General features: G+C 48.7%; 200 protein-coding genes, 1 tRNA gene and 1 other annotated feature (1 of these 202 only partly in view). Of the genes, 164 read left to right on the plus strand and 37 right to left on the minus strand.

Annotated elements, in window-relative coordinates:
* The first annotated feature begins 151 nt into the window (after positions 1-151).
* Positions 152-1,033 (plus strand): hypothetical protein, encoded by an 882-nt coding sequence (locus tag ABEW34_RS25775; RefSeq protein WP_430162691.1) that lies wholly within the window; start codon positions 152-154, stop codon positions 1,031-1,033.
* 172 nt (positions 1,034-1,205) lie between these two features.
* On the opposite strand, the gene ABEW34_RS25780 is transcribed toward ABEW34_RS25775, so the two are convergent.
* On the minus strand, positions 1,206-2,516 hold the full coding sequence (locus ABEW34_RS25780; protein WP_430162693.1) for a hypothetical protein: 1,311 nt from the start codon (positions 2,514-2,516) through the stop codon (positions 1,206-1,208).
* 245 nt (positions 2,517-2,761) lie between these two features.
* On the opposite strand from ABEW34_RS25780, the gene ABEW34_RS25785 reads away from it, so the two are divergent.
* The 11 genes from ABEW34_RS25785 (at position 2,762) to tyrS (ending at position 21,291) form a co-directional block, all read left to right on the plus strand.
* The gene (locus ABEW34_RS25785; RefSeq protein ID WP_430162695.1) at positions 2,762-3,649 is read left to right on the plus strand and encodes a glycoside hydrolase family 43 protein; all 888 of its coding nucleotides are present in this window, start codon (positions 2,762-2,764) and stop codon (positions 3,647-3,649) included.
* 315 nt (positions 3,650-3,964) lie between these two features.
* Positions 3,965-5,137: a benzoate/H(+) symporter BenE family transporter gene (locus ABEW34_RS25790; protein ID WP_430162698.1), complete on the plus strand. Its 1,173-nt coding sequence runs from the start codon at positions 3,965-3,967 to the stop codon at positions 5,135-5,137.
* A 195-nt stretch (positions 5,138-5,332) separates the two neighbouring features.
* Positions 5,333-6,169 (plus strand): hydroxyethylthiazole kinase, encoded by an 837-nt coding sequence (gene thiM, locus ABEW34_RS25795; RefSeq protein ID WP_430162701.1) that lies wholly within the window; start codon positions 5,333-5,335, stop codon positions 6,167-6,169.
* Between the two features lie 365 nt (positions 6,170-6,534).
* A complete protein-coding gene (locus ABEW34_RS25800) occupies positions 6,535-9,111 on the plus strand; it encodes a glycosyl hydrolase (protein ID WP_430162704.1) in 2,577 nt (858 codons plus the stop codon).
* A gap of 218 nt (positions 9,112-9,329) precedes the next feature.
* A complete protein-coding gene (locus tag ABEW34_RS25805) occupies positions 9,330-12,128 on the plus strand; it encodes an endo-beta-N-acetylglucosaminidase (RefSeq protein ID WP_430162706.1) in 2,799 nt (932 codons plus the stop codon).
* Between the two features lie 126 nt (positions 12,129-12,254).
* On the plus strand, positions 12,255-14,093 hold the full coding sequence (locus ABEW34_RS25810; protein ID WP_430162709.1) for a sensor histidine kinase: 1,839 nt from the start codon (positions 12,255-12,257) through the stop codon (positions 14,091-14,093).
* Positions 14,068-15,630, plus strand: a complete 1,563-nt coding sequence (locus tag ABEW34_RS25815) for a response regulator (RefSeq protein ID WP_430162712.1) — start codon at positions 14,068-14,070, stop codon at positions 15,628-15,630. Before ABEW34_RS25810 ends, ABEW34_RS25815 begins: the two co-directional genes overlap by 26 nt.
* A 137-nt stretch (positions 15,631-15,767) precedes the next feature.
* Positions 15,768-17,279, plus strand: a complete 1,512-nt coding sequence (locus tag ABEW34_RS25820; protein WP_430162715.1) for an ABC transporter substrate-binding protein — start codon at positions 15,768-15,770, stop codon at positions 17,277-17,279.
* 95 nt (positions 17,280-17,374) lie between these two features.
* Positions 17,375-18,316, plus strand: a complete 942-nt coding sequence (locus ABEW34_RS25825) for an ABC transporter permease (RefSeq protein WP_430162717.1) — start codon at positions 17,375-17,377, stop codon at positions 18,314-18,316.
* 51 nt (positions 18,317-18,367) lie between these two features.
* Positions 18,368-19,246, plus strand: a complete 879-nt coding sequence (locus ABEW34_RS25830; protein WP_430163212.1) for a carbohydrate ABC transporter permease — start codon at positions 18,368-18,370, stop codon at positions 19,244-19,246.
* A 245-nt stretch (positions 19,247-19,491) separates the two neighbouring features.
* Positions 19,492-19,712 (plus strand) — a binding site (T-box leader).
* Positions 19,713-20,031: 319 nt separating this feature from the next.
* Positions 20,032-21,291 (plus strand): tyrosine--tRNA ligase, encoded by a 1,260-nt coding sequence (tyrS, locus tag ABEW34_RS25835; protein WP_430162720.1) that lies wholly within the window; start codon positions 20,032-20,034, stop codon positions 21,289-21,291.
* A 364-nt stretch (positions 21,292-21,655) separates the two neighbouring features.
* On the opposite strand, the gene ABEW34_RS25840 is transcribed toward tyrS, so the two are convergent.
* Positions 21,656-22,090, minus strand: a complete 435-nt coding sequence (locus ABEW34_RS25840; protein WP_430162723.1) for an HIT family protein — start codon at positions 22,088-22,090, stop codon at positions 21,656-21,658.
* A gap of 244 nt (positions 22,091-22,334) precedes the next feature.
* On the opposite strand from ABEW34_RS25840, the gene ABEW34_RS25845 reads away from it, so the two are divergent.
* Together ABEW34_RS25845 and ABEW34_RS25850 are read left to right on the plus strand one after the other, a co-directional pair.
* Positions 22,335-23,030 carry a DNA alkylation repair protein gene (locus ABEW34_RS25845; RefSeq protein WP_430162725.1) on the plus strand — a complete coding sequence of 232 codons (696 nt, stop codon included), beginning with the start codon at positions 22,335-22,337 and terminating at the stop codon, positions 23,028-23,030.
* Between the two features lie 85 nt (positions 23,031-23,115).
* Complete coding sequence (locus ABEW34_RS25850) at positions 23,116-23,934, plus strand: SPL family radical SAM protein (protein ID WP_430162728.1); 819 nt, start codon at positions 23,116-23,118, stop codon at positions 23,932-23,934.
* A gap of 151 nt (positions 23,935-24,085) precedes the next feature.
* On the opposite strand, the gene ABEW34_RS25855 is transcribed toward ABEW34_RS25850, so the two are convergent.
* Together ABEW34_RS25855 and ABEW34_RS25860 are read right to left on the minus strand one after the other, a co-directional pair.
* Positions 24,086-24,547, minus strand: coding sequence for a hypothetical protein (locus tag ABEW34_RS25855; RefSeq protein ID WP_430162731.1), 462 nt, complete (start codon positions 24,545-24,547; stop codon positions 24,086-24,088).
* Positions 24,548-24,829: 282 nt separating this feature from the next.
* On the minus strand, positions 24,830-26,824 hold the full coding sequence (locus ABEW34_RS25860) for a DUF4832 domain-containing protein (protein WP_430162734.1): 1,995 nt from the start codon (positions 26,822-26,824) through the stop codon (positions 24,830-24,832).
* Between the two features lie 667 nt (positions 26,825-27,491).
* Between ABEW34_RS25860 and ABEW34_RS25865 the strand changes: the two genes are divergently transcribed.
* From ABEW34_RS25865 to ABEW34_RS25880, 4 genes are read left to right on the plus strand one after another with little or no spacing between them, the layout of a single operon-like run.
* Positions 27,492-28,592: a Gfo/Idh/MocA family protein gene (locus ABEW34_RS25865; protein WP_430162737.1), complete on the plus strand. Its 1,101-nt coding sequence runs from the start codon at positions 27,492-27,494 to the stop codon at positions 28,590-28,592.
* Positions 28,593-28,603: 11 nt separating this feature from the next.
* On the plus strand, positions 28,604-29,494 hold the full coding sequence (locus ABEW34_RS25870) for a carbohydrate ABC transporter permease (RefSeq protein ID WP_430162740.1): 891 nt from the start codon (positions 28,604-28,606) through the stop codon (positions 29,492-29,494).
* Positions 29,495-29,504: 10 nt separating this feature from the next.
* Positions 29,505-30,347 carry a carbohydrate ABC transporter permease gene (locus ABEW34_RS25875; RefSeq protein WP_430162743.1) on the plus strand — a complete coding sequence of 281 codons (843 nt, stop codon included), beginning with the start codon at positions 29,505-29,507 and terminating at the stop codon, positions 30,345-30,347.
* A gap of 58 nt (positions 30,348-30,405) precedes the next feature.
* On the plus strand, positions 30,406-31,770 hold the full coding sequence (locus ABEW34_RS25880) for an ABC transporter substrate-binding protein (RefSeq protein ID WP_430162745.1): 1,365 nt from the start codon (positions 30,406-30,408) through the stop codon (positions 31,768-31,770).
* Positions 31,771-31,914: 144 nt separating this feature from the next.
* On the opposite strand, the gene ABEW34_RS25885 is transcribed toward ABEW34_RS25880, so the two are convergent.
* Complete coding sequence (locus ABEW34_RS25885) at positions 31,915-32,958, minus strand: SIS domain-containing protein (RefSeq protein WP_430162747.1); 1,044 nt, start codon at positions 32,956-32,958, stop codon at positions 31,915-31,917.
* Positions 32,959-33,243: 285 nt separating this feature from the next.
* Here ABEW34_RS25885 and fba point away from each other — a divergent pair, with 285 nt between their 5' ends.
* From fba to ABEW34_RS25905, 4 genes are all read left to right on the plus strand, one after another.
* Entirely contained in the window at positions 33,244-34,110 is an 867-nt protein-coding gene (fba, locus tag ABEW34_RS25890) for a class II fructose-1,6-bisphosphate aldolase (protein WP_430162749.1), read from the plus strand.
* The gene (locus ABEW34_RS25895; RefSeq protein ID WP_430162752.1) at positions 34,107-35,036 is read left to right on the plus strand and encodes a 1-phosphofructokinase family hexose kinase; all 930 of its coding nucleotides are present in this window, start codon (positions 34,107-34,109) and stop codon (positions 35,034-35,036) included. The genes fba and ABEW34_RS25895 overlap by 4 nt, the downstream gene beginning before the upstream one ends.
* A 106-nt stretch (positions 35,037-35,142) precedes the next feature.
* A complete protein-coding gene (locus ABEW34_RS25900) occupies positions 35,143-35,937 on the plus strand; it encodes a DeoR/GlpR family DNA-binding transcription regulator (RefSeq protein ID WP_430162754.1) in 795 nt (264 codons plus the stop codon).
* Position 35,938: 1 nt separating this feature from the next.
* Positions 35,939-36,298 carry an MmcQ/YjbR family DNA-binding protein gene (locus ABEW34_RS25905; protein ID WP_430162756.1) on the plus strand — a complete coding sequence of 120 codons (360 nt, stop codon included), beginning with the start codon at positions 35,939-35,941 and terminating at the stop codon, positions 36,296-36,298.
* 149 nt (positions 36,299-36,447) lie between these two features.
* Here ABEW34_RS25905 and ABEW34_RS25910 read toward each other — a convergent pair whose 3' ends face one another.
* Complete coding sequence (locus ABEW34_RS25910; protein WP_430162758.1) at positions 36,448-37,476, minus strand: LacI family DNA-binding transcriptional regulator; 1,029 nt, start codon at positions 37,474-37,476, stop codon at positions 36,448-36,450.
* Between the two features lie 395 nt (positions 37,477-37,871).
* Between ABEW34_RS25910 and ABEW34_RS25915 the strand changes: the two genes are divergently transcribed.
* The 7 genes from ABEW34_RS25915 to ABEW34_RS25945 all read left to right on the plus strand — a co-directional run bounded on the left by ABEW34_RS25915 (position 37,872) and on the right by ABEW34_RS25945 (position 45,995).
* The gene (locus tag ABEW34_RS25915; protein ID WP_430162761.1) at positions 37,872-39,008 is read left to right on the plus strand and encodes an ABC transporter substrate-binding protein; all 1,137 of its coding nucleotides are present in this window, start codon (positions 37,872-37,874) and stop codon (positions 39,006-39,008) included.
* A 15-nt stretch (positions 39,009-39,023) separates the two neighbouring features.
* Positions 39,024-39,965: a carbohydrate ABC transporter permease gene (locus ABEW34_RS25920; RefSeq protein ID WP_430162764.1), complete on the plus strand. Its 942-nt coding sequence runs from the start codon at positions 39,024-39,026 to the stop codon at positions 39,963-39,965.
* Between the two features lie 15 nt (positions 39,966-39,980).
* Complete coding sequence (locus tag ABEW34_RS25925; RefSeq protein WP_430162768.1) at positions 39,981-40,805, plus strand: carbohydrate ABC transporter permease; 825 nt, start codon at positions 39,981-39,983, stop codon at positions 40,803-40,805.
* 19 nt (positions 40,806-40,824) lie between these two features.
* Entirely contained in the window at positions 40,825-42,126 is a 1,302-nt protein-coding gene (gene melA / locus ABEW34_RS25930) for an alpha-galactosidase (RefSeq protein WP_430162770.1), read from the plus strand.
* Positions 42,126-43,076 (plus strand): carbohydrate kinase family protein, encoded by a 951-nt coding sequence (locus ABEW34_RS25935; RefSeq protein WP_430162773.1) that lies wholly within the window; start codon positions 42,126-42,128, stop codon positions 43,074-43,076. Before melA ends, ABEW34_RS25935 begins: the two co-directional genes overlap by 1 nt.
* Before the next feature lie 110 nt (positions 43,077-43,186).
* Positions 43,187-44,731: a right-handed parallel beta-helix repeat-containing protein gene (locus tag ABEW34_RS25940; protein ID WP_430162776.1), complete on the plus strand. Its 1,545-nt coding sequence runs from the start codon at positions 43,187-43,189 to the stop codon at positions 44,729-44,731.
* A 223-nt stretch (positions 44,732-44,954) separates the two neighbouring features.
* Positions 44,955-45,995 (plus strand): LacI family DNA-binding transcriptional regulator, encoded by a 1,041-nt coding sequence (locus tag ABEW34_RS25945; protein WP_430162778.1) that lies wholly within the window; start codon positions 44,955-44,957, stop codon positions 45,993-45,995.
* A gap of 116 nt (positions 45,996-46,111) precedes the next feature.
* On the opposite strand, the gene ABEW34_RS25950 is transcribed toward ABEW34_RS25945, so the two are convergent.
* Positions 46,112-47,017, minus strand: coding sequence for a helix-turn-helix domain-containing protein (locus tag ABEW34_RS25950; RefSeq protein WP_430162781.1), 906 nt, complete (start codon positions 47,015-47,017; stop codon positions 46,112-46,114).
* A gap of 172 nt (positions 47,018-47,189) precedes the next feature.
* On the opposite strand from ABEW34_RS25950, the gene ABEW34_RS25955 reads away from it, so the two are divergent.
* The 8 genes from ABEW34_RS25955 (at position 47,190) to pflA (ending at position 56,770) form a co-directional block, all read left to right on the plus strand.
* Positions 47,190-47,831 carry a carbohydrate-binding family 9-like protein gene (locus ABEW34_RS25955; RefSeq protein WP_430162784.1) on the plus strand — a complete coding sequence of 214 codons (642 nt, stop codon included), beginning with the start codon at positions 47,190-47,192 and terminating at the stop codon, positions 47,829-47,831.
* 214 nt (positions 47,832-48,045) lie between these two features.
* The gene (locus ABEW34_RS25960) at positions 48,046-48,894 is read left to right on the plus strand and encodes a sugar phosphate isomerase/epimerase family protein (RefSeq protein WP_430162787.1); all 849 of its coding nucleotides are present in this window, start codon (positions 48,046-48,048) and stop codon (positions 48,892-48,894) included.
* A 42-nt stretch (positions 48,895-48,936) separates the two neighbouring features.
* Positions 48,937-49,947 carry a Gfo/Idh/MocA family protein gene (locus tag ABEW34_RS25965; RefSeq protein ID WP_430162790.1) on the plus strand — a complete coding sequence of 337 codons (1,011 nt, stop codon included), beginning with the start codon at positions 48,937-48,939 and terminating at the stop codon, positions 49,945-49,947.
* A gap of 198 nt (positions 49,948-50,145) precedes the next feature.
* A complete protein-coding gene (nirB, locus tag ABEW34_RS25970) occupies positions 50,146-52,572 on the plus strand; it encodes a nitrite reductase large subunit NirB (RefSeq protein WP_430162793.1) in 2,427 nt (808 codons plus the stop codon).
* Positions 52,573-52,587: 15 nt separating this feature from the next.
* On the plus strand, positions 52,588-52,956 hold the full coding sequence (gene nirD / locus ABEW34_RS25975) for a nitrite reductase small subunit NirD (protein ID WP_430162795.1): 369 nt from the start codon (positions 52,588-52,590) through the stop codon (positions 52,954-52,956).
* A gap of 36 nt (positions 52,957-52,992) precedes the next feature.
* Positions 52,993-53,622, plus strand: coding sequence for a hemerythrin domain-containing protein (locus ABEW34_RS25980; RefSeq protein WP_430162798.1), 630 nt, complete (start codon positions 52,993-52,995; stop codon positions 53,620-53,622).
* 69 nt (positions 53,623-53,691) lie between these two features.
* Positions 53,692-55,965, plus strand: coding sequence for a formate C-acetyltransferase (pflB, locus tag ABEW34_RS25985; protein ID WP_430162801.1), 2,274 nt, complete (start codon positions 53,692-53,694; stop codon positions 55,963-55,965).
* Positions 55,966-55,981: 16 nt separating this feature from the next.
* The gene (gene pflA / locus ABEW34_RS25990) at positions 55,982-56,770 is read left to right on the plus strand and encodes a pyruvate formate-lyase-activating protein (RefSeq protein ID WP_430162804.1); all 789 of its coding nucleotides are present in this window, start codon (positions 55,982-55,984) and stop codon (positions 56,768-56,770) included.
* A gap of 37 nt (positions 56,771-56,807) precedes the next feature.
* On the opposite strand, the gene ABEW34_RS25995 is transcribed toward pflA, so the two are convergent.
* Positions 56,808-57,785 carry a GntR family transcriptional regulator gene (locus ABEW34_RS25995; RefSeq protein WP_430162807.1) on the minus strand — a complete coding sequence of 326 codons (978 nt, stop codon included), beginning with the start codon at positions 57,783-57,785 and terminating at the stop codon, positions 56,808-56,810.
* 166 nt (positions 57,786-57,951) lie between these two features.
* Between ABEW34_RS25995 and ABEW34_RS26000 the strand changes: the two genes are divergently transcribed.
* On the plus strand, positions 57,952-58,485 hold the full coding sequence (locus ABEW34_RS26000) for an HPP family protein (RefSeq protein ID WP_430162810.1): 534 nt from the start codon (positions 57,952-57,954) through the stop codon (positions 58,483-58,485).
* A gap of 89 nt (positions 58,486-58,574) precedes the next feature.
* On the opposite strand, the gene ABEW34_RS26005 is transcribed toward ABEW34_RS26000, so the two are convergent.
* On the minus strand, positions 58,575-58,973 hold the full coding sequence (locus ABEW34_RS26005; RefSeq protein ID WP_430162813.1) for an SET domain-containing protein: 399 nt from the start codon (positions 58,971-58,973) through the stop codon (positions 58,575-58,577).
* Positions 58,974-59,260: 287 nt separating this feature from the next.
* On the opposite strand from ABEW34_RS26005, the gene ABEW34_RS26010 reads away from it, so the two are divergent.
* A complete protein-coding gene (locus ABEW34_RS26010) occupies positions 59,261-59,521 on the plus strand; it encodes a hypothetical protein (protein WP_430162816.1) in 261 nt (86 codons plus the stop codon).
* 65 nt (positions 59,522-59,586) lie between these two features.
* Here ABEW34_RS26010 and ABEW34_RS26015 read toward each other — a convergent pair whose 3' ends face one another.
* Complete coding sequence (locus tag ABEW34_RS26015; protein WP_430162819.1) at positions 59,587-61,098, minus strand: alpha-N-arabinofuranosidase; 1,512 nt, start codon at positions 61,096-61,098, stop codon at positions 59,587-59,589.
* Positions 61,099-61,259: 161 nt separating this feature from the next.
* Here ABEW34_RS26015 and ABEW34_RS26020 point away from each other — a divergent pair, with 161 nt between their 5' ends.
* The 3 genes from ABEW34_RS26020 to ABEW34_RS26030 are packed head-to-tail and all read left to right on the plus strand — an operon-like array spanning position 61,260 to position 65,589.
* Positions 61,260-62,162, plus strand: a complete 903-nt coding sequence (locus ABEW34_RS26020) for an ArsR/SmtB family transcription factor (RefSeq protein ID WP_430162822.1) — start codon at positions 61,260-61,262, stop codon at positions 62,160-62,162.
* Positions 62,163-62,211: 49 nt separating this feature from the next.
* The gene (locus ABEW34_RS26025; RefSeq protein ID WP_430162826.1) at positions 62,212-63,783 is read left to right on the plus strand and encodes a response regulator transcription factor; all 1,572 of its coding nucleotides are present in this window, start codon (positions 62,212-62,214) and stop codon (positions 63,781-63,783) included.
* Positions 63,784-63,786: 3 nt separating this feature from the next.
* A complete protein-coding gene (locus ABEW34_RS26030) occupies positions 63,787-65,589 on the plus strand; it encodes a sensor histidine kinase (protein ID WP_430162830.1) in 1,803 nt (600 codons plus the stop codon).
* A 123-nt stretch (positions 65,590-65,712) separates the two neighbouring features.
* On the opposite strand, the gene ABEW34_RS26035 is transcribed toward ABEW34_RS26030, so the two are convergent.
* Positions 65,713-66,654, minus strand: coding sequence for an aldo/keto reductase (locus tag ABEW34_RS26035; RefSeq protein WP_430162833.1), 942 nt, complete (start codon positions 66,652-66,654; stop codon positions 65,713-65,715).
* 170 nt (positions 66,655-66,824) lie between these two features.
* On the opposite strand from ABEW34_RS26035, the gene ABEW34_RS26040 reads away from it, so the two are divergent.
* From ABEW34_RS26040 to ABEW34_RS26065, 6 genes are all read left to right on the plus strand, one after another.
* On the plus strand, positions 66,825-67,496 hold the full coding sequence (locus ABEW34_RS26040) for a TetR/AcrR family transcriptional regulator (protein ID WP_430162836.1): 672 nt from the start codon (positions 66,825-66,827) through the stop codon (positions 67,494-67,496).
* 543 nt (positions 67,497-68,039) lie between these two features.
* Positions 68,040-69,347: an ABC transporter substrate-binding protein gene (locus tag ABEW34_RS26045; protein WP_430162838.1), complete on the plus strand. Its 1,308-nt coding sequence runs from the start codon at positions 68,040-68,042 to the stop codon at positions 69,345-69,347.
* Positions 69,348-69,478: 131 nt separating this feature from the next.
* Positions 69,479-70,375, plus strand: a complete 897-nt coding sequence (locus ABEW34_RS26050) for a carbohydrate ABC transporter permease (protein WP_430162840.1) — start codon at positions 69,479-69,481, stop codon at positions 70,373-70,375.
* Positions 70,368-71,192, plus strand: coding sequence for a carbohydrate ABC transporter permease (locus ABEW34_RS26055; protein WP_430162843.1), 825 nt, complete (start codon positions 70,368-70,370; stop codon positions 71,190-71,192). Before ABEW34_RS26050 ends, ABEW34_RS26055 begins: the two co-directional genes overlap by 8 nt.
* A 93-nt stretch (positions 71,193-71,285) precedes the next feature.
* A complete protein-coding gene (locus ABEW34_RS26060) occupies positions 71,286-74,321 on the plus strand; it encodes a glycoside hydrolase family 2 TIM barrel-domain containing protein (RefSeq protein WP_430162846.1) in 3,036 nt (1,011 codons plus the stop codon).
* 226 nt (positions 74,322-74,547) lie between these two features.
* Positions 74,548-75,084: a hypothetical protein gene (locus ABEW34_RS26065; RefSeq protein ID WP_430162849.1), complete on the plus strand. Its 537-nt coding sequence runs from the start codon at positions 74,548-74,550 to the stop codon at positions 75,082-75,084.
* A gap of 85 nt (positions 75,085-75,169) precedes the next feature.
* On the opposite strand, the gene ABEW34_RS26070 is transcribed toward ABEW34_RS26065, so the two are convergent.
* Positions 75,170-75,718 carry a GNAT family N-acetyltransferase gene (locus ABEW34_RS26070; protein WP_430162852.1) on the minus strand — a complete coding sequence of 183 codons (549 nt, stop codon included), beginning with the start codon at positions 75,716-75,718 and terminating at the stop codon, positions 75,170-75,172.
* A gap of 661 nt (positions 75,719-76,379) precedes the next feature.
* On the opposite strand from ABEW34_RS26070, the gene ABEW34_RS26075 reads away from it, so the two are divergent.
* The 11 genes from ABEW34_RS26075 to ABEW34_RS26125 all read left to right on the plus strand — a co-directional run bounded on the left by ABEW34_RS26075 (position 76,380) and on the right by ABEW34_RS26125 (position 88,398).
* Positions 76,380-77,168, plus strand: a complete 789-nt coding sequence (locus ABEW34_RS26075; protein ID WP_430162854.1) for a DeoR/GlpR family DNA-binding transcription regulator — start codon at positions 76,380-76,382, stop codon at positions 77,166-77,168.
* A gap of 4 nt (positions 77,169-77,172) precedes the next feature.
* Positions 77,173-78,114, plus strand: a complete 942-nt coding sequence (pfkB, locus tag ABEW34_RS26080) for a 1-phosphofructokinase (protein WP_430162857.1) — start codon at positions 77,173-77,175, stop codon at positions 78,112-78,114.
* A 42-nt stretch (positions 78,115-78,156) separates the two neighbouring features.
* On the plus strand, positions 78,157-79,536 hold the full coding sequence (locus ABEW34_RS26085) for a PTS fructose transporter subunit IIC (RefSeq protein ID WP_430162860.1): 1,380 nt from the start codon (positions 78,157-78,159) through the stop codon (positions 79,534-79,536).
* Positions 79,537-79,561: 25 nt separating this feature from the next.
* Positions 79,562-80,017 (plus strand): PTS sugar transporter subunit IIA, encoded by a 456-nt coding sequence (locus tag ABEW34_RS26090; RefSeq protein ID WP_430162863.1) that lies wholly within the window; start codon positions 79,562-79,564, stop codon positions 80,015-80,017.
* Positions 80,018-80,048: 31 nt separating this feature from the next.
* Positions 80,049-80,318 carry an HPr family phosphocarrier protein gene (locus ABEW34_RS26095; RefSeq protein WP_430162866.1) on the plus strand — a complete coding sequence of 90 codons (270 nt, stop codon included), beginning with the start codon at positions 80,049-80,051 and terminating at the stop codon, positions 80,316-80,318.
* Positions 80,315-82,057: a phosphoenolpyruvate--protein phosphotransferase gene (gene ptsP, locus ABEW34_RS26100; protein WP_430162868.1), complete on the plus strand. Its 1,743-nt coding sequence runs from the start codon at positions 80,315-80,317 to the stop codon at positions 82,055-82,057. Before ABEW34_RS26095 ends, ptsP begins: the two co-directional genes overlap by 4 nt.
* Before the next feature lie 286 nt (positions 82,058-82,343).
* Positions 82,344-83,012: a deoxyribose-phosphate aldolase gene (gene deoC, locus ABEW34_RS26105; RefSeq protein ID WP_430162871.1), complete on the plus strand. Its 669-nt coding sequence runs from the start codon at positions 82,344-82,346 to the stop codon at positions 83,010-83,012.
* Positions 83,013-83,164: 152 nt separating this feature from the next.
* A complete protein-coding gene (locus ABEW34_RS26110; protein ID WP_430162874.1) occupies positions 83,165-84,346 on the plus strand; it encodes a NupC/NupG family nucleoside CNT transporter in 1,182 nt (393 codons plus the stop codon).
* Between the two features lie 200 nt (positions 84,347-84,546).
* Positions 84,547-85,254 (plus strand): purine-nucleoside phosphorylase, encoded by a 708-nt coding sequence (gene deoD, locus ABEW34_RS26115; RefSeq protein WP_046233744.1) that lies wholly within the window; start codon positions 84,547-84,549, stop codon positions 85,252-85,254.
* Positions 85,255-85,309: 55 nt separating this feature from the next.
* The gene (locus ABEW34_RS26120; RefSeq protein WP_430162877.1) at positions 85,310-86,611 is read left to right on the plus strand and encodes a pyrimidine-nucleoside phosphorylase; all 1,302 of its coding nucleotides are present in this window, start codon (positions 85,310-85,312) and stop codon (positions 86,609-86,611) included.
* Positions 86,612-86,889: 278 nt separating this feature from the next.
* Positions 86,890-88,398 carry a DHA2 family efflux MFS transporter permease subunit gene (locus ABEW34_RS26125; protein WP_430162880.1) on the plus strand — a complete coding sequence of 503 codons (1,509 nt, stop codon included), beginning with the start codon at positions 86,890-86,892 and terminating at the stop codon, positions 88,396-88,398.
* A 227-nt stretch (positions 88,399-88,625) separates the two neighbouring features.
* Here ABEW34_RS26125 and ABEW34_RS26130 read toward each other — a convergent pair whose 3' ends face one another.
* The gene (locus ABEW34_RS26130; RefSeq protein WP_430162883.1) at positions 88,626-89,396 is read right to left on the minus strand and encodes an ANT(4')-I family aminoglycoside nucleotidyltransferase; all 771 of its coding nucleotides are present in this window, start codon (positions 89,394-89,396) and stop codon (positions 88,626-88,628) included.
* A gap of 297 nt (positions 89,397-89,693) precedes the next feature.
* On the opposite strand from ABEW34_RS26130, the gene ABEW34_RS26135 reads away from it, so the two are divergent.
* Positions 89,694-90,812 carry a GNAT family N-acetyltransferase gene (locus tag ABEW34_RS26135; protein WP_430162886.1) on the plus strand — a complete coding sequence of 373 codons (1,119 nt, stop codon included), beginning with the start codon at positions 89,694-89,696 and terminating at the stop codon, positions 90,810-90,812.
* 62 nt (positions 90,813-90,874) lie between these two features.
* On the plus strand, positions 90,875-91,564 hold the full coding sequence (locus tag ABEW34_RS26140) for a hypothetical protein (RefSeq protein ID WP_430162889.1): 690 nt from the start codon (positions 90,875-90,877) through the stop codon (positions 91,562-91,564).
* A gap of 357 nt (positions 91,565-91,921) precedes the next feature.
* Here the strand turns inward: ABEW34_RS26140 and ABEW34_RS26145 are convergent, their stop codons facing one another.
* On the minus strand, positions 91,922-92,806 hold the full coding sequence (locus ABEW34_RS26145) for a helix-turn-helix domain-containing protein (protein ID WP_430162891.1): 885 nt from the start codon (positions 92,804-92,806) through the stop codon (positions 91,922-91,924).
* Between the two features lie 181 nt (positions 92,807-92,987).
* On the opposite strand from ABEW34_RS26145, the gene ABEW34_RS26150 reads away from it, so the two are divergent.
* From ABEW34_RS26150 to ABEW34_RS26300, 31 genes are all read left to right on the plus strand, one after another.
* A complete protein-coding gene (locus ABEW34_RS26150) occupies positions 92,988-95,303 on the plus strand; it encodes a beta-galactosidase (protein ID WP_430163214.1) in 2,316 nt (771 codons plus the stop codon).
* A gap of 259 nt (positions 95,304-95,562) precedes the next feature.
* Positions 95,563-97,971 carry a glycoside hydrolase family 95 protein gene (locus ABEW34_RS26155; RefSeq protein WP_430162893.1) on the plus strand — a complete coding sequence of 803 codons (2,409 nt, stop codon included), beginning with the start codon at positions 95,563-95,565 and terminating at the stop codon, positions 97,969-97,971.
* A gap of 55 nt (positions 97,972-98,026) precedes the next feature.
* Positions 98,027-100,924 carry a glycoside hydrolase family 3 C-terminal domain-containing protein gene (locus ABEW34_RS26160; RefSeq protein ID WP_430162896.1) on the plus strand — a complete coding sequence of 966 codons (2,898 nt, stop codon included), beginning with the start codon at positions 98,027-98,029 and terminating at the stop codon, positions 100,922-100,924.
* 379 nt (positions 100,925-101,303) lie between these two features.
* Positions 101,304-103,112, plus strand: a complete 1,809-nt coding sequence (locus ABEW34_RS26165; RefSeq protein WP_430162899.1) for a sensor histidine kinase — start codon at positions 101,304-101,306, stop codon at positions 103,110-103,112.
* Positions 103,105-104,667 carry a response regulator transcription factor gene (locus tag ABEW34_RS26170; RefSeq protein ID WP_430162903.1) on the plus strand — a complete coding sequence of 521 codons (1,563 nt, stop codon included), beginning with the start codon at positions 103,105-103,107 and terminating at the stop codon, positions 104,665-104,667. Before ABEW34_RS26165 ends, ABEW34_RS26170 begins: the two co-directional genes overlap by 8 nt.
* Before the next feature lie 25 nt (positions 104,668-104,692).
* A complete protein-coding gene (locus ABEW34_RS26175) occupies positions 104,693-105,340 on the plus strand; it encodes a cyclase family protein (RefSeq protein ID WP_430162906.1) in 648 nt (215 codons plus the stop codon).
* Between the two features lie 310 nt (positions 105,341-105,650).
* Positions 105,651-106,613, plus strand: a complete 963-nt coding sequence (locus ABEW34_RS26180) for an ABC transporter permease (RefSeq protein ID WP_430162909.1) — start codon at positions 105,651-105,653, stop codon at positions 106,611-106,613.
* 12 nt (positions 106,614-106,625) lie between these two features.
* Positions 106,626-107,516 (plus strand): carbohydrate ABC transporter permease, encoded by an 891-nt coding sequence (locus tag ABEW34_RS26185; protein ID WP_430162911.1) that lies wholly within the window; start codon positions 106,626-106,628, stop codon positions 107,514-107,516.
* Between the two features lie 102 nt (positions 107,517-107,618).
* Positions 107,619-109,313, plus strand: a complete 1,695-nt coding sequence (locus ABEW34_RS26190; protein ID WP_430162914.1) for an ABC transporter substrate-binding protein — start codon at positions 107,619-107,621, stop codon at positions 109,311-109,313.
* A gap of 115 nt (positions 109,314-109,428) precedes the next feature.
* The gene (locus ABEW34_RS26195) at positions 109,429-111,459 is read left to right on the plus strand and encodes a beta-galactosidase (RefSeq protein WP_430162916.1); all 2,031 of its coding nucleotides are present in this window, start codon (positions 109,429-109,431) and stop codon (positions 111,457-111,459) included.
* 693 nt (positions 111,460-112,152) lie between these two features.
* Positions 112,153-114,918 carry a nucleic acid/nucleotide deaminase domain-containing protein gene (locus tag ABEW34_RS26200; protein WP_430162918.1) on the plus strand — a complete coding sequence of 922 codons (2,766 nt, stop codon included), beginning with the start codon at positions 112,153-112,155 and terminating at the stop codon, positions 114,916-114,918.
* A gap of 4 nt (positions 114,919-114,922) precedes the next feature.
* A complete protein-coding gene (locus ABEW34_RS26205; RefSeq protein WP_430162921.1) occupies positions 114,923-115,444 on the plus strand; it encodes an SUKH-4 family immunity protein in 522 nt (173 codons plus the stop codon).
* A gap of 205 nt (positions 115,445-115,649) precedes the next feature.
* Entirely contained in the window at positions 115,650-115,781 is a 132-nt protein-coding gene (locus ABEW34_RS26210) for a hypothetical protein (RefSeq protein ID WP_430162924.1), read from the plus strand.
* Positions 115,778-115,957: a hypothetical protein gene (locus ABEW34_RS26215; protein WP_430162927.1), complete on the plus strand. Its 180-nt coding sequence runs from the start codon at positions 115,778-115,780 to the stop codon at positions 115,955-115,957. Before ABEW34_RS26210 ends, ABEW34_RS26215 begins: the two co-directional genes overlap by 4 nt.
* Positions 115,958-116,007: 50 nt before the next feature.
* Positions 116,008-116,154, plus strand: coding sequence for a hypothetical protein (locus ABEW34_RS26220; RefSeq protein WP_430162930.1), 147 nt, complete (start codon positions 116,008-116,010; stop codon positions 116,152-116,154).
* A gap of 27 nt (positions 116,155-116,181) precedes the next feature.
* The gene (locus tag ABEW34_RS26225; protein ID WP_430162932.1) at positions 116,182-116,508 is read left to right on the plus strand and encodes a hypothetical protein; all 327 of its coding nucleotides are present in this window, start codon (positions 116,182-116,184) and stop codon (positions 116,506-116,508) included.
* A 145-nt stretch (positions 116,509-116,653) separates the two neighbouring features.
* A complete protein-coding gene (gene spoVAC / locus ABEW34_RS26230; RefSeq protein ID WP_430162935.1) occupies positions 116,654-117,145 on the plus strand; it encodes a stage V sporulation protein AC in 492 nt (163 codons plus the stop codon).
* Position 117,146: 1 nt separating this feature from the next.
* Entirely contained in the window at positions 117,147-118,160 is a 1,014-nt protein-coding gene (gene spoVAD, locus ABEW34_RS26235; RefSeq protein ID WP_430162938.1) for a stage V sporulation protein AD, read from the plus strand.
* 4 nt (positions 118,161-118,164) lie between these two features.
* Positions 118,165-118,515: a stage V sporulation protein AE gene (gene spoVAE / locus ABEW34_RS26240; RefSeq protein WP_430162941.1), complete on the plus strand. Its 351-nt coding sequence runs from the start codon at positions 118,165-118,167 to the stop codon at positions 118,513-118,515.
* 149 nt (positions 118,516-118,664) lie between these two features.
* On the plus strand, positions 118,665-119,624 hold the full coding sequence (locus tag ABEW34_RS26245; protein WP_430162943.1) for an AAA family ATPase: 960 nt from the start codon (positions 118,665-118,667) through the stop codon (positions 119,622-119,624).
* A gap of 1 nt (position 119,625) precedes the next feature.
* Positions 119,626-120,882 carry a DUF58 domain-containing protein gene (locus ABEW34_RS26250; RefSeq protein ID WP_430162945.1) on the plus strand — a complete coding sequence of 419 codons (1,257 nt, stop codon included), beginning with the start codon at positions 119,626-119,628 and terminating at the stop codon, positions 120,880-120,882.
* Complete coding sequence (locus ABEW34_RS26255) at positions 120,879-123,122, plus strand: DUF4129 domain-containing transglutaminase family protein (RefSeq protein WP_430162948.1); 2,244 nt, start codon at positions 120,879-120,881, stop codon at positions 123,120-123,122. The genes ABEW34_RS26250 and ABEW34_RS26255 overlap by 4 nt, the downstream gene beginning before the upstream one ends.
* Positions 123,123-123,271: 149 nt before the next feature.
* On the plus strand, positions 123,272-123,796 hold the full coding sequence (locus ABEW34_RS26260) for a YqeG family HAD IIIA-type phosphatase (RefSeq protein WP_430162951.1): 525 nt from the start codon (positions 123,272-123,274) through the stop codon (positions 123,794-123,796).
* Complete coding sequence (gene yqeH / locus ABEW34_RS26265; RefSeq protein WP_430162954.1) at positions 123,793-124,920, plus strand: ribosome biogenesis GTPase YqeH; 1,128 nt, start codon at positions 123,793-123,795, stop codon at positions 124,918-124,920. The genes ABEW34_RS26260 and yqeH overlap by 4 nt, the downstream gene beginning before the upstream one ends.
* Before the next feature lie 70 nt (positions 124,921-124,990).
* Positions 124,991-125,869: a shikimate dehydrogenase gene (gene aroE / locus ABEW34_RS26270; protein WP_430162956.1), complete on the plus strand. Its 879-nt coding sequence runs from the start codon at positions 124,991-124,993 to the stop codon at positions 125,867-125,869.
* 42 nt (positions 125,870-125,911) lie between these two features.
* The gene (yhbY, locus tag ABEW34_RS26275) at positions 125,912-126,226 is read left to right on the plus strand and encodes a ribosome assembly RNA-binding protein YhbY (protein WP_430162958.1); all 315 of its coding nucleotides are present in this window, start codon (positions 125,912-125,914) and stop codon (positions 126,224-126,226) included.
* Between the two features lie 211 nt (positions 126,227-126,437).
* Complete coding sequence (gene nadD, locus ABEW34_RS26280; RefSeq protein ID WP_430162961.1) at positions 126,438-127,040, plus strand: nicotinate-nucleotide adenylyltransferase; 603 nt, start codon at positions 126,438-126,440, stop codon at positions 127,038-127,040.
* Complete coding sequence (gene yqeK, locus ABEW34_RS26285; RefSeq protein ID WP_430162963.1) at positions 127,018-127,590, plus strand: bis(5'-nucleosyl)-tetraphosphatase (symmetrical) YqeK; 573 nt, start codon at positions 127,018-127,020, stop codon at positions 127,588-127,590. The genes nadD and yqeK overlap by 23 nt, the downstream gene beginning before the upstream one ends.
* Positions 127,591-127,593: 3 nt before the next feature.
* Positions 127,594-127,941, plus strand: a complete 348-nt coding sequence (rsfS, locus tag ABEW34_RS26290) for a ribosome silencing factor (protein ID WP_056041940.1) — start codon at positions 127,594-127,596, stop codon at positions 127,939-127,941.
* Complete coding sequence (locus ABEW34_RS26295; RefSeq protein WP_430162966.1) at positions 127,938-128,900, plus strand: CvfB family protein; 963 nt, start codon at positions 127,938-127,940, stop codon at positions 128,898-128,900. Before rsfS ends, ABEW34_RS26295 begins: the two co-directional genes overlap by 4 nt.
* Positions 128,901-128,914: 14 nt before the next feature.
* A complete protein-coding gene (locus ABEW34_RS26300) occupies positions 128,915-129,679 on the plus strand; it encodes a class I SAM-dependent DNA methyltransferase (RefSeq protein ID WP_430162969.1) in 765 nt (254 codons plus the stop codon).
* 147 nt (positions 129,680-129,826) lie between these two features.
* Here the strand turns inward: ABEW34_RS26300 and ABEW34_RS26305 are convergent, their stop codons facing one another.
* Together ABEW34_RS26305 and ABEW34_RS26310 are read right to left on the minus strand one after the other, a co-directional pair.
* On the minus strand, positions 129,827-130,459 hold the full coding sequence (locus ABEW34_RS26305) for a thymidine kinase (protein WP_430162972.1): 633 nt from the start codon (positions 130,457-130,459) through the stop codon (positions 129,827-129,829).
* A 213-nt stretch (positions 130,460-130,672) separates the two neighbouring features.
* Positions 130,673-130,894 (minus strand): hypothetical protein, encoded by a 222-nt coding sequence (locus tag ABEW34_RS26310; protein WP_430162974.1) that lies wholly within the window; start codon positions 130,892-130,894, stop codon positions 130,673-130,675.
* A gap of 266 nt (positions 130,895-131,160) precedes the next feature.
* Here ABEW34_RS26310 and nrdI point away from each other — a divergent pair, with 266 nt between their 5' ends.
* The 3 genes from nrdI to nrdF all read left to right on the plus strand — a co-directional run bounded on the left by nrdI (position 131,161) and on the right by nrdF (position 134,878).
* A complete protein-coding gene (gene nrdI / locus ABEW34_RS26315) occupies positions 131,161-131,520 on the plus strand; it encodes a class Ib ribonucleoside-diphosphate reductase assembly flavoprotein NrdI (protein ID WP_056041929.1) in 360 nt (119 codons plus the stop codon).
* Entirely contained in the window at positions 131,507-133,591 is a 2,085-nt protein-coding gene (nrdE, locus tag ABEW34_RS26320) for a class 1b ribonucleoside-diphosphate reductase subunit alpha (protein ID WP_056041927.1), read from the plus strand. The genes nrdI and nrdE overlap by 14 nt, the downstream gene beginning before the upstream one ends.
* A 330-nt stretch (positions 133,592-133,921) precedes the next feature.
* Positions 133,922-134,878: a class 1b ribonucleoside-diphosphate reductase subunit beta gene (nrdF, locus tag ABEW34_RS26325; RefSeq protein ID WP_046229665.1), complete on the plus strand. Its 957-nt coding sequence runs from the start codon at positions 133,922-133,924 to the stop codon at positions 134,876-134,878.
* A 63-nt stretch (positions 134,879-134,941) separates the two neighbouring features.
* Here nrdF and ABEW34_RS26330 read toward each other — a convergent pair whose 3' ends face one another.
* Positions 134,942-135,514: a GNAT family N-acetyltransferase gene (locus ABEW34_RS26330; protein ID WP_430162979.1), complete on the minus strand. Its 573-nt coding sequence runs from the start codon at positions 135,512-135,514 to the stop codon at positions 134,942-134,944.
* Positions 135,515-135,687: 173 nt separating this feature from the next.
* Here ABEW34_RS26330 and ABEW34_RS26335 point away from each other — a divergent pair, with 173 nt between their 5' ends.
* The 6 genes from ABEW34_RS26335 to ABEW34_RS26360 all read left to right on the plus strand — a co-directional run bounded on the left by ABEW34_RS26335 (position 135,688) and on the right by ABEW34_RS26360 (position 138,925).
* Positions 135,688-135,930, plus strand: coding sequence for a helix-turn-helix domain-containing protein (locus tag ABEW34_RS26335; protein ID WP_430162982.1), 243 nt, complete (start codon positions 135,688-135,690; stop codon positions 135,928-135,930).
* 4 nt (positions 135,931-135,934) lie between these two features.
* Complete coding sequence (gene def / locus ABEW34_RS26340) at positions 135,935-136,459, plus strand: peptide deformylase (protein WP_430162985.1); 525 nt, start codon at positions 135,935-135,937, stop codon at positions 136,457-136,459.
* 96 nt (positions 136,460-136,555) lie between these two features.
* Positions 136,556-137,008: a GyrI-like domain-containing protein gene (locus ABEW34_RS26345; RefSeq protein WP_430162988.1), complete on the plus strand. Its 453-nt coding sequence runs from the start codon at positions 136,556-136,558 to the stop codon at positions 137,006-137,008.
* A 111-nt stretch (positions 137,009-137,119) separates the two neighbouring features.
* Positions 137,120-137,920, plus strand: coding sequence for a PhzF family phenazine biosynthesis protein (locus ABEW34_RS26350; RefSeq protein ID WP_430162991.1), 801 nt, complete (start codon positions 137,120-137,122; stop codon positions 137,918-137,920).
* A gap of 3 nt (positions 137,921-137,923) precedes the next feature.
* Positions 137,924-138,190 (plus strand): DUF2164 domain-containing protein, encoded by a 267-nt coding sequence (locus tag ABEW34_RS26355; RefSeq protein ID WP_046229671.1) that lies wholly within the window; start codon positions 137,924-137,926, stop codon positions 138,188-138,190.
* Positions 138,191-138,235: 45 nt separating this feature from the next.
* Entirely contained in the window at positions 138,236-138,925 is a 690-nt protein-coding gene (locus tag ABEW34_RS26360; protein ID WP_430163216.1) for a YjjG family noncanonical pyrimidine nucleotidase, read from the plus strand.
* A gap of 351 nt (positions 138,926-139,276) precedes the next feature.
* Here ABEW34_RS26360 and ABEW34_RS26365 read toward each other — a convergent pair whose 3' ends face one another.
* On the minus strand, positions 139,277-141,319 hold the full coding sequence (locus ABEW34_RS26365) for a beta-galactosidase (protein ID WP_430162994.1): 2,043 nt from the start codon (positions 141,317-141,319) through the stop codon (positions 139,277-139,279).
* Between the two features lie 312 nt (positions 141,320-141,631).
* On the opposite strand from ABEW34_RS26365, the gene ABEW34_RS26370 reads away from it, so the two are divergent.
* The 8 genes from ABEW34_RS26370 to ABEW34_RS26405 all read left to right on the plus strand — a co-directional run bounded on the left by ABEW34_RS26370 (position 141,632) and on the right by ABEW34_RS26405 (position 153,725).
* A complete protein-coding gene (locus ABEW34_RS26370) occupies positions 141,632-142,591 on the plus strand; it encodes an ABC transporter permease (protein WP_430162996.1) in 960 nt (319 codons plus the stop codon).
* Positions 142,592-142,615: 24 nt separating this feature from the next.
* Complete coding sequence (locus tag ABEW34_RS26375; protein WP_056042092.1) at positions 142,616-143,500, plus strand: carbohydrate ABC transporter permease; 885 nt, start codon at positions 142,616-142,618, stop codon at positions 143,498-143,500.
* A gap of 122 nt (positions 143,501-143,622) precedes the next feature.
* Positions 143,623-145,215: an extracellular solute-binding protein gene (locus tag ABEW34_RS26380; protein ID WP_430163000.1), complete on the plus strand. Its 1,593-nt coding sequence runs from the start codon at positions 143,623-143,625 to the stop codon at positions 145,213-145,215.
* A gap of 326 nt (positions 145,216-145,541) precedes the next feature.
* On the plus strand, positions 145,542-147,893 hold the full coding sequence (locus ABEW34_RS26385; protein WP_430163002.1) for an AraC family transcriptional regulator: 2,352 nt from the start codon (positions 145,542-145,544) through the stop codon (positions 147,891-147,893).
* 297 nt (positions 147,894-148,190) lie between these two features.
* The gene (locus tag ABEW34_RS26390) at positions 148,191-150,956 is read left to right on the plus strand and encodes a hypothetical protein (protein WP_430163005.1); all 2,766 of its coding nucleotides are present in this window, start codon (positions 148,191-148,193) and stop codon (positions 150,954-150,956) included.
* Positions 150,953-151,627 carry a DUF1961 family protein gene (locus ABEW34_RS26395; protein WP_430163008.1) on the plus strand — a complete coding sequence of 225 codons (675 nt, stop codon included), beginning with the start codon at positions 150,953-150,955 and terminating at the stop codon, positions 151,625-151,627. The genes ABEW34_RS26390 and ABEW34_RS26395 overlap by 4 nt, the downstream gene beginning before the upstream one ends.
* Before the next feature lie 2 nt (positions 151,628-151,629).
* On the plus strand, positions 151,630-152,445 hold the full coding sequence (locus ABEW34_RS26400; RefSeq protein ID WP_430163011.1) for a polysaccharide deacetylase family protein: 816 nt from the start codon (positions 151,630-151,632) through the stop codon (positions 152,443-152,445).
* Positions 152,446-152,450: 5 nt separating this feature from the next.
* Positions 152,451-153,725: a hypothetical protein gene (locus tag ABEW34_RS26405; protein WP_430163013.1), complete on the plus strand. Its 1,275-nt coding sequence runs from the start codon at positions 152,451-152,453 to the stop codon at positions 153,723-153,725.
* A gap of 164 nt (positions 153,726-153,889) precedes the next feature.
* Here the strand turns inward: ABEW34_RS26405 and ABEW34_RS26410 are convergent, their stop codons facing one another.
* The gene (locus tag ABEW34_RS26410) at positions 153,890-154,483 is read right to left on the minus strand and encodes a YdeI/OmpD-associated family protein (RefSeq protein ID WP_430163016.1); all 594 of its coding nucleotides are present in this window, start codon (positions 154,481-154,483) and stop codon (positions 153,890-153,892) included.
* A 170-nt stretch (positions 154,484-154,653) separates the two neighbouring features.
* Positions 154,654-155,823 carry a GGDEF domain-containing protein gene (locus tag ABEW34_RS26415; RefSeq protein ID WP_430163018.1) on the minus strand — a complete coding sequence of 390 codons (1,170 nt, stop codon included), beginning with the start codon at positions 155,821-155,823 and terminating at the stop codon, positions 154,654-154,656.
* 227 nt (positions 155,824-156,050) lie between these two features.
* Here ABEW34_RS26415 and ABEW34_RS26420 point away from each other — a divergent pair, with 227 nt between their 5' ends.
* Positions 156,051-157,184 carry a glycosyltransferase family 4 protein gene (locus ABEW34_RS26420; protein ID WP_430163021.1) on the plus strand — a complete coding sequence of 378 codons (1,134 nt, stop codon included), beginning with the start codon at positions 156,051-156,053 and terminating at the stop codon, positions 157,182-157,184.
* A gap of 56 nt (positions 157,185-157,240) precedes the next feature.
* On the opposite strand, the gene ABEW34_RS26425 is transcribed toward ABEW34_RS26420, so the two are convergent.
* Positions 157,241-158,284 (minus strand): YkvI family membrane protein, encoded by a 1,044-nt coding sequence (locus ABEW34_RS26425; protein WP_430163219.1) that lies wholly within the window; start codon positions 158,282-158,284, stop codon positions 157,241-157,243.
* A gap of 123 nt (positions 158,285-158,407) precedes the next feature.
* On the opposite strand from ABEW34_RS26425, the gene ABEW34_RS26430 reads away from it, so the two are divergent.
* Entirely contained in the window at positions 158,408-159,697 is a 1,290-nt protein-coding gene (locus ABEW34_RS26430; RefSeq protein ID WP_430163024.1) for an ArsB/NhaD family transporter, read from the plus strand.
* Between the two features lie 2 nt (positions 159,698-159,699).
* Here the strand turns inward: ABEW34_RS26430 and ABEW34_RS26435 are convergent, their stop codons facing one another.
* The gene (locus ABEW34_RS26435) at positions 159,700-160,413 is read right to left on the minus strand and encodes a hypothetical protein (protein WP_430163027.1); all 714 of its coding nucleotides are present in this window, start codon (positions 160,411-160,413) and stop codon (positions 159,700-159,702) included.
* Positions 160,414-160,645: 232 nt separating this feature from the next.
* On the opposite strand from ABEW34_RS26435, the gene ABEW34_RS26440 reads away from it, so the two are divergent.
* The 5 genes from ABEW34_RS26440 (at position 160,646) to ABEW34_RS26460 (ending at position 162,970) form a co-directional block, all read left to right on the plus strand.
* On the plus strand, positions 160,646-161,215 hold the full coding sequence (locus ABEW34_RS26440) for a xanthine phosphoribosyltransferase (protein WP_056041884.1): 570 nt from the start codon (positions 160,646-160,648) through the stop codon (positions 161,213-161,215).
* 82 nt (positions 161,216-161,297) lie between these two features.
* A complete protein-coding gene (locus ABEW34_RS26445) occupies positions 161,298-161,618 on the plus strand; it encodes a hypothetical protein (protein WP_046229684.1) in 321 nt (106 codons plus the stop codon).
* Positions 161,619-161,729: 111 nt separating this feature from the next.
* Entirely contained in the window at positions 161,730-161,954 is a 225-nt protein-coding gene (locus ABEW34_RS26450; protein WP_430163030.1) for a hypothetical protein, read from the plus strand.
* Positions 161,955-161,957: 3 nt separating this feature from the next.
* The gene (locus tag ABEW34_RS26455; protein WP_430163033.1) at positions 161,958-162,530 is read left to right on the plus strand and encodes a xanthine phosphoribosyltransferase; all 573 of its coding nucleotides are present in this window, start codon (positions 161,958-161,960) and stop codon (positions 162,528-162,530) included.
* 14 nt (positions 162,531-162,544) lie between these two features.
* Positions 162,545-162,970 carry an Rrf2 family transcriptional regulator gene (locus ABEW34_RS26460; RefSeq protein WP_430163222.1) on the plus strand — a complete coding sequence of 142 codons (426 nt, stop codon included), beginning with the start codon at positions 162,545-162,547 and terminating at the stop codon, positions 162,968-162,970.
* Positions 162,971-163,045: 75 nt separating this feature from the next.
* On the opposite strand, the gene ABEW34_RS26465 is transcribed toward ABEW34_RS26460, so the two are convergent.
* The gene (locus tag ABEW34_RS26465; protein WP_430163035.1) at positions 163,046-163,198 is read right to left on the minus strand and encodes a hypothetical protein; all 153 of its coding nucleotides are present in this window, start codon (positions 163,196-163,198) and stop codon (positions 163,046-163,048) included.
* Between the two features lie 262 nt (positions 163,199-163,460).
* Between ABEW34_RS26465 and ABEW34_RS26470 the strand changes: the two genes are divergently transcribed.
* Positions 163,461-164,036: a GNAT family N-acetyltransferase gene (locus ABEW34_RS26470; RefSeq protein WP_430163037.1), complete on the plus strand. Its 576-nt coding sequence runs from the start codon at positions 163,461-163,463 to the stop codon at positions 164,034-164,036.
* A 54-nt stretch (positions 164,037-164,090) separates the two neighbouring features.
* Entirely contained in the window at positions 164,091-164,627 is a 537-nt protein-coding gene (locus tag ABEW34_RS26475) for a ClbS/DfsB family four-helix bundle protein (RefSeq protein ID WP_430163040.1), read from the plus strand.
* 108 nt (positions 164,628-164,735) lie between these two features.
* Here the strand turns inward: ABEW34_RS26475 and ABEW34_RS26480 are convergent, their stop codons facing one another.
* Complete coding sequence (locus ABEW34_RS26480; RefSeq protein WP_430163042.1) at positions 164,736-165,332, minus strand: TetR/AcrR family transcriptional regulator; 597 nt, start codon at positions 165,330-165,332, stop codon at positions 164,736-164,738.
* A gap of 96 nt (positions 165,333-165,428) precedes the next feature.
* Between ABEW34_RS26480 and ABEW34_RS26485 the strand changes: the two genes are divergently transcribed.
* The 5 genes from ABEW34_RS26485 (at position 165,429) to ABEW34_RS26505 (ending at position 169,798) form a co-directional block, all read left to right on the plus strand.
* The gene (locus ABEW34_RS26485) at positions 165,429-165,980 is read left to right on the plus strand and encodes a hypothetical protein (protein WP_430163045.1); all 552 of its coding nucleotides are present in this window, start codon (positions 165,429-165,431) and stop codon (positions 165,978-165,980) included.
* A gap of 233 nt (positions 165,981-166,213) precedes the next feature.
* Complete coding sequence (locus tag ABEW34_RS26490) at positions 166,214-166,894, plus strand: response regulator transcription factor (RefSeq protein WP_430163224.1); 681 nt, start codon at positions 166,214-166,216, stop codon at positions 166,892-166,894.
* Positions 166,891-168,657, plus strand: a complete 1,767-nt coding sequence (locus ABEW34_RS26495; RefSeq protein WP_430163047.1) for a sensor histidine kinase — start codon at positions 166,891-166,893, stop codon at positions 168,655-168,657. The genes ABEW34_RS26490 and ABEW34_RS26495 overlap by 4 nt, the downstream gene beginning before the upstream one ends.
* Before the next feature lie 94 nt (positions 168,658-168,751).
* The gene (locus tag ABEW34_RS26500; RefSeq protein ID WP_099521006.1) at positions 168,752-169,156 is read left to right on the plus strand and encodes an Rrf2 family transcriptional regulator; all 405 of its coding nucleotides are present in this window, start codon (positions 168,752-168,754) and stop codon (positions 169,154-169,156) included.
* A gap of 90 nt (positions 169,157-169,246) precedes the next feature.
* Entirely contained in the window at positions 169,247-169,798 is a 552-nt protein-coding gene (locus ABEW34_RS26505) for a methylated-DNA--[protein]-cysteine S-methyltransferase (protein ID WP_430163050.1), read from the plus strand.
* A gap of 60 nt (positions 169,799-169,858) precedes the next feature.
* Here ABEW34_RS26505 and ABEW34_RS26510 read toward each other — a convergent pair whose 3' ends face one another.
* Positions 169,859-170,788, minus strand: coding sequence for a helix-turn-helix transcriptional regulator (locus ABEW34_RS26510; RefSeq protein ID WP_430163053.1), 930 nt, complete (start codon positions 170,786-170,788; stop codon positions 169,859-169,861).
* Between the two features lie 190 nt (positions 170,789-170,978).
* Here ABEW34_RS26510 and ABEW34_RS26515 point away from each other — a divergent pair, with 190 nt between their 5' ends.
* The 4 genes from ABEW34_RS26515 to ABEW34_RS26530 all read left to right on the plus strand — a co-directional run bounded on the left by ABEW34_RS26515 (position 170,979) and on the right by ABEW34_RS26530 (position 173,856).
* On the plus strand, positions 170,979-171,584 hold the full coding sequence (locus ABEW34_RS26515) for a pentapeptide repeat-containing protein (protein WP_430163056.1): 606 nt from the start codon (positions 170,979-170,981) through the stop codon (positions 171,582-171,584).
* A gap of 206 nt (positions 171,585-171,790) precedes the next feature.
* Complete coding sequence (locus ABEW34_RS26520; protein WP_430163226.1) at positions 171,791-172,294, plus strand: EVE domain-containing protein; 504 nt, start codon at positions 171,791-171,793, stop codon at positions 172,292-172,294.
* A gap of 161 nt (positions 172,295-172,455) precedes the next feature.
* Positions 172,456-173,406: a pectate lyase gene (pelA, locus tag ABEW34_RS26525; RefSeq protein WP_430163058.1), complete on the plus strand. Its 951-nt coding sequence runs from the start codon at positions 172,456-172,458 to the stop codon at positions 173,404-173,406.
* 72 nt (positions 173,407-173,478) lie between these two features.
* Positions 173,479-173,856, plus strand: a complete 378-nt coding sequence (locus tag ABEW34_RS26530; RefSeq protein WP_430163060.1) for an Asp23/Gls24 family envelope stress response protein — start codon at positions 173,479-173,481, stop codon at positions 173,854-173,856.
* On the opposite strand, the gene ABEW34_RS26535 is transcribed toward ABEW34_RS26530, so the two are convergent.
* The 3 genes from ABEW34_RS26535 to ABEW34_RS26545 are packed head-to-tail and all read right to left on the minus strand — an operon-like array spanning position 173,845 to position 176,333.
* Entirely contained in the window at positions 173,845-174,879 is a 1,035-nt protein-coding gene (locus ABEW34_RS26535; protein WP_430163062.1) for an alpha/beta hydrolase family protein, read from the minus strand. The genes ABEW34_RS26530 and ABEW34_RS26535 overlap by 12 nt on opposite strands.
* On the minus strand, positions 174,876-175,541 hold the full coding sequence (locus tag ABEW34_RS26540) for a GNAT family N-acetyltransferase (protein WP_430163064.1): 666 nt from the start codon (positions 175,539-175,541) through the stop codon (positions 174,876-174,878). Before ABEW34_RS26540 ends, ABEW34_RS26535 begins: the two co-directional genes overlap by 4 nt.
* Positions 175,542-176,333: a MerR family transcriptional regulator gene (locus tag ABEW34_RS26545; RefSeq protein ID WP_430163066.1), complete on the minus strand. Its 792-nt coding sequence runs from the start codon at positions 176,331-176,333 to the stop codon at positions 175,542-175,544.
* A gap of 270 nt (positions 176,334-176,603) precedes the next feature.
* On the opposite strand from ABEW34_RS26545, the gene pelA (ABEW34_RS26550) reads away from it, so the two are divergent.
* From pelA (ABEW34_RS26550) to ABEW34_RS26605, 12 genes are all read left to right on the plus strand, one after another.
* Complete coding sequence (pelA, locus tag ABEW34_RS26550; RefSeq protein ID WP_430163069.1) at positions 176,604-177,554, plus strand: pectate lyase; 951 nt, start codon at positions 176,604-176,606, stop codon at positions 177,552-177,554.
* A 215-nt stretch (positions 177,555-177,769) separates the two neighbouring features.
* Entirely contained in the window at positions 177,770-178,798 is a 1,029-nt protein-coding gene (locus ABEW34_RS26555; RefSeq protein WP_430163072.1) for a DMT family transporter, read from the plus strand.
* A 267-nt stretch (positions 178,799-179,065) separates the two neighbouring features.
* The gene (locus tag ABEW34_RS26560; RefSeq protein WP_430163074.1) at positions 179,066-179,899 is read left to right on the plus strand and encodes a diaminopimelate epimerase; all 834 of its coding nucleotides are present in this window, start codon (positions 179,066-179,068) and stop codon (positions 179,897-179,899) included.
* Positions 179,900-179,926: 27 nt separating this feature from the next.
* On the plus strand, positions 179,927-180,727 hold the full coding sequence (locus ABEW34_RS26565; RefSeq protein WP_430163076.1) for a methyltransferase domain-containing protein: 801 nt from the start codon (positions 179,927-179,929) through the stop codon (positions 180,725-180,727).
* Positions 180,728-180,814: 87 nt separating this feature from the next.
* Positions 180,815-182,128, plus strand: a complete 1,314-nt coding sequence (locus tag ABEW34_RS26570) for an opine metallophore biosynthesis dehydrogenase (RefSeq protein ID WP_430163079.1) — start codon at positions 180,815-180,817, stop codon at positions 182,126-182,128.
* 31 nt (positions 182,129-182,159) lie between these two features.
* On the plus strand, positions 182,160-183,794 hold the full coding sequence (cntA, locus tag ABEW34_RS26575; protein WP_430163082.1) for a staphylopine-dependent metal ABC transporter substrate-binding lipoprotein: 1,635 nt from the start codon (positions 182,160-182,162) through the stop codon (positions 183,792-183,794).
* A 23-nt stretch (positions 183,795-183,817) separates the two neighbouring features.
* Positions 183,818-184,750 (plus strand): nickel/cobalt ABC transporter permease, encoded by a 933-nt coding sequence (opp1B, locus tag ABEW34_RS26580; protein ID WP_430163085.1) that lies wholly within the window; start codon positions 183,818-183,820, stop codon positions 184,748-184,750.
* Positions 184,751-185,644 (plus strand): staphylopine uptake ABC transporter permease subunit CntC, encoded by an 894-nt coding sequence (gene cntC / locus ABEW34_RS26585; protein ID WP_430163087.1) that lies wholly within the window; start codon positions 184,751-184,753, stop codon positions 185,642-185,644.
* Between the two features lie 4 nt (positions 185,645-185,648).
* On the plus strand, positions 185,649-186,470 hold the full coding sequence (cntD, locus tag ABEW34_RS26590) for a staphylopine uptake ABC transporter ATP-binding protein CntD (protein WP_430163090.1): 822 nt from the start codon (positions 185,649-185,651) through the stop codon (positions 186,468-186,470).
* On the plus strand, positions 186,457-187,200 hold the full coding sequence (locus ABEW34_RS26595; RefSeq protein WP_430163093.1) for an ABC transporter ATP-binding protein: 744 nt from the start codon (positions 186,457-186,459) through the stop codon (positions 187,198-187,200). Before cntD ends, ABEW34_RS26595 begins: the two co-directional genes overlap by 14 nt.
* A gap of 62 nt (positions 187,201-187,262) precedes the next feature.
* Positions 187,263-188,456, plus strand: coding sequence for a staphylopine family metallophore export MFS transporter CntE (cntE, locus tag ABEW34_RS26600; protein WP_430163096.1), 1,194 nt, complete (start codon positions 187,263-187,265; stop codon positions 188,454-188,456).
* 247 nt (positions 188,457-188,703) lie between these two features.
* Entirely contained in the window at positions 188,704-189,006 is a 303-nt protein-coding gene (locus ABEW34_RS26605) for a hypothetical protein (RefSeq protein ID WP_430163099.1), read from the plus strand.
* Between the two features lie 81 nt (positions 189,007-189,087).
* Here the strand turns inward: ABEW34_RS26605 and ABEW34_RS26610 are convergent, their stop codons facing one another.
* On the minus strand, positions 189,088-189,750 hold the full coding sequence (locus ABEW34_RS26610) for a helix-turn-helix transcriptional regulator (protein WP_430163102.1): 663 nt from the start codon (positions 189,748-189,750) through the stop codon (positions 189,088-189,090).
* 169 nt (positions 189,751-189,919) lie between these two features.
* Here ABEW34_RS26610 and ABEW34_RS26615 point away from each other — a divergent pair, with 169 nt between their 5' ends.
* The 9 genes from ABEW34_RS26615 to ABEW34_RS26655 all read left to right on the plus strand — a co-directional run bounded on the left by ABEW34_RS26615 (position 189,920) and on the right by ABEW34_RS26655 (position 199,775).
* Positions 189,920-191,320, plus strand: coding sequence for an MFS transporter (locus ABEW34_RS26615; protein ID WP_430163105.1), 1,401 nt, complete (start codon positions 189,920-189,922; stop codon positions 191,318-191,320).
* Positions 191,321-191,339: 19 nt separating this feature from the next.
* The gene (locus tag ABEW34_RS26620) at positions 191,340-192,704 is read left to right on the plus strand and encodes an FAD-binding oxidoreductase (RefSeq protein WP_430163108.1); all 1,365 of its coding nucleotides are present in this window, start codon (positions 191,340-191,342) and stop codon (positions 192,702-192,704) included.
* Between the two features lie 54 nt (positions 192,705-192,758).
* Positions 192,759-193,691: a transposase gene (locus tag ABEW34_RS26625; RefSeq protein WP_430163111.1), complete on the plus strand. Its 933-nt coding sequence runs from the start codon at positions 192,759-192,761 to the stop codon at positions 193,689-193,691.
* A 1-nt stretch (position 193,692) separates the two neighbouring features.
* Positions 193,693-194,049 (plus strand): HesB/IscA family protein, encoded by a 357-nt coding sequence (locus ABEW34_RS26630; RefSeq protein ID WP_430163114.1) that lies wholly within the window; start codon positions 193,693-193,695, stop codon positions 194,047-194,049.
* Positions 194,050-194,191: 142 nt separating this feature from the next.
* Positions 194,192-194,374, plus strand: coding sequence for a DUF2524 domain-containing protein (locus tag ABEW34_RS26635; protein ID WP_430163116.1), 183 nt, complete (start codon positions 194,192-194,194; stop codon positions 194,372-194,374).
* 149 nt (positions 194,375-194,523) lie between these two features.
* Positions 194,524-196,176, plus strand: a complete 1,653-nt coding sequence (locus tag ABEW34_RS26640) for a spore germination protein (RefSeq protein WP_430163119.1) — start codon at positions 194,524-194,526, stop codon at positions 196,174-196,176.
* A gap of 26 nt (positions 196,177-196,202) precedes the next feature.
* Positions 196,203-197,306 (plus strand): GerAB/ArcD/ProY family transporter, encoded by a 1,104-nt coding sequence (locus tag ABEW34_RS26645; RefSeq protein ID WP_430163122.1) that lies wholly within the window; start codon positions 196,203-196,205, stop codon positions 197,304-197,306.
* A complete protein-coding gene (locus ABEW34_RS26650; protein WP_430163125.1) occupies positions 197,299-198,489 on the plus strand; it encodes a Ger(x)C family spore germination protein in 1,191 nt (396 codons plus the stop codon). Before ABEW34_RS26645 ends, ABEW34_RS26650 begins: the two co-directional genes overlap by 8 nt.
* 275 nt (positions 198,490-198,764) lie before the next feature.
* A complete protein-coding gene (locus ABEW34_RS26655) occupies positions 198,765-199,775 on the plus strand; it encodes an LLM class flavin-dependent oxidoreductase (RefSeq protein WP_430163128.1) in 1,011 nt (336 codons plus the stop codon).
* Between the two features lie 84 nt (positions 199,776-199,859).
* Here the strand turns inward: ABEW34_RS26655 and ABEW34_RS26660 are convergent.
* From ABEW34_RS26660 to ABEW34_RS26670, 3 genes are all read right to left on the minus strand, one after another.
* Positions 199,860-199,943: transfer RNA gene (locus ABEW34_RS26660), tRNA-Leu, on the minus strand.
* Between the two features lie 80 nt (positions 199,944-200,023).
* Positions 200,024-200,236, minus strand: coding sequence for a hypothetical protein (locus tag ABEW34_RS26665; protein WP_430163131.1), 213 nt, complete (start codon positions 200,234-200,236; stop codon positions 200,024-200,026).
* Positions 200,237-200,296: 60 nt separating this feature from the next.
* The gene (locus ABEW34_RS26670; protein ID WP_430163134.1) at positions 200,297-201,127 is read right to left on the minus strand and encodes a hypothetical protein; all 831 of its coding nucleotides are present in this window, start codon (positions 201,125-201,127) and stop codon (positions 200,297-200,299) included.
* A 209-nt stretch (positions 201,128-201,336) separates the two neighbouring features.
* Between ABEW34_RS26670 and ABEW34_RS26675 the strand changes: the two genes are divergently transcribed.
* A complete protein-coding gene (locus ABEW34_RS26675; protein ID WP_430163229.1) occupies positions 201,337-202,263 on the plus strand; it encodes a divergent polysaccharide deacetylase family protein in 927 nt (308 codons plus the stop codon).
* Here the strand turns inward: ABEW34_RS26675 and ABEW34_RS26680 are convergent.
* Positions 202,228-202,965, minus strand: a complete 738-nt coding sequence (locus ABEW34_RS26680; protein WP_430163137.1) for an N-acetylmuramoyl-L-alanine amidase family protein — start codon at positions 202,963-202,965, stop codon at positions 202,228-202,230. The two genes, ABEW34_RS26675 and ABEW34_RS26680, sit on opposite strands and share 36 nt — an antisense overlap.
* 178 nt (positions 202,966-203,143) lie before the next feature.
* Between ABEW34_RS26680 and ABEW34_RS26685 the strand changes: the two genes are divergently transcribed.
* The gene (locus ABEW34_RS26685) at positions 203,144-203,338 is read left to right on the plus strand and encodes a YqzE family protein (protein WP_056041798.1); all 195 of its coding nucleotides are present in this window, start codon (positions 203,144-203,146) and stop codon (positions 203,336-203,338) included.
* On the opposite strand, the gene ABEW34_RS26690 is transcribed toward ABEW34_RS26685, so the two are convergent.
* From ABEW34_RS26690 to ABEW34_RS26700, 3 genes are all read right to left on the minus strand, one after another.
* On the minus strand, positions 203,329-204,216 hold the full coding sequence (locus ABEW34_RS26690) for a hypothetical protein (protein ID WP_430163140.1): 888 nt from the start codon (positions 204,214-204,216) through the stop codon (positions 203,329-203,331). The genes ABEW34_RS26685 and ABEW34_RS26690 overlap by 10 nt on opposite strands.
* Before the next feature lie 169 nt (positions 204,217-204,385).
* Positions 204,386-205,585 carry a YqhG family protein gene (locus tag ABEW34_RS26695; protein WP_430163143.1) on the minus strand — a complete coding sequence of 400 codons (1,200 nt, stop codon included), beginning with the start codon at positions 205,583-205,585 and terminating at the stop codon, positions 204,386-204,388.
* Positions 205,578-207,320 (minus strand): DEAD/DEAH box helicase, encoded by a 1,743-nt coding sequence (locus ABEW34_RS26700; protein ID WP_430163231.1) that lies wholly within the window; start codon positions 207,318-207,320, stop codon positions 205,578-205,580. Before ABEW34_RS26700 ends, ABEW34_RS26695 begins: the two co-directional genes overlap by 8 nt.
* A gap of 418 nt (positions 207,321-207,738) precedes the next feature.
* Here ABEW34_RS26700 and ABEW34_RS26705 point away from each other — a divergent pair, with 418 nt between their 5' ends.
* Complete coding sequence (locus ABEW34_RS26705; RefSeq protein WP_430163146.1) at positions 207,739-211,620, plus strand: LAGLIDADG family homing endonuclease; 3,882 nt, start codon at positions 207,739-207,741, stop codon at positions 211,618-211,620.
* A 95-nt stretch (positions 211,621-211,715) separates the two neighbouring features.
* Here the strand turns inward: ABEW34_RS26705 and ABEW34_RS26710 are convergent, their stop codons facing one another.
* Positions 211,716-212,318 carry a TetR/AcrR family transcriptional regulator gene (locus ABEW34_RS26710; RefSeq protein WP_430163149.1) on the minus strand — a complete coding sequence of 201 codons (603 nt, stop codon included), beginning with the start codon at positions 212,316-212,318 and terminating at the stop codon, positions 211,716-211,718.
* Between the two features lie 172 nt (positions 212,319-212,490).
* Between ABEW34_RS26710 and ABEW34_RS26715 the strand changes: the two genes are divergently transcribed.
* The 13 genes from ABEW34_RS26715 to ABEW34_RS26775 all read left to right on the plus strand — a co-directional run.
* On the plus strand, positions 212,491-213,042 hold the full coding sequence (locus tag ABEW34_RS26715; protein ID WP_430163152.1) for a pyridoxamine 5'-phosphate oxidase family protein: 552 nt from the start codon (positions 212,491-212,493) through the stop codon (positions 213,040-213,042).
* 37 nt (positions 213,043-213,079) lie between these two features.
* Positions 213,080-213,523, plus strand: a complete 444-nt coding sequence (locus ABEW34_RS26720; RefSeq protein WP_430163155.1) for a hypothetical protein — start codon at positions 213,080-213,082, stop codon at positions 213,521-213,523.
* 948 nt (positions 213,524-214,471) lie between these two features.
* Positions 214,472-215,269 (plus strand): ABC transporter permease, encoded by a 798-nt coding sequence (locus ABEW34_RS26725; RefSeq protein WP_430163158.1) that lies wholly within the window; start codon positions 214,472-214,474, stop codon positions 215,267-215,269.
* A 27-nt stretch (positions 215,270-215,296) separates the two neighbouring features.
* A complete protein-coding gene (locus tag ABEW34_RS26730; RefSeq protein WP_046229252.1) occupies positions 215,297-216,166 on the plus strand; it encodes a carbohydrate ABC transporter permease in 870 nt (289 codons plus the stop codon).
* Positions 216,167-216,247: 81 nt separating this feature from the next.
* Positions 216,248-217,801: a hypothetical protein gene (locus ABEW34_RS26735; RefSeq protein WP_430163162.1), complete on the plus strand. Its 1,554-nt coding sequence runs from the start codon at positions 216,248-216,250 to the stop codon at positions 217,799-217,801.
* A 144-nt stretch (positions 217,802-217,945) separates the two neighbouring features.
* A complete protein-coding gene (locus tag ABEW34_RS26740; RefSeq protein WP_430163165.1) occupies positions 217,946-219,379 on the plus strand; it encodes a family 43 glycosylhydrolase in 1,434 nt (477 codons plus the stop codon).
* A gap of 2 nt (positions 219,380-219,381) precedes the next feature.
* Positions 219,382-220,299 (plus strand): glycosyl hydrolase, encoded by a 918-nt coding sequence (locus ABEW34_RS26745; protein WP_430163168.1) that lies wholly within the window; start codon positions 219,382-219,384, stop codon positions 220,297-220,299.
* A 12-nt stretch (positions 220,300-220,311) separates the two neighbouring features.
* A complete protein-coding gene (locus ABEW34_RS26750) occupies positions 220,312-221,265 on the plus strand; it encodes a glycoside hydrolase family 43 protein (RefSeq protein WP_430163170.1) in 954 nt (317 codons plus the stop codon).
* Positions 221,266-221,478: 213 nt separating this feature from the next.
* Positions 221,479-223,221 carry a sensor histidine kinase gene (locus ABEW34_RS26755; protein ID WP_430163172.1) on the plus strand — a complete coding sequence of 581 codons (1,743 nt, stop codon included), beginning with the start codon at positions 221,479-221,481 and terminating at the stop codon, positions 223,219-223,221.
* Positions 223,214-224,122 (plus strand): response regulator transcription factor, encoded by a 909-nt coding sequence (locus ABEW34_RS26760; protein WP_430163174.1) that lies wholly within the window; start codon positions 223,214-223,216, stop codon positions 224,120-224,122. Before ABEW34_RS26755 ends, ABEW34_RS26760 begins: the two co-directional genes overlap by 8 nt.
* A 213-nt stretch (positions 224,123-224,335) precedes the next feature.
* Complete coding sequence (locus ABEW34_RS26765; RefSeq protein WP_430163177.1) at positions 224,336-225,775, plus strand: glycosyl hydrolase family 28 protein; 1,440 nt, start codon at positions 224,336-224,338, stop codon at positions 225,773-225,775.
* Positions 225,776-225,806: 31 nt separating this feature from the next.
* A complete protein-coding gene (locus tag ABEW34_RS26770) occupies positions 225,807-228,197 on the plus strand; it encodes an alpha-L-arabinofuranosidase C-terminal domain-containing protein (protein WP_430163180.1) in 2,391 nt (796 codons plus the stop codon).
* 355 nt (positions 228,198-228,552) lie between these two features.
* Positions 228,553-230,686: the 5' portion of a LamG-like jellyroll fold domain-containing protein gene (locus tag ABEW34_RS26775; RefSeq protein ID WP_430163182.1), read on the plus strand. It continues 3,647 nt past the right edge of the window; the window shows 2,134 of its 5,781 coding nt (coding positions 1-2,134); the start codon lies at positions 228,553-228,555; its stop codon lies beyond the right edge, outside the window.

The following is a 230,686-nucleotide window of genomic DNA, read 5'->3' on the forward strand; positions in this document are numbered from 1 at the left end:
GGGGTACAAAAGATATTCTCATTTTTTGGCTGTGATGAGTAATGATGAAAAGTCTCATGCCTGGATATTGAACCATTTTATACAGCTGTATTCGGATAAGTCCTTTGATAAGGATATTCATTGGCTGAGCTTTTATTTAGGAGAGCCCCTCATGTGGAGGCACAACAATAACCCGTGGATATACACCCAAGAAATAGAATTAAGTTTAATTAATCAATGGACGGACTTAGATAAATTCATTATAAGCTGCATCGACAAAAATCAATATGTTTATATAAATTGTGATTATTTTTATGTGCCTTATTCGAATTTTTATGGGAAGGTTAATCGAAGAAGCCAATTGCTCATCACGGGCTATGATTTGGAGAAAAATGAATTTACGCTGATGGATTATTTCAATGCGCAGTACAGGGCTGTCACGGTCTCTATTCCGGCGCTTGTTCATGCTGCGAAGCAAGGGATTTATGGACAGGCTTTAAATCGCTCCAAAATCGTTCTCATTGAATTAAATCAAGTCGAGCATTATGAATTTAATGTATCGCTAGCGAGCAAGCTGCTGAAGGACTATTTGTACGCTGGCCATTCATATGAGCGAATGCCTTTATTTACGAAGCCTAGGGAGCGGGCCGCATTCGGCATGGCTATTTATGCGGATTTGCAGCAGTTTCTTGATCGAATCCAGCAACAGAGCACTGTACACTCGAGCCTGCCTTTTCATATTTTGTATGAGCACAAGAAATGTATACGCTTACTTTACGACTTTTTGATTAAGACGGGAAGGATAGAGCCTTCAGCTGCTTTAGCGGATGAATTTTCACTATTAATCGAGAAGACGCTTGTACTGCGCAATCTTTATTTCAAATTAGAAATTAGCGAGGATTTGCTCCTCATTGACAAAATGAAGCAAGGCGTGGAAACGATTAAAGCTTTGGAAATTTCAGCGCTTGAAAAGCTGATTGGGCTCATAGATGGAAAGGGGAGCGATGATTTGCAGCAGGAGGCGTTGGATGAAGCGCCCTCGGTTCATAGCTAATACTAAGGTTAAGGTTCGAAACGGCCCCGTATTTTAATTATAAACTTGCTTTGTGTTGGTTAGAACAAGTAAGGCTGACGATGGTTATTAATCCATCGTCAGCCTTTTGCATTTCATAAAGATAGAGGGGCTGTCCTGCTGCTGCAGAATACCCGCTTATTGCGCCTTATTTTTATCCTTGCTCATAAATAAGAGCTCGCCCATCCTCGGAAATGCGCGGTTCGGCCTTTTCGGCTGACTCCTTGTCCGGTACTGCTGCTGCGGGCACTGCTTCAACCTGCTTTTTCACTTTATGAATGACATCATAGCTGTAGTAGCTGATATTTGTTTCTTCTATGTCGTAATTCGTCGTATTTTTTCGAGCATAGGTATAGGCTTTGATTAGAGCGACGTTGGAATCGAGCCACTGAACGACTTCTATCGCTGAATGATCGCCAGCCGCGGCTTTCAACGAAGCAATAGGCAGTCCGTCACGGTCATAAAAATAAATTTGCTGAGGAGCCAGTTTTAAGTAATCAATGTCGATGTCTGTGATGCGATGCTGCTGCTCAGGAGCCGTATCCATCCAAGCCACGGTGCCTGCCGGATTCCACTTCATCAATTCGGAGGCGACATAGCGTTTTTCTGGCAGTTTAACGCTTTTAAGCGGTTGTCCGTCAGCTGTGAAAAAAGTAACCTCGCCGCTTTCATCGTTGTGGACGAAGCGCTCAAAGTTAGGAGACAGAAACAAGGAAGGTGCCCCAGTCGTCGAATGAGGGATGACGCGGAACGTATTTTCCGGCAGCCGATCCTGCTTATCCTCGCCCTGCAGGTCAAAAAACCACACGTTTCCCAAATAGCTCTGCATAAACAACTGCTGCTTCTCTTCGTTCCATTGATATTGATAAATGTAATCGTAGTCATCGGTTAGTGGCCAAAAATCCTCTCGCATCCGTGTCATTTCACCTGATTTTGCATTTAAAGTGGACAGGTGGTAGCTGCCACCGTCGCCAATAATTTCCGGCTCAAGAAAAACGAGCCGTTCCTCGTCCAATTTTAACAGCTGCCGCTCCTTCCCGGGATGAAAAGAATGGTACCAGCGATTGTTGGAATCGGTAATCGTCTCGCTCCATTCCACCTTCACATCATCCTGTCCTAGGCGGTGCGATAATAGCGCATTTGTAACGATATCATCGCCGCGGTACAGATTGACCATGTGATATACGGCCCCTTGAAGCTCAACAGGAGGGCTGCTGCTCATTGAATAATGGCCGAAAGAGTCGGGTAAAGCTGCACTGAGGCTGCCGTCGGCGTTGCGGCTCGTTGTGAAGCTCAGGTTGGTTAGCTTAGCAGCAGCAGGATCTGTAACTGCCACCGCAGGTTGAGCCGTTAAAATGGGCTTCTCGGTTGCTGTGGGTGTCCCTATTTGGCTATCATTTGAACAGCCACTTATTAAGAGGCCGAATAAAATACAGCCTTGAACGGTTATATGTTTTGCTTTCATGTTTGCACTCCTTTTAGTGAAATGAACAATTAATTACTTTCCTGCATTTTCATTTCAGACGAATATACACAGAAATTGTTGCATGCGGGATCACTATTAGCACACAATAGCCCCCTTCAAAAAAAGATTGCGATCAGGCCCTTCAAATTATATGATGAGGTAAGATTAATTCATATACTCTTTAATTAACAATTTCATTAATTCATTTGTGGATACTATTAATTTGGCACAAAGGAGCGTTTATTGTGAGCAAAAAGCAGCTGGGAGATATTCATTTTCGCGATCCCTATATACTAGTGGACCAAGGCCGCAAAAAATATTATTTGTACGGCTCAACCGGGCAAAATGTTTGGAGCGGCAAAGCGCTTGGCTTTGACGTCTATGAGAGCGAGGATCTTGCTGAGTGGGAGGGGCCCATTCCGTGCTTCCGGCCTGAGCCTGACTTCTGGTCGGACCATCATTACTGGGCGCCGGAGGTGTACGAGTGGGAAAGCCGCTTCTATATGTTCGCCAGCTTCAAAGCGGACGGCATTCCGAGGGTGACGGGCGTTCTGGCGGCAGACCAGCCGCAAGGGCCGTTCGAGCCATGGAGCCGGGCGCTGACCCCGCCGGATTGGGAATGCCTGGATGGCACGCTGTTCGTCGATAACGATGGCGAGCCATGGATGGTGTTCTGCAAGGAGTGGGTGCAGGTGCAGGACGGCGAAATGTATGCGGTTCGAATTACGCGTGATTTTAAGGAAGCAGTCGGCGAGCCGATTTTATTGTTCAAAGCTTCGGATGCTGTATGGTCGGTCGGCGGCGGCGACAATCAGCAAAACTACGTCACGGACGGCCCTTTCCTGCATCGGATGGAAAATGGCGAGCTGGTCATGATGTGGTCGACGACTGGTCAGGAAGGCTATACGATGGGCATTGCCCGCTCGGTTTCCGGACAAATTACAGGGCCTTGGATTCAGGATGCTGAGCCATTGTTCGCCAAGGACGGAGGACATGGCATGCTGTTCCGTACGTTCGAAGGCCAGCTATGTCTGACGATTCATGCGCCTAACAAGCACCCGCAGGAGCGGCCGGTTATTTTCCGCTTGGAAGAAGCGGATGGCCAATTTATTTTACTTGATCAAATGGAATAAGCGGCACTACGACAGTCAAGACCTAAGCTGGGCAGGTAATCTTTTCTTTTACCCGCCAGCTTAGGTCTTTTTTCAAAACGTTAGCTTTACCGCCAGAGGACGGCTTTCGGCCGTTTACGCTTGATGGCTCAGACTGAATAAAGCGGTGCGGTAAATGGTACGGAGGATAAGAGCAGGACTGAAAGTTGTGCAATCGTAGAAGAAATACTAGAATAAGAAGGGGCTTGAAGCAGGCCCTGATTAGGCCCGGCTTTAGGCCGCTATTTTACACCATGTGAATGCGTCATGAGAGGGAAGGAGCTTTATAGAACAGTCATGCTGAACACAAAAAATATATCGAGCGGGCTGGCGACGGCGATTATGGCCTGTACAGGCGGCGCGGTGCTCATTATACAAGCAGCGGATGCGCTTGGGCTGAGCCGGGCGGAGGCCTTATCGTGGCTGTTCGCGGTTTATGTGATTGGCGGGGCGCTGAATTTGTGGCTTATCCTCCGCTACAAAATACCGTTTGCTGGCGCCCACTCGCTTACGGCTGTCGCTTTTCTCAGCGCATCGGCGCTGCATTATCCGATAAAGGAGCTGGCTGGCAGCTTTATTATGGCTGGCGCGCTTATTGCCGTGCTTGGCGCCACCGGCTTATTCGGCAAGCTGCTGGGACTCATTCCAAAGCCAATGCTCGACGCCATGCTGGCGGGAATTGTGCTGCATTACGTCGTGGCAATTATTCCAGCTATTAAAGAGCTTCCTATTATCGGTTTACTATCTTTTCTGGGCTTTCTTATCGTTCCCAGGCTGAATAAAGCGATTCCGCCTTTGCTCGGCATGCTGGCATTTGGCGTCATTGGTCTGCTCATTTGGCATGACTTTCCTGCGGCTGAGGCAGCTGAATTTAGTATGCCGCACTGGATTAGTCCATCCTTTACGACGGGCAGCTTTATCTCGATATCGATTCCAATTGCGATATTGATTTTGAGCAATGATATTGCGGTATCGCTGGCAGCCCTAAAGAAAAATGGCTACCATCCGCCAGTGAACAAGACGGTTGTCTTTTCAGGCCTCGGCACGCTGCTCGTTGGCTTCTTCGGCGGACATGCCGTCAACGTCGGGGGCATGATGACTGCCTTATGCAGCAGCGACGAAGCTGGAGAAAGAAAGAGCCGCATCTGGGCGGGTATCGTATGCAGCGTGCTGGTTATTATTTTCGGCGTATTTGCCGGAGCGATGCTTGTGCTGATTAATAGGCTGCCATCGGCGTTTATTGTGCTGCTGTCAGGCTTCTCGCTGGCGGGGGTGCTGATTGGCAATCTGCAAGCTGTATTTTCCGAAACGACGTACCGATTTTCGACCTTGTTTGCCTTCATTATTGCCATTGCCAATGTATCTTTTTTTGGTATTTCATCCCCAGTCTGGTCTTTGCTGATGGGCTGTCTTATCGCCAAAGTGCTCAAGGAAGGCAAGCCGAAGCCAGTGGAAGCGTCGAGCGTTTAGAAGGAATGACCATGCCGAGCATGGCTGCAACTGGATATTGCTACAAAGGGATGGGCAGGGAGGACAGTAGAGGCTCTCTACCCATCCCTTTTTTACTGCTGCTGTGCTGCTCGTCATAGGTGTTCGTCCTAACTTTGTGGTATATATAAATTAAAAAGGCTGCTTAAATCATTTGGCAGAGAGGGATGGTTCTACATGGAAATCCTACAAACGATTGCGGGATCACTGGACGCGGTGCGCCGCAATAAGCCGCTCGTTCATCATATTACGAACTACGTGACGGTCAATGACTGCGCCAATATTGCGCTCGCTGTAGGCGCTTCGCCGATTATGGCGGATGAGCTGGAGGAAATGAACGATATTGTCTCCATCGCTTCGGCACTTGTTATTAACATTGGCACACTGAATCGCCGTACAATCGAGTCGATGCTCGCAGCCGGGAAGCGGGCCAATGAGCGGGGTATTCCTGTCGTGCTTGATCCGGTGGGAGCGGGTGCCTCAGCCTTGCGCAATGCGGCGGTGGAGCGGCTGCTGAGCGAAGTGGAAATTAGCGTGCTGCGCGGCAATTTGTCAGAAATTCGCTTTGCAGCAGGACTGGAATCGCTGACGAAGGGCGTCGATGCTTCAGAAGCCGACCTCGCAAGAGATGAAGAGACCGCGCAGCAAGTAGCAGAGCGAGCAGCGAACAAGCTCGGCTGCATCGTGGCGCTCACGGGAGCGATCGATGTCATTAGTGATGGCAAGCGGACGCTGCATATCCGCAACGGCGTACCTCAGCTGTCCAGTGTAACGGGCACCGGCTGTATGTGCTCTACGCTGATTGGCGCTTTCTGCGGCGCGAAGCAGGAGGGGGATTTACTGCTCGCGGCGGCAGCGGGCGTGGCTGCGATGGGCATTGCCGGCGAGCTTGCCGCAGAAGCCACGGAAGGCAAAGGCAGCGGCTCGTTCCATATCGCGATTATCGATGCGGTTAGCCGAATGGACAGCGAGCTGCTTGCTAGCCGGGCCGTAATAGAAGCTGCGGCTCTATAACAGAAGGTTGTTAAACGGCCTCAAGCAAAAATAACAGGGGATGGATACAGTCTTGGCATCGAAGGATGCTAGACGGTCCATCTTTTTTTGTGAAAAGGTGCGGTTTCTTCATTTTGAACAGCTAATGTTTTATCTATCTGCTTATGGAAAGGGCTCTCATCCATTATGGTTGAATTGTCAATCGAATCGTGCAAGGAGAGAGGGAACGTTGCCAGTAAGTTGGGGGAAAGTGATGAGCAGAAATTTTCAATACAGATGGGATTTACATAATATGGGACTTGTGCTATGGTTGCTATGAAAGCGCATCCAATAGCTTGTACATTGAACTTGTATTTACCATTTTTGATAGGGGAGGAAGGACAAGGATGAAAAATGTACTCAAGAAGGCAAGCGCAATGCTGCTGGCATTTACTCTGCTGCTTGGATTAATGACAGCATCGCCCGCTCATGCTGACAACGCACTTTTCACAATTGAAAGCGAAAATGCTCAGCTCACCTCCGATCTTCAAGTAACGACCCAAATTTACGGACAACAGAAGCCCGGATACTCCGGAAGTGGATTTGTCTGGATGCAGAATTCCGGTACCATTACCTTTACAGTGACTGTCCCTGAAACCGGAATGTATACGATCTCGACCCGCTATATGCAGGAGCTTAGTCCTGACGGCAGGCAGCAATCTTTAACCGTTAATGGCATTACGAAGGGTTCGTATATGCTGCCCTATACGACCATGTGGTCGGATTTCGATTTTGGCTATCACAAGCTGAACCAAGGAAGCAACACCATCCAGTTGAAGGCTGGTTGGGGATTCGCTTATTTTGATACCTTTACTGTGGATTATGCCGCACTTGATCCTTTGAATGTGCAACCTGTCCTCGCCGACTCTGAGGCTACACCGGAAACGCAGCTTCTGATGAATTATTTAACGGAGGTTTACGGCAATCATATGCTCTCCGGCCAGCAGGAGATATACGGAGGCGGAAATGACGGCAATTCCGAGCTGGAGTTTGATTGGATTCACAATTTAACCGGAAAGTATCCGGCCATTCGCGGGTTCGACTTTCTGAACTATAATCCGCTTTACGGCTGGGAGGATGGGACAACCGCCCGGATGATCGATTGGGTGAACAACCGGGGCGGGATCGCAACAAGCAGCTGGCATATTACTGTACCCCGAAATTTCACGGCCTATCAGCTCGGAGAGTTTGTGGATTGGACAGAAGCCACCTACAAACCGACGGAAACCAATTTCAATACAGCGAGTGCGGTCATTCCCGGCACGAAAGAATATCAATACGTAATGATGGCCATTGAGGATTTGGCAGAGCAGCTGGAGATTCTGCAAAATAACAATGTGCCGGTGATCTTCAGGCCTTTCCATGAGGCGGAGGGCAATGGCGGATTGAATGGGGAGGGTGCATGGTTCTGGTGGGCTTCGGCAGGCGCAGGGGTGTATAAGCAGCTATGGGATATGATCTATACCGAGCTTACAGAGACATACGACCTGCACAACTTAATCTGGACCTACAACAGTTATGTGTATAGCACTTCTCCCGCATGGTATCCCGGCGGCGATCAGGTGGATATTATCGGATACGATAAATACAATACGATTTACAACCGCTATGATGGCTTGTCCGGTGTCCCCAACGAGGATGCGATTACCTCCATTTTTTATCAGCTTGTTGATTTGACGGGCGGTACGAAAATGGTGGCCATGACCGAGAACGACACCGTCCCAAGCGTAAAAAATCTGACAGAGGAGAAAGCGGGATGGCTCTACTTTTTGCCTTGGTACGGGGAACATCTCATGAGCTCTGCCTTCAATTACCCAGCGACCTTAACCACACTGTACCAAAGCGACTACGTCATTACGCTCGATGAGCTGCCCGATTTAAAGGTTGAAAATCCAATTCCAAATGCGTCCATCACACCAGCAGCCGTCGAATTTGACAAGTATGCACCCAATCAAACCGACCCAGCCATAACCGTGAATTCAAAGGGCAATACGTTAATTGCTCTCCGGTCAGGCGCTAATGCTTTGTCAGCGACTCAGGATTACACCTTGAGCGGAAATACGCTGCTGCTGAAAAAAGCGTTCCTGGCGACGCTGCCGATTGGCGAGCATTCGATTGTCTTTGATTTCAATCAAGGTCAAGATCCCGTATTAAAAGTCAAAATTGTTGACACAACACCGAGCGCATCCATTGCACCCGTGAGCGCGGCATTTGATAAAGCGGCAACTCTAGCGCAGGATATTATCGTAGCCCTTACCTTAAACGGGCACCAGCTTGCAAGTATCTCAAATGGAAATTATACCCTTATATCGGGCGAGGATTATACGGCATCAAGCGCTGGTGTCGTTCTGAGCAAATCTTATCTTTCCACACTGCCGCTGGGCCAGAATGCCATAACCTTTCATTTCAGCGGAGGAAATCAATCTGCATTAACGCTAAATGTTGTGGACAGCGGAATTCCCGCACCCACGGGAGACCTGACGGTCCAAGCCTTTAACGGCAATACGAGTGTCTCCACCAACGGAATTTCACCCAAATTCAAAGTAGTTAACACCGGTGATACAGCCATTCAGCTCAGTGATGTGTTGCTCCGGTATTATTACACGATTGACGGGGAGAGAGAGCAGAATTTCTGGATCGACTGGGCCAGTATCGGAAATGCGAATGTAACCGGCAAATTCGTCAAACTGGCGACTCCGGTTGAGGGTGCCGATTATGCTTTGGAAATTGGCTTTAAGACCTCGGCTGGAACACTGAATCCCGGCCAGAGCGCAGAAATTCAAGCACGCTTCTCCAAAACCGACTGGTCCAATTACAACCAAGCGGGCGATTACTCGTTCAAGGCATCCAGCAATCAGTTCGTAAACAATGAACAGGTTGTCGGCTATATGAATGGTCAGCTCGTATGGGGAATTGAGCCGTAAGATAGGTAACAAAAGGGTTGGACCCGGGGATATCCCTGCTCCAACCCTTTTTGTTGTGTTAGGGAAGGTGCTAAGCGCTGCCACCAATGTGTCACCCTCTGAAAAATGGGCTTTTTCTTTATTTTGAACAGCTAATGTTTAATTTTTCTGCTTATGGAAAGGGCTTTCATCGGTTATGGTTACATTGTAAATCGAATCATGTGAGGAGAGATGGAACGATGCCATTAACAAGAGGAAAAAAAGCAGCTTTTCGTAAATGGACAGCCGTTGCTTTAACCGCTTCTATGCTCGTCACCATGATGCCGCTTGCTGCGTATGCCGGCGACACATGGCCATTCAAAGGGGAAAGCGCGCATGGCAGCAATCAGCCAAGCGTCCACGGCTACACGAGCGGGCAAATTGCGAATTGGAGCCCAGCCACAGACCCGGGTGCCGAGAAGCTGCGTTCAAAGGTGCCGCTGCAAAACCGGATTTTGCCGTTCGCCAGCACGCAGGCCAAGCCAACGCTGAGTGCCAATGTGAAGATGATGAATGTCGCAGGGGATTACGGCAATGCTTTTATTGAAAATGCGCCATATACGAACAAGTTTGCCCAGTATCATTTCAACTTCTGGCAATACATCGATTATTATTCTTATTGGCACGGAACTGCAAGCGCTTACACTCCGCCTGAATATTACGATGATTTGGCCCAATCGAACTGGCAGCAAAAATGGTTTGAATTCGGCATGCTGAACATTCCAAATCCAACGTATACCGATGCCGCACACAAAAACGGCGTCCTCTCCCTCGCTGGCGTATTTTTTTCCAACAATGACCGCGGCCAGCAAACCTACAAGCAAATGATTGTAAAAGACAGCAGTGGCAATTTTCCAGTCGCCCAAAAAATGATTGAAATGGCCGATTATTTTGGCTATGACGGCTATTTTATGAACCAGGAGGAATTGTCCCCCAACGTTGCGACAGCCGACATCCCTGCATATATTGAATTTCTGAAAGTGCTGCAAAGCGGCGGTCTTTACGTGCAATGGTATGACTCGCTGAATACGGCGACAGGGGCAAATACGTTTGCCCGAACGTTCAACAATAACAATATTTCGATGCTGCATGACAAGGTGAATCACCAAACGGTCACAAATTCCTTTTTCTTTGACTACGGTGTTGGCAATACGCAAATTAACAGTGCGAATACTTATCTAGCGAGCTACAATGCCGCAAATGGTACAGCCTATACGATTTTTGATATCGGCTTTGCGGGCCTAGAGGCAGGGAGAGACCGTTTTTCGTCGGTACAAGGAACGGCACTTTCGAGCAAGCTGAGCAGCGGGCTGCCTCGTCTAAGTTTGGCTACGCTCGGCGCGGATTTTGTCCATGCGGGTCTGGATGAGGATATGGGGCAAAGCTGGCCGGTCAGCCATAGATCGGAAAACAACTACCAATGGATGACGAATGTGCGTGAGCAGCTGTGGTGGTCGGGGCCGAATGTGAACCCGAAAAATACAGCGGTTTCCTCAACCAACACAGCATCTGATGTCTATGCGGACAATCGCTATTGGCCGGGTATCGCCTCGGTTATTGCGGAGCGCTCCGTTATTGGCAGCACGAACTTTTACACCAATTTCAATACGGGCCACGGCCTTTCCTATTACAAGGAAGGTGCGATCTCGAGCAGCAGCGAGTGGTCCAATATGAGTCTGCAGGATGTGCCCGTCACTTGGCAATGGTGGCAGGATACGATGGGCAATCGTCTGACGGTGGACTATGACTACGGCACAAAATATGATCTTTCGGCTACGCAGCGTTATCAATATGCACAGCTTGGCGGCTACAATGGCGGCAGCTCGCTTGTGCTGAATGGCAATCTTAACGCCGAAAACTTCCTGCGCCTGTTCAAAACCGATTTGAGCGTAAATGCAAACTCCAAGCTGTCAATCACCTATAACAAGCCATCGGCTAATGATGCATCGGCTGCTTATATCGGCCTTATTTTTAAAGATAATCCAAGTCAGGTCGTCAAGGTCGCCATTCCAAATGCCGGCAATAAGACGAATGGCTGGATTACGCAGCAGCTTGAGCTTGGCGCCTATGCGGGCAAATCGCTTGCCGCTTTCGGGCTTGTCGTTGCTCCAGGATCAAGCGCGATTGCCGGTTACCAGCTCAATGTGGGACAAATTCGCATTTTCGACGGCTCGGCGATTAAACCAGCAGCGCCTTCTGGCCTTGCCATTACGGAAGCCTTTGTAGACACAGGTGAAATGAATATTAAGTGGAACATGGAGACCGACTACAGCAAGGTCAAGCAATACGATATTTATATCAATGATGTCTATGTAGGCGGCAAATACGATGATGTGTTTTATATAAAAGCTCTTCCATCCACATCAGGCACGCTGAAGGTTGTTCCAATTGGTGCGGACGGATTGGAGGGCTTTCCAGCAACCCTTTCTTTTAATCTGAATGCGGCTGCTTCCGGCATTAACGTGAACTCTCAGCAAAATGGTCAGCTGTCGGTAAGCTGGGTAAATCCGCCGAATGCAGCGGGGAATACGACGGTGAGCTTGCGTTCGCTGAACTGGATTACGACGGCGCAGCCTATCCTTGCCCAGCAGTCGGCCTCGGCAGGAGCTACTAGCGTGACCTTCAGCAATATGCCCATTAACGGCGATGATTTTCTCGTAACGATTACGACGGGGGGAGGAAGCTCTGTCAGCAAAAGCGGCCATTTTATTGACAAAATGGCCGAGCCTTACGGCGAGCAATGGTCATGGAGCGGCAATACGCTGAATTTGCCGATGCCCAATACGAGCGACTGGCGCTATATGTATGTGTATGAAAATGGCGTAGCGAAGTCTTTCCCGGTCACGTATATTTCCGGCAGCGCGGGCAGCTTTGCGAAAATCATTCGCGGCAGAACGACCAAGGCAAGCCTGAGCTTCACATCGACCGCTGCCGTCGTCTATATTGTGATGGAGGATTATGCGGGCAATCAATCGCAGCCGCTCTATGTTCGCAGTTAAAAATAGGTTCATTTGTTAAACCGTTCATCTTATACTAGTAGAAGCGGGAGGACAGGGCGACACCCTGTCTTCCTTTTCCTGTTAACGTCGATGAAGAAGCAAGCGGCAAGCGGCAAGGGGGAAGGGATGAAGAAGCTGTATATCGATGCGATCAAAAATAATTTATTTGTCAAAATCATGCTTGTTTTTGCTGTTATTATTGTATGCGCCACAGCGACTCTCGCTTATTTTACAGTCGATTATATGTCGCAGTCGGTAGCTGACAATGAGCTGGAGAAGCAGAAAATGTCCATGGAGCGCGTCAATCAGCAGCTCTCTGGCAAGGTGGGCGTCGTTCAGCAGCAGGTGCAGGACATTTACCGGGACCCGTCCTTTTCCTATTCCTTATCCTATTTGCTGAAGCACTCTTTTTCCGAATATATGAATTTCAAAATGGACAGCTATTACAATAATTTGGGCAGCGGTGTCGATGATTTGGATTTTTTTAAAAAAATGCTTGAAAACGATGCCGATATTGCGAATATGCTGCTGTTCAGCTCCGAGAAGCAGTTTCTTTATATGTTCGGGCAAAGCAATTTGACGAAGCTGTATCAGACGCCGGCGTCAAAATCCTACGTTCCGGATGCGATGGCGCTGGAAAGCAGCGTCGTCGCTACGCCAAACCCGTGGGTTCGCAAGACGATCGGCCAATGGGATGACAAGCTTTTTTCGGTCAGAGTACATATTAATGAGGTAGGCACGCTGAGCAATGTCGGGCAGCTGCTCGTCTTTTTTCAAGCGGATGCCTTAAAAACAGCGCTGATGAGCGAGGGACGGGACAGGCGGGGCTATATTTTGATTTTGTCAGGAGAAGGACAGGTCATTTTTGACTCCTCGGACCGTTATTACGGCAAGCTCTACCCCTATGTGAATAAAATCAAATCGGTGGACAGCCTCGTTTTTTTGGAGGAGGAGTCCTACATTTCCATGCTCCCGTCCAGCAGCCTCGGCTACACCGTATTTGGCATCATGCCGAAGCGAGAAGTGGAAGCGATTTATGAGCCGATGAAAAATGCGGTTATTGCAGCGAGCTTTGCTTTTATTTTGATCACGATTTCCATTCCGTCCTTTGTCGTCATTAATTTTTCACGCCGGACGAACCGGATCATCCGCTCTATGAGGCGGGTAGAGACGGGCGATTTGACGATTCGAATTGTCGACGAGAAGGAGGATGAAATCGGACAGCTGTCGCAAGGCTTCAATAAAATGCTTGATGAGCTTTCGCGCCACATCGACCGGGTGTATGTGGCCGAGCTAAAGCAAAAGCATACGGAATTTGCAGCGCTGCAGGCGAGAATTAATCCGCATTTTCTTTACAATACGCTTGAGGTCATTCGGATGAGAGCCCTTTCCCATGGCGCCGCCGATGTCAGCGAGATGATCTATAGCTTGGCCGTATTGTTCAAGAGCTTTGTCCAGCAGCAGACCGTCGTGACGATGGAGGAGGAGCTGGAAAATTGCCGTCTTTATTTGGAACTGTTTCGCATTCGCTATAAGGACCGTTTTGCCTACGTCATTGGATGTGATCCGGAGCTTGCGGAGCGCATGATGATTAAAATGTCGCTGCAGCCGATTGTGGAAAATTATATCGTCCATGGCCTGCGTTCAGAGGAGGAGGACAACCTTATTAAAGTGAACGCCACTCTGGAAAACGAAATGGTGACGATTGTAGCGGAGGATAACGGAGCGGGCATGAGCAAGGAACGGCTGGAGCAGATTAAACGGTCGCTTGGCAAGTATACGGTTCAGGAGCCGGATGATTCGCTTGGACTGCGGAGTGTGAAAGAAAGGCTTGAATTGATTTATGGCAAAGACGGAAGATTCGACATCGAGAGCGTCCAAGGAAAAGGGACGAAGATTATTTTCAGCTTCCCGGCTTTAAGGAAAGGAGAGATGGAAAATGTACCGCGTATTTCTAGTCGATGATGAGCCGTTTATACTAGAGGGCTTATACGATGCCATAGATTGGGCAGCCCATGGCCTGGAGCTGACGGGCAAAGCGGAAAATGGCCGCAAGGCGCTCGAGCTGCTGCAGCAGGTTCCCGCTGATGTGCTCATTACCGATATTTCCATGCCCATTATGAATGGACTGGAGCTGATTCGGGCTGCGCGAGCGATCAGGCCGGAGCTGAAGGTCATTATTTTGAGCGGCTACAATGATTTTGAATATTTAAAGGAAGGCATGCAGCTGGGCATTGAAAACTATTTGCTGAAGCCGCTTAATTTCGCCGAGCTGACCGCAACGCTTGCCCATACGGTCAAGAAGCTGGATGAAACGAGAAGGAGCAGCGCGCTTGAAGCTGAGAAAATTAATATTTTAAAAGATACGATTCTTTATCGCTGGCTGACCGCTACGATCGATTCCATGCAATTGCAGGAGCGGGCGGCGCTGCTCGATATCCATTTCAGCGGCTGTTATATAACGACAATGCTGCTCAGAGGAGGCGGCGAGCGGGAGGACGGACTCATGCAGGAGCTGCGGCAATCGGCAAATGCCAGCAGAGACAGGCTGTTTCTGCGAAATGTGGAGGGCGATGCCGTGCTTGTGTTTATGGCAGAGGAGGAAGCGGATTGCGCTGCCATGGCCCTGCAATTTGCTGTGCAGCTGAGGCAAAGGGAGGAGGCGCGTCCTTATCGGATTTCCATCGGCTCTCCTCAGGCAAGAGGAGCACAGGAGGCGCTCAGCTATGAGCAGGCGCTGCGGGCGCAGGACTATTTTTTGCTGCTGCATAAAGAAGAGATTGCTTTGTATGAGGATTATGCGGCAAAAAAGGATGAGCTGCTTCCCGATATGGAACTAAACTGGGCCAGCTATAGGAAGAAGGTTTCCGCATCAGATACGGAGGCGCTTGTCGCTGAGCTGACAGGCGATTTTCAGGCGATACAAGCGTCTGGCGCGGCAACGCCTAGCAGGCTTCGCATGCTGGTGATGCAAACGCTGCTTTGGCTGCATCAGGAGCTGGGAGGCGCCAATACGGTTAATGCCATTATTGCGGACCATATGAATGCTTCCTTTAACAAGGCGGCGAAAGCGTCCGAATGGGAGGAGCTGCTTGCTATTATGACCAGCACGATCCGCGGCATGTCCACGATGCTTGTTAAAGAGGAGACGAACCCTACGGTCAAGCAGGTGCTGAATGACGTGGAGCAATATTTTGCCACCGATTTGTCTCTCAAGCAGCTGGCGCACAAATACCATATTCATCCGGTTTATTTAGGCAAGCTGTTTCTGAAGGAAACCGGGGAGAGCTTTACGGAATACGTCAACAAATACCGGATCGAGCAGTCCAAGCTGCTGCTCCGCGCAACGGCGCAGAAGGTTCACGAAATTTCCCGAAACGTCGGCTATTGGGACAGCGGTTATTTTCATAAACAGTTTAAAAAATATGTTGGCGTAACACCAGCCGATTATAAAAGTATGTTATTTGCAGCAAGCGGTGAACCCGATGACTCCTCTACCTAAAGGGCAGCGGTGTATATGTTTATTTTGAACAGCGTTTGTTTAGTTTCTTCTCTATTTGAAAGTGCTTACATCCGTTAATCTACAAGTAAGTGTTAAGCGTTAGTAAAGGGGCTACAAAAAAAGGGAGGTAACGATTGATGAGACAAAACAAAAGCTGGATGCTGCTGCTCGGGGTGCTGCTTTCATTTTCGCTGCTGCTAGGGGCATGCAGCACAAACGGCGGTGCGAAGGAAACAGGTGCAACGGCGGAGAGCAGCGGCAGTGGGAACGGCGGCAATGCGGGCAAAGAGGGAACAGTGGAGCTGAGCTGGTACACAATCGGTACCCCGCAAAAGGATGTCAACCGCGTCATGGAGGAAGTCAGCAAATATACGGCTGAGAAAATTGGCGTAACGATCAAAATGACGCAAATTGATTGGGGCGACTACACGCAAAAAATGCAAATCGCTACCTCATCAGGAACGCCGATGGACATCATGTTTACTTCTTCATGGGCCTTCGATTATGTGCAAAATGCCCGTAAAGGAGCCTTTTACGAAATCGATGATTTGCTGAAGGAGCAGGGCAAAGGAATTGTGGAGACGCTTGACCCAGCCTTCCTGGAAGGCTCCAAGGTAGATGGCCACAACTACGGCATTCCAGCGAAAAAAGAGCTCCCGGCGCTTGAAGTGTGGCGCTTTAACAAAACCCTGCTCGATAAACACAATCTGAGCATGGACGGCATCTATACGCTGGAAAGCATAGAGCCGCTGCTGAAAACGATTAAAGACAGCGAGCCGGACATTACTCCATTCGCTATAACGAAGGATTATATGCCTGTACTGCCATACGATTATTTGATCGCCAACCTGCCAATGGTCGTAAGCCTGGATAAAGGCGACTACAAAGTCGTAAACGTGCTGGAGACGCCAGAGCTTAAAGCAGCGCTGGATACGATGCACAGCTACTACAAGAAGGGCTACGTTTCGCCAGAGGCGGCAACGACGAATGGGCTGGACGATACGCAAAAATCTGGCAAATGGTTCCTTGACCGCGCAGCGACGACACCTTTCGCCGATAATCTGTGGAGTGCAAGCTATGGTTATCCGGTCGTTTCAACGCCCGCGAGCGAATCAATGATTTTCAACTGGTCTGTTATGGGCTCGATGCAGGCGATTTCGGCTAATTCGGAGCATCCAGAGAAAGCGATGGCATTTCTGAACCTGCTAAATACCGATCCGGTATTGCGCAATATGATCGATTCCGGCATCGAAAACGTCCATTACAAGAAAACGGCTGACAATGCGATGGAGAACTTGGATGAGTCTAAAAATTATGATATGCCGACCTTCTCGCTTGGCAATGTAACGTTGACGTATCTCAATACGGGCGATCCTGAGAACAAATGGGATGAATACAAAGTGTTCAACGAAGCAGGCAAAACAGCGCCAACGCTGGGCTTCAACTTCGATTCAACGAGCGTTACGACCGAGCTGGCATCGATTCAGAACGTCAAAGGCGAGTTCTGGTCGGCGTTAATGACGGGTACCGTTGATCCGAATGAATATTTGCCAAAGGCGATTGAGAAGTTTAAAGCAGCAGGCCTGGATAAAGTCATTGCGGAAGCACAGACCCAGCTTGATGCGTGGAAAGCGGCTAATCCGAAATAATCTGTGAATTGGGAGAGGCGAATTTTCGGATTTGCCTCTCTTTTTTATAACGATAACGAGCATTGGGAAGCTGCCCGCTTAAGGAGATGAACGACATGTTCGACAAGCTGAAAATATTTTCACGGGACATCCTGCGCAATCGAGCGATGCTCCTGATGGTGCTGCCAGGCGCCCTCTGGTTTTTGCTGTTTTCCTACCTGCCGATGGCGGGAACGATTATTTCCTTTAAACAGTACAGATACAGCAAGGATGGCTTTTTTGCCAGCATCATGAATAGCAAGTGGGTGGGCCTGGACAACTTTAAGTTTTTGTTCAGCACTTCGGATGCCTATATCATTACGCGCAATACGGTGCTTTATAATGCAGCCTTTATTATTTTAGGACTTATCTTGGCCGTTGCGCTGGCGATTATTTTAGTCGAACTTACGAATAGGCGGCTGAGCAAGTTTTTTCAAACCGCAATGTTTATGCCTTATTTTCTATCCTGGGTCATTGTCGGCTATTTTGTATTCAGCTTCCTCAGCTTTGATAAAGGGCTGATGAATAAAACGCTCGAATGGATGGGCATGGAGCGAATCAATTGGTATTCGGAGCCTTCCAAATGGCCGTTTATACTCGTATTGGTCAACCTGTGGAAAGGCGTTGGTTACAGCAGCGTCGTGTATTTGGCGGCTATTATGGGAATTGACCGCTCGCTTTATGAGGCTGCGATGATTGACGGTGCAGGCAAATGGAAGCAGATTACGAATATTACGATTCCGCTGCTCGCTCCGGTCATTTCCATTATGACGCTGCTCGCTGTAGGAAAAATCTTTTACGCGGATTTTGGACTCTTTTATCAGGTGCCGAGAGATTCGGGGCTGCTGTATTCGATGACCAACGTCATTGATACGTATGTGTTCCGAGGCTTGAAGGTGAACGGCGAAATTGGCATGAGCACGGCTGCCGGGCTTTATCAGTCCTTCGTCGGATTTCTGCTTGTTCTGCTATCTAACTACATCGTCAGAAGAAAAAATAAGGATAATGCCTTGTTTTAAACGAAGGAGGAGCTTGTCGTGCCCGTAAAAAAACCAAAGCGATTCGATCAAATTTCACCTGCTGCCAACTTTCTCCTGAGTCTGCTGACAGGTGTTATTGCGATTGCTTGCGTCTTTCCTTTTCTATTCGTCGTCATTATTTCATTTACGAATGAAAAATCGCTCGCCTCGAACGGCTACCGCATTATTCCGAAGGAATGGAGCCTGGAGGCGTACCAATATATATTTCGGACAGGCGAGGCGCTGCTGCGCTCGTACGGCGTTACGATTTTTGTAACGGTCGTCGGTACGCTATTGAGCCTTGTCATCATTACGCTTTATGCGTACGCTATTTCCCAGAGAAGCTTTAAATATCGCCAATTATTCAGTTTTTTTGCGATTTTTACGATGCTGTTCAACGGCGGCATGGTGCCGACCTTCATCGTTGTTACACAGCTGCTGCATATGAAGGATACGATATGGGCGCTCATTATGCCGATGCTCGTCAATGCGTTTTATATTCTCATTATGCGAACGTTTTTCAGTACGATGGTGCCAACCGCCATTATTGAATCGGGGAAAATAGACGGGGCAAGCGAGCTGCAAACGTTTGTTCGGCTCGTGCTGCCGCTGTCGCTTCCCGGCATTGCTACAATCGGCTTGTTCAATACGCTTGGCTATTGGAATGACTGGTTTAATGCACTCTTGTATATTGATTCGCCCAATCTGGTGCCGCTGCAATCGATGCTGATGCGAATTGAGACGAGCATGCAGTTCATTATGCAAAATTCGAGCAATGCAGCGATCAGCACCGGTATATTGCAGAACATGCCGCAGGATACGTCGCGGATGGCGATGGTCGTGCTGGCGACGGGACCGATCGTGCTGGCTTATCCTTTTTTCCAGCGCTACTTCGTTCAAGGGCTGACGATTGGGGCGGTGAAGGAGTGAGCAAGTTAAAAAGGGCGGTGAAAAAAGCGTAGCGGAGTGAAAAGGTTGAACTGAAGAAGCGTCAGCGTTCGCTTTTACCCTTGAAATTTCACCTATTGTGGCTGATTCAAAGAAATTCTAGGGTAATGGCGATCGTAAGCCAAGCTTTTCATGCAGCGCAGCTTCTTTTTCACCATACGTTTTCACTAGACGTTTAAGCTTGCAATGATTTTCACGTTCCGCTATACTGTCTATAATCTAATACATGTTATACGTTGATAGAGCGCAGTAGCAGCTTTGTCCCTGTTGCAGAAAGTCAGGGGTTGATGAGACCTGACACATACATGGGCTGCGAATTACACTCTGGAGTATCTTGGGTAATGCCAAGCGGCAGGGCGAACGATATTTCGCCAAAAGCGGTATGAGCAGCATTTTTAAGCTGTTTGTGCAAGTTGGGTGGTACCACGGTTATTCAATCGTCCCTTTTGTCTCTAGTAGACGAGGGGCGATTTTTTGTTGCTCAAGCAAAAACGACTTCGTCGTCCTTCTGGGACGTGCGAAGAGCTTTGTCGGAGAAATATAAGCCCATTTATAAGTGCAAAACTTATAAATTCTTATATTTCAAGGTGAAACGGCTATCGCCGTCCTCTGGCGGCGCGGCTCGTTTCAGTCCGAGAAATATAAGCCCATTTATAAGTGCAAAGCTTATAAATTCTTATATTTTGAAAAAGCCTGTTCCAGCACGTTTGTCGCTCATTAACGTAAATCATGACCATTATTATCAAATAGAAAAGGGGTTGCTTGCTTTGAATATTATGGATGAACTCGAATGGCGCGAGGCCATTAACCAGCAGACGGATGCGGAGGGACTTCGCGAGCTGACGAATACGAAGGCGGTGTCACTGTACTGCGGCGTTGACCCGACTGGCGACAGCATGCATATCGGACATTTGATTCCGTTTATGATGCTGAAACGTTTCCAGCTTGCAGGCCATCGCCCCGTTATATTGATTGGCGGCGCGACAGGAACGATCGGCGATCCAAGCGGACGCCAGACCGAGCGCTCGCTGCAAACGCTGGAGCAGGTGCAGGCAAATGTAGACGCATTAAGTGCACAGCTGAAAAAGCTTTTTATGACTGACGGCGACAACCAGGTGCGCATGGTCAACAACTACGACTGGACGCACAAAATCAATGTTATCGAATTTTTGCGCGACTTCGGTAAAAACTTCAGCATCAATACGATGCTGGCGAAGGACGTCGTCTCGAGCAGACTCGATAGCGGCATCTCGTTTACCGAGTTTTCGTACCAAATTTTGCAGTCGCTTGACTACCTGCACCTGTTCCAGAACGAGGATGTGCAGCTGCAAATCGGCGGCTCCGATCAATGGGGCAACATTACGAGCGGCCTTGATCTCATCCGGAAAAAAGAAGGTTCAGAGGCGAAAGCGTTTGGCCTGACGATTCCGCTCATGCTGAAAGCCGACGGCACGAAATTCGGCAAAACGGCGGGCGGCGCGATCTGGCTTGACCCGAATAAAACGACGCCATTCGAGTTTTACCAGTTCTGGGCGAATACCGATGACCGCGATGTCGTGAAATACTTGAAGTTCTTCACGTTCCTGAGCAAAGCGGAAATTGAAGCGCTTGAGGAGAAGGTGCAAACCGAGCCTCATAAACGCGAGGCGCAGAAGGCGCTGGCAGAGGAAATGACGAAATTTGTGCACAGCGAAGAGCTGCTGGAGCAGGCGAAGCGCATAACAGCGGCGCTGTTCAGCGGCGACATTCGCTCGCTGACAGCGGATGAAATCGAGCAGGGCTTTAAAGAAATGCCGACCTTCACAGCGGATGGGGAGCCGAAAAACATCGTCGACTGGCTCGTCGACCTCGGCATTGAGCCTTCGAAGCGCCAAGCGCGCGAGGATATTACGAAGGGCGCTATCTCCATGAACGGCGAGAAGGTGACGGAGCTGGAGTTTACCGTTACAGCCGAGCATGCGATTGGCGGACGGTTCATCATTATCCGCAAAGGCAAAAAAAGCTACAGCTTAGTAAAACTGAGCTAGAATAGGAAGCACGAAGCACGAAGCACGAAGCACGAAGCACGAAGCACGAAGCACGAAGCACGAAGCATGAAGTAGGAAGCATACTTCCTTTTCGCGGCCTGACGATCCGCTATTTTAAGCTTTTGGTTGATTTCAGCGCTTGAGCGGACAGGAAATCCGTTATCTCTGAGAATTTTGCACAAAAGCGGGGCTTTCGCAGCCATTAGCGGCTCCTGAGTCCGCGAACCTCTCCATCAAGCGTTTTTTGAGGAAAATAGCGGAAGCTCTGTCCGCCAAAGTTTCGGAATGAAGCGTGACTCGGCAAAATAGGGACGGCGTAAATATAGCCAAACAGCGTAAGGAGCTGTTTGGCTATATTTTTTAACTAGTTATGCGGAATTTCATGCTGAAGGTGGTTGGCCGCCAAACTAGGCCTGCGATTGTCTTCTTTTCCTAGAAAGCTGCGCAAATCCTTGCCCGCCAGCGGCTCGTCGGCAAATCTCGGAATGATATGTAAATGAGAGTGAAACAGATGCTGCCCTGCTGCGCCTTGCGTATTCCACTGCAAATTGTAGCCATCGGGCTGATGCAGCTCATCCAAATGCGCCTTCACCTTATGTACAAGCTGATACGTATCAGCCCATTCCTGCTCCGTCAGCTCAAAAACATTTTCCCGGTGCTGCCGCGGCACGATGAGACCTGAACCAATTAAAATATCCTGCGGCATTTGGTAAAAGATGCAGCTTTTATTGCTTAATATAGCTCGCTGCCGCGCCTCCAGTTCTGGCCTGCAAAATACACATGAATCGTGATTCGTCAATGGAATCGCTCCTTTGATAGGTGAGGTGAGATGATAAGGCAATAGCCGATCATGCTTACAGCTCTATTTTATATTTTACCAAATGATCGTCTGTCTGGGGGATGAAAATGAAAGCCATGGAAGTTCAGATCGACTGAGATGTGAGTTTCGTTATCTTGCTTTTTCATTCGCTTAGGCTCACAGCCTTGGCCGCTTGAGGTATAGTAAGGATAAGACGAAGAAATTGGAATAGTGGGGGATGGAAATGGCCAAAACGATAAGGGAAGAGCTGCTTATACGTGCGGAGGCGGACTATCAGAAGTTCGCTGCGTCGCTGATTCCGAATATTAGTAATGTAATGGGTGTTCGGCTGCCGGAGCTGCGCAAGCTTGCAGCGGAAATTGCGAAGGGCGACTGGCGCACCTATTTGGCGGAGGCGGATGATGAATTTTTCGAGGAGGTCATGCTGCAAGGCATGGTCATAGGCCTCTTGAAGACGGATATGGAGGAGCTTCAGCGCTATATCGCTGATTTTGTGCCGAAAATCGATAATTGGTCCGTATGTGACAGCTTCTGCACGGGGCTTAAGGTAACAAAAAAACATCCGCAGGAAATGTGGGATTTTATCCAGCCGTATTTTGCTTCTGAGCAGGAGTATAATTTGCGTTTTGCCGCGGTTATGCTGCTTAATTTCTATGTAACGGAGGAATATATGGAGCGGGTGCTTCAGCGGCTCGATCAGATTAATCATCCTGCGTATTATGTGAAAATGGCGGTGGCATGGGCAGTATCCATCTGCTACATTAAGCAACCAGAGCCGACAATGGCCTATTTGAAAAATAATGCGCTCGACACTTTCACCTATAATAAAGCGCTGCAAAAAATAACCGAATCGTACCGCATCGATCCGGATACGAAAGCGATTATCCGCAGTATGAAGCGGAAAGTCGTGAAAAGCTAATGCTGCAAAAGAAAAGTAAAGAGGAGTAAAGTAGTGCAAAGCTGAATAAAGCAAAGCCTGCTTTCTGCAAGCTGGAGGGGTTACGATGAAAAGTGAGCTTTTATATAAGCAGCCGAAGACGCTGCTCAATAAAGGAACCGGCTTTCTGTCAGGCTACAGCCATTCGCTCAACCCTTATACAGGCTGCGCATTTGCTTGCTCATATTGCTATGTGCGTGGCATGCCGGTGTCTATCTTCCGTGGACAGGAGTGGGGAAGCTGGGTTGATGTCAAGCTGAATGCTGCCGAGCTGCTTAAGAAAGAGCTGCGAAAAGCGAAGGCGAAGGGGCCGGTGACGATTTTTATGTCTTCCAGTACGGACCCGTATCAGCCAGCCGAACATAAGGAACAGGTGACTCGCTCCTTGCTGGAGGCGATGGCGGAGGAACCACCGGATTTTTTGTTAGTTCAGACGAGAAGTCCGCTGGTCACTCGCGATATCGACCTGCTGCTGCGCCTGGAAAGTCGGGTACGCGTCAGTATGACGGTGGAGACGGATTTGGAGGCAGTACGCAAACATTTTTCACCGATGGCTCCGCCTATTCAAGCTCGATTGAAGGCTTTGCAATTACTGAAAGAATCGGGCGTGCCGACTCAGGCGGCGGTTGCGCCATTGCTGCCAAGCAGTGAGGCATTTGCGGACAAACTAGCCCCGCTCGTGGATCGGGTGTGCATAGACGATTATTTTATGGGTGACGGAAGCGGCGGTAAACGAACTAAGCGACTTGGACTGGAGACACTGTATGCGCAGTTGGGGGCTGAGGAATGGAATGAGCCTTTGGCTTACGATACTGTTTATCGGCAGTTCCGTGAGGTATTTGCGGAAGAGCAGCTTTTTATAAGTCAGGCGGGGTTTGAGCCTTGAGAGGAACTGTTTTCATAAGAAAGTTTATTGAGTTTCCTATACTAAAACAAACAAATAGGCCTCCCAGTCAAATTTTTTACAGGGAGGCCTATTTCATAGGTTTTTGTTTCGATGTATGGAATTTTACTCAGAAGTAAAGTTAGAGCTGTATTTATGGAAGTTGTCCGCTCCCTTTATAGGTGGCCGTTTTGGAGTTCCACGTATACACTGCAGCAGCTAGTGACCAGCCTTCATTATTGTATTTTTTCCACAGCTGAGTCACTTGCCCTTTCTTATTAATGGTTACCCCCTGATCCCCCATAATATCCAGGACGCTTTCAAGCGAAGCCTTTTTTAATCTAAATACTTCCATTCTAGTGTTGGAAGGAAAATATTCATAGGCTATTGCCACATGTTTCTCGGTTTTGGTAACAGAGAAAATTTGAATCGTTGGAGACGTAAAGTCTTCATCGCTAATGATTCCTGTAGTGATAAGCTCAATTGCTCCTTTAGCATTGATAAAATAGAAGTTTCCCGACTCTGCCAAAATAAAATGTTCAGCTTTTTTGTCATTGTTTAAGTCTCCAGATTTGCTAACGGAGATTTTCTCTTTCGGGTATTTTTTCTTAAACAAATCTTCTGGTTTGGAATTGGCTGCATTAGTGATACTTGCAGGAATCATAAGTAATGTGAGGATTAGAACGAATAGAAACCATTTTTTGTTTAAAATAACACTCCACCTACTTTAGCAATATTTAGATACATATTATAACACTATTCTCGTATATGTCATCCTGGATAATGTATGATTTTTAGGAGGCTAGTTAGTTAAACAAATGATATATTAAAAAAACGGCTGTCGAGCACCCTCGACAGCCGTTTCAACGTTCATCTCCCCAATTTATTCCCTAATCTACTATTTCGTCACACTACTCAGCTTAAAAGCCCCATCAGCGAGCCTGTTCGTGTTCGCAAAGTCGACGCCCGGCGCATTCGTTTGCGGGCTGATGATCGCAATCGCGATATCATAGGTTCCCGCAGCTAGTCCGGTGACGGGGATTGAATCGGTAATCGTATACGTGCCTGTTTTCCATGTGCGCAAATCGGCGGTTGTCGTCTTCTTCGCGACGATCGTATTGCCGCTGCGCAGCTGAATTTCGACTGGCCAGCCGAATGGGAAGTGCTGAACACCTTTATTTTCTACCTTAATCGTTGTCGCAAGCGAGCTTCCGGTTATGGCAGCTGGATGCGAAATTTCCTTCACGACAAAATGATAGCCCATCCGTTTTTTCAGGGTGTCTATATTGCTTTGCAGCGTGCTGCCTACGGCGAGCGAAGCGGGCGAGTTGGGACCGAGCCAGCTTGGCTTGCTCAGCTCCGTCTGGCGTTGCGTTTCCGTAAAGCCGCTGCCCGTAGTGAGCGCGGCAGTCATGCCGGACGTTCCGCCATAAAATTCCCCGCCAGAAATGCGCGTCTCCCAAAAGTTAGCATGCGCAGGCTGCTGCTGGCCGATGTCGTCCCAGTAGCCATTTTGAGTGCCTGTGTACCAGCCCCAATCGGCATCAAAGCTGTCTTTATGTCCAAACACATCGTTAAACATGCCCATTACCATGCCTTTATTGTTCGTTTTGGCAAGGGCAATGCTGCGTCTGATCAGCACCTGCATTTTGTCCTCTTTGCCGGCGAAGGCATCAATATAATGCTGCACATATTGATTCGAAATCGCATTTGGAGGGAAAGCGCCCGTGTAATTGGCTTCGCCATTTGGCCCTACATAAGGCCATGTGTGAAATTCCGCCCAGTGGCCAATCGAGCCAATTTGCACAAAAGCGACCGGACGTTCATTTGTATTATACCGGGCGGCGATCGCTTCAATAGCAAGCTTATGCCGCTCGATTAAATAAGCAGAGCTGTAGTTGGGTGAAAAGCCCATATTGTTGCCGGTCCCCATTCCGCCTGTCGTATCGTTATAGGCGGTGCCTGGAGATTGGCCGAGCGCGACCATATCATTATAAAGCCAATCGGGAATATCCCGGTGTGCTGCGCCAGTTGGGCTGTCTAGAATAAACCGCAGCACAACTTTAACGCCTAGGCTGTTCCAATGAGCGAAATTATTCGTGCTTTCAATCGCAGCGAAATTATACGTTCCCTTCGTCGATTCAAGCTCCTTCCAGGTTACCCCAGCATAAACGAGCTTGTGCTGCTGGGGGTAGCCTGTCGTTTTAGCCGATGGAGCCCAGCCTTTAAACGGATTATTAAGCGGGCTGTCCAGCTCAACCGGGTATGCGACCGTTGTCGCTCCGCCAGGGTCGCTGGGCCCGCCGCTGGAAGTAAGCAAATAAGAGGGCAGCGTCTGGCTTGCCGCAGGCAGCCGCGAGGTTGTGGAGTTGTTATCAATGTAGCCAGCTTGAATGGTGCTTCCAGCGCTGATCTGTAAAGTGGCCAGAGGTATGGCGACTTCAATAACGGTTGGGCTGCGGAAAAATTGGGAGGAGGAGAGGGTGGTAGTGGCAGTCCAGCTCCAGTTGCTGCCGGTTCCCGCATAGCGGTATAACCCGGCATTTTCCAGCAGCCATTCGATGCCAGTAGCGCCCCAGCCTGATGCCTGATAGCCCGTTGCGGTATTGTTGTCGATATTCAGCCAAAAGCTGCCCGTTCCCGTGCTTAAGCCTGAGCCTTGAATGAGCAAATAAAGATTTGTTCCATCGTTTGTCATTTTGAAGCTTTGAGCGGCTCCCGTACCTGTAGCGAGCGCATTAATGCTGCTCCAATCGCTTACATTGCCATCGACCGTAATGGTAGCGGCTTGTGCTTCCGGAACGGTGCCAATCGGTTGAAAGATCGCGAAGATGAGCGCAAAAATCAAAAATAAATGGACCAATAGCTTGTTGTTGCCGGCTGCTTTAAACATGGTAAACCTCCTTGGGTTATAGGGTTGTCCCGCTAGGACCTTCAAGCGAACGAATGGCCAGCTATCCTTCCATTTTACAGGTAAATCACCTCCCTTCAGCAGAAAAGCGGCTTGTCCAAAGCTTACCGAATCTGCTTTTAATTTGTTACCTTCATGAGAGCATGTGAGCAGGAGCATCTAGGTGATAGATTTTTAAAAAGTGAAAATTTGCGGCAAATAATTTGAGGGATTTTCATAATGCAGAAGTCGGTTATATGTTGCATTATAGGCGATATGAGTATACAGAACAAGAGAAAATTTCCAATTTCCACATGAAATTTGCCTAAATATAAAGCAGTTGACAAACTTCAAATCCATGTAATAATCTATATCAAATGAAATAAATTTGCGGCAAATACTTAACGGAATGAAAAGAGAGGTGTGACAAACAGTATCTTGTAAGCGTTTTATAACTTTGAAAACCTGATGGAACCCCAGTTAAATCAAGGTTTTTAGCAAATGTAATTATATTTGCCGCAAATATAGCGAGAAATTAGCCAAAAATTGATTGACAACATGGGCGAACTGTTTTACTATCGTAACAGATACAAAACTTTGTTAGATAACCTAACATGAAGCGCGGTTAATAACGAATACCGCAAAATTTATGACAACGGAGTGTGTAGACATGGGGAACATTAGAATGGCTTTTATCGGTGTTGGCGATATGGGATCGCATCATTGCATCGGTTTTGATTTGCTTCCGGGTAGTGACGTTCGTTATATCTGCGATATGAACGAAGCTAACGTAGCGCGTACCGTTGCTGAGCTTAAAAACAGCAGCCCGATTATTGTGACGGATTACCGTGAGCTGCTGCAAAAAGAAGATGTGGATGCGGTTGTCATCAGCGTTCCGAACTATTTGCACCGCGAGGTGGCTGTTGCTTTTCTGGAGGCAGGCAAGCATGTTTTTCTGGAAAAGCCAGTTGCCCACACGATTGAAGATTGCGATGCCATTATTGAAGCGGCAGAAAAATCCGGACGCATTTTGCAAATCGGACTCGTTTACCGTTATTCGAACTTGTACCGCCGGATGGCCAAGGAGCTGGAAAATGGGCGTCTAGGCGATGTGAAGCTAATGTGGTGCAAGGAGTTCCGTGATCCATTCCCGCCAACCGAATGGTTTTATGACAAGTCGAGGTCGGGCGGAGCGATCGTCGAGAAGGATTGCCATCACTTTGATATTTTCAACTGGATGATTCAGGCGAATCCAGTACGCGTATTTGCTTCCGGCGGCCAGCATGTGATGAAGCAGGGGCAAGACAACCTCATTACGAATTCCTACAGCCATTATCCAGCGAAAAATATTTCCGATACGTCGATCGTCGATCACGCCTTTATTACGATTGATTATGATAACGGCAGCAAAGCGAATCTGGGCCTGTGCATGTATTTGAAGCCGAGAAACCTGCTTGGCGAAGGGCTTGAAATCGGCTTAATTGGCGACAATGGCGGACAGATGGTTGCACGCAATGACAAGACGATTGATATCGTTGGCGGTGAGGATTGGACGAAGGATCATCTCGACATTGACGTAACGTCGGATTCGATTATGGGCGGACATACAGGTGGCCAAACGCAGCGTATCGATTTCTTGAAATGTGTAAGGGAAGGCAGGCAGCCGTTTGCGACGGCCCAGGTTGGACGTAATGCGCTGCTGATCGCGCTCGCTGCCGAAAAATCCATTTTAGAAGAACGGTACGTCTATTTAGAAGAAATCACTGGCTAAGGGGTGTCATGATGAATAGCTTGCGAAAATATGACACATTGCTGTTTTTCCTATTTATTATGCCGTGGATCATTGGCTTTACGATCTTCTTCCTGATTCCATTCGGTACTTCAGTGTTTTACGCGTTTACGGATGCGAAGCTGCCAGGCGCGGTCCATTATAACTTTGTCGGCTTCGATAACTTCATTCATATGATCGATGATCCGATTTTTCTGAAAAGCTTGCTTAACACGATGTATTTCGTCGTTTTCGGTGTTCCGATCGTAACAGCGGGCATGCTGGTGCTGGCGATGCTGCTTAATTTTAATGTGAAGGGCATTGCGTTGTTCCGTACCTTCTATTACTTGCCTACGCTTGTGCCAATTGTGGCAACCGTCATTATTTGGCGGCTCGTCTTCAATGCGGAATTTGGCATCTTGAATGCGGGACTTGGCCTGCTTGGCTTCGACAAAACCGATTGGCTCGGCGGCGAGCATACGATTAAGCCGGTTATCATCCTGCTGCAGGTGTGGATTTCGGGAAGCGGGGTGCTGATCTTTCTGGCGGCGCTCAAAAATGTGCCAAGGCATTTGTATGAAGCAGCTGAAATTGATGGAGCGGCTGGTGCTCGCAAATTTTTAGCCATCACGCTGCCGATGATCAGCCCTTCGATTTTATTCGTCATCATCATTCAAACGATGTACAACTTTCAAATGTTTACAGAAGCGCTGCTGCTCTCCAAGGGCGGTCCGAACTACGCAGCTTATACATTTGTCTACAATATTTACAAATCGGCCTTTACCGACTTGAAGTTCAGCATGGCGATGTCACAATCGATCTTTCTGTTTGCGCTGATCTCGCTCGTCACCTTTGTGCTGATGAAAATATCGAACCGCTTCGTGTATTACGAAGGAGAGAGATAGGGGGATCTATATGAATGGCGGGCAAAAGAGCAGCATAACAGCAACGGTCTCCAAATATGCATTGCTTCTCATAGCGTTGGTGTTATTTGTAGGGCCTCTCGTGTGGTTGCTCTCGACCATGATGAAGACGAAGGCGGAGACGTACAAGGTGCCGCCGACTATTTTTCCGGAACATATGAACTTTGAGGCGTTTGAACGATTGTTTGCCGTCCAGCCGATGATGTGGCAGTGGATTCAAAATTCCTTTGCGATTTCGTTTTTCGTCGCTTTGGGCGCTGTCGTTTCCAGCTCCATTGTGGCTTATGGATTTTCGCGTTTTGCGACGAAATACCGGGATAAGCTTTTTCCGATCGTGCTGCTGACGTTGATGATTCCGCCGTCTATTATGATGATTCCATCGTATGTGCTGTTTGCGAAGCTGGGGTGGATCGATACGTGGCTGCCGCTGATCGTTCCGGCCTGGCTCGGAGGCGCTTATTACATTTTTCTATTCCGGCAATTTTTTCTGACGATTCCGCAGGAGCTTGATGAAGCGACTTATCTCGATGGCGGCAATCGCTGGACCGTATATGCAAGGGTCATTATGCCGCTCTCCAAGCCGATTATTATTACGACGATCATTTTCGCTTTCGTCAACTCTTGGCTCGATTTTCTCGGACCGTTTCTGTATATCAAAAATAATGAGCTGTTCACGCTGAGTGTTGGCCTGCAGCTGCTGATTGGACAAACAAGCCAGGATTTCCCGGCGCTTGCTGCCGGTGCTTTCATTAGCATCATTCCGATTGGCCTGCTTTATTTCTTCGCACAACGCTACATTGTGGAAGGGGTGGTGCTGACGGGCTCCAAAGGGTAATGGCGCGGTCTGTTTCTGGTTTTCTTGCTTTCTACATGACGTAAAAGGGGAACTGTATATGAAAACGAAGAGCAAATGGAAGTTGAGTGTTGGTACTACGTTGTTGGCAACGTCTATTCTTGTAACGGGCTGTGGAGGCGGCAATGCAGGCGGACAGACGAATACGGCGAATCCAGCAAGTGCCGGCGGCAATTCCAGCGCGCCAGCTGAAGAGGCTGTAACGATTACCTATTCCCAGTGGGGAACGGCCGAGGAGCTTCAGCGCACACAGGAATTGCTAAACAAGTTTATGACGGCTAATCCGGGCATTACGGTCAAGCTGGAAGGCAAAGACTGGGGCAGCTACTGGGACGGACTGACGGCGAATGCCGCTGGCGGTACGCTTCCGGACGTATTCAAAACCAGCTATGCTTATGTAGAGAAATATGCGGAGCTGGGCATTTTTAAAGAGCTGGACGGCTTGCTCGCCGACAACAAATTTGATTTGAACAATGTGGATCCGAGCCTGCTGGGTCTCCATAAATATCAGGGCAAGCAGGTGTCGCTGCCTATTGATGCGAACGTCATCGTATGGTACTACAATAAAGCGCTGTTCTCTGATGAAAAAACAAACCCGCTGAAGGCGCCGGTGCCATCGCTTGAGCCGACTTGGGATGAAATTACCGACATCGCAACGAAGCTGACGTTTGATAAAAATGGCAAAAACGCTGGCGAAGCGGGCTTTGATGGCAAGAATATTGTCCAATGGGGCCTTTCGATTTCCCCAGGCTCGACAATGGACTGGTTCCTGGAGCCTGAGCTGTGGTCAAACGGCGGCAAGCTCGTCAATGATGATGGAACGCTTGCGCTCGATACGCCGGAATCGATAGAAGTGCTGCAATATTTTATTGATTTGACGAAAAATAAAAAGATCAACACAACGCCTGCGCAAATCGAAGGGCTTGGCGGCCAGGTCAACCTTGCGATTACTACGGGCAAGGTTGCAATGAATCCGGGCGGCAGCTGGAATACGGCCAACTATAAAGAAGCGGGCATTGATTACGGCATCTCTTATTTGCCGAAATTCAAGACGAACCAAACGGTTGTCCAGCCAGCAGGCATGGCAATCAGCGCTAATACGAAGCATGAAGCGGCAGCTTACAAGCTGCTGGCATGGCTTTCGGGCCCAGAAGGGCAGACGGAGCTTGCGAAGCAGGGCTATTCGATTCCTGCTAACAAAGCGGCTTCGGACGCATATATCGAAACGATGGGCGAAGCGAACAAAATCTTCCTTGACGCCCAGCAATACGGCATCGTATCGCCGTTCACGGCGAAGAAAACCGACCTCGTATGGACGTATGGCGAGCAATCGCTCAAGCTTCCGCTTGCGGGCGAAGGCGATCTAATGGCGGCGATTAAGGAATTGACTTCCAAAGTGGATTAATGAGCAATCGCGCTTTGCGGATTCAATTTCGGCGAGAAATGAATGAATCCCATTGAAAATGAACAAAGGCAGCTCGGACGAAAGATTAACGTCCGAGCTGCCTTTTTGTTGTTTAGCATTTTATTTCGGAGAGCTTTGCCTCATTTATAGCTTGACCCAAGCGTCCAGCCCATCGGGCTGATCGGGATTAATCCCTTCGGCTAAGGCTTTCGTTAAGGCGGCAATTTGCGGGATGAAAATAAAAGGAATGCCCTGCACGGCGGGGTCGAGCTGATGATCTGAAACAATGGCGAGATCAATATATTCGTCCGGGATGGCGTCTGCATCGTCAGTGAAGGCGATCAGTTTGGCGCCCCGCGCTTTAATATCGCGCATAAGCTTGCGCTGATGCCCGCCTTCATCACTTGAAATTGCCGCGATAACGAGTGTATCGGAGCCGATGGTTACCATCGGGCCGTGCCTTACATCAAGCAGATGGAAGGCGTGGGCCTGTGCGTTGGCAATTTCCGTTATAGCGATGGCGCCTTCAGCGGCTAGTCCTTGCAGCTCACCGTCAGCGAGCACAACAGCATTTGTCCATGCGAAGCTGGCTGCTTGGCGAATGCTGCTTTCGACGCGTGTCATGAAGGTTTCGCCTTGGCTAATTGCTTTTTGAATATCGGCAATGATCGGCTCGTCCTCGGCAAGAAAGGCGGCTATCAGGAGATTGGCCACATAAAGATTGGTGACGGTGCGTGTCTGGCAGACGCTATGATCGAATGCCCAAGGCAGCTCCAGAGATAAATCGGCTTGCTGGGAAAGGGGCGAATCTATCACGCAGGAGATGGCGAGCACAGGAAGCGTCATCTCGGCTTTGAGTTTCTTCACTGCCTCAACTACTTCGCTCGTGCTGCCTGAACGGGAGGGGGCGATGAGCAGCGTATTTGTCAGCAGCGGCTTGTAGCGCGCGCTATTCAATAAGAGGTCGCCTCCCGCCAAGGCGCTGGATGGGACGCCTGCACGCAGCTGAAAGGAGCGCGAAGCGGATTCGCTTAGGCAGTAGCTGGAGCCGCACCCGACGAAGGTGATGGAAGCTGGAGATAATTTTTTAATAAAAGTGATGATTTCTTCCCGTCTGCCTAACAAATAATCGTAGGTTTGCTGCAAGGCGCCATACTGCTGCTTAATCTCGCTATACGTTAAACTCATGAACAAAAACCTCCTATATCGAATTTCTTCTGTAGCGTAAGCTTAAATCATTTCGAGAAGCATTTCAATCAAAAAAAGATTTTTACAATCAAAATATGAAAATTTCGATCTGTTTTACGAGAGTTTAATCACTAAATCTAGCTATTTTAATCGGGTTGATCAAAAAAAGATTGTAAAAATCAAATATAGAGATTATCATAATCACAAATGGGCAGGATATGATCGGTCAAAGAGCGGAAGCTCGAGCAATAGGAACAAGCGCCCATTATGAAGGGGGAACTTATTATGCCACTTATCTCATCGACGGAAATGCTGCAAATCGCCCGTAAAAGCAAATATGCTGTAGGCGCTTTTAACGTCCATACGCTGGAAATGCTGCAGGCGGTTGTGGAGGCTGCGGCTGAAACGCAGTCGCCGTTAATTATTCAAACGACGGTCGGAACAGTCAAGCATTTGGGGCCTGACTATGTGGCTGCGGCCGCCAAGGTTGCGGCTAATCGGACGGGACTTCCGATCGCGCTGCATCTCGATCATTGCACTGATTTTTCAACGATTATCCAGTGCATTCGGGCGGGCTATACGTCGGTTATGATTGATGCTTCGATGTTTGCCTTTGAGGAAAATGTAGAGCGCACGCGCAAGGTGATGGAGGTTGCGGCAGCTGCTGGTGTGAATGTGGAGGCGGAGCTAGGCAAGGTGGGCGGTGTGGAGGATGATATTGTCGTCGATGAGCATGAGGCATCCCTTGCGGACCCGGAGGAATGCAGACGGTTTATCGAGCTTACAGGCGTCAACACATTAGCTCCCGCGATTGGTACGGCACATGGCATTTATAAGGGAGAGCCCAACATCGATTTTGTCCGCATTGCACAAATAGCCGAGCGTGTTGCGGTTCCGTTAGTGCTGCATGGGGGGTCAGGCATTCCGGCGGAGCAGGTGAGAAAGGCCGTGGCGCTGGGCATGGCGAAGATGAACGTTGCAACAGAGCTGCGCATCGTATTTTCGGAAGGCATTAAGCAGGTGTTTTCCGCCCATTCTGGGGAAAATGATCCGCGTAAATATATGGTTCCCGCCAAAGAAGCGGTTAAGCAGCTGGCAATTGAGAAAATGCAGCTATGCGGTTGTGCGTCCAAAGCCGGCGATATGCGATGATTACGACCGTAACGCTTAATCCAGCTATTGATAAAACCTATTACGTCAGCTCCTTTGCAGCTGGCAGTGTACAGCGGGTAGCCAGGCAAATCGCCGAGCCCGGCGGCAAGGGCAACAATGCGGCCAAGGTGATTCGGCAGCTGGGGAGCGACGTCGCTGCAACCGGGTTTATCGCTGGAAGCAATGGCTCTTTTATTGAACGGGGCTTGGCGGAGCGCGGCATTCATACCTCCTTCGTGCGTGGGGAGGGGGAATCTCGCGTATGCCTGAACATTATAGAGCAATCCAGCGGCAGGTCGACGGAGCTGCTTGAACAGGGGCCTGCGATGGAAGAGAAGCAGCTGTCTGAGCTGAAAAAAACGCTGCGCAGGCTGGCACTGCAATCCAGCGTAGTTGTGTTGTCCGGCAGCTTGCCCCCGAAAGCTCCGGAAGATTTGTACGCCGAGCTGATCGCGATTATTCGATCGACGAAGGCCCAAGCCTTTCTAGATGCCAGCGGTGCTGCATTTAGCAGCGGGCTGCTGGCGCTTCCTTATTTTATAAAGCCGAATGAGCAGGAGCTGGAGCAATGGCTTGGGAAGACGGAGCTAAGCGAGGCGGAGAAAATCGATGGCGCACGGCAGCTTGCCAGCCGGGGAATTGCTGAGGTGTGCGTGACGCTGGGCGGGCGCGGGGCTATTGCGTTTATCGATGGCGAAGGCTACCGGGTTACGCCGCCTGCGATCCGTGCGGTAAACACAGTTGGCTGCGGGGATTCCTTCGTTGCGGGCATGGCGTTTGCGCTGGAGCATGGCGGTTTGCCAATGGAAAGGCTGCGCGTAGCTGCGGCAGCCGCGTCAGCCAATGCCATGTCAGATAAGGCGGGCGATATCGACTATGCGTTGTTCCAGGCTTATGTGGGGCAGGTGCGGGTAACAGCTTTATAAGGCTGCTCCGCGCTGTTTTGGCCAAGCGTCTTGCAATCCGGCTCTTCATCCGCCAAAATGAGGATTAGCATGGAGGACGGACTCCGATTTATTAAAGGAGAGAGCGATGGAATATTCAAAAAGCGAGCTGCGCAGATCAAAGGTATTGGAGCTCATTAAAGGGCGCGGTAAAATATCGGTTCAAGAAATAACGGAGGAAATCGGCTGCTCCGAAGCGACGGCAAGGCGTGACCTGGACTGGCTGGAGAAGTCGGGCCAAATCGTGCGTACGATCGGCGGCGCGATTTATGAGGGAACGCTCAAGCAGCAGCAATTGCCGTCATCGGAGCTCCCTTTTGCCGATAAGCGCTTTTCTCAGCGGGAGGACAAAGAGCGTATTGCCGAAGCGGCTGCGGCGCTAGTGAAGGAAGGCGATATCGTCTGTCTCACAGGAGGCACGACGACGTATTTTATCGCCAGAGCACTCAAGCGGCATCGCAACATTACGATTGTAACCAATGCAGTCAACATTGCCTCGGAGTTAGCTGATGCGGATGATATTCAGGTTGTCGTCATTGGCGGCGTCATGCGAGCGAAGAGCTACGAATTGATCGGTCCACTTGCGGAAAGTGTAATTGAGAAGATCAATATTACGAAAATGTTTTTGGGAGTAGACGGTGTTTCCCTGGAGCATGGGTTTACGATGCATGCCGAGCTTGAGGTGCGCATCGCCCAGCTGCTTATTGCGCGCTCCAGCCACGTATACGCCGTGTTTGATCAAAGCAAGCTGGAGAAAAGCGCCTTGTTTACCGTTATTCCGCTGCGTCAGGCGAGCGGGATTATTACGAATGAGCAGCCGGAGGGCTGGCTTAAGCAGGCGTGTGAAGAACAGAAAGTGGCTATACATACGGAGAGGTGCTAATTTGATGAATGCGATTATCGAATATGGTTTAAAGAAGAAAGGAGCGACTAAGGATTATCCGTTCGGACCCGATCCATTGGTACTCAAAATTGCAGGTAAAATGTTCGCGCTTATTTTTGAACGCAAAGGGGACTATTCTTACTTAAATTTAAAATGTGACCCGGCAATTGCGGAAAATCTGCGAGAGCAGCATGAAAGTGTTCGACCAGGCTACCATATGAACAAAAAGCACTGGAATACCATCCTAATGGATGGTTCCTTGCCGGATTCGGATATCTTTGTCATGATTGACCACTCTTACGAGATGGTTGTCAAAAATCTTCCTAAGAGCCTCCGTGAGTCTATTAAGGAAATGAACTAACGGATCAATAGTGTCATAACCGAAGAAACTGCTCTATAAATAAAATGGGCAAAACAACAAACCTCCCAGCCGTGAACATGACGGAAGGCGAGGTTTGTTTCATTTGCGGCCGATTTGGGCAGATGATTGGGTTTGGGCTGGAAACGCTGCTAGGCTTGCGGAATTTGATAGGCGCTGGATTGGCGGAAAATCGGCTCAAACGGCAGCAAAATTTTGATAGGCAGCGGATAAGGAGACTGAATGCACTGCAAAATGGTTCTGGCGGCGACAATGCCGATTTCATAAGTCGGTATGTGAATCGTTGACAGCGGCGGCACGGTGTAGCGTGATGGCTCATTATCGTCAAAGCCGACGATGGCAAAGTCATGCGGCGTGCGATAGCCCTTCTCCGAAATGGCCCGCATAGCGGCCATGGCCATAATGTCGCTGGCTGCAAAAATCGCAGTCGGCAATTGGCCTAAATGCTCATCGACATATTGCAGCACGAGGCGATAGGCTTTGTCCGGTTCCCATTCCGCATTCAAAATATGGTGCGGCTGGCTGGTCAGTCCCGCCTGCTCCAGCGCTAGCTTGTAGCCGCGGTATCTTTTCTCCCGTTCGAATTTTCCAGACAGGCCCGTTCCGCCAATGAACAAAATATCGCGATGCCCTTGATCGATTAGATGCTTGACGGCAATGCGCGCCGCCTCGACACGGTCATAAGAAATCGTTGGAATGCTGGGATCGGAGACATCGACACCGACGATATGCTTAATATGCTTTTTCAAGTGGCTGTAAAGCTTGCTCTCAATTCCTTCGACGACGATAATGCCTTCCACCTGATTGGCATCGGTCACCTGGCGCAAAATTTCAGGTCTTTTCAAATCTTCTTGCGTATACGTGAAAGCAATTTTATGGCCGCTCCGTGACAATTCTTTCTCAATTCCATCAAAAATAACCGAGAAATACGGGTGGTAGTGGCGGTCCTGCATCGTGGAGACGACGCAGCCAATTCCTTTGGCGACCGGCTGGCTTTCCTGGGCTGCCGTTTTGAGCGGGTAGCCCAAATCGCGTGCGGTATCCCAGATTTGCTGCTTGATCTTGCTATTGATGGCGCGGCCAGATTCATCGGCCAGGACGCGGGAGACGGTGGAGATAGAGACGCCTACGCGCTCGGCTATATCTTTTAATGTGGGCATGACACAACCATCCTTTAATTTCCTATTGGAGAAACGGGTTAATGGGCGTTGAAAATCTTACTCCTTATGTTAAGTAAAAAAAATCGTGCGGTCAACTCGAAAATAGTTGCAAAAATTGAAAAATTATTGCTTAATTTTTGCAAATAATATGAAAAAAATGAATTGACTTCTCATAGCGATTGCGTTATATTTTTCATGAGATTAAGGAATGAAATCTTATACATAGGCTTGAAAGGGGAGTTTCTATGAGGTTTTCAAGGTTTCCTGCAATTTTTTCAGTGATTTGCATCATTTTTGCAACTATTGGTTGTGCAAATGCCGCCCCAGAGGCTGCAAACGAAACAAAATCAGGCAAAACCAAGCTTGTTTTTTGGAGCCACCAGGAAGATGCCATCATGAATGCCTACAAAAAAATGATCGAAAGCTATCAAACCTTACACCCCGATGTAGAAATTGACTATCAATCCTTCCCCTATGATGTTTACAACCAGAAGCTTAAAGCGGCGTTTACCGCCAAAACCCCACCAGATCTTGCAGAAATGTTCGGCACCTGGGTGCCAGAGTATTCCCGAAACGGCTTGCTGGCCGAAATCCCGAATGGCGAAAGCATAATGAAAGAGTATTACGAGGCCCCGCTAGGCGGCTATGTATGGCAAAACAAGCTGTATGGCCTGCCGCTCGAATTTAATATTGAAAATGGCGGCATGCTGGTCCATCCTCAAATGCTTAAGGATAAAGGAATAGCCCATCCTCCGGCTACATGGGATGAGCTGGTGGAAGCGGCTAAGCTGCTCACCGTTCGCGAAGGCAACACCCTCAAAGTTAAAGGCTTTGATTTTGTTTCCGCCGACAACATCACCTTTACGTTTCTCTCCTTGATTTTGCAGCAAAAAGCAGCTTACTGGGGGGATGGGGAGCATGTGAATTTCCAGACGCCGGAAGCGGTGAAAGCGATGAGTGCTTTAGTCGCCTTAGTCGCTGACGATAAAGTGGCCGATCTGACTTCGTTTGGCGGCGAGCTTGACACTTCCGATTATTTTTACCGAGGCAGCTCGGCTATGACGTATCGCGGACCTTGGACCATAGCCGCAGGGCTTACCAACTATAAGGTGAACGATTTCGAATATGTGCCGGTTCCTTCCTTTACGTCTGAGCCGCCTGTGTTTGCCGCCGAATCCGGCTGGGGCGTCGTCATTGCCGGGCAGAGCAAGCAGCAGCAGGCCGCCGCTGATTTCATCGCCTTCCTCTCTTCCAAGGATAACCTGCGCGAATGGAACTTAAGCACCTTTACCGTGCCGGCGAAAAAAGAAATTGCCGAAGATCCGGCGTTTCTGGGGGCGAATCCATACATGGCAACACCGCTCGCCATTCTTGAATTAGGCGAATGGATTGGGCCGATTGCCGATCGAGATTTTTTCTTCAAGCAAATCAATGATCATTTCCAGCTGATGGTGACGAAGCAGGAATCGGTGGAAGAAGGTCTGAAACAGATGGAGAAGGCGATTAACGACAGTCAGGATCAACATAAGTGATTGGAGTGTTCAAGCATGAGCGATCGTACTGCCATTAGCACAAGCACAAGTGGCAAAATTCAATCGGATGGTCAGATTGTCGGCTACAAAAACGTGAGGAAATTCGTTGTTTTTTCCCTGCTGCCGGTATTGCTGCTGTTCGGATTATTCGCCTTTATTCCAATTGGCTGGAGCCTCGGCCTGTCCGTATTGAAATACAATCCGCTCAGCGGCCAAGCGCTGTTCGTCGGTGCGGACAATTATATCCGCATGGTGAGCGACGCCATTTTTCTCAAATCACTTTGGGTGACCGTCAAATTCGTTTCTGTCGCGGTCCTGTTCAACATTTTGCTGGCGATTGCTATTTCCAAAGCGATTCAGCGCATTCGAATTCGCTGGCTTAAGGATTTGTTTCGGACGCTGTTTTTTCTGCCGACGATTGCTCCGCTCGCTGGAACGGCGATCGTGTGGAGCACGATGTTTAACTATCACAACGGCTTATTCAACATGATACTCGGACAACTGCATATCGCCCCGATCCAGTGGCTGAGTGATCCACATTATGCGCTGTGGTCGGTCATTATCATGACGTTATGGGCAGATATCGGCTACAATATCGTCCTGTTTATGGCGGGGCTGGATTCGATTCCGGATATGTATTATGAAGCAGCTATTCTCGATGGGGCGAACCGCTGGCACTTATTCCGCCATGTAACGCTGCCGCTGCTACGCCGGACGCTGCTGTTCGTTTCGATTACGACGGTCATCTCTTATTTTCAGGCGTTTCCCCAGTTTCAAATTATGACCAAGGGCGAGCCGTTTAATGAAACGCGGGTGCTGGCCCTGCACATTTACGAGCAAGCGTTCTCGAATTCGAATATGGGCTATGCGTCGGCGATGGCTACTTTTTTTCTTGTCATTATTTTGCTTATTACGTTATTGCAGCTGAAATGGGGACGATCACAATGGGAGTATTGAGAGGAGGCGCCGGGCATGCCGCATCGTACCAGCTGGTTTGATCGCTTCGTTATGGCAGCGCTGGCAGTCGCGTCATGCGTCATGCTGCTCCCCTATTTGTGGATGGTGCTGTCATCGCTCAAGAGCAATATGGAAATTATGTCGGGTGCAAGCGGTTTTTTTCCTCAGCAGGCAAGCTTGGATGGCTACAAGACGGTGCTGCTGGAAGCACCTTTCCTGCTATGGCTGCGCAATAGCGCACTGACGTCCGTCATCATTACGGCAGCTACGCTGTTCACGAGCGCGTTGGCCGGGTATATTTTTGCCAAACATCAATTTAAGGGGAAAAAGCTGCTGTTCATTCTCATATTGGCGACGATGATGATTCCGTTTCAGGTCATTATGATTCCAACTTATTTAATTACCGCAAAGCTGGGGCTGATCAATAGCCTAATGGCGATTATTTTGCCCAATCTGGTCAGCTCCTACGGGGTGTTTCTGGCCAAGCAATTTATTGAAGACATTCCACAAGAGCTGCTGGATGCAGCACGGATGGATGGTGCTGGCGAGCTGAAGCTGATGGTGCGCATCATAGCGCCGCTTATTTTGCCCATGCTGTCTGCGCTCGGCATCTTTACCTTTATGAATGCTTGGAACAGCTACCTGTGGCCGCTCATTGTGCTGAATGATACGAGCAAAATGACCGTCCCGCTGGCGCTTGTCTATTTTAACGGGACGCATATGGTCAATTACAATGTTGTCATGTCGGCGGCAGTGCTGATTACCATTCCGGTTATTATTGTGTTTTTGATTTTCCAGAAGCAGTTCATTAAAGGCCTGACCATGACGGGCATGAAATAAACAGACGAGGAGCATACAAATGACGAAAATAGCAATTATCGGGGCGGGCAGCGCCTTTACCCAGGAGCTGGCGATGGATATTCTTTTGATCCCTGAATTTGAAGGCGGTACGATTGCACTGGTCGATATCGATGCCGCCCGCCTGGAAATCGCACGCAAGCTGGTGCTGAAAATCATCGAAATGTCCGGCAAGCGCTGGGACGTTATCGCTTCCACAGATCGCCGTGAAGTGATTGGCGGCGCGGCCTTCGTAATTAATCAAATCGAGGTGGGCGGGCTGCAAACGGTCCGGTATGAATATGAAATTCCATTGAAATACGGCGTTAACCAATGCATTGGCGATACGCTCGGCCCAGGCGGCTTGTTCAAGACGCTGCGCACGCTGCCGAGCTGGATGGACATTTTGCGCGATATTGAGGATTTATGCCCGGACTGCATCATTCTTAACTATACGAATCCGATGTCGGCAGTGACGCTGCTTACGTCGCGATTGACGGAAATTCCTGTTGTTGGACTATGCCATTCGATTCAAAATACGTCGCGCCAGCTCGCTAAATACGCCGGAGTGCCTTATGAGGAAATGCAGTGGAGAGCCGGGGGCATCAATCATATGTCGTGGTTCGTGGAATTGACGCATGAAGGCAAGGATTTGTATCCTGTGCTGAAGGAACGCATTCAAAATGCCGATTTGCTGAAAAAAGATCCCGTCCGCTTTGACGCAATGCAATATTTGGGCGCTTTTGTATCCGAATCGAGCGGCCATTTTTCAGAATATATCCCCTATTACCGTAAACGGCAAAGCTTAATCGATCTACATTGCAGCTCCGGCTACAATGGCGCAACGGGCTATTATGCCGATAATTGGCCGATTTGGCGTCAGGAGAACGACGAGAAAATTACACAGCAGCTGGAGGGGACGCTTCCTTTGGAGCTTCAGTCCAGCCAGGAATACGCAGCCATTATTATCGAAGCTATGGTGAAAAATGAACCAAAGGTCATTTACGGCAATGTGCCCAATAACGGCTTAATTTCAAACCTTCCGCAAACGGGCGTTGTCGAAGTCGCTTGCATGGTCGATCGCAATGGCATTCATGCGTGCCATTTCGGCAGCCTGCCTGAGCATCTGGCCGCGTTATGCCGCTCGAATATGGCTTTCTTCGAGTTAGCTGTTGGCGCCGTAATGAACAAGGATAAGGAAATGGCGCGCCATGCGCTGATGGTCGATCCGCTATCGGCCGCCGTCTGCTCGCTTGCTGAAATTGGCGACATGTTCGAGGAGCTTTATGAAGCGGAGCGGGACTTTATCCTGGTGCTGAAATAATGCCTGCTGGAAAAAATAAGCCAATTGTTGTTATCGCCGGAGAGCTGAATGTCGATATCATATTATCGGGTGAAGATGTAGTGCCGGAATGGAATAGGGAAAAAATGATCGATACGTTCGATGTGGTGCTGGGCTCCTCCTCGGCGATTACAGCGTGCGCCTTAGCGAGCCTTGGCGCCGATGTTCGTTTCGTCAGCGTTGTAGGCGCCGACGATTTTGGCACATTCGCCATCGCCGAGCTTGAGCGAATGGGAGTGGATATAGCGAATGTAACCCGGTTGGCAGCTGTCAAGACAGGTGTTACCTTGTCCTTTTCCACTCCTTCCGATCGCGGGCTGGTCACTTATCCGGGAAGCATTCCCTTGCTAACGCCAGCTTATATTTCCGAATCGCTGCTGCGGCAGGCAGATCATTTGCATTTCGGCTCCTATTATTTGCAGGATAATATGCGACCGCATTGGAAAACGCTGTTCCAGCAGCTGCGCAAGCTGGGAGTCAGCACCTCGTTCGATACGGGATGGGACGTACGCAATGAATGGGACTGCGAGGGCATAAGCGGGCTGCTTGCTTATACGGACTTATTTATTCCTAGCGAGGAGGAGGCGCTGCATATTTTCGCTTCATCCAGCCTTAGTGAAGCGATAGGCAAGCTGCCGGCAGCCGCAGGCACCGTTGTGATTAAGCGAGGCTCCAAAGGCGCAATGCTTCGTACGCCAGATGGACTTGTAGTTGCGGCGGAGCCTTACCGCGTATCGCCTATCGATACGACAGGAGCTGGTGATTGCTTCAATGCGGGCCTAATTACAGCGTATTTGAACGGCTCCAGAGGCGAAGAGCTGCTGCGATATGCGAACGCGTGCGGCGCATTGTCTACGCTCGGTGTAGGCGGAACAGGGAATTTGCCGACGAAGGAAGCCGTCGAACAGATGCAGACTGAAGCGTTGGCCTAATAGCGGATCTCGGCAGTTGAAGGAGGTGGTAGGATCGACCTTACATAGACAGCTGAGCGCGGCATAATGGCTTCGATGCAAGTCAAACTTATTTAAGGAGATGATCGTTCGTGTTGAAAATTCAAAAATTTGTAAAAGTCATGCTCAGTATGGCGGTATTCACCTTGTTTGTGATCGGCATTCAAGGACCGGGCGTTTCGGCGGCAGGAGCCGACTATTATGTCGCAACAACAGGCAATGATTCCAACGCCGGTACGATCACCGCGCCATGGAAAACGCTGCAATATGCAGCTGACGTTGTGCCGGCTGGAAGTACGGTTCATGTTCGCGGCGGCGTTTACAACCAGAAGCTGAAAATAACCCGTTCCGGCTCTGCTGCGGCAGGCCCCATCGTTTTTACCAATTACAATGCAGAGGCTGCTATTATTGATGGGACAGGACTTTCCGTAAGCGGCTCCGAGGGCATCGTGAATTTAAGCGACGTCAGCTATATTACGATCAAAGGCTTTGAGATTCGCAATTTCACAACGACGTCGAACAATGTAGTGCCTATCGGCATTAATATCCGCGGTGCTGGAAGCCATATTAGCCTACTGAACAATAAAATTCATGATATTAAAAATACTTCGACGCCGACAGGCAGCGATTTGCTGGGCCGCGATGCCCATGGCATTGCCGTATACGGGACGAAATCGCCGGCTTCGCTGAACAATCTGACGATTGACGGCAATGAGCTGTACAATCTGGTGCTGGGCTCCAGCGAATCGCTAGTGCTCAATGGCAATGTGGATACGTTCTCGGTCACGAACAACCTGATCCATGATAATGATAATATCGGCATTGATCTCATTGGCTTTGAAGGCACAGCCCCAAGCACCACTTATGATCAAGCGCGTAATGGTCTTGTGAAGGGCAACAGAGTTTACAATATTACGTCAAATAACAATCCTTCTTACGGCAAGAAGCTGCCAAACAACAGCAACGCAGCTGACGGCATTTATGTCGATGGCGGCAAAGACAGCATCATTGAGCAAAACTACAGCTATAACAACGATATTGGCATCGAAATTGCTTCCGAGCATAAAGGCAAATCAACGAGCAATATTACCGTTCGCAGCAATATCATTTACAACAACCGTCTAACCGGTATTGCAATGGGCGGCTACGATAAGCAGCGGGGCTCCACGACAGACAGCAAAATCGTCAACAATACGCTGTACAAAAACGATACCCTCGGCGATGGCAGCGGCCAGCTTTACGTTCAATTCGATACGAAAAATAACATTATTAAAAATAACATTATGGTGGCCAGCTCGTCAGGCGTCCTCATCTATAACGAATATACGCAAAACTCCGGCAATATCGTCGATTACAATTTGTATTTCACGCCAGGCGGCAGCTCGGATGCCTACTGGGTTTGGAAAAATGTCGAGTATGACGGCTACGCTGCCTACAAAGCCAATTCCGGCAACGATTCGCATTCCTTATTTGTTGATCCTAAGTTCGTAAATGTCTCATTGAATGATTTCCATCTGCAAGCGACGTCTCCAGCTATTGATGCTGGCGATACAGATGCCGCAATTATCGGTTTACTGGATATGGATGGCCAGCCGCGTGTACAGGGGGCGGCCGTTAATATTGGTGCAGACGAGTAACGGAAGAGCTTAAGCAGGCAAACGGTTAAAAAGACGCAAAAAACGCCAGGGAAAGCAAGCTTCCCTGGTGTTTTTTTTGCTGCTCAGAAGCGGCGATTTCCTTGACTTCCCCGGGGCTGGACTATAAAATTATATTTGCCGCAAATTATTGCTAGTCAAATAAAATTTGCCCCAATTATAGTTGGGCTTATATCTATTGCTTGGGAGAAGAGAGGAATCAGGAATGGCTAAACTGAAAGATATAGCGGATCGCGTTGGCGTATCCATCTCGACGGTTTCACGCGTAATGAAAAACGATGCCAATCGCTCCGTTAGCGACGAGACCCGTAAAAAAATTTGGGAAACCGCCGAGCAGCTTGGCTATCGCACGCTTCGACCGGCAAAGAAGAAAAAGGCAGAAGCCAAAACAGCCTATAGAATTGGCTGCGTAGTCGCAATCCCGCAAAACAAATACAACAACCCGTATTTTTCCGTCATATTGGAAGGGATAGAGAAGGAGCTTGCCGCCTCGGGCATGCGCCTCGAATTCGTATACAGCATTGAGAAGGAAACCGATACCGAGCAGCTGCAAGCGCTGGTGAAGGAGCATCAAATCGACGGCATGCTCGTCGTAGAGCGCATTGATCCTGAAGCGTACCGCTGGATTAAAGCGAATGTCAGGGCGGTCGTCGGCGTCGATATTGCTGATCGGGAGGTTCCCGTGGTCAGCTATGACCGGGAGGCGGCTGCGAAGGAAGCTGTGAACCATCTTATCGAGCAGGGCCATCGCCATATCGCTTATATTGGCGGCTCGGAATACAAGGACGACTTCCGTGCGGAAAAACGTTTTCTCGGTTATCAAAGCGCCTTGAAGGAAGCGGGCTTGCCGATTGACGATGAATGGGTCATTAATGTCAAATGGGATGTGGCGCTCAGCTACGAGCTGACGAAGCAGGCTTTTGCGAACAATGCGCAGCGGCCGACGGCTATTTTTGCCGCCAGTGACATGATGGCCATTGCGGCGATGCGTGCCGCGACGGAGCGCGAGCTGAAAATTCCCGATGACATTGCTTTTTTTGGCGTCGATAACATTGAAATATCCGAATTTACTTCGCCGCCGCTTTCGACCATTCATGTGCCCAAGCTGGAGATGGGCATGTTCGCAGTCAAGCTGCTGGTCGATTATTTGGATAATCAATATGAAATCGCCGTCAAAATGGTCATCCCTTATCGCTGCCTGCTCCGCCATTCCACCAGCAGCAAGCTTACACATGTAACCCCATAACACGGCTTCGTAAGCACCTATAGTCAAGCTTTTTGGACCCGCAATAGCAACGATGAGAGGACTTCTGATGTAAATCAGGCGTCCTCTTTTTTGTTTGCTTGTTACGGGGTTGCGGCTTATAAAATATTCGACAGCTTGCGGTATTCGCGCGGAGAGATGCCTTCATGGCGGCGGAAAATACGGCTGAAATAATGGATATCGGGATATCCAACACTTACGCCGATGCTTTCAATCGATAGCCCGGATTCACGCAGCAGCCTTCTTGCTTCCCGATGACGGATCGATTGGACGAATTCGCTCGGCGGCATACCCGCAATTTGCTTAAACAGCTTCGCCATATGGTCGACGCTCAAATTCAGCCGTTTCGCAAGGCTTGTATTCGTCCACCGCTCCGCGGGTGCTTCTTCCATTTGCTTCATGACCTCCAGCAGCTTGTCCCCATGGACAGAACCCTGCGCAACGGAGCTTGAAAAGGAGGAGCGCAGCAGATGGGTGAGAATTTGCAGCATATATGCTTTGCAGACGAGCTCATAGCCGGGCGGGCGCATCGTAAACTCGTGCACGAGCTGCTCCATAAGCTGGACGCATACGAGGGAAGGCGTATAGACGATGCTTGCCGATAAAGGAGCGAGCTGCTCTGCGCAGGCTTCCACCGCAAATTTATCTGCTTGAGCCTCCTCAGTATAAACGACCATATCCGCCTCGGTCTGAACGTCCAGCTCATCGAAAAAATCAAAGTGTATGCCGAGAAACCTCGCTTCAGGAGTCGATATAATCTCATTTTGGTGATAGACGCCCGAGGGCAAAAAAATAAGCTGGCCCGCTGTAAGCGTGTAGCGCTGCCCTTGCATATGGGTCGCTGCTTCTCCATGGGTCACATACAGCAGCTCAAAATCATACAGCCTTCGTCGCGGCATAGCGCCCGGCGGCAGGCTTTGGAATTGGGCGTAATGGACGCTCGGCGACCATTCCCGAAAAGGAGCTATCCTTTGTAGTGGGTAGCATGCAGCAAGGTTGTTCACAGAGTCAACCGCCTTTCCTATATTTGTCTGTGCAATAAAACGGATTTGTGCAAATAATCTCTTTTTCGACTAAATAAAAATCCGATTAAATCGGCTATTATAGTTGTATTATCACATGTTTGCTAAAGGGCTTCAACATAACGGATTTTGCTAAAAAAGGAGCATGAAGCTGATGGATTCCGCTATAGCTGCCATTGGCGGCAGCTACATTTGCAAGCGGCTTGTGCCCGCTATGTCTGGCGCTTCATCCGCCTCGCTGGATTGGGGCTGTTGTGAGGCGTTGGAGCTGGTAGATACAGTAACGGGTGCGCCGCCAAGGGAGCGGACGGAGGTGAGGATAGGCTGGAGTTCGAAGCATTTGCATATCCGTTTCGCATGCAGGGATTTGCATATCGTATCCGAGTTTACGCAGCGGGACGAGCCGCTTTATGAGCAGGATGTTGTCGAGGTTTTTATTGACGAGGAGGGAGAGGGTCGGCGTTATATGGAGCTGGAGGTTAGCCCTAATAACGTCGTATTTGATGCCATCATCGAAAATGACGGCTCAGGCGGCATCAGCTCCTCTGATCTGATGTGGCAGTTTTCCGGCCTCCAAACGTCGGTGCAATCAGACGATCAAGGAAATGTGCTCTATTTCATTGATATTCCAGCATCCAATTTCCAGCGTCCTTTCGCCCCTGGTTTAGTTTTTCATATTAATCTTTACCGCATCGATCAAGATGTGCGGGGCACACGTGAATACCAGGCGTGGCGACCGACTGGTGCAGTAAACTTCCATCTGCCGCAGCATTTCGGCAAGCTCATTTTTAATTAAAGCTTCTTAAAAGTTGGGTGAATAAGGCAAGCGGAGTAAAAGGTTTGGATTTGAGAAGCGAAGCGTTCGCCTTTGTCTTTTGATTTCCACCGCTAAAGCATTTATTGTTCAGGAAATCAAAAGGCAACAGCGATCGAAAACCAAATCTTTTACGCAGCGCCGATCCTTGTTCACCCATCTTTTAATCCAATTCAATTAACAGGAGGTTTCTCAAATGAAAAAAGGGATTAATATTTGGTCATTCAACAGCAATACCACCATCGCAAGCTGCATTCAAACGGCGAAAAAAGCCGGCTTCGACGGCATCGAGCTGTCGCTTAACGGCACAGGCGAGCTGAGCCTCGCGGCAACGGATCAGGAAATTCGCGACATCAAGGCGCGTCTAGAGGAAGCGGAGCTGGAAATCGCGGGCCTAGCAACGGGGCTGTATTGGGATTATGCGATGACGAGCGCGAACCCGGAGACGCAAAGCAAAGCAATGGATGTATGTAAAAAACAGCTGGAGCTTGCAGCGGCGTTTGGCGTCGATACGATTTTGGTCATCCCAGGCGCGGTGGGCGTTGATTTTATTCCCGGCAGCGAAGTAACAGATTACGAATATGCGTATAACCGTGCCCAAGAGTCGATTGCGAAGCTCGTTCCTTTTGCGCAAAGCGCGAACGTATCGATTGGCATTGAAAATGTATGGAATAAATTTCTGCTGTCGCCGCTTGAGCTGCGCGGGTTTATTGACTCATTTGGCTCCAGCTACGTAGGCTCCTATTTCGATGTAGGAAACGTCGTGCAAAACGGTTATCCAGAGCAGTGGGTACGCATTTTGGGCAATCGGATCAAGAAGGTTCATTTCAAGGATTACCGTCGCCAAGCGGGCGGGCTGCATGGCTTTGTCGACCTGCTTGCAGGCGATGTAAACTATCCAGCTGTCATGGAGGCACTGCATGCGATTGGCTATGACAATTACGTCACGGCCGAAATGATTCCGCCGTACACGCATCATGCGGAGCAAATTATTTTCAATACTTCCAAAGCGATGGACGCGATTTTGGGCCGTGGAAACGGCTAACTCATTTCGCCAAAAGCTTTTATTTGATAAGGGGGATTCACGATGTTAAAAGTAGGTCTTATCGGTTTCGGTTTTATGGGACGCATGCATTTCGACAACTATGTTCGTCTTACAGAAGAGGGCGCGCCAGTGCAATTGGCAGCGATTTGCGATCTGATGATTGAGGAATTGAAAAATGGCAAAGCTTCCGGCAATATGGCGACGGGCCAAGAGGTTTATGATCTATCGCCGTACAACCTGTATGACAGCATTGAGAAAATGCTCGAAAACGAGGAACTCGACATCATCGACATTACGCTGCCGACTTATTTGCATGCCGAGCTGACCTGCTCGCTGCTGGAAAAGGGGCTGCATGTGCTCTGCGAGAAGCCGGTAGCCGGAAATTCCGCTGATGGCTGGAAAATGGCGCAAGCAGCTGAGCGCACAGGCAAAACGCTGATGATTGGCCAATGCTTGCGCTTCTGGCCAGCCTATGAATATTTGAAATCCGTTGTGGACGATGGCCGTTTTGGCGCGGTAACGGGCGGTTATTTCTTCAGAGGCTCCGCCGCCCCTAAAGGCTGGTTCCTCGACGGCAGCAAGAGCGGCGGGGCTGTACTGGATATGCATATTCATGATACCGACATTATTCACTGGCTATTTGGCAAGCCGGAGCAAGTATCGACGCTCGCTCGCAACGTCATTCCAGGCAGCGGCTACGATACGGTATCGACAAATTACGTCTACCCGGACGGGAAAGTGCTGAATGCGCAAGCCGACTGGACGCTTGAAGGCGATTTCGGCTTTGCGATGACGTATCGCGTCAATTTTGAAGGCGGCAATCTGCTGTTTGAGAACGGACAGGTTAAAGTGAATCCCAACAATGAGCCGGGCTTTGTAGCTGATCTATCGCCGGACATGGGCTATTACCGCCAAATCAAATATTTCCTTGAATCGGTGAACGCAGGTACGCCCGTATCCGTCTGTACGCCGGAAAGTGCTGTAGGCACGCTGGAAATTATTGAGGCAGAGCTTCGCTCGGCTGATGAGCGCGGCGCGTTAATCCGCTTGTAGGCACGGATTCGGCGGCCAGCCCCGGCCAGCCAAAAGGCGCATGAAAACATAGGATAGCCCCTTTCGCTATAAACAATGGCGGCGAGGGGCTATTTTTATAATAATCGTTCATTTTGTGAAAAATATCACATAACTCCCGCTCATTGTTGTTTATACTGATGGTAAGAACGATGAAAGCTTTACAGGGAGGCGTTTACGATGGGAGCAATACGGCAAAAGCTTGTGCTGATTGGCAATGGGATGGCGGGAGTAAACACGCTGGAGCATATCCTCAAGCTGTCACCAGAGCAATATGACATCACGGTATTCGGCAGCGAGCCGCATCCAAACTATAACCGGATTATGCTTTCTTATGTTTTGGAAGGCAGTAAAACGATAGACGATATTATTTTGAACAGCTGGGCCTGGTACGAGGAGCATCAGATTACGCTGCATACGGGAACGACGATAACATCTATTGATACGCGGCAAAAAATCGTGTTTGCGGACAATGGGCTGACTGCATCCTATGACCGACTAATTATTGCTACAGGCTCGAATCCCATTATACTGCCCGTTCCCGGGCATCAAAAGCAGGGTGTCGTAGGCTTCCGTGACATTGCGGATTGCAGCGTCATGCTGGAGACCGCGAAGCAATATCGCAATGCGGCCGTTATTGGCGGCGGGCTGCTCGGACTGGAAGCGGCCAAGGGCTTGCTCAATTTGGGCATGAATGTGACGGTCATCCATTTGATGGCGGATTTAATGGAGCGCCAGCTTGACCCGAGCGCTTCGGCGATGCTGAAGGCGGAGCTGGAACGGCAGGGACTGCATTTCCTTATGGAAAAGCAGACGGCGGAAATTTTTGGCAGAGAGCGCGTAGAGGGGCTCGCTTTCAGCGATGGAACGAAGCTGGAGTCGGATTTTATCGTTATGGCAGCGGGCATACGGCCTAATACGGCTTTGGCTAGCGCGAGCGGCATTGAAGTGAAGCGAGGCATCGTCGTCGATGATTACATGCAAACGTCGGCGGAAGGCGTATACGCTGTTGGCGAATGCGCCGAGCACCGCGGCGTTTGCTATGGCTTGGTTGCCCCGCTGTTTGAGCAGGGGGCCGTACTCGCGAAGCAGCTATGCGGCGTGCAAACGAAGCCTTACGAGGGGACGCAATTGTCGACGAAGCTGAAAATTTCGGGCGTCGATGTATTTTCGACTGGCGTATTCTTGGATCAGCCAGAGCTGACGGTTATTCGCAAGCAGGATGACTGGAAAAAGCAATATAAGAAGCTGCTGCTTAAGGACAATACAATCGTTGGCGGTGTGCTTTATGGCGATGTCAGCGATTCGAGCCGGATTCAGCAATGGGTGCGCGAAGGGGCGGCGATGACGGACGCTATTTATGCGGAGCTGATGGGAACGGCCGGCACTGCGCTGTCAGCTGCTGATCGCGTAGCGCAAATGGCCGACGATGAAATCGTATGCGGCTGCAACGGCGTATCGAAGGGGAGCATCGTAAAGGCGATTAAGGACAACTCGCTCACCACGGTCGACGAGGTGAAGGCATGCACTGGGGCTGGGCGTTCGTGCGGCGGCTGTGTGCCGACGGTTAGCCATTTGCTGCAATATGTGCTAGGAGACGAATATGCTGGGCAGAAAACCAAGACTGGCATTTGTGGCTGCACCGACCTGAGCCGCGATGAGATCGTAGCTGCTATAAAAGAGAAGCATTTGACGACTGTGAAAGAGGTCATGCATGTACTAGAGTGGCATCATTCGGAGGGCTGCTCGAAATGCCGTCCAGCGGTCAATTATTACTTGGGCATGCTGTGGCCGCAAGAGCATGAGGACGAGAAGGATTCGCGCTTTGTCAATGAGCGGATGAACGCCAACATTCAGAAGGATGGCACCTACACCGTCGTGCCGCGGATGTACGGCGGCGTGACGACGCCGGAGGATTTGAAGAAAATTGCTGATGTTGCTGTGAAATATGAGGTGAAAATGGTCAAAGTAACCGGAGGCCAGCGGCTTGATTTAATTGGGGTTGCGAAAGAGGATTTGCCACTCGTGTGGAAAGAGCTGGATATGCCTTCGGGCTATGCGTATGCGAAGGCGCTGCGCACGGTGAAAACCTGCGTCGGCCAGCAATTTTGCCGCTTCGGTACACAGGATTCGATCGGCATGGGCATTCGGCTGGAAAAAACGTTCGAGCGGATCGATATGCCCGCCAAGTTCAAAATGGCCGTGAACGGCTGTCCGCGCAACTGCGCCGAGTCGTGTACGAAGGATATCGGCATCGTCGGCAATGACGGTGGCTGGGAAATGTTCGTTGGCGGCAATGGCGGAATCAAGCCGCGCATCGCCGAGCTGCTGTGCAAAGTGAAAACGGATGAAGAGCTTGTGCAGATGGTGGGCGCTTTTACCCAATATTATCGGCTGACGGCGAATTACTTGGAGCGCACCTCGGAGTGGGTGGAGCGCATCGGCATAGAGGCGATAAAAGCGGAAGTCGTTGACAATATAGACCGCCGCCGCGAGCTGTATCAGGATATTCTTGCCGTGCTGGCCGAGCTTAAGGAGCCTTGGAGCACAGCGCTTGAGGAGCAGCAGGAAAGCAGCTATTTGTTCGAAGCGATTCAAATGAAATAGGAGAGGAGCAGTCAAATGACTACACAGGTAAACAAGGATTTGACCTTTATTAAAATCGGCACGCTTGAAGATTTTCGCGAACGGATGGGGCGGGTCATCCGCTTGAACGAGAAGGAGATTGCCGTGTTTCGTACAACGGACGGCACCTTGTATGCACTGGACAATCGCAGTCCTCATCGCAGGGGAGGCCCACTCGCGGAAGGCATGGTATCGGGACATTTTGTGCTGGACCCGCTATACGATTGGAAGATTGCACTGGATACCGGGCAGGTGCAGGCGCCTGATACTGGCATGGTGCCAACTTATCCTTTGAAGATAGAAGGCGAGGACGTACAACTGGGGCTAACGCTGGAGCAAGCGGGCCAGCTGGCACGGGAACGATAGAAGCTCGTATTTTAAGCGAATAAAGGAGGTTTATCTATGAATACGGCAACGCTTAACAAGGAAGGCGGTCAAGGCAAGAAGAGTTTTGGCGAGTGTGCTTGCTGCAGCGGCAATCATCTGCTGCAAGCGCTTTTGGAGCAGAAGGAGCAGCAGGATGTCGGCATTCAGCCCGAGAAGCTGAAGCCGGCAGACTGGAGCAAGCAGTCGATGGCCGGGATGGTGCGCCAGCTTATGTTCGGCTATCATCTGTTTCTCAGAGCCGAGCTGCCGTTGCTGCACGAACTGACCACGCTTATTACGAGCGTTCATGGCAGCCAGCATCGCCAGCTGATTGAGCTGCAGCAGCGCTTCCATGCTTTAAAGGTTTTGCTGGAGCAGCATTTGATCGACGAGGAGGAATGCTTTTTCCCGCTCATTCTGAAATACGAGCGGCAACATTCCGCTACCGCGTTCAGGCAGGCGAAGCAAATGGTCGAGAAGCTTGAAGGCGACCATAGGCGTATCGGCAATATGCTGCTGCATCTTAGGTTGGCTTCGGCACATTATGTGCTGCCGGATGATGCGTGTGAGGCTTTTGCTTATACGTACACAAGGCTGAAGCAGCTGGAAGCGAAGCTGCTGGAGCATATCCGGCTGGAAAATCATTATTTATTTTATAGATTGTGATAATATTCACATTTTAAAAAAGAACCTGGTTTTATACTGAAGCTATAAAGGATATGGGAGGCGGAGAAGATGGCTGTCAATCAAACCGATCGCATTAAAGTGGCAGAATCTGCGGGCGCTTGGCGGGGCTTTGCAGCAGGCAAGTGGCAGGAACGCATTGATGTAAAGGATTTTCTGGATCATAACATTCAGCCTTATACTGGCAATGAGGAATTTTTGGCGGGAGCCACCGAGGCTACTGTCGAGCTTTGGCAAAAAATCCAGCAGCTCGTCAAGCAGGAGCGGGCAAACGGTGGTGTGCTGGATATTGACCTGCATACGGTTTCCAGCATTACCGCCCATGCGCCCGGCTACATTGACCAGAAGAAGGAACAGATTGTCGGGCTGCAAACCGACGCGCCATTGAAGCGCTCCATTCAGCCATTCGGCGGCATCAAAATGGTCGTAGATGCTTGCGAGGCCTACGGCTTCGAGCTGCCCGCCGAAATGGTCAAAATGTTTACCGAGGTTCGCAAAACCCATAACCAAGGCGTATTCGACGCCTATACATCAGAGATGCGGGCGGCGCGCAAAGCGGGCATTATTACAGGGCTGCCGGATGCTTACGGACGCGGCAGAATCATTGGCGATTACCGCCGGGTAGCCTTATATGGGGCGGATCGTCTCATTGCCGGTAAGAAGCAGGAGCTGCTGCTGCTGGAAACAGGCACGATGACGGAGGATGCGATTCGCGACCGGGAGGAAATATCCGAGCAAATCCGTTCACTGCAGGAGCTTAAGCAGATGAGCCTTGCCTACGGCTGCAACATCTCCCGTCCAGCAGCTACGGCGAAGGAAGCGTTCCAATGGCTGTACTTTGCTTATCTGGGGGCGATTAAGGAGCAGAATGGCGCGGCGATGAGCCTTGGGCGCGTCTCCAGCTTTCTCGATATTTATATCGAGCGCGATCGGCTGGAAGGAAGGCTGACGGAGGAGCAGGCACAGGAGCTGATGGATCATTTTGTCATGAAGCTGCGGATCGTGAAGTTTTTGCGGACGCCAGACTATAATGAGTTGTTCAGCGGTGACCCGACCTGGGTGACAGAGTCGATTGGCGGCATGGCGGTGAATGGCCAGACTAGGGTGACGCGCAGCTCCTTCCGTATTCTTCATACCCTATATAATTTAGGGCCGGCACCGGAGCCGAATTTGACCGTGCTGTGGTCAGCAAGCCTGCCGGAAGCGTTCAAAAAATATTGCGCCAAGGTGTCGATTGAAACGAGCTCGATTCAATATGAAAATGATGATATTATGCGCCCGCAGTTCGGCGATGATTACGGTATTGCCTGCTGCGTCTCTGCGATGCGAATCGGCAAGCAGATGCAATTTTTCGGAGCGCGGGCGAATTTGGCAAAGGCGCTGCTCTATGCCATCAATGGCGGCGTGGATGAGGTTTCCGGAGCGCAGGTTGGGCCGGCATTTGCCCCGATAACGAGCGATCTGCGCCTCGATTATAAAGAGGTGATGGGCAAATATGACGCCATGCTGGAATGGCTGGCGGGACTCTACATGAACACGCTGAACATAATCCATTACATGCATGATAAATATGCCTATGAGCGGCTGGAAATGGCGCTGCATGACCGCGAGATTTTACGTACGATGGCATGCGGCATTGCGGGCTTGTCAGTTGTGGCGGACAGCTTGAGCGCAATCAAGCATGCGGTTGTTATACCGATTCGCAATGAAAATGGCATCGTTGTCGATTTTGACATTCAGGGCGAATACCCGATGTACGGCAACAATGACGAGCGGGTAGACCGGATCGCCGTGCAGCTGACCGAAACGTTTATGAATAAGCTGCGCAAGCATCGCACTTACCGCGGCGCATTGCCAACGATGTCGGTGCTGACAATTACATCAAACGTCGTGTATGGGAAGAAAACGGGCAGCACGCCGGACGGCAGAAAAGCCGGAGAGCCTTTTGCCCCCGGCGCAAATCCGATGCATGGCAGAGACCGCAAGGGCGCGCTTGCCTCACTCGCATCCGTAGCCAAAATTCCATACGAGGATTGTCTCGATGGCATTTCCAATACGTTCTCGATCATTCCGAAGGCGCTCGGCAAGGAGCCGCAGACGCGCATTAACAATCTGGTGTCGCTGCTCGACGGTTATGCGGATAGCTCCGGCCATCATTTGAACGTTAATGTGTTTGAACGGGAGCAGCTGCTTGATGCGATGGAGCATCCGGAAAATTATCCGCAGCTGACGATTCGCGTATCGGGCTATGCCGTCAACTTTATTAAGCTGACCCGCGAGCAGCAGCTCGATGTCATAAACCGTACGTTCCACGGCGCAGTATAGAAAGGAGGCCCTAAGCATGTTAGGCAGAATCCATTCCTTTGATACGTTTGGAACCGTCGATGGACCGGGCATTCGTTTCGTGCTTTTTATGCAGGGCTGCGCATTGCAATGCCAGTTTTGCCACAACCCGGATACGTGGGATACTGGAGCGGGAAAACAGGTGACGATCGACGATATTTTGCAGGAAATAGAGCCTTATGTGCCGTATTACCGCCGCTCCGGCGGCGGCATTACGGTTACGGGCGGGGAGCCGACGCTGCAAGCGCCCTTCGTAACCGAGCTGTTCAAAGCGTGCAAGCAGCGCTGGGGACTGCATACGACGCTTGATTCCTCCGGTTTTTGCGAACCGAATCACGCCGAGCCGCTTATGGCGGTTACCGATTTGGTGCTGTTGGATTTGAAAATGATCGATTCCGCCAAGCACGAGCAGTTGACTAGCCGTCCAAATGAGCGGATTTTGCGTTTCGCAGCTGCTTTGAGCTCATGGAAGCAGCCGGTATGGATTCGGCATGTGCTCATTCCGCAGGTGACTGATGGCGGCGACGATTTGCGCGCGCTTGGCGCTTATATTAGCGGGCTTCAATCGGTTGAGAAGTTTGAGATTTTGCCCTATCACCGAATGGGCGTGTACAAGTGGCAGCAGCTCGGACGAGAATATCCGCTGGAGGGAGTTCCGAGCCCGACGGAGCAGGAGGTCGCGCGGGCATACCGCCTCGTGCAGGAGGGTGGTGTCCATGCGGCATCGAACATATTAGAAGTAGGGAGCATAGAAAAGAAGCAGCCTGTCAGCCGATTGCTCGGCTGAAGGATGCTTCTTTTTTTCTTGCAATCGCTCTGTATTCTCAACTAATGGATCTATTAGCGGCCAACTCTTGTAAAAGCAATTCGCTGCTTTTCTCCAGCTGCATAGGGTATAAATGAACGTTAGCGGGCGTTTTTTGCTTCAGAGCCTCGAATACAGCTGATGAAGCATACACACGATCAGTCTCGCTCAGCATTTTGCTCAGCAGCAGGGAATCATCCGTTCCCGCTGTACGGCAATTCGTGAGTTCAATTCCAGCCTCTAATACGCGGTCAGCCATCCATTCCCCGCCGACTTTACCTAGACAAACGAAAGCAAGAGAGGCAGCAGCGGGCAATTTCGCGATTTCCAATAGGGAAGCCTGCTCGATAATGGCGCCTATAACGGTCAATTTTTTCCCAAATGGATGGATCAATTGCTTTACTTCTTCAGCATGATTCAGCGTAGTTACAATAGCATCCGCATGGCGGATTGCCTCTTTAAGCGGGCCGCTCTCCGAACGTATATCTTCTAAAAAACAAATTTCCACATCCGCGCCTGTCAGCCTGCGAATCTCGCTGCTGTAAAATAAATAATCATGGCCCTTGCACTCCACGAATATAAGTCTCATCGTTCTAGTCATATTTGTTTCTAGCATTAAGGTGTAGGCCAAGCCTGCCTGAAAATATTCTTTCAACGATACTTGATGGCGGCTCGCTTCCTTTTGTGCCTCCGTAAACATTTTTTTCATCGGAATCCGTTCCATTTGCAGCCGTTCAACCTCTGGGCCAGAACAAACCTGAGTGCCTCGGCCTTTTTGGACGGAAACGAGCCCTTCTTCTTTTAACTGGCTGTACACCCAATTGACCGTATTTCGATTAAGGCCTAATAATTCGGCTAATTCGCCGGCAGGCGGCAACATTTCGCCTACTTGAATTTCTCCGGTGCCAATGAGCCATTTAAACTGCTCTTTAATTTGAGTATTTACATTAAAGGTTAGTGTCGGATCGACGCGTAGAATAAGCCGTTTATGCTGCATAGAGCTTACCTCATTTCATAGTCAACTAGTTATATTATAGCTTGTTTGATAAAGGAATAACAATTTCACGGTTTGATTAGACGAAATGTAACGTTGACAATGTAGGCTGATTCCTTTATAAATGACTATATAACTAGTCAACTACTCATTTGGAGGAGGTAAAAGGATGCACACGTCTTTTGTGCGATTAACAACTAAGCTGAAGGAGATGAAAGCAAGTGGCAGGCGGAGTCCTTTAACCATTTCACTACCCAAAGCGGCATGGGGTGTTTTTGGAGGTTTTACTGTCATTTTTCTGCTATCTATGCTGACTGAAAAGTCGGATTTTGTATGGATTATGGCACCGTTTGGAGCTACCTGTGTACTTGTTTTTGGCATATGGGATTCCCCGTTGTCGCAACCGCGCAATGTGATCGGCGGGCATTTGATATCGACGGGCATTGGCTTGCTTCTTTATCATTTGTTTGGGCAGGGGAGCCTCGTCATGGCTGCTGGAGTAGGTCTTGCGATTGGTCTAATGATGTTAACCAAGACGACTCATCCTCCTGCGGGGGCCGATCCGCTAGTTGTCATCATGGCTGGCAGCACCTGGTCTTTTTTAATAAACCCGGTACTTTTAGGTACTATCATCATTGTAGGAATGGCCCTTGTAATAAACAATTTGGACAAGTCTAAGAAGTACCCGACCTTTTGGAGGTAAGCCTGGCTCAAGCATAAAAAGCCCGAAAGACGAGCACTAATTCCATAGTGCCTATCTTTCGGGCTTCAATTCTTCTATTCATCGTTCAGCTAATCTGCTTTATTCGTGTCCTGCTCCTCATTAAACCATAGAGGATCCTCGCAATCGACTTCGCCGTTATAGTTAATGAGCAGTTCTTCTCCTGCCTTAATATCGGTAAAGGCAAAAAAGTCTACCGTCAAATTGTCAAAATTAAGCTCATAGAACGTGTTCGGCGTATAGGAGTGATTAAACAGCATGCCATAGCCAAGCAAAAGAGCGGAATGATTCGCGCCATATTCGAAGGCATAGTCGCCAATAATCGTTTTCTCAATATGAACATGCTCCTCGTTGTCGTAAGGAATGACGGGTGCTTCGTGAATAAGCGCGCCCTCGGCGATGTCCTGGGTGGCGAATACGCCGCGGTTCAGCTCGCCATTGCTGAGCTGGGAAGTACGAATTTCAATCATGAAAGTATCCTCTGTCCACTAAATCATATAATGGAATTCTTTTTCTCAATATTATAGCCCGCTTTCGTTGAAAATAGCAATGCTGCTATCTCCTGCCCATACAAGGGCACCCAGCCGAAGGGGCTATACGAAGGTACTATAAAAACATGGTACTATTGCAGGCAGACCTCCTCATGTATAGTTGAGTTAGACATATGTGTCAAACATACATACTGCTGTTTCCCCTCTTAATAATAGATATATCGTTATAAGGAACATTCGCCAGGAGCAGGGAGTGACTTGACGCCATGAACAGAGCTTTGACAAGGCAGCAGGAGCTGCAGCATAAAGCTGCTGTGCTCAAACAATATGAGGTTTATGGCTATCAGGTGGCCTGCTATGTGCTGGAGGATGAAGCGCTGGCGGCTCAGGCAGTGATGCAGGCTTTTAAACAATTGTTTCAGGAAGGGCCGTTTTTCGAGCAGCCACAGCCTGTGCAAAAGCAGCAAATGAAACGAGTCGTCATGAAGCAAGCCTTGCTTAGCAAATCCGCTGCTTTGCTTCAATAAAAACCCTCCGAAAGCCCCTAACAGGCGAATTTCGGAGGGTTTTTGTTCAACTGGCTAGCAGCGAATTAGTTAGCAGTAATTTTCAGGCGGATCATATTCCATGAAGCTTTGCCCAGTACGGCGCTAACTTGACCGCCATCGACTTTGGCTGTGCCATTGTTATGCGGCAGAACTTGATTAGGGCGGGCTTTCGTATTACAAGCCTTAATATCGTCATTTTCCAGCACGACATGCTCAATTAGGCTGACGGCGCCGAAGCTGCGAACATCAACGTCCAGATCAAGGGATTCCTGCAAATGACGGTTGACAGCGAAAATCGTAATCTCGCCTTGTTCTTCATTGTGAACGCTGATCGCTTCCAGATAAGGCACATCAGTGAAATCCTTCGAATCGTATTTTGGCGATGATGTAATCGGCTGAAGCACGGTGCCTCGTCCATACAGCGAAGCGTGCTTGTAAGGGAAATACGTCGTTTGCAGCCACAGCGGACCGCCATTTTCCGTCATAATCGGAGCGATAACGTTTATGAGCTGGGCCAGGCAGGCGATTTTCACCCGGTCTGCATGCTTAAGCAGCGTAATGACGAAGCAGCCGACAGCAAGCGCATCCTCAAGCGTATAAACATCTTCAAATTCCGGCGGCGCAATATGCCAGCGTTCCTCTGCGCGGCTTGTGCCGATGGAGTTCCATACATTCCACTCATCCAGCGACAGCATGAGCTTCTTCTTGCTGCGCTTCTTTGCTTTCATGTAATCGGCAATCGCGGTTACGCTGTAAATGAATTGATCCATATCGAGCGATTTCGCAAGGAAGTTTTCCGAGTTGTTTTCGTTATTATTGTAATACGTATGCAGCGACAGGTAGTCGACCTGATCATACGTCAAATCCAGTACAGTCGCTTCCCAATCGGCAAATGTGCTCATGCCGCTCGAAGAGCTGCCGCAGGCAACAAGCTCGATGGATGGATCGACCCAGCGCATCACTTTAGCTGTCTCATTGGCAAGTCTGCCGTATTCAACGGCTGTTTTGGCGCCGATTTGCCAAGGGCCGTCCATTTCATTGCCCAAGCACCACGTTTTGAACTTATGCGGTTCTTTGTAGCCATGGGAAATGCGCAGATCGCTAAAATAGGAGCCGGATGGATGATTGCAATATTCGACGAGGTTGCGGGCTGCATCTACGCCGCGCGTGCCAAGATTGACCGCCATCATGACTTCGGAGCCTACGAGCTTCGCCCAATCGGCGAATTCGTTGGTGCCGACCTCATTCGTTTCGGTTGTCCACCAAGCCAGCTCAAGCAGACGCTTGCGCTCTTCTTTCGGGCCAACGCCATCCTCCCAATTGTAGCCAGAGACGAAATTTCCGCCCGGATAGCGTATAATAGGAACGTTCAGCGCCTGAATCGCTTCGAGCGCATCACGGCGAAAGCCATTCTCATCGGCGGTCGGATGCCCTGGCTCATAAATGCCGCCGTATACGGCACGTCCCAGATGCTCGATAAATGATCCATATAGACGCGGATCAACCTCGGCAACTTTAAAATGTTTATCAATAAGCATCGTTGATTTCAAAGACATATTGGTAAAACCTCCTGTTTAATGAATTAGCCAAAAACTGAATTCATGTACTTGCTATCTCCTTATATTTTTAACATAATGAATAAATACAAGCAATAAATAAGGGCCGTAATAATGAAGGATTAGCTAAATTGATAATCCTGTAAATAGGATGTGACAGAATGTACTTAACGACGAATGCGGAATCACTTCGCGTATATGAGGCGCTGGCAAGCGAGGTTCGCCTGCAAATTATCGATTTGCTGGATGAGCGGGAGCGGCATATTAAGGAGCTGGCAGCCGAGCTTTTTTTGAGCAGTGCAATTGTCAGCACCCATGTCAACAAGCTTCAGCAAGCTGGTATTGTAACCAGCAAAATGAAACGGGTAGGCAGCGGCACCTATAAATATTGCTCGCTGTCAGCTGAATATTTGCAAATCAGGCTGTCGAGGCCAAACGATCAGAAGCGGAAAAACATCGAAACGATGCTCCCGGTCGGCCATTATACCGATGTGGCCGCCTTTCCGACCTGCGGCATTGCAACGACGGAAAAGCTGATCGGACAATATGATAACCCGAAATATTTTTTGGACCCGGAGCGGATGAATGCCGGCATTTTATGGTTTGCCAGAGGGTATGTCGAATATAAGGTGCCCAATCATCTTTTTATTGATCAACGGGTGCAGGAATTGGAAATTTCACTGGAAATTGGTTCGGAAGCGCCGCAAATTAATGAAAATTGGCCGTCGGATATCCGTTTTTTCATCAATGGCTTGTACGTAGGCGAGTGGACGAGTCCGGGCGATTTTGGACGTGTGCGCGGGAGGCTGTCTCCAGACTGGTGGCGGGGCGACGTGAATCAATATGGCTTATTGAAGGTGCTGCGCCTGAATGAGAACGGCACCTTCATTGATGGCTTGCAAATATCAGAGCTGACCATTCATGATCTGGATTGGGAAAGCCCGTTTTTAACGCTGCGCATCAGCGCGGAGGAAAGTGTGCCGGGCAGGGGAGGATTAACCTTGTACGGCAAGGGGTTTGGCAATTACAATCAGGATATAAGAATTCGCACCTATTATGAATAAGCCCCAGACACTTCAAAGGGAATAGCAAGATGATAATGGAGGGATCGTAATGGCGCCTTTTTGCCGCGTGCTCATTGTAGATGATGAACTATTAGTCAGGCAAGGCATCAAGCATTTATTGAATTGGGAAAAGGAAGGCTTTCAAATCGTCGGCGAGGCTGCAAGCGGAACGGAGGCTTTGGAGCTGATTCAGCAGCTGGAGCCGCATATCGTCATAACGGATATCGTCATGCCTGTCATGGATGGCGCGGAGCTGACCCGGATCGTTAAAGCGAGATTTCCGGAAATCGAAGTCATTGTGCTTAGCAGCTTTGGAGAATTCGATTATGTCAGATCGACCTTTCAAAGCGGCGTTGCCGATTATATATTGAAGCCTAAGCTGGAGGCGACCCATCTGCTTGAGGTTTTGAAGCGCACCGCGCAGCAAATTCCTTCATTGAAGCTGGAGCTTGCTCCTACGGATAAAAATACGACGGTCCAGGTGCTGCTGGATATGCTGATGGATGGCTTCGGCGTAGAGCTTGATGAGGAAGATGCAACTTTTCCTTACGACAGCTTTCGAATGCTCGGTGCAGAGTGCAAGCCATCTGGAGACAAAAATGCGGTGCTAACCACAGCCGAGCTGCTGAAAAAAAGAATGCAGGCGGAGCTTGTCGTTTCGCTGGAGCAATCGGTCTATTTTCCGCTAAGGTCGGAGGCGGGACGCGTCGTGCTGCTCATTAATTTGAATGAGCAGGAAAGCTCGCAGCTTGCTGCCGCCGCACGGAGGCTTGACGAGTGGACGAGCGAGCAAAAGCTTGAGGCGAGATGGACGCTGGGCGAGCCGTTCAGCGATTATACCGAGGTGGGGGATCATTACAAGCTTCATTTTCTCAAAATGAGCGACTACCGCTTTTTTCTAGCGGACCCGGATTGTTTGCTTATTGCAGGGGAGCTGCCGTATATGCCGCCTGTAGAGGAGAAGTTTGATTTGCCGCGGTTTTCCGAGCAGCTGAGCAAGCAGCAGTTTGAGAGCGCTTTTAGCGAGCTGCTCGCTTATGTGCAGGGGGCTCCGCATTTTTATAAGAAGGATGTATTTGAGTTTAAATCGTTCCTTAGCAATGTTATTTTTAATATGACGATTGTTTTGGGCCGTCTGGAGGTGGATGCATCGCATCTGGAGGAGGCAAAATACCGCTACTTCAAGGAGATTGGCGATGCAGCGCACATAAGTGAAGCGATTGTTTTAATGGAGGCATTCGTGAGCGATGCGGAGGCTGTATTGGCAACTCGAAAGCAGGGAGCTGGCAATCCGAATATGGCGATGCTGCTTGCCTATATTGGCGAGCATTATGCCGAGCCGCTTAGCCTGACAGAGCTGGCGAAGCATTTTCATTTTAACCCGTCGTATTTGTCTACGTATTTCAGTGCGCATAATAAAGAGGGTTTTAGCGAATATTTGAACAAAATCCGGGTCGAGAAGGCGGCGGAGCTGCTGCTTGCGGATACGGCGTCCATTTCGGAAATCAGCGGCATGGTAGGGTACTCGGATCACAGCTATTTTACAAAAGTGTTTAAAAAAATAACGGGCTTGTCGCCCAGCCATTACCGCAAACAATATGTCAACCAGAAAAGGGACTAATGCATGAAGGCATTTCTAGCAAAATTTAAATATCACGGCTTGTTTATTAAAATGTTTACCGTCACCTTAGTCAGCATTATTACCGTTTCGCTGCTTACTACGCTTGTGATGATGCAGATGTCGCAGCGTCTGTTCATGGATACATTCAGCATTACGAATGGAAAAATCATTAATCAGGTCCAGACCAATTTTGAGTCGTTCAGCTATTCGATTGTGACCGCGACCAATGATGTGCAGCAAAGCGGAACACTCAAATCGTTTCTGAAGGAGCCCGATCAGAGCACCGCTCAATCGCTGAAAAGATATTATGAAGCCAATACGCAGATGAAGCGGATTCAATCGAACGTTTCCGCATATTCGGTGAACATTACGATAACGGGCATCAATGGCCGCAGCCATTCGTCGGACAGCTCCTATTGGCCGCGCTCTATCGAAAAGCTTCGCAGCAGCGAGCTTACGGAGCATGCGCTGCAGGAGCCGCGGCGTATTTTATATGAACTGGATCAGGAAAGCATGAAGGCTGGAGACAGCTCAAATGCGGTTGTTGTGGCTTCGAAAACGCTGCTGGAGCGGACGAGCGGCCAGCCTTACGGGCAGCTTTATTTTGCCATAAAAGAAAAGGATTTTCGGAAGTTTTATACGAGCTTCACGAGCATCGGTAATGATGTTGTAATCATTAATAAAGCGGGCATGATCGTTTCGAGCAACCGGGAGCAGCTTGTAGGGACAACGGTACCAGAGCTTTTGACCTATGCCAAGCAAATTGAAGAGCAGCAGCTGGACGTTATGGATACAACGGCATTGGGAAAAAGCAGCCTCGTGCTGTCGAAATATTTGCCGACCTATGACTTTTATTTGGTGAACTTGATTGATAAGCAGCAGGTCATGAGCCAAATGGTTGATTTCAAAATGGTTGCCCTCATATCCCTAGCAATCGTGCTGCTGGCACTCATTATCGTCTTTGTGATTTCTAGGCGGCTAACGAGGTCGCTTACGCTGCTGGCGCGGCAAATTTCTAGAGTGACGAAAAATGATTTCAACAATTATACATCGGTAACCGGAAGCTACGAAATTAAGCAATTGGGCAATGCCTACAACTATATGCTGGATGAGCTGAACGATTACATTAAGCGGCTTATTCAGACGCAGAAGGATCAGCGCAATGCCGAGCTGTCTGCCCTGCAAATGCAGATCAATCCTCATTTTTTGTATAATACGCTGGCGTCGATTAAAATTTTGGTGCAGCAGGGCAACAAGGACAAGGCTGCGGACACGATAAACGCACTGATTTCCTTGCTGCAAAATACAGTGAGCAACATAAGCGAGACGATTCCGGTTTCGCAGGAGCTCGTCAACCTGAAAAATTACGTATTTATTAACCATGTGCGTTATGGCGAGCAGATTCGGGTCAATTATTTTGCGGACAAGGACTGCATGGGGGCGCATTTACCGAAGCTGGTCATCCAGCCATTTATGGAAAATGCCTTTTTCCATGCCTTTCATGAGCGAAGTGAAGGTTATATTTATGTACTCATCTCCCGTGAGGGCGATTCGCTTATTTGCGAGGTGGTTGACAATGGCGTCGGCATTAGCGGGCTCGGTAAAGCGGGTGATGAATTAGGAGCAGCTGAGTCGGATCGGGAGCGCGGCGTGCATTCGGCCAGCCATTTTTTCTCGGGCATTGGCATTCGCAATGTGCATGACCGTTTGACGCTGCTTTATGGCGAGGGCTACGGGGTGACGATTATCAGCGATCCGGGCCAAGGGACACGTGTGAAAATCAAGCTTCCTTTGCTGTTTGAGTAATGGACACGACTTATGAAGTATGAAATCGGAAGTATGAGCATTATCAAAAAAACAGCAGTTCTCCAAATGGGAAGCTGCTGTTTTTTTTGATAAAGGCAGGCCGGAGTGCGGCTCTGCATTTCATTAGTAGCGGGTACCGTGCACTGTATCTTTTGGACTAGCAGCTTCAATGCGGGCCAGATCCTCGGCGCTTAGTTCAATATCGACCGCTCCTGCATTTTCCTCGAGATATTTTAAGCGTTTAGTTCCCGGAATAGGAAGTGTACCATTTGCAATGGTCCATGATAGTGCCAGTTGCGAAGCGGTGACATTTTTTTCAATGGAAATTTCTTTGATTTTGTTTACTAGCTCCACATTTTTTTGGAAGTTCTCCTTTTGGAATCGCGGCAAATGTCTGCGAACGTCATTCGCTGCAAGATCCTCAAACTTCTGCAATTCGCCAGTAATGAAGCCTCGGCTCAGCGGACTGTAAGCTACAAACGTAATACCCAGCTCGTTCACGGTAGGTAAAATCTCATCCTCCACTTCCCGGCTCCAAAGCGAATATTCGGTTTGCAAAGCAGTGATCGGATGGACGGCATGAGCTCGGCGAATGGTAGCGGAATCTGCTTCAGACAAGCCCAAATAACGAACCTTACCGGCAGCAACCAGTTCAGCCATCGCACCTACTGTTTCCTCGATAGGGACATTTGGATCTACACGGTGCTGGTAATACAGATCAATATAATCAATGTCTAAACGTTGCAGGCTCTCATCTATTGCTTTCTTTACATAATCGGGATGACCGTTAATAATGCCGAAATTGGGTGCGAAAGCAAACTTTGTAGCAACGACAGCTTGTTCACGACGGCCCTTGAGGGCTTGTCCCAGTAATTGTTCATTATGTCCATTGCCATAAACATCTGCAGTATCCAATAATGTAACACCTAGCTCCAAGGCACGGTGAATCGTACGGATGGAATGTTCATCATCGGTAGCTCCATAAATACCGGGGGACATGCCCATTAAACCTAGACCAATTGAAGAAACAACCAAGTCACTATTGCCCAGCTTACGTGTTTTCATTATGAGTATCTCTCCTTCGTTTCTCGGATTCGAAATCATCATATCATAGGGGAATATACAATTCAAACAAAATATATTCTTTTTGTCTATTTTAAATTTTTCGTTCGTGGACTGTGTTTATTCTAGAGGTGGGATCAGGTATACTAAACAGATATGAGGGGGCAGTTGAAATGCACGATGAGAATAAAGTCAATGATAAACTAAACGAGACCAGATTGAGACTAATCGTAAAATTGATGCCGTATGTTCTTAAAAACGGCTTTCAGGCTTTACGGATGGATGATATTGCGAAAATTATGGATGTAAGCCGAGCCACTCTGTATAAATATTTTTCCGCGAAAGAAGAGATTATTGGGGGACTTGTAGAGGGTTTTGTAACCTATATTAATGAGCTCGTTGAGGATGAGATGGAAAGTGAACGAAGCTATGGGATTCGCTTCCAACGATTCTTTGAGCAGTCTGTCTTGCTTGCAGTAAACATCACAGATGTGTTCCTAAAGGAACTGACGGACAGCTATCCAAACGGTTATGATCGGCTAAAAAATGCGATGCAGAAACGGGAGCAGCAATTGCTGGACTTTTATGCAGAGGGGGTACAAAAAGGTATATTTAATGAAATCAGCGGCAAGCTGTTGATTTTGCAGGATGAGCTATTGCAGAGCATGATTGATGTTAAATATTTAGTGGAGAATCAACTGTCGGTGCATCAGGTACTCTATGATTACTACATCTTAAAAAAACTCCAATTGTTCAAGCCTGAAAAGCTGGAGGTCGTAGATGATGAGCTGATATCACCAAGGTTTGACTATTTGGTGCAGAAAATTAACAAAAGTTTATATTAAAATACCGATTTCGTTCTGCAAAAGACGAAAAATGAACTTGCTTATTATTGAAAAACAGTGGCTGTCAGGTTAGACCTGCCTCAGCCACTGTTTTTTTTGGATAGCGCTGGTGAATGCTTGCTGCGTGTATAATCAGACTGTCGATGGAGCAAAATTCATATACAAGGCATGTTTGTCCAAGAAAAAGAACGATGTAGAGTGAAGAGAAGCCGGATGGGGGGAGGCGGAGCGAAGTGAAAAGGATTTGGTAGGAGAAAACGCTTGCGCGCACGTCTTGGCTATTGGATCCCACCATTAAATGTTTCCTGCAGCTCAGACAATATTTACCAAAGATATCTTTCCCTCCCATCAAGTGTCTAAATATATTACCAATAAGCAAATTAATTACTATTGGTAAAAAATCACTGTTGTATATCAAATAAAAGAATGACAAATCCCTATAAAGATATTGCTATCGAATGCAATAAACAGATTGTTATAATTAATAACGTTAGCCGGCAAACGCTTTCAGTTACGCAGACAATAAAAAAGGGGTTGGGTTCAGTGAAAAAAATGCTTGCCATCCTATTGGCCAGCTTCGTGCTGCTCACAGCATGTTCAGCTAAAACAAACGATGCTACAAACACAGGCGGCGGAGAAGCTGCAGGAAACGCTACAAAAGAACTTACCGTTTGGGCATGGGACAAAACATTTAACATCGGCGCTATGGAGCGTGCGGGTGAGGCTTATGCCGCTAAGCATCCGGATTCCGGCGTAAAACTTAACATTGTTGAAAATGCACAAGCTGACATTATTCAAAAGCTGAATGCAGGTCTTAACTCCGGCACAACAAAAGGTCTTCCAACCATTATTTTGATTGAAGATTACCGTGCGCAAAGCTTCTTGCAAGCTTACCCGGATGCATTCTTTGACCTATCGGATTACATCAAACCGGCAGACTTCGCCGATTACAAAATCGGGCCGACAAGCCTTGATGGCAAACAATACGGCGTACCATTCGACTCTGGTGTAACGGGTCTTTATGTAAGAACAGACTACTTGGAGCAAGCTGGCTACAAAGTAGCTGATCTGCAAGAGCTGGACTGGAACCAATTGATCGAAATCGGTAAAGCTGTAAAAGCCAAAACAGGCAAACAACTGCTGACACAAGATCCTAACGATCTTGGCCTGATTCGTATGATGATTCAATCCGCTGGCTCGTGGTATTTGAAAGATGATGGCGTAACGCCGAATCTGGCGGGCAACCCAGCTTTGAAAGAAGCGTTTGAAACGTACAAGAAACTGATGGAAGCGGATATTGTAAAAGTGACGTCCGACTGGAGCCAGTTTGTAGGCGCGTTTAACAGCGGCGAAGTAGCAAGCGTTCCAACGGGCAACTGGATTACCGCTTCGGTTAAAGCAGAAGCATCGCAATCCGGCAAATGGGCGGTTGTGCCGTTCCCTAAACTGGCAAACAACGCTGATTCCGTTCGCGCTTCGAACCTTGGCGGCAGCTCGTGGTATGTTATGAACGTTGATGGCAAGGAAGCGGCAGCTGAATTTTTGAAAGAGACGTTTGGTTCCGATGTGGATCTGTACCAGAAGCTTGCTACAGATATCGGCGCAATCGGCACACTGAAAGCAGCAGCAGACGGTGAAGCTTACAAAGCAGCTGACGATTTCTTCGGCGGACAAAAAGTTGTAGCTGATTTTGCAAAATGGACAGCTGAAATTCCAAGAGTTAACTACGGTATGCATACGTATGCAATCGAGGACATTCTTGTTGTAGAAATGCAAAACTTCATGGGCGGCAAAGCAATCGACCAAGTATTGGCTGATGCTCAAGCTCAAGCAGAAACACAAGTTAAATAAATTCGACCATACGGCAGATGAATAAAATCTTGGGCGATCACAAGCCCTCGCCAGAAAAGCTCGTGCTTGGATTGGCGGGGGCAGCGATTGCCCCGAGATTTTATTTCCGTGAAGAAAGGGGTTAGGCTTTCGTGAAATCAGCGCAGCCTGGCATAAAAATTCGTAATCGAGCTAACTTGACGGGATGGCTGTTCGTCATCGTTGCCGTCGTGCTAATCGCAGCATTTTATTTTTACCCAATGATTCAAGCGCTTCTTCTCTCGTTTAAATCCGGCAAAGGGATGAACCTCCACTACGTTGGCTTTGACAACTACATTCGTCTATTCAGTGATCAGACGTTCCGTGTGGCGTTAAAGAATACCTTTATTTATCTAATCATTCAAGTACCGGTTATGATTGTGCTGGCCATGTTTATTTCCGTACTGCTTAATGACAGCAAGCTGAAGCTGAAGGGCTTTTTCCGTACAGCAATATTCCTGCCGGCGGTTACTTCACTTGTTGCCTATTCGGTTATTTTCAAATACTTATTCGCAGGCGACGGCCTTGTGAACCAATTGCTGCTCAAGCTGCATCTGATTGGCACGCCTATTCAATGGATCACAGATCCATTCTGGGCTAAAATTACAGTTATTATTGCCATTACGTGGCGCTGGACAGGCTACAATATGATTTTCTATTTATCAGCTCTGCAAAATATTGACCATTCGATTTATGAGGCTGCTAAAATCGACGGAGCTTCTTCGACGAGACAGTTTTTCGGCATTACGATGCCTTTGCTGAAGCCTATTATTTTATTTACATCCATTACATCGACTATCGGTACACTGCAGCTGTTCGACGAGGTTGTGAACATTACGAAGGGTGGTCCGGGCAACGCGTCTATGTCCATCTCCCAGTACATTTACAATCTGTCCTTCAAATATTCGGCAGATTTCGGATATGCAGCAACGGTGTCTTATTCTATCGTAATTATGATTATTATTTTGGCATTTGTTCAGTTTAAAGCGGCAGGTGATAAAAATGGATAAGCTAAAACGGGTATCGGTATATATTTTTCTCAGCGTCGCAGCGTTCATTTCCATTTTCCCGTTTCTGTGGATGCTCGTCAGCGCGACGAACAGCTCCTCAGATGTAACTCAAGGGCGACTGCTTCCAGGCAGCAAGCTTATTGAAAATATTAATAACTTGTTCAGCTCGGTCGACATTGTGCCGGCACTGATGAACTCAGCTAAAATTTCCATCTCAACGACGATATTAGCGATGCTGATTGCTTCGCTTGCAGGGTACGGCTTTGAAATTTATAAAAGCAAGGCGAAGGACATCGTCTTCACGATTTTGCTGCTGTCGATGATGATTCCGTTCGCGGCAATTATGGTTCCGCTGTATCAAATGTTCGCGGGAATTTCGAGCAGCGTTCCGTTTTTAGGACTTGATACCCTATCGGGCGTTGTGCTGCCGACGATGACGACAGCGTTTCTCATCTTCTTTTTCCGTCAAAACACAAAAATGTTCCCGAAAGAGCTGCTTGAAGCAGGCCGTATTGATGGCTTGAACGAGCTGGCCTTGTTCTTCCGCATTTATGTGCCGACGATGAAGACGACGTATGCGGCAGCGGGAATTATTACGTTCATGTCGAGCTGGAACAACTACTTGTGGCCTCTAATCGTGCTGCAATCGCCAGACAAGCGTACGATTCCAATGCTGATCTCCAATCTGGGCTCCAGCTACACGCCGGATTACGGCATGATTATGATGGCGATCGTGATTTCGACGATTCCGACAGCGCTTGTGTTCTTCCTGATGCAAAGACATTTTGTAGCAGGTATGACCGGTTCGGTCAAATAAGGATTTCGATTGTAAAATAAGCAAGGGATAGGCGGCTGCATGCCATGCATGCAGCCGCCTGACTTATCATCTACGTTATGGAGGAATTATTTTATGATTACTACAAAGCCGAGCCTCGACTGGCTAACCGATGTAAGTGTATTTGCTGTTAACCGAGTGCCAGCTCATTCGGATCACCGTTATTATGAAACCGCATCAGAGGCGGAGGCCGATGGCGGCATGAAGCTGCGCCACAGCCTGAATGGCAGCTGGAAGTTCAACTATGCCGTAAGGCCTGCTGATCGTCCCGCTTCTTTTTACGAGCAAAATTTCAATAGCGACACTTGGGAGTCGATCGAGGTGCCAGGCCACATTCAGCTTCAAGGCTATGGCAAGCCGCAATATGTGAATACGATGTATCCATGGGATGGACATCATGAGCTGCGTCCGCCGGCTATTTCGGAAAATGACAATCCGGTAGGAAGCTATGTAAAACATTTTAACGTGCCACAAAACATGCTTGGCAAGCCTATATATATTTCCTTCCAAGGCGTAGAATCTGCCTTCTATGTATGGCTGAACGGAAAGTTCGTTGGCTATAGCGAGGACAGCTTTACACCTGCCGAATTTGATTTGACTCCTTATTTGCAGGAGGGTGAAAACAGGCTGGCTGTTGAGGTTTATCAGCGCAGCACGGGAAGCTGGCTTGAGGATCAGGATTTTTGGCGTTTTTCTGGCATTTTCCGCGACGTGTATTTGTATACCGTTCCAGCGATCCATGTTCATGATCTGTTTGTAAAAACAGAGCTTGATGCTGCTTACAAGCAAGGCAAGCTGTTGGTGGACTTGAAGCTGAGCGGTGCGGTTGACAGCGCAAGCATCGAGCTTGTCCTAAAGGATGCAGATGGACACGCGGTCGTGGCTGGAACTGCTGAGGCAACGGAAGCTGGAGGATGGACGGCGTCGCTTGATGCTGGAGCAGTGTCGCTGTGGAATGCGGAAAATCCATATTTATATAAATTGTATGTAGAGGTTTATAATGCGGCAGGCGAGCTCCTTGAAGTAGTTCCGCAGCAAGTAGGCTTCCGCAAATTCGAGATGATCGACAAAGTGATGCATATCAATGGCAAACGAATTGTTTTCAAAGGCGTTAACCGCCATGAATTTAATCCTCGCAGAGGACGTGCCATTACGGCAGGCGATATGCTGTGGGATATTAAGACGATGAAGCAAAACAATTTGAATGCGGTTCGAACCTCCCATTACCCGAACCAATCGTTATGGTATGAGCTGTGTGACGTGTATGGCCTGTATGTAATTGACGAGATGAATTTGGAAACGCATGGCTCATGGCAAAAAATGGGCGCTGTGGAGCCTTCGTGGAATGTACCTGCGAATAATCTTGAATGGCAGGATATTGTCATGGATCGGGCGATTTCGATGGTTGAGCGGGACAAAAACCATCCGTCCATCTTAATCTGGTCGGTCGGCAATGAAGCTTACGCGGGCGAGGTGCTGCTGAACGTATCGAACTATTTCCGCAGCGCTGACCCTAGCCGCCTCGTTCATTATGAAGGTGTATTCCATAATCGCGACTATGATGCCACGAGCGACATGGAAAGCCGCATGTATGCGAAGCCGGCAGATATCGAGCTTTATTTGAACGATAATCCGCAAAAGCCGTACATCAGCTGCGAATACATGCATGCAATGGGCAACTCGGTTGGCGGCATGCACAAATATACAGAGCTTGAGCAAAAATATGCGTTGTACCAAGGCGGCTTTATTTGGGATTACATCGATCAGGTCATTGTGAAAAAAGACCGCTTCGGCAAGGAATTCCTCGCTTATGGCGGCGACTTCGACGACCGTGCGACCGATTATAATTTCTGTACGAACGGTATCGTCTATGCCGATCGCAAAGTATCGCCGAAAATGCAGGAAGTGAAGTTCCTTTATCAGAACATTAAGCTGTTTCCTGACCGCGAAGGCGTGAAAATCGTCAATGAAAATCTGTTTGAAGGAACAGATGCTTATGAGCTGGTCATTAAGCTGCATCTGGAAGGTGCAGAAATTTTCCGCAGCGCAAGCGAAGTTCATGTAGCTGCACAAAGCGAAGCTTATATTCCGGTCGTTCTTCCAGCGGCAGAGCAAGCGGGTGAATATGTTATTCACGCTTCCTTGCAGCTGAAAGCAAGCACGCTGTGGGCGCATGCAGGACATGAGCTGTCGTTTGGACAATTCGTATTTTTAGTGGAGCAAAAGGTAGCAGCTTCGCTTCCGGCAGGAGAGCTGCGCGTCGTAGAAGGCGATGTCAACATCGGTGTGCATGGCCGTGATTTCAGCATTATGTTCTCCAAGCAGGCGGGCACGCTGACCTCGGTCAACTATTCGGGCAAAGAGATGATTGCACTGCCACCAGCTCCATTATTCTGGCGGGCAACGACGGATAATGACAAGGGTTTTTCACTTGGCTTTGATTCCGGCATGTGGTTTGCTGCAAGCTTGACACGCAAATGCATTAGCGTTGTTTTGACCGAGCAGGAGGGAACGGCAACGGTTACGTTCCAATATCGCCTTAGCATTAGTGCCGATGTATTGGTGACAGTAGCCTATACGGTGCTGGGTGACGGAAGCGTGCAGGTGAAATCGCGTTATGAGGGAGCGGCGAACTTGCCGAAGCTGCCGATTTTCGCTCTTTCGTTCAAGGTGCCTGCTGATTATCAGCATCTGGATTGGTATGCAATGGGCCCGGATGAGAACTACATTGACCGTGCGTTCGGGGCGCGTCTTGGCGAATTCCAAAACGCTGCCGCAGATAATGTGTCCGGCTATGTTGTGCCGCAAGAGTCGGGCAATCGTACAGGTGTCCGCCGCGTAAGCATCACGAATGATCTTGGACGAGGCATTCGCATTTCGGCGCCAGCAACTCAGCCTGTAGAATGCAATATTGCGCCTTATACTGCATTTGAGCTGGAGAGCGCACAGCATCACCATGAGCTTCCGAACGTTCATTATACAGTCGTGACGGTAGCAGGCAGACAAATGGGTGTCGGCGGTGACGACAGCTGGGGTGCTCCTGTCCATGATGAATATTTGATTCCAGCGGATCAAGAGCTGGCCTTTGAGTTCCTTATCAGCCGGGTATAAGCGTTAAAGTAAAGAGCAGTTTGTGCTTGAATGCTGTACAACGAGAGTGGAGATAAGAGGAGGGCAGCTGCCCTTCTCTTCTTTTTTATAGTGGGGTTTACATGGTTTCTAAATCAAATAACACATTAATGTTATTTTGTCAAATTTGCAGAGGCAGTGGCAATTTGACGTCTTCCGAATCTTCCAGCATACTAAACTTAATTAAAGCGAAAGGTCGGTTGACCTGATGGAAAACAACATTATTGAATCAACTTTGAAGGAATTGCTTTCTGTCGTTAAGATCATCAACGAACGGGTAGGAACGTTGGAAGAAGGTCAGCAAGCCCTTACGGAAAGTCACCAGGTGCTTGTTAGTGGTCAACAATCGCTCGCTAGTAGCCAGCAATCGCTTGCTAGTAATCAGCAATCGCTTGCTAGTAGCCAGCAATCGCTTGCTAGTAATCAGCAAGCACTTGCTAGTAGCCAGCAATCGCTTGCTAGTAATCAGCAAGCACTTGTTAGTAGTCAGCAAGCACTTGTAGAAAGTCATCAGGCGCTTGCTGAAAGTCATCAAGCGCTGGCTGATAGTCAGCGCGAAGGCTTTAGAAAAGTGAATGAGCAGCTTGAACGTATGGAATTAAAGCTTGAAGCGACCTTTGAGCAGACAGCGCGCATTACCGAAGTGGTATCATCCGTAATCGTTGAACGGCTTGACGCCCATCGGAACATGATTGCGAAGGTGGAAGAAGAGGTTGAAATTTTAAAAAGTCGTCACCAATCATAAGCTCATAAGCAGAAAGAAGAGGAGGGCAGCTGCCCTCCTCTTCTTTCGTTGCATTAAAGATTTTTAATTTTTGAAGATTCAGAAATTAACGATTCAGCTGCTCATAATCCGCCTTTGTCAATCCGTAAAAGACCAAGTCCTCAAATTCGCCCCATTTGAAAATATGCTGCTTGAATTCGCCTTCATATTTCATGCCAGCTTTTTTCATGACATTGGAGGAAGAAGGGTTTTTGGCCATAGCTGCTGCCATAATTTTATTCAACTCCAGCTGCTCAAAGCCAAATTGGATGACACGCTTTGCTGCTTCTGTGGCGTACCCATGCCCCCAATAAGGCTTGCCTGACCAGTAAGATAGCTCGCCTCGCTGATCGGGCTTGCTCAGATTCAAGCTCATACAGCCGATTAAGGCATTGTCTTTTTTGCGGGTCACTGCGAAAGGGAAGCCCTCTCCATTGCTTGCTCTAATTGTATTGTTGCTAATCCAATCCTCGGCTGCTCCATCAGGATAGGGGTAAGGAATAGACAGTGTTGTACTTGCTACTTCAATATTGCCGGCCAGTTTCTGGACTCTGCTTGCGTCGTCTAAGTTAAACGCTCTCAAAATCAATCGTTCTGTTTCTAGTGTTGGCTGCATAAGGAAACACCTCGCAATAATTGATTTTTTTGAAATATAGGAAAGGATATGATTATCCATCCATTCTCTATATTTCTCGGAATGAAACGCGCTGTGCCGTCAAAGGACGGCGACAGCCGTTTCACCTTGAAATATAGGAAAGGATATGATTATCCATCCATTCTCTATATTTCTCGGAATGAAACGCGCTGCGCCGCCAAAGGACGGCGACAGCCGTTTCACCTTGAAATATAGGAAAGGATATATGATTATCCATCCATTCTCTATATTTCTCGGAATGAAACGAGCTGCGCCGCCAAAGGACGGCGACAGCCATTTCACCTTGAAATAGAGGAAAGGATATGAGTTTCCCATCCTTTCTCTATATTTCATCGCGAAACGATGCTTTGCCGCCAGAGGACGGCAAAGCCGTTTACGCTTGTCTTATTCTATTTTATAGGCTTAACCTTCTAAATAGCAATGTGCGAATCGTCTTGGGCATGCGCAAACCATTTGCCTTGAATATGTTCATGGAAGGATTGAGTATGACCGTTTGTGAAAATAATAGTTAAATAAACCAATTGACATCACGTTAATGACTGAATATAATCGGTTTATAAATAAAACGTTCATAATCATTCATTTGAATGGTTGAATGATTTCATAAACGATCAAATAGGTGGTGAGGAACATTTTCGGTGAAGAACGCAAAAATTTAATTTTAGCTTTAGTAGAGGATCAGAAGCGAGTTGACCTGCAGGCACTATGTGAAAAGTTTCAAGTATCAGAGTCGACGATTCGCCGGGATTTGCGGGAGATGGAGGAAGCTGGGCTGCTTAAGCGCACACATGGCGGAGCAATCTCGATTCGCAGCGTTAACTTTGAACCGAGCTTTTCCGAGCGGGAGATTACATCAACGCAGCAAAAGAAAGCGATTGCAGAAAAAGCGGTTCAATGGATTAGCAACGGAGATACGATTTTGCTGGACTCCGGCACAACTACTTTTTATTTGATGCAGCAATTGACAGCGTTTACGAAGCTGACGGTTGTGACCAATTCGCTCATGCTTCCGCAGGATTTGGAGCTTCCTCCAGGCATCGATGTGATCGTACTTGGCGGGGCTTACCGGCCTGGCGTATTGTCACTGGTCGGGCCGATTACCGAGCGCAGCCTGGATTTCATTAAGGTTGACAAGGCGTTTATAGCAACGAACGGCATGGATTTGGAGGAAGGGCTCAGCACGCCGAACGTGGTGGAGGGAGACATTAAGCGCAAAATGATCAAGCGCGCTGACCGCATTATTTTACTCAGTGACAGCAGCAAGGTGAATCAGATCAGCTTCGCGCGTTTCGCTGATTGGAGCGATATTGATGTGTGCATTACCGATTCAGATATGCCGGAGGAATTTGCCCGGAAGCTGGAGGAGCGGGGCGTAGAGGTGTATCGAACCTCGGTAGATAAGGAGGCGTAACAGCATGTCCAAGCAGCAAGTCATCACACTTACTTTGAATCCTTCCATGGACAAGACGATTATGCTTCAGGAGCTGAAGCTGGGCGGGCTCAACCGGGCGGAGGACATCCGCCTTGATCCCGGCGGGAAAGGCATCAATGTGGCGCGGATCGTACACACCTTCGGCGCCAGCGTAACCGCTGCTGGATTCATCGCTGGCGGCATAGGCAAGCGAATTAAAGACGAGCTGGATCGTTCAGGCATTCATACGGCATTTGTTGAAGTGCCAGGCGAGACGCGGACGAATATGAAGCTTGTGGATCAGAAGCAGCGAACGACGACCGAGGTGAATGAGCCGGGTTTTACGGTTAGTGAAAGCCAGCTTGCCGAGCTGGATCAGCTGCTGGATGAGCTGCTGCCGAAAGCATCGGTACTCGTCCTTGGAGGCAGTCTGCCGAAGGGGGCGCCGTCGCAGCTGTATCATGATTATATTTTGAAAGCACGCAAGCTTGGCGTACGAACGATTCTGGATGCGGATGGCGAGGCGATGGTTTCTGGAATCAAAGCGATTCCTTACGCGGTCAAGCCCAATCATTATGAGCTGGAGCAGCTCGCTATGCGCAAGCTGGACTCGGAAGAGGAAATCGTACTGGCGGGAAAACAGCTGCTTGCTCAGGGGATAACGCTCGTTATGATATCGATGGGAGCAGATGGGGCCATCGTCATGAGCGGCAACGAAGCCTACTTGGCAAAGCCGTTTCCTATTGAGGCGCTGAGCACTGTTGGCGCAGGAGATTCAATGGTAGCTGTGCTTGCGCAGGCGCTATTGCAAAACAGCAGCCTCGAAAATGTGGCAAGGTGGAGTACGGCCGCTGGAACGATAACGGCTTCCAAAGCAGGCACTCAGGTTTGCGAGTTTGAGGAAATTCGCAGCCGGGCGGGCGATATAAATATTCAGGCATTGTGATTATATTGAAGCGACTGGCGACATCATAAGGGAGGAATTGACATGAAGAAATTGCTGGCTGTAACTTCTTGTCCGACAGGCATTGCCCATACGTATATGGCCGCGGAATCATTGCTTAAAATGGCGGAGGAGCAAGGTGTCCCGCTGAAGGTTGAAAAGCGCGGCGCGCTTGGCGTTGAGGATGAGCTTACGCCGGAGGAAATCGCCGAAGCGCACGCGATTATTTTGGCAGCGGATACCGATGTATTGGAATCTCGCTTTGCAGGCAAGCCGATTATTAAAGTTGGCGTTGCCGAAGGCATCCGCAATCCGGCAGGGTTGATTGAGCAGGCGCTGGCGAAAGAAGCGGCTCAAGCTGGGGCGGCCGCACCTGTGCAGGAGCAGGCGAAGAAGGAGGGCAGTTCTGTGCGAACTGGTGCCTACAAGCACTTGATGACAGGCGTGTCGAACATGCTGCCGCTCGTTGTCGCTGGCGGAATCATTATTGCGATTTCGTTTATTTTCGGCATAAAAGCGTTTCAAGAGGAAGGTACGCTTCCAGCAGCACTGATGAACATTGGCAGCGGGGCGGCATTCGCCTTAATGATTCCGATATTGTCGGGCTTTATTTCTTTCTCTATCGCAGACCGGATTGGTCTTGCACCCGGACTTGTAGGCGGAATGCTGGCCAGCCAGCTGGGAGCCGGCTTCCTGGGCGGTATTATTTCAGGCTTTCTTGCCGGTTATGTGGCAAAATGGCTGCGGCATGCGATAAAGCTGCCGAAATCGCTGGAAGGAATTAAGCCGATCCTCATTATCCCCGTGCTGTCGACGCTCATAGTCGGGCTGATCATGATTTATGTTGTAGGAACGCCAGTGAAGACATTGATGGATATTTTGACGACATGGCTGACAGGTCTGAATTCAACGAATGCGATTTTACTCGGCTTGCTGCTTGGGGCTATGATGGCGTTTGATATGGGCGGTCCACTTAATAAGGCAGCGTATACATTTGCTGTCGGCTTGCTTGCAAGCCATGTGTATGGCCCAATGGCTGCCGTGATGGCAGCGGGAATGACTCCGCCGCTTGGCTTGTGGCTTGCCACCGTCATTCGTAAAAACAAATTTTCCAAAGAAGAGCGCGATGCCGGAAAAGTAGCAGGAGTCATGGGGCTGGCCTTTATTACCGAAGGCGCTATTCCTTTCGCAGCCGCTGATCCGCTTCGGGTCATCCCAGGTACGGTGCTCGGCTCAGCAGTAGCGGGCGCGCTGTCGATGGTGTTTGGCGCGACGCTTCAAGCGCCGCATGGCGGGGCATTTGTACTCGCTATACCAAATGCGGTAACGCATCTCGGCGCTTATGCCGCAGCTATTGTCATCGGTTCTGTTGTTACAGCTGTAACGGTATCCTTGCTCAAAAAAAATAAGCTGGCAGCAGCTTAAATCCCACTCCATGGAGGTAATGACCATGTCATCCCAAACGTTATTAAATATTGAAACAATCATTCTCGATTCATCCGCTGGTGACCGTCAAGCCGTTATTAAAGAGCTTGCTAAGCGACTGCAATCGGCTGGATATTTAAATGATGAGGCTGCTTTTCTAGCTTCGGTTGAAGCCCGTGAGCAGCATGCGTCAACAGGCATCGGCTTTGGCGTTGCAATTCCGCATGGCAAATCCGCGGGAGTCATCAAACCGGGCTTAGCTTTTGCCCGTCTCGCTCTGCCAATTGACTGGGGCTCCCTTGATGGCAAGCCGGTCACTTCGATAATTTTGCTGGCCATTCCGGAATCGGATGCAGGCAAGGAGCATTTGCGGATTTTAGCTTCGGTATCGCGCAAGCTAATACACGAAAGCTTCCGCCAAGAGCTGCTGGATGGCCAAAGCGCAGCCGATATTTTGAAAACATTGGAAAGCGCCCTGTAAGTACAGCGAGATTAAAGGAGGAGACATAGCGATGCAAACACGTGTATTGACGATCATAAATGAAGAAGGGCTGCATTTGCGTCCAGCCCAAGTGCTGGCTAATGCTGCAGGACAATTCGCAGCTGATATTTACGTAGAGGTGGCTGGCGGCGGGGAGGCAAATGCGAAAAGCGTGCTTGGCATCATTGCGCTTGGTTTGGAAAAAGGCGCCGAAGTCAAGCTGTCTGCAGATGGTGAAGATGAGGAGCAGGCTGTCGCCAGGCTTGCTGAATTATTCGAGCAAGGTTTCGGAGAGCAATGAGCGAGCAGCGCATCAAAGGCATTGGCGTTTCGGAAGGTATCCGCTTCGGGAAAGCCTTCATCTATGGCGCGCCTGCTGTAGAGGCGGCTTATCCTCAGCGGATTGAGCCGGAGCAGGTGGAGGCGGAGCTTGAACGTCTGGAGCAGGCGAAGCGCCAGTCGGCAGCAGAGCTGAAGACGATCATCGCCAAAACCGAGGCGAAGCTGGGGAAGGACAAAACGGCAATTATCGAGGGGCAGCTGAGCTTTCTGGATGATCCCGCCTTTTACGGCGATATTCGCGGTCAAATTAAGCGCAAGCAGGCATCCGCTGAACAAGCGGTACAAACGGTGCTTTCCCAGCTTTCCGCGTTGTTTGAGAAGATGAACAATGCATACGTAAAGGAACGCATTCATGATGTGAAGGACGTTGCGGATCGGCTCATGAGCCATTTGCAGCAGATTTTTTATCCGGATCTGGCGAGTATTACAGAGCCTGTTATTTTAGTAGCGGAAGATTTAACGCCTTCCGTTACCGTGCAGCTTGATCGCAGCATTGTGCTTGGCTTTGTGACACGGGTAGGCGGAGAAACGACGCATACAGCGATTTTATCCCGCTCGCTCGGCATTCCTGCGGTTGTGGGCACTGGTGCTGCCTTCGAGCAGCTGAGCCATGGTGAGGAGCTAATTCTGGACGGTACGGATGGCGTTATCGTGTTAAATGCCGATGCTGATACCCGCTCAGACTATGAAGCAAGGCATCAGGAGGAGCAATCGGCAGCCGGGAAGCTTGAGAAATACAGGCTGCTGCCGGCAAAGACGGAGGATGGCAAGCTGATTGAGCTCGCTGTAAACGTCGGCATGCCGGAGGAAATGCGAGATGGTCTTGTGGAAGAGGCCCATGGGGTCGGCTTGTTCCGAACGGAATTTCTGTTCATGAACGCTGACCGCTTCCCTGACGAAGAAAAGCAATTTGCTGTATATAAACAGCTTGCTGAAGCTTGGAAAGGCAAGCCTATCGTTATCCGCACGCTGGATATTGGCGGAGACAAGGAGCTGTCCTATTGGGATTTGCCGCATGAGGACAATCCATTTCTCGGCAATCGGGCAATACGCCTTTGCCTGAATGAGCAGGAGCTGTTCCGCACCCAACTGCGGGCGATTGTTCGCGCCAGTGCCTTCGGTACCGTTAAAATGATGTTTCCGATGATTTCCTCCATGCAGGAGTTCCGTGCTGCCAAGCAGTTGACGCTTGAAGTCATGGACGAGCTGAAGGAGCAGGGGATCACCTTTGACGAAAAATTGGAAATCGGCATTATGGCCGAGGTTCCGTCTGTCATTCAGCTGGCGGACCGTTTCGCCAAAGAGGTTGACTTTTTCAGCATTGGCACAAACGATCTGGTGCAATATACGCTTGCTGTTGACCGCATGAACGAGAAGGTCGCGCACTTATATGATTATTTCCATCCGGCCGTTATCCGCTCGATTCGCAGCTTGATACAAGCGGCGCACAAGGAAGGCAAATGGGTTGGCATGTGCGGCAAAATGGCGGGCGATCCGCTCGCAGCACCGCTGCTGCTCGGGATGGAGCTGGATGAATGGAGTATGGACGCGGCTTCTCTGATGAAGCAAAAGTTTACGCTGTCTAGACTAAATGTGCAGGATAGCGCCCAGCTGCTAAGCAATGTGCTTGATCTCGACACGGCTGAAGAAGTTCGGCAGCACATTAAAGCTTTCCATGCTGCAAAATTTAGTGATTAGAAGCCATTTAGGACGCTTTCGTCATTTTCGTTCCTTCAGAAGGAACGAAGTTGCGGAGGCGTTTTTCTTTTGCTAAAAAAATAATTTTACATATGTTCATGAATTGGTGAGTGATAGACAGCGGAAATGGGTAATTTATTAAAAGAATTGGCGGAAAAACGGAATATCCGCATTTCAAAGCTTTATTTTGTGAACATAAGTCCAAGTGTTTGTTTACATATGACCACATGCGTGTTAAACTGAGTTTGTATTTGAGGATCTCGTATATGGGGAAGGGGAACAGGTCATGTTAAATTTGTCTGGAATGATCGATCATACGCTGCTGCGTGCTGACGCGACGAAAGCAGAGATCGCTAAGCTGACGGAGGAAGCGAAACAATATGAATTTGCCTCGGTTTGTGTGAATCCGACCTGGGTCGCTTTTGCAGCTGAGCAGCTAGCTGGAAGCAAGTCCAAGGTTTGCACGGTTATCGGTTTTCCATTAGGAGCATCGACGAGCGCCGTTAAAGCTTTTGAAACGAGCAATGCGATTGCAAATGGTGCAGATGAAATTGATATGGTTATCAACATTGGCGTTTTGAAAGACGGTAACGATGATTACGTCGAGCAGGATATTAAAGCGGTTGTTGATGCGGCAGCAGGCAAAGCGATTGTGAAGGTCATCATTGAGACAAGCCTGCTTACCAATGAAGAAAAGGTTCGCGCATGCGAGCGTGCGGTGAAAGCCGGAGCCGATTTTGTAAAAACCTCGACAGGCTTCTCCACTGGTGGAGCAACAGCTGAAGATGTAGCGCTTATGCGCAAAACAGTCGGAGACAAGCTTGGCGTTAAAGCATCGGGCGGCGTTCGCGGTCTTGAGGATATGAAAAAAATGATCGAAGCAGGCGCAACTCGTATTGGAGCAAGCTCAGGCGTGAAAATTATGCAGGGCGAGCAATCCAGCGCCGCTTATTAATGGATAAACGAAAGAACATGGTGCTGCTCCTTACCGAAGGAGCGGCGCGCTTTTCTCGATAAACGAACGAGCGGCGACATCAGCATAACTTTGTAAGCGCTCTATTCGTCCAATCAACTTCCATAATCATGAAAAAATAGGAGGCGGCAACTATGAAATACATCGTAGCTTTATTAGGCCTGCTTGTTGTGCTAGGATTGTCCTATATCGCCAGCAACAATAAGAAAAATATTCGTTTTAAGCCGATTGCCATCATGATCGTTTTGCAGGTGGTTCTTGCCTTTGTCCTATTAAATACGTTTGCGGGCGCGACCTTGATTAAAGGTTTTTCCGGCGTGTTCGAGCAGCTGCTTTCCTACGCGCAGGAAGGAATCAACTTTGTATTTGGCGGCATTTTAAATGAAGGACAATTTTCCTTCTTCCTGTCGGTGCTGCTGCCAATCGTCTTCATTTCCGCGCTAATTGGTATTTTGCAATACTTGAAAATCCTTCCCTTTATCGTAAAGGGCATTGGATATGTGTTAAGCAAAGTCAATGGCATGGGCAAGCTGGAGTCGTACAATGCGGTCGCATCAGCCATTTTGGGCCAATCGGAAGTATTCATTTCGGTCAAAAAACAAATTGGCCTGCTGCCGAAGCATCGCCTGTATACACTGTGCGCTTCCGCGATGTCCACCGTATCGATGTCGATTGTCGGTTCGTATATGCAAATTTTAGACCCGAAATATGTGGTGACCGCGCTCGTCCTCAACCTGTTCGGCGGCTTTATTATCGCTTCCATTTTTAACCCGTATACGGTGGAGGAAGGCGAAGACGTGCTGCAAGTACAGGAGGAAGGGGAGAAGCAGACCTTTTTCGAAATGCTGGGCGAATATATTATGGATGGCTTCAAGGTTGCGATTATTGTCGCGGCGATGCTGATCGGTTTTATTGCTCTCATCGGCATGATTAATGGATTGTTTCTTGGCATTCTTGGCATTTCCTTTCAGCAAATACTTGGATTTATTTTCGCTCCTTTCGCTTTTATTATGGGTGTGCCGTGGAAAGATGCCGTTGATGCGGGAAGTATTATGGCCACGAAAATGGTATCGAATGAATTTGTAGCGATGCTCGAAATTAGCAAATATCCTGATCTTTCGGCCAAAGCAGTGGGCGTCGTATCGGTGTTTCTCGTCTCTTTTGCGAATTTTTCCTCCATCGGCATCATTGCAGGCGCGGTAAAAGGCTTGCATGAGAAGCAGGGCAATGCCGTTGCGCGCTTCGGGATGAAGCTGCTGTATGGTGCAACGCTGGTCAGCGTTCTGTCGGCGACGATTGCAGGGATTTTCATTTAACTGCCAGAAGTATTCGCTAAGCTGACAGAGCAGAATTTGCTCAGAAGCACCTTCGCTGATGTTGGAGCGGCCATTGCGGATAATTTCGGCGTTACACTGCCTGATCACGGAACCAGCTTCATGCCGTCGTTAAATGAACCAATGAATGAACGAATGAACGAATGAACTAACTATATGAACGAAGCAGAGGAGATATTACTATGAGTGTTCATATTAATGCAAAGCAAGGCGACATCGCCGAAACGATTTTATTGCCAGGCGACCCGCTAAGAGCGAAATATATTGCGGATACGTATTTGGAAAATGTAACGTGCTACAACGAGGTGCGCGGTATGCTGGGCTTTACAGGGACGTACCAAGGCAAGCGTATTTCGGTGCAGGGAACAGGTATGGGCGTACCGTCCATCAGCATTTACGTCAATGAACTCATTCGTGAATATGGCGTGAAAAATCTCGTTCGTGTCGGCACATGCGGCGCCATGCAAAAAAGCGTAAACGTGCGTGAGGTTATTTTGGCGCAAGCGGCTTGTACAGATTCCAGCATGAACCGCCACGTATTCGGCGGTTATGACTTCTCGCCAATTGCCAGCTTCGAGCTGCTAAAGGCGGCTTACGAGCGCGGCGTAGCCAAAGGCCTCAAGCTGCATGTCGGCAATATTTTTTGCTCGGACAGCTTCTATCGGGATGATAAGTCCATTGTAGAGAAGCTCATGGAGCACAATGTGCTTGGCGTTGAAATGGAAACGACGGCGCTTTATACGCTGGCTGCAAAATATGGCGTCAATGCCCTGACGATTTTAACGGTAAGCGACCATCTGTTGACTGGTGAAGAAACGACGTCCGCTGAAAGACAAAGCACATTCAATGACATGATGGAAGTAGCGCTAGAGACGGTAACTTCCCTGTAATAGGCAAGGTAGCTTAGCTTATAGATTTCATTTAAAACCGTGAGGAGAATGCAGCATGAGAATGGTAGACCTGATTGAGAAAAAACGCGATGGTGAAGTGCTGAGCGCTGAAGAAATTAACTTTTTCATTCAAGGGTATACGAAAGGCGAAATTCCTGATTATCAGGCCAGCGCAATGGCAATGGCGATATTCTTCAAGGATATGACGGAGCAGGAGCGCGCCGACTTGACGATGGCGATGGTGAATTCCGGCGATACGATCGATCTGTCGGCCATTGAAGGCGTGAAGGTAGACAAACACTCCACTGGCGGTGTTGGCGATACGACGACGCTTGTTTTAGCCCCACTCGTTGCAGCGCTGGATATCCCAGTTGCGAAAATGTCGGGACGCGGCCTTGGCCACACCGGCGGAACGACAGACAAGCTTGAAGCAATTGCTGGCTTCCACGTGGAACTTGCGAAGGAAGAATTCGTTCGCCTCGTCAACAAGGATAAAATTGCGGTCGTTGGCCAATCCGGCAACTTGACGCCAGCTGACAAGAAGCTGTATGCGCTGCGCGATGTTACAGCTACCGTTAACTCCATTCCGCTTATCGCAAGCTCGATTATGAGCAAAAAAATCGCTGCCGGCTCCGACGCTATCGTGCTTGACGTGAAGACAGGCGCAGGCGCCTTCATGAAGACGGTAGAAGATGCGAAGGAGCTTGCGCACGCAATGGTGAGCATTGGCAACAACGTTGGACGCAAAACGATGGCGGTCATTTCCGACATGAGCCAGCCGCTGGGCTTTGCAATCGGCAACGCCTTGGAAGTGAAGGAAGCGATTGATACGCTGCAAGGCAAAGGTCCAAAGGACTTGGAGGAGCTATGTCTAGCGTTAGGGCGTCAAATGGTCTATTTGGCGAACAAAGCAAGCTCGCTGGAAGAGGCGGAGGAAATGCTGAAGGAAGTCATTCGCAATGGCAAAGCACTGGAGAAATTCAAAGTGTTTATTGCCAATCAGGGAGGAGATCCAACGGTTGTTGACCATCCGGAGAAGCTGCCGCAAGCGGCCTTCCTGATCGAAGTGCCAGCGAAGCAGGATGGTGTCGTTGCGGAAATCGTAGCTGACGAAATCGGTACGGCAGCGATGCTGCTGGGTGCAGGACGCGCGACGAAGGACTCGGAAATCGATCTGGCTGTAGGCTTGATGCTGAATAAAAAAGTGGGCGACACCGTCAAGGCCGGCGAATCGCTCGTAACCATTCATGCCAATCGTGAAAATGTGGACGATGTGCTCGCGAAAATTTATGCCAATATTCGTATCGGCGATAAAGTCGAAGCTCCTGTCTTGATTTACGGAACTGTAACCGAGTAGTAATAAAGCCATTTGGGTATAAAATAAAAGCCGCCATCAGGTTGCAATTGCTGCCGGGATGGCGGCTTTTGTGCTGCAAGGAAACGGCTGGCAAAGGTTTAAATAGGGTTTATAAAAGGTTTATAAAGTCATGAAACGGAAATGCTTAAGCTACAAATACTTAACAACTAAAATATTTGACAATAAGGTAAAATGCCATTATTATATGTGATGGGACAGCTGTCCATTGTTAAATGGGCACGTAAGTCATCTTGTGCAGATAGGCAGGGGGAGAACAAATGTCGCAAGCAGCATCGAAAGGCGGCGCAGAGCCTGAATTCCGCTTGGCAAGCATCATCGTACCGATGATCGCCATTATTTCAGGCATATTTATGGTTATTTTGGATTCAACAGCGATGAATGTCGCGTTGTCTAGACTCGTCATTGATTTTAAAACCGATTTGCCAACGATTCAGTGGACGGTAACGGGCTATATGCTGGCGACGGCGGCGGTTATTCCGCTTTCAGGCTGGCTTTCGGATCGCTTTGGAGCCAAAAATATATTTTTAGGCTCGGTTGTTGCCTTCACCTTGGCATCCTTGCTATGTGCATTGCCTAGCAGCGCCGAGTGGCTCATCGTATTTCGGATTATTCAAGGCCTCGGCGGCGGTTTCGTTATGCCGGTCGCTATGGCTTATGTGTTTCGTTTAAGCCCGCCGAATAAGGTAGGGCAAGTCATGGGGATGATGGGCGTGCCGATTCTGCTCGCGCCTGCGGTTGGCCCGATTTTGGCCGGCTGGCTCGTGGAATATCATTCCTGGCACTGGATTTTCCTGATTAATATTCCGGTCGGCATTTTCAGCATTATATTCGGCCTTTGGAAGCTGCCGAAGACGGAGCGCAAGCAGGTGACCGGCATTGATATTCCGGGCATGATTTTAGGGCCGCTTGCCTTTGCTGCCTTATCCTACGGGGTAACGCAAGGCGCAGAAAGCTGGTCGTCCGATAAGACGATTGGCGGGCTCGTTATCGGCGGCATCGCGCTCATCGCATTTATTATCGTAGAGCTGCGGTCAAAAACGCCGCTGCTGGAGCTTCGCGTGTTCCGCTCGGTGGACTTCTCGTTCAGCATTTTTGTGCAGTGGCTGCTGCAATTTTCGCTTTTCGGCGCGATTTTCCTGCTTCCGCAATTTTTGCAGCAGGCACGCGGCTACGGCGCCTTTGATACGGGGCTCACGTTGTTCCCACAAGCGCTAGCTTCCGCATTTATGATGCCGATTGGCGGCTATTTGTTCGATAAAATCGGGGTGAGATGGCTTGTCGTTATTGGCCTCAGCCTTGTATCCGGTGCGATTTTTCAATATACGCAGGTCGATTTGACGACAGAGGGCAGCGATTTGCTGCTTCCGCTCATTATGGCGGGCATGGGCTCTGGCCTCATGATGATGCCGCTCAACTCGCATTTGCTGCAAAAAGCGCCGCGTGATCTCGTCAGCCGAGTAACGTCACTGACCAGCGCTTTGCAGCAGGTAGTTAGCTCCTTCGCGGTTGCGACTTTAGTTACGGTGCTCTCGTCACGAGTGAAGACGCTCATTGTGGATCAGCAGCTGCCGCTTACGACGCCTGCCGAAGTGCAGAAAGCGACGCTTGCCGTTGCTCCAGAAGCTTTCGGCTATACGTTCGGCATTATGCTCGTTATTGCCATCGCCGGCATTTTCCTCGGCTTGTTTCTGCGCAGAGGCAAAGTGCAGGCGGGGGCGGAAGAGCAGAAGGGCAAGCAGGAATTGGGGCTTGAGGGACTGCATTAATCTAAATCAATTCAATCGAGCTTACGTCAGACGCCTGGTTCGCCAGCGGCGGTCTGGCGTATTTTTTTATTGTTCAGTTGAACAGCCTGCGAATAAGGGGGATTCTCACACAGAGGGAATTGCATGTTTATTCTATCCCTCCAGAAGAAAAGTAAAAGCCCCCTCGTGAAAGGGGACTTTAGCCTATCAAAATCATATTATGTTATTGCAAATGTTGCATTAGCGGGTCAAAATGGGATACGTTTTGTACTTATTACGTAGTCATGTTCCGCTGCCCACTTCACAAGGCCATTCCAGAAATTTTCACAAGCTGAAATGATTCTTGAAGGCTCTGCTAACTCACCAGACATAACCATTCGCACAACATTGTCAAATCCTTCTGGACGACTAGGAAGTTCTAATGCCTCTGGTAGAACCATTGAGCCAGTCGAGAAGAGTTTTTGATTGTGTAACCCGACTAACATAGCTCCGTAATGGGCAAACTCCACTGCCAAGTATGGCAAGTAGGTGTAGGGACCATTTACACTGACATTTCTAAGTTTCCCAACAAATTCGTACATTTCCCCTACAAGGAATTCGTTAATTGAACAGCGGAAATCTTCCCTTGTTGGTGATTGGGCAGCTTCCTTCAATCTTGGGAAAAATCCTTTGGGATCATATAGGCTAAGTTGAGAAAAGAATGGCCCATGCGTCAATGGCCAACTTCCTTCAACAGTAGAGGCGGTTTTAAGGAGATCGTCCTCCCTACAAATGCCGACTTCTGCTTTCCAAGGCCCCGCCGACCATTCATAGCTGAAATCTACGGGATCACTTGATTCACTTAGTACGCAAAACATCTCAATGTCTGAGAAAGGGCCGTCTGTGCCCCTGGAAACAGAACCGTAGACTCCAATGGCAACGATTTTTTCTCCGTACACCTCGTGTAATCTCGAAGCAATTTCGTGGCAGGTTTCCAGTCTTTCGTTTCGAGAAATATTTACAGGTCCATTCATGTGCATTAGCGTGTCTCTCCCTTTGATTTATTTGGGCGAATATTCACTAACACATGGATGGAGGACCTCGGGCTTAACGGGGGACTATTTTTGGATGCATTTGATTTCCTCCTACAATTTTTTATGGTAATTGTACCCAAGAAAATCTATTTTCGCAAGGTTTGAAGGTGGCTTCAAAGTCATCAGTTCTTTGTCGATCTCTACTATAGCTACCTGAGCTGCCCGGCAGGATATTGAATATGCTTCTAGAATTATAGTTGTAGGAAGTTAGTTCAATTTTTAGACTGAAAGGGTAGGGGGAAAATGGTTGAATACAGAATGGCAGCTCCGAATGAGCGCGATGAATACATAGATTTAGCCAACTTTGCTTTTCGCTTAGATTTTGAAACCCTGATGCCCAAAGCGTATGAAAAGAGCGTAGATTCTTCAGCGATGCATATGGTTGCTGCGGATGAGAAAGGCAGACTGCGCGCACAGGTGGCCGTTTTTCCAGAGCCTATGACGGTATGCGACTATACGCTGCGAGCCTGCTATTTGGGTACCGTATCGGTCCATCCTCGAGCGCGTGGCGAGGGGCATATGAAGGTACTAATGAACATGTGGCTTGAAAAACTGCGCGATACGCATGATATGGTCGTATTATATGGCCAGCGGCAAAGATATGAGTATTTTGGCTTCACCCTTGGCGGCGTAAAGTTCAAGTATTTCGTAGGAGAGGCCAACGTACGCCATGCCTTAAGACAGGTCAGCGACACCGGAATATCCTTCTGCCCGTTATTCGAGGTTGAAGGAGCAGAAGCCTTTGCTCATAGCATGAACACCTCGCGGCTTGCTTATGTTGAACGCAGCACACAGCAATTGCCGCTTATTTTCAACACCCTCCATCAAAATGCGCTGGGCGTACTGGATAAAGGCAAGTTGATCGGGTATGTGATCGTAAACGAAGCAGGCGATGAAATGTCTGAACTCGCGATGAAAAATACGGACGATATTTCGCGGACCATCAAGGCTTATATGGGATATAGCAAAGCAGAGCGGATTTCTATTTATACGCCAGAATATGATATTCCTCTAAATACAATGCTGGGCAGCATGGCTGAAGACTATGTCATCGAGACATCTGATATGTATCATATTCTGGATTTTGCCAATGTGTTGAAGGCTTATCTAACGCTTAAGCATAAGACCACAGGGATTATCCAGGGGGAATTCTCCGCAGTCATGGACGGTCAACCGATTACTGCGCGAGTGGATGCGAGTGGCGTGACTGTTGAGCGTTCTGCTAAGCAAGATGCAGTTGTCCTTACTAAGCAGCAGGCTCAGGCGCTTCTTCTTACACAGCACAGTCGTTATATGGCAGTTCCCGCGCCCGCAGGGTGGTTTCCACTACCGATATTCTGGTACAAGATTGATAAATACTGAGACAATTTGAATGGAAATCTGTTTGCTTTTGGTGGGGGAATGTAAAAGGGAGGATTAAAAGCGTGTTAAATTATCGTAAACGAAGATTCTGGCTGCTTGGTGTCTCGATTGTTATTATGCTAGCAGTTGGGATTGGACTGATAGTAAATTCTGTAACAAAGGGGAGAGATGCACCAGGTGAAGAAATTTCTTTGGAAATACCAGAGAAATCAGCAGCAGAAATATTAAAAGACCTAGCCGATCAACCATTTTCAGTGAATGGGAATCAAATGAGTGATGACGATCAAGAAACCGTTGTCGCATTTGGACAAGCTTTTGTGAATTTATATACCGGTGCTGTTGCAGAACAAGAAACAGTATCCTTTAGAAATTACATATCTAATGAAAATCTTCTTAAATACACAAATAAAATGTTAGAGCTAGAACAAAGAAAAGAATTAAAGGGAGCAGTCAGTGTCCATTTCGGTTTGGAAAATGAATTCAAGGAAGCAGAGTTCAAGAAACTTGATGGAAATCTCTACTACGTAAGTTTACCATTTTCAAACCAAGGGTCTGGAATGAATCTTCAGGTGTTGGTTCAAGCTGAAAACAAGGCATTAAAAATCGTTGATTTGTATTTTGGAAACAAAGATGGTATAGATTCGATTGCAACAGGACATCCCGCTGATAGAAAGCTTCATGATCCAAAACTATGGGATGACCAAGTATGGGTTGATGGTGTTTTTGAGAAGCTTGAAAAAATAGAAATTTGAACGGAATTTTACTTTGAAAGGAATTTAACAAGGAGTGAAGCGTTAGCAAATAGCCATACCAAAAGCGCCTTGCCTGCATAGAGCAGGGCAAGACGCTTTTCCCGCTGGTGTCTCCCATTCAGCCTAACGGTTTTGCCCTGATTCCCGCAATAACCTCTTTGTTACCCGATTGGATGCTTGCGAGAGCAAAGCAGCGGTATGTGCAAGCAATAGCTCCCGGTTAAGCTCCATAAATGCACTCCCCCTTCTACTTCGGATTATACATTCTATTAAAATGGCACAGAGATGTGCTAGTCTCCTAATCTATCAGGCGAAAGTTGATGAATATATCGGCTACGGTTAATGGTCTAGAGCAATCTAGCCTTTCAGCTGCCTGCGGTAATCCGTAGGCGACACGCCAATAATCTTCTTAAACAGCCGTGAAAAATAATACGGGTCCTTAAAGCCAAGCGACAGGCTGACCGCCTTCACGCTTTGGTCGGTAAGGTCAAAAAGCTGGCCGGCCCGCTGCATCTTCAGCCGCAAATAATAGTCGATTGGAGCATAGCCGGTAGATTGCTTAAATAGATGATTAAGATGCTGCTTGGAAATGCGCGTTCGCGTAACCAAATCCTCTAAGGTTAAATGGCCCTCCAACTGATCCTTCATATATTGTATAGCCTGTTCAATATAGGCGAGCATTTTCTCATCCTGCTTGCGCCTTGGAATAAGCGAAATGTAGCTCAGCAAATAACGAATCGTTTGTGAAATATGCAGCTGATGAATAACCGAATAGGATTTGGCTGACAGCAGCTCGTAGCATTGGTTGAATAGCTCGACGATTTTCTCCGCCTCCGGCAGCGACACGTGGAGCAGCGCTGCCTCAAGGCTGAGGCTTTCCAGCAGCTGCACCAGTTCCTCGCCGCGAAAGTGAAACCAGTAGATGCTCCATGGGTTCGTCGTCTTGGCTCCGTAGCTATGAGGGGTGAAGGCGGGAATGATGGAGACGGTTTTTTCCGTTACATGAATCGTCTCCTCGCTGCCGAGTTTAATCCAGCCCTCTCCATTCGTGCAATAGATGAAAATATAAGAATCGCAGCCTTTAGGCCGCTCCCGGTAATGGTGCTTGGCACGGTGAAAATAGCCAATATCCGTTACAAAGGCTTGGCGAATAATCGGGTGGCTGGTCATCTCCTCCAGCTGGTAGGGGGGCAAAACAATCAGCTTCTCCGTCTCGAAGCCTTGTGTTTTTTTGTTGAGCATGGTGAAGCAAGCCTCCTCGTTTCTAATGGTTATATTGTAAGCGGAGGGAGCTTCCAGCCGCAAGCGCTGCATTCGGGCAAAATCAGAATATGCTCCATTAGGAACAGACAATTGTCAATGGCAAGGTGAGCGCAGGTACGGTACAGTGGGGGGATATAAAGGAGGTAATTGCGTAATGAGCATGCATCATGCAGCTGTAAAATTGAATGAGTGCAATAAGGAAATTACGACGGGCATATTGTCGAGCAATAAAGGAAGCAATCCGAAAGGGGAAAGCTTCGGTTTTACGAATTTTTATATGACGCGCAATGGTGAGCCGTTTATTCCGGTTGTCGGTGAGTTTCATTTTTCCAGATTTTCTTATTTATATTGGGAGGAAGAGCTGCTCAAGATGAAGGCGGGCGGTGTGCACATAATCGCAACCTATATATTTTGGAATTACCATGAGGAAAAGGAAGGTCGCTTTAATTGGAATGGCAATCGCAATCTCCGACATTTTATTGATCTTTGCGCAAAGCTTGAGCTTCCGCTGGTGCTTCGGATCGGCCCTTTCTGCCACGGCGAGGTGCGTAATGGCGGCATTCCGGATTGGGTGTTCGACAAGCCGCTCGTCATTCGCTCGAATGATGAGCTGTATTTGAAATACGCAGCGCGGCTGTACCGCGAAATTGCCAGGCAGATGAAAGGCGCGCTGTTTCAAGACGGCGGCCCCGTTATTGCGATTCAGCTCGAAAATGAATTTATGCACTGCGGCGCTCCGCTAGACTCATGGGGCTATAAAAACGGCGTATTCATGTCCGCAGGCACGGGCGGCAATGCGCATTTGGACAAGCTCAAAGCGATTGCGGCAGAAGCAGGCATTCGCCCGCTGTTCTTTACAGCTACTGCATGGGGAGGAGCAGCGGTGCCTGAGACGGACACGCTCCCGATGCTTGCAGGCTATGCGTATACGCCATGGATTCCAAATCAGCCGCCGAGTGGGGAATATATTTTCCGTGATCTGCATGGATCGCCGATGGAGCAGGTCAATTATCCTTCTGCACAATATCCCGTCGCATATTGCGAGATGGCAGGGGGCATGCAGGTCAGCTATACGGCAAGGCCGCATGTGAGCCCGGACAGTGTGGAAGCGATGACGCTTGTGAAGCTGGCTAGCGGCAGCAACCTGCTGGGTTATTACATGTATCATGGCGGCTCAAATCCACGGGGAGAAAATGGATTTCTCAATGAATATGGTTTGCCGAAAATAACGTATGACTATCAGTCCCCGCTAGGCGAGTTTGGACGCATTGGCGAATCGTATGACCGTATCCGCACGCTTAGCCTGTTTATGGAAGCTTACGGCGCAAGCTTGGCGCCAATGGGAACAGTACTGCCGGAAGGCCAGGCGGAGCTGCAGCCTGAAAATACGGAGGCACTGCGTTATTGCCTGAGGCAAAAGGATGGCTCGGGCTTCTTGTTCCTGAACAATTTTCAGGATCATGTGGACATGCCTGACCGGGAAGAAGTAAGTGTGACGCTGGATACGTCCAAAGGACAGGCGAGATTTCCGCATACGGGCAGCTTGCGATTGAAGCAAGGAATTAGCGCGGTGCTGCCGTTCCACTTGGAAGAAGCAGGCATTCATATCGTTTCTGCTACCGTTCAGCCACTGACGAAGCTTACGGATACAGAGCACCCGCTGCTTGTCTTTTATGCGCATGAGGGCCTGATCCCAGAGCTTGTTATTTCCGAGGAAATGGTCGCGGGCGTAACTAGCGATGGTGGCGGTATAGTGGAGCAGCAAAGCGGAGTTTATAGGGTGCATCCGGCAGCAGGCAAGCAGCATTTAACTGAAGTAAGGCGTAAAGACGGAAATGTCGTCCGTATCCTTATTCTCTCTAGAGAAGAGGCGCTGAGCACGTATCGTCTCCGCTTGTGGGGAGAGGAACGCCTGCTGATCAGCGAAAGCCATCTTTATGTAGCGGGTGAGCAGCTCATTTGCACCTCGCCAGGCAAGGCGGAATGGCAAGTTGCCATGTACCCGGCAGCCACAGCGGATATTAAGTCAAGCCAAGGCAGCCTTTCTCCAGCAGCTGGAGGCTTGCTCCAGCTTTATACGGTGAAGGTAGCAGCTTATGAACCGCAGCTTCTCATCAACAAGACGTCAAATCGTCATGCGGCTGTGCAAATCGATGCTGCTTGGCCAGACCAGGTAGCTGATTTGTTTCTTCATATTGAATATGATGGCGATGTAGCCGCTGCGTATTTGAATAATGAGCTGCTGACAGACCATATCCATTATGGTCAAGCATGGCCAATTGGGCTGAAGGGCTTCCAAAATGAACTGCTGGATAATGAGCTGCAGCTCGCCATTACTCCCATTCGAAAAGGTACAACGCATACGTTTGTGAATCAGGCGTTCGTGGAGCGCTTTGAAGGCGTGGAAATCGCAGCGTTTCATGAGATTAAGGCGGTGCCGCATTATGTGACGGCGTTGTCTCAAGTGTTCAAATAAGCCGCTAATGGAGGGCGGCAAGCAGGCACGCCAGTGCCCCAGCAGGCAGCAAGCGCTGGGAAACAGGCGTGTTTGCTGTCGTTTTTAAGCTTTTTTTGACGGAAAAGGTACTAATTTATATATGACTTTGTCCTTAATATTGAGGGTACTGCAAAGGAAGAGGTCTGGCTTATGATGAATATATAAGCTTGGCGACGGATTTGAGCCACGGCGCTGCAAAAGCGACGAACCATAAAAACTTTAAGGAGTGACCATCGCAGTGACAACGCAGCAACAGCAAAATATTCAGCCATGGAAGCTATGGTACATGCAGCCAGCGAGCCGTTGGGAGGAAGCGCTGCCGATCGGCAATGGCCGATTGGGCGGCATGGTATTTGGAGACGCATGCAAGGAGAGAGTGCAGCTTAATGAGGATACGTTATGGTCTGGATTTCCACGCGATACGAACAATTATGAAGCCTTGAGGTATTTGAAAAAATCGCGCGAGCTTATTTTCGCTGGGCAATACGGCGAGGCCGAGACGCTTGTGCAGGATAAAATGCTAGGCATGAACACGGAGGCTTACCAGCCGCTGGGCGATCTTTATATAGAGCATCGCCAGCTAGGAAGCGATAGCGGAATGTCTGCTTACCGCCGTGAGCTTGACCTCGATACAGGAATTGCTTCGTCTGCCTACACAGTAGATGGCCGATCGTTTCGCCACGAAATATTCGTAAGCGCCGTCCATCAAGTGATGTGCATTCGCTATGAGGTGCTGGACGGCGGGGAGATTTCTCTAACGGCAGGGCTGGAGTCGCCGCATCCGGTACAGCTCGCGGAAGGTAGCGGCGGCGCGCTTGTACTAAGCGGGACATGCCCATCCCATATTGCCGACAACTATCGTCAAGATCATCCGAGGTCGGTGCTTTATGAGCAGGGCCGGGGTGTTTCCTTCGAGGCAAGGCTGCAATTGCTAGGTGCAGGCGCGACTGACATCGTCAATGGAGCAGATGGCTCAAGCAGCTCGCTTACTGTAAGCGGACTCGGAACGGTTACGCTGCTGCTTGCGGCTGCTTCAAGCTTTGCCGGCTATCAGGTGATGCCGGTTAATGATTCCGCGGCATTGGCGCTTAAAAATGAGCAGCCGCTGGCGATTGCATCGGCGCTCGGCTATGAGGAGCTGCGCAGCCAGCATATTACCGAGCATCAGCGGCTTTTTCGCCGGGTAGCAATCGATCTTGGAACTAGCCCGAATGCACTGCTTCCAACAGATGAGCGGCTTGCAGGCTACAAGAGGGGCGAGGCAGATCCGCAGCTGGAGGCCCTATATTTTCAATATGGACGCTATTTGCTGATGCAAAGCTCAAGGCCAGGCACGCAGCCAGCCAACTTGCAGGGCATATGGAATGACCGGGTACAGCCGCCATGGAACAGCAATTATACGACGAACATCAATACGCAAATGAACTATTGGCATGCCGAAATTTGCGGGCTGGGCGAATGCCATGAGCCGCTTATAGATATGATTGGCGAGCTTAGCCAGACGGGCAGCCGCACAGCAGCTATTCATTATAATGCGCGTGGCTGGGTCGCCCACCATAATGTCGATTTGTGGCGGGCTTCCACTCCTTCGGGCGGGCATCCGAGCTGGGCCTTCTGGCCATTCGGCGGCATTTGGCTTTGTCTGCATCTATGGGAGCATTATGCGTTTAATCCGGATCTGGCTTATTTGCGAGAACGGGCGTATCCCGTTATGAAGCAAGCCGCTCTGTTTTGTCTGGATTGGCTGCAGGAGACGGAAGATGGCGTGCTCGTCACGATTCCGGCCACTTCGCCGGAAAATATGTACAAGCTGCCAGATGGCAGCGGCGGAACAAGCAGCGTATCTTTGGCAACGACTATGGATATTTCACTGATTAAAGAGCTATTCACGCTTTGCCTGCATGCGGCCGATTTGCTAGGCGAGGATGAGGCGCTGCGCAGCGACTGGCAGGGAGCGCTGGCGAAGCTGCCGCCATTCCAGATTGGTTCGGATGGCAGGCTGATGGAATGGGTTGAGGAATATGAGGATCATGAGCCCGGACATCGCCATGTATCGCATTTAATTAGCCTGTATCCGGGTTTTCTGATTAATGCGGAGAAGGAGCCAGAATTGCTGGAGGCTGGACGGGAATCGCTGAGACAGCGGATTGCAAGCGGCGGCGGCCATACGGGCTGGAGCTGCGCATGGCTCATTAACTTGTATGCAAGGCTGGGCGAGCCGGAGCAGGCGCATCATTTTATTGAGACGCTGCTTTCCCGCTCGACGCATCCGAATTTATTCGACGATCATCCGCCGTTCCAAATTGATGGGAATTTCGGCGGGACAGCAGGCATCGCTGAGCTGCTGCTCCAAAGCCATACGCAGGAGCTTTCACTGCTGCCTGCACTGCCAAAAGCATGGCCGAACGGTTCCGTGCAAGGGCTGCGGGCACGCGGCGGCTTCATGATCGATATGGAATGGAAAAATGGACGACTGGCGTCGGCCCGCATCGAGTCGCTCTCAGGCTCGCCATGCACGCTGCGCAGCGCCGATCTGGAGCTGGCGGTACGGACAGAAGGCGAAGGCACGCTTGTCGCAAAGCAGGGCGAGCGGTTTGAAACGTCGGCAGGCGCGGTATACACCGTCTTGCCGTCGGAATTACTGTAAGCTTAAAACATACACCTATATAGAAGATATAGCATAAGGGAGAAGTGGAAAAACCATGACAGAACAGCAGTATCCATTTTTAGACGGCAAGCTGGACATAGAGGAGCGTGTGCGCGATCTCGTATCGCGGCTGACGCTGGAGGAAAAAGTAGAGCTAATGGTGCAATACCAGCCTGCCGTTGAGCGGCTCGGGGTAAAACCATACAAGCATGGAACGGAAGCGGCGCATGGTCTGGCTTGGCTCGGCGAAGCGACCTCGTTCCCACAGCCCCTCGGTCTTGGCTGCACCTGGAACCCGGAGCTGCTGAAGGCTATTGGTTCTGTCATCGGTGATGAAGCCCGCGTCTATTATCAGCGCGACCCAGAAGTAAATGGCCTCACGCTGTGGGCGCCTACCGTCGATATGGAACGCGATCCGCGTTGGGGACGGACAGAAGAAGCTTATGGCGAAGACCCTAAGCTGACAGGCGAGCTGACTGCGGCACTCGTACAAGGCATTCAAGGCGACGACCCGGTATTTTTCAAAGCGGTTGCGACGCTGAAGCATTTTATTGCCAACAACAATGAAGTGGATCGCGGCAGCTGCTCGGCGAGCATTGATCCACGCAATATGAAGGAGTATTACCAGCGTGCTTTTCAGCCTGCGTTCGTCAAGGGCGGCGCGCAATCCATGATGACGTCGTACAACTCGGTAAACGGCATCCCGACGATTTTGCATGAGGATGTGAACAAGGTCGTTAAGGGCGAATGGGGGATGAATGGGTTTATCGTCAGCGATGCTGGCGATTTAATCGGCCTGGTGAAGGATCATCATTATTATGATACGTACAAGGAAGCGGTCGCCCATTCGATTAAAGCGGGAATCGACAGCATTACCGACGATAAGGAAATCAGCTGCGGGGCAATCCATGAAGCATTGTCCGAAGGCTTGCTTGCGGAAGCGGATCTCAACCAAGCGCTAACCAATACGTTCCGCGTGCGTTTCCGTCTTGGCGAATTTGATGCGGATAATCCGTATTCGAATGTGCCGGATTCCGTCTTATGCGCTCCAGCCCACGGCGACCTTTCGCTGCAGGCGGCCCGCGAGTCGATCGTATTGCTCAAAAATGAACAGGCCACGCTTCCCCTAAACAGCAGCAAGCTGGGCAGCGTTGCGGTTATTGGGCCGCTAGGCGATGTCGTGTATCGTGATTGGTACTCCGGCACTTTCCCTTATACGGTTACGCCATTCGCCGCGATCCAGCAGAAGATGGCTGGCAAAAAGGTTACGTTTACGAGCGGCAGCAATCAGGTGGTGCTTAGATCTGCAGCAGATGGATCGCCGATATCGCTCGGTGACAACGGTGTGCTGCAGGTCGCTGCTGAAAGTGCAGCGGAGACGTTTGAGGTTTGCGATTGGGGCTGGAACAGCTTGACGCTGCAAAGCCAATCGACTGGCAAATTCGCGACGAGCGCGGATGATGTCCACATTGCGGCTGCAGCGGATGAGGCCTATGGCTGGTATGTGAAGGAAGTGCTGCGCCTGGATGCGAAAGCGGATGGCACGACGGACATTGTTACATGGGATGATAAGCCAGTTGTGCTGAAGGAGCAGGATGGCAAGCAGCTGCTGACTATAAACGAGGAAGTAACCGAGGAAGATCGTACGACAGAAGCAGCTGGAGACAATGCGGACAGTTCAGCTAACAGCGGAAGCGGCAACTATGGTGACAAAGAGCACAAAGGTGCCTTTAGGCTGGACATTACCGTTGATGGAATTGCTGCAGCAGTAGCAGCAGCCCGCGAAGCAGAAACGGCGATTGTATTCGTCGGCAACAATCCGCTTATTAACGGCAAGGAAGAAACGGACCGTCCGGGCTATACGCTTGCAGCAGCGCAAGAGCAGCTGCTGAGGGAAGTACATGCGGTTAATCCGAACGTCATCGCCGTCGTCATCGGCAGCTATCCGTTTGAGCTTAATTGGGCACAGGAGCATCTTCCAGCGGTTGTGTATTTGGCCCATGCTGGGCAAGAGCTCGGCAATGCGGTCGCTGATGTGCTGTTCGGCGATTTTGCGCCGGCTGGCAAGCTGAATATGACCTGGTACAGCCAAATCGAGCAGCAGCTTACCGATATTTTGGATTATGATATTATTAAAGGAAAACGGACCTATTTGTATTTTGAGGATACGCCGTTATATCCATTCGGCCATGGGCTGACATATGCACCTTTCTCCTTTGAGAGCCTGCGAATTTCCCCGGCTGAAGCGGGCGAAGGCTGGATAGCCAGCCTTCGAGTAACGAATACGGGCAGTGTGGAGGCCGGCGAAGTCGTGCAGCTGTATGCCCACGCGAATACTTCGCGAGTTAAACGTCCGGTGAAGCAGCTCGTCGGCTTTGAGCGCGTTTACTTGCAGCCGCAGGAAAGTATTACGGTTCAGATCGCGATTAGCGCAGCTGAGCTTGCCATGTGGGATGTGACGCGGGACCGGTTCTGTCTGGAGTCAGGCGTTTACAGCCTGATGGCCGGCAGCTCGTCAAGCGACATCCGCTTGACAGCCGAGCTTTCCATCGAAGGCGAGAGCATTCCGCCAAGAGCGCTGACGCAGCTGACGCGTGCGGAAAACTATGATGATTATTCCGGCGTGCTGCTTGATGAAAGCAAGGAAAGCGGTGCTTGCGTGCGGCTGGCTGACGCATTTACCACTGGCTGGATAAGCTTTGCAGATGTGCAATGGAGCGATGCTCCAGCAGCCTTCGAGGCGCGGGTTAGCGGAGGCCCGGCTGGCGGCACGCTGACGGTTCGCTTTGGCTCGGCTGAAGCTGAGCAAGCAGCCGTTCTGACGGTGCCCGCTGGCGGCGAGCAGCAGTGGCAGACCGTTTGCGCATCGCTTGCAGCGGGCATTTCCCCGCAGGCGGACGTTTATATTGCGCTGAGCGGCAGCGTGCGGTTGAGCAGCTTTATTTTTTCCTAAAAGCATATCAAGGATCGTCAGGCCGCAGGCTCTTTATGAACTTGCGGTCTTTTTTAAATATAGGAAAGTATATGATTTCGCTATACTTTCTCTATATTTCCCGGAATGAAACGCGCCGCGCCGCCAGAGGACGGCGGAAGCCGTTTCACCTTGCCAGTAGCGGCATAAGCATATGCAGGTCAAGCAATCAGTTTGCTGCCGAAGGGCAGGCTGATTTTGCTCGTTACCCGGGTGGGAGGAGCAGGGTGTACATCCGGGTTGCTGCATTTTATAATAGAAGCGGGGCTTTCGAGAACGCTTTCTTACATTTTTTCCACGAATTTACGCTAGAAATATAAGAAGTAATAGTAGAAGTAATAGTAGAAGGGGCATTTACCGAGTGGAGAAACAATCTGCCTTCGTCAGGAAGATGAACGATGTTCGCATTAAGCATAAGCTGATGATTTCATTTTTGCTCGTTGTCTGCATTCCGGTGCTGCTAGTCGGTATTATATTAACGGCTGCCTTTCGCCAAAATGTGCTGAGTCAGGCGACGCAGCAGACGCTGAACAACGTTGAGAAAATCAAGAAGCAGACGGATGACATCATTCGCATGCCTATTACGATTTCGGATAAGATGCTGTTTGATACCTCTCTGCGCAGCACGGTTAACACCAATTATGAGTCGACGTATGATGCGGTTAGCGCTTTGTGGGAGTTCCGGGCGTTTAAAGATTATATGCAGCTGTATTCGGAAATCAACAATATTCGCTTCTATACGACAAACCAAACCATTCTCGATAACTGGGAATTCATCAAAACAAGCAAAGCCACTGAAGAGGCATCCTGGTACCAAACTGCGTTGGGGGAAGACGGCATCCACTGGATGTACATGAAGGATGAGACGAAGAAAAATAACAATTATCTCAGCCTTGTACGAAAAATACCGTTTCCTACCTTTCGCTCAAGCGGCGTGCTGGTCATTGGTATTAATCAAGGGAAGCTGAATGCGCTGCTTAGCCAGGAGCCTTTCGATACGATGATCTTTGATGATTCCGGCTATATTGTGGCGGCCAGCAATCCAAAGCAGGTGGGGCTGAATTTAACCAATCTCGATTTTTCCAATCAATTATCCGGGAAAGGGCCGGGTACCTTTGAAATTTTGTATGAAGGCAAGCGTTCGCGGCTTGTCATGGAGGAGCTCATCCCGCAGTCGAGCCGCAATGGTTTGCGCATCGTATCCGTCTTTTCGATCGACAGCATCGTCAGTGAAGCGAATCGCATTAGTATTTTGGGGCTGACGATTATGGGCATTAGTTTGGCAATTGCGTTTTTGCTCATTTATTTTTTCTCGGGACTGCTCGCAACGCGCATGCTGCTGCTGAATAAAAACCTCAACAAAGTAGCAATGGGCGATTTGACGACGGTGGCTACGGTGGACGGCAATGATGAGATCGGGCTGCTTTCGCGGCAGTTCAACAATATGGTGGTCAGCATTCGCGGGCTGATGGACGAGGTGTCCGAGTCGCAGCGGCAGCAGGACCAGCTGGAGCTGAGGCAGAAGGATATTAAGCTTAAAATGATGGCGAGCCAAATCAATCCCCATTTTTTGTTTAATGCGCTGGAGTCGATTCGCATGAAAGCGCATGTAAACGGCGAGACGGAAATTTCCTCGATTGTTCATATGCTGGGCAAGCTCATTCGCCGCAATTTGGAAGTTGGCGCTGGTAAAATACGTCTGAAGGATGAGCTGGAAATAGTCCGCTGTTATTTGGAAATTCAGAAATTTCGCTACGGCAATGACCGCCTCACCTTTAATTTGGAGCTGGACCCGCATGCACAGTCATTGGACATTCCGCCACTGATTATTCAGCCGTTGATTGAAAATGCGGTCATTCATGGTTTGGAAAACATTGATGAAGGCGGCTGCGTGACCGTGATGACGCTGCTTCGGGATCGGGTGCTGCATGTGAAAGTGTCGGATAACGGCATTGGCATTGAAGAGGCTAGAATGGATGAAATTATGCTGGCGCTGGGGGATATGGACGATGAGCAGGAATATCGTATTGGACTGCGCAATGTTCATCAGCGACTGGTGCTGCTCTATGGACAGGCTTCCGGATTGCAGATTATGAGCGGCGGGGAAGACGGCGGAACGACCATTACGTTTCAAATTCCGCAAGCTCAAGGAGGGCAAGAAGATGCATAAGCTGCTTATCGTTGATGATGAGCCGATGATTCGCGCAGGGCTGCGTACAATTATTGATTGGGAAAGTCTTGGGTTTGTTTGGGTAGGGGAAGCGGCCAGCGGCCCAGAAGCCCTTATTAAGCACGGCCAGCTGGCGCCCGATTTAATTTTAATGGATATACGCATGCCGAGAATGGATGGCTTGCAGGTGATAGAGGAAATTCGCAAAATTGACACCTCCTGCCATTTTCTTGTTTTGAGTGGACATGCTGATTTCAGCTACGCGCAGCGGGCGATCCAGTTCGGCATTGATGCTTATATATTAAAACCGGTTGACGACGACGAGCTCTATGAGAACGTTGTGCGCATCGCGGGGATTTTGGACAAGCGATCCGAGCATGCGGCAAGTCTTGGTCACCGGGAGACGCTACGCCGGGAGGAACTGCTGCAGCTCGCTGTATCGGGAGATGCCGCCAGCTATCCGGAAATATGGAAGGAGCTGGAGCAGCTTACTGGCGATTCGGCCAAAAGCTACCAACTGCTGCTTATCGAGTGGTCACGAACGGAGGAGCATACGTCGGCGGCAAGCATTGCGGCGAGGCGCAGATTGACAAGTGTCGTACAGAGCAACCGGGCAGGCTGGACATTTAGCTCAGGTGCATATACGGCTGTGCTGCTGAAAGATTACGTCGTGCAGGAGGGCACGGGCGAACTGCTGCGGCAGTGGGTTCAGCAGGCGGCGCAGGAGCAGCGTTATATCGCTGTCGTTGGCGAGGCGGTGCCTGCGCTTGTACAGCTGCCAAGCAGCTATGAAGCCATACTTGCGGCGATTAAGAGCAGCTTCCGGCTGTCAAGCGGCGAGCTTCATCTCGTCAGAGGCGAAGAGCAGGCTCTGCATGCAGAGCCTGATGAGGAGCAGCTCCAGTTACGGCTCCAGGAGCTGGCCCAGAAGCTGTATTATATGCTCGACATCGGCAGCCAGGATGGCGTGCGGCTGATGCTGCAGGAAGCAGGGGAGCTGGCGAGCACAAGCCTCCTTTCCGAGCAGCGCATTAAAACCAGCTTTGCGCAAATGCTGACGATTGTGCTGAACAAGCTGACGGCGGTTCATGTACAGCTGGCGATTCAGGACGAGCTGCGCATTGTAACGGGCTTATACAAACAGACCAACTATGACGAGATGATGGCGCTGCTGGAGGATCGTCTGTCGCAGCTCGCATTCCGTCTCGGAAATTCCAGCAATGTATCGGTCATTAAGCAAATTACCGGTTTTATTGAGCGCCATTATGCGGAAAATTTAAAGCTGGAAACGCTGGCCGAGCTGTTTAATTATAATAGCGGCTATTTGGGCAAAATGTTTAAAAATTTCACCGGCGAGCATTTCAACACCTATCTCGATCAAGTGCGGCTGCGCCATGCGGTAGAGCTGCTTCAGCAAGGGCTTAAGGTCCATCAAGTATCCGAGCTGGTCGGCTATGCGAACGTCGATTATTTTCACGCTAAATTTAAAAAATATAAAGGCATGTCGCCATCGTCGTTTAAAGGCATGGTAAAATCAGATGCCGAGCGGCAGTAGTCTTGAAGCGAAAGGGGAACGTGGATTGAAAGTCATCGATTTGACGCATACCATTTTTGAACAGACGCCCGTTTATCCCGGCACGCCGCAGCCGACGCTGGAATCGCTGAGCACGTATGAAAATGACGGCTTTAGAGAAACGCTGCTGACGCTTGCTTCTCACACCGGCACACATATGGATGCGCCTGCACATATATTTGCGGGTGGAACGACGCTGGAGCATATTCCAGCGCAGCAGTTCGTCGGGACGGCGCTCGTCATTTCATGCAGTGGTTTGCAGGCTGGCGAGCAAATTACGATGGACGATATTGAACGGGTGCGCGCTCTTGCGGATTCGGTTGATTTTCTGCTTTTTTACACAGGCTGGTCGAAGCATTGGGGAACGGATTCATATTTTGGCGATTATCCCTATATGACGGAGGAAGTAGCCGACTATTTAATCAACAGCGGTAAAAAAGGGGTTGGCCTTGACGTTATTGGAGTTGACCCGATTACGGATGCGAATTTGACCATCCACAAAAAAATATTTTCACAATCACAGATGGTTATCGTTGAAAATTTAATTCATTTGGATCAAATTGGCGGCGGCGTATTTACCTTTTGCGCTTTACCGCTCAAATTTCGGAATGCCGATGGAGCGCCGGTGCGTGCGATTGCCATCGTGGAATCATAACGAAGTGGATATATAAACTTCCAATTACATAATTCATTTTCCAAAAATGCCCTCGGCTTGTTTTCAAGCGGAGGGCATTTTTTTGCGAAATCCGTCATTTTTAGCTAATGCTTTGGCCGGAATACCTCATTTTTTGCAGAAAAATCATATCAAAATCACATAAAAAGCAGCCTGTACGTATTTTTATATGATTTTAGGTGGAATTTGTCGGGTGCCGAGCCGAAAACGCTATCGGTTATGATGAGAACATAATAAAAAGAGAAATTCACGGATATGTTGAGTGAAAGTGAAGTTTTTAGGAGGAGCAGAGATGAAATCGTTACCAACCGCAGAACACCCGCTTCATGTGAACAAAAGCAAAGCCAATCGTTTCTGGGACCGGATGAAGCAGCAAAAATACTTGTATTTTATGTCCGTTCCGTTCGTCATCTGGGTTTTCGTATTCAGCTACGTACCGCTTTGGGGCTGGGTGATGGCATTTCAGAACTATAAACCGGCCAAAGGATTTTTTGAGCAAAAATGGGTCGGCTTCGACAACTTCATTATGTTGTTTGGAGATGAACGCTTTTACCTCGTCCTGCGCAATACGCTGGGCATGAGTATTATGGGACTGATCGTCTCCTTTACCGTACCTGTTATTTTCGCCCTAATGCTCAATGAGATCAGAGGCCAATTTTTCAAACGCTCCATCCAGACGATTTCGTATTTGCCCCACTTTGTTTCATGGGTTGTCGTCGCTGGCCTTGTAACCAAAATGTTGTCCACGGATGGCGGAGGTGTCAACGACCTGCTCATGTGGCTGAATATTATAGACGAGCCGATTCAATTTATGGCAAAAGGCAGCTGGTTCTGGGGCGTTGTAACGATGTCCGATATGTGGAAGGAAACCGGCTGGAACTCAATCATATTCCTGGCGGCTATGGCGGGCATTGATCCCGAGCAATATGAAGCAGCAACCGTTGACGGAGCAGGAAGATTCCGTAAAATGTGGAATATTACACTACCCGGTATTCGTACCACCTTTATGGTATTGTTTATTTTGTCCATCGGTCATTTGATCAGCATTGGCTTTGAAAAGCAATTCCTTCTCGGCAACCCGCTCGTTGTCGATTATTCCGAGGTACTCGATTTATATGCGCTGAAGTATGGCATTCAAATGAGCCGCTTCTCTTACGGTACGGCGATCGGCATATTCAACTCCGTCGTCAGCATTATACTCGTGTTTAGCGCTAACGCCATCTACAAACGCATTACGAAAGAATCGGTTATTTAGGAGGAGAAAAGCATGCAGGGAACGATTAGACCGAAGTCAGAAATCATTACAGACGTTATCATATATATTGTGATGGGGCTTGCTGGATTAATTACGATTTATCCGTTTTTGAACGTACTCGCTATTTCATTCAATGAATCCATGGATACGGTGAAAGGCGGCATTACGGTGCTGCCTAGAAAATTCACCTTGGAAAACTATATTACGATTTTTCAGTATAAGACCTTGCTGACCGGTTTCCAAAACTCGGTGCTGCGTACCCTTATCGGTACGATTATCGGGGTGCTGTCGGCTTCGATGATGGCGTTTGTGCTTAGCCGCCGCGAATTTCAGGCACGCAAGCTGATTTCACCGCTTTTCGCGATGACGATGTATTTCTCCGGCGGGATGATCCCCATTTATTTGCTGATTAAAAATCTTAATTTGATGAGCAACTTCTGGGTATATATTATTCCGCTTATTTTGAGCGTTTGGAACATTTTCGTTGTCCGCTCCTACATTGATGGACTGCCTTACGCTCTACAAGAGTCTGCTAAAATCGATGGAGCCAACGATTTTACGATTTTCTGGCGGGTCATCCTGCCGCTTTGCCAGCCTGTGTTGGCGACCATTGCGCTGTTCATTGCGGTACAACACTGGAATGCTTGGTTAGATACGTATTTGTACAATCCTCAGGCCCCGCAGTTTACAACGCTGCAATATGAACTGATGAAGGTGCTGCAATCGACGCAGTCCGGCTCTAATTACCGTGATGCGAGCGTACAGCAAAACTTGGCTGCGGTATCGCCCGAATCCATTCGGATGGCCATTACGATGGTCGTTACGGTACCGATTTTAGTCGTCTATCCTTTCCTGCAAAAATATTTTGTCAAAGGGATGACGCTTGGCTCCGTCAAGAGCTAGCCGACGGGCCTTAAGGCTTCCATATGGTAATAGCAGGTTTCCTGTTATATACAAGTTTATCGCTTCATATTTAATACCGATTAAAAGGGAGGCAACACGAAGATGAAGAAAAAGAAAACCGCTCTAATGGGCTTGCTGCTTGCAACGGCTTTAACTTTCACAGCATGCGGCTCTGGCAGCAATAACGAAGCAGGTACTGGCAATTCGGGCAATTCAGGGGAAGGGGATTCCACTGAGCCTATTACGGTAAGACTGGTATCAGGCGACCTCAACCCGGATTGGGACAACATGCAAAGCGACATCGGTAAATTCCTCCAAGAAAAAACAGGCATTACGATGCAGCAGGAGTTCCCGGTTGGCGGATCAGATACGGACATGTTCGCTCTGATGGCAGCAAGCGGAGAGTATCCGGATATGGTTATGGCGAAGGGCAGCGTAAAAAGCTTGGTTGACGCTGGTGCGCTTCTTGACCTGACGGATCTTATTGAAGAACATGCCCCTAATATTAAAAAAGTGTATGGCGATTATTTAACCCGCCTTCGTTACAGCAAAGATGATCCAGCTATTTATGAGCTTCCTTCTTCCGGTGTAGGCCAAACTTATTTTGATGCCGAAGGCGGCTTCGAAATTCAGCATCAGGCGCTTGAGGCGCTGGGCTACCCTGAAATCAAAACCGTTAAAGATTACGAAAATGCCATTAAATCGTACATTGAGAAAAATCCGACGACTGAGGATGGACAAAAAAGAATCGGCTTGTCGCTTAACGGCGGCGAATGGCAAATTCTGATTTCCGTAACAAACCCTGCATTTTATGCAACAGGCTTGCCGGATAATGGCGAGTTCGCTATCGACGAGAAAACATTTGAAACGAAGCTTCACTATCAACGTGAGGAAGAAAGAGAATATTTCCGCTGGCTGAACCATATGAACGATATCGGCCTTCTGGACAAAGAAAGCTTCGTTCAAAAATATGATCAGTACAAAGCTAAAATTGCAACAGGCCGTGTAGTCGGCATTATTGATCAGAAGTGGGACTACATGCAAGCGGAAAATTCCCTGAAAGCGGAAGGCAAGTTTGATGCGACGTATGCGCGCTTCCCGGTAACGCTGGATGAAAGCTTCCAAGATCATTCGTATCAAGGTACAGGCTACATGGCAGGCCACGGTCTTGCGATTACAAAATCGGCCAAAGATCCTGTCCGTCTAATCAAGTTCCTGGATTACCTGGCTTCTGAAGAAGGTCAAATTCTCGTTAACTGGGGAATTGAAGGCAAGCATTATGATGTTGTGGACGGCAAACGCGTATTCAAACAAGAAATTCAGAATCTCAAAACAAACGATGGCAACAAATTCAAGAAAACGACAGGTATTGAAAATTACTTCATATCGGCTCGTTACGGCGATGGCGTTAAAGATTCCACAGGCAACTATTTTACGACGAAATTCCCGGAGCAGTTCAAAGCTGAATATTCGGAAGCGGACAAAAAAACGCTTGCCGCTTACAAAGTGGAGATGTATAAAGAATTCTGGCCTGCGGACGATGCATTCCCTGAGCGTCCTTACGGCGCAGCATGGAACTTGAATTTTGAAACAGGCTCGGAAGCCGACGTCATTTTCCAAAAAACACAAGATATTATGAAGAAACGTGTTCCTGAAGCGATTTTGGCGAAGCCGGAAAACTTCGATAAAGTATGGGATGACTTCATGGCGGATCTGGACAAAGCAGGCGCTAGCAAGCTGAATGAACAGTTTACGCAAATGGTTAAAGACCGCGTGGAGTTCTGGTCGCAAAAGTAAGGGGATGTTATGGAGGGAGGGGAGAACTCTTAAATGAGTTCTCTCCTTCATTTCTGTCAATAGGCATGTTATGGTAATCAAAGACTAGTCGAAATGGAAAAGGAGCTGTTTTACAGTGATTAATGAAAAATTGCCGAAAATTTGGTACGGTGGCGACTATAATCCGGAGCAGTGGGATGAGTCTGTTATGGAAGAGGATATTCGGATGTTCAAGCTGGCGGGCATTGATGTAGCGACCGTCAACGTATTTTCGTGGGCACGCATTCAGCCAGATGAGGACACCTATGATCTCGGATGGCTGGATCGCATCATTGACCGACTGTACAAGGACGGCATTTATGTCTGTCTGGCGACAAGCACAGGTGCACACCCGGCATGGCTGGCGAAAAAGCACCCCGACGTGCTGCGTGTCGATTACGACGGACGCAAACGCAAATTTGGCGGACGCCATAACTCCTGTCCGAACAGCCCGGCATACCGCAAGCTGTCTGAGCGCTTGGCTGGCACGATTGCACAGCGCTATAAAGATCACCCTGCTGTACTCGTTTGGCATGTATCGAATGAATACGGCGGCTATTGCTACTGTGACAACTGCGAGGCGTCATTCCGCGTTTGGCTGGAGCAGCGATATGGCACGCTTGAAAAGCTCAACAAGGCGTGGAATACCGCATTTTGGGGCCATACCTTTTACGATTGGGATGAGATCGTTGCACCTAATGCCCTCAGCGAGGAGTGGGGCCATAACCGGACCAATTTCCAAGGCATTTCCATCGACTACCGCCGTTTTCAGTCGGCCAGCATGCTTGCTTGCTATAAGCTGGAATATGAAGCAATAAAGCAGCATTCGCCTAAGCTGCAGGTGACAACGAATTTAATGGGTACATACTCCGAGCTGGATTATTTCGAATGGGCAAAATATATGGATGTCGTCTCCTGGGACAACTACCCTGCTATGGATACACCGTTCAGCTTGACGGCAATGACGCATGATCTGATGCGCGGCCTCAAAAGCGGCCAGCCGTTTATGCTGATGGAGCAAACGCCGAGCCAACAAAACTGGCAGCCGTACAACTCGCTTAAACGACCTGGCGTTATGAAGCTATGGAGCTATCAGGCGGTGGCGCGAGGCGCGGATACGGTGCTGTTTTTCCAGCTTCGCCGCTCTGTCGGTGCTTGTGAAAAATACCATGGCGCCGTTATTGAGCATGTCGGCCATGAACATACCCGCGTATTCCGCGAATGCGCCGAGCTGGGCGCGGAGCTGCAGCAGCTTTCTGGCCGCATCCTCGATTCGCGCGTTCATTCCAAGGCAGCGATCATCTACGATTGGGAAAATCGCTGGGCGGTTGAGCTGTCGAGCGGTCCGACCGTCGCGCTTAAATATCTCGATGAGGTTCATAAATATTATGACGCCTTGTTCCAAATGAACGTTCAGACGGATATGATCAGCGTGGAGGAGCAGCTCGATCGTTACGATCTCGTCATCGCTCCTGTGCTGTATATGGTGAAGCCAGGCTTTGCGGAGAAGGTTGAAGCCTTCGTTGCGCGCGGAGGCACTTTCGTCACGACGTTTTTCAGCGGCATCGTCAATGAAAATGATATCGTGACGCTGGGCGGATATCCGGGCAAGCTGCGCAAGGTGCTGGGCATTTGGGCGGAGGAAATCGATGCTCTGCTGCCAGGCAAGCATAATGACATTATCCTTAATAAACCGCTTGGCGCGCTTGATAGCGGGACATACTCCGGTAGTATTTTATGCGATCTGATTCATACGGAGGGCGCTGAAGTGGTTGCCGAATATGGCTCTGACTTCTATAAAGGCATGCCCGCGGTAACGGTTAATTCGTTTGGCGAAGGCAAAGCCTGGTATGTGGCGACCAGCCCGGACAAAACTTTCCTGCAGGGCCTCATGGCCCATTTATGCTGTTCTGCTGGCATTAAACCGCTGCTTGCGACTCCAGACGGCGTTGAAGTGTCGCAGCGGGCCATTAACGGCAGCACCTTTACATTCCTATTGAATCACAATGCGGAAGCGGTACAGCTTTCGGGGCTACCTAGCTCGTTCACGAAAGAGCTGCTGAGCGGAGAAGCTGTAGACGGATCGCTTGCCATTGCAGCGAAAGGCGTAGCGATTTTGGAAAGCTAGGCTGGAAAGCAAATGAAGCTTGCAGCAGCAGAAGCTAACAGATTAGCAGCAACAGAACCGCTGCGGACAAGCTCCGCATTTGCCCCTGCCCGCATATGCTGAACGTATAGAAGCATAGTTAAAGGGAGGGCCGCCTGTGAGGAAAGCAAATGCATTAAGCAGCCGCAAGCAATTGGAGCTGATTTTACTCGTGCTGGCGCTGTATGTGCTGCTCGTTCTGCTGTTGATTTTGCTATTATTTTAAGCTGGATGACTGTGCTAGCTGGCGGGATAGAAATAAGAAGGAGCATTTCATTAGTTATTACTTTGTGCTAATCAAAAAGCTAGACTACGGTAAACTGCCGCTATGACCGATCGGGTCAAAGCGGCAGTTTTTTTGTGTTTGGGAACGTATGGTAGCTTTAGTAAAAAGGTAATTTAGGCTAAATTGAACAAAGATTTTACCCACATAGACTTTGGAATGCTCACAGATGTAGGATTTATATAAAAAAAGAAATATTAACATAAGAAGGAAAATGTTGTATTTTGTCGAATATCCTGTTTTGTGGTCAAGAATCGTTGCATGCTTCTACAGGATGCTGGCAGTTCATTCGTAATTTGTGTTTGGAATTAAAGTGCATATGACCTTAATTTAACCACAACATGGAAGAGTAAGCATAAAGCGAAGAAATAAATCGGGATGGAGGGACACGGATGATCGGATATGATCGATTGCGGGTGGAAGGCCCCTGCAAGCTGAAGCATATCACGGATGTGGCGATGAGCTGGAAGCCGGGTGAGCATGGGACGCTGCGAATTAGCGGGATCGTCGAGGAAGAGCTGCGGACGAATGCCACGCTGGAAGCGGTATGGCAGGATAAAATCGCCTTGTACGACGAAGAAGAAGGTAAGCGAAAACCCCTGTTTAAGGGAGTCGTCACTTCTGTGCAGACGGTGCACCGCAACGGGGTGTACACAGTCGAGATCGAAGCAGTATCGGGAAGTATCTATAGCGATCTGAAGAAGCGCAGGCGATCTTTTCAGGATACGAGCCAGACGTATGAGAAGATCATAACTACTGTACTGCGAGCGTATCCAAGTGGGGATGTGTTGCTTCAACAAGGAGAAAAAGAAAAACCATCTGAACCTGTCATTCAATATGAGGAAACGGATTGGGAGCTTACAAAGCGTCTAGCTAGCCAGTTCCAGTCGGTGGTGGTCTGTGATATATTGGAAGAAACGCCGAAGCTGTTTATTGGGATGCCGAAGGGGAAAGAGCATAAGCTGCCTGATGGCGCATCGTATACGGTGAGCAAGGATTTAGCAGCGTTTCAGAAGGCAGGCGGACAGGAAGCAGGCCTGCATGATACGGATTTTTTCGGCTACGAAATAGAGTCCAGGACGTTCTATCGTTTGGGTGATCGCTTCAAGATTCGGGGCTATATTGAGCTGATCGTATCGTCAATGACGGCGCGTTTGGAAAAAGGTCAGTTGATCTATCACTACCGGCTGTCGCGGGAAGCAGGTATACGAGAGCTACCCATGATGAATAGCAGGCTGTCTGGTCTGACACTGCAAGGAGAAATCCTGGCAGTGAAAGGGGAACAGGTGCAGGTGCATCTGGCCATCGATGACAAGCAGGACAAGGGAACGGTGCACTGGTACCGCTATGCCCCGGAGACGGGAAGCGCGATGTACAGTATGCCGCAGGTAGGGACGAAAGCGAATCTGTATCTAGCCGATGCAGGTGGTCAAGAAGCGATCGTTACAGGCGGCGTGCGAACAAACGGAGCGAGTGCGGAGAAGACGGCTGATCCGAACAACCGCTATTTTGGCACGGAGCATGGCAGTGAAATGAAGCTGTCTCCGACGGGAGTCGAGTTCACAGGCGGAAGCAAGGAGCCGCTGTTTTTGAAGCTGGATGATGCGGTAGGTATTATCTTGAGCAGTCCACGAAAACTGACGTTGACGGCGAAGGAAGAGATTTCACTGTTAACGCCGAAGCGTGTGGTTATTGTCGCGCAAGCGTTACTGGTAGCGAAGAAGACGAGTGTACCAAGCGGAATCACGCTGGAAGGTGAGTACAACCTGATGGGGGCGCAGATCCGAACGGAAGGGAAGGATCGGACGAGCTATGCGCCGTATGACGATGCGCCCGTAGAAGGCGAGCCACCGCCACCGCCGGAAAAGCCACCATTCAGTTGGGGAAAACTAGCGAGGAATGTGCTGGCAGGATTGGCTGTCGTCGCAGTAGTCGCGGTAGCAGCAGCCTTCACGGTAGCGACACTAGGAGCGGGAGCGGTCGTTGTTGGTGCCGTGCTGGCAGGAGCAGCCATTGCGGGAACTGCTGCGGTTGTGAGCCAAGCGGTGTCGGATATAGCGCGCGGCGAGGTCAGCGATATGGGGACGTATGTGTCAACAGCCTTTCGAGAATCAGTTATCGGGGCGATATCTGGGGCGGTGTTTGGCCCGTTTGGTCCGATGGCGAATCTAGGTGGACGTATGGCATTTGGTGCGGTGCAGAATGGGTTTGAGAGTGTCATTCGCCAGACGATGGAAGGCGACGGATTTAGCTTCAGTGAGATGGCTCTTGATATGGGAATTGGTGCTGTAACCGGCGGTGTGATGGATTCACGGTTGACGAAAGCAATAGGCAACAAGATTGCAGATTCGAAAATCGTGAAGTCTTTGAGCAATGCATTTGGCGATTCGCTGAATAAAATGACGGGCTGGATTGGGAATGCGGCAGATGCAGTTAAAGCGAAGCTGATACGTGATGCATTGGATATCAAGGATGCAGCAACTACAGGCTGGAAAAAGCTTCAGAACGCTTTGACGAATAAGAAAATGGGTGATAATCTTGTTCCGGTAGGTCCTGGAGGAAATGTTAAACTTCATGATAGTCCTGATCCTAAGCCTTCCAGTCCGTCTCAACATCATAAGGATTACTTTAAGGAATCCGAAGCGAGTAAGAAGGAATTGGCGGATCGTTTGAAGAATGAGGCTGAGGGGACGGGTAAACCTGATGCTAAAATCCCAAAACAAGTAGGGTACGGTGAAACAGACTTAAGTTCCATGGCGAAAAAATATCGAATTGAAAATAATGCTTTCGATTTGAGAAATCTTGTTGTGGCGGAAATTGAAATAGATGGTGTTACTACTCTGAAAGTTTTTGAAAGCACAAGGCGATCAGTAGTAAGACCGAGTGGAAAAATAGAAGATAAAAATGTGCATTCCGAAATGGTTTTGATTGAGAATAAAATTGCTGCAGAAAAAAATGGGCAAACATATATTGTCAAACGTGTTTATACTGAGAGAGAACCTTGTGTTCTTGGTGGTCATAATTGTAAAGAGCTACTTGCTAATGAACTTCCTGATGCAGAAGTAACCTATAGCGTTGAGTATGGGGGAGATAAGGCTTCAAGGGATCGAGGAAATGCTGAACTATTTAATGAGCTTGAAAAGTTAAAGGAGAAGTGAAAGTGTGGATATTGATATTTGTGAGATTCGTGACTACTATGACTCTGAAATAAGAGACTATGATTATAATGAATTAGTTAGACTCGGTGTAAGTCATGATAACGCTGAGTTTATGGTCAATATCGGAGTGCCAGAGGAATATAATGATTTTGTGTTCTATGGATCGGATACATTTCAAAAAATATTAATTGAAGGCGTACAGTATATTAAAATTGGTCATTTTGCAAGTTTTGGTATGCGTAACTCATATGGATTGTATTTTAAAGAAAATAGTAGTGAATTTTTTACTACTTCATCCCTTCATGAACCTCATTTATATATGTTAAATAAAGACATGAGGACATTTTTTTTGTTCCATTTAATAAGAAATGAATTGGCAATGAAAATGAAACAAGAAAATGAATATAGTACACAAAAATATGCACATGAACTCCAAAAGATGTTTGACCAAATTGATCCCGTAGCAATGAAAGACGTTGAAGGATTCTGGTCACATTTAATAGAAGACTATGAAACAGGTTTGTAGAAAACATAAAAAGAATATTTATCCATTTGTTGCAACTATTCTTGGAATGTTTGTATAGTAGTACGAACAACGCCACAATGCGAGCTAACCGTCGTGTTGTGGTTTTTTCAGTCTGTAGACTAGCGCGGTGGCTTCTTAAAAGCCCTCTACCCATTGTCGAATGAATCCACCATTCAACCAATAACCGACATCACGGGTTACGTACGTGTTAAAGCTGGATGATGCGGTGGGCATCATTTTGACATGTCCCAGAAAGCTGACACTGACGGCAAAGGATGAAATTTCGTTTTTTACACCGAAGAAGGTCGTGATAGGTGTACAAGCGCTGCTGTCGTGAAGAAGACGAGTGCGCCAAGTGGGATCACGCTGGAAGGCGACTATAACCTGCTAGGCACGAAGATTTTGAGCAAAGGAACGGATCGGACGAGCTATGCGAGGTATACGGATGATCCCCAAATCGGTGTAGACCCAGCAATAGAAAAGAAAAAGAAGCAAGAGCAGGCGCAAGAGTAGGAGAAAAAGGAAAAAAGAAGAAGTTTAACTGGGGGAAACTAGCGAAAAATGTGCTGGCGGGCCTTGCGGTCGTAGCCGTAGTGGCCGTAGTAGCAGCTGTTACGGTAGTGACCTTAGGAGCGGGCGGAGTCGTCATCGGAGCGGTGTTGGCCGGAGCGGCAATCGCAGGAACGGCGGCGGTAGCAAGCCAAGCGTGAACAGCTTGATTATGGTCAGATACTTCCATGATTAACCTGTTTTTTGTTATGTTCGCTTTCTCAATTTTAAACTTTATGATAGTCCTGATCCTAAGCCTTTTCGATCCATCTCAGCATAATAAAAATAGTTCAAAAGAAAAATTGGAAAACAATACAAGAAATGTAAAAATAGAAATAGCTTCGCGAGAACTAAGAGAACAAATTGAGCGACATATCAAAATGGTATCTGAAGGAGGACTAAGGAAGCCGATTATTGCGCCAGGAATTGGTGGAGGTAAATACAAAATAAGTATAAAAATTAGAATGGTGTTATACTTTTTAATTGAAAAGTTTCAGCTCGCTACTGTTGTCTAGAGTATCAGCTGCCTTTTTCAAAAGGAAAACGATATGCTGCATACATAATAGATCCTTAGGTGGCAAATAATGATCAAGAACTGGTGCGTCCGCGCACTCGTATTTAGCATTTTGCAGCAGCGTAATAACGGAAAGGGGGCAAGCTATGACAGCAAACAGCTCAGACAAAGGGAAATACAAGAAGATGGCGATGTCGTCAAAGGAATACCAGAACTTTGCCAAAACGCGGGAGCCTGCCCGTTCCATAGGAACGAACTGTTTGAAAGCCTTCATTATTGGCGGCGGAATTTGTGTGCTTGGGCAAGTGATTCAGGAGCTGTTTATGCATTTGCTTCATATGAAAGCGGAGGATGCGAGCAATCCGACGGTTGCTGTGCTCATTATTATTTCAGTGATTTTGACGAGCATTGGGGTGTACGATAAAATCGCCCAGTGGGCGGGAGCCGGCTCGGCTGTACCGGTCACTGGCTTTGCCAATTCAATGTGCTCGGCGGCGCTGGAGCACCGCGCCGAAGGGCTCGTACTGGGCGTCGGCGCCAATATGTTCAAGCTTGCCGGCTCGGTTATTGTTTTCGGCGTAGTGGCAGCTTTCTTCGTCGGCATCGCCCATCTCATTCTCGGCACAGGAGGGCAATAATATGCTGCGCGGCAAACAGACCTGGTGGTTCGAGAAGCGCCCCGTCATTATCGGCGCGGCAACGGTAGTAGGGCCAGACGAGGGTGACGGCCCGCTGGCCGAGGATTTTGATCTGGTGCATCCCGAGCTGGATATGCAGCAGAAGAGCTGGGAGAAGGCTGAGCGGCTGCTGCTGGAGCAGGCAGCGGACTTCGCGCTTCAGCATGCCCGGATCGACAAGGAAATGGTGCAGTTTTTTGTGGGTGGCGATTTAATGAATCAAATCATAAGCAGCAGCTTTGCAGCGCGGTCGCTGGGCGTGCCTTATCTTGGCGTCTTCGGCGCCTGCTCCACGTCGATGGAGTCGCTGTCGATTGCCGCTATGCTCGTAAACTCCGGCTCGGCCGATTATGTGCTGGCGGGTACGTGCAGCCATAACTGCACGGCGGAGAAGCAGTTCAGATACCCGACCGAATACGGCTCGCAGAAGCCGCCGACGGCGCAATATACCGTTACTGGCGCTGGAGCCGGACTCATAGCGGCTTCGGGGGACGGTCCGACCATTGAATGCGCCACGATCGGGAAAATCGTCGATCTCGGCATCACCGATCCCTTTAATATGGGCGCTGCGATGGCACCTGCGGCCGTCGATACGATTCAAGCGCATTTTAACGATACAGGCCGTTCCCCAAAAGATTATGATTTAATCGTAACAGGCGACCTTGCTGGTGTCGGGCATCCGCTCGCCAATGAGCTGCTGCTGCAAAATGGTGTGCCGATGAATGACACGGTATTTGGCGATTGCGGCCTAATGGTATACGATGTGAACCGCCAGAAGGTGCAGGCGGGCGGCAGCGGCTGCGGCTGCTCGGCGGTTGTCACCTATGGGCATTTGCTGAAGCGGCTCGCAAGGGGAGAGCTTAAGCGGATATTGGTCGTTGCGACGGGAGCGCTGATGTCGCCGCTGTCATTCCAGCAAGGCGAGAGCATTCCCGGCATTGCGCATGCTGTCGCGATTTGCGGAAAGGAAGGGTAAGGCGATGATTTTTTTATGGGCATTTCTAGTCGGTGGCGCTATTTGCGTCTTAGGGCAAATTATGTTTGATGTGTTCAAGCTGACCCCAGCGCATACGATGGCAACGCTGGTCGTCATTGGGGCGGTGGTGGATGGCATCGGCTTATACGAGCCGCTTGTTGCCTTCGCCGGAGCAGGAGCTTCAGTCCCGATTACGAGCTTCGGCAATTCGCTCGTGCATGGGGCTTTGACCGAGCTGCATGACCAAGGCTGGATTGGCGTTATTTCCGGAATCTTTAAAGTGACGAGCTCGGGCATCTCGGCTGCGATCATCTTTTCGTTCCTGGCAGCATTGATTATTCGGCCTAAGGGGTAATGTAGAGGAATAGATTGGAAAACTGGAGGGTCCTGTGGGATCCTCCAGTTTTTTTTGGAAATTGATGCATTTGTACTTACTTGCTAGACTACTGTAAAATGGAACTATATGCCTTTATCCATCTTGATACGCTGCGGGAGGTTATTTATTTGGAAACGCGACAGGTTGACATGCAATTATGCGCATCTATTCTTACTAATCTAAATCATAGTATTTTAGGAAAACAAGAGCAAATCGAAAGACTGATGATAGCAGTGATCGGCGGCGGGCATGTACTGTTAGAGGACGTTCCCGGCACGGGGAAGACGCAGCTCGTAAAGGCGCTGGCTCGATCAATCGGCGGCCAGTTCAGGCGCATTCAGTGCAATCCGGATTTGCTGCCTACTGATATAACAGGCGTGTCCATTTATCATCCGAAGCAGGAGGAGTTCTTGTTCAGGCCGGGTCCGGTCATGACCAATTTGCTGCTGGCTGACGAAATCAATCGGGCGACGACCAAAACCCAATCTGCGCTGCTGGAGGCGATGGAGGAGGGCCATGTGACGGTAGACGGCGACACTTACGCGCTGCCTCATCCGTTTATGCTGCTTGCCACGCAAAATCCAATCGAATTTGAAGGTACTTATTTGCTGCCGGAAGCGCAGCTTGACCGTTTTATGATGAAGCTTTCGCTCGGCTATCCTAGCGAGGAAGATGAGCAAAAGATGATTATGGGCAGCGAGGTGCGGCTGCAGCCGGAGAGCCAAATTGCCCAAATCGCCGATGTGGACGATATGATCCGCATTCAGCAGCAGGTGCAGGCTGTACATATGGATGAGGCAGTGGCCAAATATTTGGTCAGCATTGTCAGAGCTACACGCGAGCATCCCGGTATCCAGCTTGGCGCCAGCCCGCGTGCTGCCCTTTCGTTTGCCCGGGCGGCCAAAGCAGCCGCTTATTTGGAGCAGCGGAGTTTTGTTACCCCTGATGATGTGAAGAAGCTGGCTTCGCATGTATTGTCTCACCGGCTCTCCCTGCATACGGAGGCCAGAATGAATGGCCTTAAAGCGAGCGAGCTGGTCGATCAAATCATGGAACAGGTAAGAGTGCCGGTGAGATTGGAGCGCTGATATGGGAATGCGGACGCTCAGCTTGCAGGGCAGACGACTGCTCATTAGCGCGTTTCTGTATGGAGGAGCGCTGCTTTACTTATTATTTCAAGGCGGCAAAACGGCCGTCATGCTGTTCGTCATAATGAATGCGCTGCTGCTTTATTTGCTGCTAGGGCGCTTTAGCGGCATTAGCAAAGTAAGCGGCAGCCGAAGCTTGCGCAAATCGGATGGCGGCCATGGCGATTATGCGCTGGCGGCCGGGAGCTCGCTAACGGTCAAGCTTTCGGTGAAGGTGCCCGGCTATTATCCGATACCGTTTGTCCTTGTCCGCGATCAATTGCTGCGCAACAATGGACAAGCGCTGCAATTCGAATCGTCCTTTGTGCCGAATTTGAAGCGTTCCGGCGAAGTGCTGTATACGACACCTCCGCTGCAGCGTGGTGAATATCGCTTCGGGGCTACCGCCTGCTCCTCCCATGATGTGTTTGGGCTGTTTGAGCATTCGGGCAGCTTTACCGAGGAGTCGGTGTTCAGCGTCATGCCTCAAATCGTCCCCCTTCGCCAGCAGCGCGGTTTGCAGCTTGGCGCACGCGGGCCATACTCGCACGCTATCGCTTCACGCTCGGCGAAGGAGACGACACAAATCAATGGCGTGCGCGAATATGTGCCTGGCGACCGCTTGTCGCGGATTCACTGGCATGCGACGGCGCGTACGGGACATTGGAAGTCCAAGGAGTTTGAACGGGAGTCGCTGCCTCGAACGCTTATTATTATCGATCGCGATGCCAAGGCTTACAGCGGGGCGCAGGCAGACCGCTTTGAACTCGCGGTATCAGCGGCCGCTTCGCTCATTGAGAGCGGCGGGCGAGGCGAGACGGCTATGGGGCTGCTGTCGGCCGGATCGCAGCGGGTCATCTTCCCTCCCAAGACGGGTGCCGAACAACGGGGGGCGATTATGCAGCATTTAACGGCGGTGAATGCCGATGCGGAGCAGCCTTTATATCAGACGCTGCTTGCATCGGAGTCGCTGCTTGATTCGGGCTCCATCGCGCTTGTTATTTCTACAGCTTCGGGCAAGGAGGCGAGCGCCAGCTTGGAATGGCTCGCACGCAAAGGGCTGCAGCCTTGCCTGCTCCATATTGTGAATGTAGACGGGCGGGCCGCTGCGATGAATCAGGACTGGCAGAAGCTGCTGCGCGCCCGAGGCTGGCCGGTATTTACGCTCACGCAGCTGCCTGAGCTGCCGGCTGTGCTGGAAGGAGGCGGCGGAGCATGAAAAATACATTAAAAAGATGGAAAGAATATGCCGCGTTTGAGTGGTACAGCCGAATATCGTGTATCATAATTATTTTTTCGCTGCTTAATTCGATTGCGGTTTTTGAAAACTACTGGTGGCAAGCTACATTTACCTCTATTTATATGGCGCTGCTGCTTGCGGGGGCAGTTGACGTCTTGCTTCCTGGAATGAGGCGCAGGCTGCGGCTGCCGCTCCAATTGCTGCTCGTCGTAGTTTCAACATGGATTGCCGTAGGTACATCTCCCAGCTTATCCGGCTCAGAGGAAGGCTTGCGGAAATTCGCCGCTATTCTATGGCTCCTGCTGATCCAGTTCAACCCATATATTTGGTTTAGCTTGGCTATGCTTGCTATGTACTGGCTGTTTAGTGCATGGACGACGTCGCGCGTTCGCCTATTCGGATTTATTGGGGCGAATTTGCTCGTTTTGACGGTTGCCGATTCATTCACGCCGATCTGGCTGTGGGACAATGTGGCGTGGGTCGTATTGCTAGGGCTCATATGGCTGGCAGCGGGGCATTTGCACCAATTTCAGCGTCACCATCCAGGAAGCTGGAAGGAGCTGCTGCATTATCCTTTGCAATTATTTATGCCTATTGCGGCAGTGCTTGCGCTGCTGATGGCGGCAGGCCTGTTCATGCCATCGATTTCGCCTGTGCTTCGTGACCCGTATACGATTTGGAAAGAATCGAAGGGCGAGAAGGTCAATGTTTTCTTAGGGGAAAAAGGCTCGGATTCTGGTAGTGTAACGCTGGACACAAGCTCCGGCTATGGGCGTGATGATGACCAGCTTGGCGGCGGCTTTAACTTTGATTATTCGCCAGTCATGACGGTTGCAAGCTCCCATCGAAGCTATTGGAGAGGGGAAACGAAATCGTTTTATACCGGCAGCGGCTGGCTGGAGCTGGATGAAGGAACGGAGCCGAACAACGTCAATCAGCTGAAGAAGGAGCAGGAGCTTTCCCTGCCGTATGATCGCAATTTGGCAGACACGATTGAAGTGGAGCAGACGGTGACGATGATTCGGAAGGACCAGTATCCCGTTTTATTTGCTGCCGCTCCGATTAACCGTATTCACTGGATTAATGATCCAGAAGCGAATTTATCCTATCGGCTCACCTGGGCGCCAGACGACCAGGAGCTGCGTTTTCCTTTGCAAGGAAGGGGAAGACAGCCCTATCCGGAATCATACTCTGTTGTGTCCACCGTTCCCGTGCTGGATGAAGCGAAGCTTCGCAGTACGAATGCGCGCTTGTACAGCTCGAATGAAAATGATCATTACACACAGCTCCCTGATCATTTGCCTGGCGAGATCAAGCAGCTTGCTGAGGAGTTGACCAAAAATGCGACCAATGACTATGACCGGGCGAAAATGCTGGAATCGTATCTGCGATTGAATTTTGTCTATACGAATGAGCCTGATCTGGGCAAGCTGACGGGAGAGTCCGATGATTTTGTTGCCCAGTTTCTGTTTGAAATTCAGGAAGGCTATTGCGATTATTTCTCTACGGCTATGGCGGTGCTGGCTCGTTCCGTGGACCTGCCTACCCGCTGGGTGAAGGGGTTCGCGCCAGGCGCATTGCCTGCCCTCGGCGTCGAAGCGGCAGACCGCTTTGATATTGATACTTTTTTGCAGGGGGAAGGCACGTATACCGTGCGCAATTCCGATGCCCACTCTTGGGTAGAAATTTATTTTGAAGGTTATGGCTGGGTTTCCTTTGAGCCGACAGCAGGATTTTCATTCCCTTATACGATTGCCGGAGAAGATGCAGCGGCGCCTACACCGCAAGTAGAAGAGGACACAGACGAGGCGGTTAAGGCGGCAGCTGCCGAGAAGGCCGACGTATCGTACAAAGGCTTCTATATAGCAGGTATTTCCCTGCTTGCATTATTGCTCGCGGTTAGCTTAATTGTACGCCGTCAAGCGCTGAAGGCTGCGTGGCTGCGTTTTCGGTTCCGCTCCTATACGGCGAATGACCGCATCGTATGGGAAACAGAGCGCCTGCTCCGTGTGTGCCGGAGAAAGGGGCTAAAGCGCTCTGAGCATGAGACGCTGCGGGAAGCGATGCAGCGGTTTGCCCAGCATCGCACAGATATTCGCAGTGAGCTGACTCAGGTGCTGAACGATTTTGAACGAGCCAAATACAGTGGCGCCGATGCAGCGCCAGAAGAGGCTGAGCAGTTTGTAAACAAAGTAAAGCATGTTATTTCGCTATTATAATGAATAGCTTTTATTCGACTATATATAGAAGGAAAAATTCAGCCTGCCGCTGTCCAAGTAATGGACGGCGGTATTTTTTTGCAACAAAATCGTTTTTTATGTTATAGTTTCGTAAGATAGCAGGAGAAAAGCAAAGGGGTTTAACGCTTATGTTCAAGAAACTGTTGCCACATATGCGTGTGGATACGGTTTATGATATTCAATTAGATGAGCTGCATAAGAAGGGAATTCGCGGCATTATTACGGATCTGGATAATACGCTTGTGGGAGCGCGGGTGCCGCTTGCAACGCCCGAACTGGTCAAATGGCTGGACGATGTCCGTGAGCGCGGCTTTAAAGTCGTTATCGTATCGAATAATAATGTAACCAGAGTGTCCAAATTTGCAATGCCTTTGAACATTCCGTTTATTCATGCTGCGCGCAAGCCGGCTAACACGTCGTTTCGCAAAGGGCTGAAGGTATTGGAGCTGAAAGCGGAACAGACGGTAGTCATTGGCGATCAGATGCTGACGGATGTGCTGGGCGGCAATCGAATGGGATTATATACGATTCTTGTAGCGCCAATTGCTCCTGCTGATGAAGGAATCATGACCCGGGTCAACCGCCGAATTGAACGTATCGCCAAATCGAGCCTTGGCAAAAGCGGGTTGTGGAATGAGGGGGAGAAGAAGTGAAGGAAGAGCAGCTTAGTCTGGCCGCACAGTCTTGTGCGGGCTGTGGCGTAAAACTGCAAACGGAAAATGCAGAGCTTCCTGGCTTTGTGCCAGAGCAGGCAGTAGTAAGGGAGCTGGCGATATGCCAGCGTTGTTTCCGTATTCGCAATTATAATGAAGCATCGTCCGTGACGGTGGACCAAAATGAGTTTCTGAAGCTGCTGAGCAGCGTAGCTACAACCGACAGCCTCGTCGTGCATATTGTCGATTTGTATGATTTTGAGGGCAGCCTGATTTCGGGCTTGCAGCGTTTTGTTGGCAACAACCCCGTGCTGCTCGTCGTCAACAAAGTCGATTTGCTGCCAAAATCCATGAACCTGAACCGACTGCGTAACTGGGTGCAGCAGCAGGCGAAGAGCGAAGGGCTGCGTACGCTGGATATCGTGCTGTGCAGCGCGAAGCGCAATATTGGTTTCGAGCATGTCATTGAGGCGCTTGATCGTCACCGTAAAGGGCGCGATGTGTATGTAGTCGGCGCCACCAACGTGGGCAAATCTACACTCATTAATCGCCTGATTAAAGATTACAGCGATTTGGAGCGCGAGCTGACGACGTCCCGCTATCCGGGAACGACGCTTGATGCGGTTCACATTCCGCTGGATGATGACAAGTTCATCATCGATACGCCAGGAATCGTCTATCCGACGCGGATGACGGAAATTGTGCCGCGCGGATTTCTGCAGTCGCTGCTGCCGGACAAGCCGATCAAGCCGCTCGTGTATCAGCTCAATGACCAGCAGACGCTGTTTATCGGCAGCTTGGTCCGGTTTGATTTTGTAGAGGGCGAGCGCCAATCGTTTACGCTGTACATTTCTAATGCGCTCAATGTGCACCGGACGAAGATGGAGCGTGCGGATGCGCTTTATGAGGACCATAAGGGCGAGCTGCTCGGCGGACCGTCTCGTGAAGAGCTTGCGGAGATGCCGACATGGACGCGCCACTCGCTGCGCGTCCCGCGGGGAGCGAAGAAGGATGTATTCATCTCTGGACTAGGGTGGATTCAGGTGAACGGCGATGCAGGCGCCTTGCTCGATCTATATGCGCCGAAAGGCATCAAGGTGCTGCTTAGGGATTCATTGATTTAACGGCTATGATGGGAGAAGCTCGTCATGGCGTTATACATTTCATAGCAGCTGAGAGGGGGCATTGGCGGAAATGAGTGCGGGAGAAATCCATCATGCTATGCAGCGCATAGACAGCCATACGGTGCTTTACGGTGTAATTGGTGACCCCATTCATCATTCCAAGTCACCCATTATGCTGAATCGCGCTTTTCAGGAAACGGGCATTAACGGCGTTTATTTGGCTTTCCACATTACGGCAGGCAAGCTGTCCTCTTTCGTTAGCGGCGTTCGGGCGATGGGCATTCGGGGAGTGAATGTGACGATTCCTCATAAATTGGATATGATGAAGGAAATGGATGAAATCGACGAAAGCGCGCGAGCGGTAGGGGCGATGAATACCATTGTCAACGATAACGGACGCCTGATTGGCTACAATACAGACGGCATTGGCTACGTCCGTTCCCTTAAGGAAGAGGCGGAGCCGGAGCTTGCCGGGAAGAAGATCGTCGTGATCGGCGCAGGCGGAGCTGCGCGCGGCATTGTTTATGCGCTCACAGGCGAGCAGCCGGAGCGCATCACAATCGCTAACCGCTCACTCGGCAAGGCTGAGGAGCTTGCAGCAGCACTGCGCCACCGTGCCGACATTGCAGCGGTCACGAATGATGAGCTGCGCACGGTATGCGCGGACGCCGATGTCGTAATCAATACGACATCTTTAGGCATGTATCCGAATGTGGGCGAAAGTCCGCTTGACGCTTCATGGCTGAAAGCGGGCTGTGTGGCCAGCGATTTAATATACAATCCGCTGCAAACGAAGTTTTTGCAGGAAGCGGCGCTTCATGGGTGCCGGACGCATGGCGGTCTGGGTATGTTTATTTATCAAGGTGCGTATGCTTTCGAATATTGGACAGGGCAGCCCGCTCCTGTTCAAGCAATGCGCGAAACGGTACTCGCTGCCCTCCAGGGCTAGCAGCATTTTCTTATTACTATTTGAAAGAAGGAACATAGAGCGATGCTTACAGGGAAACAAAAACGTTATTTGCGCGCGATGGCGCATCATTTACAGCCGATTTTTCAAGTCGGCAAAGGTGGAACGAATGACCATCTTGTTCGTCATATTAATGAGTCGATTGAGCTTCGCGAGCTGATCAAGCTATCTGTGCTGAACAACTGCATGGATGATCCGAAGGAAATCGGGGTTGAAGTAGCAGCAGCGGCTAAAGCCGAGCTGGTACAGGTTATCGGCAAAACGATTGTGCTTTACAAACGCGCATCGGAAGAGAAAAACCGCAAAATCGAATTGCCAGCTGTCAAAGCGAGCCGCTAAGGCTTGCGAGGAAATGAGTTCCCGAAATTTGTTCAAATATAGGAAAGTATATGATTTCGCCATCCTTTCTCTATATTTCTCGGAATGAACGCGCCGCCAGAGGACGGTGGAAGCCGTTTCACCTTGCCGCTTTTGCTGGCAAAGGATTTGGCAGAACTTATTTCGCCGCAAAGACTAAGTGTGAAGTCTACGGATAAGGAGGACTGCGGCTATGCGTAAAATCGGCATTATGGGCGGAACGTTCGACCCGATCCATCTCGGACATCTCATTGCCGCAGAAACAGCGCGCACAAGCTGCGGGCTGGATGAGGTGTGGTTTATTCCCTCGTTTTTGCCTCCGCTTAAAAGCCATGAGCCTGGCGAGCACAGCGAGCTGCGGCTGCAGATGGTGCAGGAAGCTATAAAAGGCAACCCGCATTTTCGGGCATTGGATATAGAGCTTGCAAGAGGCGGGCTTAGCTATTCGATTGATACGGTTCTGGAGCTGAGGCGGCTGCATCCGCACGATTCCTTCTCTTATATTATTGGAGCCGACCGGGTCAATGATTTGCCTGGCTGGCACCGGATTGAGGAGCTGGCGGAGCGGGTTGCTTTCATCGGGCTCAATCGGGAAGGCACGGAGGCGGAGGCTGGCGCCCTGCCGGATTCGTTGCAGCAGCGGCTGACGTTTGTGGATATGCCGCCAATCGGCATTTCATCTACAGCGATTCGCGAAGCGATTCAGGCTGGCAGCAGCTTCCGCTATCTCGTACCGGAGGCTGTGTTTCAATTCATTACGAGGAGGGGCCTTTATGGAGCGCGATCAAATGATTGAATCGGTGAAGGCGCAAATGCCCGAAAAACGCTGGAAGCATACCGAAGGCGTGATGGCAACGGCGGTTCAGCTGGCAGTAAGATTCGGGGAAAACCCGGAGCAGGCTGAGCTGGCGGCGATTTTGCATGATGTGGCGAAATATTGGCCAGTGGACCGCATGGAGAAGGTGCTGCGCGACCAGAAGCTGGCTCCTGAATTGCTTTCACAGGATAAAAATTTATGGCATGCCGAAGTGGGAGCCTGGGTGGCGGAGCATGAATATGGTGTGACAGATACGCTGGTGCTGGATGCGATTCGTTTCCATACTTCAGGCCGCCTTGCGATGACGCGGCTGGACAAGGTCGTATGCCTCGCGGATTATATGGAGCCTGGGCGCGATTTTCCAGGTGTTGACGACATTCGCAGGCTGAGCAAGGATAGCTTGGAGCAAGCGCTGCTTGCGGGGTTTGATTCGACCATCCAGCTGCTGCTCAAAAAAGGCAAGGCCATTTTTCCACTGACGATAGAAGCACGTAATGGTTTAATAGAAGAGTTGAAAACAGGAGGCTGAGTTATGACGGTACATTCGGAGGAGCTTCTGCAAGCAACGGTTGCTGCAGCGGAAGATAAGAAGGCTATGCGTATTGTAGCTTTGAATTTGCAGGAAATTTCCCTGGTAGCGGATTATTTCGTAATCTGCTCGGGTAATTCGGATACACAGGTACAGGCGATTGTGACGGAAATCCGCAAATCGGCAGAGCTGCGCGGCGTACGCGTACGCGGCATTGAAGGGATGGATTCCGCACGCTGGGTGCTGATTGACCTTGGCGATGTAGTTGTTCACGTATTCCACCGTGATGAGCGTGAGTATTATAACATTGAAAAGCTGTGGTCTGACGCCAAAGTTGTGGAGTTCGCATGAGTTTGATCGCCGGTACGACAATAACGCTAAGGGTGGCACGCGAAGTGTCGCCCTACGGCTATTTTTTGACCGATGGCGAATCCGAGGTGCTGATGCATTATACGGAGCTGGTCGGCAGCAAGCCTAAAGTTAACAATGAGGTTGAAGTATTTATATTTTTTGATACCGAGGATCGGCTGGCGGCGACGATGAAGCGTCCGCTGGTGAAGCTCGGCGAGATGGCACGCCTTAAGGTAGCGGATGTTCATCCGCGGCTGGGCTGTTTTCTCGAAATCGGGCTTGGCCGCCAGCTGCTGCTGCCGCTATCGGAGCTTCCGGAAAATATCGATTATCGTCCGCTGCCGGGCGATGAGGTTCATATTGTGCTGGGCCATGACAAAAGCGGCAGACTTATCGCCCGGCTTGCAGGCGAGGATGAGCTTGGGCCGCTCGTATTTGCGGCACCAGATTCCTGGCGCAACCAATGGATCGAAGGCTGGGTAACGAAATCGCTGCAAATGGGTTCTTTTGTCCTCATTGATGGCGGTGTTGTCGGCTTCGGCGCCTACGGTCTTATTCCGGCACCGGATCGCCTGCGCCCGCTTCGGCTTGGCGAGCGGGTATCTGCGCGCATTACCTTTATCCGCGAGGATGGACGGGTGAATCTGTCGATGGGCCAGCAGAAGGAAGTGGGCCGTCTAGAGGATGCCGACCGTCTGCTTGCTTTTTTGAAGGAGCGTCCGGGCGGCGGCATGCCTTATTCCGATGAGACGGAAGCGGGCATCATTAAGCAAAAATTCGGCATCAGCAAATCGGCATTTAAACGTGCGATTGGCAAGCTGATGCGCGAGCGTCTGATTACCCAGAAGGGCAGCTGGACCTATCTAGTGGAAGCGGCTGAGGGCAGCGAAGCAGCAGGCGATGCTGCCCAGTCGAACAATGGCGAAGTCTCTGCTTCCGAAGGCTCATCTGAGGATTAAGGAGGGCTTTCTAGGTGGATTCATACGGCGAGTTCGCTGCGGTATACGATGAGCTAATGAGCGACATGCCTTATGAGGATTGGCTTTGGTTCACAGAGCAATGCTGGGAGCGTTATGGCAAGCCTTCTGTTATTGCCGATCTTGGCTGTGGGACAGGCTCTATCGCGATACCGCTTGCTTTGGCCGGCATGCAGGTGTACGGCATTGATTTATCTGAGGATATGCTGAGCGTGGCACGCAGCAAATGGGATGATGCGCTTTCTGCCGCCCATGGCGCACGTGCAGGCTCAGCCATCTGGCTGCAGCAGGATATGAGGGAATTTGATCTGGGCGCGCCTGTGGACGCGGTTATATCGTTCTGCGACTGCGTCAATTACTTGACGGAGGAAGCAGATGTGATCGCCGCCCTCGAGGCGGTGTACGCGGCGCTTCGCCTTGGCGGCGTATTTCTATTCGATGTGCACCCGAAGGCACAGCTCATTCGTTATGCGGAGGAGCAGCCATTCGTGCTGGACGAGGACGAGGCGGCCTACATTTGGACGTGCGAGCTGGATGAGGAGCGCTGCGAAATTGAGCATCATTTGACGATTTTTGCGCATGAAGGCGGCGAGCGGTTTCGCCGCTTTGAAGAAATACATGTGCAGCGGGCTTATGAGGCGGACTGGATAGCGGAGCAATTGCACGCAGCCGGATTCAGCAAGGTCGAGCGTTTTGCCGATTTCAAGCTGCAGCCCCAAGGCGCGCACTCCGAGCGGCTTTTTTTTGCAGCGGTAAAATGATAATACGGCGTTCTGCTGGAACGCCAAAAGGCTTGCGCGGCCGTCATGCTCAACAGGAGCAGAGCGGCCGTACAAGCCTTTTTTGTGCTCGTATTACAGTTGCCGGGAGATGCTGTCGCAATTTCGCTACAGTATGTTTCCCTGCAATCAGAGCTGCGCAGCAGCGTCTGTATGCTCTTCCTCTGCTTCCTCCACCGCTTTATGGGGAGGGACGAAATGGCGGCGGCAGCGGGGCTCGTAGCTCTCCGTATCGCCGATTAAAATGACAGGCCCCAGCGTCGCCGGCTGGCCGTTAATGACGCGCTGCGTGAACGCTGCGTTCGCATCGCCGCATACGGCGCAGAAGGAAGTCAGCTTTACGATTTCGTCTGCAATGGCAAGCAGTCCGCCGATATAGCCGAAGGCTTTGCCGCGGTAATCCATGTTAAGGCCGTCTACAATGACCTGTTTGCCGTTATAGGCAAGCTCCTCTACAAGAGGGATGATCGTTTTGGAGAAAAACTGCACCTCGTCGAAAGCGACGACGTCGGCATGCTTCGTATCCTGCAAAATGCGCTCCGCCATCTCGGGCGTAAGCTCCTTCGGAATGTTGAAGGCCGGCAGGCGGTAGCCCATGCGGCTAACAATTTCCTCGCTGCCGAACCGATTATCTTCCGCGGGCTTATACGCCCTTACTTTTTTGCGGCCATATTGCAGCAATTTATGACAGCGCCGTATGAGCTCGCCGGATTTTTCCGAAAACATTGGGCCGATAATGACCGTAATCCAACCTCTATCCATATGGCCTAATTCTCCCTTACACTTGAAATATAAGCATTTATAAGTTTTGCACTTATCATTAGGCTTATATTTCTCGGATTGAAACGTGCTGCGCGGCCAAAGGACGGCGATAGCCGTTTCACCTTGAGTCCATGTGTGCCTGTATCATTTTAGCAGGATTACCCTGCGATGCAATGTGAAGGATGTATGCTTTTTGAATTACTTTATTAAAAATTATTCTCGTAGCGCGTCCTTCAAGCGGCTGTTCATGGAAGTGCCAGCAGCTGCCCGACGTGCAGCTGCGAGCCGCCATTTTTTAACTTCCTGCTTCAAGCGATCGTTCTCTGCCGCTAATAATTCGATGCTTTCCAGCAGCTCGGGATTCGTATATCCGGCATCCTTAAATAGCTTATGCACCGCCTCGCGGAGCTGTTCAGGCGTTAAAATTTCGTTCATATTAACCTCCGTATCAATTAAAAATGACTCTACCACATCATATCCGTATCTGTTAAAATAGTCGAGTGGCCTAAAACCGGGTCTCATAGATAGGCGTATTTTTTCATTTGACTCCACCTATATATTGATGTAGAATCAAATTCAGCAACTACATCTTGTTGTGTAGCACGGAAATCGACACTTTAAGTCTACTAGCGCATTTGACGCTTTTTCAGGGTCAGAAGCGCTTTTCTATTGCTGATATCCGGTAGGGGAGAGAGAAATATATGCTGGTTGTCTATGATTCCAAGACGGGCAACGTCAAAAGATTTATCAACAAATTGAATATGCGCGTTATGCCGATTGAAGAGCAGGAAGCGGTCCAGGAGCCGTTCGTTCTCATCACGTATACGACAGGTTTCGGACAGGTGCCAGAACGGGTCATGTCATTCCTGAAGCGCAACAGCAAACATCTTCGCGGCGTATCCGCCAGCGGCAACCGCAATTGGGGAACGGGCTTTGCCAAAAGCGCAGATACGATTGCCGAGCTATACAATGTCCCTGTTATTTCTAAATTTGAGTTGTCCGGAACGAAATACGATACGGAAAACTTTGTTGAAAGGGTGCGAACCATTGAAGCATATTGAGTTGAATAATGAGCTGATGCAGCGCGGAGCTGACGGCTTTTACCAGTTGGACAAGGATAAAGAGGCAGTAGCAGCATTTATGGAGGAAGTTGAGCAGAAGAGCGTGAAGTTCGCCTCGCTCCAGGAGAAGCTTGACTACTTGATCGGCAATGACTACTACGACAACGTTTTTGACCATTATACATATGAGCAAGTTGAGGCTGTATTTGATTTAACGGCAAACAGCAGCTTCCAGTTTCAGTCGTATATGGCAATTTCCAAATTCTACAAAGACTATGCCATGAAAACGAACGACAAGCTGCAATATTTGGAGCAATATCCAGACCGCGTTGCGATTGTTGCGCTTCATTTGGGCGAAGGCGACGCAGCGAGAGCGCTGCGCATTGCTGAAGCGATGATTGAGCAGCGGCTGCAGCCGGCAACGCCAACCTTCCTTAATGCGGGCAAAAGCCGCCGCGGCGAGATGGTATCCTGCTTCCTGCTGGAAATGGACGATTCGCTCAATTCCATCAACTATGTCATTGGCACGTGCATGCAGCTGTCCAAAATCGGCGGCGGCGTAGCGGTCAACCTCTCGAAGCTGCGCGGACGCGGCGAGCCGATCAAAGGCGTCGAGGGTGCGGCGAAAGGCATCATGCCTGTGCTTAAGCTGATGGAGGATGCATTCTCCTATGCCGATCAAATGGGACAGCGCAAAGGTTCTGGCGCAGGCTATTATAATATTTTTGGCTGGGACGTTATTGAGTTCCTCGATTGCAAAAAAATTAACGCCGATGAGAAAACGCGGATCAAAACGCTGTCGATCGGCCTCATTATACCGAACAAATTTTATGAGCTTGCTGCGCAAAACAAGCCATTGTACGTCTTCGGACCCCATTCCGTCCACAAAGCTTATGGCAAATATTTGGACGATATGGACATGGACGAAATGTACGAGGAGCTGCTTGCGAACGATTTAGTGAAAAAGAAAATCGTCATGAACGCACGCGACATGATGACCAAGATCGCTTCGATCCAGCTGGAATCCGGCTATCCTTACATTATGAACAAATCGAATGCGAACCGCGTTCATGCGCTTAAAGATGTGGGCGGCGTCAAGATGTCGAACCTTTGCACGGAAATTTTCCAACTGCAGGAGACTTCGGTTATTAACGACTACGGCACGGATGACCTGATTCAGCGCGATATTAGCTGCAACTTGGCATCGCTGAACATCGTAAACGTCATGGAGCTTAAGAAGATCAAGGAATCGGTTCATGTTGGGATCGAGGCGCTTACGACAGTCAGCGATCTTTCGAAAATCGACAACGCTCCAGGCGTACGCAAAGCAAATGAAGAGCTTCATTCCGTCGGCCTCGGCGCAATGAACTTGAACGGCTATTTGGCCAAAAACCACATCGCTTACGAAAGCGATGAGGCGAAGGAGTTCGCCAGCACGTTCTTCATGATGATGAACTACTATTCGCTGGAGCAAAGTATGGAAATTGCCAAAGAACGCGGCGAAACGTTCAAGGATTTTGACCGTTCCGAATATGCGAAGGGCACATACTTCTCGCGTTATGAAGAGACCGATTTCCGTCCGGTCAGCGCTGCGGTGAAAGCTTTGTTCGAAGGCATGGAAATTCCATCCCCTGAGGACTGGACTGCGCTAAAGGCGAAAGTACAGCAGCACGGCCTGTACCATGCTTACCGTCTGGCTATCGCGCCAACGCAAAGCATTTCGTACATTCAAAATGCGACATCGAGCGTTATGCCGATCGTTGAGCATATTGAGACGCGGACGTACGCGAACTCGACAACTTATTATCCTATGCCGTTTTTGTCGCAGGACAATTTCTTCTATTACAAATCGGCTTACAATATCGATCAGTTCAAGCTCATTGACCTGATTGCCGAAATTCAGCAGCATGTGGATCAAGGCATTTCCACTGTCCTGCACGTAAACAGCAACGTGACGACTCGGGAGCTTGCCCGCTTCTACATTTATGCAGCGCATAAAGGACTGAAGTCGCTCTATTACACAAGAACGAAACGTCTATCCGTAGAAGAGTGCACAAGCTGCGCGGTTTAAAACAAGAAAATAGATATAGTTGAATAAAAATCGGTAATAGAGCTTGGAGCGGCGGAGAGAAAGGTTGGAACTGGAGAGAGCTACAGCTTTCCGAAGGAAAGCAGCTTCGTAAGCATTAGCCTTTGTTTTCAGATTTCATCCTCAACGAGGATTCATCAAAGAAATCAGAAAACAACAGCGGCCGGAAGTCCAACCTTTCTCGCAGTGGCTACTCTAGCGTCTATACCGTTCATCAGTTCAACTTATATAGATTTGCGCAAAAAGATAAGGTTGCGGGGCGGCCGCTCCAGGTGCCGTCACGCAGCCTTTTACAAAGGAGCCTAATATATAATGAAGGCAGTTAACTGGAACCGCCCGGATGATGATTTTACGCTGACGTTCTGGCAGCAGAATGTTATGCAATTCTGGACGGACGAAGAGATTCCTCTATCCGATGATAAAATGGACTGGATGGAAATGAGCGATGCCGAGCGCAGCTTATATAAAAACGTGCTTGGCGGATTGACGCTGCTGGATACGATTCAGGGCGGTATTGGCATGCCGAAGATTTTGGAGCATGTGGATGGCTTGCAGCGCAAAGCGGTGCTGTCCTTTATGTCGATGATGGAGCAAATTCATGCGAAATCATACAGCAGCATTTTCACGACGCTCGCGTCTACTGAGGAGATCGACGAGATTTTCCAATGGGTAGAGAAAAATGAGCAGCTGCAACGAAAAGCGGAGCTTATTTCCTCGTGGTATGAAGGCATTAGCACAAAGCAGGACCTGTATAAAGCAATGGCGGCTTCCGTATTTCTGGAAAGCTACTTGTTCTACAGCGGCTTCTTCTATCCGCTTTATTTGGCAGGTCAAGGCAAAATGACGAGCAGCGGCGAAATTATCGATCTTATTTTGCGTGACGAGAGCATCCACGGCTTGTACGTTGGCGTGCTGGCACAGGAGCTGTTCAACACCTTTACGCCAGAGGAGCAGACTTCGCTTAAGGCTGAGCTGGACCAATTGCTTAACGACCTGTACGAGAACGAGGTTATTTATACCGATTCGCTGTATTCACCGCTTGGTCTGGAGGAAGAAGTAAAAACTTATGTGCGTTATAACGCGAATAAGGCGCTGATGAATCTTGGCTTTGACGGTGTGTTCCCGGATGAGCCGGTCAATCCAATCGTATTCAACGGCATCAGCACACACACGAAGCAGCATGATTTCTTCTCCAAAAAAGGCAATGGCTACGTACGGACGATTCACGTTGAGCAGCTCAATGATGATGATTTTGTCTTCAATTTTTAATCCTATTCCTATCATTTATCAAGCATTCGGTCATTGTGACCGAATGCTTTTTTCATTGATTATTTAACTAAATAGCATGGCCAGAACAATGACATCGAGAAAATTTTTGGTAGCCTCATGCATTAAATACTGCCGCAGCACGCCCTCCTGCTGAAAACCAAGCTTTTTCAACACGTTCAGCGAAGCGGCATTTTCAGGATGGACCTCGGCTTGAATGCGGCGTGCGTGAATATGCTTGTTATTGAAATGCATAACAGCCTGAAGCGCTTCGGACATAATGCCCTGATTCCAATAGGCGGGATTAAGGTCATAGCCTAGTGTGAGCGGATAACGGGGCGCTTCCTCAAACGTCCCTCTTGTCGGCATCAGCATCACCGTTCCCAAAATTAGGGAGCTGTCTTGCAGCGTAATGCCCCATGGAATAAGCTTGCGCTCTGCGTAGGCTTCGTTCCAGGAGTCTATTAGCATTTTGGAGGCTTCAATGGAGTCTGGCCCGAGCCAGTCCAAATGCCGCGTCACCTTCGTATCGGAATAAAAAACATGCAAATCCTCGGCGTCCTGCACAGCCATTTGGCGCAGCGTTAATCGTTTCGTATGTAGAAAAGGGAATGAGGAAAACAAATCGTCGAAGCCCATGCGGTTCACACGCCTTTTCTTAGTAGGTAGGGGAGCGTGCCTATCATATACTAGCTTGCTTAAACGAAAATGAAAAAGCAGCTGCGCCAGATTGCTTTTATGATATATTAGGCAATACCTAATAAAATAAGCTGTTGCCTACATTTATGTACCTATAAAAGGAGGAGAATCATATGCTAGAGTGGATGCTTCGGCAGGTCATGGCAGAGCGAGGCATTTGGTCTGGTGCGGCATTGGCGCGACTGCTGGAGGAGAAAGCGGACTATCGCCTGTCTGCCCCTTCGATTAGTGCGCTGCTTACCGGGCAGCCGAAACAAATGAAGGCGGATACGCTGGATGCGCTTTGCACGGCGCTGGATTGCTCGCCGAGTGTGCTATGGGTGCATACGCCGCCTGCCAAAACGAAAGGAGCTTGACCAAATGACCATTAAAGCTATTTTGCCGTTCGGTGACCCGATATTGCGAAAAAAAGCGCGCCCTGTTGAAGCGGTAGATGCGAGAATACTAAAGCTGCTTAGTGATATGGCAGATACGTTATATGAAAGTGAAGGACGGGCGGGATTAGCTGCTCCCCAGATCGGCATTTTAAGAAGAGTCGTTGTCATGGATTGCGGGGAAGGACTGATCGAGCTCATTAATCCTGAAGTTATAGCGATGGAGGGCGAGCAGACGGGAGTGGAGAGCTGCTTGTCATTTCCAGGCTACTACGGGCGGGTGAACCGAGCGGAGAAGGTTGCGGTGCGCAGCCTAAACCGAGCGGGCGAAAGTGTTATTTTTCACGGTGAAGGCTTTCTCGCCCGCTGCATGCAGCATGAAATGGACCATTTGGACGGCGTGTTGTTCATCGACCATATGAAGGAGCGATGGCTGGTGCACGAGCATACCCATGAACGGATAGAGCTGCTGCCTGTGCTTCGGCTGAGCCATGCTGCCCATTCTGGATAAAGGGCTACCGCTCTCTAGGGCAATCATGTTACACTATTGGCGGGTGAAAGCTCATCCTAAGGCAACTGTTCTGACCGATGAAAAGGGGGAATTCGCGTGGACAACTGCTCAATTATTACGAAGCCAACGCTTCATTTAGTAGGGATTAGTTATTGCGGTCCGTATTCTACTTTTCCAGATGAGGCGATTCGCCTGCAAAGCGAGTTTCTAGCCCGCAAGCATGAGCTGAATACCACGTCGAAGGCGCCGCTGCTGTACAGCCCGTATTTTGGCAACGAAGTATTTGCCACTTATTGGGCCTGCTACGAAATGCCGCCGTCAGAGGACGTGCCCGCTGGCATGGTGCAGTTCACCATCCCAACCCATCGTTATGCGATGGTTGCATCCACGAACAAGAGAATTGGGGAAGCCTACGAGCAGCTATTCGCCTGGATGAACGAGCAGGAGCTTGAGAAGCATCAGAGCGCTGTCGCGCTTGAAGTTTTTTATATTCAGGAGCAGCATTTGGAGGAGGAAGCGGTTGAACTCCTTATTCCGCTTGCTGATTAGAACAAGCTGTGCCGCACAAATTCGAGGTGTTATAATAGGAGAGGAGTCCTCAGCGGGACGCCTCCTTTTTATTTATTGATAAACACGGGCAGAAAGGAGAAAGAAGCGCAAATGTTGCCGATTTATATAGTAGATGCGTTTACGAGAGAAGCATTTGGCGGCAATCCGGCAGCGGTTTGCTTGCTGGAGGCGCTGAGTGATGAAGGTTGGATGCAAAAAGTGGCGGCGGAGATGCATTTGTCCGAGACTGCTTTTGTGGCACCGCGCGAGGGCGGTTATGAGCTGCGATGGTTTACGCCGGCGAGCGAGGTCGATTTATGCGGGCATGCTACGCTAGCTGCTGCTTTCGTATTGTGGAAGACGGAGCGGCTGAGGCCGGATGAGGCGGCAGCCTTTTGGACGAGAAGCGGCGTGCTGACTGTAAAGCTAGGGAAAGATGAGGCGGAAATGACGATGGACTTCCCTTCGGAGCCGCCAGCTCCGGCGAAAGCGCCCGAGGCGCTCATTGAGGGGCTGGGGCTCATTCCGCGTTATACGGGACGCAACCGTATGGATTATGTCGTTGAAGTGGACAGCGAGCAGACCGTGCGGGCACTGAAGCCGGATTTCTCACAGCTGCGCCTACTGGATGGGCGTGGTGTTGTTGTGACGGCTCGCGCTGAAGGCCAGGCAGCATACGACTTTATATCGCGGGCTTTTTATCCGAATGTGGGCGTGCTGGAGGACCCGGTGACAGGTTCGGCGCATTGCGCGCTGGCGCCTTACTGGGCGAAGCGGCTGCGCAAGGACGAGCTGGTCGGTTATCAAGCGTCGGCTCGCGGCGGTTTTGTAAAGGTGAAAAATACAATGGATCGCGTTCAATTGAGCGGACAAGCCGTTCTAATGATGCGCGGTGAGCTGGAGGAGATATAAGCGATGATGAAGCTAAAATGGCCAAGAGAGCAGAAGCAGCAGCTGATTGAGCAGGTACAGCACTATTTTGAGCTGGAGCGTTCGGAGGAAATCGGCTCTATAGCAGCGGAACAGCTGCTTGACCATATGGTTGCACTGCTCGGTCCGCATGTTTATAATCAGGCGATTCAGGATGCGAGAAAGACGGTTGTCGAACGAATGCAAGCGATGGAAGACGAGCTGTATGCGCTGGAAAAAAATGTTTCTGCTCCCCGCGGCGGCTCCCGCTAACAAGCCGAAGGAGTGTTTATGCAGGTGGAAATAAGCAAAGCGAATATGAAATACGACATTATTTTGTTTGATATCGACGATACACTGCTCGATTACGGGCAGGCGGAGGCTCATGCCTTCACAAGCTCCTGCCGGGACTATGCCATAACTCTGGAAGGCAGCGACTACGTAGAACGCTATCGCATGATTAACAAGCAGCTTTGGCTGGATTTTGAGGAGGGCAAGGTGACGCTGGAGGCGCTGAAACAGGAGCGGTTTAGACAGCTTTTTGCTGAAAATAATCCTCACATCGCAGCAGATGAATTCAGCGCCTGCTATTTGGGCTATTTAGGCGAGGGCAGCTTTCTGATTGAAGGTGCGGTAGAGCTGTGCAGCAGTCTGCATGGGCATTGCCGAATGGCGGTTATTACGAACGGCATTCTCGAGGTGCAGCTGTCGCGTATTGGCAAAGCGGGGCTGAATCATTTTTTTGAGCATATTATCGTATCGGAGGAGACGGGGTATCAGAAGCCGCATAAAGGCATATTTGACTATGCGTTTGCGAAGCTGGGTGCAACTGATCCGTCCAAAATCATCATCATCGGCGATTCCTTGACCTCCGATATGCAGGGAGGCATCAACAGCGGCATTGCTACGTGCTGGTTTAATCCGCACCAGAAGAGCAATGCGACCGCGGTTAAACCGGATTTTGAAATTCAGCAGCTGTCTGAGCTGCTTTCAATTGTAAATGGATGAATCAAACGATAGATTTTCAGAGGACTGAGGCTCCGCTATTCTGATTGTTGAGATGATTTGAGGCTGTAAGCGGGCAGGAAAGCCGTTATAGCCCTCATTATCCCGTCAAAATGGTCATTGGCAGCGCATTTGCGTCTCCTGAGTCCGCAGCCCCTGCGATAACCCTTAATTCGGTTGAAATAGCTGCTGCTGTGTCCGCCAAGACTAGGCAAGAAGCTGCCTTTCGGTAGAGGCCCCTATTTAATTGCAGCAGCGGGGTAGGGCACAAGTTTCTGCCCTACTCCCGCTGCTGTTTTTTGTGCATTTATATCCATTATATTGTGAAGATTTATCAGAGATAGCTTGATTTTATTAAAAACGAACGATTCTATATTCATATCTTCCAACCGCAAGCGGGCCAGCTGGAACATTAGCTCCAGACAGGGCATCAACGCCAGCTTGCGGCAGCGTCACATGGCCGCCAGCTCCATCCATATTAATAATGACCCAGACGATATAACCATCCCCCTGCCTTGGCGCAACAATGGTACCCTCAGTTGCTTCAAACCGCAGCGTGACACCCGCTTCATCGGCGTAATGCCGCAGCATGCGCCGCAGCATCTCATCCCCTTCATCGCCCTGCGGCATGGAGCCGAGCATGACAAGCTTGCCTTGACCGATGCGGCGCTCGGTTATAAAAGCGGCGCCTGGCGTCAGCCCACGCTGAACGCAGCCGATTGCGTTTGCCCGGCCATCGCTGTCAGAAGCGGATGCGCCGCCAGAGAGGTCGTTGCCGCCTAGCGGCCCAAACACCGAGCTCCACATGCCCAGCGAGGCCTGGAGGCCGAATGCTTGTCCGTAGGCATCTGTCCCGTCCATCGGATAAACGAATGTAGCCTCCACGCCAGCCAGTTCCTCCAGCTTCCCTAAAGCGGCATCGGTATGCCAAGTGTGATGCTCCGTCCGCCCTCCCGTAAGCGGACCGACGATCCAGATCCCGCCTTCCCGAACGAAGGCGAGGGCACGGTCGATGTAGTCCGGCGGCAAATAGGGCACGAATGGCGTAAGCAGCAGCTTGTAGCCGCCGAGCTCGCTGCCTTCCGTAATTAAGTCGCGATGAATGCCGAGCGCGACCAGCCGGGCATAAAAATCGGTGATGAGCCCGCGATGGTTCAGCTTGCGCAGCGGCTCGGTACGCATATAGGCTTTGGCACGATCCGAATAGGTCATGGCCAGCTCAGCCTGCATGGGCGAGGTTGCGAGCAGAATGTCCTCCAGCTCGCGCCGCGCCTGCTCGACCTGCACGACATTGGCGTAGCCAATCGTCTTTTTGCCCCAAGCGCTTACGACTGAGCCATGCGGCTGCTCGCTGCCCGCGCGCTGCTGCCGCCACGGCCAATAGCAGAACCCTCCCGCACCCAGTGCATAAGCGGCGACTGCTTCAACCTTCACATAACCATTCGGGTGAGGCGCTGCATAGCTCTCCAGCGAGCCGCTGTAGCTGGCGCTCGTCTCCATGACCCAGAACGGCTTGCCGCGCTTGACGTTGCGCCATAAGTCGCAATTGATCATGTAGGCGGGCCAATTGGTGCTGGACGCATACGTATCATAAGCGCCGAAATCCAGCTGCTGGAACAGTCGTTCAATGTCCACATGGAAGGCGATGCTGCTATTGTGAGTAATCGGCAGCGCCGAGTGGCGCCGGATGACGGCGATCTGCTCCTCGGCAAATTCCGCTAGCTTCTCCATCGAGAACAGCCGATACATCGTTTGCAGCGACGCATGATGCAGAAACGGCGTTGCGCATGGCTGTGGAATTTGATCAAAGCGATTATAATATTCGCTCCAAATATGGGTGCCCCACGCTTCATTCAACTGCTCGATCGTTCCATACCGCTGCTCCAGCCAGCTATGCCACAGCTGCAAGCATGCTGCGCACATGCATTCGGCTACATGCGCCTTGAACTCATTGTCGAGCTGCCAGCCAATCAAGCCCGGCAGCCCGCCAAGCTCTTGAGCGAGCCGATCAATAATGACCGCCGAGCGCCCGCGAAAGTAGGCGTTGTTCGTACACGCATGCTGCCGCGAACCATGTCCCAGCGTCTCGCCCTTCTCATTGACGAACAGCCGCTCCGGATGTCCATGTGACAGCCAAATCGGTGGCGTCGCCGTCGGTGTGCACATGATCGTCTCGATATCATTCTCGTGCAGCGTCTGGATAATTTCAGCTAAAAACCTGATGTCAATCCGATTTTCCTCTGGCTCCAGCCTCGACCAAATAAATTCGCCCATTCGCACGACATTAATGCCGGCTTCCTTCATTAGCGCAATATCCTCCGCAAGCACATCAGCATCCCAAAGCTCAGGATACAGTGCCGCCCCATGATACAGCTTTCCTTCCAGTGGTCCCTTCATCTAAGCTCACGCCTTTCCGTTAATCTTTACTTTGTACTTTAATAGGCGCTGCTCTGGGCTGGCAATCGGACTTTTTAACAGGGGCATTTTTAGGGCTTGAAACCTTTTGCACAGCTTTGCACTTTCTTGTCGGAACGGCCAAAAACCCCGCAGCAGCGCGGTTCAAGAATGTCTAATTGCGGGAAAATGCGAGCAGACCGCATACTAAGGCTACACCGCAAATGAGTGAGGCCGAGTGAGATTAGTGTGAGAAGTGAGGCTAACGTCGCGGTAGGACAAAAGTAAACGAATGAAAGCTGGAGGTGAGCGAGGATGAAACAAATAGCGGTTATGCCGGAAGCTGGCAAGCAGCCGTCCCGAGACTATCGTCCAAGCGTGCTGGGGCGGCTTAAGAAAGACAAATGGCTGTACATATTGCTGCTGCCAGGCTTGCTTTATTTTATCGTATTTAAATATGTGCCCATGTGGGGCGTACTGCTGGCATTCAAAAATTTCCAGCCGTTTACCGGATTTTTGAAAAGCGAGTGGGTGGGAGTGGAGCATTTTCAGCTGTTTTTTGCCAATCCCGAGTTTTTTATGCTGCTGCGCAACACGCTGCTGCTTTCCTTATACAATTTAGTATTTTTCTTCCCGGCACCAATCGTGCTGGCGATATTGATGAATGAAATACGCTTCGCGCTCTTCAAACGCACGGTGCAGACGATGATTTATGTACCGCATTTCATCTCCATGGTTATTGTGGCGAGTATGACGTATGTATTTTTGACGACGGCCGGGGGCCCTGTCAACGAAGTGCTGGAGCAGTATACCGGGCACAAAATCGAATTTCTCGCCACACCTGAATGGTTCAAGCCGCTGATCATTATGCAAACCATTTGGAAGGAATGCGGCTGGGGAACGATTATTTTTCTCGCTGCGCTTGCAGGCGTAGATATGGAACAATACGAGGCCGCCACGATGGATGGTGCGAATCGCTGGCGTCAAATTTGGCATATTACGCTGCCGGCAGTACGCAGCACGATCGTGATTTTGCTTATTTTACGAATGGGCAACATTCTCGAAAATGGCTTTGAACAAATTTATCTCATGCTGAACCCGCTCAACAGGCAAGCGGCAGAAGTGTTCGATACGTATGTTTACATGATGGGAATCACTCAAGGCGCATTCAGCTACAGTACCGCAGTTGGTCTGTTCAAATCGCTCATCGGCGTCGTGCTTGTCGTCGGGGCGAACTATTTGGCGAAGCGCTTTGGACAGTCGGGGCTGTACTAGCTAGGAAGAAGGAGGCTTGAAAAAATGGCTAAGCATTACAATACGGTATCCAGCCGAGTGTTTGATACCGCGAATTATATCGTGCTCAGCGTCTGTGCACTGGCGGCGGTGCTGCCGTTTATTTTCGTCATATCGGGCTCGTTCGCAACGGATGCGGAGCTGACCCAGCGTACGGTGTTTCTCATACCGAGGACGTTTTCGCTGGCGGCCTATGAATTTATTTTTTCAACGAATACGATTATGAAAAGCATTGGCGTTTCCCTGTTTATTGCCTCATTCGGAACGCTGGTCAACCTGTTTTTCACAGTTACGATGGCTTACCCGCTGGCAAGACGCAATTTGATGGGCCGCAATGTCGTGCTGAATCTCGTCATTTTCTCGATGTTGTTCAGCGGTGGCATGATTCCGACGTATTTGGTCATTCGCGAGCTGGGGATGCTCGATTCCTATTGGGCACTTATTATACCGGGGGCGATTAGCGCCTTCAACCTGATCATTATTAAAAACTTTTTCCAGGAGCTGCCGCCTGGGCTGGAGGAAGCGGCCCGCATTGACGGCTGTACGGAGCTGGGGCTGTTGTGGCGTATCGTTTTGCCGCTGTCAAAGCCAGTGCTTGCGACCTTCACGCTGTTTTATGCGGTAGGGCATTGGAATGATTTTTTCGCGGCGCTGCTGTATATAAATGATCCACAAAAATGGCCGCTTCAAGTGCTGCTGCGTCAAATTGTTCTGCTGTCACAGGCAGCGGCAGGCGACGTTAATGCGATGGACCCGTCCTTCGTCAAGCCGCCGGACCAATCGATCAAGATGGCAGTTATCGTCGTCGGCACCGTGCCGATTTTGCTCGTCTATCCGTTTTTGCAAAAGCATTTTGCCAAGGGCGTGCTCATTGGCTCAATCAAAGGGTAATGGCGAATGCACGGCTTAGGGCCGTCTCCATGAGGCAACACAAACAAGCCGATTTAGCGTGCAAGTAGCTGGCGGTTTGGTATTTTACCATATATGATAAATGATTAAGGGAGGCGTCAGCGATGAGAAAGAAAGAAGGAAAGAGAAAGCGTTTGCTGCCTATGCTGCTCGTTGGTTCAATGGCGGGAGCCGTAATTGCAGGCTGCTCGCAGCAGGGAGGAAATGCGGAAGGCAGTACGGGAGGTTCGCCTGCTGCACCAGGTACAGCAGGGGAAAGTCCGGCAGCAGAGAAGGCGCTGCAGCTCAATATTATGCTGCCGATTTTTAAGACGAATTTCCCGAAGGATGACAGTCCGGTAGCAGCAGAGATCGAGAAGCGGACGAATACCGACATTCATTTTGAGTGGGTGCCGAATGCCTCCTACACGGATAAATTTAATATTACGCTCGCTTCGGGCAAGCTGCCGGATATTATGTATGTGCCGGATGTGAAGTCGCCGAGCTTCGTTAATGCCGCGAAATCCGGCGCGTTTTGGGAAATCGGGCCTTATTTGAAGGATTACAAAAATTTGAGCCAGGCGAACCCGGTCATTTTAAACAACTCCTCGGTTGATGGGAAAAATTACGGTCTGTACCGCGGCCGCGCCCTTGGTCGCAATGGGGTATTTTACCGCAAGGATTGGCTCGATGCTGTCGGCCTTCAAACGCCGCAAACGATTGATGATTTTTACAATATGCTGAAGGCGTTCAAGGAGAAGGACCCGGACAAAAACGGCAAGGACGATACGTACGGCATGGTCATGGTCAAGTGGACGGGCCAGTGGGCGAGCGGCTTCGATACGATCAAGCTGTGGTTTGGGTCACCGAACAAATGGGGAGAGCGGGACGGCAAGCTCGTTGTCGATTATGAAACGCCCGAGTATTTGGAAGCGCTTAAATTCATGAAAAAGCTGTACGATGAAAAGCTGATTAATCAGGATTTTGCCATTATGGATTCGGCGAAATGGAATGATCCGCTTGTTAATAATCAGGCTGGCGTCATAGTGGACGTCGTGGACGGCGCGGCGCGGGCCGATGATAAAATTCATGCTGCGCTTGCGGCAGCGGGCAAAGACCAGCCGGATGTGCATTATATGGATGTATTTGGCGGGGTGAAAGGAACGGATGGACAGGTTCATACGCTGCCAACGTCCGGCTTTGCCGGCTTGCTGGCCTTCCCTAAATCTTCCGTTAAAACCGAGGAGGAGCTGAAGCAAATCCTCAAGTTTATGGATCAACTGAGCGAACCCGAAATGCAGACGCTGCTAGGGTATGGCATTGAAAACAAGCATCATACGATCGTGGATGGTGCGCTTGAGCCGAGCAAGGATGCAGCGCTGCTGGAATCCGAGGTCGAGGGGCTCAATCAGATGCTCAGCTTTATTCCAGAGGACAAGTCGACGAAAGTGAAGCAGACGCCGCTGCGCATTAAGCAGACCGAGGTGCAGAAGGAAAATGAACAGCTTATCGTGACGAATCCGGCAGAGCCTTTCATCTCGGACGTTTATACGCAAAAAGGCGCACAGCTGGACAATATCATGAATGATGCCCGGATCAAATTTATCGTCGGTCAAATCGACGAGGCTGGTTTTAAAGACGCGATCCAGCTGTGGAAAACGAGTGGCGGCGATGATCTGAGCAAGGAAATGAACGAGCTGTATGCAGCAAGTAAATAAGAGCTTTTGTGAAATATAAGCATGTATAGGTTACAGCCGTATAACGGGTTTATATTTCACCCTCGAAACGCTAGCTTTGCCGCCAGAGTACAGCGACAGCCGTTTACGCTTGCCTGACAAGGCTAATGTCCGATAAGGGCAGGGCGATAGGCAGAGGAACCGCATATAGCAGCGGTCTTCTGTCTATTCCTGTTCGGATTGGTTCCAATATATGTGATAAATAAATAAAATGAAGCGTGATTGGCAGGAAATTTAGCCTGCTTAGCGAATGCGTTTACAAAGGAGATTCGTTGCAATCGCCTAATTTACAGCTAGTGGGTGAGCTCATGATCAAAAGAATGAAAGCCAGGCTTATGCCGGGGGCGGGGAAGGCAGCGGGTCCGAAAGGAAGATTTTATCGCAAAAATCTTATCCTGCTGCTCGTCGTTTGCAGCATTCCGGGACTGATTACCGGGGCGCTCGTTTATTTTTTGGCTGGGGGCATACTGGAGGACCGCTTGCTGGAGCAGCATAATGAGCAAATTGAGCAGCGGGCACAGAGCATCGACGAGCAGCTGACGAATTTGGAGCTGATGCTGTCGCACTGGGCATTCGATTCCAAGTTCGATTATACGCTCGGCAATCGGGACTATGTGCAGCAATTCGAGAAGGCGCGTGACATTACGAAGACGCTGCTGGTCATGCAAGGCTCCAATACGATGAACAAGCAGGTCGGGCTGTATCTTGGCGGGGATCAGCATGTGCTGTTCGGGCCGGAATATGGCGTGCTGCAAGGAGATGGGCAGGCAGAAGCCTATGAAGGGCTGCTCCGATCGGATAAAGTAGCTTACTGGACGCAGGTTGCCTTTGACGCGAGCCGTCCATCCGATAAGGAGCTGACACTTGTGCATTACGTTCCTGGAGGCAGCCTGCACCCTTTCGGAGCGCTGCTTATTAGGCTGGATAACGACAAGGTTAGCGAGATGCTGCGGACGATGACGCCCGGTGAAGGCGGAGAAACGTATTTGATGCAGGATAATGGGGAGCTGTACGCATCCACGAGCGGGAATGATAGGAATTCTAAATTTGTAAGCGCTTTAAATGAGGCGGTTGCTGCTGAGAGCTCGCATAAAGGTTCATTTTTGTTTCGGTTCAGCGAGAGCGGCATAACGTATGCGGTTTCCTATGGCAAGCTGTCCCGAATTGCACACAATTGGACTTATGTATCTGCTTCGCCGATTACGGGCATTACCGAGCCGGTTATGGTCGTCTCGAAAAGCATTGTAGCGGTCAGCCTTGGCGCACTGCTGCTTGCGGCCATTCTAGCGTGGCTTGCCTCGCGCAGCATATATTCCCCAGTCAATCGCCTGATGACGGTACTACGGGAGCGAAGCGCACCAGCAGGCAAGCCGGAATGCGAGTTTACGTGGATCGAGCGGCAGTGGCAGCATTTGCACCGGGAAAGCGAGGAGCTGCATGCGAAGCTTTCGGAGCAGCTGCCTCATGTGAAGGAAAGCTTTCTGCATCAGCTGCTGCAAGGCTATTTAGCCGATTACTCCGAGGGGGAGCTGCTTCGCCGAATGGAGCGTTACAAATGGCAGATAGAGCCGGGCACACATTATATGGTGCTGTATATGAAGCTGACCGGCATCGCTAATTTGGAGGGCAAATTCAAATACGGCGATGAGGGGCTGGCGACGTTTGCGGCGGTCAATATGATGGAGGAGCTGGCGGCAACCTATTTTGAGCAGAGCAATACGATCAACTTTCATAATTTAGCAGCGGGCTTGCTCATTATTGTGCCGGAAGGGCGCTCATATCGCGAGGAGCTGCATGCATTCAGCGAAGCGGCGATGCAGGCGTTCAATCAAATTCTGAATATGCAGGCGACGATTGCGATCAGTCCGGATACAGCGAGCATAACAGAGATTCCGCATTTGTTCGAAGAAACGAAGCATGCAGTCAGCTTCCGCCGCTACGATCAGGAAAATCAAATTATTGATATGGAGCAGCTGGAGGAGCAGGGCAGCGCAGCGTCGGAGCCCGCATATCCGTTTACACTGGAGCGGGAGTTTATACAGGCGCTCCGCACGGGGCGTGAAGCGGAGGCTTACGAGCTGCTGGAGCAGTTTCTGCAAGCGTTGTCCAGCGCCGAGGCGAAGGAAATGGATGTGCAGCAGGGCATGCTGCATTTGCTCGGCGCCGTCCAGCATGCGATTATGGTGTCGGGTATCGCCCCGAACCGCTTGTTCAAGGGGGCGAACCGCTACGAGCAGCTGTCGCAAATTCGCGAGCCGGAGCTGCTTTTGGACTGGTTTCGCGGCATGATTGCCGCTCCGTTTCTTAAGGAGCTGGGCGAGCGGACGAATGCTGGGGTGAAGCGGCAGATCGAGCATGCGATGCTGTATTTGCAGCAGCATTATATGAGCGATATATCGCTCGACAGCTGCGCCGAGCATATCGGCATGAATCCTTTTTTCCTGAGCAAGTCGTTTAAACAGGTGACGGGAAAAAATTTCATCGATTATTTGACTGGGCTGCGCATGGACAAAGCGAAGGAGCTGCTGCGCGAGTCCGTGCTGAAAATTAATGACGTCGCTGAGCGCGTCGGCTATCAGCACAGCTATTTCAATCGCATCTTCAAAAAGCTGGAGGGCATGACGCCAAGCCGCTATCGCGAGCTGAGCCAAGCGGAGTAGTCAGGTAGGAGCTCTGCAAGAAAAGCAGCAAGAGAAGTAGCAAGAGAATTAGCAAGAAAAGTAGCTGGGTAGCAGCCGTAATGCTGGAACGGGCATCAACGGCTGCCTATTGCTAAAGCAATAAAGTTCAAGCCTTTGCAAGAAAGTGCAAGCCTTGAAAGGGCCGCTTTTGATACCTGATCTGGGTCGCTTAAGTGGCGTTTACTGCAAAAGGATCTGGGAGCAAAAAAGTGTCATTGCCCGCAAACTATCATCCTTCTAGTATAGAAAGCAGCTTAGAAGAAAGAGGTGCTGGCAATGAGTGTCAAGCTAAAATGGCTAGGTAAACAGGCGGCTGCGCCTGTTGGTTTAACATGGGGTGTTCCTTGGAAGGAAGGCGAATTGCTGCGTGGCGATTCACTTGTTCTGCATAGCGAGGCAGTAGGGGGGGGAAATATGGAAAACGTTTCCGCGCTGCCGATGCAAAGCTGGGCTACCGCCTTTTGGCCGGATGGCAGCATCAAATGGTCCGCCCATGCGGCGGTCAGCTTCGGCGCGGAAGGCAGCTTTCAGCTGACAAAGCAGGCAGCGGCAGCGAGGAAGGAGCTTGATAGGGCTGCTAATGCGGCTGTGGAAGAGGAGCAGCCTGTCCTTAAAATCGTGACAACCGATGAGTCGATCATCGTAGATACAGGTGTTATCGTTTGTACGTTCGCGCGAAGCGGCAGGGGAGTCATCCGCAGCATTAAGCGCGGGGAGCAGGAGCTGTGCAGCGGCGGCGATCTGGTGTGCTTGAAGGAAAGCCGCAACCAGCTGCACGGCGCTTTAACGCTGCGCGAGGAGCCGTTTTACGGCTTTGTTCATACGGCGGCTGTCGAGCAGGATGGCCCGGTCAGGGCGGTCATTAAGCTGACGGGCAAGCATCGCGCGAGCTACAATTTAAGCCAAACGGCTGACCCGAACAAGCCCAATCAGCAAAACGTAGTCAGAGTCAGTCCAAGCAGAGAATGGATACCGTTTACGCTGCGCTTTTATTTGTATGCGGGGCTGGATGCTGTTCGCCTCGTCCACACGTTTTTCTATGACGGCAATCCGCATGCGGACTACATAAAAGGGCTGGGGCTGTCGCTTGCTGTACCGATGCAGGGGCCGCTTTACAATCGGCATGCCCGGTTGGCGGGCAATGCCGGCGGTTTTTTGCGGGAATCGCCGAAATCGCTGCATACGCGGCGGACGAAAGGCAAATACCGCGAGCTGTTTGAACGACAAGCAGCGGGGGAAGCCGTTGCTTTTGATGCGGACGAGGATGCTTATTTTCTCGGGCTGCTGGAAAATTCAGCGGTCTGGGATGATTTCAAGCTGGTGCAGCATTCAGCGGATCACTATGTGGCGACGAAGCGTACAAAGGCGGAGTGCAGCTGGCTGAAGGCAGGTGAGGGGAGCCGTGCGGAAGGGCTTGCCTATATCGGAAGCGAGGGCGGCGGCCTAGCTGCAGGTATGCGGAATTTTTGGAAAAAGCATCCGGCCTCGCTGGAGCTTCGTCATACAGCTTCGTCTTCGGCCAAGCTGTATGTGTGGTTCTGGTCGCCGGATGCGCCGGCGATGGATTTGCGGCATTACGATACCCAAACGTATGTGGAGTCGGCTTATGAGGGCTCGGAGGAGCTGCGGGCAACGCCGTACGGCATTGCCAATACGAGCGAGCTGATGCTTTGGTGCACAGCGGCAACGCCGGATGAAGAGAAGCTGGCCCATATGCTGGCGGAAATTCAGTCGCCCTCCCAGCTTGTATGCGAGCCGGAGCATTTGTATGAGGCACGCGCCTTCGGCATTTGGAGCTTGCCGGATCGCAGCACCGCTGCAAAGGAGCAGCTAGAGGAGCGGCTGGATGGCATTGTCGCCTTTTATCAGGCTGAGGTGGAGCAGCGCCGTTGGTACGGCTTTTGGGATTTTGGCGATTTCATGCACAGCTATGATCCGGTCCGTCATGTGTGGAACTATGATCTTGGCGGCTGTGCTTGGCAAAATTCAGAGCTGGTGCCGAATATGTGGCTGTGGCTTATGTTCATGCGCAGCGGGCGCGAGGATATTTTCCGTTTGGCTGAGGCGATGACGCGGCATACGAGCGAGGTGGATGTGTATCATTTTGGCGAATATGCCGGGCTTGGCTCGCGGCATAACGTGGTCCATTGGGGCTGCGGCTGCAAGGAGGCGCGCATTGCGATGGCAGGGCTGCACCGCTATTACTATTATTTGACCGCCGATGAGCGCATTGGCGATATGCTTGATGAGGTGAAGGATGCCGATTTCAGCACGGTGGTGCTGGACCCGATGCGCGCTTATTTTCCGAAAGATGAGCATCCGGCCCATATTCGTGTCGGGCCGGATTGGGCCGCGTTCAGCTCAAATTGGATGACGCGCTGGGAGCGCTTCGAGGATACGGTGTACCGGGATAAAATAGTCACTGGCATTAACAGCGTCAAGCAGGCGAAATACCGGCTCATCTCCGGGCCGACATATGGCTATGACCCGACGACCAATGTGCTTACGCCGTTTGGCGAGGACAATTATGGCCGCCATTTGGCCATATGCATGGGTGCGCCGCAGGTGTGGTTTGAGCTGGCCATGATGCTGAAGGACCCGGAATGGGAAGATATGATGGGGGAATTAGGCGTTTATTACAACTGGACGCAGGAGCAAAAGGATGAGCTGACGGGCGGGGAAATCAGCGACAGCCGTTTTGAGCATCCGGTTCTCAGCATTGCCATTACCGCCTACGGCGCTTTCCGCCGCCAAGATGCGGCAACGGCGGCCTTTGCCTGGAAGACGCTGCTGGGCAATGCTTTTGCCCGCACGGACTTGCTGGGCGAGGCTGCCTTAGTTCAAAACCTCCGCAGCATGAAGGAAATCGATTGGATCAATACGAATGAGGCGTCGCAGTGGTCGCTGAATACGATCATTAGCCTGGAGCTGATCCCAGAGGCGCTGCCTGCTATGGAGTTGGCACCTTCAGGAACAGGCGGCGATGGCCAGACCGATCGGATCGGCGAAGCGCAGGGGCAGCAGGAGCTGAGCGGGCGATGATTCCAGCGCACTGGAAGCTGATCTATGACAATCCGCTGCGCTGCGCAGAGGATATGAACGGTTTCCGCGCGGAAGGGGATGCTGTTCTCTCCTTTCCGCAGCAGCGGCTGCGTCTAGCCAGTGCCCGGGATGAGGCAGAAGGCCAGCAGGCGAACTTTGTATTATGGTGCCCGCATCATTTTCCGGCGGATGTGGCGATTACTTGGGATTTTCGCCCGATAGCGGAGCCGGGGCTGGCGATTTTGTTTTTTGCGGCGGCGGGGCGCAGCGGGGAGGATTTGTTCGATTGTGCGCTTGCTAAGCGAAACGGCCCCTATGAGCAATATCATCACGGCGATATAAATGCGCTGCATTTAGCTTATTTTCGCAGACGCTGGCCGGAGGAACGGCAGTTCCATACTTGCAATTTGCGCAAAAGCTATGGCTTTCACCTCGTGGCGCAAGGCGCCGATCCACTGCCGGGGACGGCAGACTGCGCTGAAAGCTATCGCATGCTGCTTGTGAAGCAGGGCGGCAGCATTTATTTTTCCATTAATGAGCTGCCTATTCTGGCATGGAAGGATGACGGCGAAGCTTATGGCCCGCTGCTCGGGACTGGCAAAATCGGATTTCGGCAGATGGCGCCGCTCGTGGCGGAATACGCCAATTTGAAAGTATATGGGGAGGAATAACGATGACGTCTATACTGCTTTGTTTTCCACAGGGCAAGCATAAAGCATTGACAATGAGCTATGACGATGGCGTGAGCGCAGATAAGCGCCTCGTCAATATTTTTAACCAGCATGGCATTAAAGGCACGTTTCATATCAATGGCGGGCTGTTCGGCACGGGGCGCAGGCTGACGGAGCAGGAGGCTGTGAAGCTTTACGACGGGCACGAGGTTTCCGCTCATACGCTGACGCATCCGACGATTGCCCGGTGCCCGGCTGAGCAGATTGTGCATGAGGTGATGGAGGATCGCAAACGGCTGGAGCAATTGTTCGGGTATGCCGTTAGAGGGATGTCTTATCCGAATGGTTCGTTCAGTCCAGCGATTAAGACGATGCTGCCCTCGCTCGGCATTGAATATGCGCGGGTTGTACAGACGACAGGAGGCTTTGGCCTGCCTGACGATTGGCATGAATGGAAGGCGACCTGCCACCATAATGATCGTCTGATGGAGCATGCGGAGACGTTTGCGGGGCTGGACAAAACGCAATATTTGTATCTTATGTACGTATGGGGTCACAGCTACGAGTTTGATGATCGAGGCAATTGGGAGCTGATGGAGCAGTTTTGCCAGTACATCGGAGGCCGGGACGATATTTGGTATGCAACGAATAAACAGATTGTCGATTATATAAAAGCGTATGAGCGGCTGCAATTTTCAGCTGCTTTAACGTTTGTGGAAAATCCGAATGCGCAAAGTGTCTGGCTTAGCGTAGACGGCGTGAAGCTCGAAGTTGCAGGCGGCAGCCGCACATCCCTTATAGGCAGCAAGGAGGAATAACGATAATGTCAGGAACGGAATCGGTATATACGCTCGGAAGCATCGACATTAGGGAGGCAGGGCCGCGCTGTAAAATGCTGATCGGCGATTTGGATGGTGATGGCCGCATGGAGCTGCTGCTCGTGCAGCCGGACAATCGGCAGGATGTTCGCCACATTCCCCATCAGGTGCAGTGCTTGACCGCCTATGATTTGCAGGGCAAGCTGCTGTGGCAGCATGGCAAGCCAGATCCAGAGGCAGGCAAACAGGGCTCGGATTATCCCGTACAAATTTATGATTTGGATGGGGACGGGAGGCTGGAGGTGCTATGCATTATGGAGGACCGTTTTTTGCTGCTGGATGGCGCGAGTGGAACGGTTAAGGAAAGCTATGACCTGCCGGATCCGCATGCCCATGACTGCATCATCATTGCGAACTTATCAGGCGGCGAGCACGCCTCTGACATTATTTTGAAAGACCGCTATCATAAGCTATGGGCGCTTAATCGGCATTTTGAGCTGTTATGGACGCATGAGGGCAACCCGGGACATTATCCATGGGTGTACGATTTGGACGGCGATGGCAAGGATGAGGTAATGGCGGGCTATGATTTGCTGGATGCGGCGGGCAAGCTCCGCTGGAGCTGCGCGGATCTGGATGACCATGCCGACTGCATCTGGGTCGGCGATGTGAATGGCGACGGTGAGCCGGAGCTCGTGATTGGCGGCAGCGTTACGGTCATGTACAGTAGCAGCGGCGAGGAGTTATGGCGTTATGAAGGCTCCATTGAATCGCAGCACATCGCACTGGGACGATTTCGCAGCGATTCGCCAGGTCTGCAAGTGGCCGGTCTCGACCGGCTTGTGCGCGAGGATGACGGCAAAGGCCTGAAAGGGAAAGACGCGCTGTTCTTGCTTGATGCCAAAGGACAAGAGCTGTGGAAGGAGGATCGCAGTACGGATGGCTGGCTGACGATCATTGAGACAGTGAGCGGCTGGCGCGAGCAAGCGCCGGACTATATTCTTGGCTACCGCCGTGGTGGCGGCGTATTCCCTGCCCTGTATGACGGTTATGGAGCTGTCGTTGCAGAGTTTCCTATGGAAGGCTACGCGGTGCACGCGGATTTGCTAGGAAGCGGGACGGAGCAGGTGGTTATTTATAACGATGAGCTGGCGACGATCTATGCAAGCAAGCTGAAGGAGCTTGACCCGGCACCGAGACAAGGCGGAGCGCTTGCACAGCCTAAACGGCTGTATAGCTCGACGCTGTATCCCGGCGGAGAGGTTGCTATTCAATCATAGCCATTATTCCTTTTCTTTGATTCACACTTCACTCAAGATTTTACTGCACCTTAAGAGAGAAGGAGCTTCTACTACTTAGAAGTTCCTTCTTTTTAATAGGTTTCTAGCGGCGTATTGTTGTGCTGTACACGATAACGATTGTTTTCGTGAAGGCTGTTTATTTTTTAATCCTTTAATCCTTTACCATTCAAAATTTGCTGCATATATTTTTCAACCCGTGACTGCCGCGTTTTGGATTGCTTAGGTTCAGAAAAATAAAAAATGTACGCTCTTTGCCGCCCGGGCGTCAATGCTTCAAAAGCCGTCTTCAAGGCAGGAATTTCATCGAGCTTATTTTGAAGCTCTTCTGGAATGGCGTATTCTGAATTCTTTTTAAATGCCACTTCCAGACCGGCCTTTTCAACTTCAATAGCTTCAAAAATATAAGCCTTCAAAATGGTTTCCATTTCAACGATTTGTTGAACACTAGTGAACCGAATTTGGCGCGCCGCCTGTACATTTTCCGTTTGTTGAATTAGCATGCCGTGGGTATCCCGCAACAAGGCACCTTTGTGAAACAGTAGCGCACAATATTCTTTAAATCCGTGTATTAGAACGATGTTTTTATTATCTAGCGTGTAACAAGGATGCATCCACTTAAAATCTTCGGTTAGCTCACAGTCAAGAACGATCGCTCTCAGCTTCTCGTATTCTTCCTTCCACTTTTTGGATTTGCTTAAAAATGCATCAACCTTAGCATTCATTGCACTTTCTGTCATCAAGGCACACTCTTTTCTTCGCTTATTTCGTCTTTGCATCACATAGGTTCAATTGTAATGATTTTTTATGGATTGTACAGTTGCACACAAAAAGACGCATTAGCGAAAAGATTAACCTTTCGCTAAATGCGTCTATATTAATTACCGTTATGATCCAAAAGGGATGGCTGCTAAAGCGACTGCTTCATAGCCGCAGAGGCGGGAGCTAATGTGACGCGGTTTTTACCGCTTTTTTTGGAGGTATACATCGCTTCATCAGCGGCTTTCACCAGCTCCTGAATGTCGGCGTTCTTCTTCGCGATGCATACGCCGACGCTGATCGTGACAATCGTCTCCAGCTCAACGCGCTTGCGGATCGATTCAGCTACCCGCTCCGGCTTTACCTTTTCGAGGGTAATGCAGGCGAGCAGCTCTTCACCGCCATATCTGCCCGCCGTTCCAATTCCCGCCGATTCCTCTTTCAAAATTTCCGAAACCTGCTTCAGCACAATATCCGCCTTATGATGGCCCTGCGTATCATTAAGCTGCTTGAAGTTGTCAATGTCGCAGAAAATAACGGCCACGCCTTTGCCGCGCTTCATTAGCTGGGCCGCCTTCATATTGAAAGTACGGCGATTATACAGCCCCGTCAAACCATCGGTAATCGACGATTGATAGGTTGCAATAAGCCGCTCAATCACCCAATCAAACAACAGCAGAAACAGCTGGACAAAATAGACGACCGACAGCAAGTAGGTGAAAATCTGCATCCCTGACATCGTGCCGTGAAAAGCGTACGCATCAGCCAAATGAGCGAGCTCGTAGACGAAATAGGTGACGAGGCTGGCGAAATATTTCGTATTCATATCGATACCCTTCGTATCGAGCAAAATCAGAAAGGTAACGATTAGGGCGTAAAAATCAAGGCCGATAAAGTTGCCTGCTCTGCCCGAGGCGGCATCTGCCCCTGCGAAGGACATATATGTAATATGCAGCCCGGCGATCACAAAAGTGAGAACGAGCATGACAACAAAAGGCGTCACTTTCAGGCGGGTTCCCCGATGAGTATATAATTTCATGAAAACAAGGTTTATAATGATAAAAGAAATGATTTGCAATGTTGTAGCCAGCAGATGAATCCACGGCGGAATAGCGGTGCCTGCATAAGCAAGCATGGCCAGCAGCGCCTGTTGAATCATGAAGAAGGGCAGCGTTGCATTGAGCAGCCCATACGTTCGATTGTTCTTGTAGCTGGCGCTAAGGCGCACAGACATGAATAACATAAGAATAAGGATGAGAATCACGCATGAAGATGCGAGCAGTTGACCATTAGGTCCTGCTAACCAGGAAAGGATTGTCATTGTAAGACCACCATATGCTCAAAATATAAAAATTAAAAAAACAACTGCGATTGTCAACATTCGTCTTCTTTACAGAAACATACGTTCTACTATATCATGTTTGATGGCAGATGAACAACGCCAATATAAGTAGTATCGGCATCGTTGCCCAAAATGTGTAATCCGTTGCAAGCAATCGGGTATGGGTAATTGAGGCTTTGAGCGCAAATTTGGAGGAGATTGAAGTTATGAACATCTTACAAGCTTTATTTTTCCCGCCGGAGCAGCCGGGTGGTGTTTCTTCTATGATTCCCTATATTCAGGACCGCTTTCAGCAAATGGGATGGGAAATGGAGCTATTCTCGATTCCGAAGCGGGTAAGAGGCAAAGGGCAGGAGGAAGTGGTATTCGAAACTTTCGATTACCATGCTTTTGAAGGGGATCCGCTTGTCGATAAATATATTCAAACGTACCGCGATTACGTCTGGTGGACGAAGCTGCGGCTGAAGAAGTCCTATGATATTATTCATGCGCATCATCCGATTGCGGCGCTGGTTATGAAGCAGCTTTATCCAGACACGCCAGTCATGATGACGATTCACTCCAGCTATGAACGCGAGCTCATATTGAATGGCAAAATCGAAGAGAATGGCAAGGTGCATCAATTTTTGACTGCTATTTACGGTGAGCTGGAAGCGCGTGTTGATAAGCTGCTGACGGTGTCGGAATCATTTCGCACGTATATTTCTCCTTATGTGTTGGACGCAGCGGCGATTAAGGTCATTCCAAACGGATTTGATGAGAAGCGCTTTAAGCCGATTGCCCATGAGAATGAAGTTCCCCAGCTCATTACGGTATGCCGCCTTGTGCCGGCTAAAGGCATTGACATTCTTCTTCATGGCTGTGCGGAGCTAAAGCGCAGAGGACACCCATTCGTGCTGCATATTATTGGAGATGGGCCGATTCGCCTTGAGCTGGAGCAGCTAGCAGTCGAGCTGGATTTATATGACGATATTATTTTTTACGGTTACATGCTGCATCCCGAGGAATTTATGCCGTTTTTTGATATTTTCGTGCTGCCTTCGCGGGCGGAGGCATTCGGTTCCGTATTTGCCGAGGCCGCGCTCTGCTGGCTGGCGCTTGTCGGAACGAATGTGGGGGGCATTTCGGAGCAAATTGATGATGGCGTCAATGGATTGCTCGTACCGCCAGAGGACCCGATTGCCCTTGCTGAGGCGCTGGAGAAGCTGGTTACGGATTCCTCTTATCGATACAACTTGGCGCGTTCAGGCTGGGATAAAGCAAAGCAGGTTTATTCGCTGACCCGGGTTATTGCGCAGTTGAAAAAAGTGTACGTCAATACGCTGCGTCAAACGGAATGATCTAACGCTGCATGATCGAATGGGGCTGGAGCAGAAGGTGAAGGGCAGAAGCTGTCTTAAGCCTCGCTCCGGCCCATTCGCTTGCGGATAATTAAATAAAGCCAGCCGAGACTGATCAGCCCGAATATCGGGTAAAGAGTGGATAGAAGCGGCCCAAATCCGATCTGGCTTGCCATATAGCAGAACAGCAGGATAATCGTTGTGATGATCGAACGCGACCATTTTAGCCGCTCCTGCAGCTGAAGGGTAAGGCCGTAAATGTCGGCGATCAGGGTGGTGAAGATCTCGGCGAAAATCAGGAATACATAAATAAATTGCACGCCTTGCCCAAGCTGCTTGGCGATGCCTCCCATCGGAATGGCATATTGCTGAATGCCTGGCATATGTACCGACAAGGCAATATGGCCGGCAAGCAGCATGAAGCCAATGCCGAGACCGCCGAGCCAAGATCCGATGATGATCACTTTACGGTCCCTTATTTCTGCTCCGAGTGGGACAAGCACTGCCTGTGACATAGATAGGTTGAAGGCAGTATATAGGAAAGGCGCAGCCCAAGCTGCCCATATGGAATGATCGCTGGCAAGCGAGATGAAGCGCCCGGCGCCTGGCGTATTGAAGGTATCAATAATGATGAGTACGGTAAACAGCAGCATGACGGGAACGACGATGGCATTGACCATCAAAATGGATTTCATCCCTTTGCGCAGCAGGAAATAACAGCCGACAATCGTAATGAGCAGGCCAGTTTGATAGGAGATATTCCAGTTTTCATAAAAAATCGTTCCGGCTCCCGCAAGCATAACGGCGGTAACGCCGAGCAAAATAACAAACATAAAGTGGCTGATCCAACGGCCATATTTCTCGCCAAACAGCGCTTTATTCAGATCTTCATACGATTTGGCGCGAATATCGCTGGCAATCAGCATCATTTTCGTACCAAGCCATATGAAGAGGAAGGTCGCTAAAGCGATCGTCAGCGTCCCCCAATAGCCGAAACGGGTGAAAAATTGTAATATTTCCTGCCCTGTCGCAAACCCGGCTCCAACAACAGTACCCATATAGGTAGATGCTATTTGCAGCACCTTACCTGTTCGTTTCATTATCATGATTAGCCCTTCCCCCGTTTCCGAACTCTTCTGCACATGCTTTATAGAAGGTATGTCCAAAACGGGACGGGCATGACTGCAAGTTCATCTGAGCGAAGGCAGGTTGACACACAGGCTATGACTATGATTATTTCCATTATCGTATTTATTATCACATTGACGCTTATACTGGTGAAGCCAAAAGGGATGAATGAGGCTTTCATTGCGCTTGCCGGGGCCATTATTTTATTTGTTTTACAGCTGTTAAAGCTGGAGGATGTTGTTTACATATGGGGATTTGTGTGGAATGCGACGTTTTCTTTGATTGGCATTATGATCTTTACGTCTTTGCTGGATCAAAATGGCTTTTTCCGCTGGGCGGCGCTGCATATTGTGCATCGGTTTTTCCATCGGCCGCTTCTGCTGTTCACGATGCTGTCGCTGCTTGCTGCGGTGATTACGATTTTCTTCAACAACGATGGAACGATTTTGATAATGGTGCCGATAGTGCTCGAAGTAACAGCGCTGCTGAAGCTGTCCCGTAAAGGAAGGCTCGCCTACTTGCTCGGAATCGGGCTGATGGCAGATACAGCAAGCGCTCCTCTGATGATGAGCAACTTGACGAATATTTTGACGGCCGATTTTTTTCATATCCCTTTTGATCAATATGCCTCGCAAATGCTGCTCCCTGGACTTGCGGCAATTGGTGCCACCATTGCAGTTACGTTAACTTATTTCGGTCGGATCATTAAAAATGACAAGAGCAGGGGCGACATGCCAAAGGTATTTCCGCAGCCTGCGACCGTGCTGGGCCATGCTGCGCTGTTCCGGCTTTCCTGGGTCATTATCGTCATCATGATGGCCGGTTATTTGACATCTGAGCATTTCGGGCTTCCAGCTTGTGTGATTGCGCTTGGTTGTGCGGGGCTCCATTGGATGGCTTCGGCTATTTTTAAACAAGTGGATGCCAAACAGACGGTGCTGCGGGCACCGTGGCTCATCATCGTATTTGCGCTGGCGATGAATTTGGTTGTGTACAGTTTGCATGTGCATGGGGCTGTAGCGTGGTTTCCGAACTATATTGCTGCGGCTTCCAGCGGCTCGCCAATGGCCGGCATATTTGGTTCGGGACTGTTGTTTGCGCTGCTGGCGGCAGCTATTAACAACCTGCCCGCGGTTCTCATTTCGTCGCTTGCGATTACTCAGGTGAATGGGGCTGATTATTTACCTTACGCCAGCCTGCTTGGAACGGCGATCGGGGCGAAGCTCACGCCTATCGGTTCGCTTGCTACGCTGCTGTGGCTGCAACTGCTGAGTCAGGGCGGCGTAAAGGTTTCATGGCGGGAATATACGAAATATGGGCTGCTGTTTACGTTTCCGATTTTGCTCGTTGCTTTACTCGTGCTGTGGCTGACCGGGGATTATTAAAGTCAGCTATGAGCAAGCAGCTTGATGGACACGATCTCGCTTAATTCGGGATCAAGATCGAGCTTGAGCAGCGTCTTTGTTCCCTCGTATGCGATAATAAAGCCGCTTTGTGACGTTGGGCTGCCAAGCGCCTTAACGGCCGTTTTGGAATGGTCGCCGATTTTAACACCGCTCAGTCCGGTTTTTACTTTTTTATCATACACTTCGATGTATTGAATCGTATTTTTGTCACTGAGGCCAATAGCGAAGCCATCATATTCGTGGACTTCAATTTTAACCTGATTTTCTTCCTCCAGCGTGTAGGAATCGAGAGCGGTGCCAAAAAGCTTCGTCATGGCTGTTTTGGAATCGCCGATTGCAAGGCCGAGAAGTGCCGGCTTGGCGGCATTCCATTTTCCTTCTTCCGTTGTTTTGGCTGGTGTTGTTTTATTGCTCGACAAGCCGTTTGCAGCATTCACTTCGGTACTGGCGTCTACATGATCTTCAATCGCCTGATTTTGCACAGGGCTTTGCTTTTGCTCCAGAACGTTTTCCAAATAGGTTTTTTGCGGGCTATCCGACTGAGTGAGCATCTGTTCAGCCGTTAAGGGAGTACTTGCGCTTTGAGCCGTCTCGCTTGGCCCAGCCATGCTTTGACAGCCAGCTGTTGCAACGGCAATAGCTACAACTGCGGCATATTTTGCAAGTTGATAAGGTGATTTCTTCATGTTCGTCACTTGGCAGCGCTCCTCGCTTCTCATCATTGGATGATGCTTTTATTCTACTATAAGATAAAACGGATGATATTGGGAAAAAGTTTCTGTTAAGGGGCAAAAAAAGTTGGGGAAACGACCCATTAATTCCTATGGGCGGAAACGGGGAGGCAAGTTATGCGTTTCTTATTGCGCTGCTGGCTATACCTATGGTAAGTTATCCAAAAGGAATTTTTGGTGGGGGGAATGGCATACGATGGATATTTTAAAACAACGAATTTTGGAACAGGCTTCGGTACTGTCAACGGATGTACTTAGGCTGGATTCTATTATCAACCACCAGGTCGATCCTGCATTAACGATGGAAATGGGCCATGAGTTTGCAAACCGCTTCGCTGGGGAGCAAATTACGAAGGTCATCACAATAGAGTCTTCAGGCATCCCGTCTGCTTTTGCAGCTGCTTATGTGCTTGGTGTACCGCTAGTTTTTGCAAGGCGCAAAAAGACGTTAATCGCTGATAATGACGCTTATTGTGAGCGTGTCCCTTCGTTTACGAAAGGGATGGTTACCGATATTATGGTATCTAAGCAATATTTGACAAGTGAAGACCGGGTGCTGTTTATTGATGATATTATTGCCAATGGCGATGCAGCACGAGGACTTCTCAAAATTATTGAGCGCTCTGGCGCAAAGCTTGTGGGCATGGGTGTTGTCGTTGAAAAATCGTTTCAGGCGGGCTCACGCACGCTGCGGGAGCAAGGGGTTCGAGTGGAGTCGCTCGTCAGCATCTCTTCGCTTGAAGGCGGCCAAATTACATTTGAGTAAGATGTTCCAGAACAATTGCTCTTTCCCCGTAAGTGAAATTGGCTTATAATAAAAAGTAAGTGATCGAGGGGAGGCAGAAATAATGGGAAATTGGTCAGCAGAATTCATGGATGTCAAATTATCCGATGCAAAAAATCATTTTGAGCGTGCATTAGATTGCAAACATACGGAATTTGATGATTTGTACCCTTATATGATTGAGCATCCGCAATTTTTCTGGTACAAAAGATATGTAGCATGGTCAGAGCTGCTTACGATCGTGAAGCTGTTTGAAGAGCTGGATCTGGAATGGCGTGAGCCGTTTAGCGAGCGTCAAGCCGAGTACATTGGCAAGCGTGTCATGTCCTCGCGCGTATTGGATGAGTGGTATGAGACGAATGATTCCAAGGAACATGTTGGCTAAGGCATACGCAGATCAATAGCATATATCAGCCTCAATAAACGGTTCTACAGTTTATTGAGGTTTTTTTTCACCATATACGGGGAGTGCGGCTTGAGGGGAGGGTGTTCGTGCATGGTTAGTGAGGAATTGCTGGATCAGTTCCGAATAAGCGGCGAGAAAGTGCGCGTTGTCCGCGATGGGCTGGAGTTGAATGACGTCATTGGCATCGTCGTAGCTTGGGATGATGCTTCAGTCGTCATTCGCAGAGCAAACAGGCGGGTCGTCAAGCTGAGCAGGACGTATTTGTATGAACCGGCCTCTCAGGAACGTGGCAGCATTTTGGAAGGGGAAGTATGACAGATGGAGCTTTTGAAGCAGAAGATTAGAGAAGAGGGCATCGTGCTAGGCGAGCAGGTGCTTAAAGTAGATTCGTTTTTGAATCACCAGATTGATCCGAAATTGATGTATGCCATTGGGGAGCATCTTGCAGAGCTGTTTGCTGCTGCGGGCGTGACGAAGGTGTTAACGATTGAATCATCAGGAATTGCGCCTGCCGTCATGGCGGCAATGAAGCTGGACGTTCCGCTGATTTTTGCCCGGAAACGCAAGTCATTAACGCTGCAAGATAATTTATACACGCATAAGGTATATTCCTTTACGAAGCAGGAGGAGAGCGAGGTTAGCGTTGCCCGCAAGTTTGTACAGGCGGACGATGTGTTTCTCGTCATTGATGATTTCCTGGCAAATGGGGAGGCGGCACTTGGCATGGCGCGCATCGTAGAGCAAGCTGGAGCCAAAGTTGCAGGAATCGGCATCGTCATTGAAAAGTCTTTCCAGCCGGGCAGAGAACGATTGATTGAGCTGGGATACCGGGTGGAGTCGCTGGCAAGAATTGCTTCACTTTCGAACGGACAGGTTGCATTTGTCGAATAGAAAGCAGGGTGGTCATCGTGACTAGCAATCGGTTTGCAGTAGCCATACACATCATGAGCCTGCTGGATTTGGATAAGGATGAGCGTTTGACGTCCGACCATATTGCAGGCAGTGTGAATACAAACCCGGTTGTCATTCGCCGCATCATCGGCATGCTGGCGAAAGCGGGTCTTGTACAGACTAGTCCAGGAGTGGCTGGAGCGAGTATTACCCGTCCGCTGGACGAAATTTCGCTGCTCGATATTTATCGGGCTGTTCAATCGCATACGCAGGAGGAATTGTTTGCGATACATGACAAGCCGAATCCGGCTTGTCCGACTGGACGAAACATCCAGTCGTCGCTGGAAGAGGTGTTTGCTGAAGCACAGCAGGCGATGGAAGATAAGCTTGCATCCATACGGCTGTCGCAGGTAACACAGAGTATTGCGAGTAAAATTTAAAAGACAAGAAGAGCTGGGCCTTAATAGTCCAGCTCTCCTTGTCTTTTTTTGCTTTGCTCAAGGGAGCAAATGCGCTTAGCGATTAATGTTTGCCGCGGGAACGGCCTCCGGAACGGTTGCCACCAGTACGGTTGCCGCCAGTACGGTTGCCGCCAGTACGGTTGCCGCCAGTACGGTTGCCGCCAGTGCGGTTGCCACCAGTACGGTTGCCGCCAGTGCGGTTGCCACCAGTACGGTTATCTCCAGAACGGTTACCTCCAGAGCGGTGTGAACTTTCGATGTTAGACATATGAATTTCCCCTTTCCACTTCATAAGATACTATATGAAGCGAATCTAGCGTTTGTAACGAGACAATTGATTGTTTTATAGATGAATAGGCTTTTCAAGGAATAGAGGGGAAAGCTGGCGAGAATAGGCTGGTAAAATAATGGAATCGCCGTTATACTATAAAAAATTTATTTCGTTATCCTTCAGGAGGTGCTGTATGAAATGAGCGAAATACCAATTTTAATTTCTTTCCCTGAATCGTTTGAAACCGAGCGCTTGCTCATTCGGGCTCCGCAGTGGGGGGACGGTGTTTTTAGCAATGAAGCGATTGGTGAAAGCCTGGAGCAGTTGAAGCCGTGGATGCCATTTGCGCAAACGATGCCTACTGCCGAGCAATCGGAAGCTTATGTACGGAAAGCCCGGTTGAATTTTCTGGAACGTACCGATTTGCCCCTGCATTTGTTTGATAAGCAGACAGGTGAATTTGTCGGCAGCAGCGGATTGCACCGATTTGACTGGGATGTACGGAGGTTTGAAATCGGCTATTGGCTAAGAACGTCGCGCTTGGGCCAAGGTTTGATGACGGAGGCGGTAAATGGAATTACCGCCTTTGCCATTCAGGAGCTGAATGCCAGCCGAATAGAAATTCACTGTAATGAGATGAACCACGCCAGTGCGCGTGTAGCGGAGCGGGCCGGTTTTACGCTGGAGGGCATTTTGCGAAAGTCCGCCCGTGAGCAGACAGGCGAGCTTGCTAATACCTGTGTTTATGCGAAGGTTAAAGGGTATGAATTTTAATTCATCATTGCACACGGATTTGATATAACCAAAATGATAAAGAGGGGTGTTATTATGGCGAGCTATGAATATACATCCAAAAAAGAATTGTTGGAAGTTATCCACTCCAATTATTTACTGCTCGACAAGGAGTTTGATGAAATCAGTAATGATCAAAGAGATGACAGGATACCGGATGTGGATAAAACGCCTGCTGAAATAATCGCTTACCAACTGGGCTGGCTTGGTCTAGTTATGGGCTGGGATAGGGATGAGGAAGCAGGGCGCCGTGTCATTATGCCAACTCCAGATCATAAATGGAACCAGCTCGGTGGCCTGTACCAATCTTTTTACGAGAGGTACGGTGCATTTTCCCTGTCTGAGCTTAGAGACTTATTCCGGAAAGAGGAGCAACGCTGGCTGGAATGGATTGACACATTAACCGAGGACGAGCTTTTTATACAAGGCGCTCGCCATTGGACGGGTAGTAAGGAAAACTGGCCGATGGCCCGGTGGATTCATATTAATTCGGCGGCCCCATTTAAATCATTCCGTGCGAAAATAAGGAAATGGAAAAAATATAATATAAAGCGTGAATCATTAACTCGATAGTAAATGATACATATGGAAGCTATTAAATAAGCTATGCCGGATCAACGGCATAGCTTATTTAATGGCTTCCAACTGACCAGCTCCTATTTTTTGAAAACATCCAGATGTTCAGGGGATTTTCATCAGTGTATCGAGATGCCGTGTAACGATGCTCTTCATTAACTCCTTGCTGAATCGCTGTGGATAGGTAATGCTATGCACGACAAGCCCGTCCACCAGGGCATGGAGCCTTGCCGTTTCGAATTCGGCATCTATATTTGCTATCGTTACGCCTTGCTGGATAAGACGCTCTAACGACCTTCTTAGGCCGCTATATATTTCCTCATAGGTGCTTAGGCTGATCGCTCGTATCGCTTCGCTTACGGACGCTCTTCCTGCGAAGGCGAGCCAAATTTGCGCTTCTTGCATACTCACTTCCTCGAGCGGCATCAGCTCCCAGATGATCAGCTCCATATCGTGGCGAACCATTCCGGTAAAGGGCAGCGCTTGTATACGCTCATTTACCCTCTGCGAAACAAGCTGCATGGAAAAGACCAGCAGCTCGTCCTGCGAAACAAAATAATGTCTAATGGATCCAAGCGACATGGCCATCTCATCGGCAACGCGGCGTACGGAGACGCTGTCCAGCCCTTCCTTGACGATAATGCGCCACACGGCTTCGGCGATTTGTTCTTTTCGTTTGTTGTGATCGACTATTTTTGGCATGAGTGTATTATAGCGCAGTTGTTTTTTTAATACAATTGAGCTATAATAACAACGGCTTTTAAATAATACATTTGTACTAAAAAGGCGGAGGATACAATGGCCGTATTTATTATTGGCTGTGAGATTGCTTTCTGGGTATTTGTGCTGGCCGGTCTAATTAGCCGCTATATGCTGCGCGCCCCTAAGCTGGGAGCGTTTCTGCTGTTCTGCACGCCTGTCATCGATCTGGTGCTGCTTGCCGCTACAGTTATTCACCTTCGCGGCGGGGCGGAGGCGAGCTTCGTTCACGGGCTTGCTGCTATATATATCGGCTGTTCGATCGCATATGGGCATTCCATGATCCGTTGGGCAGATGCGTGGTTTGCCTATCGCTTTGCCGGAGGCCCGGCACCACAGAAGAAAGCGAAAACGGGTGAAGAGCATGCCCGCAATGAGCGGTTAGGCTGGCTTCGCCATCTCGTTGCTTGGGCTATTGGATGTGCAGCGCTGTATGGCATGATAATAATGGTTAATGAGCCGCCCCAGACAGTGGCTTTAAAGCAAGTCATGGAATGGTGGACATGGGTGCTCGGCATTGATTTTGTGATCAGCTTCAGCTATACGATCTGGCCAAGAAAGGCCAAAGCAGCTAATGAGAAAGCCAGTTGACCAGCGAGAAGGTTAAGGGTGAACAAAAAGAACGAAGCGAAGGCGCTTCTTCCCTTTGGGAGAGCAGCTGGGCTTCGTTCTTTTTGCTATAAGGTTATGCAGCCTTCCCTATCTCCTCAAACTAGATTGGGTATAATAGACATGATCGATTTGCTCGGAGTGGCAAGGGCACATAAAAGCCATAGCCGATTGTTAAAGTAAGGATCAATATGGATAGAAGAGGAATTCAAATGATAAATAAAACGTTATTGCTGGTTGAGGATGAAAGCTTGATTCGGGAAGTGATAGCCGATTATTTCAAGATGAGCGGCTGGCGCGTATTTGAGGCGGAAAATGGCAAGGAAGCACTGCTTTGGCTGGGCACTGTGCAGCCCGATCTGATCATTCTCGACATTATGATGCCGCAATTGGATGGCTTCGAGGTATGCCGGCAGGTACGGAGCAGCTTGGCTATTCCGATTATTTTATTGACGGCTAAATCAAGCGATGAAGATAAAATTATGGGGTTTGAGCTAGGGGCCGACGATTATGTGACGAAGCCCTTCAGTCCTAAGGTGCTGCTGGCGCGAGCAGCCGCCTTAATGAAACGGGTGGAGGGCAGCATCGTGCTGCAGCCGAATATTTTGAAATTTGGCGATGCGAGGCTTAATTTGACGGCTCACCGTTTGGATGTGAACGGTGCTGAGGTGGTGCTTGCGCCCAAAGAATACGATTTGCTGTTGTTTTTAATCAAAAATAAAGGCATTGTTTTGCGCAGGGACATCATTTTAAACCAAATTTGGGGGATGGATTTTGAAGGGGATTCCCGTGTCGTTGATTCCCATATTAAGAAGCTCCGGAGCAAGCTCGGCTTTGAGGCTCGGCATATTCGCACCGTTATTGGTACGGGCTATAAATTTGAGGAGGAGCCATGAAGAAGCGGGGAGTTACTTTTAAGCTGTTCATTATGACCGTTGTCTTTTTTCTTTGCTTTTACGGCATGGTCATCCTCTGTCAGCTGCTGCTGTTTGATCAATTTTATGAAAATCAGAAAATAAGCGGCAATGAAAAGCAGCTGGCGAAATTTGCCCAAAACTATGCCCAGACCGGCTGGAGCTCCAGCAAAACGTCTAATGAGGCTGCCCGTTTTATGCTTCAAAATAAAATCCAGCTCGCTATTTTAACGCTGGATGGTAAAGTGAGAATGGATGATCCTTATCATATTACGTTAAAAACGGATGATCAAAATTTGTATGTCGTTCCCTTGTCCTTGTTCTTGAATAGCTACGAAACGGAATTCCGGGCAGCCGGCATTCAGTCGGGGAATGTTGTAACGGTGGAAGGGGAGATGGAACCTGGGGCAGAATCGATGAATCAGGTGCTATATCCGTTAAGTATTCACAAAACGGGCCACCCAAGTGTAGGCCACACCTCCAATGGGACGATCGGAGGCGAGCATAAGAAGGTTTCTGGCGTCGTCACCGAATTGATACAGCCCGTTTCGAGGACGTATACGACGCGGCAAGGCATTTTGCTGGATGCGATCAGCGAGTGGTTCCCACTCAGTGAGGAACGAAAGGAAAAGCTCGAAAACATGGAGGTTGTAGAGGAAAAGTGGACGCAAACATGGTCAGGTGTTCGCAATTCGATCATGATTTATCCCGTTGAGCAGCAATCAGGGGAAGTGGATTTGCTGTTTTCGGTCACCTCTCTGCAGGAAATCGGCGAAACGAATGAAGCTTTGCGTTGGTTTTACGTCTATTTAGGTGTAGGGGGATTTATCCTCATCATCATTTTATCGTTCTTTTTTTCAAAAATGGTTACCCGTCCGCTCATTTCGATGAACAATGCGGCCAAAAGGATGGTGCAGCTCGATTTCAGCGTGCATGAGCCAATTCGGCAAAATGATGAGCTGGGAAGCTTATCAAGCAGCCTCCATACGCTTTCACGCAGCTTGGATACTGCGCTAGGAGATTTGAAGAAGGCCAATCAGCAGCTCGTAAAGGATATTGCGGAGAAGCAAAGGATGGAACAGGCTCAGCAGGAGTTTTTCGCAAATGCCTCTCATGAGCTGAAGACGCCGCTTAGTATTGTTAAAAGCTTCAGCGAAGGGCTGCAGGATGGCGTAGGAGCCGGAAAGCAGGATCACTATTTAAAGGTGATTGTGGAGGAAGCGCAGAACATGGAAATGCTTGTGGAGGACATGCTCAATTTGGCCACGCTGCAATCCGATACGTTCAAGCTGCGAAAAAGCACCTTTATGCTTAGCGAGCTGCTTGAGGAAGTGACGGGAAACTATGTCCATATGCTGCAAGCCAAGCAGCTTGAGGCGACTGTTATGACGAGCAATGAGCTCCCGCTGCATGCCGACGCGAGGTGGATGAAGCATGTGCTATCGAATTTTATAGGCAATGCGATTCAGCACGCGCAGGAAAACAGCACCATTACGATTCAGATTGAGGGCAGAGGGAGCAGGGTGACCTTTTCCATTGAAAATGTTGGCGATACGATTCCCGAGGAAAAGCTGAAGCAAATATGGCAGCGTTTTTACCGCGTCGAAAGCTCGCGCAATCGGCGAACAGGAGGCACGGGACTGGGCCTCTCCATTGTGAAACGGATCTTGGAGCTTCATGAAAGCGAGTACCAGGTTCAAAATACCGAGAAGGGCGTGAAATTCACGGTCATTTTTAAAGGCTGATGCCCGCTTTGTAGTCACCCGGCAAGCTTGACTAGCTAAGCTAATAACCGCTAATATAGATAAATGAAGTCTTGTATTGAAGGGAATGACCCGCATGAAATATTCAAAAGCTACTAACTATGCTCTTCATACGATGTTGTTTCTTGTGGCGACCAGCCCGGATAAGCCAGTTGGGGTTCAGCAGTTGGCAGAGAGGCAGCAAGTATCGCCTACCTATTTGTCCAAAATATTGACCAAGCTCGTTAAGGCGGGCATGATTGAATCCGCTTCAGGCGCCAACGGAGGCTACAAGCTAAAGCGCAATTGGGAACAAATATCGTTTCTGGATATTATTCATGCCATCGAAGGCACGGCCTCCTTGTTTGATTGCTCGTTGAATCATAGTTCCACTTGTTTAATTCAACAAGTGATGGTGTCAGCTGAGGGGAAGATGGAGGAGCATCTAAGAAATCAAACGATATTTGAGCTTGCTCAAAAAATGCCGGTACATTTAGCATAGACGGAAACCCATAGACTGGACGCTCGGTGTAGAGGCGTCCAGTCTATGGGTTTCTTTTTCATAACATTCGCTAGGAAAGGACGAGGGCTAATGAGAACGGATATGATGTGGATGGAGCTGGAGCTTGCCAAGCAAAGGTGGTTATTGCTTGCGACCGAGCGCGGGCTGTGCCGTGTAATATTTCCACATGAGGAGCTGGAAGGCTGGCGCAATTGGATGAACAAAGCAGCGCCCGGCAAGGAGCCGCGGGAGGATGCAGAGGCGATTAGACGCACAGGCATTGTGGAATGGCTGGAGCGTTATTTTGCCGGGGAACGCAGCTCGTTTGATGAAATACCGCTCGACTTAATCGGGACGTCCTTTCAGCAGCAAGTGTGGACCGCGCTCGGTCAGGTGCCTTATGGTGAAACCCGAACCTATGGCGATATTGCGGCTGCGATCGGACGGCCTACGGCAGTACGGGCTGTCGGTGCTGCGAATGGCGCCAACCCGATTCCGATTTTGCTGCCCTGCCACCGAATTGTTGGGGCGGACCGCAAGCTGACTGGCTTTCGCGGAGGTCTGGAGATGAAACGCAAGCTGCTGAAGCTGGAGCGCATTGAAGGCATAGCAGACGGTGGGCATGCGAGATTTCAATTTTAGCGTGATGCTTGGACATTCGCATCTCGTCCAAGCTTCACGCTTTTTTTTGTTTTAGGTTTATTAGGTTTTGAATGTACGCAGCTTGTAAGTATCCATTAAATGATTAATTCTCTTAATAAGCTCCAAACGCACATGTTCAGGCTCCAAGCACTCGCATTTATCGCCAAAGCCAAGCAAATAACCGTATCCAAGGTCATTTTCATTGAATGGAAAGGAAACGACAAATTTATTTCCTCCATGAGGCTCGACGTTTTGCTCCCCGCAGTACTCCACCATAAAGTCGTGAAGCGATTCATCAATTAGAAGCTTAATGGTAATCGTATGTTTTTCGGCCATTTCGAACAGCTCTGGCCCAATTTCCCTAGGCGCAAAGCTTTCATTAAGAGGCTTAAGAGCTGAAATGCGAGATAATTTAAAGGTGCGAAAATCCTGCTTGGCCATACAATAGCCCTGTAAATACCAGTTTGAATTTTTCAGTACCAAACGGTAGGGCTCGATTTTTCTAAGCGTCCGCCTGCTGTTTTGGTCAGAATATTTAAATGACAATAGCCTCTTCTCATGAATCGCATTTTTCATTTCCTCGAAGTTCGGCTTTACGTTTCGATTGCCTAGCCAAGGCGTATGGTCAATAGAAATTTGGCTTTCAAAATCCTTCATTTGCTCTTCGGAAACGAGCCCCTTTACTTTCGCAATCGTAGTTAGAATTTCTTCACTGGACATCGAAGATTGAATGCTGTTAAGCCCAATTAATAAGGCTGTTATATCCGAAACGGTAAATAGCTTTTTTTCTATTTTGTAGGCTTCCATAATGCCAATGCCGCCATGAACACCCGGATAAGAAATAATGGGAATGCCGGCGCGGTTTATCGCTTCTATATCTCGAAAAATCGTGCGAGGGGTGACTTCAAACATTTTCGCAAGGGTAGAAGTACTGACCTTATTACGCTCAAGCAGCAGCATAACGATGGATAATAATCGATCAATCTTCAAGGGATTCATCCTTATTTTTTATTTTTTTTGCGAAAAAAACTATGACATACAGTTGTCATAATTCTATATGATAACTTTAAATATGTCGATGGACATAAACGAATAAATCCCAGTTTATAAGGGATATGGGCTGCTTCATCATCAATTGTCGAATGACGAACAATATGTAAATAGGCCAGGAGGGTTATTTTTGTACCAATATAAGGAACAATCCTATCATGAGGTTCGATTTGATGGACGTGATTTGCGTTATGGCGAATTATATCGCTGTACGTTTACTAAATGCACATTTACGAATACTTCCATGGAGGAAGTAGTTACGACTAATTGTCGTTTTGTCGAATGCAGCTTTCGCGGAACGTCCTTAAACGGCTCCGTTCATACGGGAACAGCCTTCGAAAATTGTAATTTTAACGATGCAAACCTATTTGTCTCCATATTCAACGCTTGCAAAATGACAGGCTCCGACTTTTCGAGTGCCCAAATGGACGGAATTACGATTGCGCAAGGAGATTGGGCTTACACGAACTTAAGGCATGCCCGTTTTTCAAAACAGGATTTAAGAGGCGTTCGTTTTTTCGAGGCGGACTTTACGGATGCTAATTTGGAGAAGGCGGATTTAAGAGATGCCGATCTGACCCGAATTTCTTTAAGCAAAGCTAGACTTAAAGGAGCGGATTTAAGAGGGGCCAAGCTGGATGGGATTGATTTAAAGGGTCTTGATTTGAAGGGGGTACGTATGGATAGCGAACAGGCCGTTATTTTCTTGCGATCCTATGGAGCCATTATCAATTAATTTGAAGTAGACACGGATGAGCTTGAGAAGGTGATCAACACTACTGACAACCTGTTGTCAGTAGTGTTTTTGTATAGTTAGCTTAATAAAAGGCCGAGGAGAGAGCAAACATGTCACGGAATGAAGCATATGATGCGAAGGCTATTATGAGGAAGCTAGAACAATTGACGGAAATTGGCCATACCCAGCAGCCGGCGCAGCTTGCATTGTCCATCGAGCAGGATGGTTTAGCCGTAGTAGCAAGTGATTCGCTGGAGCAGCGCCGCTATTGGATAGGCGTCGTCTCGGAAGCGCATGTGCGGATCGGTGTGGAGGAGGGCGTTGCCCAGCTTTGCAACGGCAAGGAAGCTGCGCTGAGGCGGATGCGGGCGGGCGATTGGCTCATTTATTATTCGCCGCGGACGGAGATGAACGGAGGAGAAACGGTGCAGGCGTTTACCGCTATTGGGCAGATAATTGATGACCGGATTTATCCGCACCAAATGACGGAATCGTTCATACCCTTTCGGCGGGACGTTCGCTTTCTGCCTTGCCGGACCGTGAAAATCGCGGGTCTGTTGGACGACTTGACGTTTACGAGTGGCAAGCGCAACTGGGGCTACTGCTTTCGCTTCGGACAAATTAAAATTAGCGAGGCGGATTTTTTGACGATTGCTATAAAAATGCTAGGGGAAAGCATAGAGGAAGAGCTGCATGCTTTACAGGTGTAAAGCGAAAGTCATATAACGCCATATTTAGACATTCTTCTACATTGGACGACAATTTTTTACAAGGATATTATTGACAAATTTATAGAGTCTAAGTATAATTCGAAAGGTAATTATGATACAAAAATTACAACTATTTGAAAATCAGGAGAGTGAATTGTTCGATGAAAAAAAGTACGGTATCCGTAGCTCTAGCTTTTACTATGCTGCTCTCGGCTCCAGCAGTGCTGCTGCAGCCAGCTGCAACCGTTATGGCGGCAGATGCGTCGGGTACGACAGCAAGCATCTCGAATGTTCTGAAGAACCAGCAAAGTGATGGAGGCTGGAGAAAAGATTACTCAGAAAGCAGTGGAGAGTGGGCTAAGTCTACGATTGATAATAAGGCAACTTATTCGGAGATTCGCAGATTAGCAAGTGAGTATAAGAAAACGAAGGACAGCAAATATTCGGCAGCGGCGATCAAGGGCATTAACTTCCTGATCAATATGCAATATGCCAATGGCGGGTTTCCGCAAGTGTATCAAAGCTCCGGCTATCATAAACATATTACTTATAATGACAATGCGATGATTAATGTGCTGATTTTGCTGGATGAGGTTGCGAACAAGAAAGGCGATTTCTCCTTTATCGACAGCACTCTGGCTAGCAAAAGCAAGCAAGCGGTAGATAAAGGGGTAGACTGCATTTTGAACACGCAAGTTACCGTTAGCGGCAAATTGACAGCATGGGGCCAGCAGCATGATTCCAGCACCTTGAAGCCGGCAGGGGCAAGAATATATGAAGTGCCGTCGCTGACTGCTCAGGAGAGCGTAAACATTGTGAAGTTTCTGAAGACGAGAGCTTCCAACTCGAAAATTGCAGCTTCCATTAAGGGTGCTGAAGATTGGTTCAAAGCGGTGCAGATTACGGGGATACGCGTTGAGAAGAAGAGCGGAGATGTCGTAGTCATCAGCGATCCGAGTGTGAAGACGCCAATCTGGGCACGTTTCTACGAAATAGGCAGCAATAAGCCAATTTTTGTAGGCCGTGACGGTATCGTGAAATACAAGCTCAGTGACATTGAGAAGGAAAGAAGAACAGGCTACGCCTGGTACGGTAATTGGCCAGCGAAGTAATAGAATGAAAATAGGAAGCAGACGCGATATTACGCAGCTGTTTCCTATTTTTATGGGAGCACCCTTTGGCTGATGTTTGCTCAAGGCGCAAGGCTCAAGGCTCAAGCTCAACAAAATGTGCTAGGAAAAATTAATATATCCCATGACGCCATATCAAAAATAGTTGGCAGAGCAGCAAGCGCCACCAGCGGTATCGCTGCCATGGCGACAGGTGTGGTAGAAGGCATCACCAAAAAGTTAAGCGGGAAAAGCCTGCAAAATGGCATTGAGCTAAAAATGGTAGAAGCAAAGCTGGAAATCGACTTAAAAATCATTGTTCATTACGGTGTCAAAATGCAGGATGTATGCAGCGATTTGCAGCAAAATGTAAGAAGAGCCATTGAAACGTTAACCGGGCTATCCATCCATGCTGTAAACGTGAGAGTTCAAGGCATAGCCTTAAGAGAGTAGCTCGAATTTAGCTCCAGTCAAGTAAGCTTTTTTTACAAAAAGCTCGATCCGGTCCATATATTCGGTGACGGTTAGCTTTCTTGGCGCAAAAAAACTCATGAAGGCTGCTTTTAGATCCGAATTAGCGGTGCTCGTGCTTAGCATGGAATGCTCTGTATTAGGAAAGACAGCGACAGTGAGCAGCGACGGGTCCACGCTATCGCGATACACCTGTTCAGTCTCTTTTACGTTCACGTTAATATCGTCCTCTCCGAGCAGCAGAAGCACTGGAGAACGCAAATGAGCCAGATCGCTCGTGGCGTCGGATAAAAAGTTTTTGCTCACAAATGTCCATCGATCCTTTGTCATCCTATTGCCTTGATGAGTCATGTTTACGTAATCCTCATAAGGAGCGTTGCGTTTTAGAAGCTCATATACTTGCTGCTCATACGCTATGCGGGCTGTAATTTCATCCTCTGAATACCCATCCTTTTTCATTTGTTCGCGCGTGTTGTATTGACCCTGAGACATCCAATTAATGGCGGGGGATACTAGAATGCTGAAAGCAAGCTGTTCTTTTTCCGCAAGCTTTGGAATGACCCAGCCAGCCTGACTGGCGCCCCATACACCGATTTTTGTATGATCAATCATAGGCTGCGTTCTCGCCCAGGCTAAAGCTTGGGCTGCTTCCTCTACCCGGTCATCGATGCTCTGATCGAGCCAATTGCCAGCAGAACCGTCAATTCCCCGCTTATTGAGGGACAAGGAGGCGTAGCCTTGGGCAGCAAGCTGCTCCCAAAGCGGCTTGTATCCGTCCTGATGAGAGGCATTAATGGGGCCGTCGCCGTGTATGAACAGCACAAGCCCCAGCTTTCCGGAAGCGTGTGTAGGCAATGCTAGAGTGCCGGTTAATTGGCCTTGCGGGCTGTGAATCTGTATCGTTCGCTCTATCATATCAAAGCTATTTTGCTGCAATACATAGAGGGCCGAGCTGCCTGTAAGCAATAAAATAACGATAAGGGCAATACCTATTCTCTTTTTCATAGCGTCTCCTTAGTGGGGAATTCATTGTTGTGCAACTTATTTTTCATATATTCCCATTCGAATTCGCGGAATAAGACATGATTTAGCAGGCTGCGCTCTTTCCGATTGGTTTGGAAGGAAAGCTGTTCATATAAACGTTTTGCTCCCGGGTTCTGGCTCGAAACGTGCAGACTTAGCACTTTAAAAAATGGTTGGGTCCGGGCATAATGCTCCGCCCACCCCAGCAGCAGTTTGCCGATGCCTTTGCCTTGATGATTAGGATGAACCGATATGTCTGCGATATAACACTCTCCCGCCTGCGGCTTATACGACAGTAAATACAAACCTAGCAGCAGCTTGAATACAGCCCATTTGCCAAACATGCGGAATTCCCGCCATGGGAGGAGCTCTGACTGCGCTGTGCTGCTGTAAAGCTCAGTCTCAGGCTTCCATTTGATGGACAGCGTTCCTACGACTTTTCCAGCTTGCACCGCTACAACTCTAAGTGCTGCGGGTTCATTCGGAAAGTGCCGAAGCAGCCTTTCGAAAAAGAGAGCGAGAATACGCTCATTCAACTTTGCGAGTGTATGAAATTTTCTGTGAAAGCCAAGCGCAAGTAATTGGCCGACTTGCCCATTATATTCGGCCCGCATCAGCTCAATTGCAATAGGAGAAGCCTTCATTTATTCACCTCCTTGTTCGGCAGGCAAGCCTGCTTCAACCCGGATGAGCAGCTCATAATGGAGTTTGTTATGGCTAAACAGAGACAGATAGGATTTTTCAATAAGAATTAACGGTCCGTCTATAACATAGGCTTGGGCTGCCGCATAGCCATAAAACTGTTCGATGCATTGATCAAGCTCATCTTCCTCAAGAACCTGGATTTGGGAGGAAAGATAGTCTCCCGAAGACAAGGCAAGGTCGCCAGGCTCTGCCATTTTGGTGCACAGCCTTAGGGTAGACGTTTGGTCATACAAATAATAAATATCCGACTCGAACAAGTCTGGAATAGGGGCAGCCTGTTCAGCCAGCAGCCTCGCATGAAGCTTAGTCTGTTCTTCCTTGGCGAGCCAGCATTTCAAATGAACAGGCATTTGCCGTTTAAGTTGATATGGCTTGCTATGTGCATGAAAGTCTTGCTGTTCATGCAGCACTTTGGAAATTAAACGCTGGAGTGCCTGAAGTCGGGCAATCTCTTGATTGGTTTCCAGCAAAGAGGTATGCAGCAGTTGCTCATATTGCTCGGAAGAAAAGGTGTCGAAGCAGTCTTTTATGGACGAGACAGGCACACCAAGCCTCCGCAGCAGCAAAATATGAGACAACCGATAGATTTGATCCATGCCGTACATTCTATACTGGTTGTTGTTATCGATATAAGCTGGCTGAAGGATTCCTTTTTCTTCAAAATAACGAATTTGATGCACGGATACCTGCATGATTTTAGCCAGACTGCTAATGGTAATGTCATTTTTCATCATGTCGCTCCTAAGATTTGTGATGGAGAACAGCTTCAATAGCTTCACTATATACCTTAGGTCAGACCTAAGGTCAAGTGTGTGCTTCAATTTATTTTTTTTGACTTATAGAGGTTCTGGGAAATGTCAACGTTAGACAGCTTTCTACATAAAGATACATTTTTTTACAAGGATATTATTGACAAACTACTGGACGATGAGTAAAATGAAGAGGTAAATATGTATCATATTTTACAACTATTTGAAAAAAGCGAAAGGGGATTTTGTTCAATGAAAAGAAGTACAGTTTCCGCAGCTTTAGCTCTTAGCATGCTTCTCTCTGTTCCAGCCGTAATCATGCAACCGCTTACAACGGTGATGGCGGCAGATGCTTCGGGCACGACAGCAAGCCTCTCTGATGTTTTGAAAAACCAGCAAGCGGATGGGGGCTGGAGAAAGGATTACTCAGAAACTAGTGGCGAGTGGTCCAAGTCAACAATCGACAATAAGGCAACTTATTCAGAAATTCGCAGATTGGCGACCGAATATCAGAAAACGAAGGACAGCAAATATTCCACAGCGGCGATCAAGGGCATTAACTTTCTGATCAATATGCAATATGCCAATGGCGGGTTTCCGCAAGTGTATCAAAGCTCTGGCTATCATAAACATATTACCTATAATGATAATGCAATGGTTAATGTCCTGATTTTATTGGATGAAATTGCGTCTAAAAAAGGGGATTTTTCCTTTATCGACAGCACGCTCGCTGCTAAAAGCAAGCAGGCGGTAGAAAAAGGGGTAGACTGCATTTTGAACACACAAGTTATAGTTAGCGGCAAATTGACGGCATGGGGACAGCAGCATGATTCCAGTACGCTGAAGCCAGCAAGCGCTAGAATTTATGAAGTGCCGTCACTCACCGCTCAGGAGAGCGTAAACATTGTGAAGTTTTTGAAAACGAGAACGTCCACTACAAAAATCGCCGCTGCGATTAAAGGGGCTGAAGATTGGTTCAAAGCGGTACAAATTAAGGGGATCCGGGTCGAGAAAACGAGCAATGATGTTGTTGTCATCAGCGATCCGAGCGTCACTACCCCAATCTGGGCGCGGTTCTATGAGATTGGTACCAACAAGCCAATCTTTGTGGGCCGTGACGGTGTAGTGAAGTACAAGCTCAGCGATATCGACCAGGAGAGAAGGACAGGCTACGCCTGGTATGGCAACTGGCCATCCAAGTAATTGAGTGATGCTCTTTCGAAAGCTAAGGTACGGAGATCTATATTGAAAGCGTTTTCTTAATTGTTCAATAAGCCCGGAGGACCTTGATTCTAAAAGGTTTTTCCGGGCTTATTCGATTTTTCTCCTTACAAGCCGTGCCGAATTATGATATGGTCGTTGGAGGCGTGCCACTGGAGCTGCCGCTTGAGATATAAAGGATGAGGAGAAGGTTGGCTGTGAAGGAGCAAAAGAAACAAAAGAATCAACAGAAACAACAGAAACAACGAAATGAAATGGAACAAAACAATCGAAGCAGGTTTAGCGATCCGAAATTTGTAGCTTTAATTGCTACTTTGTGCTGCTTATTGTGGGGGAGTGCCTATCCGACTATTAAGCTGGGCTACCTTGCATTCGACATTATGCCAGAGGACATCGCTTCAAAATATGTTTTTGCCGGCTATCGCTTTATGCTGGCAGGGCTTTTGCTGCTGGTGTTATTCCGGGCAACGGGCAAGAAGGTGCTTTCCTTATCCAAAAGCCAGCTGTCAAGCTTGCTCGTTCTTGGCCTGCTGCAGACAGGTCTCCAATATATATTTTTTTATGTGGGAGTAGGCAATACAACAGGCGTCAAGGGCTCGATTATGAATGCGACGACAACCTTTTTCAGCGTCATTTTAGCCCATTACCTTTATAAAAATGACAAGCTGGGCAAAAATAAAATTCTCGGCTGCCTGCTCGGGTTTGTCGGCGTTATTGTTGTGAATTTCCATGCGGATTTGCTGGAGTTTTCCTTTTCCTTTAAAGGGGAGGGGTTCGTCATTGTGGCAGCCCTCATCTTCTCCATCACGGCCATTTATGCCAAAAAGCTGACAGCCACCATTGATGTTTTGCTAGTGACAGGCTACAGCTTGCTCATTGGCGGCTTGGCCCTAACCTTGCTGGGTCTTGGACTTGGGGGTCGTGTGACGCATTTTACACCGGAGTCGACATTCAACCTTATTTATTTGGCGCTGCTGTCCTCGGCCGCGTTCTGCCTGTGGAATTTGCTGCTTAAATATAACAAAGTCGGGCAAGTGTCTGTTTATAACTTCCTGATTCCTGTGTTCGGGACCTTGCTGTCGGCATTATTTCTCGGCGAACAGATTATGGAGTATAAAAATCTAGTGGCCCTTCTGTTCGTGTCTCTTGGCATTTACATGGTCAATCGGACGCGAAAAGAGCTCATAGTTTCGCAAATTTCCGCAGCATTGCGAAGCAGTCGTTAATAGACGATATACTTCAGCGTAAAATACGTCATAGCGATAGAAGTTAGAACCCGTCAAGAGCCTTGTGAGATCAAGGCTCTTGACGGGTTTTTTGATTGTTCCATTTTAAAGTCTGCTAGTTCGAAGCAATCTGCCCATTTTCATTATTGACAGTGCTCCAAATTATGGTTATGATGATCTCAAATGCTAATAGTAATCATTACTATTAATCGATAACAAAGCAAGAGGAGCGCTGAATCAAAAAAATTGAAGTAGAGGGTCGTTGTGATGAAACGAGAAATCGATTTTGTAAAGTTCAACCCCACGCAAAATATGACCATTCTTGTGAAAACCAATCATGCCGCTTCCGAGCACAAGCACATTGCTTCAAAAATGATGTCTTATGACAGTGTTTATGCTGAACAAGTAGGCTTCATCGAACAACCGAATAAACACGGTGCTGCTGCGTATTTGCAGATGGCGGGAGGTGAGTTTTGCGGAAATGCGTGTATGGCGCTGGCCGCTTTTATCGCTTCTGAGAAGGGAATCAATCAGAACGATTTAATGGAAATCGTATTAGAAGCGTCGGGAACCGATCAATTAGTGACCTGCCAAGTGAAAAAAAGGCAAGAAGAGTTTTTCTGCCAAGTGGCGATGCCAATGCCTCGAAAAATCGAGCAGAAGACCATTATGTATGAAGGTGACGAATTGAATATTGTCATTGTAAGATACGATGATTTTTTTCATATTGTCATTGAAGTAGAGCAATTCGATAGCGCCGAGAAGGCGAGAGCACAATCATTAGCCAAGCTGCTTGGCATAACGTTGGGAGCCAACTTGATCGGCATATTATTGTTTAAATCTGACTCTAATGAAATGGCTCCGCTCATCTACGTTCCTTCGTTAGACAGCATGATATGGGAGAGAGGCTGCGGATCAGGGACGGCTTCACTTGGCGCATACCTGTCTTGGAAAAACAAAGGGGCTATTGCTGCACCAGTTAAGCAGCCCGGCGGCACGATTCATGTAACGGCTGATTGCTATAAAGATGAAGTAACAAGCTTGAAAATTGAGGGATCTGTTGGAATCGTAGCACAGGGCAAAGCATTTATTTCTGTATAACGATTAATGGGTATGGGGGAGAAGGGAATGAATCAGTTAACAACATTTGAACAAAGCTTGACCTTGTTTCGAGAACGGTTTACGGATTTAGTAAAGCGATATGACGGCACGTCTCATAATAGCTCGGAGCTAGAACGGGTCATAGATGACTATTCAACTTTCATCCTAGACGAGGGGAACAAAGCATCATGGGAAGCCCTGGAGCGGCAAGCCGGTAACGAACTTCCTCTGCTTCTCGCCGATCTAAGGAAGATGTCTTCCCTATGCGTCGCTATTATGGAAAAATATCGCGCCTTGAAGCTGCTGGATGGAAAAGTGGACAATACCGATTATTTTAAAAATATAGAGTCCTGCATTGAGCAAGAGTTTGGCAGCTTTCAAGTCACGGCGGATTCCACCGTATTGTTGGTTGGCTCAGGCTCGTTCCCTATGACGCCATTATTTATCGCAAAGCGGACGGGCGCACAAGTAATTGGCATTGATATCGATGAGGAAGCTATCGAGCTAGGGCGAAAAGTGATACATAAATTAGGCAGCGAATTAAACATTCGGTTAGAAAAAGCGTTCGTAGAGCAGCTTGATGTTATCAAGGATGTGACCCATATCATTTTCAGCTCAACCGTTTCCAATAAATATGAGCTGCTGGACCAATTATATGAATTAACGAACGAGCAGGTGGTCGTGGCGATGAGATACGGCGATCAGCTGAAATCCTTATTTAATTACCCTATGCAAGTGGTGAATGAAGGAAAGTGGAGGCTGGTGGATACGGTATTGCGTCCTGATCATGTGTTTGATATTGCTTTGTACACTACCGTTTCGCGCTGAAATATAAGCGATTATAAGTGTGAAACTTATAAATGTTTATATTTTTAAAAAAGCATAGGTTTCATCATCATCCAAAAGGAGGTTTATATGAGTGAATTCCAACGCGTATTAATCGTAGGCACGGGGCCCGCTGCTATTCAGCTTGCGGTCACGCTAAAAAACGATTTGAACAGCTGTATTGGCATAGTTGGCAGAACGTCGGCTCGTTCGGAACGTTTTTTTACGGCACTTAAGCAAAGCCGAAATCAAGTAAGGGTAGACGTTCAAAATAAAAAGCATCAGCAGATGGAAGGCAGCAGTATTATCGATCATGTTTATCAAGGTTATGGGAGTCTTACGGGGGATTGGGATACGCTGATCTTTTCTGTCACAACCGATGCATATATGGAGGTTTTGAAGCAGCTTGGTAATCAACTGCTCCAACAAGTAAGGTGCATCGTATTAATTTCGCCCACCTTCGGCTCCAACAGCTTAGTACGCCATTATATGAATACGATTTTGCCAAATGTAAATGTGGACATCATCAGCTTTTCTACTTACCTCGGCGATACACGCTGGAAGAGCGGCGAGCCAACAAATCATGTTTTGACAACAGGGGTTAAGAAAAAGGTTTTCATTGGCTCCTCGAACAATGCTTCACCCCATGTAGAAAGGCTCTGTGCATTATTTGAAAGATTGGGCATTAGGCTGGAAGTCATGAGCAGTCCCATAGAGGCGGAGACGAGAAACATCTCTCTCTATGTCCATCCGCCGTTGTTTATGAATTCATTTTCACTAAATGCCATATTTGAATATTCTGCTGTTCAGAAATATGTCTATAAGATGTTTCCCGAAGGACCTATAACGCAATATTTAATTCGCGATATGCTGGCCGGGTGGAAAGAGATGACGAGTGTCATCGAAAAGCTGAATTTAAAGGGTGTAAATCTGCTGAAGTTCATGACCGATGACAATTATCCGGTTAGATTAGAGAGCTTATCACGTCATGATATCGACAATTTTGCTCAGTTGGAGACGATTCATCAAGAGTATTTATTGTACATACGCTATACGTCGCTGTTAATCGACCCATTCTCGGAGCCGGATCAGGACGGGAAATATTTTGATTTTTCCGCCGTCCCCATTCGTCAAATCTTTATTAACCAGGAACAACACTGGGATATTCCACGAATGCCCAAGGAGGATTATTATCGGATAAAAATCATTCAGGGCATTGCAAAATTCGTAGGTTCTAGCTGCCCAACCCTTGATAAATTCGTTGCAGCCTATGAGCATAAAATCGAGGAAGCCGCACAGGCGCTTAAGGGCGAAAAAATATCGGATGCATTCGTTGTCCAAAGCTTTGAAGAAGAATTGAAGATGATCTGCAGTGAAATCGGCAGCAGCATAGGACATAGGTAATGGTGTAAGCACTTATACAGGAGGATATGACATGACAAGAAAAATCGTTTTTTTATTATCTGCATTACTCGTTTCAATTGTATTATTGGCAGGCTGCAGTGGCGGTAATGATCGTAATGCTGGAAATACTGGTAATGCTGCAAAAAAAGAAGCAGCGAATCAAGGCAAGGAGCTGGTATACGCGACGGCAAAGGATATTAATGATATGAACCCCCATCTGTATCCCGGCTCATTGCCAGCACAAGGGATGGTGTATGAATCATTAGTTGAAAACACGGAGGATGGTATTAAGCCATTGCTAGCCGAATCATGGACAGTGTCTGACGATGGCAAAGTATACACCTTTCATCTAAGAAAAGATGTGAAATTCCATGATGGCGAGCCATTTAACGCCGATGCTGTAAAGCAGAATATAGAAGCGGTGCAAAGAAATGCAAGCAAGCATGCCTGGATCAAGCTTTCGACGAAAATTGTGAGCGTAAGCGTACTCGATGAGTATACGTTTGAATTGGTGCTGTCAGAGCCGTATTATCCGGCATTGCTTGAATTATCGATGACTAGACCCTATGTATTCCTCTCGCCCAAAGATTTTGTTAATGGGGAGACGAAAGATGGCGTAAGCGGCCATCATGGTACGGGACCGTATAAGCTAACGGAGCAGAAAACCGATCAGTATGCGACCTTTGAGGCAAATGAAAACTATTGGGGCGGCGCACCAAAGGTAAGTAAGATTACAGCGAAGGTGCTTCCGGCAGGAGAGACGACATTTTTGGCGCTGCAGAAGGGAGAGGTCAACTTTATATTTACAGATGATCGCGGTTCAGACAGCATTGATGTCGATGCCATGAATCAGCTCATAGACTCGGGCGACTTCCAGCTTGTCAGAAGCAAAGCGATGAATACGAAAATGATCGTTGCCAATAGCAGTAAATCGGATAGTCCTGCCCATGAAACGGCTGTTCGCGAAGCGATTTGGTATTCGATTGACAGAGAAACGATCAGCAAGCAAATTTTTAACGGTACGGAAACAGCAGCCAATACGCTATTTTCCTCCAACGTCAATTACGCCAATGTCGAGTTGAAGAAACGTGGCTTTGATTTGGATACAGCGAAGCAGCTTTTGGAGAAAGCAGGCTGGGTGCTGGAGAGTGGCAGCGAGATCAGAACGAAAGACGGCAAGCCACTCGCGATGAAGCTATATTATGACGTCAGCTCCTCCTCTCAAAAAACAGAGGCTGAATTTATTCAAAGCACATTAAAAAAGATAGGGGCTCAATTGGAGCTTTTCGGAGAAGAATCTTCTTCAGTGGCAAACAGAAGAGCAACGGGAGACTATGATTTGCTGTTCAATCAAACATGGGGGCTCGCCTATGATCCGCAAAGCACAATCTCTGCTTTTACTTCTGAGTCTTCTTATTACCACACGACAAGCGGCATCTCACAAGCTGATGAGCTTTACAAGAAAATTGATGAAGTAATGGTCACGCTGGATGAGGAAAAACGGAAATCATTGTATGCAGATATTTTAACGATCGTTCATGATGAAGCCGTCTTTATTCCCCTTACCAATGGCAGCGTTACGATTGTAGCTCCCAAAGATTTGCAGGGTATTTCATTTAAGCAAACGCAATTTGAACTGCCCTTTGAGCAAATGTTTTTTGAATAGATAACCAAAACAAGGAGCTTGCTATGGTCAGCTATATTATTAAACGGTCACTCCTTTCGATTCCTTTGCTTGTAATCATATCCTTTTTGACGTTTGGCTTGAACCATCTGTCTCCTTTAGATCCGGCCGAAGTCATATTGCACGCGCAAGGCGTACCGACCATAACAGATGAATTGATAGCAGAAACGAAGGCAGCGCTTGGGATGGATCGGCCCTTTCTAATCCGCTATTTGAACTGGCTCGTATCATGCCTGCAGCTCGATTTCGGGAACTCTTATGTGACCGGCAAAACCGTATGGTCTTTGCTGGCTCCTGCTTTTCTTAATACATTAAAGCTGACGTTGGTGTCGGCGGCTGCCATTATTGCGCTGTCCATTGGATTAGGTGTAGTTAGTGCACTCAGGGAAGGGAAAATGACCGATAAATCGATTAGAGGCGTTTCTTTTTTTCTCACCTCCATGCCGCCTTATTGGCTTGCAGCGCTTATGGTTTGGTATTTTTCCGTACAATTGGATTTGCTGCCGACAAGCGGAATGGACTCGTACGAAAGCTATATTTTACCGGTCCTTGTCATCACGATCAGTTATACAGGCATTTATTTTCGAATCGTTCGAAGCTCCATGTTAAGTAATATGAATGAAGACTACGTGCTGTATGGCAGGGCAAGCGGTTTGCCCGAGAAGAAAATAACGATGCATATATTGAGAAATTCATTGCAAGTTGCTGTATCTGTGTTTTGTATGGCGATCCCGATTATTTTAGGCAGCACGGTCGTTGTGGAAAATATTTTTGCATGGCCGGGGTTAGGAACGCTGAGTGTTAAAGCCATTCTTAGCAGGGATTTCCCGATCATTCAGGCGTATGTCCTTGTACTCGCCATGGCTTTTGTGCTGTTCAACACCGTTTCTGACATTATGAATGCGGCGATGAACCCTAAATTAAGGAAGGGACACTAAATGAAACAATTGCGATTTCTGTTGAAAGATAAGCTGGCCGCTGCCTCTTTAGCGGTTCTTGCTTTGACCCTGGTTGCCGGGATATTCGCTCCTTTATTTGCCCCGCATGATCCTGAAGAAGTGCATATGGAGCTTCGATATGCTGCGTCATCGTGGGAGTATTTGTTAGGCAACGATCACCTGGGGCGCTGCATTTTATCGAGATTAATTTTTGGCATCCGACCTAGTGTGCTTTGGGTGCTTGCTGCATTGGCTGTATCAGTCGGAATTGGAGCGGTTTTAGGCTTAATAGCAGGTTACTTTAGAGGGATCGTAGATGCCATTGTGATGAGAATTTGTGATGTGATGCTTTCTTTCCCGGGCTATGTCATGACCTTGGCCGTGATCGGTATTTTGGGAGTAGGCCTTGAAAATATTTTGCTCGCTTTTGTCTTGATGAAATGGGCATGGTTTGCGCGAATCATTAGAACATCTGTGATGCAATATGCCGAATCCGACTATGTGAAATTTTCCAAAGTGCTCGGTGTCAGCAACCTCAAAATAATAGCCAAGCATATTGTTCCAGTATCGCTTCCAGAAATTGCGGTCATTGCAAGCAGCTCCTTCGGTTCCATGATATTGCAGTTGTCAGGCTTTTCTTTTCTTGGTTTAGGCATTCAGGCTCCGAACGCGGAGTGGGGCATGATGTTGAATGAGGCGAGGGAAGTGATGTTCTCAAAGCCGGAATTTATGCTCGCGCCCGGTTTAACGATTATTATGATCGTATCGGCGATCAACTTTTTGTCAGATGCGCTTCAGATTGCTTTAGATCCTAAATTGTTGGCCTCCAAATATAAGCAGCAAGCACGGGGACTTGCTTCCATTGCCAGGCTTCAAGGCAAGGAGGTGGCTTAATTTTATGGCGATTTTGGAAGTGGCGAATTTGAAAATTTGGGACAGCCAGACGGGGCAGGTCATTGTTCCGGGCAGCTCCTTTCATCTCAAGCAAGGCAGCTGCCTTGCCATTGTTGGCGAAAGCGGAAGCGGCAAATCCCTCACATGCAGAGCCATCATGAGACTAAACAAGCCTGGCATCCGCCAATCTGGGGACATTTTGTTTAACGGGGTCAATCTCAGCGAGCTTCCAGAAAAGGAAATGAGGAAAAAGCGAGGCAAGCAGCTGTGTATGATTTTGCAAAATGGGATGCGTGCCTTTGATCCTTCTTGCGTGGTCGGCGTTCATTTGCGGGAAACGCTAGCCTGCCATTTCGGTTGGGGCCGTGAAGAAATAACGGCTAAAATGAAACACGCTATGGAAAGCGTGATGCTGAAAGATCCGATCGCGGTGATGAATATGTATCCGCATCAGTTGTCCGGCGGCATGCTGCAGCGGATCATGATTGCGCTCACCCTGGTGCTAGAGCCTGCTATCGTTATCGCGGATGAGCCGACGACGGCTCTTGATACGATCTCGCAGTTCGAGGTCGTTGAACAATTTATTCAATTGCGGGAGAAAATGGGCTGCTCAATGATTTTTATTTCTCATGATTTGGGCATCGTCCGAAAAATAGCGGATGACGTTCTGGTTATGAAAGAAGGGGAAATTGTGGATCGCGGGACGAGGGCTTTTATTTTCTCGGAGTCTGCGCATGCCTATACCCGATATTTAGTATCCTCAAAGCAAGCGCTGAATGATCATTTCAAGCGATTAATGGGAGGCGTTAGTCTTGCTCAGCGTTGATCGTGTTCATAAAACCTATATAAAAGGCGGATTATTCTCAAAAGAAATACAGCAGGTGCTGACAGACATTAGCTTCGAATGCGGGCAGGGTGAATGCTTGGGCATTATCGGGGAAAGCGGAAGCGGCAAATCGACATTGGGACGATTACTATTGGGGCTTGAAAAGCCTGATAGCGGAACGATTTTATTTGAGGGGAACAACGTAGAGGATCGACGAGCGAGAAGGGGACAGATTAGCGCTGTATTTCAGGACTATTCCTCTTCCATTAACCCCTTTTATACAGTAGAACAGGCACTGATGGAGCCTTTGAAGCAGCAAAGCAGAGGTCGCCTTGAAGCTCAGGACAAAATGGATTTGCTCCTGCAGCAGGTGGGCTTAAATCCGTCCTATCGAAAAAAATACCCGCATGAGCTTTCGGGTGGGGAAGCACAACGCGTGTGCATCGCAAGAGCCGTTGCAACAAAGCCGAAATGTATTTTATTAGATGAAGCGATCAGCTCTTTGGACGGCTCCGTGCAAATGCAGGTACTGGAATTGCTGAAAAGCTTGAGGAAAATTTACAACATGGCCTACATTTTCATCACCCATGATATTCAGGCTGCCGCTTATATTTGCGATAGAGTTATGATGATTAGAAACGGCCGAATCGAAGAAATGGTCAAAGTCGAACAATTAAAAGATGTCCAGTCAGCGTATGCCAGGAAATTGCTGCAGATGATCATTACCTGACGCTAGCAGCAAAGAGAGTTCCAGAGTCAGTCACAAGGAGAATAGAGGAAGGAGCAGAAGTGGTGAGAGGAGCTCTATCATGGCCTTTTGTGCGATTATATATTTTGACCCTCTTGTATTTTAGTGCAAACTCCATACTTAATGTCATTATCCCCTTGAAGGGTGAATCGCTTGGCGCTACCAATACAACGATCGGTATCATTATGGGGGCGTATTTATTTACAACGATGTTTTTTCGGCCATGGGCGGGCAAAATGATTCAAAGGTACGGGCCCATCCGCGTGCTGAGGACCATTCTTATTGTGAATGGCTTTGCTTTAATCCTATATACGTTTACAGGATTAGAGGGCTATTTCGTCGCTCGCATGCTGCAAGGCGTATGTACGGCTTTTTTCTCCATGGCTTTGCAACTGGGCATTATTGATGCGCTGCCAGAAAAGGATCGTTCACAGGGGATTTCCATGTATTCCTTATGTGCTTCGATGCCGGGTATTATTGGCCCATTGCTGGCTTTAGGCATTTGGCAAACCGGGCAGATGAATGATTTTACAGTGGCCATGATTGCCATTGCTGTCCTTACAGGCGTAGTAGGGTATAGCGCCAAAATGGACAATCAAGAGGCCAGGCCTCTTCCCGACAAGTCAGAGCAGGGGGCAAAAATGTCCGCTTCCTTTGGCCAGTTATTCAAAAACCCGCATTTGTTCAAATGCAGTGTGCTGATGCTGATCGCTTCCCTTGTATTTGGAGCGGTGACCACCTTCATACCGCTTTACGCTGCACAAGTCGAAGGTGGCAATGCGGCTATTTATCTCATGCTGCAGGCAGGAGCGGTAGTAGTGGCCCGCTTTGTATTACGAAAGAAAATCCCATCAGACGGAAAATGGCATTCTTCTTTTGTCATGGTCATTATGCTGATATTAGCTGCGGCAGCGTTATGCGTCAGCTTTTCAGCAACGGGCGGAGCCGTGGTTTTCTATGTCGGTGCTGCTTTAATGGGGATCGCTCAGGCGCTGCTTTATCCTACGTTAACGACTTATTTAACTTTCGTATTGCCGCAATTGAATCGTAATGTATTAATTGGTTTATTTATTGCGATGGCGGATTTGGGCGTTTCGCTTGGCGGTGTCATTATGGGGCCGGTAGCGGATATTTTTTCATATTCCTTTATGTATATGATTTGCGCGATTTTAGGCATGTCGATGATTGTTTTTTCTTATGAGCGACGTAAAATTTTTGTTGAATTCAGGGGATTATAAGCACGATCCTTATAATGGGCTTATATTTCAATGCGAAATGGTAGCTTTGCTGCCAGAGGACGGGGGCAGCCGTTTACGCTTGGGTTAAAATAAAGCAGCTGCGTGAAATCAAGGCTTGGGCTAGTATCACGCACTCCAAGCTGCAGAAGTAGGGGAGGCCATAGCCTTCCATGTCAAACGTACAGGCCACAACACCTTTCTGCGAATACAATAACGTGTATTCCAAAACCGAAAGGGGATAATTATTTTGAAACGAAATAATTACTATAATATGGATATGAATATGGGTAATGTAGGCGGTATGAATGACATGAACTTTTGTCCCGATTGTCCAACGCAGACGATCTATGATCCTCCGATCGTACAATACGAGAACTACTACCACCCACAGCTTGTGAATGTCGTTCAAAATATTGAAACAGTGAAGCAGCATCATTGTTGTCCTGTTTATAAGCAGCATTTCACGCATACGGAGAAAAATGTTATGGTTTCGAGTATGAAACGCGCGAAGCGGGCTAAAGCATCTGCTAATAAACGTTCAAAAAAATAGGCTGAATAGTAAACTAAGACCCGTAGGAACAGCTGCTTGGTGAGCCAAGCGACCGTCTTGCGGGTCTTTATTTAAGCAGAATTAGGCTTGCTTGCCTATGCTAACCCTGTAGACACAGTTTCGGCCTCCCACCAAAATATGCTCCACTCGTTCGATAAGCGCCTGCTCTCCGAGAACAGCTCGGAATAAATGCAGCTCATTTTTACATAACCCGGTACAGACTACGGCAGCCTCGCAAATCGGACAATGCTTCTCAATAAATAGATAGGTCCCATCGTCTTGCTCTTTAATCTCGGCCATATAACCTTCATTTGTTCGAATCTTGGCCAGCTTCTCAAGCTTGTCCCTTAGGTCCGATGCGTCACCAAGGTGCTGAAGATATTGCGCTTGCATATTTTTATCCCGGACAGCGAGCAGCTTGTCTAACCCCTCGTTTCCGAAAGCCTCTCTCATCGAATGGATCAAACTGACGGACAATTCCGAATAACCGCTTGGAAAAAAACGATTAGCTTCGGGAGTTAATCTCCATAGCTTTGCCGGCCGGCCCATGGGGCGGGCTTCTTCTTCATGTGTAACTAATCCTTCTTCTTTCAGGGCATTTAAATGCTGGCGAATCGCCATTCCAGATAGCAAAAATTCGGAGGCTAGTGCCATCACATCCATCCCGCCCTGCTGCTTTAGCAGATCAATGATCGCTCTTCGGGTTCTGGTTGAGGAATCTTTATTGGTTTGATTTCGGCTCATGGTGCCCTCCTTATTAAGTAACTGGATCTACTACATCTCTCCTTACATTTTAAATAAAAATGTTGACAAAGTCAAAGGCGAACGGTACCGTATACTTTGTAAAGAAAAATGTTTACTAAGTATCCGGATACGATGTATACATAACAATCTTGTTTGGAGGTCAATTTTAATGTCTAATCATCAAAGCATTTTCAGCCCGCGTTACTTTGCATTGTCTATAGGAATTATCCTGTCCGTGATGGCGGTTGGATTCGAGGGCCTTTCGGTAACGACGATTGCTCCTTCCATCGCTGGCGACTTGAACGGCATTGACCTATTTGGCTGGATATTCAGCACGTATCTGCTTGCGCAGATTATTGGCACCTTGGTCGTCGGTCGTATCATTGATCGAAAAGGGCCAGCAGCACCGTTCACTTACGCCCTGTTATTATTCATCGTTGGACTGATCGCTGCGGCGACAGCAAGTGATATGTATATGATGATTTTGGCCCGAGCCATGCAGGGCCTAGGTGCCGGTGCCATGATGACCTGTGTTTACACGGCAATATCTTTAAGCTACCCCGATGAATTACGCGCAAAAATACTCGGAGCATTCGGTACTGCCTATGTGCTTCCATCTATGCTAGGTCCATACGTTGCAGGCCTTATCGCAGACCAGTGGTCATGGCGGTTTGTTTTCTGGGGAATATTACCGATCCTGATCGTTTCAGCACTGCTTAGCCTGCCTGCTTTTAGGAAGCTGAAAACGCAGGGGACACAAGGGGAAAAGGGAGCTGCCGCTACATGGATGGCGTTGCTATTGACGGTCGGTACGGGGATTTTATTAGTTGGTCTCAGCAAGCTGCCGACCATTACAGGGTTTGTATTAGCCATTATCGGCTTAGTGCTAATGGTATATCCGCTGCGCAAACTGCTCCCTAAGGGAACGCTTGCTATGAGAAGAGGCATGCCGGCTATTCTCGCGACACGTGGGCTATTCTTCGCCGCTTATACGAGCACACAAAATTTTCTGGTATTGGCTTTAATAGATGTGAAAGGAATTACGCCTTCTCAGGCCGGATTAATTGTAGCTAGCGCCGCACTGAGTTGGTGCGTCATTGCTTATCTGCAAGGACGTTGGGATTCGGCAGACCAGGGACGTGGACGTCATACAAGAATTATTCTTGGTGTGCTGCTGCTTGCAATTGGGATAGCCTTTGTATTTTGGGTACCTGTTGTAACCGTTGCTGTGGCGGTTATTGGCCAAATTATAGCGGGAATCGGAATTGGATTGGCGCATCCGATTAGCGGCGTTGTGGCCTTTTCCCAAACAGGCGAAGAAGGGGTTGGCAAAACCTCGGCAAATCTGCAATTTGCGGATTCTTTTACACCGGGCGTCGTTATTGGGATAGGCGGTTCCATCCTAGTTGTTTGTCAAGCTGCTGGGATGTCGATGCAAGCTGCATTAACGGTAACGATGGGCTTTCATCTCTTGTTAATCGTTATGAGTTTATTGGCTAGCACGCGGATTACACCAGCAACTGAATCAAATAGAGCAAGTCTTCAAACTTCAGGCTTGAAAAACAAATAAACGAAAGGAGAGATGTACAATGTTTAACACCTTAAAAGCTAATATTGATGGAAATCTCATTTTACCAGGAGAGCAAGGGTACGACGAAAGAAGAAAAGTGTGGAATTTGGCCATTGATAAATATCCGGCAGCCATCTTAGTTTGCAAGACTGCAACCGATGTTGTCGCTGCCGTTCAATTTGCCAAAGAGAAAGACATCCCCGTTTCCATTCGGGGTGGTGGTCATCATGTTGCTGGAACAGCCGTTTGCGATAAAGGTATCATGATTGATTTATCCGATATGCGTAAGGTTACCGTAGACACTGTAAGGCGTATAGCTGTTGTAGAACCAGGTGCAACTTTAGGGGATGTCGATGCACAGACGCAGAAATACGGTCTAGCTACTCCGACAGGAACGGTTTCAGAAACGGGCATTGCGGGACTCGCTTTATGCGGTGGACTCGGTTATCTAAAAGGGATGTACGGCATAACAAGCGACAATTTGATTTCGGCGCGTATCGTTACTGCTAACGGGGAAGAGATTCAAGTAAGCGAACAGGAAAATCCCGATTTGTATTGGGCCATTCGTGGTGGCGGGGGCAACTTCGGAGTCGTCACTTCTTTCGAATTTCAGCTTTACCCTATAGGTCCTGAAGTTTTGGCTGTCGATGTCATGTATGACTATAAAGATGCGAAGCAGATTTTGCAAAAAGCGCAGGCTTTCCTGCAGCAGGCGCCGGATGAAGTGTCCTTTAATATGATGACCTTCCAGCTGCCTTCGCTGCCTAGTGTGCCTGAAGCACTGCATAACAAACGCGTTATTGTAATTGCCGGGCTATATGCAGGTGATAAGGCTGAGGGGGAAAAGGCCATTCAACCGCTGCGTGAATTGGCTAGCCCAATTACCGATCAAACGGGTATCGTCTTTTATACTGAATTACAGAGTAGATTCGACCTGGCAGCTCCGAAAAATGTTCCCGTTTATGGAACGTCACTTTTTGTTAAAGAATTGAACGATGAAATCATTGATACGCTGCTCAGCAAACTGGAAAACCCTCCAAGACCGTCTTTACTGGTACAATTCTGGAGCTGTCACGGCCGGATGAATCGCATACCTTCCGATGCTACCGCATTTGCTGTTCGTGATGCATCGTTTCTTCTCAGTTTGGATGTCGACTTTCCCATGGAGGAAGCGGGGAAGTGTAAAGATTGGATAGAATCCGTTTACGAGGCGTTGTTGCCCTATTCGCTTCGCAAGTCATCTTATCTGAATACCGTTCGAGCCGATGAGCAAATAACGAAAGATGCCTATGCAGCTAATTACGAGAGGCTGCTCGCCATCAAGAAGCAATACGATCCGACAAACTTTTTCCGCAAAAATCATAATATTGACCCGCAAATTTAGTTTTCTTTTTGCAGGATTAATACTGCTGAGCGATGGGGGTAGACCTTTTGAGGAGTGTTCGCCTTGCTTTCGAAAAACCGGCATGAGGAAAATCGTAAAATATATTTTCGATCCGAATTTACTTTTTGCCCGCATTGTGAGAAGAAATTACAGCGTGCCCATACGGCTTGGCACAAAGAAATTACGACGTTAAACGGTGTCATTGAAGCTTGGAGTATAGCCTACACATGCAAAAATATGATTTGCTCGCACAAAGGCATCTTCTACAAATCAGCGGAAGCCGAAATGCTCGGTATGAAACAGTCATCCTATGGTGGGGATGTGCTAAGCCTTGCAGGAGAGGTGTGCTTTACGCCACATATGACGGTAAGCGAACTCACGGCAGCACTTCATGTGACGACTGAGCTCAATGGCGGCATCCTTTTGTCGATGCACGGTGTGCAGCAAAAAAAGGGGAACGAAACGCTCCACATCTTATATGAAGTATTTAGCGGCACGGTAATTGCTGCAAAAAATATGGAAAGTGGAACGGTTGCGGAACTTCAAGCTCTCATTTTGCCAGTCATTAAACTAGGATTTCCGATTGTAGGTATCGTGTTTGATGGCCAGTATAGTTTGCGCTTGGCCTTTGAAGGCTTGCTTCCCGGTTTACCTTACCAATACTGCCATTACCGCTATATCTCTACACCAATAGCGGTTGCTGATCGCAAACTAAAAAAGCGACTGAAAAACAATATGCGAGCTATAAGAGATTTTGAAAGAAAAATCGAGCAAATGGAAAAAAACATCAGCAAGCAATCAGATGAAGCCGACACTTCAATTGGTGGAATGGCTGAAATTAATCTGGCCAAGAAATATATCGCAGCTGCTCGGGCTTTATTGTTGGAAGGCGGGAATTCTCCTCCTAACCTCCCCGGTATGCTGATCTATGAACGAGCACAAGCCATTCAGGCTTCGTTATCCCGATACTTAGTGAGGAGTGACTGAGATGATAGAAATCAGTGAAAAGGCCAAATCGGCTATCTATCAAATGATCTTGGACAAAAATATTGCTGATCTGTTTCTTCGAGTAGGTATTGAAGACGGCGGATGCAGCGGATTATCTTACAATATTAAACTAGACGACCTGTTGACGGAAGAAGATGAGGTATTGCCGACTGAAACCTTCAACATCGTATGGGATAAACGGAGCATCGAATTTTTGGAAGGGATCAAAATTGACTACCAGAATCAAGGCATGACTGGCGGATTTACGATCGACAACCCTAATGCGAAAGCCTCCTGCGGCTGCGGCGCGAGCTTCAGAACAGCAACCTACAAAGGAAGCCGTAAAAAGTGTGACTGAACTAACAATTGAAATTTAGGAATAGAGGGGTGTGGAAAAAGGTCGAGGCATAGGCGTTAGTGAAATCTGAGGGAAATGAATAAATGAATGGAAATTCATCATAATACTCAAGTACACTTACCTATGGATTGGGGGATATAACATGCTCGATAGCCTCGAGAGTAATTATGATTGTGCAAATGCGGGAGATGATTTGCATCAACTCAAGCAGGAGCTCGAATCGCTTCGTCAACAGCAAGCGGAAGACAAAGAAGCACAAGAAGCGATCAATCGACTTGAAAATCAAATTTCGTTCATATTGAACAAATGTGATATCAACCACTAGTCTGAATTTGTAAAAACGGAACTCTAGCCCGATTTAGATCGTCAACTTCGATCTAAATCGGGCTTTTTGATTTTTTGAAAAATGGTGCATGAAAAGAAAATAAAGGGACAAGTTAAAATTGAGCTTTATTTAGGAAAGGATGGACTAGCGTGTGGTCTGTTATAATATCGCACCTCCCTGATTGGAAAGTTTGTGCGCAGGCTATTTTAAGCCTGATCATTGCTATTACTCTTTATTATCTAAATAAATATTTGCGGACATTAGTTACAAAAAAGAATGCTCCTATTCAAAAAGAATGGAAGAGTAAACACCATGCCGCTCCTTCAAATTTGTCCGAAGATTATGAAGAAAATTTGAATGCAATTAAACAAGCCATTGGCAGTAACAGTGATGTCCATTTTCGTGAATTTCAAATAACAGAATTTCATGCTCGGGCTGTGCTCGTTTTTGTAGATGGGATGCAAAATGAAGAGCTGATCAGCAAGCAGATCATGAAAATTTTAATGAAAGATGTTAAGCAGGATATGACGGACGGAAGCCATTTCGTTAATCCATTGGAGTTCTCCTCGTATCTTAAAGATAAAGTATTGCCTGTTTGCGAAGCCTATGAAGTTGCAGAGCTTCATGGCTTAAATCAATCCATTTTGATGGGTTTTACAGCCTTGTTCATTGAAGGCATGCCCCATGCCCTGCTTATTGGCTCATCAGGTATGAAGACCAGGGCCATCAATGAACCAAGCTCTGAAGCTTTGCTTCGAGGTCCTCGTATCGGTTTTACCGAGGTATTAAGTGAGAATACATCGATGCTGCGCAGACAAGGCTACAGTGAAGATCTGGAAATAAATATGTACGAGGTAGGAACTCGAATTAAAAAGAAGCTGGTTATTGCTTACATGAAGGAAATTGTTAATCCAGACCTGCTTCAGGAGGTAAAAGATCGAGTTGGAAAAATCAATATGGATTTCATCGCTGAATCCGGTTATGTGGAACAGCTCATTGAAGATGATTACCTAAGCCCATTTCAGCAAGCTCAAAATACTGAACGCCCGGATCGGGTCATTAGCGGATTGTTAGAAGGAAGGATTGCGATTCTATTGGACGGTACTCCTTTTGCTCTAATTGTTCCAGTAACGTTTAGCATGCTGCTGCAATCGCCTGAGGATTATTATGATCGGTGGCTGCCGGGGACCCTGTTGCGTATGCTGCGATTTTTTGCAGCGTTCTTGGCCCTTATGGCACCAGCTTTGTATATTTCGTTTATTTCCTTCCATCCGGGCTTAATCCCGACAGAGCTTGCCGTTACGATCATTGAAACCAGGCAGGGTGTCCCCTTTCCTTCATTGATAGAAGTGATGATTCTGGAAATATCGATTGAAATATTGCGTGAGGCTGGCATTCGATTGCCTAAGCCTATTGGACCGGCAATGGGTATTGTGGGCGGTTTGATCATTGGTGAAGCCGCGGTCCAGGCCGGAATTGTCAGTCCATTTTTGGTGATCGTAGTCGCTGTGACGGCTATATCTTCTTTCTCGATACCCGTATATAGCGCAGGCATTACATTGCGTATTTTGCGTTTCGCTGGCATGTTGTGTGCGGCAGTGCTAGGGATGTTTGGAACCATATTGTTCATATTGTTAATTTGCGGTCATTTAAGCAAGCTGAAAAGCTTTGGAGTTCCTTATGTTACTCCGATCTCGCCGTTTCGCTTCAACGACTGGAAGGATTTATTTCTGCGTTCCCCGCTGCCTTTTATGAATAAACGACCGGATATGATGAAGACGCAAGACAAGAAACGAAGATAGTAACGGCTTAGAGAGGAGGCGCAAATGTGTTTATACGCAGCGATGATAAAATCACGACAACGCAAACCTCGATCTTTTTAACAGATACAGTACTGGGGGCCGGTATCTTGACCTTGCCTCGAAGTGTGATTGAAGCTGCACAAACACCAGATGTCTGGCTATCTGTGCTATTAGGCGGCTTTATCGTCATTTTGTTAATGATGGTTATGGTGAAATTAAGCCAGCATTTTCCTAATAACACGGTATATCAATACTCTAAACGAATTGTAGGCACTATCCCTGGCGGAGTTTTAGGTGTTTGCTTGATTTGTTATTACATTATTATTGCCGGTTTCGAGGTAAGGGTATTTGCAGAGATAACCTTGTATTATTTGCTGGAAGGAACTCCGATCTGGGCCATTGTCATTCCCTTTATTTGGGTGGGCACCTATATTTGCTTTGGAGGGATTAATTCCATTGCACGTGTTTTTCAAATTATTTTTCCGATTAGCATTCTGATACTAGTGCTTTCTTATTTCCTCAGTATACGATTATTTAATATCGATAATTTGCGTCCTGTTTTAAGCGAAGGCGTCCTCCCCGTATTTAAGGGATTGAAATCAACAGTACTTATATTTACAGGATGTGAAGTAATTATGACTCTCGTTGCCCATATGCAGCATCCCGAGCGGGCAGTCAGAGCGACTGTTGCAGGAATAGGCGTTCCTTTTGTGCTATATCTTCTGACTGTAGTCGTCGTCATAGGGGGAATGTCAATTGATTCGGTGCTGAATAGCACTTGGCCTACAATCGACCTTCTGCGTAGCTTTGAAATTGCCGGATTAATTTTTGAGCGTTTTGAGTTTCCGTTTCTAGTCATTTGGATGATGCAGTTATTTTGCAATTTCACCAGTTTTTACTTTAATGCTTCGTTAGGAATTTCTCAGGTTTTTAACCTAAAAATTCACCCGGTGATATTTGGATTAATCCCCGTAATATTCATCACAACGATGCTTCCTGGGCGAATAAATGAAGTTTTTAAGCTAGGTGATACGATAGGAAAGATGGGAATCTTTTTGTTTTTTCTCGTGCCTGTCCTGCTTACTGTCATATTACTCTTTAGAAAGAAGGTTTTGAATCATCATGTATAGATTTAAAAATTTGCTTACTTTACTTCTTTTATCGTCACTTGTTGTCACTCAAGGCTGCTGGAGCAGTAAAGAAATTGAGGATTTAAGTGTTTATGCAGGTCTGGCTCTGGATGTAGGTGAACGGCCTGAAGTTGAACGCAATCTGGAAAGAGAAGGCGCCAAATATGAGAAAAAAAATCTGATTACAGCTACCATACAAATTGTTCCAATAAAATCGTTCGAACGGCAAGAAAAGTCAAAAGAGAAGCAGCTGTTGAAGTATTCAAATTTGCGCCTAACAGGGGATTCTGTCTTTGAAATTATGCGCCAATACTCAACAAGAAGGGAACGTCCAGTCATCGGGCATCATCTTAAAGTCATAGTAGTATCTACAAAAGTGGCACAGCAGCATAAGATGGACCAACTAATGGATTTCGTGCTGCGTGATAATGATATACGTCCAAGCTGCCGGGTATTTTTTAGCAAGAGGAAGGCCTATGATACCTTTATTAGTAATCAACCGGAAGAAGTTCCCGCTTTTCGGATAAACTCGATGATCAATAATAGTTTCAGAACCAATAAGATAATGAACGAGGTCAATCTAACTAAGATCGATGGATTGCTTCATTCCAAGCAAAGCTTCTTGCTGCAAAATATCGTTAGTTCAAAGGGGGAAATAGAATTTTCAGGGGCCGGCATCATTAAGGGGAGTACAAGCAAGTGGATAGGCGATTTGAATCAGGAAAATGTGGAAAGCCTATCCTGGATTCAAGGAACAGGTCAAGGAGGAGTAATCAAAAGTTATAATTGGAGAAATGAGATCATTACCTATGAGATTAAATCCATGAAAAGTAAAATGACTGCAAAATTACAGGGAGATGCGATTTCCTTTCACGTTGCTATTGAATCAAATGGGAGACTAATTGAAAATTGGGATACGAAAGAAAATCCATCCGAGCTAGCTTATTTAGAAGGAGCAGAGAAGGTTTTTGAAAAAAGATTAACAACTATGATTGATCAGGTTATGCGGAAAATGCAGTCGAAATACAAAGTGGATGTAGCTGGATTTGGGAAAGTACTCTCTATTAAATATCCGCAGAAATGGAAAATGGTAAAGGATAACTGGGATGAAGTGTTCAGCCGGGTTCCCGTAACCTTTGAGATCAAACTGAAGATTACTGATTTTGGTTCTTCGACAAAATAAGCTCAGTTAGGGCGAGTATGCAAACATGTAATTTCATCTATCCTCGATATCGATTAAGTATAGTTAGTGTACAACCTGTAATAGGTAGTCTTTCCAAGAGAGTTACATGATATTGACATGTAATATTTCGCATGCAATAATATATGCGTGCGAATGCATTTATTTTTCTGTGATAGTGGCGAATCGTCAAGTGGATAGTAATGGAAATATAAATATACCCGTTTCTGTCTTGGATCTTACCCATAAGCCCACAGGGAAAAGGAGGAATGTTCAATATGATTAAATTAGGTGTGCTTGACCAAGTACTTGTCCCTGAAGGCCAGACAGCCACAGAAGGACTGCAGCAATCGACTCGTCTCATACAAGCGGCGGAGGAACTGGGCTACTCCCGTTTTTGGGTGTCCGAGCATCATTCTATGCCTGCGCTTGCTTTCTCAAGTCCGGAGGTGCTGATCGCCCATTTGGCAGCTGCAACTTCCCGTATTCGTGTCGGTTCTGGCGGTATCATGCTTCCTCACTACAGTGCCTACAAAGTTGCTGAAAATTTTCGGCTGCTGGAGGCGCTTCATCCAAGCCGCATCGACCTAGGTTTGGGTCGGGCACCGGGCGGTATGCCGCTTGCAACCAGAGCGCTACAACAGGATAAATACGTTGATGTGAATAAATACCCTCAGCAGGTGCAGGATATTATCGGCTATTTGCATGGTTCAATGCCTGCTGGGCATCCGTTTGAGAAGCTGCTCGCTGCACCAGCTATTTCGACAGCACCTGAAATATGGCTGCTTGGTTCCAGTGGAGAGAGTGCAAGAATAGCGGCAAGGCTAGGCACTTCTTATGCATTCGCGGAGTTCTTCGGCACGCCTGGCGGAGAAGAGGCGATGCAGCATTATAACGAGCATTTTAAATCTAACAACATTTTAAAAAATCATCCACGTTCTATAATTGCAACCATTGTGATTTGCGCTGAAACGGAAGAAGAAGCGAATCGATTGGCGATGAGCAGCGATTTGTTATTCCTCGGTATTCAAACAGGTCTGGAGGTGCCATTTCTGCCCTCTGTGCAGACTGCAGCCGATTATCCGTATACGGAGCAGGATCGGCTTCATATTCTGCAAACTCGCCAGCGGCGGGTTATCGGTACGCCGGACCAGGTAAAGAAACAACTGCTTCTGATGAGCAAGGAATACAATGTTGGGGAGATTCTCATCAATAGCCCGATTTATGATGAGAAAGCACGAATCCATTCCTACAAGCTGATTGCGGATGCATTTGGGATGAGTGTGTAACAGCTTGAATTTCTAAAGCATATAAAAACAGGTTCGTGAATCGCTCTAAGAGCCATTTCACGAACCTGTTAGTTAAAGATTAAATGCGGTCGAGAGGACTCGAACCTCCACGGCTGTTACACCACTAGAACCTGAATCTAGCGCGTCTGCCAATTCCGCCACGACCGCACATGCAAAATTTACATTTTTAATTTAGCATGTTGTCATGGGGGAAGTCAAGTTGGCTTTAAGAAGTTGAAATTTTCAGATTAATCGGTTGCGTCATACCATTTAGGAACTTCCTCTTCCATTGTAAAAGCAGGCTCTTCCTCCACAATCGTAGGAATTGCTGCCGTATTTGCGGTTAGCCCAACCGAAAAAGCCCGGCTCGGGTTGAGCGTCTTATTGATGAAATAGCCTAGCGTAATGGAGCCGATTAATAAAAGCAATACCGTCCAAATAATATAAAATGATTTATGCAAATGATCACGCTGCCTTTAAATAAAATGAGGTAGAAAAATGAAATAGAAAAAGCTTTATTTTTAGTTATAGAGGGCAAGCAGTTGTTTCCAAATATGAAATTTCTCGCCGCAGGCAGGGCAATTCGTGTGTCCGGCCATATAGGGCAGCTGTGCCTTAAGCTGCTCGTCTCCCAAACGCTCAGCTCGGCTGTGTACATAACGAAGGCTGGCTTCCGCTGAGCTTGCAGGATCAGCAGGGGTAATGGGTACTGGCGCATCCTTGTCGTTAAAAACGGGATCTGCCTTGTACGCGACAAGCTTCTCCCCGCTTTCATCCGGCCAAATGAATGTTTCATGCTCGCAAGAAGGGCATGCAGCGACATATTCATCACCGATGCTGTGGGTTTGCAGCATATTGGCAGCGGCTTGCTCCCCTTGAAAAGCAGCATCTGCGATTGCGATATAACGCTTCTCTGAGTCATCTTTATTAGGTCGCGCATAGTCGGCAAGCTGCTCGGACATTTCACCAAGCTTATTGATGGCATCATAATAAGAAAGATAAATATCAGCCCGTGCCTTTGCATCAATAGAGGGTACTAATTGCTCAAATTCTACCGGCATTTCCGAGGTAAACTCACAACTATTGTTTGCTTCAAATAAGCCGCAGGTGATGTAAATATCCAGCTTCACTTCCGGATCGTTCGAGAGACGGGCGATTTCCACCAAATAAGGGACCGCGGCGTAGGTGCTCGGATAAATCGTATTTTGATGATAAAGCTGTTCCCAGTATAGCTTGTCTTTGACCTGTGAGTCATAATTTTGCGCCAGCTGCTGCAGCATTTCCGGTACGGAATCGGCGAAGCCGTAAGGGCCTTCCAGTTCCGACCAAATCAAGCTATTTAAAGCGAGCATAACGAATCGCCTCCTCATTAATGAATATCCAGCATCCTTCCTTGCTATTTTACTATGGAATTGGTGATTTTGGCGATATGTGACAAAGGAAGCAGAATAACGGCGAATTAATTTCCAGCATTCAGCATATTTTGGCGCAAGTTCACAAACAATGAAAGGGAATGAATGATGACGCGTAGATAGCGAATGAGGAGTGTGGAGTTGTGAACATGAAGAGAAGCTATTTATGGAAAAAGAGGGCGGTTAGGCTGCTCGGACTAACGATGCTGGTATTGTCTATGAGCAATGAGACAGGGACCGCTGCTGTTGTTGCTGCAGAGCAGCATTCGCATGCATTCCAGCAACAACAGCAAATACAGCACCAACTGGTCTCGGAGACGCTGTCCGTTCCGCAAAAACCATCGAATGAAGCACAGTCCCCTGCACAGGAGCAGCGGCACCTTGCCATCGTCATTGACGATTTCGGCAATAATATGGATGGGACGGAGGAAATGCTGAAGCTGCCAATCAAGTTTACTGTGGCGGTGATGCCGTTTATGCCCTCTACACAAAAAGATGCAGAGGAGGCGCACCGACTTGGGCATGATGTCATTGTGCATATGCCAATGGAGCCAAATAAGGGTCTGAAAAAATGGCTCGGTCCCGGAGCCATTACGGCAGATTTAAGCGACGACGAAGTCCGCAAGCGGATCAATGCGGCCATTGACAATGTTCCTCATGCGATTGGCATGAATAATCATATGGGGTCCAAGGTGACTGCGGATGAGCGGATTATGCGTATCGTGCTTGACGTTTGCAAGCAGCGCGGGTTGTTTTTCCTCGATAGCCGGACGACCTATAAGACGGTTGTACCGAAGGTATCTAAGGAGGCTGGCGTACCGCTGCTGTCCAACGATGTTTTTCTCGATGATGTGTATACGATGCAGCATATCAGCAAGCAGATGAATGTAGTGCAAAAGCATCTTGCTACGCATGTTACCTGCGTCGTAATCGGTCATGTGGGGCCTCCAGGCAAAAAAACAGCGGCTGTTCTAAGACAGTCAATACCTGCCATGAACGCCGCTGTTTCCTTCGTCAAGCTATCGGATATGGTGCTGCAATCATTTGGTGATCAGCTTGTATTGCCGAATCCCTGAAGCGATTGCTGATGCGATATGAAGCTGCTCGCGGGGGTCGGTCAGCATCGTTCGATCATCGCTATTGCTGACAAAGCCCATTTCGACAATAACGGCTGGCTGGTATACGCGTCTAAGTAAATAAAACGGCTTGCCTTCCCTTGGGAGAAAGCGTGTGCGCTGCTGGCGATTAAGCGTATCCTGAATGCAGAAAGCAAGCAGGGCGCTTTCCCCGCTGCTCTGATGCAGCACCAGCGGCCCGCGTTCCGAGCGGTCGGGTGCCGAATTAACATGCAGGCTGACGAGCAGCTGCGTAGGAATTTCCTCGGTCAGCTGCCTCCTTTGCGACAAATCGCGCCGATGCCGGGAGCCGCTAATATGCCAGCGATTATCATCGCTGAGCGCATAATCGTCTGTGCGATTCAGCACAGCGGTAATGCCTTGGCTGTTCAGAAGCAAGTAAAGCTTTTTGGCTACAGCCAGGTTAATGTCTTTTTCCACTACGCCACCAGCTGTTGCCCCGCCATCTATGCCGCCATGTCCTGCATCAATGAGTACGACGGAAGAGGGCATGGTCCAATGCCCAGCATGTGGGGCGAATTGTTGAGAGGGTGGAGCTGCTTCATCTTGTGAAGCGTTATCTTCTCCTGCTGCCATTGATGCGGAATGGGCAGGAAGGCAGAAGAGCAGTGTAATGATCAAACATCGAAAGCAAGCAAGCACATGCCATCCTCCTTTTGAAAGGTTTTTGTCTTAGCTATATCGTGGCTCAATGGAGGAAATCTCATGCATGTTTATGTTTGGAGATGACAGGGCAAACTGATATCATCAATGGTTCTGAGAAATGACTGTCTATAGAAGCAGCTGTCTTGATACTCAAGCAAAGAGGGGAGCGACAGAAATGGCCAGCGGGGATGATTTAATTAAATATGTAACCGTACAGGTTGTGGAGTATATGGAGAAGCCAAAAGGGGAACGCAAGCAAATGAAAGCGTCAGCGAAGGCGATAAGGGAGCCATGGCTGACGCGCTGGTTCGGATGGGGGCCTGTTAGTCTAATGATGTGGTGGCGGGGAAAAAGCGAGCGTCAGCGATAAAATTCGCCTAGCTCAACAAGCAGTGTCAGCGGCACATAACGCTTGCTTTCGCCCAGCTCGTCCGTTTCAAGGGCAACGTATACTGCGCCGTTATTCCAGCTGTGATAGCCAGTTGCCGACCACACATACAGCATGTCGCCATTAAACCTTGCCGCTGTATAGGTAAGGTGTTTCTTTTTGTCCAAAATGCGCATGGAATCAACCTTGTCTACAGGAGCATCTGTCAGCCATTGCAGCTTCTCGTAAGGACTGAATGAAGCATTGGACACCGCTTTGGCAATGCCCGCAGTGACGGCCATAGGCGATTCGACTTGAATAAGCTTAAGCTCCTGACTTGCTTCGATGCTCCAGAGTGAAGCAGTCAGCGGCAGTGCTTCACCGCTCATAGCATCGGTTAATGCAGTGGACTTGCCGGAAATTTTCCACACGGACAGCAGTGGATGGATATATAGCGGCGTACTCGTAATAGTAGAGGGAATTAGTTCGAGCCGCTGAAGCGATTGCTGCAGCGTCGTTAAGTTATACAGATAGTCGCCAAGCCCATATTCGCCTAAAACAAACCCGCCGCTCTCCGTTGCATGGACAACGAGGTAGCCGACGGTTTTTTTGTGCTGGATAACGCTGGCCATCCAGCTGTGTGTGCCAGGGCCAAGTGCGGATATGCTGAGCGTTGCGCCTTGCCAGCTCTTGAAAGCAGGCTGAGTGGAGAGCTGCGCTGTCCATGCTTCGACATGGGCGAGGAGGGCAGTATCAACAGCATTTTCGGTTTCCGGCATGGCGGCAGCTTGCAGGAGCTGGAGGCTGCTTGTCCATAATAAAGCGCTTAATAATAATGCGCTGATCATTAGCTTCCGAATTTGGCTTAGCAATAAATTCACCCTTTTCTTCATGAGGCAGATCGCTAAAGCGGCGAATGCTGCCTATTATTAACTCGCAGCTTTATTATAAAAGGCAGAGCGGGAGAAGGCTGTTGGAATGTGTCAGGCATTGTGCAGCCTGTCCCGTTCTTTTTTTGCCACAATGATGCGGATCGGGTCTGTTCTTCGTCTATTCGATACCTTCCAGGTGGAAAATACCGCAGTTAATGGCGGAAGCCGTCACACGTGGCTCATATTGCCAGCGGATTTCCGATTGGCGCTGTTCATACTGCTCGCGCATGCTTTGCTTTTGCTCGTCGTCAGCCGCATGCTCGATTAATGGCTCATAATACAGCCGAATGCGCTCCAATTCTTCTTCCAGCCGCTCGGTTGCGGCGCCTGCCCATTCATAATCGTAGCCCTTCAGCTTGCGTTCGAGCGCCTGCTCCATAATAGATAGCGCCTTGTTAAAGGAAAGGCCATTTTTCGCCAAATGAATATTTGCGGGCAGGCGCGGCGTGAGCCTGAGGCGCTGAAGCCGATCATGGAACTGCTCGGTGCAATGCCCCGTTGCCAGCGATATGCCGTAGCTGTGTATTTCCTCGCGCTTGCGGTCGCAGGCGAACTCCACGCGCATATTGATGCCGAGCCAGGCGGTGTAAGGGGTCGAGCTGTAGGGCGAGGCGGCACCGCGCTCCGGTTCTTGAAATAGAAAGACGTAGCTGCCCTTCGATTTTGCCGCACCAAACAGCTGATCGAGCTTGCGCGAGCCGAAATACATTTCCTCGCGCGGAATGCGCAGACCCGTCTGATTGATATTGCCGTGCACAAAGCCGAGCGAGCGGCCAAGCGCAGCATCAGCTGCTGCCGCTTGGCCCGTTCCAGCTGCTGTTGTATTTGCGCTGCTATCGGCACTTTCGGCAGCGCCAGTTGGAGCACCAGAACCCGCTGGCGCCGTCGATGCCGAGTCAGCCACATTTCCGATTGCAGCTGGACTTGCATTTGTATTTGCGGGGGCGCTGCCTATGCCCGCAACAGGCCTCACGCTGCTTGCGGCACCGGGAAACGCTGCTGCACCTGCGTTTCCTTGTGCGCCCGCTACTATGTCCGCCGCCCCAACGGCGCCGCCCGGCAAGCGCTGCTGCGTGGGCAGTGCCGCGGTCTGAGCGGCGTCATACTTTTCACGGTCAGTTACGAGCAGGTAGGTCATCGTCTCGGGAGCAGCGTTCGTGCGGTCGACAAAGCTCCAGTAGTAGGGGCGGTTCGTCAGCTCCCGGTCCGCATCAGGTGACAGCTTAACCGTGAAATGACAGGGTGATTTCTCCAAAACCTGGCACTGGGTCGCCTCCAAATATCGCTGCACAAACTTGTGTACCTGCTTCTCATTCATGTCTTATCTCCACCGTCTGCCCGAGGGCTGTCATTTGTGACACCATATTCGCGCCTGCCTGCAGTTCAGGTTCAAGCTGCACCTCTTCGCGGATTTGCGTAATCGAGGAGGCGAGATCGCTGATCTTCTCACGCAGCTCCGTTTCGCTGCCGCCTGATTCGAGCAGCATGCGGGCAAGCTGCTGCTCCAGCGAGCCGTCTTTTTTCTCGAAGCGCTCCAATATATGATCCAGCTCGCCAATAACAAGCTCAAACATATTAATTTTTTCATGCAGCAAATGCACAATATGCTCCTCTATCGTGCCAAGGGTGCATAGGTTGTAAATTTTTACGTCCTCGGTTTGTCCTAGCCGGTGAACGCGGCCTATTCGCTGCTCTACGCGCATCGGGTTCCACGGCAAATCGAAATTGATCATATGGTGGCAAAACTGCAAATTGATGCCTTCGCCGCCTGCCTCTGTTGCAATCAATACTTGTGCCCGGCCGCGGAAGAGGTCCATCATCCAATCCTTTTTGCCGCGGTTCATTCCGCCTCGGTAAGGGACGGCAATCATGTCGTGGGAGCGGAAATATTGCAGCAAATACTCCTGCGTTGCCCGATATTCGGTGAAAATAATGACTTTATCGTTCATCCCCTTAACGAGCTCCAGCGCTTTTTCGGCCTTTGTATTGGCCTCGATTTTTTTGATAAACTCGACTAGCTCCCAGATTTTTGCGCGGACGGGCGAATCCTCGGCCGTCTTTTTGAACATATTGACGAGAGTCAGGAAGACGGCATCGCGGCTGCTGCATACCTCACGCTGGAGCGTGACGAGCGACAGCATGCTGCTCAGGTCGGTGCCGCTTTCATCGTAGCGTTCATGCACGAAGGCGGTCACTGCGTCGTAAAGCGCCTGCTCGCCCTCTGACAGCTGAAGCGGAATATTTTTCACAAAACGTTTCGTAAACGAAATGCCGCCTTCGCCGCGTCGATTGCGGATCATAATGCTGGACAGCGCCGTTTGCAGCTGTTCTTCATTTTTTGGAAGACGCTTATCCACGACGAAATTGGCGGCAAACTCGCTTTGGCGGCCGAGCTGGCCGGGCTTGAGCAAAGTGATCAAATTGTACAGCTCGTCCAAATTGTTTTGTACGGGCGTTGCGGTGAGCAGCAGGCAATATTTTTTGCGCAGCTCGGTGACGAACTGGTAGTTGGTCGTTTTTTTGTTTTTGAGCTTATGCGCCTCGTCGATGATGACCATATCGTAGTCGGTGCCCAGAATGACGTCGCGGTGGGGATCACGTTTGGCTGTATCTATCGATGCGACGACGACGTCATAATGCCAGGTATGGGCTTTTTTCTGGGCAACGGCGGAAATGCCGAATTTCTGATTCAGCTCGCGCACCCATTGCAGAACGAGGGAGGCGGGAACGAGAATGAGCGTACGGCGCACGAGCCCGCGGACGATATATTCCTTCAGCACGAGGCCCGCTTCAATCGTTTTGCCAAGCCCAACCTCATCGGCGAGAATGGCGCGTCCGCCCATTTCATGCAGCACCTTGCGCGCAGTCGAAATTTGATGGGGCATCGGCTCGAGCATCGGCAGGCTGCGCAGGCATTGCAGCTGCTCGAAGCTTTCAATTCGTTTCGCTTGCTCCGCCTCCATCGATAGTTGATATAACGTCCAGTCATCCCAAGGTCCGTTTTTGGCGATGCGGTTTTGCAGCTCGTCTAAGGTGGAACGGTCATATTGCAAATCTACGAGCGGATGAAGCTTGCGGGTGACGAGTGCAGCAACTGGAGCGGCGGAAGATCCGGATAGCGATTGTTTATTATCTAAAGACAAGGGAGCAGCTCCTTTCATCGTTTAAGCCAACATTCATCGTCCAATCAAGCAAAATGAGTAGGTTGAAATCTTTGTTTCTAGTATGGCCCTTTCGTCGCCTATTCATAAGAAAAGGCTAAAAAAAGCGTGAGGACTAGCAACGGAAAGCACAGCCTTTGGCAGGCGAGGAAATTGGGCGTTTTTGGCTGTGAATGATGAAGAAACCCAATATGTAGTATGTTATAATGATTTTCAGACACAATATATCGGGTTAAGCATGATGTGAAAGGCCTTGTTAGCGGGCAAAAATATGCGTTTTTAGCGAATGCAAGGAGAGGCGGCGTTACTTATGGAGAAGAAACAAACCTCAAATGAAAATAGGAAGGGCACCAGCAGGCTGGAGGGGCTCAGCGAGAAAATTTTTCTCGATCGTTATGCTTGGAAAAATGCTGATTCCAGCAGCGCTAAGCCTGGAGATCTTGTGCTCGTGCTGACCAAAGATGATCCAAAGTTTCCAACGAAGGAAGTAGGAGAGATAGTGGCCCGTGAGGGTGAGCAGGTAGAGGTGCAGCTTAGAAGCGGTGGACGTATAACGACTGCGGTTGAGAAGCTGACGCTGACCATTGAGCAGACGCCGGAGGAGATGTGGGATCGCTTGGCGAAGGCGGTTGCTGGAGTCGAGGGCAGCGAGCAGAAGCGGGGGGAATGGGCTGAGCGCTTTCGCTATATTTTAGACGACTGGAAGCTCGTGCCGGGCGGCAGAATTGCAGCGGGGGCAGGGGCTAGTGAGGAGCTTACGCTGTTTAACTGTTATGTGCTGCCTTCTCCGGCAGATAGCCGTGGCGGCATTATGCAGACGTTGACGGAAATGACGGAAATTATGGCACGCGGGGGCGGAGTTGGCATTAATCTGTCATCGCTGCGTCCGCGCCGCGCCATTGTGGCAGGGGTAAATGGCGCATCGAGCGGGGCGGTGTCATGGGGCGGGCTGTTCAGCTATACGACGGGGCTGATCGAGCAGGGCGGCAGCCGCCGCGGCGCCTTAATGCTGATGATCAACGACTGGCATCCCGATGTGCTGGATTTCATTACAGTGAAGCAGACGATGGGACAGGTGACGAACGCGAATTTATCGGTATGCGTGAGCAACGCTTTTATGAAAGCGGTGAAGGAGGATTTACAGTGGGAGCTGGTATTCCCGGATACGAAGGATGCACAGTACAACGAGCTTTGGACAGGAGATCTGGATGCTTGGCGGGCACTCGGCAAAAAGGTGATTTTGTACAAAACGGTACGCGCCCGTGAGGTCTGGCACATGATCATTGAATCAGCCTGGAAATCGGCAGAGCCCGGCGTCGTTTTTATGGAGTATTATAATCAGATGTCGAATAGCTGGTATTTCAACCCCATTATTAGTACGAATCCCTGCTTTCATCCGGGCACCAGAATTACGACGGAATACGGGCTGATGACGATAGAGGAATTGTATAAAAAAACAGCAGGAGGAAGCTTTCTTGTCGGCACCGATGCGCGTTTGGTCGAACAAGCAAAAGTTGTCGGTGGGCGTTCTTATGAGGTTCCCGGTGTGAAGATGCGGCAAGCAAGGGTGTTTCCTACAGGAAAGAAGGAGACGGTCGTCGTATCCTTGCAAAATGGAATGGATATCAGCGTGACAAAAGACCATCGCTTATATACGAACGTGGGCTGGAAGGAAGCGCAGCACCTCACCCAAGAAGATTGCGTTTATGTCCAATCCGGTAAAGGTCATTTTGCAGCGAAAGATGAGCTAGGCGAACATTGGGGATTGTTTCTCGGTTGGCTCGCGGGCGACGGGTGGGTATCGAAACGCGGGGATATCGGCATGGTTTTTGGTGGCGGGGATGAGGAGGTCGTAAACCTGCTTGTAGAAGCGGGTGAGAGGATCACTGGAGTAAAGGCGAAGGTGTATGCTCGAACAAACGGAACAAAACAGGTATATTGGTGGCGTAAAGAGCTGCTTCAAAAGCTGAATGAGCTGGGCGTTAAAGCTGTCAAGGCCCCAGAGAAGGAAGTAGCTGAGGCATTATTCACATCGTCAGAAGCTACCGTAACGGCATTTCTGCAAGGGCTTTTTAGTGCAGATGGAACGGTTTATGAACGGGATGAAATGCGGCGCACTGTTCGTCTAACTTCGGCTTCAAGAAAACTGCTGCAGGGCGTTCAGTTTTTGCTGCTTAATTATGGTATTCACAGCTCGATTTATGCCCGTCCCAAAAAAGCACAAACGCAATTTCAATATACGACAAAAGCTGGCGAGCACCGTACGTATGAAAGCAGCGGCTTTTATGAGCTCATTATGACTGGAAACAATATTCTTGCCTTTAAAGAACAAATCGGATTTCATTATGTGACGAGAAAACAAGAGGCACTTGAGCGAATAGCTCGGAGGTCCCGTAAAACGGAAAAATTTCTGTCCAGAGTCACTTCGGTAAAGGCGGGAGAAACCGTCACCGTTTACGATATTACGGAGCCTATTACCCATTCGCTTCTGGCAGGTGGAATGGTTGCACACAACTGCGGCGAACAGGGTCTTCCCGGCTGGGGCGTCTGCAATCTTTCAGCGGTCAATTTGTCGCGTTTCTATAATGAGCAGCGGCATGACGTGGACTGGGAGGAGCTGGCGAAGGTGACGCGTTGGTCGGTGCGGTTTCTCGATAACGTCATTGACACCACACCGTATCATTTTCCTGAAAATGAAGCGAACCAGAAGCGCGAGCGCCGCGTTGGGCTCGGCACGATGGGGCTTGCGGAGCTGCTGATTAAGCTGCAAATCCGTTATGGCAGCGCGGAATCGCTCGATTTTCTCGACAAGCTGTATGGGTTTATGGCCCGAGAGGCGTATCTTGCTTCGGCGGAAATTGCAGCGGAGAAAGGCGCCTTTGCTGCCTTTGAAGCGGATAAATTTTTGCAAAGCGGATTTATGCGAAGCTTGACGTCGCATTATCCCGAGGTTGGGGCGGCGGTAGAACAGCATGGTATTCGCAACGTCACGGTGCTGACGCAAGCGCCGACGGGCAGTACCGGAACGATGGTCGGCACCTCGACAGGCATTGAGCCGTATTTTGCCTTTGAATATTTCCGTCAAAGCAGGCTGGGCTATGACAAGCAGCTTGTTCCGATTGCCCAGCAATGGAAGGATGCGCATCCTGACGAGGAGCTGCCGGATTATTTTGTAGCAGCAATGGATCTGTCTGCGAAGGATCATATCCGGGTCCAGGCAGCGATTCAGCGCTGGGTGGACAGCTCGATTTCGAAGACAGCGAACTGCCCGAATGATTTTACGGTGGAAGAGACGAAGGAGCTGTATGAGCTGGCGTTTGATCTAGGCTGCAAGGGCGTGACCATTTACCGCGACGGTAGCAGGGATGTGCAGGTGCTTTCGACGACGGATGAGAAGGAGAAGAAGCAGGAGACGGAAGAGGCGCTTAAGCTGCCAACGGGAGCAGATAGCGATGAGAAAGAAGTTCAAGCACTAGATAGTGGGGCTATTACTGCTGAGAGAGCGGAGTCCAAGGTTGCTCCAAGTGTTGAGAGTGCACATGACGCAGCAGGCCCAACAACGACTACAGCTACAACCGCTGTGAGTAAGAAAACACTGGACAAAGCGTACAAAAGCCGCCCGCAGGTACTGCGCGGTGCCACCTACAAGGTAAATACGCCGTTCGGCATGGCGTACATTACGATCAATGATCTCTCCGGCTCGCCGGGCGAAATTTTTCTGAATGTCGGCAAGGCAGGCTCCGATGTATTCGCCATGGCGGAAGCGCTGGGCCGCGTCTGCTCGCTATTTCTCCGTTATGGCGATCATGGTCATAAGGTAGAGCTGTTAATTAAGCACTTGAAAGGAATCGGTGGCACAGGGGCGATTGGGTTTGGCGCAAACCGCGTGGAATCGATTGCTGATGCCGTGGCGAAGGCGTTGGAGCAGCATATAGCGGCAGCTGACTTGCAGCAGCCAGTTGTGGAAGAGCGGGAGGAAAGCGGAGAAGCATCTGAAGCAAGTGTGGACTTGAAGATAGGCTCATCCGTAACAGCTGCATCAATAGCGGCAACTAACATCATTCCAGACTCAGCAAAAAGCCGCAGCAGCGCAAGCTCGCTCGACCTTTGTCCTTCTTGTGGTTCAGCGTCGTTGATTAATATAGAAGGCTGCAAGCAGTGCAGCAATTGCGGGTACAGCCGATGTAATTAACGATTCCTTATAGGGAAAGTCTTGAAGCAATTGCCCCCGCCTCATTGAGAGGTGGGGGCAATTAATTCTGTAGATCCTCCTAACGAACGAACAACTTAGTTTAATATATACGCATCCAAAAAAACACTAACACCGCGTTCAACAAACATTCTGATTTGAGCATCGGATGGATCTTCAATAATACCGAATAGACATTTTTCCACTAGCTCTGATTCGATCAAGGCTATATAGTGTGATACAACCATTCCTATATCCCTCTTTTTTACCTTTTGAGCATCCATTTCTTTCTCAAAGTGCGAGGATAACATATCGAGAATTTTCCTCTGACCCTCCTCAAAGAATAAAATCCCAATGTCAGAGCGCGTGGACTCAGCAATTAGCATGCGGTTAATGGCAATCGTATCCGGACTACATCGTTGATGCAAATAATGTTCCCCGAAATTCTGTAGCACAGTCTTAAGATCATCATTTTCTGTCAATATGGATTTTATTGTGATTAATTCGGGTTGAACAGACTGTTTGACCATTTCTACAAATACTTCTTGTTTTGATGAAAAGTAGTTATATAAAGTTGCTTTGGAACCGCCTACACGTGCAGCGATTTCGGACATGGATACGTCATATGAAGCACTTTCCTTTAGCAATTGTAAGGCTACATCGATTATTGCTTTCCTCTTGCTTTCACTTTTGGTTCTCAAAAAAACCGCTCCCTGTACAATCTGCAAATTTCTAAATTCATTATAAAATTTGAAACCATTATCGTCAAATAAGAAAGTGCTAGCTCGCAAGCAGAAAGAGAATATTGACGGTTAGTAATTCCTTCATTATAATTAAACTGTACTGTACAGTTTAATTATTGGAGGTTAGATTATGAGGGATACTAAATCAATGTGGATTGAAAACAGATTGGAACAGAAAGATCTTATGCCTAAGTTAGTTAAACAAGAATTTGAAAAGGAAATTAGGCAAGACATTTTGGACTTTTTAAAAGTACAAGAGGTTGCTAATCTAGCGACAGCAACTCCGACAAATTGGCCACTTATTCATGCTATGCATTTTGCCACAGTTGCAGATAAAGAAAACAGACCGGTCTTCTACCTATTTTCTGTTCCAGGCACCAGAAAGTTGCATAATATCACTGTAAATCCACAGGTTGGATTGTCGGTATATAATTTACTGGGATATGAAAATAAAAAGCAGGCAAAGGCATTTCAATTTATAGGAATCGCCGAAATTATCAATGACGAAGAGGAATTTAAAAAAGCACTGGCAGCTCAAAGAAGTAAGCTGGGGTATGAATTTACTGAATATTTACCTCTTGAAAAACAACCTTGCATACGAGTAGATGTTCTATACGGCACGTGGATGGATCAATCGAGGAAGCACCCATTTGTATCATTAGACTATCTGCGGCAGGTATAGCATCTTACGTCTGTGATAAAGATGGGGGGATTTATATATGAAGAAACTACATGCGTTTGCTAGCATTATATCTTTTCTATGTATCGCCAGTTTTTTTAGTTCTACTATTATAGTTGATTTGTTCTGTAGTCATGAAACGATCGCTAAATTAAAAAGTTTGATTGTTCTACCAGGATTGCTCGTTTTGATTCCGGCCATGGCAATAACTGGGGCAACGGGCTTCAAAATATCTAAAGGAAGGAAAGGAATGATTATTGAAAAGAAAAAGAAAAGAATGCCTTATATTGCCTTGATCGGTATATTAATTATGATACCGTCCGCAATATTACTTAATATGTGGGCATCAACAGGTCAATTTGGTACAAAATTTTTGTTGGTTCAGCTGATTGAACTCATAGGCGGTGGTGTCAACCTATTCCTAATGAGTATAAACATGAAGGATGGATTTGTACTTACCGGAAAATTAAAACTCAAAAGATAATTTTGCCAAATTTGTCGAGGGACGAGAACATAGTACCATACAAATCCGCTAAAATTGCTACTTATAAAGGAACCAAGTCCTTATTCCAACAAAAGTTAATCAAGATAAATAGAACGAACGAACGAATCCCCTCAAGCTCTTTCAAGGAGTTTGAGGGGATTCGTTTGCTACGTCCGTTTCTTTTCATATGGATAAAACTTATACCAATATGGACAAATAATAGTATTATTAAATTTTGTTGCTAGATAGGACACTGAATCGTCCATATTTCCCTAACTGTGTGGAATACTCACAAACTCCAGAATTCATTATGATGGAATTAGTAAAGCGCTTTCTTTTTTGTATGCAGAAGAAGGACATCCTTTTTGCAGCTTATGAGGAGGTTTTTATGAAATGACTGTTCGAGCCTATCATGTTCGGCGTTTTCCTAGCGGTATGCCTTATTCAAGTGTTATGGTGCGATCAAAATAAGACTAAGCATTCGATCTCTACTTATGGAACGAGGCGATTGAGCGTAATTACGATAACTACCATTTGTTGAGAAGCCAAAGAGCAGGTAAGGATATGGAAGAGATAGCGCAGCCGATTATCCGGAATTTGGAATGCAAGCTCCGAAGCCTGGCAGCGCCGACAGAGCATTTGCAGCAGCCGGAGGAAATCGCAACTGAGTAACCAATAAAACAACATTATATGAGAGAGGTAACAAATGGTAGACAGCGGGTAGCGTATTTGCGATAGGCGAATATAACGTCAATTTGATTGTGGAAAGGATTGTTGGATTTGAAAAGTGGAAATGTGGAGAGCGTCCTTAAAGCGCCTAGGCCTAAAAGGTCAAAATGGACCCATACCTGGAGAGAATACAAAAAAAATAAATATATGTTTTTTATGCTTTTCCCCATATTGGTGTGGTACGGGATTTTTCATTACGGACCGTTATACGGTGTCCAGTTGGCGTTTAAAGATTTTAGTCCGATACGCGGAATTTGGGGAAGCGAATGGGTCGGATTTGAATATTTCAAATTTTTGTTTTTCCAATCGCCAGACTTTCTAAGAATTCTGAAAAACACGGTCATCATTAGCTGTTATAATATTATTTTTGGATTTCCGGCGCCGATTATTCTGGCGTTATTGCTGAACGAGATACGGTTTGGCTTATTCAAGAGAGTAGCCCAGTCGATCTCGTATATCCCGCATTTCTTTTCCTGGGTCGTCCTGTCCGGCATCATCATGATGATGCTTTCGCCAACCCATGGACCGATTAACTATTTATTGTCGCTCGTGAACATCGAACCGATCTACTTTTTAGCCGATTCCAACTACTTCCGATCAACGCTGGTTGTAACGAATATATGGAAAGAAATAGGCTGGGGCACGATCATTTATTTGGCTGCATTAACGGGGGTCGATCCAACCTTGTTCGAAGCGGCCAAGATCGACGGAGCCAATCGGTTCAAGCAAATAAGGCATATTTCGATCCCATCTATTTTGCCAGTGGTTACCATCATGTTTATCTTATCGCTGGGAGGCATTCTCAATGCAGGCTTCGATCAAATATTTAATTTGTATTCCCCTACTGTATACAACGTTTCCGACATCATCGACACCTACGTATATCGAGCCGGTATCGTTAACGGTCAATTCGGATTAACGACAGCGGTCGGCTTGTTCAAGAACATTATTGGCATCACGTTGGTGCTCGGCACGAATTATGTTGTGAAAAAAATGGGACAAGAAGGGGTTCTGTAAAGAGCCGTCAGGAGGAGAGCGAACATCATGAAATCGTCAGTTGGAGAAAATATTTTCCAGTTTATACTTATTGCATTTATATGTGGCTTGTGCACTGCTATGATCTATCCGTTTATTCATATTGCGTCCGTATCGTTAAGTGGGCCGGCGGAATCGACGCGTATGGGATTTCACTTATATCCGAAAGACATCGACTTGTTCAGTTGGAAGCAGGTTGTGAGCCAGCAAAAAATATGGTGGGGCTTCGGCAATTCGGCTTTTCGGACCGTGGTCGGCACCTTGTTGACGCTCGTCGCGATGTCCATGGTCGCGTATCCGTTATCGCGCAAAACGTTGCCTCATCGCTCCTTCTACACGATGATCATTTTATTTACGATGTTTTTTAGCGGGGGCCTCATTCCAAGCTATTTGCTTATCAAAGAGCTGCACTTGATGGATAGCAGATGGGTGTACATCATTCCGGGATTGGTGCCGACTTTCTCCATGCTCGTATTGCGCAACTTTTTCATGTCTATTCCGCAGGAAGTCGAGGAATCGGCAAGAATTGACGGAGCGAACGATATTCGCGTTCTGGTAACGATCGTATTGCCGTTGTCGAAGCCCGTATTGGCAACGCTGGCGTTATGGACTGCCGTCGGGCATTGGAACGCTTGGTTCGACGCGGTCTTGTACATTTCCGATCAATCCAAGCAAGTGCTCCAATTTTTTTTAAGAGAAATCGTTATTCTTAATGCGGACAAAGAGACATTCGGCAGCACGGTTGTCGGGAACTACAAGTATGAAACTTCGATCAAAGCGGCTACCGTGATGTTCGCCGTACTGCCGATTCTAATCGTGTATCCGTTCCTGCAAAAATATTTCGTTAAAGGGACGATGATCGGCTCACTTAAAGGTTAGCGCGATTTATCCAGGGAATGACAAATACAATCATTCCTTGTTTTAATAAATTTTATTGGCACATAAAAGGGAGGAAAAGAAATGAAAAACAAAAAACGATTGATTTTTGCGGCTATGTTGTCTATGACATTGGTTGCAACGGCTTGTTCGAACGGGACGGGCAGCGAAACGAACGCGCCTTCGCAGAGCAATACGCCGGACAAAGAAGAAACGATTGTACTTACAATCAACCCAAGCACATGGAGCATTCCGACAAATGATGACAACGAAATTCAGAAGTATGTCGAGGAAAAGTATAACGTCAAAATCGTGAATATGAGAGCGACCGACGAGAACTTCAAGGTCAAAGTGTCGGCGGGCGAAATTCCCGACATTTTTCCTCACAATATTAGCGAAGGAGATATGGTGAATTACGCAAGGCAAGGCGTAATCGCCAGCATTTCGGTAGACGAAATCAAGCAATATATGCCGATATACACGGCGGACGTGGAAGCTGTCGATCCGAATGCGTGGGATATCGGATTTTATGACGGGAAGAACTGGGGCGTTCCGCGCGTATGGCTGAACGGCTCCTACGGATTCATTCCGACTTACAACGGCGCATGGTTGAAAGCAATCGGCTATAACGAAGCCCCGAAGACGCTTGAAGAATACGAGGATGTCGTGTACAAGTTCCGGAACAACGATCCGGACCGCAACGGTCAAAAGGATACGTACGCTTTTACAACCCGCGGGACAGGCAATCAGCAATTCAACGAGATCTATGCGGCTTACGGCGTAAATCCTTATCAATTCATGTTAGCCGATGACGGGACCGTAACGTGGGGAGGTCTCTCCGAACAGGCCAAAGAAGCGTTGAAGCTTCTGCAGAAGTGGTATAAAGACGGCGTTCTTGATCCGGAGTTCTTAACGGACAATAACGATACCATTACGCAAAAGTGGAACAACAAAAAAATCGGCATACTCGACCACAACATGTACCATCATCTGTTCAACCAAATCGAGACGAATAAGGCAAACGGCATAGAGCCCGTTTATGGCAAAGGTTTGATTGGACCTGCCGGCAAGTCGCTAGCTATGTCCAACGGCGCATTGCAAGTGCCGCTTCTGTTCGGCGCGCAAGTTGAGAAAGATGAGAAGAAAAGAATTAAAATTTTGCAAATTCTTGAAGACTTGGTGAGTAGCGATGATGCTTATCTAAAGACGGCGTTTGGTCTCGAAGGCGTTTCCTATGAACTTAAGGACGGTGCGGCGGAGGCGTTGGAGCCTTATAAGAGCAATAACGACAAGGTGCTCGAATTGGGCTACGGCGGCTACTACAATCCGCTTGTTGAGCGTAGTCTGTCAATGTGGAAATACCATTTCTCCCCTGCAAAGCTGGAATTCAGAGAAACATTAAATGAAGGCATTGAAACGATTTCGGATCTGCTAGGACCGACGCCATTGGAAGCAAAGTCCAAATATTCCGCAACGCTCAATCCGCTTCAAGACGAATATTATGTAAAAGCGATTATCGGAACTGATCATATTGATAAAACATTTGAAGAGTTCAAACAAAATTGGTTGAAATCCGGCGGAAAAGAGCTGCTGGAAGAAGCGACTAAAGTGTATCAAGAACGTCTAACTGCGAAATAAGGATTGGTAACATTGTGATGTAACAGTAATAGGATCGGACTGCCGAGATGGTTGTTAGCCTTCGGGATGACAATTGGTCAGAGCAGTCCCTTGGTCTTGGCACGAAACGTTTATACTTCGAGATAAAAAGAAAGGATCTTTCTCATGCCCCCATCCAATACTGGGTTTCCCATTGTAATTCTTCCTGGCGATTATCCCGATCCGTCCATTGTACGTGTAGGGGACGACTATTACATGACCCACTCTTCATTCGATTATATGCCGGGACTGCTCGTATGGCATTCCCGCAATTTAACGGTATGGGAGCCTATCGGACACGCCGTTCATCAGCATGTGGGTTGTATTATGGCACCGGAAATCATCTGGCATGACGGCCAGTTCTATATATATTTTCCGGCAGCGCGTACGAATTGGGTCGTAACCGCGGAATCTCCCTCAGGCCCATGGAGCGAACCGATTAATTTGCACGTCGGTCTGATTGATCCCGGGCATGCCGTGGACTCGAAAGGAAGCCGTTATCTCTTTCTGTCTGACGGATACAGAATCCGGTTGGCGGCCGATGGGCTCTCGACGATCGGCGAGCTCGAGAAGGTATATGAAGGCTGGCGCTATCCTAATGAATGGCGGACCGAAGGCTTTTATCTGGAGTCGCCCAAGATTACGTATCAGAATGGATATTACTACATGACGTGCGCGCAAGGAGGAACGGCTGGTCCGGCAACCAGCCATATGATTATATCGGCCAGATCGGAATCGATTGATGGGCCTTGGGAGAACTCGCCCTATAATCCAATCGTACGAACCGAGAACCGCATGGAGCGCTGGTGGTCGAAAGGTCACGGAACCCTTGTGGATACGCCCGAGGGAGAATGGCACGTCATATATCATGCTTATGAAAATAACTATGCGACGCTTGGAAGACAGACGCTTATGGAGCCTGTGCAATGGGAAGATGATGGCTGGTTCCGAACGTCGGAGCAACTTGGCGTAAGCGATTTGCCATCGACCGGAGAAATCGCTTTATCCGACCGGTTCGAGTCAGACCGCTTGAAGCCGCATTGGCATTTCTATGGTCGTTCAACCGTGACCGGCTACAATGTCGGAAAAGGGAAACTAGAGTTGCAAGGTCTTTCCGCTGAAATCGTCGAGCCTTTGTTATGTATTCCATACCATCACGCCTATGAAGCTATCGTTTCCCTTCAATTGGACGCAAATACGGAAGGGCGCTTAAGCCTGTTCTACAAGCCTGGCTTCCAATGCGGTGTCGGCTTTAACGGCACGCATGTATTTTCATTCCGCGATCAATATCGGTCGGAGAATACGGAAGTTTTCGAAAATGTCATCATGCTACGTATTGTAAACGATTCCCATGACGTCGATTTATATTACGGTTCAGACGGGTCTAATTGGAAGAAGCTGGACCATGGCTTTGAAATGTCTGGGTTTCATAATAATGTGTTAGGGAAGTTTTTAAGTTTAAGAATCGCTTTGGATGCCGTTGGAAGCGGTAGGGCTTCATTTAGTCATTTCATTTACAACGGTCTTGATGGGAACGTACGGCAAGAGGAGGGCAACTAAACATGGACAACGTGACGAAGGCTCCCTTGTACAGGGATCCCTTTTATGACGGTGCGGCAGATCCTGTCGTTATCTGGAATAGAGAGGCCAAGGAATGGTGGATGTTATATACGAATCGCAGGGCGACGGCGGAGGATCGTAATGTTGCCTGGGTGTATGGAACGGATATAGGAGTAGCTTCATCCGTCGACGGCAAAGAGTGGGTATACAGAGGCACGATAGAAGGGTTAGACATTGAATGGGGAAGAAATACGTTTTGGGCTCCGGAAATCTATTGGCACGAGGGTACTTACCATATGTATGTTTCTTATATAAGAGGCGTGCCCGATCGTTGGGGGCATCAAGCAGATATGCTTCATTATACAAGCTCGAATCTTATGAAGTGGACATTTCAATCCAAATTGAAGATTAGCGACACCAATATCATAGACGCTTGCATTTATCAAATGCCGGACGGCATGTTCAGAATGTGGTTTAAGGAAAGCAATCACACATATGCCGCCGAAAGCAGCGATTTGTACGAATGGAGACGGATTGGACCGGTTATCGAGGGACGTTGGCATGAAGGGCCTAACGTATTCCGATTCGAAGGGTTTTATTGGATGATCGTGGACGAGTGGAGAGGACAGGGCGTATACCGCTCCGATGATTTGCTTCATTGGGAACGCAACGGGCTTATTCTCGATCAACCGGGTTCCCGGGAGGATGACGGCACGAACGGCCTTCATGCGGATGTTGTCGTTCAAGGTGAGCGTGCGTACATCTTTTATTTCACGCATCCCGAGAGAACGAAAGGTAACGAAGAGTCAACCTACGGAACAAGGCGATCATCGATACAAGCAGCCGAGCTAGAAGTCGTGGATGGCGTCCTCATTTGCAATCGAGATAAACCGTTCGATCTGAAGCTATTACCAGAATAATAGGAGGGTTTAATGAATATGCAGGCTTATTTATTTGTGCATTTTAAAGAAAAGAGAACGCCGGATGGTGAGCAGGTTTACTTCGGTGTCAGCACGGATGGCTTTAACTGGGAGAAAGTGAATGATGGAAATCCAGTGTTGTGGAGTTATTACGGCGACAAAGGCGTCAGAGATTTTACAATAACGAGAACAAAGGAAGGCAAGTTTGTTATTCTGGCCACAGATCTAAGTTTGTCATACGGTATGCTGAATCAATATAACCATTCATGGGGCGAAGCCGCCCGTAACGGGAGCAAATGTCTGTCACTTTGGGAGTCGGAAGACTTGATTCATTGGTCGGAGCAGAGGATGATCAAGCTCGGAGATGAAGATTTCGGCTGTTTATGGGCACCTGACATTATATATGACAACAAACAAGATGACTACGTTATTCATTGGTCATCGGCTCATGCTCGCAACAATTATGGATTCAAGGGAATTTTCTATTCCCGTACCAAAGATTTCAAAAATTTTACCAAAGCTCAATTGTTGTATCAAAAAGAAGACAGCGGCGTCATCGACTCCGCAATGTACGAGGAAGACGGAAGCTATTATATGTTCTTAAAGAGCGAACAAAACCCCGGCAAAAATATTCTAATGAAGTCGGAGGATATAACCGGTCCATTCAAGAGGGTGGATACGTTTGATAAAAGTATGGAAGATGTAGAGGCTGGATTATATGAAGCGCCAACGGCGGTAAAATTGGAAGATGGAAAATGGTGCTTGTTCCTGGATTTCTACGGTTGTTCGGCAGAGGAACAAGGCTATGTGCCGTTTATTGCAAACCGTTTGGCAAGCGGGAAGTTCGTAAGATCGGACAAATCCTTTACATTCCCATATGGCTTCAAGCACGGTACAATTCTGACCATTACGATGGAGGAATACGAAATATTAAAATCTTACCAAAAGATTCCTTCGGAATACTAGCCATACATGAGTAACCGAGCAGGGATGAACAGCGATGCTGCCTATTCCTGTTTTTGTCGGTTATTCTCAGAGCAGCACGAAGCTTTTTCCTTTACAATTGGCGCTTCATCATGCAATCATAAATAGATACTACTTCCAAGTACAGGATAGGCTAAATTGACAAGAGGTTGTGTTGAGATGTTCAGTTTAAAGTTCGCGAGGAGCAGGAAGGCTTTGAAGAGCTTGCCGATTGGGATTCAGCTTTCCGTTCTTGTAGCCATTATATTCGTCATTGTCTTGGTCATTGTATATACCAATTATTTGAAAGCAGCTCAAGTTGTGGAGAAGAAAAACAGCGAATATCATATGGAGATGATTGCTCAAATTAATCAGACCATCGCTTCCAACACCGATGCAATTAAACGAATCCTACTAAGCATCGCTTACAATCCAAAAATTGTGCAACCATATTTGAACGAGAAGGATCCTGTCAAAAAATATACCCAGTATACGCAATTAATGAGCTATATGGCAGACATGAGGAACATGAAGGACGGAATACTGGATATTGCCTTGATCGGCGGCGACGGAACAACGTTTATTTTAAATGGAGATGTCAATATTCTGACTCCGTTTATAGATGAAATACCTAAAAATCAATTTTTTAATTTTACAGGTGTGCAAAAGCTGCAAATTCATAACATCAACCGGGATGTTTTAATAGTAGGCAGTCCCATTAATCCAACGATAGATTTCGATGATAACAAGAGATACGGCGTTATATTGATCGTGCTAGATGCCAAGACTATATTAGGGTCGCCGCCTAGTATGGTTAATATGGGAGGGAGCAAGCTTTATGCATTGGACCGCAACGGGAATGTGTTCTATACCAATGATAAAGACGTAAAGACAGGCACGCCTTATTCACAGATCAGTTCTGCCGATTCGGACTCCAGCTTTTTTATTCAGAGGGGGGAAATTCCCGATATTGAGGGAGAGCTTGTGTTCAAGCTACCGAAAAGCGAATTGCTGCGCGGGCTGGAAGATATCCGCAAGCAATCGTTGTTGATCCTGCTTGCTTCCTTGCTGGTGCTGTCTATTCCGTTTTTACTTGTCATCAACAATATTTTGCGTCCACTAAAAAAGTTGATGCGATTCATGAACGATTTTAAGCTGGGGCATCTTCGTAATCTAAATAACCGGATCAGCCTTCATGGATATGCCGAGATCACCAGCATGGCAAGCGATTTCAATCGCATGCTGGACGAGATTGATACGTTAACCAAGCAACTGCTCGATAGCAATACGAAGCTTTATCGCGCTGAGCTTGTAAAGAAGCAGTCTGAATTGGCGTTCCTGCAAAGCCAGATCAATCCGCATTTTTTATATAATACATTTGAGTCAATCAAAGGATTAGCCGTAGAAGAAGGTTCGGATAAAATTTTCCATATGGTGAAAGCGCTTGCTTTTGTTTTTCGATACAGCATCAAAGGCACGGATTTCGTAACGCTGCAGGAAGAATTGACGTTGGTCAAAAGCCATGTACACATCCAGCAAATCCGGTTCGGCAACCGGTTTCGCGTCACCTATTGTATTCCCGATGACTTGTTGTCCCACAAAGTTCCGAAGATGATTCTTCAGCCGCTGGTTGAGAACGCCATATTTCACGGTATCGAGCAACGGACTGGGAACGGGCTTCTCGAGATTACTGTCAAACAACTTGAGGAAAACCTTGTTCTGTCCATTTCAGACAATGGGATAGGCATGGACGAGGAGCAGCTTCGAGCGCTGAAGTCCAAATTGTCGGTTATACAGGATATGACGGACGATCAGAGGACGAATATCGGTCTCGTTAACGTCAATAACCGGATCAAACTGAACTATGGCGAAGCATTTGGTATTACCATTACAAGCAAATATGACACTGGAACGATGGCGGTCATTAATCTGCCGCTTCGGAGGGATAACGATGTATAAAGTGTTTCTTGTTGATGATGAGGAGCTGGTCATTAAAAGCTTGATCGCAAGCGTCGAATGGGGGGCGTACGGATTCGAAATAACCGGTTACGCATTAAGCGGGTCGGAGGCATTCGATGCGATTCAGGCAATCGAACCGCACCTTGTTTTTACTGATATTCGTATGCCCGGGATTAGTGGATTGGAGCTTATCAAGCAGTTAAAGGATACATCTTCTAGGGCGCTGGTCATCGTGCTCAGTGGATATGCCGAATTTGCGCTTGCCCAAAAAGCGATCAATTACGGAGCTTTCGGCTATTGCTTAAAGCCGTTTGACGAAATCGAAATTTCAGGTTTTCTCAAGAATGCCGCAAAACTCATAAAAGATAAAGAAATGACCAAAGACGTAAATATCTTTGAAAACTTGGAAACGGGATCTCCGGAATATGCGGAGCAGCTAAAGAAAATGCTGCTTGCCGCGGGAATCATTCAGAAGAGTGAAGAGGTGGATCGGAACTTTACGGCTGGATTGGGCTCCTCCGTCCTCGTTTGCGATGGTACGATGTCAAGCAAATCGCGGCCGGGAGCTCAGCAAGTAAGGAACAGGTCATTCAAAGGCATATTGCAATATGTTGACGAGCATTATCGCGAAGACCTTACGATTTCATTTTTATCGGAGCATTTTAATGTCAACGCCAATTATATTAGTCAATTGTTTAGGAAAGAAATGGGTATGACCTTTACGCAATATATAACCGCGCTGCGAATGGATTATGCTTGCCGCCTTTTGTCGGAAACGGATTTGCCAATCAATGAGGTTGCGGAGCAGTCGGGATACAGCGACTATTTTTATTTTACCCGAATCTTTAAGCGTGCGAAGGGTACGACCCCAAGCAGCTATCGGGCATCAACTCTATACTGACTTTCAAATCCCGTCATCGACGGGATTTTTTCTTTACTATTGATAAAGATTAGAAGAACATGGACGATTATTAGCACCGTTAGACAAGCAACGCAATTAAACAATAAATTGTCCATATTTCCCTAATTGAGCTAAATACTCATGCGGAAAGATTTTATATATGATAACTTGTAAAGCGCTTTCAATAAATGGGATTAGCGAGGTGTATGGCGAGTGAGCAGCGTAGTGACCTATGCTGCCCCGATGGGGGCGGTTTTGCTAGATGAATTTAAAGTAAAGGTACGGGTTCCCGGCGAGGCTTGGCAGCATATGCCTGTCTATAAGGTCAAGGTAGATATGCACGATGTGCGGGAAGCATCCATGTCTAGTTTCGATATGGAGGGAACTATCGAAGCGGAGATTACGTACCGTCGAGGTGAACTGAAAGATGTTGCTATTCGACCTTTGTCGCATTCTATTCATTACGCAGTCGAAGAGGACACCATTCGATTGACGCTTAATCAACCAAGAAAGCTAGTTATCGAATGCAATGGCGAACGATTCGGCAATTTGCATCTATTTGCGAACCCTATGGAGACGGATGCCCCGAATCCCGACGATTCGCATGTGCTCGCGATTCAGCCGGGAATTCATCGCTTACCGGATATTTTACAACAGTTCAATAATAGTAAGAACGAACATCAAGCTCCTGATATTTTGTATTTTGAACCGGGCATGCACTATATCGAAGAGACGGTGCTCCCCGTTTCATCGGGCAAGACGGTCTATATCGCAGGCGGCGCTATTCTCGTCGGCTCGATCGTATGCGATCATGTGAGGGACGTTGTCATTCGGGGGCGCGGGTTTATCTACCTAGCCGATTTCCCTCGTTTTTCGGCATTTCGGGGTGTTCGGGTCATCTTCTCCGAGAACATTGCGATAGAAGGGATTACGGTCATCGACCCGCCGCATTACAGCGTTTTTATTGGCAAATCGCAAGGAATCTCGATCTGGAATTTCAAGTCGTTTAGTACGAGAGGCTGGTCGGATGGCATCGATATCATGTCAAGTGAGCGGATTCACATTGACGATATTTTTATGCGGAATTCAGACGATTGCATAGCCGTCTACGGTTCGCGCTGGGATTTCTACGGGGACACCAGAGGGGTAACGGTGCGGAATTCCATTCTTTGGGCCGATGTTGCTCATCCCATCATGATTGGCACACATGGAGATCATCATCGCAATGGCGATGTTATCGAAGAGCTTCGATTCGAAAATATTGACATTCTTGAACACCATGAGCCTCAACCCAACTATTGGGGAGCCATGGCTATTAACGCGGGGGACCGGAATACAGTTCGGAATGTTGTATTCGAGAACATTCGCGTGGAAGCGATCGAGCAGGGGCAATTGCTCGATATCCGCGTCGTTCATAACGAGGATTATAATCCCGTGCCTGGCAATCGAATCGAAAATGTTGTATTTCGAGACATTTATTACGCTGGTAAAACGCCGCATCCGTCCCGAATACATGGGTTCGATAATGAACGCATTGTAGATGGCGTCCTGTTCCATAACTTACGGTTCGGAGATGAACGCGTGGAAGGAAACGGCCACCGAGCTCTTGATATAAACGGTTATGTCCGCAATATCGTATTCGTCAAGGAATAAACAGACAATGTAAATGAGGGGAAGAAGGACAATGGGCAATACGGGAAAAATTTCGATTTATACAAAAGACCAGGGGGCTGCTTTGGGCGATCTATTCGGCATTTTTTTCGAGGATATCAATCATGCCGCGGATGGTGGTCTATACGCCGAGATGGTTCGAAACCGTTCTTTCGAATTCGATCCGATTGACCGGCAAGATTATAATGGCTTAACAGCGTGGGAGAAGGTAGAGCTTGGAGAAGGGAAAAGCAGCATACAAGTGGAGCAGGAGCACCCCATCCATCCACGCAACCCTCATTACGTTGCGGTTGAGATCATAGAGGCTGGAGAAGGCGTAGGCATTAAAAATCTGGGCTTCAATTCAGGATTGCCATATCGCCAAGGTGAAACATATACGTTCTCCATGTACGCCAGTCGGAGCGCAAGCTTCGATGAGCCTGTAGCCGTAAGGCTGGAAGGGATTGACGGTACGGTATACGGCGAAGCGAAGGTAATGGTTACATCGGAGTGGACGAAATACGAGGTTGTCGTTGCATCATCGGCTACCGACTTCAGCGGCAGGCTGGCAGTTGTGACTAAGGGAAACGGCACCCTATATTTGGACATGATCTCGCTCTTCCCGACCAAGACGTTTCGGAACAGACCGGGGGGACTGCGAGAGGACATCGCGACAATGTTGGCCGATCTGAAGCCGAAATTTATGCGTTTCCCTGGCGGTTGCCTTATTCATGACGGCTCTTTAAACGCCGAGGACCGTGACTCCATGTACAGATGGAAAAACACGATCGGGCCTGTCGAACAAAGACCGCCGCGCAAGAACAACTGGCGATATCATCAGACGCTGGGGCTCGGTTATTTCGAGTATTTTCAATTTTGCGAAGATATTGGAGCAAAGCCCATTCCAATTTTGCCTGCGGGCTCTGATCCGCATAGCCAACGCTTTGTTCCGATTGATGAGCTGGGACCATGGATTGACGATGCACTCGATCTGATCGAATTCGCGAACGGCGACGCTTCGACCGAGTGGGGCAGCTTGCGCGCGCTGCTCGGGCATCCAGAGCCTTTCAACCTGGAGTATATCGGTATTGGCAATGAAGAGATCGGGGAGCAGTTCTTCGAACGGTATACTTATTTCCATCAGGCGATTAAAACGAAATATCCCGACATTCAGATTATCAATTCAAGTGGGCCGTTCGCTGCCGGGGGCGAATATGAACGCGGATGGCGTTCCGCGCGGGACAACGGCTCGGATTTTGTGGACGAACATTATTATCAATCTCCGGACTGGTTGCTGGCTCATTATCACCGATATGATTCATTCAGCACCGACGATCCTAAGGTGTTCCTCGGGGAATACGCTTCATGGGGCAATACATACTACAACGCGCTTGCGGAAGCCGCGTTTATGACCGGACTCGAGAAGAATGCTCATGCCGTCGGATTGGCGTGTTATGCGCCGCTTCTTTGCAACATCGATTATGTGAACTGGAAACCGGATTTGATTTGGTTCAATAATCATCAAGTTTTCGGTACAGCCAACTATTATGTTCAGCAAATGTTCATGCACCATCAAGGAGACCATTTGCTGCGCATGGTTACCGACGGGTTCGCTGTTCCAGCCCAGCCTGCCGGCAATAAAGAACGAATTGAAGGTAAGCTGCTCGTGGGGGCGAATCTCAATGAAGTTGTTTACCGCGATATTCGCTTGATTAACCACGAGACTGGTGAAGTGAAGACGCTGACGGGCAAGGTCGAAATAGGCGAGACGGAAGAAGATCGACGCCACCGTTCTGAATTTGGCCGCAATGCGGTAGTCGGCGAAACTGGCTTGAAGAGCTATTCGCTGAGCATGAAGGCGATAAGGAAAAATGGCTCGAGAGGGTTTATCATATTTTTCGGGTTTCAGGATGAAGCCAATTATGTAGTGTGGGAAGCGGGCAGCCACTCCAATCAGGAATCGATGGTTCATGCCGGCTCGAAAGGGTACAGAGGTTGTCTGACGCAAAGCCTGTTCTCGCCGGAGACTGGCGTGGAATATCACCTGGAAGTGCGAGTAGATGGACGGAGGATACGCACCTATGTCGACGGCGCTTTGATCAATGATACGGAACACATTGCACCAGTCATTGAACCCCTATACTGTTCTGCTAGTATTGAAGAGTCAACCGGAGATGTTATTGTCAAAGCCGTGAACGTACAGGATGTCGACGTTCAAGCGCAGCTCCAATTTGCCGACTTGCATTCGGACAGCCTTTTGATGGATGTATATGATATGTCTGGTTACGGACTGGATGAGATGAACAGCTTGGAGGCGCCGGCTAAAATTGTACCCAAGTATAAGAGGATGCAAACGCCAGGCAATCAAGTAAGCTACGATTTCCCTAAGCATTCAGTTACTGTGTTCCGCGTTAGGAAAGGATGATCGCTCTTTATTTTTCGAAAGAATCCACTTAGGATTTCGATTGAATAACAATTCAGAGAATGATGCTGTTCAATACGGCATCATTCTCGTGATGTGAGACTACAACCCGGGTAATGGACAAATGGTGAAAGATATGAAAACAACTGTCATGATGGTTAGTCAAGTGATTCGAAGTATTATTATTTTGTAGAAGAAGCCAACATATAAACATTTCGATAAATTGTCTCTACATTTTTGGTTATAAGAACCATTGATAGGGGGTGATTTTTATGATTGGGATTGTAAGCGTTTTCTTAATTGTAATGGTTTAGGGGAAGAGAGTAAATTAAAAGAATTTTAAAATTGGAGGAACGAAATGAAAATCGTAAATGTTATTATGCAATCGCGCAGGCTGATAGCCCTGATTCTATCCCTGATCATGCTGTTCTCTCTTGCATTGCCTGTGCAAGGCGAAGAATCCGCAGGTTCAGGCGTGACGGTTACGGAAGCAACTTACGGGCAGACTGTCACGGAGTCAACTTACGAAAGTACCCCGAAGCCGATCGTTTACGAGTTTGAAGGGAATGCCAATAGCTCTGTCGGATCGGCTAATGGTACGGTCACAGGCACTCCCGCATACGTGGACGGGGTAGTCGGGCAAGCCATCCAGCTGAATGGAACATCCTCTTACGTGACGCTGCCGGCTGAGCATCCGATGTCTGACTATGAAGCCATTACCATATCTACATGGGTGAAATGGAATGGAGGAAGCAACTGGCAGAGGATTTTCGACTTCGGCAAAGGCACAAGCAATTATATGTTCCTGACACCGAAAAGAGGGACACTTATGCGGTTCGCCATTATAAACGGTGGCTCCGAGCAAGTTTTGGATACGCCGCAGCTCCCAGTAGGACAGTGGACTCATGTGGCCCTGACTCTGGGCGGTGGAGGAGCTACACTTTATGTAAACGGGGAAGCAAAAGCAACGAATAGCAATGTTGCGATTAAGCCAAGTGATTTTGCGCCGAATTTGAACTATATCGGGAAAAGCCAGTTCGCTAGTGATCCGTTGTTTAACGGCTTGATTGATGAATTCAGTATCTACGACTATGCCCTAAGCGCGGCCGAGATTGAAAGGGTATACAAGGGGACTCAGTTCTATTCCGTGCTTCATAAAGCCGCCAATATGATTGCGGCCGGACAGCAATACTACTCGGACGAAACCTGGGCTATACTGCTGGAAGCAAACAGTCGCGCACTGGCGTTGAAAGCAGATCGTGAAGCCAGTCAAGATCAGATAGACGCCATGGCGGCAGAATTGCTTGCTGCGATTCAGGGTCTCGCCGACCCTTTGCCGACCTTCGTCAACAACACGGGTACAGAGCTTGTTCATCCTGCCGTCAGTGTGGCGCCAGCGGATCTGTTTCGCATACGGGAGCATATCCGCAACAAAGAACAGCCGTGGTACGGTTATTTTGAAAATTTTGCGGCCAGTTCGTTCGCGTCCAAATCGTACGGAATCAGAATCGATAAAAATCCATCCGCCGGTTTTGACGCGCTTGAGGCGAACTACACCTACGACAGCTATAGCACCAGCCTCTTTAATGGGGCAATGACGCAGGATGCCCTTGCAGCGTACTATCAGGCGATCATGTATTTCATGACAGGAGATCCCGACTATCGGGAAAAAGCGATGCGGATCGTCCTGCTGTGGGGCAGCCTAGATCCGTCTAAAGCGAAGTATGTGACGGATGCGCATATTCATCAGGGACGACCCTTGTACTATATGAATGCTGCTGCGGAATTGCTGCGTTATACGAGTACTGGTCACGAAGAGCTGAAATGGAAGGATGAGTATTCACAAAAATATAGCGATAACTTTCAGAAACCGGCGCTCAGTCTCTGGATGGAGCGAAATACCAACTGGATGAATCAACACCAAACTTCTGTCATGGCAACATTATCCTCCTATATTTTCATGGATAGCAAGGTGGATTACGAGCGTGTGTTAGAGTGGGCGACAATAAACGCCAGCACTCCATCTGGGCACGCATACCATAACGGTGCGATAGCCAACGCCATGTTTGAATACTCCACGGACAGCAAAGGGAATGTGCTGGACGAGCCTGTCGTGGCGATCAAGGAAATGGTAAGGGATCAACCGCATTCGTTCGATAACGTGATGAACTTGTCCATTCTGGCTCAAATCATTTCGGCACAAGGCACTTCACTCGACCCAGTCAACGGGACAGCTACTGTGGCCAGTGATGGAGTGGACGTCTATTCCTTCTTGAACGACCGGCTTATCAAAGGCATCAATACCTATTATAAATACAATCTGGGATACGCTATTCCATTCAATGACGGCTTGAATAATTCAGTTAGCGCAGACAGACGGGGACGCCTTGGCGCCAGCGAGGACTACTACTACATCTATAAGTATGGCAAGGGCTATACGGATAACAATCCCGACTTTAAGTATGTAGCCGAAGCGATGAATAAGTATTGGG

Origin of the sequence: Paenibacillus algorifonticola (genome assembly GCF_050481745.1) — a bacterium.
In the GTDB taxonomy this organism is placed as follows: Bacteria; Bacillota; Bacilli; order Paenibacillales; family Paenibacillaceae; genus Pristimantibacillus; species Pristimantibacillus algorifonticola_A.

Coding starts and splice junctions, on each gene's coding strand:
- ABEW34_RS25780 (WP_430162693.1), bottom strand. CDS start 2,516: ATGAAAGCAAAACATATAACCGTTCAAGGCTGTATTTTATTCGGCCTC.
- ABEW34_RS25860 (WP_430162734.1), bottom strand. CDS start 26,824: ATGTTTAAAGCAGCCGGCAACAACAAGCTATTGGTCCATTTATTTTTG.
- ABEW34_RS26025 (WP_430162826.1), top strand. CDS start 62,212: ATGGCGCCTTTTTGCCGCGTGCTCATTGTAGATGATGAACTATTAGTC.
- ABEW34_RS26745 (WP_430163168.1), top strand. CDS start 219,382: ATGGACAACGTGACGAAGGCTCCCTTGTACAGGGATCCCTTTTATGAC.
- pfkB (WP_430162857.1), top strand. CDS start 77,173: ATGTCCAAGCAGCAAGTCATCACACTTACTTTGAATCCTTCCATGGAC.
- ABEW34_RS26365 (WP_430162994.1), bottom strand. CDS start 141,319: ATGAAGGGACCACTGGAAGGAAAGCTGTATCATGGGGCGGCACTGTAT.
- ABEW34_RS26200 (WP_430162918.1), top strand. CDS start 112,153: ATGATCGGATATGATCGATTGCGGGTGGAAGGCCCCTGCAAGCTGAAG.
- ABEW34_RS26015 (WP_430162819.1), bottom strand. CDS start 61,098: ATGTCTTTGAAATCAACGATGCTTATTGATAAACATTTTAAAGTTGCC.
- ABEW34_RS26370 (WP_430162996.1), top strand. CDS start 141,632: ATGAAACAAATAGCGGTTATGCCGGAAGCTGGCAAGCAGCCGTCCCGA.
- ABEW34_RS25875 (WP_430162743.1), top strand. CDS start 29,505: ATGAATGGCGGGCAAAAGAGCAGCATAACAGCAACGGTCTCCAAATAT.
- deoC (WP_430162871.1), top strand. CDS start 82,344: ATGTTAAATTTGTCTGGAATGATCGATCATACGCTGCTGCGTGCTGAC.
- ABEW34_RS25895 (WP_430162752.1), top strand. CDS start 34,107: ATGATTACGACCGTAACGCTTAATCCAGCTATTGATAAAACCTATTAC.
- ABEW34_RS25775 (WP_430162691.1), top strand. CDS start 152: ATGTGGAGGCACAACAATAACCCGTGGATATACACCCAAGAAATAGAA.
- ABEW34_RS26130 (WP_430162883.1), bottom strand. CDS start 89,396: ATGCACATGAATGGACCTGTAAATATTTCTCGAAACGAAAGACTGGAA.
- ABEW34_RS26455 (WP_430163033.1), top strand. CDS start 161,958: ATGGAGCTTTTGAAGCAGAAGATTAGAGAAGAGGGCATCGTGCTAGGC.
- ABEW34_RS25935 (WP_430162773.1), top strand. CDS start 42,126: ATGCCTGCTGGAAAAAATAAGCCAATTGTTGTTATCGCCGGAGAGCTG.
- ABEW34_RS26375 (WP_056042092.1), top strand. CDS start 142,616: ATGGCTAAGCATTACAATACGGTATCCAGCCGAGTGTTTGATACCGCG.
- ABEW34_RS26070 (WP_430162852.1), bottom strand. CDS start 75,718: ATGCAGCCAACACTAGAAACAGAACGATTGATTTTGAGAGCGTTTAAC.
- ABEW34_RS26250 (WP_430162945.1), top strand. CDS start 119,626: ATGGGAATGCGGACGCTCAGCTTGCAGGGCAGACGACTGCTCATTAGC.
- ABEW34_RS26065 (WP_430162849.1), top strand. CDS start 74,548: ATGGAAAACAACATTATTGAATCAACTTTGAAGGAATTGCTTTCTGTC.
- ptsP (WP_430162868.1), top strand. CDS start 80,315: ATGAGCGAGCAGCGCATCAAAGGCATTGGCGTTTCGGAAGGTATCCGC.
- thiM (WP_430162701.1), top strand. CDS start 5,333: ATGGAAATCCTACAAACGATTGCGGGATCACTGGACGCGGTGCGCCGC.
- ABEW34_RS26670 (WP_430163134.1), bottom strand. CDS start 201,127: ATGCTCGCTTTAAATAGCTTGATTTGGTCGGAACTGGAAGGCCCTTAC.
- nirB (WP_430162793.1), top strand. CDS start 50,146: ATGGGAGCAATACGGCAAAAGCTTGTGCTGATTGGCAATGGGATGGCG.
- ABEW34_RS25880 (WP_430162745.1), top strand. CDS start 30,406: ATGAAAACGAAGAGCAAATGGAAGTTGAGTGTTGGTACTACGTTGTTG.
- yhbY (WP_430162958.1), top strand. CDS start 125,912: ATGCTTACAGGGAAACAAAAACGTTATTTGCGCGCGATGGCGCATCAT.
- nirD (WP_430162795.1), top strand. CDS start 52,588: ATGACTACACAGGTAAACAAGGATTTGACCTTTATTAAAATCGGCACG.
- ABEW34_RS26260 (WP_430162951.1), top strand. CDS start 123,272: ATGTTCAAGAAACTGTTGCCACATATGCGTGTGGATACGGTTTATGAT.
- ABEW34_RS26190 (WP_430162914.1), top strand. CDS start 107,619: ATGAAGAAAAAGAAAACCGCTCTAATGGGCTTGCTGCTTGCAACGGCT.
- ABEW34_RS26470 (WP_430163037.1), top strand. CDS start 163,461: ATGAGCGAAATACCAATTTTAATTTCTTTCCCTGAATCGTTTGAAACC.
- ABEW34_RS26610 (WP_430163102.1), bottom strand. CDS start 189,750: ATGAGCCGAAATCAAACCAATAAAGATTCCTCAACCAGAACCCGAAGA.
- ABEW34_RS26120 (WP_430162877.1), top strand. CDS start 85,310: ATGAGAATGGTAGACCTGATTGAGAAAAAACGCGATGGTGAAGTGCTG.
- aroE (WP_430162956.1), top strand. CDS start 124,991: ATGAGTGCGGGAGAAATCCATCATGCTATGCAGCGCATAGACAGCCAT.
- ABEW34_RS26135 (WP_430162886.1), top strand. CDS start 89,694: ATGGTTGAATACAGAATGGCAGCTCCGAATGAGCGCGATGAATACATA.
- ABEW34_RS26255 (WP_430162948.1), top strand. CDS start 120,879: ATGAAAAATACATTAAAAAGATGGAAAGAATATGCCGCGTTTGAGTGG.
- ABEW34_RS26675 (WP_430163229.1), top strand. CDS start 201,337: ATGAAGAGAAGCTATTTATGGAAAAAGAGGGCGGTTAGGCTGCTCGGA.
- ABEW34_RS26560 (WP_430163074.1), top strand. CDS start 179,066: ATGAAACGAGAAATCGATTTTGTAAAGTTCAACCCCACGCAAAATATG.
- fba (WP_430162749.1), top strand. CDS start 33,244: ATGCCACTTATCTCATCGACGGAAATGCTGCAAATCGCCCGTAAAAGC.
- ABEW34_RS26095 (WP_430162866.1), top strand. CDS start 80,049: ATGCAAACACGTGTATTGACGATCATAAATGAAGAAGGGCTGCATTTG.
- nrdF (WP_046229665.1), top strand. CDS start 133,922: ATGAAGGCAGTTAACTGGAACCGCCCGGATGATGATTTTACGCTGACG.
- ABEW34_RS26090 (WP_430162863.1), top strand. CDS start 79,562: ATGTCATCCCAAACGTTATTAAATATTGAAACAATCATTCTCGATTCA.
- deoD (WP_046233744.1), top strand. CDS start 84,547: ATGAGTGTTCATATTAATGCAAAGCAAGGCGACATCGCCGAAACGATT.
- ABEW34_RS26020 (WP_430162822.1), top strand. CDS start 61,260: ATGTACTTAACGACGAATGCGGAATCACTTCGCGTATATGAGGCGCTG.
- ABEW34_RS26335 (WP_430162982.1), top strand. CDS start 135,688: ATGCTAGAGTGGATGCTTCGGCAGGTCATGGCAGAGCGAGGCATTTGG.
- ABEW34_RS26380 (WP_430163000.1), top strand. CDS start 143,623: ATGAGAAAGAAAGAAGGAAAGAGAAAGCGTTTGCTGCCTATGCTGCTC.
- ABEW34_RS26750 (WP_430163170.1), top strand. CDS start 220,312: ATGAATATGCAGGCTTATTTATTTGTGCATTTTAAAGAAAAGAGAACG.
- ABEW34_RS26445 (WP_046229684.1), top strand. CDS start 161,298: ATGGGAAATTGGTCAGCAGAATTCATGGATGTCAAATTATCCGATGCA.
- ABEW34_RS26500 (WP_099521006.1), top strand. CDS start 168,752: ATGAAATATTCAAAAGCTACTAACTATGCTCTTCATACGATGTTGTTT.
- spoVAE (WP_430162941.1), top strand. CDS start 118,165: ATGATTTTTTTATGGGCATTTCTAGTCGGTGGCGCTATTTGCGTCTTA.
- ABEW34_RS26330 (WP_430162979.1), bottom strand. CDS start 135,514: ATGGGCTTCGACGATTTGTTTTCCTCATTCCCTTTTCTACATACGAAA.
- ABEW34_RS26450 (WP_430163030.1), top strand. CDS start 161,730: ATGGTTAGTGAGGAATTGCTGGATCAGTTCCGAATAAGCGGCGAGAAA.
- ABEW34_RS26350 (WP_430162991.1), top strand. CDS start 137,120: ATGTTGCCGATTTATATAGTAGATGCGTTTACGAGAGAAGCATTTGGC.
- ABEW34_RS26720 (WP_430163155.1), top strand. CDS start 213,080: ATGAAGAAACTACATGCGTTTGCTAGCATTATATCTTTTCTATGTATC.
- ABEW34_RS26630 (WP_430163114.1), top strand. CDS start 193,693: ATGATAGAAATCAGTGAAAAGGCCAAATCGGCTATCTATCAAATGATC.
- ABEW34_RS25900 (WP_430162754.1), top strand. CDS start 35,143: ATGGAATATTCAAAAAGCGAGCTGCGCAGATCAAAGGTATTGGAGCTC.
- ABEW34_RS26505 (WP_430163050.1), top strand. CDS start 169,247: ATGAGAACGGATATGATGTGGATGGAGCTGGAGCTTGCCAAGCAAAGG.
- ABEW34_RS26475 (WP_430163040.1), top strand. CDS start 164,091: ATGGCGAGCTATGAATATACATCCAAAAAAGAATTGTTGGAAGTTATC.
- ABEW34_RS26390 (WP_430163005.1), top strand. CDS start 148,191: ATGAGTGTCAAGCTAAAATGGCTAGGTAAACAGGCGGCTGCGCCTGTT.
- def (WP_430162985.1), top strand. CDS start 135,935: ATGACCATTAAAGCTATTTTGCCGTTCGGTGACCCGATATTGCGAAAA.
- cntA (WP_430163082.1), top strand. CDS start 182,160: ATGACAAGAAAAATCGTTTTTTTATTATCTGCATTACTCGTTTCAATT.
- ABEW34_RS26360 (WP_430163216.1), top strand. CDS start 138,236: ATGAAATACGACATTATTTTGTTTGATATCGACGATACACTGCTCGAT.
- ABEW34_RS25920 (WP_430162764.1), top strand. CDS start 39,024: ATGAGCGATCGTACTGCCATTAGCACAAGCACAAGTGGCAAAATTCAA.
- ABEW34_RS26405 (WP_430163013.1), top strand. CDS start 152,451: ATGTCAGGAACGGAATCGGTATATACGCTCGGAAGCATCGACATTAGG.
- pflB (WP_430162801.1), top strand. CDS start 53,692: ATGGCTGTCAATCAAACCGATCGCATTAAAGTGGCAGAATCTGCGGGC.
- ABEW34_RS26430 (WP_430163024.1), top strand. CDS start 158,408: ATGACTATGATTATTTCCATTATCGTATTTATTATCACATTGACGCTT.
- spoVAD (WP_430162938.1), top strand. CDS start 117,147: ATGCTGCGCGGCAAACAGACCTGGTGGTTCGAGAAGCGCCCCGTCATT.
- ABEW34_RS26615 (WP_430163105.1), top strand. CDS start 189,920: ATGTCTAATCATCAAAGCATTTTCAGCCCGCGTTACTTTGCATTGTCT.
- ABEW34_RS26310 (WP_430162974.1), bottom strand. CDS start 130,894: ATGAACGAAATTTTAACGCCTGAACAGCTCCGCGAGGCGGTGCATAAG.
- cntD (WP_430163090.1), top strand. CDS start 185,649: ATGGCGATTTTGGAAGTGGCGAATTTGAAAATTTGGGACAGCCAGACG.
- ABEW34_RS26540 (WP_430163064.1), bottom strand. CDS start 175,541: ATGAAGGCTTCTCCTATTGCAATTGAGCTGATGCGGGCCGAATATAAT.
- ABEW34_RS25815 (WP_430162712.1), top strand. CDS start 14,068: ATGTACCGCGTATTTCTAGTCGATGATGAGCCGTTTATACTAGAGGGC.
- ABEW34_RS26760 (WP_430163174.1), top strand. CDS start 223,214: ATGTATAAAGTGTTTCTTGTTGATGATGAGGAGCTGGTCATTAAAAGC.
- ABEW34_RS26425 (WP_430163219.1), bottom strand. CDS start 158,284: ATGAAACGAACAGGTAAGGTGCTGCAAATAGCATCTACCTATATGGGT.
- ABEW34_RS26410 (WP_430163016.1), bottom strand. CDS start 154,483: ATGACAGAAAGTGCAATGAATGCTAAGGTTGATGCATTTTTAAGCAAA.
- ABEW34_RS26125 (WP_430162880.1), top strand. CDS start 86,890: ATGTCGCAAGCAGCATCGAAAGGCGGCGCAGAGCCTGAATTCCGCTTG.
- ABEW34_RS25810 (WP_430162709.1), top strand. CDS start 12,255: ATGAAGAAGCTGTATATCGATGCGATCAAAAATAATTTATTTGTCAAA.
- ABEW34_RS26545 (WP_430163066.1), bottom strand. CDS start 176,333: ATGAAAAATGACATTACCATTAGCAGTCTGGCTAAAATCATGCAGGTA.
- ABEW34_RS26570 (WP_430163079.1), top strand. CDS start 180,815: ATGAGTGAATTCCAACGCGTATTAATCGTAGGCACGGGGCCCGCTGCT.
- ABEW34_RS26355 (WP_046229671.1), top strand. CDS start 137,924: ATGATGAAGCTAAAATGGCCAAGAGAGCAGAAGCAGCAGCTGATTGAG.
- ABEW34_RS26420 (WP_430163021.1), top strand. CDS start 156,051: ATGAACATCTTACAAGCTTTATTTTTCCCGCCGGAGCAGCCGGGTGGT.
- ABEW34_RS25870 (WP_430162740.1), top strand. CDS start 28,604: ATGAATAGCTTGCGAAAATATGACACATTGCTGTTTTTCCTATTTATT.
- yqeK (WP_430162963.1), top strand. CDS start 127,018: ATGGAGCGCGATCAAATGATTGAATCGGTGAAGGCGCAAATGCCCGAA.
- ABEW34_RS25820 (WP_430162715.1), top strand. CDS start 15,768: ATGAGACAAAACAAAAGCTGGATGCTGCTGCTCGGGGTGCTGCTTTCA.
- ABEW34_RS26150 (WP_430163214.1), top strand. CDS start 92,988: ATGCATCATGCAGCTGTAAAATTGAATGAGTGCAATAAGGAAATTACG.
- melA (WP_430162770.1), top strand. CDS start 40,825: ATGACGAAAATAGCAATTATCGGGGCGGGCAGCGCCTTTACCCAGGAG.
- ABEW34_RS26650 (WP_430163125.1), top strand. CDS start 197,299: ATGTATAGATTTAAAAATTTGCTTACTTTACTTCTTTTATCGTCACTT.
- ABEW34_RS25980 (WP_430162798.1), top strand. CDS start 52,993: ATGAATACGGCAACGCTTAACAAGGAAGGCGGTCAAGGCAAGAAGAGT.
- ABEW34_RS26705 (WP_430163146.1), top strand. CDS start 207,739: ATGGAGAAGAAACAAACCTCAAATGAAAATAGGAAGGGCACCAGCAGG.
- ABEW34_RS26185 (WP_430162911.1), top strand. CDS start 106,626: ATGCAGGGAACGATTAGACCGAAGTCAGAAATCATTACAGACGTTATC.
- ABEW34_RS26735 (WP_430163162.1), top strand. CDS start 216,248: ATGAAAAACAAAAAACGATTGATTTTTGCGGCTATGTTGTCTATGACA.
- ABEW34_RS25910 (WP_430162758.1), bottom strand. CDS start 37,476: ATGCCCACATTAAAAGATATAGCCGAGCGCGTAGGCGTCTCTATCTCC.
- ABEW34_RS26000 (WP_430162810.1), top strand. CDS start 57,952: ATGCACACGTCTTTTGTGCGATTAACAACTAAGCTGAAGGAGATGAAA.
- ABEW34_RS26655 (WP_430163128.1), top strand. CDS start 198,765: ATGATTAAATTAGGTGTGCTTGACCAAGTACTTGTCCCTGAAGGCCAG.
- rsfS (WP_056041940.1), top strand. CDS start 127,594: ATGACGGTACATTCGGAGGAGCTTCTGCAAGCAACGGTTGCTGCAGCG.
- ABEW34_RS26305 (WP_430162972.1), bottom strand. CDS start 130,459: ATGGATAGAGGTTGGATTACGGTCATTATCGGCCCAATGTTTTCGGAA.
- nadD (WP_430162961.1), top strand. CDS start 126,438: ATGCGTAAAATCGGCATTATGGGCGGAACGTTCGACCCGATCCATCTC.
- ABEW34_RS26400 (WP_430163011.1), top strand. CDS start 151,630: ATGACGTCTATACTGCTTTGTTTTCCACAGGGCAAGCATAAAGCATTG.
- ABEW34_RS26060 (WP_430162846.1), top strand. CDS start 71,286: ATGATTACTACAAAGCCGAGCCTCGACTGGCTAACCGATGTAAGTGTA.
- ABEW34_RS25845 (WP_430162725.1), top strand. CDS start 22,335: ATGGCCAAAACGATAAGGGAAGAGCTGCTTATACGTGCGGAGGCGGAC.
- ABEW34_RS26385 (WP_430163002.1), top strand. CDS start 145,542: ATGATCAAAAGAATGAAAGCCAGGCTTATGCCGGGGGCGGGGAAGGCA.
- ABEW34_RS26770 (WP_430163180.1), top strand. CDS start 225,807: ATGGGCAATACGGGAAAAATTTCGATTTATACAAAAGACCAGGGGGCT.
- ABEW34_RS25885 (WP_430162747.1), bottom strand. CDS start 32,958: ATGAGTTTAACGTATAGCGAGATTAAGCAGCAGTATGGCGCCTTGCAG.
- ABEW34_RS26740 (WP_430163165.1), top strand. CDS start 217,946: ATGCCCCCATCCAATACTGGGTTTCCCATTGTAATTCTTCCTGGCGAT.
- ABEW34_RS25800 (WP_430162704.1), top strand. CDS start 6,535: ATGAAAAATGTACTCAAGAAGGCAAGCGCAATGCTGCTGGCATTTACT.
- ABEW34_RS26715 (WP_430163152.1), top strand. CDS start 212,491: ATGAGGGATACTAAATCAATGTGGATTGAAAACAGATTGGAACAGAAA.
- ABEW34_RS26180 (WP_430162909.1), top strand. CDS start 105,651: ATGAAATCGTTACCAACCGCAGAACACCCGCTTCATGTGAACAAAAGC.
- ABEW34_RS26565 (WP_430163076.1), top strand. CDS start 179,927: ATGAATCAGTTAACAACATTTGAACAAAGCTTGACCTTGTTTCGAGAA.
- ABEW34_RS25805 (WP_430162706.1), top strand. CDS start 9,330: ATGCCATTAACAAGAGGAAAAAAAGCAGCTTTTCGTAAATGGACAGCC.
- ABEW34_RS26005 (WP_430162813.1), bottom strand. CDS start 58,973: ATGATTGAAATTCGTACTTCCCAGCTCAGCAATGGCGAGCTGAACCGC.
- ABEW34_RS26635 (WP_430163116.1), top strand. CDS start 194,192: ATGCTCGATAGCCTCGAGAGTAATTATGATTGTGCAAATGCGGGAGAT.
- pelA (WP_430163058.1), top strand. CDS start 172,456: ATGAAAAAAAGTACGGTATCCGTAGCTCTAGCTTTTACTATGCTGCTC.
- ABEW34_RS25865 (WP_430162737.1), top strand. CDS start 27,492: ATGGGGAACATTAGAATGGCTTTTATCGGTGTTGGCGATATGGGATCG.
- ABEW34_RS25960 (WP_430162787.1), top strand. CDS start 48,046: ATGAAAAAAGGGATTAATATTTGGTCATTCAACAGCAATACCACCATC.
- ABEW34_RS25850 (WP_430162728.1), top strand. CDS start 23,116: ATGAAAAGTGAGCTTTTATATAAGCAGCCGAAGACGCTGCTCAATAAA.
- ABEW34_RS25790 (WP_430162698.1), top strand. CDS start 3,965: ATGCTGAACACAAAAAATATATCGAGCGGGCTGGCGACGGCGATTATG.
- ABEW34_RS26685 (WP_056041798.1), top strand. CDS start 203,144: ATGGCCAGCGGGGATGATTTAATTAAATATGTAACCGTACAGGTTGTG.
- ABEW34_RS26535 (WP_430163062.1), bottom strand. CDS start 174,879: ATGAAAAAGAGAATAGGTATTGCCCTTATCGTTATTTTATTGCTTACA.
- ABEW34_RS26110 (WP_430162874.1), top strand. CDS start 83,165: ATGAAATACATCGTAGCTTTATTAGGCCTGCTTGTTGTGCTAGGATTG.
- opp1B (WP_430163085.1), top strand. CDS start 183,818: ATGGTCAGCTATATTATTAAACGGTCACTCCTTTCGATTCCTTTGCTT.
- ABEW34_RS25965 (WP_430162790.1), top strand. CDS start 48,937: ATGTTAAAAGTAGGTCTTATCGGTTTCGGTTTTATGGGACGCATGCAT.
- ABEW34_RS26730 (WP_046229252.1), top strand. CDS start 215,297: ATGAAATCGTCAGTTGGAGAAAATATTTTCCAGTTTATACTTATTGCA.
- ABEW34_RS25995 (WP_430162807.1), bottom strand. CDS start 57,785: ATGCAGCATAAACGGCTTATTCTACGCGTCGATCCGACACTAACCTTT.
- ABEW34_RS26145 (WP_430162891.1), bottom strand. CDS start 92,806: ATGCTCAACAAAAAAACACAAGGCTTCGAGACGGAGAAGCTGATTGTT.
- ABEW34_RS26040 (WP_430162836.1), top strand. CDS start 66,825: ATGCACGATGAGAATAAAGTCAATGATAAACTAAACGAGACCAGATTG.
- ABEW34_RS26415 (WP_430163018.1), bottom strand. CDS start 155,823: ATGACAATCCTTTCCTGGTTAGCAGGACCTAATGGTCAACTGCTCGCA.
- ABEW34_RS26395 (WP_430163008.1), top strand. CDS start 150,953: ATGATTCCAGCGCACTGGAAGCTGATCTATGACAATCCGCTGCGCTGC.
- cntC (WP_430163087.1), top strand. CDS start 184,751: ATGAAACAATTGCGATTTCTGTTGAAAGATAAGCTGGCCGCTGCCTCT.
- ABEW34_RS25925 (WP_430162768.1), top strand. CDS start 39,981: ATGCCGCATCGTACCAGCTGGTTTGATCGCTTCGTTATGGCAGCGCTG.
- ABEW34_RS26530 (WP_430163060.1), top strand. CDS start 173,479: ATGTTTGCTCAAGGCGCAAGGCTCAAGGCTCAAGCTCAACAAAATGTG.
- pelA (WP_430163069.1), top strand. CDS start 176,604: ATGAAAAGAAGTACAGTTTCCGCAGCTTTAGCTCTTAGCATGCTTCTC.
- pflA (WP_430162804.1), top strand. CDS start 55,982: ATGTTAGGCAGAATCCATTCCTTTGATACGTTTGGAACCGTCGATGGA.
- ABEW34_RS25955 (WP_430162784.1), top strand. CDS start 47,190: ATGGATTCCGCTATAGCTGCCATTGGCGGCAGCTACATTTGCAAGCGG.
- ABEW34_RS26480 (WP_430163042.1), bottom strand. CDS start 165,332: ATGCCAAAAATAGTCGATCACAACAAACGAAAAGAACAAATCGCCGAA.
- ABEW34_RS26225 (WP_430162932.1), top strand. CDS start 116,182: ATGATTAACCTGTTTTTTGTTATGTTCGCTTTCTCAATTTTAAACTTT.
- ABEW34_RS26055 (WP_430162843.1), top strand. CDS start 70,368: ATGGATAAGCTAAAACGGGTATCGGTATATATTTTTCTCAGCGTCGCA.
- ABEW34_RS26695 (WP_430163143.1), bottom strand. CDS start 205,585: ATGAATGAGAAGCAGGTACACAAGTTTGTGCAGCGATATTTGGAGGCG.
- ABEW34_RS26485 (WP_430163045.1), top strand. CDS start 165,429: ATGGCCGTATTTATTATTGGCTGTGAGATTGCTTTCTGGGTATTTGTG.
- ABEW34_RS26170 (WP_430162903.1), top strand. CDS start 103,105: ATGCATAAGCTGCTTATCGTTGATGATGAGCCGATGATTCGCGCAGGG.
- ABEW34_RS26440 (WP_056041884.1), top strand. CDS start 160,646: ATGGATATTTTAAAACAACGAATTTTGGAACAGGCTTCGGTACTGTCA.
- ABEW34_RS25825 (WP_430162717.1), top strand. CDS start 17,375: ATGTTCGACAAGCTGAAAATATTTTCACGGGACATCCTGCGCAATCGA.
- nrdI (WP_056041929.1), top strand. CDS start 131,161: ATGCTGGTTGTCTATGATTCCAAGACGGGCAACGTCAAAAGATTTATC.
- ABEW34_RS26495 (WP_430163047.1), top strand. CDS start 166,891: ATGAAGAAGCGGGGAGTTACTTTTAAGCTGTTCATTATGACCGTTGTC.
- ABEW34_RS26620 (WP_430163108.1), top strand. CDS start 191,340: ATGTTTAACACCTTAAAAGCTAATATTGATGGAAATCTCATTTTACCA.
- ABEW34_RS26160 (WP_430162896.1), top strand. CDS start 98,027: ATGACAGAACAGCAGTATCCATTTTTAGACGGCAAGCTGGACATAGAG.
- spoVAC (WP_430162935.1), top strand. CDS start 116,654: ATGACAGCAAACAGCTCAGACAAAGGGAAATACAAGAAGATGGCGATG.
- ABEW34_RS26295 (WP_430162966.1), top strand. CDS start 127,938: ATGAGTTTGATCGCCGGTACGACAATAACGCTAAGGGTGGCACGCGAA.
- ABEW34_RS25915 (WP_430162761.1), top strand. CDS start 37,872: ATGAATGCCTACAAAAAAATGATCGAAAGCTATCAAACCTTACACCCC.
- ABEW34_RS26035 (WP_430162833.1), bottom strand. CDS start 66,654: ATGAAAACACGTAAGCTGGGCAATAGTGACTTGGTTGTTTCTTCAATT.
- ABEW34_RS25945 (WP_430162778.1), top strand. CDS start 44,955: ATGGCTAAACTGAAAGATATAGCGGATCGCGTTGGCGTATCCATCTCG.
- ABEW34_RS26085 (WP_430162860.1), top strand. CDS start 78,157: ATGAAGAAATTGCTGGCTGTAACTTCTTGTCCGACAGGCATTGCCCAT.
- ABEW34_RS26010 (WP_430162816.1), top strand. CDS start 59,261: ATGAACAGAGCTTTGACAAGGCAGCAGGAGCTGCAGCATAAAGCTGCT.
- ABEW34_RS26030 (WP_430162830.1), top strand. CDS start 63,787: ATGAAGGCATTTCTAGCAAAATTTAAATATCACGGCTTGTTTATTAAA.